This is a genomic window from Endobacterium panacihumi, assembly GCF_050847465.1.
In the GTDB taxonomy this organism is placed as follows: domain Bacteria; phylum Pseudomonadota; class Alphaproteobacteria; order Rhizobiales; family Rhizobiaceae; genus Neorhizobium; species Neorhizobium panacihumi.
Genome location: NZ_JBOZRA010000003.1, coordinates 55,466 through 283,464, shown reverse-complemented (window position 1 = coordinate 283,464; position 227,999 = coordinate 55,466). Strand labels below are relative to the sequence as shown.

General features: G+C 58.6%; 213 protein-coding genes and 5 pseudogenes (1 of these 218 cut by a window edge). 97 read left to right on the top strand and 121 right to left on the bottom strand.

The window, feature by feature from the left end:
• The 3 genes from ACRQ1B_RS16760 to ACRQ1B_RS16750 all read right to left on the bottom strand — a co-directional run.
• Window positions 1-603, bottom strand: partial view of an ABC transporter permease gene (locus ACRQ1B_RS16760; protein ID WP_432294921.1) — the 5' portion only. The gene continues 384 nt to the left of window position 1, outside the view; 603 of the gene's 987 nt are visible here — the first part of the coding sequence; its start codon is at window positions 601-603; the stop codon falls past the left edge of the window.
• 27 nt (window positions 604-630) lie between these two features.
• Window positions 631-2,745, bottom strand: a complete 2,115-nt coding sequence (locus ACRQ1B_RS16755; RefSeq protein WP_432294920.1) for a family 10 glycosylhydrolase — start codon at window positions 2,743-2,745, stop codon at window positions 631-633.
• A gap of 103 nt (window positions 2,746-2,848) precedes the next feature.
• Complete coding sequence (locus ACRQ1B_RS16750; RefSeq protein ID WP_432294919.1) at window positions 2,849-4,777, bottom strand: ABC transporter substrate-binding protein; 1,929 nt, start codon at window positions 4,775-4,777, stop codon at window positions 2,849-2,851.
• 207 nt (window positions 4,778-4,984) lie between these two features.
• On the opposite strand from ACRQ1B_RS16750, the gene ACRQ1B_RS16745 reads away from it, so the two are divergent.
• Window positions 4,985-5,998, top strand: a complete 1,014-nt coding sequence (locus ACRQ1B_RS16745; protein ID WP_432294918.1) for a LacI family DNA-binding transcriptional regulator — start codon at window positions 4,985-4,987, stop codon at window positions 5,996-5,998.
• Between the two features lie 655 nt (window positions 5,999-6,653).
• Here the strand turns inward: ACRQ1B_RS16745 and ACRQ1B_RS16740 are convergent.
• The 6 genes and pseudogenes from ACRQ1B_RS16740 to istA all read right to left on the bottom strand — a co-directional run bounded on the left by ACRQ1B_RS16740 (window position 6,654) and on the right by istA (window position 11,753).
• Window positions 6,654-7,111 (bottom strand): annotated as a pseudogene (locus ACRQ1B_RS16740) (alpha/beta hydrolase).
• 154 nt (window positions 7,112-7,265) lie between these two features.
• Window positions 7,266-7,721, bottom strand: a complete 456-nt coding sequence (locus ACRQ1B_RS16735; protein WP_432294917.1) for a DUF892 family protein — start codon at window positions 7,719-7,721, stop codon at window positions 7,266-7,268.
• Between the two features lie 269 nt (window positions 7,722-7,990).
• Window positions 7,991-8,461: a (R)-mandelonitrile lyase gene (locus tag ACRQ1B_RS16730; RefSeq protein WP_432294916.1), complete on the bottom strand. Its 471-nt coding sequence runs from the start codon at window positions 8,459-8,461 to the stop codon at window positions 7,991-7,993.
• Between the two features lie 26 nt (window positions 8,462-8,487).
• Window positions 8,488-9,282 (bottom strand): carboxymuconolactone decarboxylase family protein, encoded by a 795-nt coding sequence (locus ACRQ1B_RS16725; RefSeq protein ID WP_432294915.1) that lies wholly within the window; start codon window positions 9,280-9,282, stop codon window positions 8,488-8,490.
• 178 nt (window positions 9,283-9,460) lie between these two features.
• A pseudogene (gene istB / locus ACRQ1B_RS16720) lies at window positions 9,461-10,231 on the bottom strand (IS21-like element helper ATPase IstB); the annotation flags it as partial.
• Window positions 10,221-11,753, bottom strand: a complete 1,533-nt coding sequence (gene istA, locus ACRQ1B_RS16715) for an IS21 family transposase (protein WP_432294914.1) — start codon at window positions 11,751-11,753, stop codon at window positions 10,221-10,223. The gene istA and the pseudogene istB, both read right to left, overlap by 11 nt.
• Window positions 11,754-11,766: 13 nt before the next feature.
• Here istA and ACRQ1B_RS16710 point away from each other — a divergent pair, with 13 nt between their 5' ends.
• Window positions 11,767-12,060 (top strand): alpha/beta fold hydrolase, encoded by a 294-nt coding sequence (locus tag ACRQ1B_RS16710; RefSeq protein WP_432294913.1) that lies wholly within the window; start codon window positions 11,767-11,769, stop codon window positions 12,058-12,060.
• A 323-nt stretch (window positions 12,061-12,383) separates the two neighbouring features.
• Here ACRQ1B_RS16710 and ACRQ1B_RS16705 read toward each other — a convergent pair whose 3' ends face one another.
• Both ACRQ1B_RS16705 and ACRQ1B_RS16700 read right to left on the bottom strand, forming a co-directional pair.
• Entirely contained in the window at window positions 12,384-13,325 is a 942-nt protein-coding gene (locus ACRQ1B_RS16705; RefSeq protein ID WP_432294911.1) for an alpha/beta hydrolase family protein, read from the bottom strand.
• Window positions 13,326-13,364: 39 nt separating this feature from the next.
• Entirely contained in the window at window positions 13,365-14,123 is a 759-nt protein-coding gene (locus ACRQ1B_RS16700; protein WP_183687782.1) for an SDR family oxidoreductase, read from the bottom strand.
• Window positions 14,124-14,221: 98 nt separating this feature from the next.
• On the opposite strand from ACRQ1B_RS16700, the gene ACRQ1B_RS16695 reads away from it, so the two are divergent.
• The 3 genes from ACRQ1B_RS16695 to ACRQ1B_RS16685 all read left to right on the top strand — a co-directional run bounded on the left by ACRQ1B_RS16695 (window position 14,222) and on the right by ACRQ1B_RS16685 (window position 17,761).
• On the top strand, window positions 14,222-15,121 hold the full coding sequence (locus ACRQ1B_RS16695) for an AraC family transcriptional regulator (RefSeq protein WP_432294910.1): 900 nt from the start codon (window positions 14,222-14,224) through the stop codon (window positions 15,119-15,121).
• 324 nt (window positions 15,122-15,445) lie between these two features.
• Window positions 15,446-16,672: an alpha/beta fold hydrolase gene (locus ACRQ1B_RS16690; protein ID WP_432294909.1), complete on the top strand. Its 1,227-nt coding sequence runs from the start codon at window positions 15,446-15,448 to the stop codon at window positions 16,670-16,672.
• Window positions 16,673-16,744: 72 nt separating this feature from the next.
• Window positions 16,745-17,761: an NADP-dependent oxidoreductase gene (locus tag ACRQ1B_RS16685; protein ID WP_432294907.1), complete on the top strand. Its 1,017-nt coding sequence runs from the start codon at window positions 16,745-16,747 to the stop codon at window positions 17,759-17,761.
• A gap of 35 nt (window positions 17,762-17,796) precedes the next feature.
• On the opposite strand, the gene ACRQ1B_RS16680 is transcribed toward ACRQ1B_RS16685, so the two are convergent.
• Complete coding sequence (locus ACRQ1B_RS16680; RefSeq protein WP_432295290.1) at window positions 17,797-18,198, bottom strand: winged helix-turn-helix transcriptional regulator; 402 nt, start codon at window positions 18,196-18,198, stop codon at window positions 17,797-17,799.
• Between the two features lie 115 nt (window positions 18,199-18,313).
• On the opposite strand from ACRQ1B_RS16680, the gene ACRQ1B_RS16675 reads away from it, so the two are divergent.
• Complete coding sequence (locus ACRQ1B_RS16675) at window positions 18,314-19,042, top strand: SDR family NAD(P)-dependent oxidoreductase (RefSeq protein ID WP_432294906.1); 729 nt, start codon at window positions 18,314-18,316, stop codon at window positions 19,040-19,042.
• Window positions 19,043-19,262: 220 nt separating this feature from the next.
• Here ACRQ1B_RS16675 and ACRQ1B_RS16670 read toward each other — a convergent pair.
• A pseudogene (locus ACRQ1B_RS16670) lies at window positions 19,263-20,167 on the bottom strand (SDR family oxidoreductase).
• Between the two features lie 75 nt (window positions 20,168-20,242).
• Here ACRQ1B_RS16670 and ACRQ1B_RS16665 point away from each other — a divergent pair.
• The gene (locus ACRQ1B_RS16665; RefSeq protein ID WP_432294905.1) at window positions 20,243-20,866 is read left to right on the top strand and encodes a TetR/AcrR family transcriptional regulator; all 624 of its coding nucleotides are present in this window, start codon (window positions 20,243-20,245) and stop codon (window positions 20,864-20,866) included.
• Window positions 20,867-21,356: 490 nt separating this feature from the next.
• Here ACRQ1B_RS16665 and ACRQ1B_RS16660 read toward each other — a convergent pair whose 3' ends face one another.
• On the bottom strand, window positions 21,357-21,563 hold the full coding sequence (locus tag ACRQ1B_RS16660; protein ID WP_432294903.1) for a hypothetical protein: 207 nt from the start codon (window positions 21,561-21,563) through the stop codon (window positions 21,357-21,359).
• 272 nt (window positions 21,564-21,835) lie between these two features.
• On the opposite strand from ACRQ1B_RS16660, the gene ACRQ1B_RS16655 reads away from it, so the two are divergent.
• Window positions 21,836-23,746 (top strand): methyl-accepting chemotaxis protein, encoded by a 1,911-nt coding sequence (locus ACRQ1B_RS16655; protein WP_432294901.1) that lies wholly within the window; start codon window positions 21,836-21,838, stop codon window positions 23,744-23,746.
• Between the two features lie 345 nt (window positions 23,747-24,091).
• On the opposite strand, the gene ACRQ1B_RS16650 is transcribed toward ACRQ1B_RS16655, so the two are convergent.
• The 10 genes from ACRQ1B_RS16650 to ACRQ1B_RS16605 all read right to left on the bottom strand — a co-directional run bounded on the left by ACRQ1B_RS16650 (window position 24,092) and on the right by ACRQ1B_RS16605 (window position 35,233).
• Complete coding sequence (locus ACRQ1B_RS16650; protein ID WP_432294899.1) at window positions 24,092-25,516, bottom strand: FAD-binding oxidoreductase; 1,425 nt, start codon at window positions 25,514-25,516, stop codon at window positions 24,092-24,094.
• The gene (locus tag ACRQ1B_RS16645; RefSeq protein ID WP_432294897.1) at window positions 25,516-26,277 is read right to left on the bottom strand and encodes an SDR family NAD(P)-dependent oxidoreductase; all 762 of its coding nucleotides are present in this window, start codon (window positions 26,275-26,277) and stop codon (window positions 25,516-25,518) included. The genes ACRQ1B_RS16650 and ACRQ1B_RS16645 overlap by 1 nt, the downstream gene beginning before the upstream one ends.
• Before the next feature lie 3 nt (window positions 26,278-26,280).
• Window positions 26,281-27,963, bottom strand: a complete 1,683-nt coding sequence (locus tag ACRQ1B_RS16640) for an SMP-30/gluconolactonase/LRE family protein (protein WP_432294896.1) — start codon at window positions 27,961-27,963, stop codon at window positions 26,281-26,283.
• On the bottom strand, window positions 27,960-28,943 hold the full coding sequence (locus ACRQ1B_RS16635) for an NAD-dependent epimerase/dehydratase family protein (protein ID WP_432294895.1): 984 nt from the start codon (window positions 28,941-28,943) through the stop codon (window positions 27,960-27,962). The genes ACRQ1B_RS16640 and ACRQ1B_RS16635 overlap by 4 nt, the downstream gene beginning before the upstream one ends.
• Entirely contained in the window at window positions 28,940-30,022 is a 1,083-nt protein-coding gene (locus tag ACRQ1B_RS16630; RefSeq protein WP_432294894.1) for an ABC transporter ATP-binding protein, read from the bottom strand. The genes ACRQ1B_RS16635 and ACRQ1B_RS16630 overlap by 4 nt, the downstream gene beginning before the upstream one ends.
• Window positions 30,023-30,024: 2 nt before the next feature.
• Window positions 30,025-30,855 (bottom strand): carbohydrate ABC transporter permease, encoded by an 831-nt coding sequence (locus ACRQ1B_RS16625; protein ID WP_432294892.1) that lies wholly within the window; start codon window positions 30,853-30,855, stop codon window positions 30,025-30,027.
• 10 nt (window positions 30,856-30,865) lie between these two features.
• Window positions 30,866-31,792 carry a carbohydrate ABC transporter permease gene (locus ACRQ1B_RS16620; protein WP_432294890.1) on the bottom strand — a complete coding sequence of 309 codons (927 nt, stop codon included), beginning with the start codon at window positions 31,790-31,792 and terminating at the stop codon, window positions 30,866-30,868.
• A 73-nt stretch (window positions 31,793-31,865) separates the two neighbouring features.
• Complete coding sequence (locus ACRQ1B_RS16615) at window positions 31,866-33,137, bottom strand: ABC transporter substrate-binding protein (RefSeq protein WP_432294888.1); 1,272 nt, start codon at window positions 33,135-33,137, stop codon at window positions 31,866-31,868.
• Between the two features lie 24 nt (window positions 33,138-33,161).
• Window positions 33,162-34,328, bottom strand: a complete 1,167-nt coding sequence (locus tag ACRQ1B_RS16610) for a mandelate racemase/muconate lactonizing enzyme family protein (protein ID WP_432294886.1) — start codon at window positions 34,326-34,328, stop codon at window positions 33,162-33,164.
• On the bottom strand, window positions 34,325-35,233 hold the full coding sequence (locus ACRQ1B_RS16605; protein ID WP_432294884.1) for a dihydrodipicolinate synthase family protein: 909 nt from the start codon (window positions 35,231-35,233) through the stop codon (window positions 34,325-34,327). The genes ACRQ1B_RS16610 and ACRQ1B_RS16605 overlap by 4 nt, the downstream gene beginning before the upstream one ends.
• Before the next feature lie 117 nt (window positions 35,234-35,350).
• Between ACRQ1B_RS16605 and ACRQ1B_RS16600 the strand changes: the two genes are divergently transcribed.
• A complete protein-coding gene (locus ACRQ1B_RS16600; RefSeq protein WP_432294882.1) occupies window positions 35,351-36,259 on the top strand; it encodes a 2-dehydro-3-deoxygalactonokinase in 909 nt (302 codons plus the stop codon).
• Window positions 36,260-36,328: 69 nt separating this feature from the next.
• Window positions 36,329-36,955 carry a GDSL-type esterase/lipase family protein gene (locus ACRQ1B_RS16595; RefSeq protein ID WP_432294880.1) on the top strand — a complete coding sequence of 209 codons (627 nt, stop codon included), beginning with the start codon at window positions 36,329-36,331 and terminating at the stop codon, window positions 36,953-36,955.
• A 206-nt stretch (window positions 36,956-37,161) separates the two neighbouring features.
• Here ACRQ1B_RS16595 and ACRQ1B_RS16590 read toward each other — a convergent pair whose 3' ends face one another.
• Entirely contained in the window at window positions 37,162-38,364 is a 1,203-nt protein-coding gene (locus ACRQ1B_RS16590) for a GAF domain-containing sensor histidine kinase (protein ID WP_432295288.1), read from the bottom strand.
• An 81-nt stretch (window positions 38,365-38,445) separates the two neighbouring features.
• A complete protein-coding gene (locus ACRQ1B_RS16585; RefSeq protein WP_432294879.1) occupies window positions 38,446-38,829 on the bottom strand; it encodes a response regulator in 384 nt (127 codons plus the stop codon).
• Between the two features lie 275 nt (window positions 38,830-39,104).
• Here ACRQ1B_RS16585 and ACRQ1B_RS16580 point away from each other — a divergent pair, with 275 nt between their 5' ends.
• A complete protein-coding gene (locus ACRQ1B_RS16580; RefSeq protein WP_432294877.1) occupies window positions 39,105-39,923 on the top strand; it encodes an alpha/beta fold hydrolase in 819 nt (272 codons plus the stop codon).
• A gap of 97 nt (window positions 39,924-40,020) precedes the next feature.
• On the opposite strand, the gene ACRQ1B_RS16575 is transcribed toward ACRQ1B_RS16580, so the two are convergent.
• Window positions 40,021-40,410, bottom strand: a complete 390-nt coding sequence (locus ACRQ1B_RS16575; RefSeq protein WP_432294875.1) for a response regulator — start codon at window positions 40,408-40,410, stop codon at window positions 40,021-40,023.
• A 225-nt stretch (window positions 40,411-40,635) separates the two neighbouring features.
• Here ACRQ1B_RS16575 and ACRQ1B_RS16570 point away from each other — a divergent pair, with 225 nt between their 5' ends.
• From ACRQ1B_RS16570 to ACRQ1B_RS16545, 6 genes are all read left to right on the top strand, one after another.
• Window positions 40,636-40,953, top strand: a complete 318-nt coding sequence (locus tag ACRQ1B_RS16570; protein WP_432294873.1) for a PepSY domain-containing protein — start codon at window positions 40,636-40,638, stop codon at window positions 40,951-40,953.
• Window positions 40,954-40,982: 29 nt separating this feature from the next.
• Complete coding sequence (locus ACRQ1B_RS16565) at window positions 40,983-41,585, top strand: general stress protein (protein WP_432294871.1); 603 nt, start codon at window positions 40,983-40,985, stop codon at window positions 41,583-41,585.
• Between the two features lie 68 nt (window positions 41,586-41,653).
• Window positions 41,654-42,190, top strand: a complete 537-nt coding sequence (locus ACRQ1B_RS16560) for a YciE/YciF ferroxidase family protein (protein WP_432294869.1) — start codon at window positions 41,654-41,656, stop codon at window positions 42,188-42,190.
• 89 nt (window positions 42,191-42,279) lie between these two features.
• On the top strand, window positions 42,280-44,427 hold the full coding sequence (katE, locus tag ACRQ1B_RS16555; protein WP_432294868.1) for a catalase: 2,148 nt from the start codon (window positions 42,280-42,282) through the stop codon (window positions 44,425-44,427).
• A 345-nt stretch (window positions 44,428-44,772) separates the two neighbouring features.
• Window positions 44,773-45,147, top strand: coding sequence for an ArsR/SmtB family transcription factor (locus ACRQ1B_RS16550; protein WP_432294866.1), 375 nt, complete (start codon window positions 44,773-44,775; stop codon window positions 45,145-45,147).
• A 37-nt stretch (window positions 45,148-45,184) separates the two neighbouring features.
• Window positions 45,185-45,451 (top strand): DUF982 domain-containing protein, encoded by a 267-nt coding sequence (locus ACRQ1B_RS16545; protein WP_432294865.1) that lies wholly within the window; start codon window positions 45,185-45,187, stop codon window positions 45,449-45,451.
• 291 nt (window positions 45,452-45,742) lie between these two features.
• On the opposite strand, the gene ACRQ1B_RS16540 is transcribed toward ACRQ1B_RS16545, so the two are convergent.
• Complete coding sequence (locus ACRQ1B_RS16540; RefSeq protein ID WP_432294863.1) at window positions 45,743-46,387, bottom strand: TetR/AcrR family transcriptional regulator; 645 nt, start codon at window positions 46,385-46,387, stop codon at window positions 45,743-45,745.
• Window positions 46,388-46,498: 111 nt separating this feature from the next.
• Here ACRQ1B_RS16540 and ACRQ1B_RS16535 point away from each other — a divergent pair, with 111 nt between their 5' ends.
• The gene (locus tag ACRQ1B_RS16535; RefSeq protein WP_432294862.1) at window positions 46,499-47,425 is read left to right on the top strand and encodes an NmrA/HSCARG family protein; all 927 of its coding nucleotides are present in this window, start codon (window positions 46,499-46,501) and stop codon (window positions 47,423-47,425) included.
• 289 nt (window positions 47,426-47,714) lie between these two features.
• Here the strand turns inward: ACRQ1B_RS16535 and ACRQ1B_RS16530 are convergent, their stop codons facing one another.
• From ACRQ1B_RS16530 to corA, 4 genes and pseudogenes are all read right to left on the bottom strand, one after another.
• On the bottom strand, window positions 47,715-48,119 hold the full coding sequence (locus ACRQ1B_RS16530) for a VOC family protein (protein ID WP_432294861.1): 405 nt from the start codon (window positions 48,117-48,119) through the stop codon (window positions 47,715-47,717).
• 173 nt (window positions 48,120-48,292) lie between these two features.
• Window positions 48,293-48,508, bottom strand: a pseudogene (locus ACRQ1B_RS16525) (SDR family oxidoreductase); the annotation flags it as partial.
• Between the two features lie 8 nt (window positions 48,509-48,516).
• On the bottom strand, window positions 48,517-48,816 hold the full coding sequence (locus ACRQ1B_RS16520; RefSeq protein ID WP_432294860.1) for a hypothetical protein: 300 nt from the start codon (window positions 48,814-48,816) through the stop codon (window positions 48,517-48,519).
• Between the two features lie 238 nt (window positions 48,817-49,054).
• Window positions 49,055-50,029, bottom strand: a complete 975-nt coding sequence (corA, locus tag ACRQ1B_RS16515; protein WP_432294859.1) for a magnesium/cobalt transporter CorA — start codon at window positions 50,027-50,029, stop codon at window positions 49,055-49,057.
• 1,014 nt (window positions 50,030-51,043) lie between these two features.
• On the opposite strand from corA, the gene ACRQ1B_RS16510 reads away from it, so the two are divergent.
• From ACRQ1B_RS16510 to ACRQ1B_RS16480, 7 genes are all read left to right on the top strand, one after another.
• Window positions 51,044-51,355: a hypothetical protein gene (locus tag ACRQ1B_RS16510; protein WP_432294858.1), complete on the top strand. Its 312-nt coding sequence runs from the start codon at window positions 51,044-51,046 to the stop codon at window positions 51,353-51,355.
• Between the two features lie 265 nt (window positions 51,356-51,620).
• Window positions 51,621-51,983 (top strand): response regulator, encoded by a 363-nt coding sequence (locus ACRQ1B_RS16505; protein ID WP_432294857.1) that lies wholly within the window; start codon window positions 51,621-51,623, stop codon window positions 51,981-51,983.
• 300 nt (window positions 51,984-52,283) lie between these two features.
• Window positions 52,284-52,472, top strand: a complete 189-nt coding sequence (locus ACRQ1B_RS16500) for a CsbD family protein (protein WP_432294856.1) — start codon at window positions 52,284-52,286, stop codon at window positions 52,470-52,472.
• A 367-nt stretch (window positions 52,473-52,839) separates the two neighbouring features.
• Window positions 52,840-53,343, top strand: a complete 504-nt coding sequence (locus tag ACRQ1B_RS16495) for an SRPBCC family protein (protein WP_432294855.1) — start codon at window positions 52,840-52,842, stop codon at window positions 53,341-53,343.
• A 260-nt stretch (window positions 53,344-53,603) separates the two neighbouring features.
• Window positions 53,604-53,894, top strand: coding sequence for a hypothetical protein (locus ACRQ1B_RS16490; RefSeq protein WP_432294854.1), 291 nt, complete (start codon window positions 53,604-53,606; stop codon window positions 53,892-53,894).
• Window positions 53,894-54,160 carry a DUF1488 family protein gene (locus tag ACRQ1B_RS16485; protein WP_432294853.1) on the top strand — a complete coding sequence of 89 codons (267 nt, stop codon included), beginning with the start codon at window positions 53,894-53,896 and terminating at the stop codon, window positions 54,158-54,160. The genes ACRQ1B_RS16490 and ACRQ1B_RS16485 overlap by 1 nt, the downstream gene beginning before the upstream one ends.
• Window positions 54,161-54,504: 344 nt before the next feature.
• Complete coding sequence (locus ACRQ1B_RS16480) at window positions 54,505-54,741, top strand: hypothetical protein (RefSeq protein WP_432294852.1); 237 nt, start codon at window positions 54,505-54,507, stop codon at window positions 54,739-54,741.
• Window positions 54,742-54,865: 124 nt separating this feature from the next.
• Here the strand turns inward: ACRQ1B_RS16480 and ACRQ1B_RS16475 are convergent, their stop codons facing one another.
• The gene (locus ACRQ1B_RS16475) at window positions 54,866-55,174 is read right to left on the bottom strand and encodes a hypothetical protein (protein ID WP_432294851.1); all 309 of its coding nucleotides are present in this window, start codon (window positions 55,172-55,174) and stop codon (window positions 54,866-54,868) included.
• A gap of 136 nt (window positions 55,175-55,310) precedes the next feature.
• On the opposite strand from ACRQ1B_RS16475, the gene ACRQ1B_RS16470 reads away from it, so the two are divergent.
• From ACRQ1B_RS16470 to ACRQ1B_RS16455, 4 genes are all read left to right on the top strand, one after another.
• Window positions 55,311-55,778: a hypothetical protein gene (locus ACRQ1B_RS16470; protein ID WP_432294850.1), complete on the top strand. Its 468-nt coding sequence runs from the start codon at window positions 55,311-55,313 to the stop codon at window positions 55,776-55,778.
• Window positions 55,779-55,829: 51 nt separating this feature from the next.
• Entirely contained in the window at window positions 55,830-56,039 is a 210-nt protein-coding gene (locus tag ACRQ1B_RS16465; RefSeq protein WP_432294849.1) for a hypothetical protein, read from the top strand.
• Between the two features lie 413 nt (window positions 56,040-56,452).
• The gene (locus ACRQ1B_RS16460) at window positions 56,453-56,956 is read left to right on the top strand and encodes a YciE/YciF ferroxidase family protein (RefSeq protein WP_432295286.1); all 504 of its coding nucleotides are present in this window, start codon (window positions 56,453-56,455) and stop codon (window positions 56,954-56,956) included.
• Window positions 56,957-57,009: 53 nt separating this feature from the next.
• Window positions 57,010-57,177 (top strand): DUF2934 domain-containing protein, encoded by a 168-nt coding sequence (locus ACRQ1B_RS16455; protein ID WP_432294848.1) that lies wholly within the window; start codon window positions 57,010-57,012, stop codon window positions 57,175-57,177.
• Between the two features lie 181 nt (window positions 57,178-57,358).
• Here ACRQ1B_RS16455 and ACRQ1B_RS16450 read toward each other — a convergent pair whose 3' ends face one another.
• Entirely contained in the window at window positions 57,359-58,285 is a 927-nt protein-coding gene (locus ACRQ1B_RS16450; RefSeq protein ID WP_148148540.1) for a manganese catalase family protein, read from the bottom strand.
• Between the two features lie 508 nt (window positions 58,286-58,793).
• Between ACRQ1B_RS16450 and ACRQ1B_RS16445 the strand changes: the two genes are divergently transcribed.
• On the top strand, window positions 58,794-59,660 hold the full coding sequence (locus ACRQ1B_RS16445) for an SDR family oxidoreductase (protein WP_432294847.1): 867 nt from the start codon (window positions 58,794-58,796) through the stop codon (window positions 59,658-59,660).
• Between the two features lie 156 nt (window positions 59,661-59,816).
• Here the strand turns inward: ACRQ1B_RS16445 and ACRQ1B_RS16440 are convergent, their stop codons facing one another.
• Window positions 59,817-60,980: a zinc-dependent alcohol dehydrogenase gene (locus ACRQ1B_RS16440; protein ID WP_148148539.1), complete on the bottom strand. Its 1,164-nt coding sequence runs from the start codon at window positions 60,978-60,980 to the stop codon at window positions 59,817-59,819.
• Window positions 60,981-61,352: 372 nt separating this feature from the next.
• Here ACRQ1B_RS16440 and ACRQ1B_RS16435 point away from each other — a divergent pair, with 372 nt between their 5' ends.
• Window positions 61,353-62,270, top strand: a complete 918-nt coding sequence (locus ACRQ1B_RS16435) for a PhnA-like protein (protein ID WP_432294845.1) — start codon at window positions 61,353-61,355, stop codon at window positions 62,268-62,270.
• Window positions 62,271-62,609: 339 nt separating this feature from the next.
• A complete protein-coding gene (locus ACRQ1B_RS16430; RefSeq protein WP_432294844.1) occupies window positions 62,610-62,846 on the top strand; it encodes a hypothetical protein in 237 nt (78 codons plus the stop codon).
• Between the two features lie 300 nt (window positions 62,847-63,146).
• Here the strand turns inward: ACRQ1B_RS16430 and ACRQ1B_RS16425 are convergent, their stop codons facing one another.
• Window positions 63,147-64,430 carry a diguanylate cyclase gene (locus tag ACRQ1B_RS16425; protein WP_432294843.1) on the bottom strand — a complete coding sequence of 428 codons (1,284 nt, stop codon included), beginning with the start codon at window positions 64,428-64,430 and terminating at the stop codon, window positions 63,147-63,149.
• A 211-nt stretch (window positions 64,431-64,641) separates the two neighbouring features.
• Here ACRQ1B_RS16425 and ACRQ1B_RS16420 point away from each other — a divergent pair, with 211 nt between their 5' ends.
• Window positions 64,642-64,860, top strand: coding sequence for a hypothetical protein (locus ACRQ1B_RS16420; protein WP_432294842.1), 219 nt, complete (start codon window positions 64,642-64,644; stop codon window positions 64,858-64,860).
• Between the two features lie 29 nt (window positions 64,861-64,889).
• Here ACRQ1B_RS16420 and ACRQ1B_RS16415 read toward each other — a convergent pair whose 3' ends face one another.
• A complete protein-coding gene (locus ACRQ1B_RS16415; RefSeq protein WP_432294841.1) occupies window positions 64,890-65,186 on the bottom strand; it encodes a DUF982 domain-containing protein in 297 nt (98 codons plus the stop codon).
• Between the two features lie 98 nt (window positions 65,187-65,284).
• Window positions 65,285-65,755 (bottom strand): Hsp20 family protein, encoded by a 471-nt coding sequence (locus tag ACRQ1B_RS16410; RefSeq protein WP_432295285.1) that lies wholly within the window; start codon window positions 65,753-65,755, stop codon window positions 65,285-65,287.
• 454 nt (window positions 65,756-66,209) lie between these two features.
• Here ACRQ1B_RS16410 and ACRQ1B_RS16405 point away from each other — a divergent pair, with 454 nt between their 5' ends.
• Complete coding sequence (locus ACRQ1B_RS16405) at window positions 66,210-66,455, top strand: hypothetical protein (protein ID WP_432294840.1); 246 nt, start codon at window positions 66,210-66,212, stop codon at window positions 66,453-66,455.
• Between the two features lie 76 nt (window positions 66,456-66,531).
• On the opposite strand, the gene ACRQ1B_RS16400 is transcribed toward ACRQ1B_RS16405, so the two are convergent.
• The 11 genes from ACRQ1B_RS16400 to ACRQ1B_RS16350 form a co-directional block, all read right to left on the bottom strand.
• The gene (locus tag ACRQ1B_RS16400) at window positions 66,532-66,768 is read right to left on the bottom strand and encodes a hypothetical protein (protein ID WP_432294839.1); all 237 of its coding nucleotides are present in this window, start codon (window positions 66,766-66,768) and stop codon (window positions 66,532-66,534) included.
• 694 nt (window positions 66,769-67,462) lie between these two features.
• Window positions 67,463-68,341, bottom strand: a complete 879-nt coding sequence (locus ACRQ1B_RS16395) for a ribokinase (protein ID WP_432294838.1) — start codon at window positions 68,339-68,341, stop codon at window positions 67,463-67,465.
• Window positions 68,338-69,213, bottom strand: a complete 876-nt coding sequence (locus ACRQ1B_RS16390; protein ID WP_432294837.1) for a MurR/RpiR family transcriptional regulator — start codon at window positions 69,211-69,213, stop codon at window positions 68,338-68,340. The genes ACRQ1B_RS16395 and ACRQ1B_RS16390 overlap by 4 nt, the downstream gene beginning before the upstream one ends.
• Window positions 69,210-70,184 carry an ABC transporter permease gene (locus tag ACRQ1B_RS16385; protein ID WP_148147922.1) on the bottom strand — a complete coding sequence of 325 codons (975 nt, stop codon included), beginning with the start codon at window positions 70,182-70,184 and terminating at the stop codon, window positions 69,210-69,212. Before ACRQ1B_RS16385 ends, ACRQ1B_RS16390 begins: the two co-directional genes overlap by 4 nt.
• On the bottom strand, window positions 70,177-71,715 hold the full coding sequence (locus ACRQ1B_RS16380) for a sugar ABC transporter ATP-binding protein (RefSeq protein WP_432294836.1): 1,539 nt from the start codon (window positions 71,713-71,715) through the stop codon (window positions 70,177-70,179). Before ACRQ1B_RS16380 ends, ACRQ1B_RS16385 begins: the two co-directional genes overlap by 8 nt.
• A 58-nt stretch (window positions 71,716-71,773) precedes the next feature.
• Window positions 71,774-72,835, bottom strand: a complete 1,062-nt coding sequence (locus ACRQ1B_RS16375) for a sugar ABC transporter substrate-binding protein (RefSeq protein WP_432294835.1) — start codon at window positions 72,833-72,835, stop codon at window positions 71,774-71,776.
• Between the two features lie 52 nt (window positions 72,836-72,887).
• Window positions 72,888-73,877, bottom strand: coding sequence for a sugar phosphate isomerase/epimerase family protein (locus ACRQ1B_RS16370; RefSeq protein ID WP_432294834.1), 990 nt, complete (start codon window positions 73,875-73,877; stop codon window positions 72,888-72,890).
• Between the two features lie 250 nt (window positions 73,878-74,127).
• On the bottom strand, window positions 74,128-77,388 hold the full coding sequence (locus ACRQ1B_RS16365; RefSeq protein ID WP_432294833.1) for an error-prone DNA polymerase: 3,261 nt from the start codon (window positions 77,386-77,388) through the stop codon (window positions 74,128-74,130).
• Window positions 77,385-78,896 carry a Y-family DNA polymerase gene (locus ACRQ1B_RS16360; protein WP_432294832.1) on the bottom strand — a complete coding sequence of 504 codons (1,512 nt, stop codon included), beginning with the start codon at window positions 78,894-78,896 and terminating at the stop codon, window positions 77,385-77,387. The genes ACRQ1B_RS16365 and ACRQ1B_RS16360 overlap by 4 nt, the downstream gene beginning before the upstream one ends.
• The gene (locus tag ACRQ1B_RS16355) at window positions 78,817-79,593 is read right to left on the bottom strand and encodes an ImuA family protein (protein ID WP_432294831.1); all 777 of its coding nucleotides are present in this window, start codon (window positions 79,591-79,593) and stop codon (window positions 78,817-78,819) included. Before ACRQ1B_RS16355 ends, ACRQ1B_RS16360 begins: the two co-directional genes overlap by 80 nt.
• Before the next feature lie 277 nt (window positions 79,594-79,870).
• Window positions 79,871-80,011: a hypothetical protein gene (locus ACRQ1B_RS16350; RefSeq protein ID WP_432294830.1), complete on the bottom strand. Its 141-nt coding sequence runs from the start codon at window positions 80,009-80,011 to the stop codon at window positions 79,871-79,873.
• A 112-nt stretch (window positions 80,012-80,123) separates the two neighbouring features.
• On the opposite strand from ACRQ1B_RS16350, the gene ACRQ1B_RS16345 reads away from it, so the two are divergent.
• The 4 genes and pseudogenes from ACRQ1B_RS16345 to dinB all read left to right on the top strand — a co-directional run bounded on the left by ACRQ1B_RS16345 (window position 80,124) and on the right by dinB (window position 83,489).
• Window positions 80,124-80,534, top strand: a complete 411-nt coding sequence (locus ACRQ1B_RS16345; protein WP_432294829.1) for a hypothetical protein — start codon at window positions 80,124-80,126, stop codon at window positions 80,532-80,534.
• A 650-nt stretch (window positions 80,535-81,184) separates the two neighbouring features.
• Window positions 81,185-81,430, top strand: a pseudogene (locus tag ACRQ1B_RS16340) (ATP dependent DNA ligase); the annotation flags it as partial.
• Between the two features lie 60 nt (window positions 81,431-81,490).
• Complete coding sequence (locus tag ACRQ1B_RS16335) at window positions 81,491-82,264, top strand: SOS response-associated peptidase (RefSeq protein ID WP_432294828.1); 774 nt, start codon at window positions 81,491-81,493, stop codon at window positions 82,262-82,264.
• A gap of 121 nt (window positions 82,265-82,385) precedes the next feature.
• On the top strand, window positions 82,386-83,489 hold the full coding sequence (gene dinB / locus ACRQ1B_RS16330; protein ID WP_432294827.1) for a DNA polymerase IV: 1,104 nt from the start codon (window positions 82,386-82,388) through the stop codon (window positions 83,487-83,489).
• Window positions 83,490-83,987: 498 nt separating this feature from the next.
• Here the strand turns inward: dinB and ACRQ1B_RS16325 are convergent, their stop codons facing one another.
• From ACRQ1B_RS16325 to ACRQ1B_RS16295, 7 genes are all read right to left on the bottom strand, one after another.
• The gene (locus tag ACRQ1B_RS16325; protein WP_432294826.1) at window positions 83,988-84,392 is read right to left on the bottom strand and encodes a hypothetical protein; all 405 of its coding nucleotides are present in this window, start codon (window positions 84,390-84,392) and stop codon (window positions 83,988-83,990) included.
• Between the two features lie 189 nt (window positions 84,393-84,581).
• Window positions 84,582-84,803, bottom strand: coding sequence for a hypothetical protein (locus ACRQ1B_RS16320; protein WP_432294825.1), 222 nt, complete (start codon window positions 84,801-84,803; stop codon window positions 84,582-84,584).
• Window positions 84,804-84,962: 159 nt separating this feature from the next.
• Window positions 84,963-85,172 (bottom strand): cold-shock protein, encoded by a 210-nt coding sequence (locus ACRQ1B_RS16315; protein ID WP_432294824.1) that lies wholly within the window; start codon window positions 85,170-85,172, stop codon window positions 84,963-84,965.
• A gap of 446 nt (window positions 85,173-85,618) precedes the next feature.
• Window positions 85,619-85,822 (bottom strand): DUF982 domain-containing protein, encoded by a 204-nt coding sequence (locus ACRQ1B_RS16310; RefSeq protein WP_432295284.1) that lies wholly within the window; start codon window positions 85,820-85,822, stop codon window positions 85,619-85,621.
• 165 nt (window positions 85,823-85,987) lie between these two features.
• A complete protein-coding gene (locus tag ACRQ1B_RS16305; RefSeq protein ID WP_432294823.1) occupies window positions 85,988-87,286 on the bottom strand; it encodes a glycoside hydrolase family 130 protein in 1,299 nt (432 codons plus the stop codon).
• 34 nt (window positions 87,287-87,320) lie between these two features.
• Window positions 87,321-89,609, bottom strand: coding sequence for a glycosyltransferase family 4 protein (locus ACRQ1B_RS16300; RefSeq protein WP_432294822.1), 2,289 nt, complete (start codon window positions 89,607-89,609; stop codon window positions 87,321-87,323).
• On the bottom strand, window positions 89,606-90,559 hold the full coding sequence (locus tag ACRQ1B_RS16295; protein WP_432294821.1) for a class I mannose-6-phosphate isomerase: 954 nt from the start codon (window positions 90,557-90,559) through the stop codon (window positions 89,606-89,608). The genes ACRQ1B_RS16300 and ACRQ1B_RS16295 overlap by 4 nt, the downstream gene beginning before the upstream one ends.
• A 439-nt stretch (window positions 90,560-90,998) precedes the next feature.
• On the opposite strand from ACRQ1B_RS16295, the gene ACRQ1B_RS16290 reads away from it, so the two are divergent.
• The 13 genes from ACRQ1B_RS16290 (at window position 90,999) to ACRQ1B_RS16230 (ending at window position 105,305) form a co-directional block, all read left to right on the top strand.
• Entirely contained in the window at window positions 90,999-91,265 is a 267-nt protein-coding gene (locus ACRQ1B_RS16290) for a DUF1488 family protein (protein WP_432294820.1), read from the top strand.
• Window positions 91,266-91,322: 57 nt separating this feature from the next.
• A complete protein-coding gene (locus tag ACRQ1B_RS16285; RefSeq protein ID WP_432294819.1) occupies window positions 91,323-91,589 on the top strand; it encodes a hypothetical protein in 267 nt (88 codons plus the stop codon).
• Window positions 91,590-91,685: 96 nt separating this feature from the next.
• The gene (locus ACRQ1B_RS16280) at window positions 91,686-92,711 is read left to right on the top strand and encodes a fatty acid desaturase (RefSeq protein WP_432294818.1); all 1,026 of its coding nucleotides are present in this window, start codon (window positions 91,686-91,688) and stop codon (window positions 92,709-92,711) included.
• Between the two features lie 71 nt (window positions 92,712-92,782).
• Entirely contained in the window at window positions 92,783-93,160 is a 378-nt protein-coding gene (locus tag ACRQ1B_RS16275) for a hypothetical protein (RefSeq protein ID WP_432294817.1), read from the top strand.
• Between the two features lie 626 nt (window positions 93,161-93,786).
• Window positions 93,787-94,929 carry a Fic family protein gene (locus ACRQ1B_RS16270; protein WP_432294816.1) on the top strand — a complete coding sequence of 381 codons (1,143 nt, stop codon included), beginning with the start codon at window positions 93,787-93,789 and terminating at the stop codon, window positions 94,927-94,929.
• Window positions 94,930-95,224: 295 nt separating this feature from the next.
• On the top strand, window positions 95,225-95,737 hold the full coding sequence (locus tag ACRQ1B_RS16265) for an RNA polymerase sigma factor (protein ID WP_432294815.1): 513 nt from the start codon (window positions 95,225-95,227) through the stop codon (window positions 95,735-95,737).
• An 88-nt stretch (window positions 95,738-95,825) separates the two neighbouring features.
• A complete protein-coding gene (locus ACRQ1B_RS16260) occupies window positions 95,826-96,809 on the top strand; it encodes a FecR family protein (RefSeq protein WP_432294814.1) in 984 nt (327 codons plus the stop codon).
• A gap of 116 nt (window positions 96,810-96,925) precedes the next feature.
• The gene (locus ACRQ1B_RS16255) at window positions 96,926-99,367 is read left to right on the top strand and encodes a TonB-dependent siderophore receptor (RefSeq protein WP_432294813.1); all 2,442 of its coding nucleotides are present in this window, start codon (window positions 96,926-96,928) and stop codon (window positions 99,365-99,367) included.
• Window positions 99,368-99,372: 5 nt separating this feature from the next.
• Complete coding sequence (locus tag ACRQ1B_RS16250; RefSeq protein WP_432294812.1) at window positions 99,373-100,272, top strand: ABC transporter substrate-binding protein; 900 nt, start codon at window positions 99,373-99,375, stop codon at window positions 100,270-100,272.
• On the top strand, window positions 100,265-102,244 hold the full coding sequence (fhuB, locus tag ACRQ1B_RS16245; protein WP_432294811.1) for a Fe(3+)-hydroxamate ABC transporter permease FhuB: 1,980 nt from the start codon (window positions 100,265-100,267) through the stop codon (window positions 102,242-102,244). The genes ACRQ1B_RS16250 and fhuB overlap by 8 nt, the downstream gene beginning before the upstream one ends.
• A 164-nt stretch (window positions 102,245-102,408) precedes the next feature.
• A complete protein-coding gene (gene fhuF / locus ACRQ1B_RS16240) occupies window positions 102,409-102,969 on the top strand; it encodes a siderophore-iron reductase FhuF (protein WP_432294810.1) in 561 nt (186 codons plus the stop codon).
• Between the two features lie 433 nt (window positions 102,970-103,402).
• Entirely contained in the window at window positions 103,403-103,936 is a 534-nt protein-coding gene (locus ACRQ1B_RS16235) for a flavin reductase family protein (protein ID WP_432294809.1), read from the top strand.
• 151 nt (window positions 103,937-104,087) lie between these two features.
• Complete coding sequence (locus ACRQ1B_RS16230) at window positions 104,088-105,305, top strand: SfnB family sulfur acquisition oxidoreductase (RefSeq protein ID WP_432294808.1); 1,218 nt, start codon at window positions 104,088-104,090, stop codon at window positions 105,303-105,305.
• Window positions 105,306-105,317: 12 nt separating this feature from the next.
• Here the strand turns inward: ACRQ1B_RS16230 and ACRQ1B_RS16225 are convergent, their stop codons facing one another.
• From ACRQ1B_RS16225 to ACRQ1B_RS16215, 3 genes are all read right to left on the bottom strand, one after another.
• Window positions 105,318-105,764: an RrF2 family transcriptional regulator gene (locus ACRQ1B_RS16225; protein WP_432294807.1), complete on the bottom strand. Its 447-nt coding sequence runs from the start codon at window positions 105,762-105,764 to the stop codon at window positions 105,318-105,320.
• A gap of 172 nt (window positions 105,765-105,936) precedes the next feature.
• Window positions 105,937-107,259 (bottom strand): LLM class flavin-dependent oxidoreductase, encoded by a 1,323-nt coding sequence (locus ACRQ1B_RS16220; protein WP_432294806.1) that lies wholly within the window; start codon window positions 107,257-107,259, stop codon window positions 105,937-105,939.
• Window positions 107,260-108,945: 1,686 nt separating this feature from the next.
• On the bottom strand, window positions 108,946-109,131 hold the full coding sequence (locus ACRQ1B_RS16215; protein WP_432294804.1) for a hypothetical protein: 186 nt from the start codon (window positions 109,129-109,131) through the stop codon (window positions 108,946-108,948).
• A 475-nt stretch (window positions 109,132-109,606) separates the two neighbouring features.
• On the opposite strand from ACRQ1B_RS16215, the gene ACRQ1B_RS16210 reads away from it, so the two are divergent.
• Together ACRQ1B_RS16210 and ACRQ1B_RS16205 are read left to right on the top strand one after the other, a co-directional pair.
• Window positions 109,607-110,809, top strand: coding sequence for a M20 aminoacylase family protein (locus ACRQ1B_RS16210; protein WP_432294803.1), 1,203 nt, complete (start codon window positions 109,607-109,609; stop codon window positions 110,807-110,809).
• 40 nt (window positions 110,810-110,849) lie between these two features.
• The gene (locus ACRQ1B_RS16205; protein WP_432294802.1) at window positions 110,850-112,442 is read left to right on the top strand and encodes an ABC transporter substrate-binding protein; all 1,593 of its coding nucleotides are present in this window, start codon (window positions 110,850-110,852) and stop codon (window positions 112,440-112,442) included.
• A gap of 60 nt (window positions 112,443-112,502) precedes the next feature.
• Here ACRQ1B_RS16205 and ACRQ1B_RS16200 read toward each other — a convergent pair whose 3' ends face one another.
• The 7 genes from ACRQ1B_RS16200 to ACRQ1B_RS16170 all read right to left on the bottom strand — a co-directional run bounded on the left by ACRQ1B_RS16200 (window position 112,503) and on the right by ACRQ1B_RS16170 (window position 120,513).
• Complete coding sequence (locus ACRQ1B_RS16200; protein ID WP_432294801.1) at window positions 112,503-113,729, bottom strand: acyl-CoA dehydrogenase family protein; 1,227 nt, start codon at window positions 113,727-113,729, stop codon at window positions 112,503-112,505.
• A 47-nt stretch (window positions 113,730-113,776) separates the two neighbouring features.
• On the bottom strand, window positions 113,777-115,393 hold the full coding sequence (locus tag ACRQ1B_RS16195; protein WP_432294799.1) for an ABC transporter substrate-binding protein: 1,617 nt from the start codon (window positions 115,391-115,393) through the stop codon (window positions 113,777-113,779).
• Window positions 115,394-115,522: 129 nt separating this feature from the next.
• Window positions 115,523-116,584 (bottom strand): aldo/keto reductase, encoded by a 1,062-nt coding sequence (locus tag ACRQ1B_RS16190; RefSeq protein WP_432294798.1) that lies wholly within the window; start codon window positions 116,582-116,584, stop codon window positions 115,523-115,525.
• Between the two features lie 21 nt (window positions 116,585-116,605).
• Window positions 116,606-117,550 carry an ABC transporter ATP-binding protein gene (locus tag ACRQ1B_RS16185; protein ID WP_432294797.1) on the bottom strand — a complete coding sequence of 315 codons (945 nt, stop codon included), beginning with the start codon at window positions 117,548-117,550 and terminating at the stop codon, window positions 116,606-116,608.
• Window positions 117,528-118,526, bottom strand: a complete 999-nt coding sequence (locus ACRQ1B_RS16180) for an ABC transporter ATP-binding protein (RefSeq protein WP_432294796.1) — start codon at window positions 118,524-118,526, stop codon at window positions 117,528-117,530. Before ACRQ1B_RS16180 ends, ACRQ1B_RS16185 begins: the two co-directional genes overlap by 23 nt.
• Before the next feature lie 2 nt (window positions 118,527-118,528).
• Window positions 118,529-119,527 carry an ABC transporter permease gene (locus ACRQ1B_RS16175; protein ID WP_432294795.1) on the bottom strand — a complete coding sequence of 333 codons (999 nt, stop codon included), beginning with the start codon at window positions 119,525-119,527 and terminating at the stop codon, window positions 118,529-118,531.
• A complete protein-coding gene (locus ACRQ1B_RS16170; protein ID WP_432294794.1) occupies window positions 119,527-120,513 on the bottom strand; it encodes an ABC transporter permease in 987 nt (328 codons plus the stop codon). Before ACRQ1B_RS16170 ends, ACRQ1B_RS16175 begins: the two co-directional genes overlap by 1 nt.
• A gap of 283 nt (window positions 120,514-120,796) precedes the next feature.
• Between ACRQ1B_RS16170 and ACRQ1B_RS16165 the strand changes: the two genes are divergently transcribed.
• From ACRQ1B_RS16165 to ACRQ1B_RS16145, 5 genes are all read left to right on the top strand, one after another.
• Window positions 120,797-121,837, top strand: coding sequence for an ABC transporter substrate-binding protein (locus ACRQ1B_RS16165; protein ID WP_432294793.1), 1,041 nt, complete (start codon window positions 120,797-120,799; stop codon window positions 121,835-121,837).
• A 10-nt stretch (window positions 121,838-121,847) separates the two neighbouring features.
• The gene (locus ACRQ1B_RS16160) at window positions 121,848-123,083 is read left to right on the top strand and encodes an acyl-CoA dehydrogenase family protein (RefSeq protein ID WP_432294791.1); all 1,236 of its coding nucleotides are present in this window, start codon (window positions 121,848-121,850) and stop codon (window positions 123,081-123,083) included.
• A gap of 9 nt (window positions 123,084-123,092) precedes the next feature.
• Window positions 123,093-124,130, top strand: a complete 1,038-nt coding sequence (locus tag ACRQ1B_RS16155) for an ABC transporter substrate-binding protein (RefSeq protein WP_432294789.1) — start codon at window positions 123,093-123,095, stop codon at window positions 124,128-124,130.
• Window positions 124,127-124,990 carry an NmrA family NAD(P)-binding protein gene (locus ACRQ1B_RS16150; RefSeq protein WP_432294787.1) on the top strand — a complete coding sequence of 288 codons (864 nt, stop codon included), beginning with the start codon at window positions 124,127-124,129 and terminating at the stop codon, window positions 124,988-124,990. The genes ACRQ1B_RS16155 and ACRQ1B_RS16150 overlap by 4 nt, the downstream gene beginning before the upstream one ends.
• A 67-nt stretch (window positions 124,991-125,057) precedes the next feature.
• Window positions 125,058-126,371, top strand: a complete 1,314-nt coding sequence (locus tag ACRQ1B_RS16145; RefSeq protein WP_432294786.1) for an NtaA/DmoA family FMN-dependent monooxygenase — start codon at window positions 125,058-125,060, stop codon at window positions 126,369-126,371.
• Between the two features lie 103 nt (window positions 126,372-126,474).
• Here ACRQ1B_RS16145 and ACRQ1B_RS16140 read toward each other — a convergent pair whose 3' ends face one another.
• From ACRQ1B_RS16140 to ACRQ1B_RS16125, 4 genes are read right to left on the bottom strand one after another with little or no spacing between them, the layout of a single operon-like run.
• The gene (locus ACRQ1B_RS16140; protein WP_432294785.1) at window positions 126,475-127,728 is read right to left on the bottom strand and encodes an acyl-CoA dehydrogenase family protein; all 1,254 of its coding nucleotides are present in this window, start codon (window positions 127,726-127,728) and stop codon (window positions 126,475-126,477) included.
• A gap of 37 nt (window positions 127,729-127,765) precedes the next feature.
• Window positions 127,766-128,476 (bottom strand): ABC transporter ATP-binding protein, encoded by a 711-nt coding sequence (locus ACRQ1B_RS16135; protein WP_432294783.1) that lies wholly within the window; start codon window positions 128,474-128,476, stop codon window positions 127,766-127,768.
• 3 nt (window positions 128,477-128,479) lie between these two features.
• Complete coding sequence (locus ACRQ1B_RS16130) at window positions 128,480-129,352, bottom strand: ABC transporter permease (RefSeq protein WP_432294782.1); 873 nt, start codon at window positions 129,350-129,352, stop codon at window positions 128,480-128,482.
• Entirely contained in the window at window positions 129,352-130,386 is a 1,035-nt protein-coding gene (locus tag ACRQ1B_RS16125) for an ABC transporter substrate-binding protein (protein WP_432294781.1), read from the bottom strand. The genes ACRQ1B_RS16130 and ACRQ1B_RS16125 overlap by 1 nt, the downstream gene beginning before the upstream one ends.
• Window positions 130,387-130,614: 228 nt before the next feature.
• Here ACRQ1B_RS16125 and ACRQ1B_RS16120 point away from each other — a divergent pair, with 228 nt between their 5' ends.
• The 5 genes from ACRQ1B_RS16120 (at window position 130,615) to ACRQ1B_RS16100 (ending at window position 136,271) form a co-directional block, all read left to right on the top strand.
• On the top strand, window positions 130,615-131,709 hold the full coding sequence (locus tag ACRQ1B_RS16120; protein ID WP_432294780.1) for a rhodanese-like domain-containing protein: 1,095 nt from the start codon (window positions 130,615-130,617) through the stop codon (window positions 131,707-131,709).
• Window positions 131,710-131,907: 198 nt separating this feature from the next.
• Window positions 131,908-133,521 (top strand): ABC transporter substrate-binding protein, encoded by a 1,614-nt coding sequence (locus ACRQ1B_RS16115; protein WP_432294779.1) that lies wholly within the window; start codon window positions 131,908-131,910, stop codon window positions 133,519-133,521.
• Window positions 133,522-133,532: 11 nt separating this feature from the next.
• Window positions 133,533-134,522: an ABC transporter substrate-binding protein gene (locus ACRQ1B_RS16110; protein ID WP_432294778.1), complete on the top strand. Its 990-nt coding sequence runs from the start codon at window positions 133,533-133,535 to the stop codon at window positions 134,520-134,522.
• A complete protein-coding gene (locus ACRQ1B_RS16105; protein WP_432294777.1) occupies window positions 134,522-135,724 on the top strand; it encodes an acyl-CoA dehydrogenase family protein in 1,203 nt (400 codons plus the stop codon). Before ACRQ1B_RS16110 ends, ACRQ1B_RS16105 begins: the two co-directional genes overlap by 1 nt.
• Window positions 135,681-136,271, top strand: a complete 591-nt coding sequence (locus tag ACRQ1B_RS16100; protein WP_432294775.1) for an Lrp/AsnC family transcriptional regulator — start codon at window positions 135,681-135,683, stop codon at window positions 136,269-136,271. Before ACRQ1B_RS16105 ends, ACRQ1B_RS16100 begins: the two co-directional genes overlap by 44 nt.
• Before the next feature lie 155 nt (window positions 136,272-136,426).
• Here the strand turns inward: ACRQ1B_RS16100 and ACRQ1B_RS16095 are convergent, their stop codons facing one another.
• From ACRQ1B_RS16095 to ACRQ1B_RS16085, 3 genes are read right to left on the bottom strand one after another with little or no spacing between them, the layout of a single operon-like run.
• A complete protein-coding gene (locus tag ACRQ1B_RS16095) occupies window positions 136,427-137,413 on the bottom strand; it encodes a cytochrome-c peroxidase (protein WP_432294774.1) in 987 nt (328 codons plus the stop codon).
• A 4-nt stretch (window positions 137,414-137,417) separates the two neighbouring features.
• Complete coding sequence (locus ACRQ1B_RS16090; protein WP_432294773.1) at window positions 137,418-137,987, bottom strand: SCO family protein; 570 nt, start codon at window positions 137,985-137,987, stop codon at window positions 137,418-137,420.
• Complete coding sequence (locus ACRQ1B_RS16085) at window positions 137,975-138,823, bottom strand: type 2 periplasmic-binding domain-containing protein (RefSeq protein ID WP_432294772.1); 849 nt, start codon at window positions 138,821-138,823, stop codon at window positions 137,975-137,977. Before ACRQ1B_RS16085 ends, ACRQ1B_RS16090 begins: the two co-directional genes overlap by 13 nt.
• A gap of 291 nt (window positions 138,824-139,114) precedes the next feature.
• Between ACRQ1B_RS16085 and ACRQ1B_RS16080 the strand changes: the two genes are divergently transcribed.
• The 5 genes from ACRQ1B_RS16080 (at window position 139,115) to ACRQ1B_RS16060 (ending at window position 143,634) form a co-directional block, all read left to right on the top strand.
• Window positions 139,115-140,206 carry an ABC transporter substrate-binding protein gene (locus ACRQ1B_RS16080; protein ID WP_432294770.1) on the top strand — a complete coding sequence of 364 codons (1,092 nt, stop codon included), beginning with the start codon at window positions 139,115-139,117 and terminating at the stop codon, window positions 140,204-140,206.
• Between the two features lie 89 nt (window positions 140,207-140,295).
• Window positions 140,296-141,135, top strand: a complete 840-nt coding sequence (locus ACRQ1B_RS16075) for an ABC transporter permease (RefSeq protein WP_432294769.1) — start codon at window positions 140,296-140,298, stop codon at window positions 141,133-141,135.
• A gap of 44 nt (window positions 141,136-141,179) precedes the next feature.
• Entirely contained in the window at window positions 141,180-141,959 is a 780-nt protein-coding gene (locus tag ACRQ1B_RS16070; RefSeq protein ID WP_432294768.1) for an ABC transporter ATP-binding protein, read from the top strand.
• A complete protein-coding gene (locus tag ACRQ1B_RS16065; RefSeq protein WP_432294767.1) occupies window positions 141,956-142,417 on the top strand; it encodes a tetratricopeptide repeat protein in 462 nt (153 codons plus the stop codon). Before ACRQ1B_RS16070 ends, ACRQ1B_RS16065 begins: the two co-directional genes overlap by 4 nt.
• Window positions 142,418-142,659: 242 nt before the next feature.
• Window positions 142,660-143,634 (top strand): LysR substrate-binding domain-containing protein, encoded by a 975-nt coding sequence (locus ACRQ1B_RS16060; protein ID WP_432294766.1) that lies wholly within the window; start codon window positions 142,660-142,662, stop codon window positions 143,632-143,634.
• Between the two features lie 42 nt (window positions 143,635-143,676).
• Here ACRQ1B_RS16060 and ACRQ1B_RS16055 read toward each other — a convergent pair whose 3' ends face one another.
• From ACRQ1B_RS16055 to ACRQ1B_RS16040, 4 genes are all read right to left on the bottom strand, one after another.
• Window positions 143,677-145,029, bottom strand: a complete 1,353-nt coding sequence (locus ACRQ1B_RS16055) for an LLM class flavin-dependent oxidoreductase (RefSeq protein WP_432294765.1) — start codon at window positions 145,027-145,029, stop codon at window positions 143,677-143,679.
• Between the two features lie 77 nt (window positions 145,030-145,106).
• Window positions 145,107-146,702, bottom strand: coding sequence for an ABC transporter substrate-binding protein (locus tag ACRQ1B_RS16050; protein WP_432294764.1), 1,596 nt, complete (start codon window positions 146,700-146,702; stop codon window positions 145,107-145,109).
• 23 nt (window positions 146,703-146,725) lie between these two features.
• On the bottom strand, window positions 146,726-147,070 hold the full coding sequence (locus ACRQ1B_RS16045; RefSeq protein WP_432294763.1) for a DUF3088 domain-containing protein: 345 nt from the start codon (window positions 147,068-147,070) through the stop codon (window positions 146,726-146,728).
• 333 nt (window positions 147,071-147,403) lie between these two features.
• On the bottom strand, window positions 147,404-148,573 hold the full coding sequence (locus tag ACRQ1B_RS16040) for an LLM class flavin-dependent oxidoreductase (protein ID WP_432294762.1): 1,170 nt from the start codon (window positions 148,571-148,573) through the stop codon (window positions 147,404-147,406).
• Between the two features lie 431 nt (window positions 148,574-149,004).
• On the opposite strand from ACRQ1B_RS16040, the gene ACRQ1B_RS16035 reads away from it, so the two are divergent.
• Together ACRQ1B_RS16035 and ACRQ1B_RS16030 are read left to right on the top strand one after the other, a co-directional pair.
• Entirely contained in the window at window positions 149,005-149,961 is a 957-nt protein-coding gene (locus tag ACRQ1B_RS16035) for an amidohydrolase family protein (RefSeq protein ID WP_432294761.1), read from the top strand.
• A gap of 79 nt (window positions 149,962-150,040) precedes the next feature.
• Window positions 150,041-150,892 (top strand): NADPH-dependent oxidoreductase, encoded by an 852-nt coding sequence (locus ACRQ1B_RS16030; protein WP_432294760.1) that lies wholly within the window; start codon window positions 150,041-150,043, stop codon window positions 150,890-150,892.
• An 18-nt stretch (window positions 150,893-150,910) separates the two neighbouring features.
• Here the strand turns inward: ACRQ1B_RS16030 and ACRQ1B_RS16025 are convergent, their stop codons facing one another.
• The 9 genes from ACRQ1B_RS16025 to ACRQ1B_RS15985 all read right to left on the bottom strand — a co-directional run bounded on the left by ACRQ1B_RS16025 (window position 150,911) and on the right by ACRQ1B_RS15985 (window position 160,454).
• A complete protein-coding gene (locus ACRQ1B_RS16025; protein ID WP_432294759.1) occupies window positions 150,911-151,858 on the bottom strand; it encodes a LysR family transcriptional regulator in 948 nt (315 codons plus the stop codon).
• Window positions 151,859-151,909: 51 nt separating this feature from the next.
• A complete protein-coding gene (locus ACRQ1B_RS16020; RefSeq protein ID WP_432294758.1) occupies window positions 151,910-153,400 on the bottom strand; it encodes a carboxylesterase/lipase family protein in 1,491 nt (496 codons plus the stop codon).
• A 1-nt stretch (window position 153,401) separates the two neighbouring features.
• Entirely contained in the window at window positions 153,402-154,196 is a 795-nt protein-coding gene (locus tag ACRQ1B_RS16015; protein WP_432294757.1) for an ABC transporter permease, read from the bottom strand.
• A gap of 8 nt (window positions 154,197-154,204) precedes the next feature.
• Window positions 154,205-155,089 carry an ABC transporter permease gene (locus ACRQ1B_RS16010; protein ID WP_432294756.1) on the bottom strand — a complete coding sequence of 295 codons (885 nt, stop codon included), beginning with the start codon at window positions 155,087-155,089 and terminating at the stop codon, window positions 154,205-154,207.
• Entirely contained in the window at window positions 155,086-156,153 is a 1,068-nt protein-coding gene (locus ACRQ1B_RS16005) for an ABC transporter ATP-binding protein (RefSeq protein WP_432294755.1), read from the bottom strand. Before ACRQ1B_RS16005 ends, ACRQ1B_RS16010 begins: the two co-directional genes overlap by 4 nt.
• Window positions 156,154-156,177: 24 nt before the next feature.
• Complete coding sequence (locus ACRQ1B_RS16000; protein ID WP_432294754.1) at window positions 156,178-157,260, bottom strand: ABC transporter substrate-binding protein; 1,083 nt, start codon at window positions 157,258-157,260, stop codon at window positions 156,178-156,180.
• A gap of 89 nt (window positions 157,261-157,349) precedes the next feature.
• Window positions 157,350-158,351 carry a dipeptidase gene (locus ACRQ1B_RS15995; RefSeq protein ID WP_432294752.1) on the bottom strand — a complete coding sequence of 334 codons (1,002 nt, stop codon included), beginning with the start codon at window positions 158,349-158,351 and terminating at the stop codon, window positions 157,350-157,352.
• Window positions 158,351-158,992 (bottom strand): 2-hydroxychromene-2-carboxylate isomerase, encoded by a 642-nt coding sequence (locus ACRQ1B_RS15990; RefSeq protein WP_432294751.1) that lies wholly within the window; start codon window positions 158,990-158,992, stop codon window positions 158,351-158,353. The genes ACRQ1B_RS15995 and ACRQ1B_RS15990 overlap by 1 nt, the downstream gene beginning before the upstream one ends.
• Window positions 158,979-160,454 (bottom strand): FAD-dependent oxidoreductase, encoded by a 1,476-nt coding sequence (locus tag ACRQ1B_RS15985; protein ID WP_432295283.1) that lies wholly within the window; start codon window positions 160,452-160,454, stop codon window positions 158,979-158,981. The genes ACRQ1B_RS15990 and ACRQ1B_RS15985 overlap by 14 nt, the downstream gene beginning before the upstream one ends.
• A 172-nt stretch (window positions 160,455-160,626) precedes the next feature.
• Between ACRQ1B_RS15985 and ACRQ1B_RS15980 the strand changes: the two genes are divergently transcribed.
• From ACRQ1B_RS15980 to ACRQ1B_RS15955, 6 genes are all read left to right on the top strand, one after another.
• Window positions 160,627-160,914 (top strand): hypothetical protein, encoded by a 288-nt coding sequence (locus tag ACRQ1B_RS15980; RefSeq protein WP_432294750.1) that lies wholly within the window; start codon window positions 160,627-160,629, stop codon window positions 160,912-160,914.
• A 136-nt stretch (window positions 160,915-161,050) separates the two neighbouring features.
• A complete protein-coding gene (locus tag ACRQ1B_RS15975) occupies window positions 161,051-162,025 on the top strand; it encodes an ABC transporter substrate-binding protein (RefSeq protein WP_432294748.1) in 975 nt (324 codons plus the stop codon).
• A gap of 81 nt (window positions 162,026-162,106) precedes the next feature.
• A complete protein-coding gene (locus tag ACRQ1B_RS15970; RefSeq protein WP_432294747.1) occupies window positions 162,107-162,937 on the top strand; it encodes an ABC transporter ATP-binding protein in 831 nt (276 codons plus the stop codon).
• Window positions 162,930-163,832 (top strand): ABC transporter permease, encoded by a 903-nt coding sequence (locus ACRQ1B_RS15965; RefSeq protein WP_432294746.1) that lies wholly within the window; start codon window positions 162,930-162,932, stop codon window positions 163,830-163,832. The genes ACRQ1B_RS15970 and ACRQ1B_RS15965 overlap by 8 nt, the downstream gene beginning before the upstream one ends.
• A gap of 17 nt (window positions 163,833-163,849) precedes the next feature.
• A complete protein-coding gene (locus ACRQ1B_RS15960) occupies window positions 163,850-164,860 on the top strand; it encodes a C-terminal binding protein (protein ID WP_432294745.1) in 1,011 nt (336 codons plus the stop codon).
• Window positions 164,857-165,921 (top strand): LLM class flavin-dependent oxidoreductase, encoded by a 1,065-nt coding sequence (locus tag ACRQ1B_RS15955; protein ID WP_432294744.1) that lies wholly within the window; start codon window positions 164,857-164,859, stop codon window positions 165,919-165,921. Before ACRQ1B_RS15960 ends, ACRQ1B_RS15955 begins: the two co-directional genes overlap by 4 nt.
• 184 nt (window positions 165,922-166,105) lie before the next feature.
• Here the strand turns inward: ACRQ1B_RS15955 and ACRQ1B_RS15950 are convergent, their stop codons facing one another.
• Window positions 166,106-167,389, bottom strand: a complete 1,284-nt coding sequence (locus ACRQ1B_RS15950; RefSeq protein ID WP_432294743.1) for an MFS transporter — start codon at window positions 167,387-167,389, stop codon at window positions 166,106-166,108.
• A 106-nt stretch (window positions 167,390-167,495) separates the two neighbouring features.
• Here ACRQ1B_RS15950 and ACRQ1B_RS15945 point away from each other — a divergent pair, with 106 nt between their 5' ends.
• Together ACRQ1B_RS15945 and ACRQ1B_RS15940 are read left to right on the top strand one after the other, a co-directional pair.
• On the top strand, window positions 167,496-167,948 hold the full coding sequence (locus tag ACRQ1B_RS15945; RefSeq protein WP_432295281.1) for a winged helix-turn-helix transcriptional regulator: 453 nt from the start codon (window positions 167,496-167,498) through the stop codon (window positions 167,946-167,948).
• A 30-nt stretch (window positions 167,949-167,978) separates the two neighbouring features.
• Window positions 167,979-169,322: a pyridoxal phosphate-dependent decarboxylase family protein gene (locus tag ACRQ1B_RS15940; RefSeq protein WP_432294742.1), complete on the top strand. Its 1,344-nt coding sequence runs from the start codon at window positions 167,979-167,981 to the stop codon at window positions 169,320-169,322.
• A 759-nt stretch (window positions 169,323-170,081) separates the two neighbouring features.
• Here ACRQ1B_RS15940 and cysE read toward each other — a convergent pair.
• Window positions 170,082-170,966: a serine O-acetyltransferase gene (gene cysE, locus ACRQ1B_RS15935; RefSeq protein ID WP_432294741.1), complete on the bottom strand. Its 885-nt coding sequence runs from the start codon at window positions 170,964-170,966 to the stop codon at window positions 170,082-170,084.
• 278 nt (window positions 170,967-171,244) lie between these two features.
• On the opposite strand from cysE, the gene ACRQ1B_RS15930 reads away from it, so the two are divergent.
• Window positions 171,245-172,195 carry a sulfonate ABC transporter substrate-binding protein gene (locus ACRQ1B_RS15930; protein ID WP_432294740.1) on the top strand — a complete coding sequence of 317 codons (951 nt, stop codon included), beginning with the start codon at window positions 171,245-171,247 and terminating at the stop codon, window positions 172,193-172,195.
• A 90-nt stretch (window positions 172,196-172,285) separates the two neighbouring features.
• Here ACRQ1B_RS15930 and ssuD read toward each other — a convergent pair whose 3' ends face one another.
• The 4 genes from ssuD to ACRQ1B_RS15910 all read right to left on the bottom strand — a co-directional run bounded on the left by ssuD (window position 172,286) and on the right by ACRQ1B_RS15910 (window position 176,218).
• Window positions 172,286-173,455 (bottom strand): FMNH2-dependent alkanesulfonate monooxygenase, encoded by a 1,170-nt coding sequence (gene ssuD / locus ACRQ1B_RS15925; protein WP_432294739.1) that lies wholly within the window; start codon window positions 173,453-173,455, stop codon window positions 172,286-172,288.
• Between the two features lie 167 nt (window positions 173,456-173,622).
• Window positions 173,623-174,393 (bottom strand): ABC transporter ATP-binding protein, encoded by a 771-nt coding sequence (locus ACRQ1B_RS15920; RefSeq protein WP_432294738.1) that lies wholly within the window; start codon window positions 174,391-174,393, stop codon window positions 173,623-173,625.
• The gene (locus tag ACRQ1B_RS15915) at window positions 174,393-175,238 is read right to left on the bottom strand and encodes an ABC transporter permease (RefSeq protein ID WP_432294737.1); all 846 of its coding nucleotides are present in this window, start codon (window positions 175,236-175,238) and stop codon (window positions 174,393-174,395) included. Before ACRQ1B_RS15915 ends, ACRQ1B_RS15920 begins: the two co-directional genes overlap by 1 nt.
• 11 nt (window positions 175,239-175,249) lie before the next feature.
• Window positions 175,250-176,218 carry an aliphatic sulfonate ABC transporter substrate-binding protein gene (locus ACRQ1B_RS15910; protein WP_432294736.1) on the bottom strand — a complete coding sequence of 323 codons (969 nt, stop codon included), beginning with the start codon at window positions 176,216-176,218 and terminating at the stop codon, window positions 175,250-175,252.
• A gap of 168 nt (window positions 176,219-176,386) precedes the next feature.
• Here ACRQ1B_RS15910 and ACRQ1B_RS15905 point away from each other — a divergent pair, with 168 nt between their 5' ends.
• Window positions 176,387-177,814: an FAD/NAD(P)-binding protein gene (locus ACRQ1B_RS15905; RefSeq protein WP_432294735.1), complete on the top strand. Its 1,428-nt coding sequence runs from the start codon at window positions 176,387-176,389 to the stop codon at window positions 177,812-177,814.
• 27 nt (window positions 177,815-177,841) lie between these two features.
• Here ACRQ1B_RS15905 and ACRQ1B_RS15900 read toward each other — a convergent pair whose 3' ends face one another.
• The 10 genes from ACRQ1B_RS15900 to ACRQ1B_RS15855 all read right to left on the bottom strand — a co-directional run bounded on the left by ACRQ1B_RS15900 (window position 177,842) and on the right by ACRQ1B_RS15855 (window position 187,812).
• On the bottom strand, window positions 177,842-179,191 hold the full coding sequence (locus ACRQ1B_RS15900; protein ID WP_432294734.1) for an LLM class flavin-dependent oxidoreductase: 1,350 nt from the start codon (window positions 179,189-179,191) through the stop codon (window positions 177,842-177,844).
• A 24-nt stretch (window positions 179,192-179,215) separates the two neighbouring features.
• Window positions 179,216-180,445, bottom strand: a complete 1,230-nt coding sequence (locus tag ACRQ1B_RS15895) for an SfnB family sulfur acquisition oxidoreductase (RefSeq protein WP_432294733.1) — start codon at window positions 180,443-180,445, stop codon at window positions 179,216-179,218.
• 2 nt (window positions 180,446-180,447) lie between these two features.
• Window positions 180,448-181,695 carry an SfnB family sulfur acquisition oxidoreductase gene (locus tag ACRQ1B_RS15890; protein WP_432294732.1) on the bottom strand — a complete coding sequence of 416 codons (1,248 nt, stop codon included), beginning with the start codon at window positions 181,693-181,695 and terminating at the stop codon, window positions 180,448-180,450.
• Window positions 181,696-181,725: 30 nt separating this feature from the next.
• Window positions 181,726-182,379 carry a methionine ABC transporter permease gene (locus tag ACRQ1B_RS15885; protein WP_432294731.1) on the bottom strand — a complete coding sequence of 218 codons (654 nt, stop codon included), beginning with the start codon at window positions 182,377-182,379 and terminating at the stop codon, window positions 181,726-181,728.
• Window positions 182,360-183,529 (bottom strand): methionine ABC transporter ATP-binding protein, encoded by a 1,170-nt coding sequence (locus tag ACRQ1B_RS15880; protein ID WP_432294730.1) that lies wholly within the window; start codon window positions 183,527-183,529, stop codon window positions 182,360-182,362. The genes ACRQ1B_RS15885 and ACRQ1B_RS15880 overlap by 20 nt, the downstream gene beginning before the upstream one ends.
• Before the next feature lie 2 nt (window positions 183,530-183,531).
• Window positions 183,532-184,323, bottom strand: coding sequence for a MetQ/NlpA family ABC transporter substrate-binding protein (locus tag ACRQ1B_RS15875; RefSeq protein WP_432294729.1), 792 nt, complete (start codon window positions 184,321-184,323; stop codon window positions 183,532-183,534).
• 214 nt (window positions 184,324-184,537) lie between these two features.
• Window positions 184,538-185,131 carry an RBBP9/YdeN family alpha/beta hydrolase gene (locus ACRQ1B_RS15870; protein ID WP_432294728.1) on the bottom strand — a complete coding sequence of 198 codons (594 nt, stop codon included), beginning with the start codon at window positions 185,129-185,131 and terminating at the stop codon, window positions 184,538-184,540.
• A 63-nt stretch (window positions 185,132-185,194) separates the two neighbouring features.
• The gene (locus tag ACRQ1B_RS15865; RefSeq protein WP_432294727.1) at window positions 185,195-185,848 is read right to left on the bottom strand and encodes a methionine ABC transporter permease; all 654 of its coding nucleotides are present in this window, start codon (window positions 185,846-185,848) and stop codon (window positions 185,195-185,197) included.
• Window positions 185,841-186,914 carry a methionine ABC transporter ATP-binding protein gene (locus ACRQ1B_RS15860; protein WP_432294726.1) on the bottom strand — a complete coding sequence of 358 codons (1,074 nt, stop codon included), beginning with the start codon at window positions 186,912-186,914 and terminating at the stop codon, window positions 185,841-185,843. Before ACRQ1B_RS15860 ends, ACRQ1B_RS15865 begins: the two co-directional genes overlap by 8 nt.
• A gap of 70 nt (window positions 186,915-186,984) precedes the next feature.
• The gene (locus ACRQ1B_RS15855; protein ID WP_432294725.1) at window positions 186,985-187,812 is read right to left on the bottom strand and encodes a MetQ/NlpA family lipoprotein; all 828 of its coding nucleotides are present in this window, start codon (window positions 187,810-187,812) and stop codon (window positions 186,985-186,987) included.
• Between the two features lie 506 nt (window positions 187,813-188,318).
• On the opposite strand from ACRQ1B_RS15855, the gene ACRQ1B_RS15850 reads away from it, so the two are divergent.
• Window positions 188,319-188,489, top strand: coding sequence for an alpha/beta hydrolase family protein (locus ACRQ1B_RS15850; protein WP_432294724.1), 171 nt, complete (start codon window positions 188,319-188,321; stop codon window positions 188,487-188,489).
• A gap of 428 nt (window positions 188,490-188,917) precedes the next feature.
• Here ACRQ1B_RS15850 and ACRQ1B_RS15845 read toward each other — a convergent pair whose 3' ends face one another.
• The 4 genes from ACRQ1B_RS15845 to ACRQ1B_RS15830 form a co-directional block, all read right to left on the bottom strand.
• A complete protein-coding gene (locus tag ACRQ1B_RS15845; RefSeq protein WP_432294723.1) occupies window positions 188,918-189,646 on the bottom strand; it encodes a gamma-glutamyl-gamma-aminobutyrate hydrolase family protein in 729 nt (242 codons plus the stop codon).
• Between the two features lie 91 nt (window positions 189,647-189,737).
• Window positions 189,738-190,433, bottom strand: coding sequence for a DsbA family oxidoreductase (locus ACRQ1B_RS15840; RefSeq protein WP_432294722.1), 696 nt, complete (start codon window positions 190,431-190,433; stop codon window positions 189,738-189,740).
• Window positions 190,434-190,454: 21 nt separating this feature from the next.
• Window positions 190,455-191,102, bottom strand: a complete 648-nt coding sequence (locus tag ACRQ1B_RS15835; RefSeq protein WP_432294721.1) for a DsbA family oxidoreductase — start codon at window positions 191,100-191,102, stop codon at window positions 190,455-190,457.
• Window positions 191,103-191,244: 142 nt separating this feature from the next.
• Window positions 191,245-192,132 (bottom strand): LysR family transcriptional regulator, encoded by an 888-nt coding sequence (locus tag ACRQ1B_RS15830; RefSeq protein WP_432294720.1) that lies wholly within the window; start codon window positions 192,130-192,132, stop codon window positions 191,245-191,247.
• A 110-nt stretch (window positions 192,133-192,242) separates the two neighbouring features.
• Between ACRQ1B_RS15830 and ACRQ1B_RS15825 the strand changes: the two genes are divergently transcribed.
• Together ACRQ1B_RS15825 and ACRQ1B_RS15820 are read left to right on the top strand one after the other, a co-directional pair.
• Window positions 192,243-193,346, top strand: coding sequence for an NADH:flavin oxidoreductase (locus ACRQ1B_RS15825; protein WP_432294719.1), 1,104 nt, complete (start codon window positions 192,243-192,245; stop codon window positions 193,344-193,346).
• 110 nt (window positions 193,347-193,456) lie between these two features.
• Window positions 193,457-194,686, top strand: coding sequence for an MFS transporter (locus ACRQ1B_RS15820; protein ID WP_432294718.1), 1,230 nt, complete (start codon window positions 193,457-193,459; stop codon window positions 194,684-194,686).
• Window positions 194,687-194,885: 199 nt separating this feature from the next.
• Here the strand turns inward: ACRQ1B_RS15820 and ACRQ1B_RS15815 are convergent, their stop codons facing one another.
• The gene (locus ACRQ1B_RS15815) at window positions 194,886-195,785 is read right to left on the bottom strand and encodes a LysR family transcriptional regulator (RefSeq protein ID WP_432294717.1); all 900 of its coding nucleotides are present in this window, start codon (window positions 195,783-195,785) and stop codon (window positions 194,886-194,888) included.
• Window positions 195,786-195,873: 88 nt separating this feature from the next.
• Between ACRQ1B_RS15815 and ACRQ1B_RS15810 the strand changes: the two genes are divergently transcribed.
• Window positions 195,874-197,124, top strand: a complete 1,251-nt coding sequence (locus tag ACRQ1B_RS15810) for an MFS transporter (protein ID WP_432294716.1) — start codon at window positions 195,874-195,876, stop codon at window positions 197,122-197,124.
• Between the two features lie 311 nt (window positions 197,125-197,435).
• Here ACRQ1B_RS15810 and ACRQ1B_RS15805 read toward each other — a convergent pair whose 3' ends face one another.
• Together ACRQ1B_RS15805 and ACRQ1B_RS15800 are read right to left on the bottom strand one after the other, a co-directional pair.
• The gene (locus ACRQ1B_RS15805) at window positions 197,436-197,930 is read right to left on the bottom strand and encodes a GyrI-like domain-containing protein (protein ID WP_432294715.1); all 495 of its coding nucleotides are present in this window, start codon (window positions 197,928-197,930) and stop codon (window positions 197,436-197,438) included.
• Between the two features lie 467 nt (window positions 197,931-198,397).
• On the bottom strand, window positions 198,398-200,143 hold the full coding sequence (locus tag ACRQ1B_RS15800) for a GAF domain-containing sensor histidine kinase (protein ID WP_432294714.1): 1,746 nt from the start codon (window positions 200,141-200,143) through the stop codon (window positions 198,398-198,400).
• 269 nt (window positions 200,144-200,412) lie between these two features.
• On the opposite strand from ACRQ1B_RS15800, the gene ACRQ1B_RS15795 reads away from it, so the two are divergent.
• From ACRQ1B_RS15795 to ACRQ1B_RS15785, 3 genes are all read left to right on the top strand, one after another.
• Window positions 200,413-201,879, top strand: a complete 1,467-nt coding sequence (locus ACRQ1B_RS15795; protein ID WP_432294713.1) for a PAS domain-containing sensor histidine kinase — start codon at window positions 200,413-200,415, stop codon at window positions 201,877-201,879.
• Window position 201,880: 1 nt separating this feature from the next.
• On the top strand, window positions 201,881-202,252 hold the full coding sequence (locus ACRQ1B_RS15790; protein ID WP_432294712.1) for a response regulator: 372 nt from the start codon (window positions 201,881-201,883) through the stop codon (window positions 202,250-202,252).
• Between the two features lie 1,292 nt (window positions 202,253-203,544).
• A complete protein-coding gene (locus ACRQ1B_RS15785; protein WP_432294710.1) occupies window positions 203,545-203,886 on the top strand; it encodes a hypothetical protein in 342 nt (113 codons plus the stop codon).
• A gap of 228 nt (window positions 203,887-204,114) precedes the next feature.
• Here the strand turns inward: ACRQ1B_RS15785 and ACRQ1B_RS15780 are convergent, their stop codons facing one another.
• Window positions 204,115-204,366, bottom strand: a complete 252-nt coding sequence (locus ACRQ1B_RS15780; RefSeq protein WP_432294709.1) for a hypothetical protein — start codon at window positions 204,364-204,366, stop codon at window positions 204,115-204,117.
• 516 nt (window positions 204,367-204,882) lie between these two features.
• Window positions 204,883-206,064 carry a Fic family protein gene (locus ACRQ1B_RS15775; protein WP_432294707.1) on the bottom strand — a complete coding sequence of 394 codons (1,182 nt, stop codon included), beginning with the start codon at window positions 206,062-206,064 and terminating at the stop codon, window positions 204,883-204,885.
• Window positions 206,065-206,315: 251 nt separating this feature from the next.
• Here ACRQ1B_RS15775 and ACRQ1B_RS15770 point away from each other — a divergent pair, with 251 nt between their 5' ends.
• Together ACRQ1B_RS15770 and ACRQ1B_RS15765 are read left to right on the top strand one after the other, a co-directional pair.
• Window positions 206,316-208,673, top strand: a complete 2,358-nt coding sequence (locus ACRQ1B_RS15770) for a hypothetical protein (RefSeq protein WP_432294706.1) — start codon at window positions 206,316-206,318, stop codon at window positions 208,671-208,673.
• 370 nt (window positions 208,674-209,043) lie between these two features.
• Window positions 209,044-209,265 carry a hypothetical protein gene (locus ACRQ1B_RS15765; protein ID WP_432294704.1) on the top strand — a complete coding sequence of 74 codons (222 nt, stop codon included), beginning with the start codon at window positions 209,044-209,046 and terminating at the stop codon, window positions 209,263-209,265.
• On the opposite strand, the gene ACRQ1B_RS15760 is transcribed toward ACRQ1B_RS15765, so the two are convergent.
• The 7 genes from ACRQ1B_RS15760 to ACRQ1B_RS15735 form a co-directional block, all read right to left on the bottom strand.
• Window positions 209,266-210,585 (bottom strand): response regulator, encoded by a 1,320-nt coding sequence (locus ACRQ1B_RS15760; RefSeq protein WP_432294702.1) that lies wholly within the window; start codon window positions 210,583-210,585, stop codon window positions 209,266-209,268. It lies immediately after the preceding gene.
• A 2-nt stretch (window positions 210,586-210,587) separates the two neighbouring features.
• Entirely contained in the window at window positions 210,588-211,046 is a 459-nt protein-coding gene (locus tag ACRQ1B_RS15755) for a DNA-binding transcriptional response regulator (protein ID WP_432294701.1), read from the bottom strand.
• On the bottom strand, window positions 211,043-213,850 hold the full coding sequence (locus ACRQ1B_RS15750; RefSeq protein ID WP_432294700.1) for a histidine kinase: 2,808 nt from the start codon (window positions 213,848-213,850) through the stop codon (window positions 211,043-211,045). The genes ACRQ1B_RS15755 and ACRQ1B_RS15750 overlap by 4 nt, the downstream gene beginning before the upstream one ends.
• Window positions 213,851-214,489: 639 nt before the next feature.
• Window positions 214,490-215,515, bottom strand: coding sequence for a hypothetical protein (locus ACRQ1B_RS15745; protein ID WP_432294699.1), 1,026 nt, complete (start codon window positions 215,513-215,515; stop codon window positions 214,490-214,492).
• A 130-nt stretch (window positions 215,516-215,645) separates the two neighbouring features.
• Entirely contained in the window at window positions 215,646-216,692 is a 1,047-nt protein-coding gene (locus tag ACRQ1B_RS15740; protein ID WP_432294698.1) for a CBASS cGAMP-activated phospholipase, read from the bottom strand.
• Window positions 216,689-217,159: a type II CBASS E2 protein gene (locus ACRQ1B_RS29220; RefSeq protein WP_489753106.1), complete on the bottom strand. Its 471-nt coding sequence runs from the start codon at window positions 217,157-217,159 to the stop codon at window positions 216,689-216,691. Before ACRQ1B_RS29220 ends, ACRQ1B_RS15740 begins: the two co-directional genes overlap by 4 nt.
• The gene (locus ACRQ1B_RS15735; RefSeq protein WP_432294697.1) at window positions 217,156-218,403 is read right to left on the bottom strand and encodes a nucleotidyltransferase domain-containing protein; all 1,248 of its coding nucleotides are present in this window, start codon (window positions 218,401-218,403) and stop codon (window positions 217,156-217,158) included. Before ACRQ1B_RS15735 ends, ACRQ1B_RS29220 begins: the two co-directional genes overlap by 4 nt.
• 195 nt (window positions 218,404-218,598) lie before the next feature.
• Between ACRQ1B_RS15735 and ACRQ1B_RS15730 the strand changes: the two genes are divergently transcribed.
• Window positions 218,599-219,522, top strand: coding sequence for a BrxR family helix-turn-helix transcriptional regulator (locus ACRQ1B_RS15730; RefSeq protein ID WP_432294696.1), 924 nt, complete (start codon window positions 218,599-218,601; stop codon window positions 219,520-219,522).
• Window positions 219,523-219,552: 30 nt separating this feature from the next.
• Window positions 219,553-220,236: a nucleotidyltransferase domain-containing protein gene (locus tag ACRQ1B_RS15725; RefSeq protein ID WP_432294695.1), complete on the top strand. Its 684-nt coding sequence runs from the start codon at window positions 219,553-219,555 to the stop codon at window positions 220,234-220,236.
• A 146-nt stretch (window positions 220,237-220,382) separates the two neighbouring features.
• Here ACRQ1B_RS15725 and ACRQ1B_RS15720 read toward each other — a convergent pair whose 3' ends face one another.
• On the bottom strand, window positions 220,383-221,522 hold the full coding sequence (locus ACRQ1B_RS15720; RefSeq protein ID WP_432294694.1) for an RHE_PE00001 family protein: 1,140 nt from the start codon (window positions 221,520-221,522) through the stop codon (window positions 220,383-220,385).
• 171 nt (window positions 221,523-221,693) lie between these two features.
• Here ACRQ1B_RS15720 and ACRQ1B_RS15715 point away from each other — a divergent pair, with 171 nt between their 5' ends.
• The 4 genes from ACRQ1B_RS15715 to ACRQ1B_RS15700 all read left to right on the top strand — a co-directional run bounded on the left by ACRQ1B_RS15715 (window position 221,694) and on the right by ACRQ1B_RS15700 (window position 224,070).
• Window positions 221,694-221,981 (top strand): DUF7673 family protein, encoded by a 288-nt coding sequence (locus ACRQ1B_RS15715; protein WP_432294693.1) that lies wholly within the window; start codon window positions 221,694-221,696, stop codon window positions 221,979-221,981.
• Window positions 221,981-223,135 (top strand): site-specific integrase, encoded by a 1,155-nt coding sequence (locus ACRQ1B_RS15710; protein WP_432294691.1) that lies wholly within the window; start codon window positions 221,981-221,983, stop codon window positions 223,133-223,135. The genes ACRQ1B_RS15715 and ACRQ1B_RS15710 overlap by 1 nt, the downstream gene beginning before the upstream one ends.
• Before the next feature lie 249 nt (window positions 223,136-223,384).
• Complete coding sequence (locus ACRQ1B_RS15705) at window positions 223,385-223,651, top strand: type II toxin-antitoxin system Phd/YefM family antitoxin (RefSeq protein ID WP_432294690.1); 267 nt, start codon at window positions 223,385-223,387, stop codon at window positions 223,649-223,651.
• Window positions 223,648-224,070 carry a type II toxin-antitoxin system VapC family toxin gene (locus ACRQ1B_RS15700; RefSeq protein ID WP_432294689.1) on the top strand — a complete coding sequence of 141 codons (423 nt, stop codon included), beginning with the start codon at window positions 223,648-223,650 and terminating at the stop codon, window positions 224,068-224,070. Before ACRQ1B_RS15705 ends, ACRQ1B_RS15700 begins: the two co-directional genes overlap by 4 nt.
• A 220-nt stretch (window positions 224,071-224,290) precedes the next feature.
• On the opposite strand, the gene ACRQ1B_RS15695 is transcribed toward ACRQ1B_RS15700, so the two are convergent.
• Window positions 224,291-225,517 (bottom strand): FAD-dependent monooxygenase, encoded by a 1,227-nt coding sequence (locus ACRQ1B_RS15695; RefSeq protein WP_432294688.1) that lies wholly within the window; start codon window positions 225,515-225,517, stop codon window positions 224,291-224,293.
• 411 nt (window positions 225,518-225,928) lie between these two features.
• On the opposite strand from ACRQ1B_RS15695, the gene ACRQ1B_RS15690 reads away from it, so the two are divergent.
• A complete protein-coding gene (locus tag ACRQ1B_RS15690) occupies window positions 225,929-226,135 on the top strand; it encodes a hypothetical protein (protein ID WP_432294687.1) in 207 nt (68 codons plus the stop codon).
• A gap of 2 nt (window positions 226,136-226,137) precedes the next feature.
• On the opposite strand, the gene ACRQ1B_RS15685 is transcribed toward ACRQ1B_RS15690, so the two are convergent.
• The gene (locus tag ACRQ1B_RS15685; protein WP_432295279.1) at window positions 226,138-226,422 is read right to left on the bottom strand and encodes a hypothetical protein; all 285 of its coding nucleotides are present in this window, start codon (window positions 226,420-226,422) and stop codon (window positions 226,138-226,140) included.
• 532 nt (window positions 226,423-226,954) lie between these two features.
• Here ACRQ1B_RS15685 and ACRQ1B_RS15680 point away from each other — a divergent pair.
• Window positions 226,955-227,128 carry a hypothetical protein gene (locus tag ACRQ1B_RS15680; RefSeq protein ID WP_432294686.1) on the top strand — a complete coding sequence of 58 codons (174 nt, stop codon included), beginning with the start codon at window positions 226,955-226,957 and terminating at the stop codon, window positions 227,126-227,128.
• Window positions 227,129-227,999 lie beyond the last annotated feature (871 nt).

Sequence of the window (227,999 nt, the reverse complement as noted above, 5' to 3'; positions counted from 1 at the left end):
GACGATCACCGGGATCCACATATGGCTGAGCATATCGGTCAGTTTGGCGAGGCTCCAGGGTGCATCAACGAAGGCGGGTGAGAAGATGCCGCCTACACTTTGTCCCAGGAACCGATAGCTGGCATACATCAAGGTGAGTGCCATGATGAAGTTCGGCACGGCAAGCCCGATGAACCCCAGCAGCGTAAAAGCGTGGTCGCCGAATGAGTGCCGCTTGACCGCCGAATAGATGCCGATTGGCAGCGAGATCGCCCATACCAGCAGAAGGCTTGCCAGCGAGATCAGCAGGGTCGATCCCATCCGGTCCCAGATCAGCGTGGAAACCGGCTGGTTCCATTCGAACGAATAGCCGAAATCGCCGCGGGTTAATATTCCGCCGATCCATACGAAATACTGAACATAGACCGGCTGGTCTAGGCCGTACTGGGTGCGCAACCGCGCGATCGTGGCCTCGTCCAGGTTCTGTCCCCCATCGGCCATGGTGGACAGAAGTGACGTCAGATAGTCGCCGGGCGGCAACTGGATGATCATGAAGGCGATCAGCGACATGCCGAATAAGGTCGGTATCATGTACAGAACGCGCTTCGCCACATAAGCAAGCATGGTCTCCTCCCGCTGCTATTGCTTGGCTTACGACTGCCAGATGAGATGAACCGTCTCCAAAGCCTCAATGGAGGGCACCAGGATTTCGACACGGTGCCCCACGATACGGCTTGACACCGCTTCATTGCCGACGAGCAGCTTCATTGCCCCCGGCTTGCGCCCCTCCGGCAGTTCGATCGACAGTTTTTGCTGACCGATCGGATAGACCTCCCGCAACGGACCCTTCATCATCATCGGGTTGGTGAGGTTGACCAAGAAGATCGCCATGGCGTCCTTACTCTCGTAGACGGCGATATCGATGATCCCTTTGCCCTCGACCTGGACACGATGATCTTTGCCGATCGCCCAGTTCACCGCATTGGCGATCAATCTGCCGTGGTCGGGAGCGAGCACCTTCCAGAAGACTTCGCCGATATTCCATGGGATGTAGACGACGCGTCCTCCATACCCTGTGTCGCGTGCAATGACGGCAGCTCCGATTGGCGCCTCCCTGGGGTAGACCTCCTCCATCGGCAGGTCGGGAAAGTCAGGCACGTAGAGGAACGGGGTGTCTGCCGTCGCATCTGCATCGACCGCGATCAGACGAGTTCCGCCGATGATGCGAGAAGCACCCTCATAACCCTTGTTCAAGGGGTGCGAGCCGGACAGCGCCACATAGGTGTTTTTGACTGGACCGCGAGGAGCCGAGGTCAGAGACGCTCCGAATACTCGTGATAGACCGAAATTATCCCGTCGAGTGCCAACTTCGTCGTAGAGTGAGGTCTCGTTTGCCGCGACGACTGAACCACCGCGCTGGACATATTGTTCAATCGCCAAGCACTGCTCGTCGGACAGATAGGTAGCGTTGGCCAGTACGATCAGCTTGAAGCGGTCGAGTGCTTCCGGCGTCATCACTTGGTCGGAGAGGAACTCGAACGGAATGCGCGCTTCGACCAGGGCGTGATAGAAACCGAGATCGTTGTGTTCGGCGATGTGCCGCTCTTCCGGTGCCCAGTGCCTGAGCGTCGTCGACGGATCGATGATGGCGATTTCGGCTGTCGGCTGCATTCCCTCGATTTGCGGCTCGATGTCCGCATGCAGGTTAAATGCCTCGACGACCGGCTGCACCCAGCGATCATCGGGGACGCAGGCGTTGAATTTTGTGAACCAGGGAAACAGTCCCTGCGCCATGCCATTATGAACCCACAACTTGATCTCTTCGCCGCTCTGGACGCTGTCCTTCCAGCGATATTCTTCCTCCGGCCCGATTGAGGTGATCAGCCCGACCGGACGGTCGCGGAACGTCCCGCGGATGCGCTTGCCGTTGCGGCCGGCAGACCAGCCGACCTCGACGCCTTGGCGCGCCTGATGGTCGACGAACAGGATCGGGCAATGCTTTTGGATGAGTGACAGGTCGAACTCCATGAGCGATGAACCGCTCATGTTGGGGATGAAGCTCGCGTGGGGGCGGATGGCCTTCACCGTCTCATCCCAGTAGACCACGAGGTCCGTGAGTATCCGCCGGCGCCATGCGGCCCATGCCTGCCATGCGGGATCGCTGGCGTCCGCTTTCGCGGGAAGGTCAAAGCCGGTTTCGCTTTTGAAACGTCTTTGATTATCATCGCTGTAGGAAACGCCGTGCCCCTGCCAGCGGTTGGCGAACACCGCATCCACATCGTATTTGGTGACAATCTCCCGAATGACCTCGGTGGTGAAATCGCGGTTGTAGCTGCCCAGTGCATCGGTCACAAAGATCCCGGGGTATGCCCAATGCTCACGAGGTGTTCCATCCCGGTTGATCGCCACCCATTCCGGATGCGCCTGCGCCGCATCGGCGTGGATCGCATGGGGATCGACACGCGCCATGACATGCATGCCTAGTTTGCGGGCGCCCTCTACGATGGTTCCGAATGGATCGGTGCCGCCGATGAATTTCGACACGTAATGCAATGGGATCTCGCTGGGGTAATAGGCGATGTAGCCGCCTGCCGAGAGGCACACCGCGTTCGACTTGGTACGTCGGAATACATCGATCCAGAACTCCGGATCGTATTTGTCGGGATCGTCTTCCGCGAATGTTAGCTGTGTCCAGCGGGTGGCGGACTTGTACCATTCAGGAGAACGATCGGTGGGAACAACGGCTTCGCTTGGTCGATGCAGCATATGAGCTTTCCATGGCAATAGGGTGCCTTCGCGCCGCGGGGCACGTGCAACAGGTTTAAGTACGCGTCCCAGTCCTTTTCAGGACAGGGACGAGACGGTGTGATCAGGCCTTGAAGAAGGTCTCGGGGTTGGCAGGTCCCGGCGTCGGATATCCCCAGGAGTTCGGCATGGTCTTGGGAACGTTCTGCATGTCGTTTCTCACCACGCCATAACTGTCGCTCGGCAGGCAGACGCCGAAAACATAGAACTGGTCCGCGGCGATCTCGAGAATTTCCGCCATCAACTTGCGTTGCACCTCGGGATCCGGCGAGCCGAGTACGCGGTCATATCGTTCCAACGCGTCCTTGACCGGCTGGGGTGGTTCGACCGCTCCCTTGGATGCGGGGTCGCGGTACCATAACTGCCACCCCTTGGCGTAGAGGGCTTCTGTCGTGTTGGGGATGAAGTAGCGTGGGTCGAGGATGGCTGCGATACCGCCATTGCCACCGAAGCGATGCGCCGTGCCATCGAACTCAATGCCCTGACGAACCCGCACCTCCCAGAGCGACCGGTCCATGCTGCGCATCTGTACATCGACGCCGACCGCCTGGAACATCGGCAGTGCCAGCTGGAAGATATCGAGGAAGGTCGCGCGCGCCTGGTCGATCTCGAATATGATAGTAACCCGTTTGCCGCTCTCATCCTGTCGGAAACCCTCACCGTCCTTGTTCGGAAGGATCTTGTCCAGCAGGGCATTGGCAGCATCGGGATCGTACTGGGTGAACTGTGTAGCAAGGCGTTCGTTATAGAGCGGGTCATCCGCTCGAACGGCGGGCTGCGAGATCGTCCCCTGACCGATGAAGACAGTGTCGATTATCGCCTGACGGTCGAGCGCCATCGACAGTGCCGCCCTGAAATCCTTGTTATTGTAGAGCTTGCGCTTGGCTTCGTTAGGATGGTTGAGATTAAGCTGGAAGACCATCTCGTTGGTTTCGGTCGAGGTCAGCGTATAAAGGCCGAACCTGCCCTGTTCCTGGGAGTCGTAAAGGACGGCGCGGTTGGCTGGGGTGGCTATGTATTGGTCCATCAGGTCGATCTCACCCTGCATGGCCTTCAACAGCAGCACCTGTGCATCGGCCACCATCTGGTAAACGATGCGATCGAGGTAAGGCAGCTGATTGCCCTTGGTATCGACCTTCCAGTAAAAGGGGTTGCGTTCGGCAACCGCGCGGTCGGTGCTCTGCCCCGGCGCAATTGCCATTTTCCAGGCATGGATGACCGGGCGCTGCGAGTTCTGAAAGAACTCGTTGTCTACGACGAGACCCGCTTCTCGCTGGAACAGCTGGATCCAGCCTGACGCCCCCTTGGCCTTGGCCTGCTGCTCGGCGTCTGGATTATATTTTATGTGGAACTGCTTGAGGTAATGTTTCGGCGCACGCGTCGTCTGGTCGTCGTTTGCCCAAGCGAGCCGCAGCGGGAATAGTCCGTTGGGTGCCGCGAAGATCACCTTGAAGGTAACGTCGTCGACAGCTTCGAACCGCGCCTTTTTGCCTCCGGCTCTTAGATGGTTCTGGCCAACATCGTTCAGGCCTTGGTAGTTGAAGATATCTTCGTACCAGAACAGGATGTCGTCGGTGGTAAATGGCTTTCCATCCGACCACTTCATGCCCTTGCGAAGCCTGAATGTGAATTCTGTCGCGTCGGCATTGCTTTCGAAGTGCTCCGCGACGTTCGGCACCACACCCGACCAATCCGGCGCATAACGCACAAGAGGCTCATAGGCCTGGTAGCGGAACAGCATCGATAGCGATCCACCGCCGACAATCGCGCTGTTCCAGTCACCACCATGGGTGCCAACGCGATCTAGAGGCGTTACGACGAGTGGGTTGATCGGCAGGCGATCCGCGACTGCGGGAAGTTTCCCCGCCTTGACCAATGCATCCAGCATGGCCGGCTCCCTTGCGGGAGTTACCTGCGCAAGCGCGGGCATTGCAGGCAGAATAACAGCGGCAGCACTCGCAGCCAGAAACGCGCGGCGACTAAATCCTTGCATGACTTTCCTCCTCCATTCACGTCGCAGCAAGGATGGCCTCCCCTCCTCAGGATCGGTCCCGCCACGTTTCCTCCAAATTTACTTCACCACACAGACAGCTTCTGTCTCGTTATTTATGATAGCTTGTATTATGTAATTTGTTAGGTAAAGCGTTATGTTGAATTTTGTTTTCACGACCGGCAAGCCGGTCTGACGATGAGGATGGTCATGGGCCGGGTTACATTGCAGGACATCGCCAACCACACAGGACTGTCCAAATTCGCGGTGTCGTGTTCTCTCTCGGGGAAGCCGGGCGTTAGCGACGCTACCCGGAAACGCGTCGGAGATGCTGCTGAGAAACTGGGATATCTCCGTCCGAAACCAGCAGAAGAACAGCGCGAGATCACTCTGATTTTCCATGATCGCGTTGACAGTGTGAGTTACGAGCTGCGCACCATGCTGCAGGACGGCATGCAACGTGAAGCGCATCGTCTTGGTCAGCCTGTTCGTCTACAATGGACTCACGACGCCAATAGGGTGGAGAGCATGGTGAGGGACAGCGCGGGCATCATTCTCGTCGGTCCCCATGAGCAGAAGACTTTGGATATCCTGAAGTCATCTGGCGTTCCGGTGGTACGGCTCGGTTGGGTCTCCCCTTTGGAACAGGCCGACCATGTCGGTGGAACGGACCATGAAGCGGGGATTGCGGTCGGCGACTATCTGATCGGGCTAGGCCACCGGGACATTGCTTTCCTGCAGGGCGAGGAAGGATTTCGCGGTCGAATGGAGCGATATCACGGTCTGCGGGAAAGTATGGAGCAACATCCTGAAGCGCGGCTCCATCACGTGCGGTTTGAGGAGGATGGAGGCTTCATCCCGGCGCTGCGAAAGCTTCACAATGCCGGCATTGCTCCGACGGCCCTGTTTTGCGCCCATGACGGCCTGGCACTCACAGCCGTTTCCGAACTCCTGGCGCGGGGCTACCGCATCCCGGAGGACATGTCGGTCGTCGGCTTCGGCGACTTCTCCGCTGCTACGCAGATCTCTCCTCACCTTACTACGATCAAGGTCCAGGGCGTTGAAATGGGTGCGACAGCAATGCGGCTTCTACTGGAGCGGATCGAAACGCGGGACCAGCCGGTGCACGCGAAACGCATCCTTATCGCGTCGACCTTTGTCGAGAGGCGATCATCGGGCGCCGCGCCGAAGCAAGCGAAATTGTTAGATCACACAAGCGCGTAGAGGCTTCGCCTTGAGCGGATGTGAACCGACGACTCACTATTTCGCGTCGGTGCGATAGCAACGGAATGAGACCGCAGCTCCTCATAGGCATCGCCCAACTTCCAGCAAGATCCCTGATTGCGAGTTATGAAAGCCGCAGCGTCCCTCTCAATGAAAAAATGGAAGCGTCGCTTAGGTCGACGGGCGGTCGGCGGTCCTCTCGTCGAGTAGCCCTCTGTCCCAAGGCGGCTCGCCTCGGAATATCTCGACCAAAAAGTCAATAAATGCGCGTACACGCGCGGTTTGGTTACGCGTTGATGGATGTACTGCATACATTGCGATCGGCGGTCGCATATGTTTTGCGAGCACGATCGAAAGCGTCCGCTCCGAACAGCGTCGTGGACGATGAACGTCGGCAGCATTGCCACTCCAAGACCGGCAATGGCCGCTTCCCGGACAGCATCCCCGTTCGCGAAGTCGAGCCGCGTATTCACAGACGGCACCACATCGTTCGCGAACTTCCAATAGGAGGCTTCTTCACGGTTGGAGTAAACGATCCCAGGAAACCGCGACAGGCCTGCCCCCGCGGTCGAGATTGTATGGCCGATGCGCGGTTCGATATCGAGCTCGACCGAAAACCCGGCGCCTCGCAACTGCCCTGCCGCGATAGTTGAGGCTACGGACGGGATCGTGCGGTCCTCGGCACCATGAACAAGAAGCACAGGGGTAGATTATTCTTCTGTGACACTGGTGTCGGAGGTAGGAGGCCGGAGAAGGCGACCAGGACACCCACGCCCCAGCGACCGGAAGCGACACCATCCAGCGCGACTATGGCCCCCTGCGACACGCCGACGAACGCCACGTCTCCAAGTCGCTCCTCGAAGCCTTCATGGGCGAGCGCGTCATGGATCGTTTGGTCGAACGCCTCATGCGCCTCGCGGATCCGACCCGGATCGAGTTGCATACATCCACCTTGAACCATTGGTGGCCGCCGTATCCATTGCGGTACGGGGCATCCGGAGTTGCGAAAGCGAATGTGGGACGATGAGCCCGCCAGGATGAAGTGAGAGGCGAGAGCTGCTGGCCCGACGCGCCGATGCCGTGGAGGAAGATGATGAGGTGCGATGCTGACATTCGATCCCGGCTTTTGAAAACAAACCGAGGGCGCTCGACCCGGCATGGGGAGCGCCCTCGTCACCCGCGACGGCGAACGCGCGACCGTTATGGTCGCAGCAGGCCGTCGTCAATGTGGGTGCTGATCCTCAGATGAGGATCCACGACACCGTATTCAAGATGACAGCGTTTTCGCAGTGGATTCCATCCATGCCCGGTGACGCAGTTCGTCCTGGTGCGCCTTCATGAAGAACGCCTTCGACTGCGGGATCGCATCCTCGTGACGGGAGGCGCGCTCGTATGCGGTAACCGTGTCGTCTTCGTTCGTCTTCATCGCCTTGAGGATCGCGGAATCGCCCATCAGATCGGCGAGGGCAATCTTGCCCGTTGTCAGGATCTGCTTCATGTCGCCTTCCGTCGGCGCGTCGATGCCAAGCTCGCGTGCCATCTCGTTCAGGGCGACGACATGCTGCAGGTGGTCCTGCTTGAACTCCGCGATCTTGGCGCTGAGGGTCTTGTCGTCGAGCCGTTCGATGCAGGAATCGTATGCCGCGATGGCATCGTGCTCGACGTACAGCAGATCCTTGACGAGCTTCTCGATGTTGCCTTCGTTTCCGACCATGGTAACCATGAATTCTTCTCCGTTCGGGTTGTTGGGTACCCGCTAACGGCGCGTCGGAGAGAATGTTCCGGATCCCAGGCTTAGATGGACGAGGCGACTTCGGGCTTGCTCGATGTTCCCGTTGCGGACGTGGAGCCGCTCGGATGCTGTTGGACGACGATCACGGAACGCCCGCTGCGGGTGCCGTGCCAAACCTTTGGCAGGCATCACACGCTTCTGAGCGGTGAGAAAGCGGCACAATCCGACCGCCTTCATATCATCGCTTCGAATTCAGCCTGTTAGTCGAGATACTGCTCATCTGAAACGAGCTCCATCCACTCGGCGTTCTTGCCGTCCTGGATGTAGGTTATGGCGTAGTGGCTCATCGCGTTTTGCGCAGTCCCACCATGCCAATGTTTCACGCCGGCGGGGATCCAGATCGTCTCGCCCTGACGGATTTCCTGACGCTCCTGGCCTTCCTGCTGCACCCACCCCTTACCCGCTGTCACGATCAGCATCTGAGCGAGGGGGTGCGTATGCCATGCGGTCCGAGCTCCGGGTGCGAACGTGACAAGGCCAGATGACGCTGGTGTCGATATCGACGTCGGTAGAAGCATGTCCACGACAACGTTGCCTGAGAAATTCTTGGGGTCCGCAAGGACTGACGCCGCAGCTCCGACGGGATTGACTGTGATGCCTTCCGCTCTGGCCGCGGGTGCGTCAGCCATAGCCATGGTCGAAAGAGTAGCGGCGACGAGGGTGTTCTTCATGAGGGTCATCCTTCTTGCGTATACGGTTACTGCTGGCGCTTCTTGAGCACTTCGGCGACGACAGGCCCTGCCGAAAAGGCATTCGGCCATCCCGCGTAGAAGGCGATTTGTGTGACGACTTCGCCCGCCTGCTCCGCTGTCAGGCCGTTGTCCAAGGCCCGGTTGAGATGGCCTGCGAGCTGGGCCACCTGGACGTTGGCCATCAGCGACGTGATGGTGACGAGGCTGCGGTCACGCGGCGAGAGATCCGGTCGCAACCAGACATCCTTGAACAACGGATCAGTCGTGAACTCCGCAAGACCCGGCACGGCATCTCCGAGCAGTCCCTGGACTGCCTTCTGGCGAGCCGCCTCACCCTCCTGGTTGAGTGGCATGAGATCTGGAGAAGCTTCAGGCAACTGGTCAGCGTCTATGTTCCGCTCGCCGAAAATGGCGTGGGCGACGGCAACCGCCGACATCGCATTCGTCCAGCCCGCATAAAATGCGAGATGTGTGATGATTTCGGAAAGCTCTTTCGGCGTAACGCCACTGTCTAGTGCGAGGTTCATGTAGTGAGGAAGATCGGCGGTCTGGCTGCGGGCGATCAGGATCGCGACCGTGACGACGCTGCGGTCGCGGACTGAAAGCTGCGGGCGGGCCCACAGACCCCCGACCACGCCCTCCTTCTCGTACCTTCCGAGGGCGGGAGAGACGCTTCCGATTTCCTCGGATGTCACGCTTGTCGATCTGTTCATATTGGTACCTTGCTGGGAAAAGGCGGGTGATGCTGTGATGGTGGCAAGACTGAGGGCGGCGGCGGTCAGGAGCTTCACGGTCGTCATCCTTTCATTCAACGGCTTACCATCCTGAGATAGGGCTTAAGGATGACCGTATTAGACGCCGCGATCTGATAGGCCTTATGGTGTTGGTTTCCACGCAGAACTGAGCCGGTTTTTCCACCGAGAAGTGAGCCACCTCTAAGTATGGTTTTCTGATCAGGGTTTGGTCAAGGGATCGGCTTTTCTCCTCTTTCTTCTGAGCTGCTGCGGCCGAGCTGGCCTTGAAGCGGAAGCTGTCGTTCCCTGTTTCCAGGATGTGGCAACGGTGGGTCAGGCGGTCGAGCAAAGCCGTGGTCATCTTGGCATCACCGAAGACGGTTGCCCATTCGCTGAAGCTGAGGTTGGTCGTGATAATGACGCTGGTGCGCTCGTAGAGCTTGCTTAGCAGGTGGAAGAGCAACGCTCCCCCTGAGGCACTGAACGGAAGGTATCCCAATTCATCGAGGATCAGGAGATCGAGGCGAACCAGGGTCTCAGCGATCTGTCCTGCCTTGCCTTTGGCCTTCTCCTGTTCGAGCGCATTGACCAATTCGATGGTCGAGAAGAAGCGGACCTTCCGGCGGTGATGCTCGATCGCCTGGACGCCGAGAGCAGTCGCGACGTGTGTTTTACCTGTGCCCGGTCCGCCGACGAGAACAATGTTCTGCGCTCCGTCCATGAACTCGCATCGATGCAGTTGACGCACCGTCGCTTCGTTGATCTCGCTGGCGGTGAAGTCGTAGCCGGAGATATCCTTGTAGGCTGGGAAGCGGGCAGCCTTCATGTGATAGGCAATCGAGCGAACCTCGCGCTCGGCCATCTCGGCTTTCAGCAACTGGGACAGGATCGGCACGGCCGCATCGAAGGCTGGTGCTCCTTGCTCGATCAGGTCGGTGACCGCTTGGGCCATGCCATACATCTTCAGGCTACGCAGCATGATGACGACGGCGGCACTTGCGGGATCATGACGCATGGCGACCTCCCACGATCCGGACACGCAAGCCATCGTAGCGTTCGACGTTGGCCTTGGGTTCACGCAACAAGGTCAACGCCTGTGGCGTGTCGATGTCAGGGCCGTCAGTCGTCTTCCCATCGATCAGACGATGCAGCAGGTTCAGCACATGCGTCTTGGTCGCGACGCCTTGAGCCAGAGCCAGCTCCACAGCCCTGACGACGACCTGTTCGTCGTGATGAAGCACCAGAGCAAGGATATCGGCCATCTCACGATCGCCGCCCAGGCGACGCAGCATCTGGTCCTGCAACTGTCGAAAGGCCAGCGGCAATTCCAGGAATGGCGCACCATTGCGCAAGGCACCGGGCTTGCGCTGAATGACGGCAAGGTAATGCCGCCAGTCGTAAATCGTCCGCGGCGGTTTGTCGTGGCTGCGCTCAATCACCCTCGGATGTTCGCATAGGACATTACCCTCGGCCGCAACGACCAGTCGCTCGGGATAGATTCGCAGGCTGACGGGCCGGTTAGCAAAGGAGGCCGGCACGCTGTAGCGGTTCCGTTCGAAGGTGATCAGGCATGTCGGCGAGACCCGCTTGCTCTGCTCGACGAAGCCGTCAAACATGGCGGGCAATGCCATCAAAGCAGGCTGCTCATCAGCCCAAACATCGGCGATCGAACCGGGCAGGCTCCCGTGCGGTGTCTCCTGCCACAGGTCCTGGCAATGCTGTTCCAGCCAGGCATTCAATGCCGCCAGATCAGGAAAGTCCGGCATCTGTTGCCACAGTCGCGGCCGGGCATCCTGGACATTCTTCTCGATCTGGCCCTTCTCCCAACCCGCGGCGGGATTGCAAAACTCAGGCGCAAAGACGTAGTGGTTCGTCATCGCGAGGAAACGGATATTGACCTGTCGCTCCTTGCCACGACCGACGCGATCGACCGCGGTTTTCATGTTATCGTAAATGCCGCGACCCGGCACACCGCCAAACACGCGGAACCCGTGCCAATGAGCGTCGAAGAGCATCTCGTGCGTTTGTAGCAGGTAGGCCCTGACCAGAAACGCCCGGCTGTGTGATAGCTTGATATGGGCGACCTGCAGCTTCGTGCGCTCGCCGCCAATGACGGCATAGTCCTCACTCCAATCGAATTGGAATGCTTCGCCTGGGCGGAAAGACAGCGGAACAAATATGCCGCGGCCCGTCGTCTGCTGTTCACGTTGTCGTTCCGCTCGCCAATCACGGGCGAAGGCGGCAACCCGACCATAGGAGCCGGTAAAGCCAAGAGCCACCAGGTCGGCATGAACGTGCTTCAGTGTTCGTCGCTGTTTGCGCGACTTCCCGGCCTCTGTCTTCAGCCAGGCCGCCAGCTTGTCGGCAAAAGGATCAAGCTTGCTCGGTCGTTCCGGTACGGTGAATGTTGGTTCGATTGTACCAGCGTTCAGATACTTCGCGATCGTGTTCCGCGACAGCCCTGTTCGCCGGCTGATCTCGCGGATCGACTGCTTCTCACGCAGCGCCATCCGACGAATGATATTTAAAAGTCCCATGTGGATCACTCCGTTGCCCCCGTCGCTCTCCGCGTTGGGGGAAGGTTCACATGGCTCAATTCTCAATGGAAATTATGCGCCTAACCGGCTCAGTTCTGCGTGGAAACCAACACTTCAGGCATTCACGATCCCGACGCTTGTCATCCACGGCACGTCGGACAAGACTGTGCCGATCGATCCGGCCGGCCGCGCCGCGGCGAATGGAATTTCTGGATCCAAGCTGATCGAGTATGACGGCGAGCCGCATGGTCTGTTCGCAACGGCGCCAGAACGGCTGAACCGCGACCTGATCGAATTCCTCGGTTGAGAAGCGAGACCCAGCCATACCTGTGTGGCTTGGCTGGGTACCAATTCCAAGCGGGTCACTTACGCCGCAGCCTCAATAGTCGTCATTCGTAAAACCGTGCATTTTTCTGCAAGGCCTCTTTGATCTCTACTTAAGGTCTTGAACGGAGCCGAACCCACGACCCCGCTATTTTTGGTGAATCGGACGAGATTTGGAGAGGGTTCTGCGACTTAGAACGCTCGGTCCTCGCCTTTATTGGAATCGCGAACAAGCAAGTCTAGTGTGCGGTGCGCTCAAACTAACGAGGCATCTCGCGGCAGACTGCTCCAGAAGCCGAGCGACTGTCAAAGATGCTTCTCCGAGACAGTGGCGAGCGTTGCCGCATACTGGAAAAGCGCCGAAGTTGCGCGTTCCCAGGCCCCGTCGTCTGCGTTGAGAGCCGTCTGAAGCCACGCAAGCGTCAGGCGCCGCGTCGCTTCCAGCACGTCTGGGGATTCTGTTTCTGTTTCCTTTGCGTCTAGTGCGGCGATCCCGCCTAGGCCGTGACCAACGCCATGCATGGTCAGCATTGCTTTAGCGCCCGGCGCATCGTGAAACGCATCTGCATGCCACTCAGGGCCACGGGTGGTGAAATGCGGTTTGTCCATATCACCACAGACAACCAAGCTTGGTGTCGTCAACGTCGAGAAGTCGACGTCGAAGAACGGAAACCGTGCAGCACTCTCTGGAGTCATGTCCTCGCCGCGTCCCGGTGTTGTCAGAAGAACGCCAGCAGCAATGCGAGGATCGGAGAGGTCCTCGCCATCCAGCTGGGCCCCGAGCAGGAGCCCGACCGTGTGGCCGCCGAAGGAATGCCCGACCGCGCCGATGCGTGAATAATCCATCCGGCCGGCCACGCCACGAGCCTGTCTCTCGATCTCCGGCAGTTGGTCCAGGATAGCCTTCATCTCCTCCACCCGCTCACGCCAGAAGAACGGCGCGCCCGGTTCATCGGACGGTAGGCCGCCGACCCGCGAACTTGCATGCGTCGGCTGGATGACGACGAACCCTCTTTCCGCCCAAAACTGCACGAGGGGAGCGTAGCCATCCTTAGAGGGGATATAGTTTGAAGGGCCGTAGCCATGCGACAGCAGCACAATCGGCAGCTTGTCGCCGCTCGCGGGCGCGGTCAGCCGCAGCTCCAAGGGCTGGCGGCCGGGCATTAGAAGTCGGATCGGCGTGTAGGCGACAGTGAGAGTAGCTTCAGGCGTCGGAATATGCTTGGCGAGATTGATCAGATTGTTCATGGCTCTGGACCTTCAAAGGAGGGTTTCGGAGGGTGATATTCAGGTGAGCAAATGACCCGCTTCGTGGAAGGAGGTTTCCGCGTCGGCGCCGGCGGGGATCTTCATCGGCGCGTCGATCTCCGTCACAGACCGCCAGACGGCCTCTGCAACCGCATCCGCGGTCGTGACCTCTGTGCCCGAACGCAGCTTCGTCATGTAATCGTCGACGAAGGCGGTATATGGCTCGGGAATTTCCATGCCCATGCGCGAGACAGCATTCTTGCCGAAGCCGGTCGTCGGTGCGGAGCCAGGTAGGACGAGTTTAGCGCGGACTCCGAACAGCGCCGCCTCGAGCGCGAGGCTCTCCGTGAAGGCATTGAGTGCCGCCTTGCTGGCGCTGTAGACCGAGAGAGCGGGCAACGGCCTTATCGTGACGGCGGAGCTGACATTGACGATGACGCCTGAGCGCCGGACCCTCATCTGCGGAAAAACAGCTTTTGTCATCGCCATTGCGCCGAAGACATTCGTCTCGAACAGTTCGCGAACCTTCGACATCTCCGAGCCTTCGAGCACATTGAGCATGCCCACGCCGGCGTTGTTGACCAGAGCATCGATCGTGCCGGCAGCTTCGACCGCCTCAGCAATGCTGTCCGCGCTGGTAACATCTAGCGGCAGGACTTCGAGCCCGTCGTTCGAAGGAAGAAGGTCGTTTCGCGGTGTGCGCATGGTTGCGACGACGTCCCACCCGGCGTCCAAGAATTTCTGTGCGGTGACAAGGCCGAAACCGGACGAGCAACCGGTGATGAGGATCTTTGGCATGTTCCATCTCCTGTCATTTGATTGGGCTAAAGATGGACCAAATTGCCCGGACCTGCTATAGTCGCATGTCCGAGTATGTTTAGCGAAAGTCCGAATTCATGACCGATCCGGTTGCTGAAGTTGTTTCTTTGTTGAAGCCGAGCCCGTCGATCTCAAAGCTGGTGACGGGCGGCGGTCGGTGGCTGGTTGAGCGCACGGAGCTTGGAAGCCCCTTCTACTGCGCGGTGGTCGAGGGCCGTTGCCTGATGACGATCGCCGGTCGTGAGGCCATGGTGCTGGCTGCGGGCGATTTTGTCCTGGTTCCGAAGATCTTCTCGTTCACGATGAGCAGCATGGAGCCGCCGCCACGGGGCGCACTTGCCCAGCGCTTGGAGACCAGCCCCGGTGTCTTTCATCTGGGCGACCCGGAAGGGTCGGCGGAGATCAAGGCACTGGTTGGCCATTGTCAGTTCGGCTCGGATGACAAGGCCCTCCTCGTATCGCTGCTGCCGGAGGTCATCCATGTTCATGGTGAAGAGCGACTGATGGCTCTCGTCCGAATGATCAACGAGGAGACAAGGGCCGACCGTGCCGCGCGTGAGATGGTGCTCAATCGGTTGCTCGAAGTGTTATTCATCGATGCAATACGATCGGCCGCAAGCGCTAAGGCACCGCCGGGTCTCCTGCGTGGCATGGCCGATCCATTGCTGGCGCCTACATTACGCCGGATACACGCAGATCCAGGGCGCAGCATGACGGTGGAGACGCTTGCCCAAGAGGCTGCAATGTCTCGTTCGACCTTCTTTGATCGCTTCCGCAAGGAGGTAGGCGTCGCGCCGATGGAATACGCAACACGTTGGCGGATGGCTTTGGCGAAAGAGCTTCTTCGCGACGAGGTCGCAATGGCGGAAATCGCTGAACGCGTCGGCTATGGCTCGACGAGCGCTTTCAATGTCGCCTTTAGCCGGCATGTGGGGATGCCGCCCGGGGCTTATTCTCGCGCAATTGCTGCCACGTAAGCATGTATGACCTTTTGAAAAGCTGGCTAGCCAAGCTCCAGCAGCCGACCGCCGCGGGTCATGAACTCGCAACTGTGCCAACAGCTTACCAAGTGGTGAGGCGGCCATCGCGTCATCGATGCGATGAAGTCGATATACTTTCCGAAACCTTATTTACGTAAAGTGCGTAATTGACCGTAGATATCCTGCGTATATCTTCGGCGAGCGATTGCACTCGTTTCTGCAGACACGGCCGATCGGGTCTCTTAATCGCCCTCGCAAGCTTCGGCTGCGCATAGCACCCCTGCGCGAGGCGTATTCTGAATTGAACAATTGGAGTGTCTTATGAATGCCTCGATATTGAGACGGGCGGCCACGCACGCGCTCGTCATGACGATCCTTAGCTCCAGCGTGATGACCGCGGGTTACACCGCGCCCGCCCTGGCTGTGGAAGAAGCGGCAACGTCCGGAGCGGTGATCTCCCATAAACCGCACAACATTTCACCACAGATCAAGGGACACGCAGAGCTCATCGTCCACACCATGCAGTCAGTGTCCGGAGACCTCACAACGGCATCGACCCTTCTTTTTGTGCCGGACGGACAGTCATCACGCGGTGGATGGCCAGTAATCGCCTGGGCACATGGGACGACGACACCTGGCAATAAGCTGTGCGCACCCAGCCTGACAGAGGAGCTTGATGGTGGCCTTACAAAGGATGGCTTCAACAGCGATTACCTGTTCGAAATCTCGACGCTTGTTAACGCCGGCTATGCGGTCGTTGCTCCTGACCTGGAAGGGCTTGGTAATGTCGCAACGGTCCCCTACCCCTATTTCCATGCCGGCAGCCTGGCACGGTCGCTCATCAGCGGCGTTGTCGCTGCTCACAAAGTTAACCCCAACCTCTCGACCGAATATGTAGCGGTCGGGCATTCCGATGGTGGTCATGCGGTCCTCGGCGTCGAAGCCTATGCCGATGAAGCCCCGCAGTTGAAATATATCGGAACGGTGGCCATAGCGCCTTACACCTCGATCGATGCTTTCGTCGAAGAGCTAGGCCAGCGAGCCGTTGCGAACCCAGACAAGGCAAGCGACTATCGCCTTCTCCAGAACTTCAACGTCGCCCTCATGACGACCGGGTTGAAGGTGATCGATCCTTCGTTCAAGGCTTCATCCGTGATGGGCCCCGATCTTGAAGCGCAGTTGAAGGAATTCACGACACGTTGCTCAGTTCCTGCCATTGGCGGGCTGTCTAAAGCGATTGCCGCGAAAGGTGCGACCTTCGATGGCTTCAGACAAGATTGGGCGAGCGATCCAAAGATGGCAGCGTTTCTTACTGCGAACGACCCGGCTGCCAACCCGAACTTCCGCCTCAAAAAGCCGACCTTCATCTCGCTGGGTCCCGACGATGCTTTCGTCTTCGTGAACACGACGCGGGCGCTGGTCGCTCGGTTGAGAGCAGACGGGACACCTGTGACATACAATGAGTATCCGCACACCGACCACTTCACCGTCATCCGTGCCGCGCAGCCTGACACTATGAGCTTCCTGAAGCAACTTTTCGCAAACTGAATCGCAATCGCGACAGCCGCGCCGGAAAGAAAACGCGGCGTTCCGTCCCGACACACTTTGAGGAATCCAGCCATGCCACAGACCAACAGGCGGATCGTACTTGCATTAAGGCCGGCGGGACCGCCCAAGCCTGCCAACTTTCGTCTCGAAGAAGCGCCTATGCCCGAGGTGCCCAATGATCACGTTCTGCTCAAAGCCATCTACCTTTCGCTCGACCCTAACATGCGGGGACGCATGAGCGACGCCAAGTCCTATGCTGATCCGATCGCGATCGGCGACGTGATGGTTGGCGCCACGGTCTCCAGGATCAAACAGTCCCGCAACCGGGATTGGAAGGAAGGCGACATCGTTGTTGCCTACTCGGGCTGGCAGACCCATGCCATCTCCGACGGAAGCGATTTGCGGAGAATCGATCCGCATGCCGCTCCGATCTCAACCGGACTTGGCGTCCTGGGCATGACCGGCTTCTCAGCCTATGCAGGCCTGCGCAACATTGGGCGCCCGAAGCCCGGAGAGACTGTTGTCGTCGCCGCAGCAAGCGGAGCGGTTGGCTCAGTCGTTGGCCAGCTCGCTAGGATCGACGGCGCGCGCGCCATCGGGATAGCCGGGGGTGCTGAGAAATGTGCGTTCGTAAAAAACGAACTGGGCTTTGACGCCGCGATCGATCATCGTGATCCAAACTTCGCGAGACAGCTCGCCGAGGCCTGCCCTGACGGTATCGATGTCTATTTCGAAAACGTCGGCGGCGCTGTCTGGGATGCTGTCCTGCCACTTTTCAACAATTTCGCGCGTGTGCCACTCTGCGGGATGATCTCCCACTACAATGACGAAGCGTTGGGCCCGCAATCAGTTGACCGGCTTCCTGTTTCCATGAAGGTCATACAGCAGAAGAGTATCACGGTTCGGGGTTTCATGAACGTGGAGTTCATTGAGCAGCAACCGACATTCTTAGAGGAAGCCGCTGGTTGGATCGCTGACGGCAGGTTGAAGTATCGAGAGGACATCGTGGACGGGCTTGAACATGCCCCCGCAGCATTCATAGGTCTTCTTGAGGGCCGCAATTTCGGCAAGCTGCTCGTTAGGGTCTAGGACCGCTAGTAGAAGGCAGCGCGATCGTCAGGGAGCTAGTCTCGCTGGCGATCGTATTCTATTTGTGCGCGCTCGAGCTCCGGGCCGTAGGTCATTGACCAGGCGTACAGCGCCTCGAACGGCTGCTGAAGCGAGCGGCCGAGCGCGGTAATGGTATATTCGACGCCGACTGGCGTCGTCGTCGTCAGAACTTCACGGCGGATGAGCCCGTTTCGCTCCAGTCTTTTCAAAGCTTCGGACAGCGCTTTGTGCGTAATCCCATCAAGGCGCCGCATGATCTCGTTGAACCGTGACGGTCTGGTGCATAATACCGTCAGGATCAGCACAGACCACTTGTTGGCGATCTGCTCCAACACCGGCCGCGCCTTCTCGACGTCCAACAAAGCCTCAACCGAGACAGGCTTGGGCCGGCGAGGCATGCTGGCTTTGGGGGACATGGCTCCGTCATCCAATGACATAGGTATACTCCTCGATATCTGCTTTACTCATAGTGCGTAATTGACCGTAGGTATAGACATTATATCTAATCACATCATTATTGATGGAGTTAGCATGAACAGATTAGCAAACAAAATCGCCCTCGTTATCGGGGGCGTCGGTGGCATCGGCGGAGCCATTTCGCAGAGATTTACCAGCGAGGGCGCGCGGGTCTACGCGACCAGCCGCAAGGGTGGGGAGAACAATTCAGACTCGGAGGGCTCCGGCGGAATACGGGTCATTCAAGCGGACGCCAGCGAAAAGCCCGATCTGAAGCGCGTCATCGAGCATATCCGGTCGAAAGAAGGCCGCATCGACGTGCTTGTCGTGAACGCGGGCTTGTCCGAATACGCACCGCTCGAAGCGATTTCGGATGATCATTTTGATCGGGCATTTGGGCTAAACGTCCGATCCCTCGTCTTCGCAGCGCAGGGTGCGGTCGACCTCATGCAATCCGGCGGAACCATCGTCCTCATTGGCTCAATCGCGGGCGACATCGGCACGAAGGGCTATGGCGTGTATGGAGCGACCAAAGCAGCAGTCCGTTCGTTTACGCGTACCTGGGCCAACGAACTTGCTCCTAGAGGCGTACGCGTCAACGTCGTCAGCCCTGGACCGACTGACACCTCGATGATGGCAAGCGCCTCGCAAGAGGTGCGAGATGCACTGTCCGGCATGATCCCTCTTGGCCGCATGGGCAGGCCTGAAGAGGTGGCAGCGGCCGCCCTTTTCCTCGCGAGCGACGAGAGCAGTTTCACGACGGGTGCAGAGCTCGTTGTCGACGGAGGCATGGCACAGGTCTGACGCCAGCCTTACGACGGGCGGCGACGGAAGGACCTGAGCTACACCGGGGTCTTAGGGCCAACCAGTTCCTCCAGAGATGAAGTATGCACCGTCCCTGGAGGGAATGCCTGATTTCCGTATCAGCTGATGGCGTTAAGTCGTCAACTAGCGAGCTTCCAGAAAGCTTGCTTGCCGACATGAGGCGCCGGATGCGCTATAGGAGGTTCTCATCATAATGGGTCTATAGCCCGGTCATCCGTTGGGAGACCTCCCAAAGTTGCTTACCCGCGGCTTTATCGAGAGCCTGTGGCGGTATGCGTGCCGGTTGCGGATGTCCGCGCGTCTCACCAAGACTATCGGGACCGTAGTAGCCGCCTGGTTTGGCCTCCTCCGACGTTGCGGCGAACAGCTGCGGCAAAGCCCCTTGCGTGACGGGCTGAAACAGAAACCAGAGATAGGTTCGCGCCAAACCCTGCAAGCTATTTCGACCGGGCGCATTGTGCAGCAGATCGGTCCTAGAGACACCAGGATGTGCCGCTATGCTTGAGACACCCCACCCTGCAGCTTGACTTCGATCCTGGAGCTCGAGCGCAAACATCAGGCATGCAAGTTTCGACTGGCTGTAGGCTTCCATCGGTCGATAGTGCCTCTCGGAATTGATGTCGTCGAAATTGATCTTTCCCCCGCGAGCTGCGACGCTGGACACGGTGACCACACGAGCGTCCGTCCCCTTCGATAGCAGTGGCATCAGATGAGCGGTCAATGCGAAATGACCAAGGTAGTTCGTTCCGAACTGCAACTCGAAGCCATCACCCGTTTCCTGCCGCTTCGGTGGCACCATGATGCCGGCATTGTTCACCAGCAGATCCAGACTGTCTCTGTGGTTCTCCATCCGCCGTGCGAAGGAGACGACAGAAGAGAGGTTGCAAGATCGAGTTTCTCAAACCGCACGGTGGCATGAGGAGAAGCACGTTGAACGCGCGACACTGCGTCGGCACCTTTTTCAGTGTTGCGGCCGGCTATGGTCACGTCGCATCCTGCCCGAGCGAGCGACAGAGCCGTCTCCAATCCTAGTCCGCCCGTTCCCGTCACCACGGCGGATCGTCCGCGCTGATTGGGGATGTCGGTCTCGTGCCACTTTGCCATCTGACACCTCTTCCATCATTTTCGCACTTGGTTTAAAATAATATTGCACTGAGTGTAAATATACAAGAGGCCGTGGTGAAGAAAGCCGGACTTGACGTTGAAGCAGGCAGCGGCCTACGGGAACGAAAGAAGCGCGAGACAAAAAAGCGCATTACCGAGAAAGGCATCGCTCTTTTCGTTCAGAAAGGAATCGACCACACGACGCTTGACGAAATTGCCGCGGCCGCAGGAATTTCGCGCAGAACCTTCTTCTACTACTTCGCTTCGAAGGACGAGGTTCTGCTGTCTCTCCAAAGTGGGATCGGCGAGATGTTTGCGGATGCGGTGCGAAATGCTCCTGCGACCTCAACGCCGATCGAAGCGGTGCGGGCAGCTGCAATTGCGGTCTGTGATACTATTCCGACGAACGACATGATCGAGATGGATCGGCTGATGAGGACCAGTCCAAGCGTCCAGGCGCGCAAGCAGGTATCGTACGTGCAGCAGGAAGGTGAGATATACGAAGCGCTCAGAGAACGGTGGCCCGAGCCTGAGCGATCGACGGCGTTGCGTGTCGTCGCTATGGTTTCTGTTGGAGCGATGCGCATTGCTGGAGACATCTTCAACCAGGAGAAAGGCGCGCGGCCAATGGCCGAGCTCCTTCAGGAAGCATTCGGCAGCGTCGTTCGGGAGGTCCAGTCAGGCACCACGTATGCGTGATCTCGGCGATGTCCGAAGGCTTTATAGTACGAGAAGACAGCGGAATTTCATAAGGTCTGGATATGTCCCACCAATGCAGTTAAATGCAACTCAGACATGGAAGAGGGGTTTTTGCTTGAGAACGGAGACAGCCCTCTCTTATCATCCGAGACTTGGGTTACAGGAAAACCGGTAAAGAGTTTGCTTTCTGGTTTAAGCCTTAAAGGCAAAGAGATTTACGACGTGGTGACGTTCCGTTGCATTGCGTGTGGCTACCTCGACTCCTATGCTTTGAAGAAGCTACAAGCCTCAACAGGCGAGCGATCGGTGGAGATTGGCTGAGGAGCGGCTCTTAAAGGGAATAGAACCAGCGACGTCCATTGTGGGCGAACCGTTCGAGGCCTGAAGTTCTTTCGAACCGGGGGTCAGGCCTCGGCCGTTTCGGCGCCTCGTTTTCCAGAGCCAGCAGTTGGCAGTCAAATCGCGTTTTTGTGACTCGTGAGTTGGGTTATCAACCCAAACTCAGTCGCGCAATCGTCGTGCCGTTTGGATCGTCGAGTTCAACCGTCGCGCCAACTTCGCCGCCGTGGCCCGATATGAACAAAGCAATGGCAAATGTGACAGCTCGTCGCGCTGAGGCATGATCTCGCTCAACGATGTCATCTTCAGCAAGCACACGTTTAGTTCTGTCGCGAATACGGAAATGATATCTGGGCATGATGGGACCCAACAGTTCTTGCTTTAGAGGGTTATGCAGATAGTACTAATGCCCTCTCACGTTGCGCCAGGCCGAACTTTGTCTGTTGCCAAAAAATTTAGCTATTGGCAGAGTGCGCAACCTTCGCGCGACCGTGTCCGATGCGAGGGCCAACCCAGAATAATCTTAACCGGCCGTTAAATTGAAAGTGCAAATGTTCGGCATCTTATTCGCTTCCGCGATCGGCCGAGCGCGACGCCCGACATATCGCAGTTCCAAGGACCTGCACTTAAATGTTCAAGAACCTCCGTATCAGCACCAAAATTCTCTCCATCCTCATCCTCCTGTGTCTGATCGGAATTGGTGGCGTCTTATTCGTCTCGAACAACTACAAGGCTGCCGATAGCGACTATTCGGACTTCATCGCTAACGACGGCTCGGCTGAAATCAATATGGCCATCGCAAGCCAACGGCTGGTGGCTATTGTTCACGATGCATATCAGGTCTTCTTGTATGATGCCGGGTCCCCCCGCCTGAAGCGCGCCATGGATGATTATGGTGCGAGCAAACAGCGCCTGTTCGATCTGATATCTGACGTTCAAAAAAAAATGCCGGAACAAGCCACCACAATCGCAAAGCTTGAGGCGGAAGCGCGCGCCATTGTTGCGGTGACTGACAAGGCGGTAGAGGCCGGCAACGTCGATCGCAACGATGAGGCAAAAGCACAGCTGCAGGCCGCTGATGACATGATTGCGGTGACGCTCGCCGAAATGCGCGATTGGATCAACGGCAACAGCGATACGATTACGCAGAAGAGCGATGCCCTCACCGACAAGACGAATGCGACGATTATCCAGTCACTGGTCGCACTTCTCGCCTTGTTCACATTTGGCGTGGGATTGGCTGTCGTCCTAATCCGTCGCGAGATCACGGGCCCCATCGACAAACTCCGCCTGCGGATGTTGTCCCTGGCATCGGGCGAGGTGCAACAGGAGATTGACGGCCTCGATCGCAAGGATGAAGTCGGCAGCATGGCCAATGCCGTCTCGGTATTCCGCGACAATGCCTTGGAGCGCATTCGTCTGGAGGAGGAAGCCAACGCCAATCGTAGCCTATCGGAACGGGAGCGCCTGGAGCGCGAAGAGCAAAAAGCTCGTGATGCAGCCGAAACAAAGAGGGCCGTCGATGAATTGGCTGCGGGGTTGCGCGCACTTTCCGATGGAAACGTCAGCTATCGCATCGACACACCGTTCGTGGCTCAGCTCGATGATCTGCGATTGAACTTCAACGAATCTCTCGAAAGACTTCGCTCCACACTCCTAGCGGTCGGGGAAAACGCCAGAGGCATCGACGCGGGCGCGAAAGAGATCCGGGCTGCGGCCGACGATCTGTCGAAACGTACGGAGCAGCAGGCCGCTTCGGTCGAGGAAACAGCCGCTGCTCTCGAGCAGATCACCACGACGGTCAAGGACTCTACTCGTCGGGCCGAGGAAGCTGGTCGGCTGGTCGAGCGAACCCGTCAGGGCGCTGAGAAGTCGGGTATCGTTGTGAAGGATGCCGTCGAGGCCATGGAGGCAATCGAGAGATCGTCGGACGAGATCAGCAGCATCATCGGCGTGATTGACGATATAGCATTCCAGACGAACCTTCTGGCATTGAACGCGGGCGTCGAAGCTGCAAGGGCCGGGGAGGCTGGTAAAGGCTTTGCGGTCGTGGCGCAGGAAGTCCGCGAACTCGCTCAGCGGTCTGCCAAAGCTGCCAAGGAAATCAAAGCGCTAATCGGAACGTCTGGAGAGCATGTCCAACGCGGCGTACGGCTCGTCGGCGAGACCGGCAATTCACTGCGCCAGATCGTTGAGGAAGTGCGGGACATTGATCGGAACGTGTCCGCTATCGTCGAAGCCGCGCGCGAGCAGGCAACGGGTCTTCAGGAGATCAACACGGCTGTCAACACGATGGATCAGGGTACCCAGCAGAATGCTGCAATGGTCGAGCAGTCGACAGCGGCAAGCCACAGTCTTGCCAAAGAGGCAGCTTCGCTCAATTCGCTTTTGAAGCAGTTCACCTTGGACCAGGGCCATAGGTCGGCCAGCGCAAGGATCGCCGTGGCCTCTTTGCAATCGCCTGCCCGCGCCCTTGGAAACCGAATCTCGCGTGCCTTTGGCAACACCGCACCCAAAGCGGAGTCTTGGGAGGAATTTTGACACGTGGCTCAGCCATATGAGGCGTCTCGGATGTAGCCTCCGCCTATCAGAGGCTGCCGGCTAGGACCCGGCGGCCTTATTTTGTTTTGCTCACGTGTTGCTCAAAGCCGCAACTGAACCAGCGCGCCTTGTCTATCCGGCGACCTGACATCGGAGAGCAAAACGGGTTTGCTTAGTGGTCGATCTCTTACACCTTGATGGGATACGAACCATCGACCCGCTTTTCACGTTGAATGAATAAAAGTGAGACGTGGAAGACCTTTGCTAAAATAAGCGGAAATTCGAATTCATCTCTCGAAACTGCCTTTTGGCTGGTTCATGTGACGGCTGCGTATAAAGCGGCTATCAACTGATTTTCTCCCGCTCACCCAGAACACAGCCCGGATTCATTATGCCGTGCGGATCGAATGCGTCCTTAAGTCGCTGCATTGACTGAAAGCCGGCTTGGTCGGTTCGCGCCCTTAAGTCATCGATCAACTTGCGACCAATGCCATGTTCTGCACTGAAGCTGCCGCCCAGCGCATCCGCGCAATCATTCACGATGGTACGGATGGCGAGCGCCGTGCCGGCCGGATCATCGTAGCTACTCCAATCCCGGTGGCTGAATCTAACTCCAAAATGTATGTTGCCATCTCCCATGTGGCTGACGACGACGATTTGCGCCTCTGGATGACGTGTACGTACCGCGGCAGACGCGGCGGTCAAAAACTGCGGTACAGCCGACACGGGAACGGAAATGTCGGCGGACAGCATGTGCCCGATGTTGCGGTTCGCATCAGCCGTGCCATGCCTCAGCGCCCATAAATCGCTGCGTTGCATGTCGCTCCGAGCCAAAACGGCATCCAGAACCTCGCCTGCGTTCATGGCCTCGTCCAGTCCGGTCAAAAGCATCTCGTCGAGCAATTCCGGAGCGGACAAATCCGCGAGTTCGATCAGCAGATGCCAGGCGGCACCAATCGGCGATGTGGCAACAGCCTGATAAGTGATAACACTGGCAAGCTGTTCTGCATTCATCAATTCGAATGTCGTCAGCCGTTCGCCGCAACGAGATTGCAGCCTGTTCAGAATCCGCAGCGCCAATTCGGGATCGGCAACACCAACCCAAGCGGTTGCATGAGCCTTGGGCAGGGGATGAAGCTTCAACACCGCACCGGTGATGATGCCAAGCGTTCCTTCTGCCCCGATGAACATATGCCGCAAGGCATATCCCGCATTGTCCTTGCGAAGCGACTTCATGCCGTTCCAGATCGTACCGTCGGGCAGTACGACTTCAAGACCGAGGACGTTTTCGCGGGTCGTTCCGTAACGCAGAACATTGGTGCCGCCAGCATTGGTGCTGATGATGCCACCAATTTGGCAAGAGCCTTCTGCACCGAGGCTAACGGGAAACAAGCGATTCACACAAATAGCGGCAGACTGAACATCGGAAAGAACACAGCCGGCATCGACGTCGATGGAACCGTTGATCGCATCGATCTTGCGGATGCGCCGCATTTGCGAAAGGGACAAAATGACCGGCGGCCTGTCGCCGGCACCCGGCACACCAGCACCGGTCAGGCCGGTCCTGCCACCCTGTGGAACAATAGCATGTCCGGCGTCTGCACAGGCGCGGACGATTGCAGCCACATCTTCAGGCGTTTTGGGCAGGGTCACGCAGAGCGCCGAACCTGTCTGCCGTCCCCACCAATCTTGTAGATAGGCGGACATGTCATCGCCGGTGAGGACAGCACCGGCACGCAGAAGCGAACTCAGCTGTCCTGGCAAATCCATCAGTAACCACCGGTCAGGCATACGGTCTCGCCGGTCATGAAACTGCAGGCCTGTGACGACAGGAAGATGGCGGCACCCACCATTTCTTCCGGCTGCCCGGCCCGTCCCATCCAGTTTAATGTGCGGGCATATTCTTCCCAGCCTTCAGGATCTGCATCCCGTCGATGAGCGTTGCGGTCGGTATCGATCAGGCCGGGTGCAAGCGTATTGAGAAGAACATTGTCACGCGCGTAATCGCGCGCCTGGCTCTGGATCAGATTGTGCTGCGCCGCCTTGGTTGCGGCATAGGCAGTGACGATGCTCTTGGGGCGAAGTTGATTGACCGAACCGATCGACACCACCCGTCCCCACTTTCGGGCAGACATGAGCGGCAAGACGGCCTGCAGCATATCCACGGTGGAGCCCAGATTGACCGACAGCTGAAAGGCAAGATCGTCCGGCGTCAGATCGGCAAGTGTGGCGTTGATCTGGGCGCTGGCATTGATGACAAGAATATCGACCGGAGCGATCGCTTCGGCGCGATCGATCAGGTCGCGGCCGGCACCGTGAGCAGAGAGATCAGCAGCCAGTTCCTGTGCGGTGCCGCCTGAACTTGAAATACGCTCTTGCACGGCAGCTGCACCACCGACTTTTGTGCCGTGGAGGATTACATGTGCACCTGCACCTGCCAGACCCTCGGCAATCGCGGCACCTATGCCGCGGCTGGAGCCGGTAACGAGTGCCGTGCGGCCCTCAAGGCCAAAGACTGATTCAAGGCGCATCATCTATCCTTCAAATAAGGGAATACGCGCTCCTGCAACGCCTGGACGACAGCAGAACAGACCACCCGAAAGCGGGGCGTCGGCAAGGGCAGATGCCGGCAGACGTGTGCGTGCGCTGGTGATAAACATCGTCGACAGGTCCTCGCCACCGAAGGCGATGCTTGTCGGACGCGGCACCGGCAGTTCTATCACCTGATCGAGCTTTCCGTTCGGCAGGTAACGGCGCACGCTCCAGCCATCCCAGATCGCACACCAGACGCCGCCTTCGGCATCAACCGCAAGTCCGTCCGGCCGGCCATCGGCCACGGGGATCCGGGCAAATTCACGCCGCCCCGACAAGGCGCCGGTCAGCGGATCGCAATCATAGGAATGGATAAAACCCGGCACCGTATCGACGAAATAGAAGGTACGCCCGTCAGGGCTCCAGCCCAATCCGTTCGAAACGACGATGCCGCCTTCCTTGCGCTCGGAAGCACCGGCGGCGTTGATCCGGTAGAGCGCTCCGGTCGGCTTGGAAGCATCGATGCGCATCGAGCCCACCCAGACGGCACCATCCGGTCCGCATTTGGCATCGTTAAGGCGATTGTCGACGATGCCGGCTTCCGGGCTGACGAAGGGCGTCAGGCGACCGGAGGCAAAATCCAGCCATTCGATACCGTCCTGCGAAGCGACCAGCAGGCGTTCCTGCGTCACCGGAATGACGGCGCTGACGAGTTTGCCGGTTTCGGTGGTTTCGTTGCGGCCGGTGGCCGGATCGAAGCGATGCACCGCCGGATGCAGGATGTCCACCCAGTAAAGCGCCTTTTCGGCCTCATGCCAGACAGGGCTTTCGCCCAGTTGGGCACCCCAGGGCAGAATACAGCTGAGATCCGCCATCGGTCGGCCGACGGCGGTGCGCGGACGGGGGCGCGAACTGATGGCAACGGCGCCCGCCGCACCGGTGATCCGGCGAGCGGCCGCAATCAGCTCACGACCGGCCGGATGGATGTTGGAGGCATCGAGGCGCGAGGACGGGCCAAGCGCCACCAGCACGCCGATCGGCGTGTTGTCGCGACCCATGACGGGCGCCGCTACAGAATTCACGCTGCGAAGATGTTCTTCGTAGGAAATCGAATATCCCCGTGCCCGCGTCAGCGTCAGGTCGGCCTGCAAAGCATCGAGCGCGGTAATGGTCTGCGGCGTCTCGGCGTCCAGCGTCAGCCGGTCGATCAGGGCGCGCCCGACAGCGGGATCCTGGAAGGCGAGAAGCGCCTTGCCGGGTGCCGTGCAATGCAGCGGCACGCGACGACCGACCTCGACACGCACTGAAAGCCCGTTGGGAGAACGCTCGGCCAGATATTGCGCCATCACCCCATCGAGGCGACACAGCGCGACGGTTTCACCGAGTTCGGATGCAAGCCGCTCCAGTTCCGGCATCGCCGCCGAGACGAGATCGAAACTCTCCCATACCTTGTGGGACATTTCGAGAAAACGTTGCCCGAGTACATAGGTGCCCCGCGCCTCGTCCTGTCGCACCAGCCCGTAGGCAATCAGCGTTCGCAGGATACGGGCAAAGGTGGGCTTGGGCAGGCCCGATGCCCGCAACAATTCGGCAAAGCGCAGCGGTTCGGGCGCATCGGCCACCATGTCGAGAAGCGTCAGCCCCTTGGCGAGTGCCGCCGTGCCGCCGGGTGTTTCCGGTTTCATTGCCTCGTCCTCCCGGCGAGGCGGTGCAGCCTTGCGGCGGCCGCCTCTTCCAGCATCCGGTCCATCGTCCATTCCGCTTTAAACCCCAACGTGTTCCTGATCCGCGCGTTCGAAGTATGGTAATAGACGCCGGCGCCGGGAAAATCGACTGGCACGAGTGGAAGGCCCGTCAACTCCGCCATACGCGGCAAGAGTTCGGCAAAGTCTGCCGGTTCATCGGAGCCGAGATTGAAAACGCCGCCCGCCGCATCGGCATGATCGAGTGCCAGCAGAATGCCGGCGACCATATCGCGGGTGTCGGTGATATGCATGCGGAACGGCCGGCCGTTTTCGTTTCGTGCCAGCACATGCGCCGGCCCGCCGATATCCTTGGAGCGCAAAAGATCCGCCACGACCGTGTTGCCGAAATTGTCCTGCTGCCGGATGCGGGGCTTCAGGAAAAAGCGCGGACCGGAGAAGAAACTGTCTTCGTCCAGCAGTTCGGCCGCATCCTGCGTATGGGAAAAACGCAGGATCACCGTCTCCATCCGGCCGGTTCGCTGGTGGAAACGCACCATTTCCTCGCCCAGCAGCTTGGTCAGGCCGTAGGGAGAATTCGGTGCCAGCGGATGATCTTCGGTTACCGGCAGGAATTCCGGACGGTTTTCCGGATAAACTTCACCGGAGGACGCAAATACGAAGCGACGCACGGCTTGCGTGGACGCTGCTTCGAGCAGCCGCCGCGTGCCTTCGACATTGACGGCAAACATGCGATCTCGGTCGCCCGGTGCCCAGGACATGAAGGCACCGAGATGCAGGATGTCGGTTACACCCTCGACGGCTCGTGCCACCGCACCCGCGTCTTCCAGTGAGCCCACGATGTCTTCGCCATCGGCTGTTGAGGACTGCAGGTCAAAACCGCGGACGGTCCGACCTTGAGCCCGCAATGCAGCAACGACGGCACGACCGACCCGGCCTGCCGATCCGGTGACGAGGATCATAGGCGCTCACCCGTCTTGAAGTCGAAGAGGTAAAGCTGGGCAGGATCAAAACCGAGCCTGATCTCCTCGTTTCTCGGCAGGGTGCCGCTATGCGACACGCGGGCGATCAGGCCTTTCGACTTGCCGTCTTCGCCATCGGCGATCCGGGCGCCCTCCGCTTCGAAATAGACATATTTTTCCGAGCCGAGACTTTCGACCAGCGTCGGCCGCACGCTGAAGGTGACGGGGCCTTCGCCGAGCGCCAGATGTTCCGGCCGCAGGCCAACGACGACCGGTCCCTGGTGGGATGTGGCGCGTGGCAAAGAGATCTGCTGACCGAAGGCGGACAGCTGACCGTCACGCAGTTCCGCGTTGAGGAAATTCATGCCCGGTGAGCCGATGAAACCGGCCACGAAGAGATTGGCGGGATTGTTGAACAGCTCGTCCGGTGCTGCGATCTGCTGGATCAGGCCGCCCTGCATGATGACGACACGGTCCGCCATGGTCATCGCTTCCACCTGATCGTGGGTGACATACACGGTGGTCACACCGATCCTCTTGTGCAGGGCACCGATCTCTGCGCGCATATGGACACGCAGCTTGGCATCGAGGTTGGAGAGTGGCTCGTCCATCAGGAATGCCTGCGGCTGGCGCACGATCGCGCGGCCCAAAGCCACACGCTGGCGCTGCCCACCCGAGAGATCCTTCGGTTTACGGTCGAGATAGGGTGTGACTTCGAGGATGCGGGCCGCGTCATCGACCCGCCTGTCGATTTCCGTCTTGTCGGTGCCACGCATTTTCAGCCCGAAACCGATATTCTGGCGCACAGTCAGGTGGGGATAGAGCGCGTAATTCTGGAACACCATGGCGATATCGCGGTCGCCGGGGGCAAGGTCGGTCACCTCGCGGTCGCCGATGAAGATCTCGCCTTCGGTCGCCGGTTCGAGACCGGCAAGGATCTTCAGCATCGTCGATTTGCCGCAACCCGAGGGGCCGACCAGGACCACGAACTCGCCGTTTTCGATTTCCAGCGAAAAGGGTCTCAGAACATTGAGCGCGCCATAGGACTTGCTGACATTGCGAATGGAAATATTGGCCATGCTTATTTCTCCGCGCCAGCGGTCAGGCCGCCGACCAAATAACGTTCCAGGAAGAGGTAGATTGCAATGATCGGCAGAGCGATGAACACCGATGCGGCGGAGATGTCGCTCCAGTAGGTGACATATTCGCCCTGCATCGTGGTGATGCCGAGATTGGCCGTCCAGTTGTCGGGGGAGTTGACCAGAAAGGTGCGCGCATAGGCGTAATCGGCCCAGCTGAGCACGAAAGCATAGAGCGCCGTTGCCGCAAGGCCGGGCGTCGCGATCGGCAGGACCACACGCACCATCGCCCCGATCGGCGAGCAGCCATCGACCATGGCGGCCTGCTCAAGCTCCTTCGGGATCGTGTCGAAATAGCCTTTCAGCATCCAGGTCGCAAAAGGGATGATCATGGTCGAATGCGCAAGCACCAGTGTCCACAGGCTCCCGATCAGGCCAAAGCTCGAAAAAATCGAGAAGAGTGGGATGACCAGAAGCGTGGCCGGCAACATTTTTGCGGTCAGCACGAACAGACCCATCGTCGCCCCGCCCCGCATCGAATACCGCGACAGCGCGTAACCGGCGCTGACCGAGACCAACATGGAGAGCGCCACCGAGCCGACGGCGGCCAGCATCGAGTTCCAAAGCCACATGAGGATGGGCTTTGCCGCCCAGACGCGGGCGAAAATGTCCCATTGCGGATCGGAAGGCCAGAAGGTCGGTGGCAGGCGGTAGAGCTCGTTTGTCGTCGATAGCGCCGTGACCAGCAACCAGTAGACCGGGAACAGGATCATCAGCAGTGTGAAGATCACCGTGACGTAAAGAGCGAGGCTCTGGGCGAATGTCCGTCTCATGGAAGCCTCCTCAATAGATCGATTTCGAGCGCCGGCCGAGCATCAGCAGGCTGGCGATAATGCAGATGACCAGCGTCAGCACGCCGACGGCCGCGGCACGGCCAAAATTGTGGTACTGGAACGCCTGGTCGTAGGTCATGATCGACAGGGTCTGCGTCGAGCGCAGCGGACCGCCTCCGGTCAGCACCTTGATGATGGAAAAGTCGCGGAACACCCATAGCAGGGTCAGGACCAGCGTGACGCCCAGGACCGGCATCAAAAGCGGCATGGTGATCCAGCGGAAACGCTGAAAGACGCTGGCACCATCCACCTTGGCGGCGGCGTAGTAGTCGGATGGGATGGACTGCAGGCCGGCAAGGCACATGATCGACACGAAGGGAAAGCCCTTCCACACCATCGTGATTGCCACCGCCCAGAAAGCTGCCGTCGAACTGCTGACCCAAGGGATCATCTGGTCGGAAAAACCGAGCTGGATCGCCAGCCAGCCGAACAGGCCGAAGGACGTGTCGAACATCCAGGCGAAGATGACGACCGCGATGATCTCCGGCACAGCCCAAGGCAGCGCGATGCCAAGGCGCGCCACGGTGCGGCCCTTGAAGCGGTTGTTGGCAAGCAGTGCCGTGCTCAAGCCCACGGCAACGCTGCCGGCGGTCACGACCACGACCAGTTTGAGCGTGACCCAGCAGGCCAGCCAGAATTCCTCCGAGGAAAACAGCCAGGTATAGTTGCTCAGCGAAAACGGCCGGCTGGCACCGCCGAGCCTTGGGATCTTGACCTGCTGGAACGACAGGTCGATCGCCAAGATCAGCGGCCAGACGATGATGGCGGCAACCATCAGCACCGCCGGGGCGATCAGGATGTAGCCGAGAAGATGCTGACGGCTGGGGCGCGCAAGGTCAAAGAACTTGCGCCCCCCCGCCCGAACGGTGTCGGTCATGAATGGTACTCCTGCCGGATGCTTTCGTGATGTCCATGGCGCGCGAGACGGCGGGCCATGATCTCGAAACGGATCAGCCCTTGATGCTTTCCGCCTTGGACTGCATGGTTTTTGCCACTTCCGCCGGATCGAGATCCTGAATGATCATCCGCTGGGTTTCTTCCATGATCATCTTGCTGAACTCATTGTAATAGAGCTCCAAGCCAACCGGCACCCGATCAATGCCCTTTTCGGATGCCGCTTTCATCGTTTGCAGCAAAACGGGGAAATGCGGGATAGTCTTTTCGACGCCCGACACGTCGGCCTTCGGGCTTGGCGGCGTATTGCCACCCATCGTCGCATAGCTGCGCTGGAATTCAGGTGTCATAGTCAGCTTGATGAAATCCCAGACAAGCTGCTTCTGGTCATCGGGAATGTCGGACGGCATGGCCAGCACGTTCGACGAACCGCCGAGCGGGGGCGTCAGCGGGGGCGCGGCATAGACGATGTCGCTTTTGGCCGTTCCCTTTTCGGTGGTGCCGTAGAGCCATGGGCCATCCAGACGCATGGCCATCTTGCCGTCGGCAAACAATTTGCGAACATCGCTGGCGCTCATGTCGACCGGGCTGATGCCGCTTTTCATCACGGTTTTCCAGCGCGTCAGGCCCTCGACCATTTGCGGCGTATCGATGGTGATATTGCCGTCCTTATCGGTCCAGTAAGCGCCGGCATCGATGATGTAGTTCAGCATTTCGGTCAGATACTGGCCCGGACCGCCCTTGGTTTCATGGCCGGTTCCGAACTGGTCGACAATGCCGTCTCCATTGAGATCCTTGGTGGTGGCCTTGGCGGCGGCAAGAAACTCGTCGTAGGTTTTCGGCACAGCGATGCCGGCAGCATCTAGCATCTTCTTGTTATAGGCCATGACGAAACCGAAATAGTTGGTCATGATGCAGACGGTTTCGCCGTTCCATTCGCATGTCTTCTGGCCGGCCCAGCCGGTCATGTCGATGCCGTCCTTCTTCAGCCACGGATCGAGCGGTTCAAGCCAGCCGCTATCGGCAAACATCTGAAATTCGAAGGATGCGAGATGCACGATCTGCGGCGGCTGGTTGGCCGCAAACAGCGTCGTCATCGTGTCCGCGTAGGAACTGCGCTCCGCCTTGGTGAATTCGATTTTGACGCCGGGATGCTGTTTTTCGAATTCGGCGATTGCCGAATGCCACCATTCGCCAGTGCCGGCATCATCCGTCTGCCACGAGATGAATTTCAGCACGGTGTCGGCCATGGCGGGGCCAAGGCCGCTCATCATCATCACGGTTGCAGTCGCGGCGCCGAGCGCCAGGTTTTTCACTCTCTTGTTCATGGTTTCCTCCTCCAAAGAACCAATTCAGATACGTTCGAGTAGCGCGAGCGCCGCCTCCGACGGCTTCACCCCTATTCCCGGCCCCGATGGCAGGTAATAGCGACCTTCGCGGCAATCCATGTCGCCGGAAAGAAGGCGACGGTTCGGCTCGAAGATCGAATGCTGGAATTCGTGTCCTTTAAGCGTCGGTAGTGTCGACGACGCCTGCAGGCTGGCCGCCAGAAAGATACCGGCGCCGACGGTGGCATGCGGGATCACGTCGATGCCGTGTTCGCTTGCCAGCGCGCCGATGCGAACGAAATTGGTGATTCCCTTGTGACCCATTTCCGGCTGCACGATGGCGATGCGGCAACGCCCTATCCGGGCGCGCATGTCCCAATGGGTGCGCCATTCCTCGCCGACGGCGATCGGGATATGGGTGCCTTTGGAAACCTTTTCGAGACCTGCGATATCCTCGGTCCACACCGGCGCCTCGGCAAACCACGGAGAGAACGGCGCCATTTCGGCAATCAGCTCCAGCGCCCGCTCCGGCGTCTGGTTCCAGTGCATGTCGGCAGCGATTTTTGCGTCAACGCCTAAAACCTTGCGCAGGTTTTCCATTTCGGCCGCTGGGCCGTCGTCAGCCACCGGCGTTGCGAACTTGAAGGCGTCGAAACCGCGATCCTGCCAGTATTTCGCCATCTCGCCGCGCGCCTGCAGCGTCTTTTCCGGCAGGCCGGACACATAAGCCGGAAAACTTTCGACCCCGCCGCCCAACAGATCGCGCACGGACTTGCCCGCTTCCTGGCCGGCAATATCCCAGAGCGCGATATCAAGCGCTGCCAACGCATCGACGTAAAAGCCGCCGGTATAACCGCGCACGCGCATCATGTCGTAGAGATCGTCGTAGATCGCAGAAGGATCCGTCGCATCTCGGCCGATAACGAAACCGGCAAGAAGATCGTTTATCAACGCCGCCACCGCGCCCGGCGCGACAATGCCATAGGTTTCGCCCCAGCCAACAATGCCGGCCTCGGTCGTCATGCGGACCAGCACGCTGCGGTCGAAAGTGGGATAGACCGTGCGATTGCCCTTGCGCACGATGTAGCCGTTCGCATTGACCACTTCACCTTCCCTCAATGCGCCGAGATAGGGCACCTTGCGCGGCTGCGTGAGCGTGAAAACCTCGACCGTCGAAATGGGGCTGTTCATGCGGCCTCCGCAGAAAGCAGACCGAGCTCCACCAGATTGCCATCGATATCGGCGATTGCCGCCGCATCGAGATCAGGTGTCGGCGCGCGAACACCCACACCATCGATCACGCCACGCCGCACAAGTACATGCTTTGTAAGCCGCATGCGGTAAACCGCCTGCAACACCAGAAGCGGCAGGGTGCGCACATAGATATTGCGCGCTTCATCCCGCCTGCCGGCAACAAGCGCCCGATCGATCGCAACATGCTCTCCGGCAATCTCCAGCGCCGGCATGGCGGCAGTCGCGCCGCGGGCATATTCGTCGAGAATATAGCGCGCACCACCGCCGCCGATCACACCCTTCAGCGTCTTGGGCGCGTGCGCAATGATATGGCTGATCGCCGGGCCGGCTGGAAGCGTCTCTTCCTTCACATAGGCGACCTGCGGAAGCGCTTCGATGATCTCGACAATTGCCTGTGGCGACAGGTCGGAACCGCGCGGCGCTGGCGCGTTCTGAAGGATGATCTCCACCTCCGGCAGCGCTTCGACGATCTTGCGTAGAAATTCGACCAGCGCCGGCGCATCGGTGCCCACCGATTTCGGCGGCTGCACCATCAGGTAACGGATGCCGAGATCCGCCGCCACGCGACCATGTGCGACCACCTCGCGCCAATCGGCGGCACTTGCACCGGCCACAACCGGTACTCGCTCGGCTACTGTGGCGACCACGATCTTCAAGAGCCCGGCGCGCTCGTCGGCATCAAGGCTTTCCACCTCGCTGGCAAAGCCCGGAAACACGACGCCATCAACACCTTGCTCGAGAGCGAACTGCACCAGCCGCGACATGCCTGCCTCATCCACGGACCCATTCGCCAAAAAGGGTGTCGGCAGGACGGGCAAAATGCCCTTCAGACCAGCTACCATTTCCTCACCTCCCAATGAAGTATCATATAGTGGCACTATAAACTCACAGATTGACACTATACGCAGTGACGCCTTATGACAAGCCCCAAGATGAAACGAGCGGAGGAGGCTCATTGCATGGGAAACGCAGCATCGATTGTGGTCGACTGGGGAACAACGTCGCTGAGAGCGGTACTCGTCGGCAATGACGGCGAAGAACTCGACAGTCTGGAAACGCCACAGGGCATCTCGTCGCTCGGAAAAGGCGACCATGAGGCCGCACTCATGACAGCGCTTGACCCCTGGTTTTCCGCCCACGGCGCCTCGCCGGTCGTCGCCCTTGGCATGATCACCAGCCGCAATGGCTGGGTCGAAATTCCCTATGTGCCCTGCCCGGCCGGTCCGGCAGAGCTTGCACGCGGCACGGTTCGGATGGTTCTGCCGAACGGTTCGGAACTGGTGCTTCTGCCGGGGCTGACCGATCCCGCGCGCCGCCCCTTCCCCGACGTCATGCGCGGCGAGGAAACCCAGGTCGTGGGTCATGGGCTGGACTGCGATGCAACGGTGATCATCCCCGGAACACACAGCAAATGGGCAAAGGTCAAGGCAGGCCGGATCGACGGCTTCCAGACATTCGTGACAGGCGAAATCTTTGCACTGCTGCTGAACCATTCGTTCATCGCGCGCGGAGCGACGCAGCCTGCCGTCAACGATCCGCAAGCATACCGCTGGGGTCTTGAGGAAGCGAAGAACTCCGGCGCCATGCTGTCCCTGCTGTTTTCGTCGCGAACGGGCGGCCTTGCGGGCAAGCTCTCCGGCGATCAGCTGCGCTCCTACGTCCACGGCATGGTGATCGGACAGGAATTCCGGCAGGCGCGCGAATCCGGCTGGTATTTGCCCGGTGAGGAAGCGACGATCGTCGGTAATGACGGGTTGAACGATCTTTACATCATCGCTGCGGAAGTGTTCGGACTGGGCATCGTCATGGGCGCCGACGACGTGTTGACCCGTGGCGCCACGGATGTGCTGCGCCATACGCGTTCATGAACCCTGGCGCGCAGCGCGACGTCGCAACGGCCGGCAAGGCGCTGCCCCACCATTCGCTTGAGGACCGACATGTACGATTTCCCCGCCAGCATCGGCACGAGCCGACACGAAAACGATATCATCACCGTATTGGCACGGCTGGAGCGGCTCGGCCTTCCCGCTGATCCGATCGCCTTCTACGGGTCATCTTCCTTCCGGATCTGGAATTCCATCGCGGAGGATCTCGGGTCTCTCGACGTCGTCAATCTGGGTTTTGGCGGGGCCACGTTTCTCTCCGGCATCCATTATCTGGACCAGCTTCTGACACCGCTCAAGCCGCGCAGGATCGCGCTCTATTTCGGCGAAAACGATATCGCCAGCGACGGCCTTACGGCTCAGACGAGCTTTCGGCATCTCAAGGGATTGCGCGACCGAATTTCTGAGGTGCTGCCGCAATCCGAGGTATTCGTTTTGTCGATTAAGGACAGCCCGGCACGCTGGATCTACCGCCACGAATTCGCGGAGTTCAATCAACTGGCCCGCGACTGGTGCACGGAGCGCGAGAACACGACATGGATCGAGGCCAGCACCGGGCTGATTGGTGAGAACTGCCTGCCGATGTTCAGATATTATCTGCCCGACCTAGTCCACATGAATGCGGCGGGATACGCTGTTTGGTCATCAGCCATCAGGAGAGTTCAAGGTCTCCTTAATTAGGGCACGAGCCGGCTTCGGCACTAAGCTCTTGAATGGAATCGAACCGTCGATACCGACTTACATCCCCTAAGTGCTTAGGAAAAAATAGAAAAGTAACTAAAGTCAACATCTCACTTGGAATAAGGTGGCGCAATGCGAGTTGAAGATTCTGGTCATATTGAGGTGAAACTCAACACCTAGATCCTAAAATTCGACGGCAGATCAGCTTAGACTTGCGAAGCAGCGTCAGGCGATGCGGGTACGCGCAACGTGAATCTTGTTTCCTCCGGCGAGGACGTTACCGACAATGTCCCGCCATGCGCTTCGGCTATTTGAGACGCTATATACAGTCCGAGTCCGAGCCCCTCTTTGGACGCATGATTTACGGGCCGCGTAAAGGGCTGGAAAAGGCGCTCAAGAGAATCTTCTGGGATCGGATCGCCTGCATTCCCAATCCAGAGCTCGAAGGCCTCAGGCGTCGTTTCGGCCACGATCTTGATCGGCGAGTCGGCAGCCCCATGCGTAAGAGCATTCCCAAGCAGATTCGAGAACAATTGCGCCAGACGAGGATGATCCATGGGTACGGGATGAGAAACCCGGAACTCGGCATCTATCTCGCGATCGACCCAGATGCTTCGCATTTCATCAACAACCTGCTCCAAGGTCGGCTGAAGTGGTTGGTCCGTCAGTTTCAGCGTAATACCGCCACCTAGCCGCCCTCGGGCGAAATCCATCACGTTGTCGACCAGGTTCGACATACGATCGACGCTTTTCAACATGAGCTGGACGACCGCCTTCGCCCTGTCGTCCAAAGCGGACTTCGCGAGAACGCGGGTTCCGGCAACCATTGAGGCTAAAGGGTTGCGTAAGTCATGACCAAGCACGGCTACGAATTGTTCCCGAACCTTGGAGATCTCGACTTCCAGCCGGAGATTTTCCTCAGACTCCAGCAGCTGCATGCGAGCATCGAGGTGATTGGCGATCATCTCCGCAAACAGGCGGAACATGGTCAGAGTTCTTTTATTGTTGACCTGTGCGGGCTTTGGATCGATCGCGCAAAGCGTGCCAAACAGCGTCCCGTCCTTGCGGACAATCGGAACAGAAATGTAGCTCTGAAAGCCGTACTGAATCGGGGTGTGGTGAGCAAAGTATGGGCTATTGGCCACGTCGTCTATCGCCACCGGCTCGTGCGAGGCGCGAATCTCATGACAGATCGTGGTTTCGACGGCAAGCTCACCGCCCTCCTTCAACCCAAAGTCGATCCCATCGAGGACCTTGCAGGCGACCCACCTTCCCTCCGTAACGCGTGCAACCGCAACGAACCGCATTCCGGTCGTTTCGCTTATCACCTCCAGGATTGATGGGACGGCAGCAATTTCCGATATCCGACTGAAAGTCGTGTCGCGTGGCTTCGTCCATGACACCCTCACCGCCAAGTCGCGAGTATCCATTGTTGGTTGGGGCGACCGTTTGATATATCTAGTCAATCGCAGCCCAGATGCCAACACGTATCAGTTTATGGGCAGGATCGGATCCCGTCGCTCGAGCTCTTGGAGCGTCTCGATCACCAGCGCCTGGTTGAGGGGTTTACCAAGGAACCGTGCGCCTTCTGGTAGGTCTCCCGCCGCCGGCGTCACTGCGCCTGAGGCAACGACGACGTGAACACCCGGCCAGTGCTCCCCGACGTAGCGGGCCAATGCGAGGCCATCCATCTTGCCTGGCATCTGAACATCCGTCATCAAAAGTTTCAGGGAGCCATATTTTGTCAAAAGCTCGACGGCTTCGTCGGCGCTTCGTGCCTCAATGACATGGTAGCCGGCCGATGTGACCATATCGGCTGTATCCATGAGAATGAGTGGTTCGTCGTCAACAACCAAGGCGATGGGATCTGGCATTACATTAAGGCTCCTATGTCCAAGCCTAGTAAGCGCCCATCACACCTTCTGTTCCGAAAAGAAGTTTTATTATGTCAACTTAATGGTCTCCGGCCAATCCAGACAATCAACGACGATGAGCGACTGAGCACCATTCGAAGGCGTGATGTTTCCTGGAGGGACCGGGACGCGTCGTATCAGGTACGGACAGCAGCCCCGTCGTGCCTCGACCAGCGATTGCAAGGAACCTGTTGCGCTCCCGGCGGTTAATCCCCGTCGATTAAATGGAGATACCTATGGCTTTCGTGGAGACAAAAGACGGGGTGCAATTGCACGTCAAGGATATTGGCAAAGGTCGGCCGGTGGTTTTGATCCATGGCTGGCCCCTAACCGGCGACATGTTCGAATACCAAACGCTGGCACTGCTGGAGTCAGGACACCGGGTGATAACCTATGACCGCCGCGGATTTGGTCAGTCCGGGCACCCGGCTGAGGGATATAATTATGATACCTTTGCCGACGACCTCGCGAGCGTTATCGAAGAACTCGATCTTCGCGATGTTGCCCTCGTCGGCTTTTCGATGGGTGGTGGCGAAATCGCCCGCTATCTAAGCCGCCATGGCGCATCCCAGATTTCGAAAGCCGTGCTGGTGGCATCCGTCGCTGGCTATCTCCTGAAGGATGATACCAATCCAGACGGTGTGGACGCCAGTGTCTTCGAGGATATGAAATCGCAGATCCGCAAGGATCGCTTTGCATTCCTGCAGGATTTCGCAAAAACCTTCTATGGCGTTGGCTGGGTGACCAGCCCGGTGAGCCAGGGTGTTCTTGATTGGTCATTCACACTTGGCATAATGGCGAGCCCAAAAGCCACGATCGACTGCGTCGACGCCTTCGGCAAAACGGACTTCCGCCCTGACTTTGCGTCATTCACAATCCCAACGCTCGTTATCCATGGCACCGCCGACAAAACGGTTCCAATCGACCCATCGGGCCGGGCGGCAGCCACCGGCATCCCTGGAGCCCGTTTGATCGAATACGAGGGTGAGCCACATGGTCTGTTTGCAACGGCGCCGGATCGTCTCAACCGAGACCTGATCGAATTTCTCGGCTAGGTAAGCAGCAGACAATTCGGAAATAGAGGCGGGGCAATCCCGCCTCTATTCGTATCGGAATGGCTCTTGCGCCGTGCAAAGCAGAGATCGGTTGCGCCTAATAGTGTTTCTCTGCACGAGCCAGCGCCTCGATGGAATCGACGAGACGGCGGTGGTCATAAGGCTTGGGAAAAAACACGTCGCGCTCGGTCAAGCTGCCTGACGCAAGACGGACCATTCCGGACGTGACAATGACCCCGATATGGGGCCAACGTTGGCGTACCAGCCGCTGAAGATCAATACCGTCGATTGATCCCGGCATGTTTACATCCGTGAATACAATCTCGACATCGTCGCGAGCTTCCAGCACAGCAACAGCTAGGTCTGCGTTAGGCGCTTCGAGAACAATAAATCCGGCGTCATCAAGGACATCCAGGGCATTCATTCTGATCAACTCTTCGTCTTCAACGACGAGAACAGTGACCGGTTTATTATGTTGTGACGCCATCGCAGCCTCTTTTCAGCGCGATCAACTAGCGTTTCACAGGAATTAGGCAAGCACAGCTGTGACCTTTGGAGACCTAAAGCCCACGCATTCATGACCTTTCGTATCCGACACTGAGGATGCGTGACTGAAAGCACAATTCCCGGTTTATTTCGGAACGAATATGCTCGGCGGAGGTTAGATGCTCACGGGTCTGTGAATACTGATCCGATACGAGAGGAAACCTCAGTGAAAAACATAATCCTTGCCGCGGCGCTCATCAGCGCGTCCGCTCTGTCTGCGCATGGTCAAACGACCCCGGCGGCGAACTCGAGCGGCGACACCCCGGCAGTAGCAACGCCTGAGTCCAAAAATGCGACCGCACCCGTCGAGGGCGCCAACAGCTTCACACAGGACCAGGCGAAATCCCGGTTCGAAAAGGCAGGCTTTTCCGACGTCAAGAACCTGATGAAGGATGACAAAGGCATCTGGATGGCGGCCGGGATGAAGGACGGAAAACCCGTCAATGTCGCCCTCGACTATCAAGGCAATGTCGTCGCCAAATAATTCAACAGTTTCAACAGGAAATTTTGATCATGAAAACTGTAACAGGACTTTTCGACGACTATTCCGACGCTAGCGCCGCGGTCAGCGCGCTCGAATCCGCCGGCGTTCCGTCCAAGGATATCAGTATCGTTGCCAACAACGCCGACAACCGCCATGCGGATACGTCGAATGCGACAGAAGGTGCCGGCACGGGCGCCGGGATCGGTGCAGCCGTCGGCGGTGCAGGTGGTCTGCTGACAGGCCTTGGCCTGATGGCCATTCCTGGTGTTGGGCCGGTCGTTGCGGCCGGTTGGCTGGCGGCAACCGCAGTAGGCGCGGTCGCGGGTGCGGTTGCCGGCGGTGCGACGGGCGGTATCATCGGCGCCATGACGCGTTCTGGCGTGTCTGAAGACGATGCCCATGTCTATGCGGAAGGTGTCCGCCGTGGCGGCTCGCTTGTCACGGCCAAGGTCGACGACACGCTTGTTCCCGAGGCCGAAGCCATCCTTCAGCGTTCAAACTGGGTCGATCCGGCCGAGCGTCGTGCATCCTATAACGAACACGGCTGGACCCGCTTCGACGATACACTTGATCCCTACAAGGCCAACGAAGTTGAAGAAGAACGCAGCCGTTACCGTAGCGCTGCACGCTGATCCATATCGCGTTCGTTCCAGGCGCGACGTCTAGCATTTGCATAAATTTTCAACCTAAGGATACTCAAATGGCTACCGAAAAGACATTGAACGACCTCTTCCTTGACACTCTCAAGGATATCTACTTCGCGGAAAAACAGATCTTGAAGGCCTTGCCGAAGATGGCGCGTGCCGCTCAGTCTGAAGAAGGCAAGGCCGGCTTCCTGCAGCATCGTGACGAGACCCAGGGACAGATCGAACGTCTCGAACAGATATTCGAGCTACTCGGCAAGCCGGCCCGTGGCAAGACCTGCGAAGCCATCCAGGGCATCCTCGCCGAGGGCGAGGAGATCATGGAAGAATACAAGGGCACCGCAGCGCTCGATGCCGGCCTCATCTCGTCGGCTCAAGCCGTCGAGCATTATGAGATGGCCCGTTACGGGACCTTGAAATCCTGGGCCAAGCAGCTCGGCGTGAAGGAAGCCGTTACCCTGCTTGATGCCACCCTGCAGGAAGAAATCGCCACCGACCAGAAGCTAACGGCTCTCGGCGAAGGGACAGCCAATGCCAAGGGCACGGGCAACGCCTCGGCCACCGCCAAACCTGCGCTGAAGAAGGCCAGCTAAACTCCTCCGCGAATAATCAGGCCGCCTTTCGAGGCGGCCTTTTTGTTTCAGGTCACCCATTTCCAGATCCCTATCCAGGAGCTTGATCCATGGCCAAAAAACCAGCGACCGCGTCGGCAGAGCCTAAACTTGTCACCGCGACTATTCACGATCAGAAACTGACGCGTGGTGCCGGTGGGGAACTTCACCAGATCGCTGGGGGCGACACGCCGGTAATGACGACGGCCCAGGGCGGGCCGGTCTCCGACGACCAGAACTCTCTTCGCGTCGGCGCGCGCGGCCCGCTGGTCGTCGATGATTTTCATTTCCGCGAGAAAATGTTCCACTTCGACCACGAACGAATTCCCGAACGCGTTGTACATGCCCGCGGCTATGGAGCTCACGGTTATTTCGAGACATACGAGTCCTTCGCCAAATACACCCGCGCCGACTTTCTCCAGCGCGCCGGCGAGAAGACACCAGCGTTCGTGCGATTTTCGACGGTCGCCGGCAACAAGGGTTCTGCCGATCTGGCGCGCGACGTGCGCGGTTTCGCGGTGAAGATCTACACGAAAGAGGGCAACTGGGATCTCGTCGGCAACAACATTCCTGTCTTCTTCATTCAAGATGCCATCAAATTTCCCGACCTGATCCATGCCGCCAATCAGGAGCCTGATCGGGCTTTCCCGCAGGCGCAAACGGCGCATGACAACTTCTGGGATTTCATCAGCCTGACACCGGAAAGCATGAACATGGTCATGTGGATCATGTCGGACCGAACTATCCCACGCTCGTTGCGGTTCATGGAAGGGTTCGGCGTCCACACCTTCCGCCTGGTCAACGCCAAGGATGAATCCACCTTCGTCAAGTTTCATTGGAAACCGAAGCTCGGCCTGCAGTCGGTCGCCTGGAACGAGGCGGTCAAGATCAACGGTGCCGATCCGGATTTCCATCGCCGCGATCTCTGGAATGCGATCCAGTCCGGCAACTTTCCGGAATGGGAGCTGCAGGTCCAGCTCTTCGACCAGGCGTTCGCCGACAGCTTCGACTTTGACGTGCTTGATCCGACCAAGATCATCCCGGAAGAAATCCTTAAACCCCAGCCGATCGGCCGGCTTGTGCTCGGTCGTATGCCGGACAACTTCTTTGCCGAAACCGAGCAGGTCGCCTTCATGACTCAGAACGTGCCGCCGGGCATCGACTTTTCCAACGATCCGCTGCTGCAAGGCCGCAACTTCTCCTATCTCGACACGCAGCTAAAACGGCTGGGCGGACCGAATTTCACCCATCTGCCGATCAACGCGCCGAAGTGTCCCATGCACAATTTCCAGCAGGATGGCCATATGGCGATGCGCAATCCGGTTGGACGCACCAACTACCAGCCGAACTCGCATGGCGAAGGCCCAAGGGAATCGCCAACACGTGGCTACCGTCATTTTCCAGCCGAGGAACAGGGCACCAAGGCGCGGCTGCGGCCGGAGAGCTTTGCCGATCACTACAGCCAGGCTCGCCAATTCTACATCAGCCAGACTGGTGCCGAGCAGCGCCACATTGCCTCTGCTCTGACCTTTGAGCTGAGCAAGGTCGAGGCATTGGTGATCCGGGAGCGGATGGTGTCGCATCTGCTCAACATTGATGAGACGCTGGCAACGACCGTCGCCCAGAAGCTCGGGTTCAAGGCGATGCCGAAGCCGGCGGACGCCGCCATGCCCACCCGTCAGGATCTGGAGCCTTCGCCGGCGCTCAGTATCGTCGAACGTGGCCCCAAGCGTTTCGAAGGCCGCAAGCTCGGCATCCTTGTGACCGATGGCGTCGATGTAAAGCTGCTGAAGGGCCTGAGCGACGCTATTGTCAAGGAGAAGGGTGTCGTCGAGCTGATCGCGCCAAAGGTCGGTGGTGTGACAGCGGCCGACGGTACGCTGATCGACGCTCAACATATGATCGATGGCGGCCCATCGGTGCTGTTCGATGCGGTTGCTTTGTTAACATCCGCAGCCGCAATCGAAGATATCGTCAACGAGGCTGCAGCCCGCGACTTCGTCGCCGACGCTTTCCAGCATTGTAAGTTCATCGGCTACGCCCCGTCGGCTCTGCCCCTCTTGGCCAAAGCCGGAATTGCGGACGCACTGGACGAAGGTGTTGTTACGCTGCCCGGTGGAGAAGGACCATCAGCGTTCGTGGCAGAACTCGGCAAGCTGCGTGTCTGGAGCCGCGAGCCGTCTGTGAAGCTCGGAAAAGCGTCGCCTCCAGCAACGTGAGACAAAACAGCTGCGGCATCCACCGCCACTGTCACTTTGAATCGCTGAGCGGTCGACGAGAGTCGGCCACTCAGCCCACCACCGAACTTCTCAAAGATACGAGCCTTTGCTTCGCAAGCTGGTCCAAAAACTGAGGCGTTCATCGACACTGCGAAGTGGAACGTCCAAGCCCGACGAGAAGCCTAAAACACTTATGTTGCATATGCTCACGATAGGTGAGACTGTGCATACCTTGCCGCCCCGCTGCGGCATTCTCGGGAACAGCGGTTCCCGATCGCGCTTTCGTATATCCCGCAGACGTACCTGTCCCATGATGGGGAGGATGTTGTGCGCCCGGAGCTACTAATGCCGACAACTATATACTCGGAGACCTTCCTGGCGAAGGCGGCCGAACTGCTGTCCGCCATGGCCAACCACAAGCGAATGCTGATACTCAATATCCTGAGCAAGCAGGAGGTTTCAGTCGGCTCGCTTGCCGTCATGACGGAGCTCAGCCAATCGGCCCTTTCGCAACACCTCGGGAAGCTCAGGGGCGCGAAACTCGTAAAAACCAGGCGGGATGCACAAACAATCTTCTACAGATGCGATTCGGACGCGGTCAAACAGGTGCTAGGGACTCTTTCGAGCCTCTTCGGGAAAACTCAAAAAACAGCAGAAATTGTAGACATTCCGGGCCAGAAGCTTTCGGCGGTCAGCACTTCAGTGTTTCTCCCCGCATGACCTCGCTTCAGTCAGTCTACAACCTCATGAGGACGCGATGGGATTAGTCGCAGTCGACTTCACAGTGCGTTGGAAGTCCCCCGTCTATGTCGGCGATGGCCCGCTTTTGACCAAGACAATCTCGGGTCCCGCGGACGCCCTGCGGCATATGAAAAACCTGACCCATAGGTCCGGTCCGATATACTGGCGCGCTTTCGATCTCTGTCAGCACGCCCTCACCAACGGTGTTCATCCCGAAATCTCCCGGTCCCATTTCATAGCCGCTTGCGCGGATGCAGATGCGAGACGGCTAGAGGAAGACTGACCCACGTCGTTGAGAAGGATGTCGGATCACCCCGAAGAGCACACGGTTTGTAACGCGAAATTGCGACCTCGTATGTTTGCAGCTTCCTGGATTGGTCAGCTCTTGAAGGCATACGAACCGCCAACCCCTCAGTTTCAAAATTGTCCGAAACAATTCTCAAATATGCGCAACTGCTTCCTCTTGAGAATGGGCGGGATTAGGCCGGCGATCTCGGCAGCTCTGCACAGAAGCGGTCGTAATCGGACGGTCACCCATAACGGAAGCAGGGAAAGTTGCTGCAAACGTGATCGATTATTCCGCAGCACGTCTCCCCATTATCAGGACCATTAGCACTTCATCGACTAACGTTATCAGACGTTCGCGAGGAACGGATCTTCCATCCGGTCCACCATTATGGGCAAGAAGCGCTATCACCGTATCACTCAAAACGTCGAGCGCGACCTCCGACAGATGCCGATTCCCCTCATCGGCTGCTCGTTTGGCCAGAAACTCTAGTTCCGCTCTGACAAACTTGCTGAAACGATTGGACAATGTTCGATAAAGATCAGGGTGCGACCGTGCCATCTCGAACGTCGCAGTTGCGATCTCAGGACGATCATCGCAGTTGCCGGCCTGCTCCATCAAAGCGACCAGATCGTCTCGCAGCGAAGTACCGGTGTAGCTGGGTGGCTTCATTGGACTGAGGGTAGCGACGGCGTCGGCAACAACATCCGCTTTTGCGGTCCAACGTCTGTAAAGCGTAGCTTTCGATACGCCTGCCCGCGCCGCAACGTCGGTCATTGTCAGACCGTGGTAGCCCTTCTCTGCGAGGAGTTCGAGCGCCGCCTCGATGATGGCGTCGTCCCGGCTTTTGTCCTGAGAGCGCCCTCGGTCTGCTGGGGGCAGGCGGCGCTGATGTTCGTTCGACTGTGTGCTCATGGCCAACATATAGATCATAAAAAACGAAACACAATCTTTCCGAAACTATTGCGTTTCGTATTGTGGCTCCTATCTTGGGTCGGAACCTCTACGGCGAACGACGCCCTAAAACTCCAAGAAAGGATTTTTATGCCCGCTTCATCTAACCCTCCAATCCTCGTCACAGGTGCCACGGGTAAACAAGGCGGCGCTGTTGCCGCCGCCCTTTTGCGAGCTGGCCGTCCCGTTCGCGCTATGACACGCGATCCTCAGTCCTCTGCGGCACAAGCGCTAGCGGCACAGGGCGTCGAGGTCGTGAAGGGTGACTTCAACGACATCGCCAGCCTCGATGCCGCGTTGGCCGGCGTGGATGGCGTCTTCTCGATGCAAATGGGTTCGCATCCTGGCGACCCGGAAACCGAGGTCGTGACGGGCAGGACGTTGATCGAGGCTGCAAGCCGCGCTGGCGTGCGAGTGGTTGTTCACACATCGGTGGCGCGTGCGGGCGATCAAAAGAACTTCGTCGGGTGGGATGAGGGACGCTGGGAACCACTATATTGGAACAACAAGTCCGCTGTGAACGAGATAGTCAAGGCGGCAGGCTTCGCCTATTGGGTGATCCTCAAACCGTCTTTGATCATGGAAAATCTCGTTCCTCCTATGGTGAAGACAATGTATCCCACACTGGCCGAACGTGGCCAGTTCGATACTGCGATTGCGCCTGATACCCCTCTCGACTGGATTGCAGCGCACGACATCGGTGCGTTTGCCGCCGCAGCCTTTGCCGATCCGGAGCGTTTCCACGGACATGAGATCGACCTCGCAGGCGACACAATCACATTGCCTGAACTCGCGAACAAGTTGGCCAAGGCTACTGGGAAACCGGTCTCTTCCGTCTGCTCTTCCGAGGACGAACTGCTAGCAAGAGGCGTCAATCCGTTGGTTGCGAGGAGCGAAACATGGAACAACGTCGAGGGCTATCAGGTCGATCTTGATGCCGTTCGTGGCTGGGGTTTGCCGCTGACAAATCTCGATCAGTTCATTGAGCAGAACCGCGGCAAGTTCGTCATCGGATAATCATCCTCCAGTCTTAGGTCCCAGGGAGCATGGATGATCTCCATCGCGACCAAGATTTTGAAGCTGGCAAGATTGAATGCTGGTCGGTGTTGATATTCTACATCGATCAGCCCGTCTTATCGGCGTCCGCGCTTAAGAGCCATCGCGCGGGCCGGCTATTTCTGGATCAGTCGCGCAGCGGCGGTGGTGTTTACACAAGACGTGTGGCTCGGTTGCCCGGGTGAGGAAATTCCGGGCAGAGCGTGTCGACTAACCGAGCCACGCCAATTAGCTGTTGGTCGTTTACCGATTAGGTTCGTTCGACCACGACGGAATCTGCACTGCGGAAACTTGGGGCATCACAGACGGCTTCAATATTGTTCCCATCTGGATCGAGCACAAAGGCTGCATAGTATCTGTCGTGGTATGGCCTCAGGCCGGGCGCTCCATTGGGACGGCCTCCGGCTTCGAGCGCCAGCCGGTAAAACGCGTCCACGTACTCTCGTGAGCGAGCCTGAAAAGCCAAGTGGATTCGCGACACGTAATCATCGGCAGCATCCACATAGATTTCATCGATCACAAAGTGATCTGCCCCATCTTCGAAAACGCCTTCAAGATGAAGCGAATCACAGATCGCGCGATAGAACCTACGGCTGGCCTCGAGATCGGAGACCCGAAGATGAATATGATCGATGACGCGACCCAAATGATACATGCCAATTCTCCAAGCGCGCGACCGCACATCAAAACACCAGCTAGAAAGCCTTAAACCCTGTGACGGTTCCCCAGAGCTGGCAGATGCCTCGGCAGCCTGAGAGGCTCTGGCAAGCATGGCGATGCGGCCGATACGGATATGGCTGCATCGCCTTCATCATCGCGCGTCGCACACTAGAGCACCCAGCCGCCATTTATCGTCAAGCTGGAACCGGTCATGTAGGAGGAGCCAGGGCCAGCAACGCGCTTTATGGGGCTACGCTCGGACATGTACTCCAAAGCGCCTGCATTCATTTCAGTATCGGTCGGGCCGGGCTGCACGTTGTTCACTGTAATGCGTCGGGGTGCCAGATCAAGCGTCAAGCCTTTGACCATCGCCGCGACAGCAGCCGAAATATTCAGAAAAGGTTGTTTTGGTATACTAGAAAGAGAATGGCGAATGTAATGGCGCCAATTGCCGGCAGGCCAAAGTTCGTCAGCTGTGAGGTCCGGCTCCGGCGAACGATCGCAACCCCCAGAACGCAGAGAGACCAGATGAATGTGATGATAATAAGCAACCAGGAATAAATGAACGGTCCCAGGTCATAGCCCCCACCGCCGATTGATGGGCCATTGTTTATATCCCACTGCGCTGCGACCAAGGAAAATACGGGTATCGCGAGGATCGCAAGCCATATCCAGAACGACAATTTGATCACCAGCACGTCCTCATGCCCACACTGAGCTGGCCATCATAGATGGAAGGCATGGGGTTAAAACTTACACCGGTCGGTCTGTCCCGGTTTGATGCCTCTTATGCCGCCAATCGAGCAAAGTGCTGCAAATGTTCTCAAACCCGCCAACATCCTGATCCTATTGCTGGTCACGATCCTTGTGACCGTTATCCTCGCCTACGCTTTTTCGAAGCTCAACCTTTGAGGCGATACGCTTACCGGCTTAAAACCAGCCTTTGCGCCAAAACCATAGCAGAGGCACGATCGCACTGAGAATGATGATCGCCCATGCGAACGGATAACCCCACGTCCAGCCAAGTTCGGGCATGAATTTGAAATTCATCCCCCAGATGCCCGCCATGAGAGTGGGTGGAACGCCGACAACAGAGGCAATCGTCAGCACTTTGAAGATATCGTTCTGCTCGATGGTGATAAATCCGAGAACGGCATCAAGGAGAAACTGTGTCTTATCGGAGAGATGGGTCTCGTAGTCGCTGAGAGACGTGACATCCTTGGTGACCGCATGCAGCTGATCGCGAGCTTCGTCCGTCAGCATCTCGTGACAGATATCGACGGTGAACGCCGCAATCCTGCCAACCCCCAGCAGGACGTCTCTGGCCTTCGATGAACGATCGCCCAGAGCACCGACCTTTGCCAAGGCATTCCTGAGAGTGAGATTTGTGCTCCTCGGCGAAATCGAGCCCCTCAGGTTTCCCTTGAAGACAGACCGCGAAACCTCGTCAACCGCCGTCGCGATATGCTCTAGAACATCGGCGCCTCGATCGACAATCGCTTCCAGAAGCGCGATGAAGACGCCAAATCCGCTCGTAAGCATTTTGTCGTGTCGCAGTCGCTCCACTACCGCATCGAATGTGGGCAAGTTTTCGAACCGAATGGTGATAAGCAGATCTTTGCCGACGATGAATCCGGCGGGAGATAATTCAGCGTGCTCGAGCGTGGCATGGCCGATCACAGGCGCGCTCAAATAGAGATGGTCACCCTCCTTTGCCAATCTGCTTGAGACCTCGATCTCACTGAGGTCTTCGCGCGAGGGGACGTGCACTTTCGCTTTCTGCTCAACAAACGCGATTTCCTGTGCAGATGGATTTAGCAGATCAATCCAAATGACGCCTTCTGGAAGAGCACCCTCACCGTCTAGTGAACCAGCGTCGGGGCCATCCGGGTATATTTTGAGCACAACTATCTTCCTAGCGGCATTCGATATCGTCCCAAGATCGTAGTCCGAATTCCGTTATTTAAACAAGGATATCGACGTGGTCGCAATACTGTGGAAGCATTGCCGCCCCTGAGTGTCGATTATCGCGAGGCTTTGCCCCCCTTTTCTATTTTACTGCGATCCACACGAACTCAAAAACGTTGTTTTTGGTCAACGACATATACCGGATTAGGTAGGACGATGCGAAATGGAGAAGTGGAGGAAATGCTGAAACTCAACAAAAACACTCAGCCACAAGTCGGGCCCGACGTATTGGCGCGCCATCGACCTGTGCCAGCACGCCCTCACCGACGGAGTTCACCCTGAAGCGTCACGCCCGCACTTAATCGCAGCATGTGCCGGCGCCGATGCAAGACGAAAGCATGATGACTAGATGGTAACTCAGACGGCGAGACGGTTTCCATCAATGGTCAGCGTCACGTGAGCTCCGCTCGGTGTCCAGTTATATGCTATCGTCCCACCCAGATGAGCGGAAATCGTTCGCTTGAGCAGTCGGCTGCCATAACCGCCTTCCCCCTCAAAGAATTTTCCGTAAGCGCCAACGGCGATCGTTGGTCTTTGGACATGAGCGGCGGCGAGACAGTTGTCCTCCATATGGGGAACGAACCATCCGGAGGACATGAGACCAGGACGCCGCTCGGCGAGTTCCTGAAGGATCGAGCAGGGAAACCAGAACACGCGGCCCTTCTACAGGTCCTTGGCCAATCTCGTGATGAGGTCGAGCATCAGCTCGGCGAAGTGGGGACGGAAACAACCTCGCACAAATTGGCGATGGAGTATTTGCGCCTGGCCGGCACCGTCTTGCGAAAGTGGACGACAATATCGTCAGCACACGGGAATGGGAGGACGAGCCTACGGAGGCAGCGGAGTTCTGGGAGGCGCAGGTTAAGCCACTGGATGAAAAAGCCCAGCGCGAGATCATCCTCCATCTTCCTTCCATCAGCGACCGCTAAATCCGAAAAGAGGAGACCGAATATGACTGACGAACAAAAAGATCTTGGAAGCGATGCGTCGCGGACAGATCCCGAGACGGCCGATAGCGCGCGCGAACAACTAAAGAGGCAAGCCGAACGAGGTATCGAAAAAGCGATGGGCGGCGACGCCTCAACCGGCTCCGACGATCATCCTGAGCAAGACCCAGCAGAAGGGTCTCGTGAAACCGTGGAACGTGACCTCGCCCGAATAGACAAGGCTGGACAGTCGCACGCCGAAACCGTCACGGCCGAGCCGACCACCAAAGGATCTTCACCAGGGGCCGAAGCCGCCGAGCCCTCGCCTGAGCGGTGATTGTTTGTGGAAAGCAAACTCCGGAGCGATATGAGTTCGAAACGCGAAGCGGCCGATTATCACTGATCGACCGCTTCGCTTTGAATGCCACCCTCATCTAGACACCGACCTGGTCCGTGGAGTTGGCTCCGGTCGGTGCCTCTTCATCCACGATTTATTCTGACGAGTACGTTACAACTCTGTGGACCACCTAGGGAACCGATATCGCCGCGACCAGTTCTGAGCATATGATACCCTACGAAGTAACCGATGGGCATGACCACTTATGCCGAGTGCTGAGACCATTCTTGTCGTTGAGGACGACGCTGTCTTACGGTTCTTGCTGGTCGAGGAACTTGAAGAGGCGGGATATGACGTATTTGACGCCGAAAGTGCTGCAGTAGCGATCGACGTTCTGGAAACAGAGCCCGATATTCGTCGCATTCTCACCGACATTGATCTGTTTTCCGAGGCCGAAGGTGTTGAACTTGCCAAATTGGTTCGAGACCGTTGGCCGCCCATAAGGATCATCCTCACCTCGGGTAACTGGTCGTTTGAGCAGCAAGAGCTGACATTCGCTGAGCGTTTCATCCCAAAGCCTCATGCGCCGGGAGCACTGCTGGACAGCATCAAATCATGCCTCGTCTGACGGACGGATATACATGGGCATCCCCAAAAGCTAAGATGATTGAGCTTAGGCGCGACCTTGGCCGCGAATCGCGCGCCGTCTCATAGGAGGTCGTGAAAAAAGCAGCTAGAGTTCAGCATTAGCCGCGTTTCCTTTTGAGATTGATGCCCTGTTCCGGCTCGCCATCTGGAACGAAGAGCGGGCTAAAGTGTTCTCTACTCAAGCGGATCGTGAAGCGGTCAACTGATGGATTTTCCCGGCGTTCTGACCGGATAGCGACTCGGTAGTCTGTGCGTTTCCGTCCTAAGAGGAGGTCGAAAAATGGGTTCTACCGCTGATAAAGTTTCTGGGAAAGCCAACGAGCTCACCGGCAAGGCGAAGCAGGCGGTTGGTGATGCAACCGGCAGCCATAAGCTTCAGGCTAAAGGCGCTGCTCAGGAAGCCAAGGGCGACACGCAGCAGGCCAAAGGGAATGCCAAAGACGTGGTCAAGAAAGCCGTAGGCAAGTAATATACTGCTGAGACAATAAAACGGCCCGCCTTTGGCGGGCTTTTTCGTGCAGTTGCGACATGACGTAAAGCTGGAAGTATCCAGCAGAGGGCTCAAGCGTGATGGTCCAAAGGGCGGTGTTCCGCGCGAAAACGGTGTTCCGTGAGGCGGCATATGATGCGTGCGAATAGGAAAGCTCTTGAACAGATTCGGGCCACTGTTTTCCTTTAGAAAAGTCTAAGCGTCTGAGTTTGCAGGAATATATACCGCGTCAATGGACTCGACGGTTGAAAGCTCCCGAGCACCTAAGGCTACTGTACGGTTTTAAAGGCTCGCGAGGCCTGAATTGCACCTGCAAAAATTATCCGGGAAATAAAAAAAGGGAGACATGAACGGACAAGCGGAACTTGCGGGTAGTAATCAGAACCGCGTCTATGTTAGCCGCATAGGAGATTGCGAACTTGTCGTAACCTGGATTTTCAACGCGCCGCCGAGCTTGGTTTACAGGGCTTGGAGTCAGCCTGATCTTTTCCAGCTCTGGTGGGTACCGAAATCCGCTTACGGCGTTTCGCTTGTATCGTGCGCTATGGACGTCCGCACCGGGGGAAAGTACCGGCTGGAATTCGGCGCCGGTGGTTCGGACACCATGGCTTTCTACGGCAAGTATCTCGACGTGACGCCGAATGAGCGCATCGTCTGGACTAACGACGAAGGCGAAGAAGGTGCGGTCACCACCGTGTCCTTCTCGGACCAGGGCGACAAGACGCTACTGAGCTTCCACGAAGTCTACCCATCCAAAGAGACGCTTGAGAAAGCCATGCTCGGTTCTGCTTCAGCACTACCGGAACAGCTCGAACAACTCGCAGCATTGCTTTCCATCAATGCCGGGTAGCTGGTGACAGACAGACCCGCGAATTCCATGTTGTTGAAAGCCCAGCCCCACCTGCTCTCCGGCAGGTCAGATGCGTGAGGCTGCAATTCGAATGCGACCAACGACCCAGCCTCCTTCTTATCGCGGTTTCGCTGGCGATCAATAACCACGACCCAGCCTTGTAAACTAATATAAATACACTACTTACAGTGTAGTGACGGCATGTCTTCAGGGCGCTGTCGCCAAGGGTGCAGAACCTTGCCCCAACAAAGGAGGACAGCATGTCTTCCAATCCAGCAGCAATCACGCAGATCGAAAAAGCCGGCTTCAAGCTGATCCGGGACGTCTTGAGGACCGCCGGTCTTCGGGGTGTGGAAGCCGAGGCGAGTTCCGACATGAAGCGCGACGCATTGATTTTTCTCACCTCCGAATTTCGCGATGGGATCAGGACCAAAGCCAGCCTTTTGGAAGCGCTCACGCGGCGGAGCCGACCTTCAACGGTCGGCGCTCGGTTCGGACGCTCGTCGAAGGAAGACGCCATCGACCGGTGGCGGGATGAAGGTGGCCGTTGATGGGCATCAGGTTTCCAAATGAAGCTCGGAGTTTTGATAACAAGAACCGATGCGTCCGATTCAGTGGCTATGACGGAATGTTCGAGGTAAAGTTCTATCTGGCGACCGAGGTACTCGCCTGTGAGAAATCGCACCGGAATGCCAGCGAGAGCGACTATCTGACCTCCTTCGACGCATTGCGGCCCAGAATTCTGAAAGTGGCCGCGAGTGCTTACTCGAAAGCGCAAACAAGTGCCATCTCCCTGAGCTTACAGGATTTCCGTTGAGCAGACCGTCTTCTTAAAGGATATGATCATGCGTCAGCCAAGCATTCCCGGAACCAGGGTACCGAGCACAGGAAAAATGGTTCTCGTCAGCGACTTCGCCATACGGTTTCGGCTCGATCGGGTCGAGGAGAATAGATTGCGGAAGCTCCTCGGTCCGATCGCCAAGGAAATTGACCTCCTCAGAAACGCAGGCCGATAGGCGAGGAGCGGTGCTTTCGCCCTTTCGGGATCAGTCGCATGTCCACTCTGGTAGCCGTGGGCTTTGATGACCCTACAGTGCCTCGTTACTGTTATCGCCCCTCCGACCCGATGGGTTGTCCGTGTTGTCGAAAAGGATCACGGTCATGAAAACCACCACGAAAAGCATCACCATCCTTCAACCTTTCCAGCTTGCAGGCATGCGTGAACCGAATGCGCCTGGTACGTTCGAGCTGCAGATCGATGAATATCCGATCGATGTCGTGTGGGAGGCCTACCATCGGACGATGACGCTAGTCTTGAGCTCGAATGGCCTGACCGAAATGTGGCCGATATCTGACGAGGAACTTCAAAGAATTTCAGGTGTCATTTCGCCGCCTTGAGCGGATTCGAACCGACGACCCATAGTTGGATCGCAATAAACTACCGAGGTTTCTGGTTTTTCATCTTCAACGCATTGATGTGCAAACGAGTGGGGCCGGCACTATGGCGGCCCCACAAAACTTTTCAGCGTCCAGACACGCGGATCGCGCCCGCGTCACCGAGGCTGCGTTGAACAGCCGCAATCTGGTCGGAAGCGATATCAGCCGAGACCTCGATTTCCCCTTCGAGCGCGGCGTCATTGCGTGATCCGCAATCGTGCGACGCGTCGCCACCGGAAGGCCTGGAGCCCGTTGTGCTTCGATCGGTCGCAGACTGGATTAAGATGTCCGGGCGCGAAATCCCGTGTTGCTGAACCAGGTGCTCCACGGCAAGGTCTGCTGCTTCGCGCGTATCAAACGTAGCGCGGATGGTGGTGGTGGTGTCGTCGGCCATGAGGCTCTCTCCTGTTTCCAACGTCACAGCTACAAACGCGGGGTAGAGCGGCTGGTTTCGTTGGCCGACGATGATTGAACCTAAGGGAACCTTCCACCTCAGAGAGTGTTCGTGGATGGAACCCAGGAGGAGATCAATGATCCCGTCAAAATCCCCAGCAGTTGAGGCTCTTGAACAAGAACAAGCCCGGCAGTCCCGCGAAGTTGGATCTGAACTCGAAGATGGTCTCAAGGCCACATTCCCGGCTTCCGACCCGGTCACGGCGACAACAACCTCCATTCCAACCGGGATCGCGCCGTCCCCTTCGCAGGAGGTTGGCTTTGGCTCGGACGCGCCGCTCGTCGATAAGGCGCTGAAAGCGACTAGGGAGCTTGGGCATACTGACGCGCCATTCGCATCTTCCCAGGAAGAGCTGGAAGCTCTGAAGGCGGAAGTGGGACGCTTGCGGGAGAGCGCCAGCGAGATTGGGTCGGCAACCGTGCGTGTCGCGAAGGCGCAAGCCTCTGATCTCCTCGTGGACCTGAAGGAGCGCATACGTCGCAGGCCATTGCCTGCGGTTGGTATCGCCGCTGTCATCGGCTTCGTCTGGGGCACGATGCGTTGATGTGACCTCAAGTAGCGCAGACCGTTCAAAGTGACTTAAATGGAGGAAAAAATGGCCAACCCGGAAGACGATGCAAAAGGTCAATACGCGCCATCTCAGGCAGATCCACACGCATCTGGCGTCCATAGCGCCAAGCCAACTGTAATCACCGGATCCGAGGACGCGACGGAGCATAAGGTCCCGCCGGGTCATAAAGGCCCCAAAAAGGATTGGGACATCAATTTCGATCCATCGGAGAGCAGCAAGGATACAAAGCGCTAGGTTACGAACGGGGTCCAAAACGATCTGACCGAGAGGACGAGCCCACTATGACCGAAGACAAGACCGATCCGACCAGCGACGCCGCCCGCAGCGGTCCCGCAGTCGCGGAGAAAGATCGCGAAAAGCTTGAGAAAGCGGCTTAGCATGGGTTGCGTGACGCCAAACGCAAGCTACCAAAGAATGAGGTCTAGGCCTCACCCGAACGGAAAGCGTCCGCTTTTTGACAGGCCGAGCTCAGCGTGTCGGCCCTTCGCCATCCGACTAAGCGACGACCAGAGACAATGGGTTTTGTACGACAGCGTACCGTCGGCACAGCGTCCATATTACGACGGAACAACGCTTGCGAGGTCACGTTATCGGCCCGCAAACGGCCGGGTATCGACATGCCGGGCTTTCCGTTACTCAGGAGAACTATCATGGCAGAGAAGACACTGGACGACCTGTTCCTCGATACGCTCAAGGATATCTACTACGCCGAGAAGCAGATCCTGAAGGCATTGCCGAAAATGGCGCGCGCCTCACAGTCCGAGGAAGGCAAGGCAGCTTTTCTAAAGCATAAGGAACAGACTGAAGGCCAGATCGAACGGCTCCAGCAGGTGTTCGAACTGATCGGCAAGCCGGCACGCGGCAAGACTTGTGAAGCCATCCAAGGGATTATCTCGGAGGCCGAGGAGATCATGGACGAGTTCAAGGGGTCGGTTGCCCTGGACGCTGGCCTGATCTCGTCCGCGCAGGCCGTCGAACACTACGAGATCGCCCGGTACGGTACGCTGAAAAGCTGGGCGAAACAGCTTGGCCTGACCGAAGCCGTCGAATTGCTCGATGCCACCTTGCAGGAAGAGCTCGAGACCGATCAGATTCTGACCCAGCTCGGCGAAGCATCCGCGAACCCCAAGGGCTCGAAGAAGGCCGCGTAATGTAAACGGACCGCGCAGGAAAGCGCGGTCCCGTTGCAACTAAGGGAGGAAGCATGGAAACCGAACGCGACGAATGGGTTGCCCGAAGGGCATACGAACTTTGGGAACAGGCCGGAAAACCAGATGGGCAGGAGCACGAGCACTGGGCGCAGGCAAGCGTTGAATGGGACGAGAAACGTGCCACCTCGCCGAGCGGCTCCTGGGACGACGAAGCCGAATAAGCCGTGAACGTCCCGAATGACCATACCTGACATAAAAATCGGCCCTCTGAGTTTTATTCGGAGGGCCGATTTTGTTGGGTGTACCAAATGCTTCCTGGTCGCACCAACAGGGGCTCCCGCAGCCTGAATAACAAAAAGTCCGCCGAGGCGGGCTTTCTTAGTTTTTGAAAATTTAGAATGCTCAGCGAGACTTCTTGTAAAGTTTTTCCGCGATTTCGAACATTTCCTCGGGAGCATAGTCCGGAGTGAAAGCGGATGGCACGCCAACAAGCTGCTGAATTTTACCGCCATCTGGCATCCCATCGACGACCTCGAGTTCGCCTGGAGGATCACCCGGCAGCGCGACTTCGTCATTGCTCCAGATGCCCGCAATCTCCTTGTAGTCGTTCGGGCTCCAGGTATAGAGGCGCCGATGCGATCCTTCGTCGAGATACTTTTGGCATTCGGGAATGTTGGCAAGCGGGATATTCGGGGTGGGCAGGAATTTCTTCACGTCCACTCCGGTGATTTTCTCCAGCGCCAGCGCGTAGGCATGCGCGTGAACCGACCCGCGAACAAGAAGATAGCCGCAGACCTCGCGACCCGTCGGGTCGGTCACTGTCTCATAGACCCGCAGCTTATGAAGGCGGGCGCCGCATTCCAGGTGGAAGTTGTGCAGCAGATCGAGAACGACATTGCCAGTCGTGGTGATGAAATCGTTGTTCCAGGATTGGCCGTTGCTGTTGATCGGCATCGCGCCGCCGCCGCCCGACAGAAAACTCGCGGCCAAACGGATATCTGCCATATCCTTGAACGGAGCACCGGATATGTCTCCACCGTCGCCCTCGTCACCGTCGGGGATGTCAGGCCCATTATTCAGCATCGCGACGCCGTTACTCACGAGCTCGACATGCCCGAGCTCTTCTGCCGTGATGCTGGCAACCAAGCTGTAGAAAGGCCTGAGCTTCGACTTCGAGCGGAAGTTAAACGACTGGAACATGTAGTTCCCCAGCGTCGACATTTCCCCGTATTTTCCGCCAAGCAACTCCTGAAGGGCGGCTGCAGCATTCGGATCCGCGGCTTTCGGCGCGGGCAGCTCCGCCTGGAGCTGGTCTACTCTCATAAACATGAGAATTCCTTTCGGTTGGAGACAAGCGCCCAACCTACGGCGATCGCGATAGTTCCTCAGATTATGTTAGTGTCCGATATCGTACTGGATTTAATTCGCATCACTCCGAACGCATGACGTCCTTGAACCGAGCTATGTCAGCAATATCGCCATCTTCCGTCGTCAGCTCGAATGCCTGCCCGTCGATGACATCACCCTTGTTCGAGCTGACAACATTGGAAATAGCCTAAGGTTTCGACAATCGCGGAAATATCGGCAACCTTGCCGTGACCCGGCTAAGCAAGTCCGAGATATTCGGCGCCTCTGCGACCATCGACGATCGAGGCGGCCCGCTGATATCCTCCCCAGAGCATTCTGAATCCGACACAATTGGCTAAAGCTTCGCCCTGACGTAGACGAGAGATCCAGGGGGATTGAAATCACGCAGTTTGCGGCATTGGCGGCGGCACATCGCGGAACGCTTACCCTTCCAGCCGGTTAAGCCTCCGTCATTCAACGGAGGAAGATCATGACCGAAGAACAGCGCCGCCCGACGCCGCCGTATCCAGAACAGCAGCAACAACCGCCTGGCAAAACCGCGTCGATGCAACCGGCCCCAGATCATGGCGAGAAATCCTATCGCGGTAATGGAAGACTCGAAGGCAAGGTCGCACTGATTACCGGCGCGGATTCGGGAATTGGCAAGGCCGTGGCCATTGCTTTCGCGCGTGAAGGCGCCGATGTTCTGATCTCCTATCTCAACGAAGACGATGATGCGGCCGACACCGCCAAATGGGTCGAGGACGCCGGCCGTAAGGCGCTTGTCATTGCCGGAGACATCACATCGGAAGACCGTTGCCAGGAGCTGGTCGCGCGCGCGGTCGATGAGCTCGGCGGTATCGACATTCTGGTCAACAATGCTGCTTTTCAGCGCACCTACGGAGATATCGCCGATATATCTGCTGATGAGTGGGACACGACGTTCCGAACGAATATCTATGCGCCGTTCTTTCTGTCAAAGGCCGCCGCCCCGCATATGAAACCTGGAAGTGCAATCATCAACACGACCTCCATTCAGTCGCGGCAGCCATCGCCGCAGCTTCTGGCCTATGCATCCACCAAGGGTGCCGTTTCCAATTTCACGGCCGGCCTCGCCGAAATGCTCGCTGAAAAGGGCATTCGCGTGAATGCGGTCGCCCCCGGCCCGATCTGGACGCCCCTTATCCCGTCTACCATGCCGGCAGAAAAAGCCGCCAAGTTTGGGCAACAGACCCTGATCGGCCGCGCTGGCCAGCCTGCCGAACTCGCAGGGGCCTATGTCCTTTTGGCTTCTGAACTTGGAAGCTACATGACAGGCGCTGTCATTCCGGTCACCGGCGGCGAGATCATGATTTGATACTTCTGACTCCGAGGCCGGACGGAAACATGTTTCCTCCAGCCTCGGTGGTTCTTTGCATCAGAGGCAGCATCTCGTCGATGCTACAAGATCCTCACCTCTCGAAATGGGGTTTGATGCGTAAGCCAAGTGAAAGGCCCTGAGCCAAGCCGCGACTTATCCATTCGGCCGGATGACAACTTTGACGCAGCCGTCTGCTTTGTCGCGGAAAGTCTTGTATGCCTCCGGTCCCTCTTCGAGGCCTATGCGGTGGGTGATCAGGAAAGACGGATCGATCTTGCCCTCGACGATCAGGTTCAACAGCGGCTCGAGATACCGTTGAACATGGGTCTGGCCTGTCTTCAGCGTGAGACCTTTGCCCACGACGGCTCCGAGAGGTGCTGGAACTGCTGGACCCACGAAGACACCGGGCAGCGAAACGGTCCCGCCAGGCCGGCAGGCGAGGATCGCTTGGCTGAGGGCGTAAGGCCGTTCGGTTGACGTCAGCTTTGTCTGGAGGGTCTCCAACACACCGCCCGCGCCGTGGCTTTCCATCCCGACTGCCTCGATGACGGCGTCCGGTCCAAGCCCATTGGTGATGGCGAGAATACGCTCCTGCAGATCGTCATCCGCATAATCGAGCGTTTCTGCACCGGATGCTCGGGCAAGGGCTAGTCGCTCCGGTACGGTGTCGATGGCAATAACTCGCTCCGCGCCTAACAGGAACGCCGATTTGATGGCAAACAGGCCAACCGGCCCGCAGCCGAACACAGCGACTGTCTGCCCTTGCTTGATGTCGCAGTTTTCGGCGGCCATGTAGCCGGTTGGAAAGATATCGGAGAGGAACAGGACCTGTTCGTCGCTCAGGCCGTCAGGCACAACGATTGGGCCAACATCGGCATAAGGAACGCGAAGATACTGCGCCTGACCGCCTGGGAAGCGGCCATACATTTCGGAATAACCGAACAGGCCGGCGGTCGGATAGCCGATCTGCTTTGCCTGCTCCGCGCCCGCGGGGTTCGATCGTTCGCACAGAGAGAACTGCCCCCATTTGCACTGCCGGCACTCACCGCAGGAAATTGTGAAGGGCACTACGACGCGATCGCCGATCTTGAGTTTGGAATTGCCGCGGCCGACTTCAACGACCTCACCCATCGTCTCATGGCCCATGACGTCCCCCGCATGCATGCCGGGAACGAAGCCGCCGTAGAGATGCAGATCGGAGCCGCAAATCGCGCAGCTGGTCACCTTGATGATCGCGTCGCGATCGTCTTGGATTACCGGGTCGTCTACCGTTTCGCAGCGTATGTCGCCGCTACCATGCCACGTAAGAGCTTTCATCTGCGGTCTCTCCCAATTTACGGTCGGTCGTTGCCTCAATCTCATCAGGGCAATCAGCCGCCGTCAGCCCGTCAGGAACTCGCGGCGTGATCAACTGTTCCAGCTCCGTTCGGGCAGAGGATTCCGCATTCGGCCTGCGCGGAAAATAATGGCAAGCGTTAGCGCGGGTCTTCAAGGATGCGGGTCCCCTAAGGATATGGAGTTCTACGGTCCGGGGAGCCTCCGCCTTATGCGCCCCCCCGCGTCACCAAGCGCGGAGAGATCGTAACAAGTCACCCGAAACATTCCGATTTCCCCGCATCCGGAACATGTGGTCCACCGGCGAGTTGTGGCCACACTCACGAACCCGTGATGAATTAGCCGGAGGCTACCATGACAACCCCAGTATCAACCAATCTTCCCCACTATACCCTCCACGACACGTTAAGGGGCGACGCACCCGCGACGGCGGCATATAACAAGGTGAGCTGGGGCGCGATCTTGGCAGGTGTGGCAATCGCGCTTGCGGCGCAGTTCCTCCTCAATCTTCTCGGCGTCGGCATCGGCGCGGCTGTCCTCGACCCAGCGACGTCCGACAACCCGACAGCAAGTTCATTTTCCATCGGCGGCGGGATCTGGTTCGTGCTCGCGGGCATCATTGCAGCGTTCCTCGGCGGCTACGTTTCGAGCCGACTATCAGGCCGACCAAGCAACTCGACGGGGGGCTATCATGGATTGACCACCTGGGCGGTCACGACCCTTGTCGTGCTCTATCTGCTCACGACCTCTGTCGGAGCGCTGGTGGGCGGTGCATTCAGCGGTCTTGCAAGTGTCGTCGGGGGCGTTGGTCAGACCGCCGCCACCGCCGCCACGACAGCGGCGCCTGCACTTGCCAACTCGACAAATCCGATGGCTGGGATCGAACAGCAAATCAGGTCTTCAACTGGTAATGACCCCCAGGCATTACAGACTGCGGCTGTGTCCTCCGTGCAGGCTCTGGTGACTGGAGATCAGGCGAAGGCCGAGGAGGCCCGCGCTCGCGCAGCCGACGCCGTCGCAAAAGCCCAGGGCATTCCGGTCGATCAGGCCCGGACCCAGGTCGAGCAGTATGAAAAGTCCTATCGGGATAACGTGCAGGCCGCCAAGCAGCAGGCGATCGAGGCTGCCCAGACCGCAACTGCTGCCATATCTGCGGGTGCGATCCTCGGCTTTCTTGCGCTCGCACTCGGTGCGGTTGCGGGATGGTTCGGGGGTTCGTATGGCACGAAGCGCAACGTCATCGTTTCAGAAACCATTACGCATCGCGTCTGATGCAGCCGTCTACGACATCGCCGGGAGCGAAACGCTCCCCGCGAACCTTGTTTGAAACCAAGCAGCTTGAATCATTGGCATCAATGAGGCAGCTTCCTCTCCTGCGCTCTGGATAGTGGTTGAGGCAAGCGCGACGCTCAGGCAGCTTGAGCGATGTGTTCATCCATTCGACCGCCAACGTCTCTGCGGCGGCCACCATTGAGCTCACTGTACGGGCACGAACCCGAGACATGTGGCTCTTCCAGTATATCGATAGATTGAGATTGAGCTGGGCATTCGTCTTGCGGCCGCGACGCGCAGACGTAATATTGGATAAGCGCCAACATTTTCCGTGACCCAATGAACCAACATCAGCCGCTGTCCGAACGCTCAGAATTCTCCGGCCGGTATACAGAGAACGGAATCACCGTCGTTGTGGAAATCTTCCGCCCTTCAGGCAGTGATGATTGGCGGATGGAGGTAACCAGCCTAGAAGACCAGCTCACGGAATGGATTGAATCTTTCGCTTCTGCCCATGAGGCATGGGAGGAGTTCATCTATGTCGTCAATACGGAAGGTCTCTCGGTCTTCCTCTAGACGCTTTCAACACCACCGGAGATGTAGGTTGTCGATCGACAGCGACAGACGGCGAACGATTTTTGATCGGGTGCGCACCAAGGCACTGTTGCGGGGAATGCCTATCGACAGTGACCCCGAATTTCTTGCCTTGGTCGATCTCTGGATCAGCGGCGAGTACGAAATGTCAGAGCTCAGGTCTCGATACAACGATCTTACAGCCCGCCGGGCACAGCGATCTAGGTCTGTCCCTCACGCACTGGAACCGACTCCCAATCAAGCGGAGACGTTTGGCGGCCAAGGGGAAGATACTGATCCACGTCAACGCATCGCGCCGGAAGCCGACTGAAATCTGACGGCATCCTTGCCGGCGGCTTTCGCATCGTAAAGAAGCGCGTCTGCCTCCTTGAGAAGCTCGGACATATCACGCTTTTCGCCCGCCCAAATTTCCCCAATGCTCGCGCGGACATCAGCGATTTCATCGGCGATCGCAATGGGCTCCCTCATCCGCATGAGTATCCGTTTCGCGGCAGCCTCCCCCGCGGAACGATCGCCCGCGACGACCACGACGAATTCATCGCCACCTGTCCGTGCAACGAGATCATGGTCCCTGACGGCTGAGGTCAAGCGCGCAGCTGCAGTCTGCAGGACGAGATCTCCCATCGCATGGCCGTGAGCATCGTTCACCTCCTTGAACCCGTCGAGGTCGAGCGCAAGGACAGAAAAGCCATCGGCAGACTGCAAAGCCGCGAATTCAATCGACAGCCCACGCCGGTTCAGCAGCCCAGTCAACGCGTCTGTGCGCGCCGTCTCTTCCAGCATCTCGATCCGGCGTCGGTCTTCGGTGAAGTCGATTGCCATCCCGACAATCTTGATCGGATGGCCGTCGCTGTCACGCAAAAGCCGCCGATCACAACGCATCCAGCGTTCGCCCTGAACGGTGTCGAGACGATACTCGGCAACATTCTGATCGAGCTTTCCGGCAATTAGCGGCGTCAGATCGGCCTGGGCGCCATCGTTCACGTTGACCCTGTTGACATAGCGCTCGAGATCGAGCCGTGCTGCTGTCGGCCCTCCAATAAACTGAGCCAGTCGATCGGACGTCTCGAATTTGCCTGTGAGGATATCCATTTGCCAGAAGCCACCACGGACGGCTTCCAGCGCCAACTCGAGCTGCGCTGCTCGCTCGGCGAGCTGACGCTCATGCTCCTTGTGGCGGGTGATATCCTCGATCTGCGATATGAAGCGCACGACCTTGCCCGCAGCATCGCGCATCGCGGCAACATGGATCAGGACGTGAACGATCTCGCCGAATGGGCGGAGATAACGCTTCTCGATCGTGTAGCCGTCCCGCCTTCCCTGCAAGACCTGCCGAAACAGGATGAGGTCCGCTTCGATATCCTCTGGATGGGTGAAGTCCCTGAAATGCGTTCCGAGCACCTTTTCGAGCGGAAGCGACAGAAGCTTGGCAAACGCCGCGTTACCGCGAATGATGTGTCCCTCAAGATCGACCAGAGCGATCCCGATCGGAGCATTCTCGAAGGCAAAGTCAAACAACGCTAGGCGGGTTTCGGGGTCGTCGGCCGTATACGGTTCCGCTACCATCTTTCCTCCAAAGACAAGAGCTTCACGGCGATAGGTGTGTTTTAGGGGATGATAATCAAGGTGACGGTCAGCTTTGTCGCCCAACGGCAGCCTACATCTGCGCCGGCTCCTTGATGTCAGACACCTCTGAAATTATCTCGGGCCTTATCGGAATAATCGAAGGCGCTGGCATCGGCCGACCTTCGAGACCGGTGAAATCAGGGAGGAAGACATGGATAGCAGAAGCCGGGGTCTTTCCACGAGCGACATGCGCATACTGAGGACGCTGCTGGGCCGCTATGCGGCACGCTATCATCTCGCTGGCCCCGAGAAAGATGACTTGATCGAGCGAACGTTTCAGGCGTTGGCGAGCAACCCGGAGATTTTCTTCGAAATTCCAGTTGAACAGGCCGCTGCAGAGACAATGCACCGGATCTACGCCGGCCGCTAGCTTTGAAACTGTCGCAGCTTTTCTGGCTGTTACGCCCCGCCGAACTTCGCGCTCGTATCACGCCGTAGATGAGGCGGGACGTCTTCCAGCTCGGCAAGCTTGCCGTTCTGCTTCAGAAAAATTCGAAAGTTCTCTCGGACCGCGCCGATCGGCCAATGACCGTTCGCCGCCTCACGACAGTATCGAACAAGGGTCTCGTAAGCGAGATTGCGCTTCTCCTTGGGCCACTCATCAAGAAAATCGAATACGTCATCCAGTCCGGTGATCTCCTGCACGAAATACCGGCGCTGTGCGTAGACGGGCTTGTCGAATTGAGCGAGCAACATGGCAACCTCCTTCGTTTGCTCGATATCGACTGATAACTGAAGCCGGCCCTGGATCGGGCCGGCTGATAGCAATCGCTAATTCTTCCTGGGTGTTCGGGTCAGGCGACCTTGCGGTCAGCTTCAAGCCGGAGCGGCTCTCCGGCGGCTGAAGCGACGCCGATTTCGATCTTGCGCGGCTTCATGGCTTCGGGCACCTCGCGCTTCAAGGCAATCGTCAGCAGGCCATTCTTTAGATCGGCCCCTTCCACCCTCACATGATCCGCAAGCTCAAACTTGCGCTCGAAGGAACGACCGGCGATGCCGCGGTGGAGATATTCGCCCTGCAGTTCTTCAGCCTTCCCGCCTTTGACCACCAGGACATTGCGCTCCTGAGTGATATCGAGATCGCCTTCGCCAAAGCCTGCCACCGCCATCGTGATGCGGTAATCGTCTTCACCAGTCTTGACGATGTCATAGGCCGGCCAGGTCTCGATTGCGTTAAGACGCTGCGTATTGCAGAGCAGATTCAACACGCGGTCGAAGCCGATGCTCGAACGATAGAGCGGGGCAAAATCAAGTTCAGTTCTCATAACCATATCCTCCGTAAAGCAACATGGAAGAAAGCGGGGAAATCCGCCTCCTCGGTAAGCCGACCCCCTCATTGGGCCGTCGGCGTCGACCGATTTGGTTTTTGAGATTTTGTCGTTCAAGACCCCGCTCGAAAATTTTTCCAGCTCCCTGAAATCATCTTGTTCGCTGAAAATCCGGTCCTATTTCGAGTCGCGATCTTCGCTTTGGGAGCATCGGAATGGATGATGGAATGACCGAGATGTTTTCGGACGCCGATATTGAGATTTTGCCTCCGGCACACACCACTCAACACGAGATGGGTATTTGCCTTTGCTGCTGTCGCCAACGTCCCAACTCCGCCATGGATGAAGACGGCTGCGGCATTTGTGACGAATGCTTGGCACCTTAACCCCTCGAGAGGAAAACAAACGCAGCACGTCTGGCGGCAAACTGAAGCTGAAAGGGAAATGAAAAATGGTTGGTATCACGGATTGGCTGGACGATCGCGTGCAGGAAATCATTCGCGACCCGGGCCAGCATGAGAACAAGGCAGACTTTCGCGATCAGGCGAAAATCTTGGTGGAGTCTGCAGAAGCAGAAGGGTTCACGGTGGCCGAGATCAAGGAGGCTTGTGGTGGAGACGTGGAGCGATACCTCCTCGATCAGCAGAACGCGATGACCGATGTCAACCGACAGCAGCGATTGGCGGATAACACGTAGCTTAGCGGGCGAGTGGGAATGTCGCAGGACGTTCCTCCCCTATCAAGGAGCACACTGAATGCCCGGAACCTTTATATCAATCTATGTCCTTGCATTCGATCTCGACGACCGCGGCCAACCAGTGCCAGCATTCGATCCTCGCCCTGCCGCGACCGAGGATGCCGCCATTGAGGAAGCTAAGGATCTTGCTACCCGGCACGCGGGCGTCGCTGTATGGAAACGCCAAGGCGATCCAGTTGTGGGCGAAGAGGGAGAACCCGAGATCGTCTTCCGAGCAGGCCGAATCGGGGACTTTGCTTAGGACAATGCGCACGACCGAACGGTTCGTTCGTTCAGTCTGATGTCGGTCATTGCGTTTAATGACAGAGTCCTTGTCAGCGGACGGCAGGCTAGGAAACCGAGAGACAAGCGGCTTGTTGTCGCCTGCCTTGCTTCTTCAAAGCCGCTTGCTGGGGAGAACGGATCAGTTAGGGTCTTGAAGGGATACGCACCGGCGACTCGTCATTTCTCATCTGCGGATTAATTTGGGTTCCACTGAACAGGACTTCCAAGGACACAACCCCGCGAATTAGAGCAAATGCGATCCGAGAGACTACCCAATCGTTCATTGCAGTATGCAGATCATCAAGATCTGCGGCCTTGGGTATTGAAACTCCGGTCGGCAAAATCCTGCGGTGACGAGATAGGCGTAGGCGAGGGTTGGGGGAGGAGGCCTAAATGTCATCCCAATGGGCCACAACCATAGCCGCATTTCGCTGAGCCGCTCTGATGGTTTCGCTCATGTCGTTTAGCAGCTGTGTAAGGCGGTCCCGCCCGACGCATATTTAGCTGACTTTCAAACATGCGCGATAACATTGCGTCCGCAGACCCGATATGACGTCCAATCGCATGCCGGCTCAATCTCCACCGGCAACGCCAACATCAACGGCAAACCGCCTGGTCCGCAGGTGAATGATGCCCCACGATGTTGACAGTCGCTCTCTATCTGTCTGTTGACCAGAGAAGTTTCAACGCAGAGAGCTCACAAGGATCGCAGCGGCTTGGTTGGCCGCAGAAAGCGCTGCCTTCATACCCTCACCCTGCAGCAATTGCGCCGCCAATACGCCGATAAACTCATCACCTGCGCCATGCGTGCTGACGAGTTTGATCTTGATCGCCGGGATCGTCGCCTCTTCGCCGTCGCGCGTTGCATAGGCAACGCCTGCACCGCCGGCTGTGACGACCGCCACCGGGAAGGACTTTGCAAGAACGCGTGCTGCCGCGATCGCATCGTCGAGCGTATCGACCTCGGCACCACCGGCCAGCGCTTCCGCCTCGACCGCATTGACGACCAGAATGTCGATCAACCCTGCCAGTTCAGGCGACAGATCCCTCACCGGCGCGGCATTCAGAACAACCTTGCCGCCTGCTTTTTTCATCGCTGAGGCAGCAAGCACATTTGCCGGATCCGGCACTTCGTTCTGCAGGACGAGGATATTGCCCGCCTGAAAAAGCGATGCCGCCTGCTGCACATCGGTTTGCCCGAGCTGGAGATTGCTGCCCGAGACGATGACGGCGCCATAATCGCCTTCGGAATCGAAAATTGCCACGCTCATGCCGGAAGCGGCGCCTTCGATCACCCTGACATGATCCAGTTCGACCGCGTTTGCGGCAAGATTGGCGGTCAGTGTACCGCCAAAATCATCGTCACCCACGGCACCGATCATCGCAGAACGCACGCCGGCCTTCGCGGCAGACACAGCCTGGTTTCCGCCCTTGCCGCCGCAGGCCGGGTTCCAGGCGGAACCGGTCACCGTCTCGCCCTTGCGCGGGCGCGCCGGACCTTTGACGATGATGTCGTAATGCAGGCTGCCGAAGACGACGACGGCGGGGGTGGATGCAGTCATAGGAATTTGTCTTTCCGTTTGGAGGCTACGGCCGCCATGGTCTTTTCAAGATGGTTTTCGGCGGCGGTGTAATCGCGCTGCGCAACAGCCACGAATACCGCGTCGAGAATATTGAGCTGGGCGATGCGGGCGGCCGCATTCTCGCCCATCAGCGGCGAACCCTGCGCTGTCGAACAGAGAACGACGTCGGCATGCTGCGCCAGCGGCGATTCATTGTAATTGGTGATCGCGATCGTGCGGGCGCCATTGCGTCTGGCGATCTGCATCGCCTCGATAACCGCCATCGTATTGCCGGAATGCGAAAACCCAACGGCAATATCGTCATTGCCGAGCAGCGACGCGGACATCAGCATCATGTGGGAATCGTCATAGACGCTGGCGCGCACGCCGATCCTCAGAAACTTGTGGGCCGCATCGCGGGCGATCTGCGCCGAACCGCCGACACCATAGAAATCACGCTGTCGGGCACCATGGATCAGGTCGGCAGCACGATCGAACGCTTTGACATCCATGATCGACAGTGTTTCTTCCAGCGCCTGGATCGAAGTCCGGAACACTTTCTGGATGATTTCCTGGGACGTGTCCTCGATGGACAGTTCCTGGTGCATTTCGGCCGTCGGCAAACGGTTATACTGGGAAACCGCATTGCGGAATTCGCGATAGCCCGCGAATCCCAGTTTCTTGGTGATCTTCACGACCATGGCTTCCGAGACGCCGGCATCGGTTGCGATTTCCTTCAGCGACGTGTCGTCGTTGAAGCTGCGCAGTGCAAAGACGGTCTCGACCACCCTTGCTTCCAGCGGCGTCAGCAGTGGCAAGCGCATGCGAATGCGCGGGCCGACTGCCTTCGGATCCATGTTGTCGGAATTCATCCCCGTCCCCTTGTCGCGCGATCAATCATCATTGCGACAAGAATTATAAGGCCGGTTGCGAGAAGTTGATAGAAAGCCTGAACGTTCATCAACGTCAAACCGTTGCGCATGGCACCCAGAATGATGGCGCCGAGGATGGTGCCGACGATCGATCCCTTGCCGCCCATCAGCGACGCACCACCGATGGCGGCAGCTGCAATCGCATCGAGTTCCCACAGATTGCCGAGGATAGGCTCTGCCGCACCGAGGCGACCGATCAGGATGAAGGATGCAAGCGCCGCCAGAACACCGGAGATCACATAGGCAGTGATCTTGGTGAGCGCGATCGGCACACCGGCCACATAGGAGGCTTCTTCATTGCCGCCGACGGCGAGCAGATATTCACCAATCGGCGTCTTCTTGAGCAGGACCCAGGCTCCGAAGGCTACAACCGCAACGATGATGACCGAGTTCGGAATGCCGGCAACATTGCCATTGAACAATGACCGGAAGCTCTGCGGCACACCGAGAACCGGATTGCCACCCGTATAGATCAACGCGATGGCGCGGTAAGTGCTGAGCGTTCCGAGCGTGACGATAAACGGCTGAAGGCCGACATAGGCGACCAGCACGCCGTTGACGAGACCGCAGAAGGCACCAATGCCGAGACCGGCAAGAAGCGCCACCGGCACGGGCACGCCCGTCACCAGAAGAGCAGCCGTCAGCACGGCGGAAATCGCAGCCGTCGGGCCGACCGAGAGGTCGATACCACCGGAAATGATGACCAGCGTCATGCCGAGCGCGATGCAGGCATTGATGCTCGACTGCTGCAGGATGTTGATGAGGTTGCGCTCGGACAGGAAGCCCGGCACCAGCGCCGCAAACACGGCCATGATGATGATCAGGCCGATGAGCGTACCGGCATCACGCAGCGAGAACGAGCTGAAAAGTTTCGAGGAACGCTTGGGCGTTTCGGCGGCGATATCAGACATGGGTGTGCTCCTGCGTCGAGGAATGGGTATTTGGCTCGGCATCGCCGACGGCGTGCGAGACGATGGCCTGTTCCGTCAGCTCGTGTCGTTCCAGCTGGGCGGCGATGCGGCCGTTGCGCATGACGATGACCCGGTCCGACAGCCGGATAACCTCGGGAAGTTCCGAGGAGACGACGATGACGGACTTGCCTTCGGCGGCGAGGTTTTCGATCAGATGGTAGATTTCGGACTTGGCACCGACATCGATGCCGCGTGTCGGTTCGTCGAACAGCAGGATTTCAGATCCGGCGGCCAGCCAGCGGGCGATGATCGCCTTCTGCTGGTTGCCACCGCTGAACAGCTTGATCGGACGATCGATCTGGAACGGCCGCAGGTTGACCCGCTTCAGCAATGTTTCGGCAGTATTGTTAACCGTCGAATGGCGAACGACGCCGACCTTTGCGAATTTCCGCAAGGACGGCAGCGCCATGTTCAGCGACACCGGGCGCATGGGAATGATGCCCTCGCGCTTGCGCTCTTCCGGCAACAGACCGATCCCGGCAGAGATGGCGGAGCGCGGGTTTGTCAGCTTCAGCGCACGGCCGTCGATGCTGATCTCGCCGGATCCGATCTTGTCGACGCCGGCCAGAAGACGCAGAAGCTCGGTACGGCCGGAGCCTACCAGACCGGCAATGCCGACGACTTCGCCGCGTCTTACTGTGAAGGAGACGTCGCGGACATGCGTGACCGCGGAGGAAAGGCCCCGCACTTCAACGCGAACGTCCTCCTTCACAAAGGAATTGTGCTCTTCCTGCATCAGCTCGCGGCCGACCATCATCGCGATCACGTCCGACTGGGCGGCGGTGCGCAGGTCGACCGTGCCGACCACATTGCCGTCACGCATGACGGTGCCCTGGTGGCAGATGCGGAAAACCTCATCCATCTTGTGCGAGACATAGATGATCGCCACGCCGGAGGCCGCCATCTTCTCGATGATGGCCGCGAGGCTCTCGAACTCGGCCGGCGTCAGGCTGGACGTCGGTTCGTCCATTGCGACGATCCTGGCATTTTCGAGCAGGGCGCGGGCGATCTCGACGATCTGCCGCTGCGCCACCTTCAGGTTCTTGATCGGCGTCGAGGGATCGATCGACGGATCGATCATGGCAAGTGCTGCGGCCGCGCGCTTTTCCTGCTCGCGACGATTGACCAGCAAGCCGCCGGCAGTCTTCAGCGGATGGCCGAGAAACATGTTCTGCGCGACAGTCAGATTGGGGATCTGCTGCAGTTCCTGATGGATCATGGCGATGCCGGCGCGGCGGGCATCCTCGGGGCTCTTGAAGGTGGCAAGCTTGCCATCGACGTAAAACTCGCCACTGGTCTGGCGCGACACACCGGACAGAATGCGCAGCAGCGTCGATTTGCCGGCGCCGTTTTCGCCGAGAAGAGCGTGAACTTCACCGGGCTTTATGGAAAAGGTCGCGTCCGAAAGCGCCTTGACGCTTGGAAAGGTCTTGGTGATGCCCTCGAACTTGAGGCGAGCCGTTGTCGTCATCTCGGTGCTTTCATCAAAGGAGGGGAGCCGGTCTCGGGAGGACCGGCTCCTGTTGCGATTACTGCGCGGACGCAGCATCCTTCATCAGCACGGCGCGGACATCGACGCCGTCGCCCTTGTACTTGGCAAGGTTGTCCTTGGTGATCAGCGCCTGCGGCGTGGCGACGACACGCGCCACCTTCTGGCCTGCGACGAGACGAAGTGCCGTTTCCATCGCCACTTCACCGGTCAGGATCGGGAAGCTGTCGACCGTACCGGTCAGCTCGCCGGCCTCGATCGACTTGTAGGCGTCGGAAATTCCATCCGTGCCGAACACGGCGACCTTGCCGAGCAGGCCGGCAGCCTTGACCGCCTCGATGACGCCGAGTGCCATGCCGTCATTGTTGCAATAGAAGCCGACGAGATCGGGGTTCTGCTGCAGAATGTTGGTGGCGGCATCGTAGGACTGCTGGCGATCCCAGTTACACGGAACGCTGGCAACGACCTGGAACTTGGCGTCCTCACCGATCGTGGACTTGAAGCCCGCCGTGCGCTGGACAGCGGCAAACACGCCGGCCTGGCCTTCGATGATGGCGACCTTGCCGCCTTCCGGACGGTTGTCGATGAACCACTTGGCAACACGCACACCATTGTCGCGCTGGACGTTGCCGACATAGTGCTCGGCCTGCGGCACGACGGCATCGTTGACGTTGACGACGGGGATGTTGGCTTCCTTGGCCTGTTCCATGACCGGCTGCAGGTTGGCGTCTGTCTGCGGCGACACGAGAATGACGTTGAAGCCGGTGGTGACCATGCCTTCGGCAATCGTCAACTGACCCAGCTGATCGCCTTCGCTCTGTGCAGCCTGATAGGCGACGGTCGCGCCGGCCTTCTCACCGAACTTCTCGTAACCTTCGCCGAGCGAACGCCAGTATTCGTTGGTGAGCGTCTTGGAAACGCCACCGGCGCGCGTGCCCTCCGGAATTTTCGGAAACACGCCGTACTTCGCTTCAAGCTGCGACCAGTCAACCCGGTCCTTTTCGGTATCCGAGTTGAGCGGTGCAAGCTCCTGCGCGAAGGCCGCGCTTGCCATCAGCGCCAGCGCCATGCCGGCAAACGCGGATTTCAGGTGTCTGTTCATGGTATCCTCCCAGGTGTGGTTGTTGGAATAGAAGATGTCTCTTGGAGCTTCTTCAAGCGACGTCGCCGAGCATTGCCTCCTGAATGATCGACTGCGCGGTGACGGCATCCTGACGGTCGATCGCGCTGCCGAGGCGGTTGTCGCCTTCGAGACGATCGACGACCTTCAGCATGCGCTTGACGGTCTGAATGTTGACTTCGCATTCATGAACCGGATCGAGGCCGGTCATGTCCGGGAAGGTGTCGAAATAGATCGCGCCATCGTAACCGTCACGACGGATCTGGCGCAGCAGCTCGATGGTCTGAATCGAGTGCACCGCACCGACCATCAGACCGTCATCGCGCTTGGCATAACCGTCATTGAGGTGAACGCCGAGCAGACGGCTGTGGCGGGCGATCATGGCAGCGGCGAAAGCCGGCTGTTCGTCGGCATAAAGCACATGCGCGAAATCGAGCGTGACGCCGAGGTTGGCACAGCCCGCTTCCTTGATGGCCAGAAGCGTAGTGGCGCAGTCCGGCATCAAGCTGTAGGAGCGCGGCTCGTTGGGCTTGTATTCGATTGAGATCATGCAGTCGGCGTCATGCTCGCAAACTTCACGAATTCCGTCGATTTCGTGTTGCCACATGCGATCATAGTCCGCCTGGAAGGCATAATCGAAACCGTCCTGGCCGAGCCAGATGGTCATCAGGTTGGAACCTGCTTCGCGGGCGGCATCGATGCCGGCCTTGGTCAGGTCGATCGCTTCACGGCGAACAGATTCGTCGGGATGCGTGAAGGCGCCGAGCTTGAAAGCCGGATTGGTGTAATAGCGCATGGCAAAACCGTTGATTGCCAGGCCCATATCTTCCAGCTTACGCTTCAGTTCTGCAGGCTTTTCACCGACGTGATCGGGATAATTGAGGTCCAGATCCGTCAAGCCATCGACCTTGGCGGCACGCGCCGCCATCTGCAGGACCGTCGGCTTGCCCTTCAGGTCCGGCCATTCTCCGGCAGGATTGGAAGCGAAGGAGTTGAGGCGGGTGGCAAAACGGAGGTTCGACAATGTCTTCGGCCCTATCGAAAATGATCAGATGCCTTAACTTCACAAAATCATTCTCAATTGTAAAGTAAAATAGTTACTGCAATGCACCATGGGCGAACAGGCTGCATCGCCCGGATGCACCACTTGCCTTAAAATCGAGCAGTCTCCTGCGGCGTGGCGTGGCCACTCTCGGCTTTTTGCGGGTCATAGCTTGCCAATGTCTGTCTAAGTGACGAGAGCTATGCGTTGAGCTCATATCCCCGCGATATTGTCACTGAAAATTCCGTGCCTTCACCTTCAACGTATCAATATGAAGATCGCGCACGAACATGTCGCGCGGGGTCACAACGGGCTTGGGCTTGTCGCGTGGATCCGGCCCACCACCATGAGCAAACTCGTCTCCCCTGCCGGCCGGCATCTTGAACTCGGCATCCCGGTCGGCCAGGCCTGACAGATCAGCGGTCAAATCGAACAGTTGCTGGGCGACCAGATGGACGACCTCACCTTCGCGTTGGATGCGTCCATTGATCGCCATCATGCTGGAGCCGAGCACGATACGACGGCGTTTTTCGAACAGCGAGGGCCAGACGACGATGTTGGCGGGCCCGGTCTCGTCCTCGATTGTGATGAACATCACGCCTTTGGCAGATCCCGGCTTTTGCCGCACCAGGACGAGGCCGGCGGTGTAGACCGAGCGGCCGTCGCGAGCGTTCATTGCTTGGGCACAGGTGATGATGTTGCGGGCCGCAAGATCCTTGCGGAGAAACGCGATCGGATGCTGTCGCAATGTCAGACCTGTATGGCCATAGTCCTCGATAACATTGTGACCCTCGGTCATCTGTCGAAGGGCGACCTCGGGCTCATTCTGCTCGGCGATCGTCGCCATCTCGCGCTCGGCCGCTGCGGTAAACAGCGGTAGCGGCTCATCCCGCAGTGCCTTGATGGCCCAGAGCGCATCACGGCGCTCAAGCTTCAGGGACGGCCGGAATGCGTCCGCTTTTGCGAGTTGGACGAGCGCTTCCGTCGGCACGCCGGAGCGCCGCCACATGTCATCGACGGAAACAAAGTCGCTGTTCATGCGCGCCGCAACGATGCGGGCCGCGTCAGTGACCGCCAGTCCCTTCACCCGGCGAAAACCCAGCCTTACCGCGTGACGCTCGGTGTTGCCGATGCGCTCAAGCGTGCAGTCCCAGCGGGATCGATTGATGCAGACGGGTCGGACCTCGACGCCATGGGCGCGGGCATCGCCAACGATTTGGGCCGGCGCATAAAAGCCCATGGGCTGGGAGTTGATCAGGGCCGCACAGAACGCTTCAGGATAGTGGCATTTGATGAAGTTCGACGCATAGGCGATCAGTGCGAAGGATGCCGCATGGCTTTCCGGGAAACCATAGCTGCCAAAGCCCTCAAGCTGCGAAAACGTCTTTTCGGCAAATTCCGGCGTATAGCCGTTCTTCACCATACCGGAGACCAGCTTGTCCTTGAACTTGCTGACGCCACCGGTAAATTTGAATGTGGCCATGGACTTGCGCAGCTGATCGGCCTCGCCACCGGTAAAGCCAGCGCAGACCATCGCTACCCGCATGGCAGACTCTTGGAACAGCGGCACGCCGAGCGTCTTGCCGAGAACGGCCTCCAGTTCCGGCGTCGGATAAACGACATCCTCCTTGCCCTCGCGCCGACGCAGATAAGGATGGACCATGTCCCCCTGAATAGGGCCCGGTCGGACGATCGCCACCTGGACAACGAGATCGTAAAACGTCCGTGGTTTCAAGCGCGGCAACATGGCCATCTGGGCGCGGCTTTCGATCTGGAAGGTGCCGAGCGTGTCGGCCCTGCGGATCATCGCATATGTCGCCTGATCCTCCTGCTCGATACTGGAGAGGTCGAGATCGCGGTGCTTATGCTCACGGATAAGTTCGAAAGCCTTTGCCATGCACGTCAACATGCCGAGCGCCAGAATATCGACCTTCATAAACTTCAGTGCTTCGACATCATCCTTGTCCCACTCAATGATCTGCCGGTCTTTCATCTTTGCCGGCTCGATCGGCACCAGGTCGTCGAGCCGGTCATGGGTCAGCACAAAGCCGCCCGGATGCTGGCCGAGATGGCGGGGCGCGCCCATCAGCTGCTGTGCGAGCTTCAGCGTCAGGACAAGCCGACGATCGTCAGGATTGAGGTTGAGCTCGCGGATGTTGCGGTCGGGCACTTCTTCCGACCAGGACCACATGCCCGACGACAGCGCCTTGATGACATCCTCCGGCAGGCCGAGCGCCTTGCCGACGTCACGGATGGCGCCCTTGGCGCGGTACCGGGTGACGGTGGCGCAAAGCGCTGCCTTTTCCCGGCCGTATGTCCGGTAGATCCACTGGATGACCTCTTCGCGTCGCTCATGCTCGAAGTCGACGTCGATGTCGGGCGGCTCATCGCGCTCCTGGCTGACGAAGCGCTCGAACAGAAGATCGTTGGTGAGAGGGTCGATCGATGTAACGCCAAGGATATAGCAAACAGCACTGTTGGCCGCCGAACCGCGGCCCTGGCACAGGATCCCTTGGCTGCGAGCGTAGCGCACGATCGAAAACACCGTCAAAAAATAGGGGGCGTATTTCATGGTGCGGATCAGATCGAGCTCGTGGCGCACGGTCTTGAGAACGCCGGGCGGCAGGCCTTCAGGATAACGGGACGGCACGCATTCCCAGACATAGTGTTCCAGTGATGCCTGGGCATCCATGCCCGGCACGATCGCTTCCTCCGGGTACTGATAGGTCAGTTCCTCGAGAGAGAACTTGCACCGATGGACGATCTCCATGGTTCGCGCCAAGGCTTCCGGATAACGCGGGAAAAGCCGTTCCATCTCCTCCGGCGGTTTCAGATAGCGGTCGGCATGGCGCTCACGCTCGAAACCGACATCGTCAATGGTTTTGCCGGTGCGGATACAGGTGACAATGTCCTGCAACTGACGCCTGCCCGCTTCATGAAACAGCACATCATTGGTAACGACCGTCTTCACCTTGAACCGCGTCGCTAGATTGGAAATCTCATAGAGCCGCATCTGGTCGTTTGGCCGCCGACGCAGGCACAAAGACACATATGCGCGTTCGGCAAAGACTTCGGCCATCTTCCTCAAGCGCACGGCACAGACATCGTCGCCAAGGTCGGAGACGAGGATACCTATCATCCCTTCGGAATAGGTGATGACGTCATCCCAGTGCAGGATGCAGTTGTTCTTGCCACCGCGCGATTTGCCGAGCGTGATCAGCCGGGTCAGCCGGGAATAGGCGGCCCGGTCGATCGGATAGACCAGTATGGACATGCCGTCGGCAAGGTCGAGACGACAGCCGACGACCAGACGCAGTCCCGTGCCACGCGAGGCCTCAAGCGCACGGATGATACCGGCCAGCGAGTTACGATCGACGACGCCGACGGCATCGATGCCAAGCGCCGCAGCGGTTTCGAACAGTTCCTGCGCCGAGCTCGCCCCGCGCAGGAAGGAAAAATGCGTCGTCACCTGCAGCTCGGCATATCTCCTCATGCGAAAATCCCGTGGCAGAACCACCGGTGGCTGCCGGTTTCGGGATCGACGCCATCGCCGGAGCGAAACACCCACAGCCGTTCGCCGCTCTCGTCCTCGATAACAAAATAATCGCGCACCGCCTCCATTTCGCTGTCGCGTTGCCACCACTCTCCAAAGATCCGCTCGGGGCCATCGGCGCGCTTGACCTTGCGGCGTTTGCCGCGCCAGGTGATCGAGGCAGGCGGATAGTCGGGCATCAGTGCGATGGCAGTGATCAGTTCCGGCCGCGGCAGTAACCGCACAGGCCTGCGCCAGTGTCCGACCCATGCGATTGCGATCGGATCGGCAACAGCGCTGATGCGCTGGACGGAACGCTCGGGAACGTCGGACGCCATTGGCGCAAGACGATAGACCTTGTGGCCGCGGTTCCCATAGATGTCGATCAGCGGCGAAACATCGGTGACCTCCTCCTCCACCAGCGAGGACGATTTCTGCGTCTCTTCAAGCGGCTCGGCGATCACAGCAACCAGGGTCAGTTTCTCGATGCCAAAGCCCGGCTCGATCTTTTCGGTCCGATCACGAAACAGCTTGGTCAACCAGGCGACGTCCCGGGCCGGCTTGACCGTGCCGGCACGGATCGCCTGCCGTGTGCCATCGACCTTGTCGACGATCAGATCGGCACGGCGCACGCCCAGGCCTTGTCTCTGAAGCTCCTGGATCAGTTGGACGATCAGCCGGCCGACATATTTGTTGATGGTCTCGGCAGCACCGATCGGCTCGGCGAACGAGCGGGCAACCTCGATCAGTTCGGCTGTGCGGATCGGCTCGATCGGCTCAGCCGCCCGCCCAAACATCTGATCGAGACGGCGGCCGATTTCCGGACCGAACCGCAGATTCAAGGGCGCGCGTGCCGTGTTGGCAAGCTCGCCGATGGTTTGAAAACCGAGGGTCCGCAAATCACCAATGATCTTGGGTGGGAGACGCAGTAGCGAAATCGGCAGTTTCTCGACAGCGCGGACGGTCTGACCGATCGGTACGATGACAGTTTCACGGCTGATGGCGCGGGCGCAGGCATGTGCCGCACCCCAGGTATCGGCGACGGCGACCCGGGCCGTCAGCTTTCTTGCCAGGAACTGATTAGCGATCTTGCTCACCATCGGTAGTTCGCCACCCTGCAGATGGTCGGCGCCTTCGGTATCCATGACAATCCCATCAACACCATCGACGGCAACGATCGGGGAATAGAGCGTCAGTGCCCAAAGCGTGATCCGCTCCAGCGCCGCGGCGTCCGTCTTGAGGTCTGCGTCCACCAGCATCAGCCCGCGAAACAGCGCCTGTGCTTTCGCAGCCGGCATGCCGACGCGCACGCCTGCTTTCCTTGCAGCCGCATCGGCGGCCGACACCCAGCGTTTCGAGCCGCTTTTGGCGATCACGGCGATGGCCTGTTCAGGCGGAATGGACGGATCGTCCCGGCGAATGCGATCGGTCGGCAGATCCGGTAGATAAATCGAGACGACCCTTGTCATCACACGCCCTCACGAGAAACTCAGCACACTCACCCGCTTTCACGCGCATCAACTCCACAAACCATCTTGGTCGCCCCACCCCCGGAACCGGCAAATCCTCCGATGGCATGACGCTCACCCGCCACCGTGTAGTCGAGGCCGTCGGTTGCCCAAAGTCATTGGCTTCCGTCTGCCGCCGCCAACGGCGAACGGCGAGCGCCATCGTCCCAGTGCGCTCGGCGGCCAGCTGAAGCCGGCGCGAACCGACCATTGGCAGGCGGACAAGTTCGCCGACGACCGCACCAAGACCGCCGAAGGAGAGCCCCTCCTCCATGTTGGCCAGCACATCGTCGTCCTTGTCGGACTCGACAAAAATCACCCGATCGGAATGCAGACCAACCTGTGCCAATGCCGGGAAAAACAGATCCGGTCGCGTCAGACACCAGACGATCGGTCCTTTCGTTCTGGCTGCGATGCCCGCTGCAAAGAGCGCGGCGGCCGCACCATCGACCGTACCCGATCCGCCTCCGGCAAACTCATGCAGGGCGCCATGGGCAAGACCACCGCCGGGTAGAGCCGCATCCATCTCAGGCACGCCGAATGCCAGACAGCCGGCTTTCTTCACCGTGCTGGTTTCGAGTGAGGCAATCCGCTCGCGCAGATCGGAGATCAAATCTGAAACACCCTCTGACGTCCTTGGGGCGCGCGCAGCAGTCATCGTTCACGGCTCCCCTCAGGAACGTGTTGGCAGAGCTTCGGGCCAGCATCATGCTGGACAAAATGCGGATGTTCTGTTTCTGTTCCGATGCCTGCGAAGAGTCAAGCAACCAGAAGGTTGGGAATATTATCCTGAACCTATGCTAAGCCAGGAAGATCAATGAGATTCAGCCACATAGGCTGTGAGGAATTATTTTAGCGATTAATTATCGAATTTCTTGGAGTGAGGAAGGCAACGAATGAGCACATGGCTTCAGCTAACAGTGAGCCCGACGTCCTCAGTTTTTGAAGAACTCACTGTTCGCTTCTAACTGAGCAGAGAAAGCATCCTTCTCTTCGTCTCCGGTGCCATCAACAAAACCAACTGCTTTTCTTGGCGTGACTGTCCAATGCCATTTTGCCGCTGTGTTACCTTTCAATCCCTCCGGCCAGACTTTAGCGACCTCGTTTCCTTCGTGGAACCCGAGCCGCTCATTTGTATCTGGGGGCTGAAGCCAACGGAGCGATTTATCTGGCAAATACTGAGCCTTAATGCTTTTTCCAGTCACGGTAGACAGCAGTAATGCAGAGAAGATTGATGTCGCGCAACTTGATTATAGCCTAATCACGACATTGCGCTCTGAAACCACGCCGAGCCGCGTGGTCACCCCAACTTCATTGGACAAGTCGGGAATACAGCTTACGATCCATCGCTGGAGGAACCGTGTCATGATTATTCCGCGAAAACTTGTTGTGCCAGATGCAGAGATGGACGCACTTCGGCATAAACTCGGTACTTATGCTATTCGCTATCATCTCTCAGGCCCTATGAAGGAACGGCTCGTCGACCAAACATTCATGGAACTCGCCAACGAACCTGACATTCTGCTCGACAAGCCGATCGAGCAGGCGATCGCAGAAACGATGCACCGGGTATTTATGGGCGGTAAAGCTGCGCAATAATCACCTATTCACCACAACCTTCTGCATGCCTTGAAAACCTTCAGCACCCTCATAGTTTTCACGCCAGGATGGGGGAATGAAGAGTGACGATAACCGCACGAAACGAAGCGTCGCCTTGTTTGCCTCATGCAGGTGAGGCTATGACTTTCCCTGCTGCGCAGTTATTGCACGTTGGACAGCTGAAGGCCTTTCCGCTGCGATGCGTGGCCATTCCCGTTTCGAAAACCCCTATCGCTTCCACAGTCAAGCCACCCAACACGACGCGTGGATCGACGGCTTCCAGAGCTTCCAGCTATAGTCTCATGGTCAAATTGACACCCATAACCTGATCCAGATTACTGCTGCCGCCACTGCGTTTAGCGGCATGGTTGCCGCGTCGGACTTGAACTCGAAGCCTCTTGGGACCGTCACTCCCATTGCCGGGCCCACGTTCTCAGCTCGCCTTTCGCCTTCTCCGGCCAGGCCTTCACATTCGGATGGACGATAATTCTCTTGCCCTCGGGTTTCCATGCAGCGAACACCTCCACGATCCTGCCTGGACAGGAAGAGAAGTCCTGCTTCTTCATCGCAATTATGTGGTCTGCAAGCCGATCAAACGAAATCATCACCTTTGAACTCGCCGCTACCCACACCGGTCATGAGTTCCTGGAATCGGCAGAGTTGGGACCGGGTTCAAGGAGGCCGAGGCCACCAAGCTGCGCAAGATGCTCGAAAAGCTACGGTAGAAGCGACCGCCGGTGCCCTATGCTGGAGAAGCCGATATCGTCTGGGTCCATCCGACGCTGATTGCCGAGATCGAGTTCCGTGGCTGGACGGCAGATCGCAAACTCCGCCATGCGGTCTACAAAGGTTTGCGCGAGCGGCAGGACAATGCCGATGTTTTCCAGCTCGACTAGCGGATCACCATCGATGCGCTAGACTGCCCCCCATTGGTCTGAGCGGGAGGACAGCCTGGAATGTGCAACCTTTATCGGATGGAGGACAAGGACTGGGTCTCGCAATGGGCCAAGGACGTAGAGAGCCTGATCAACCTTATGCCCACCTATCAGATGAACCCGGACCAGTCGGGACCGATCGTCCGCAATACCGCTGACGGCAAAACGCAACTGGTGCATGCGCGCTGGGGCCTCCCCTCCCCGATCTTCGTTCAGAAGAAAGCAGCCGAGGCACGCGCCGACAAGATGAGGGTAAAGGGCCAGGTTGTCGATATGGACACACTCATACGTATGGAGCCGGACCGCGGCGTCACCAATGTCCGCAAGCTCACTTTACCCCATTGGAAACGCTGGTTCGGTGTGGAGCATCGTTGTATTGTTCCTGTCACAAGCTTTGCCGAGCCGGATCCCGCAAGTCAGGCACCCGGCGGCAAAGTCCCAAACGCCTGGTTCGCCCGCGACGAACAAAAATCGCTGATGTTCTTTGCCGGCATCCACGTGCCGCAATGGCAAAGCGTCCGGAAGGTAAAGGACGGGCTGACCACAGATGACCTCTATGGCTTCCTCACGACCGATCCGAATGGGCTGGTGAGTCCGATCCATGAGAAGGCGATGCCGGTCCTGCTGCTGACGAAGGAAGAAACGGAGGTCTGGATGCGGGCGCCGTGGGAGGAAGCTCAGCATCTCGCCCGCCCTCTGCCGGACGATACGCTGATCATTTCCTCGCGCGAACCCTACGGCTCCTCGATCGTCTCGAAATCAGGTGAACCCGTCGAGCAGGGTAGCCTGTTGTAGGAAGGTAAGGGCACCCGACAGTTCGGTCCCATGAAGCAGTTGTTTGCGATCGGCGGGAACGATGATACGTTCACTATCCGTTCCAACTATCAAGCCTCAACCCGGACCTTCCGGCAGCACCATGACAGACACGATCCCGGCAGAGACCTTGCGCAAAATCATCCATGTAGACATGGACGCGTTCTATGCGTCGGTCGAGCAGCGTGACAATCCGGAGCTGCGCGGCAGGCCGTTGGCCGTCGGGGGAGCTGCCGCCCGCGGTGTCGTGGCGGCTGCCAGCTATGAAGCCCGCAAGTTCGGGGTCCATTCGGCTATGCCGTCGGTCACGGCGGCGCGCAAATGCCCCGATCTGATTTTCGTGAAGCCGAGGTTCGAAGTGTATCGAGCCGTGTCGCAGCAGATCCGCGAGATTTTTGCCGAATACACGCCTCTGATCGAGCCTTTGTCACTGGACGAGGCTTATCTCGACGTGACGGAAAACCTGAAGGGCATGCCGATCGCCACAGAGATCGCGCTGGAAATCCGGGCGAAGATCAAGGCCGTGACCGGCCTCAACGCATCAGCCGGGATTTCCTACAACAAATTTCTGGCCAAGACGGCGTCCGACCTCAACAAGCCGAATGGGCAGGCGGTCATCACGCCGAAGAACGGCCCGGCGTTTGTCGAGCAGCTTGCCGTCAAGAAATTCCATGGAGTCGGGCCGGCCACCGCCGAGAAAATGCATCGGCTCGGTATCGAGACCGGCGCGGATCTCAAGGCGCAGTCTCTGCCGTTCCTGTCGCAGCATTTCGGAAAGTCCGGTCCCTATTTCTACGGCATCGCCCGCGGTATCGACAATCGCCAGGTCCGGCCCGACCGCGTGAGAAAATCCGTTGGCGCCGAAGATACGTTCAGCCAAGATATCGACGACCTTGATCTGGCGACGAGCGAATTGAAGCCGTTGGCGGAGAAGGTCTGGGGCTATTGCGAGGGAAAAGGTTTCAGCGGCAAGACCGTCACCGTGAAGATCAAATATTCCGACTTCAGCCAGGCGACGCGCAGCAAGACCACGGCCCTTCCGTTTGCCAACGGCAACGAGATTCTTGAAGCAGCAACTGGGCTTCTTGCGACCGTCTATCCGTTCAAGCTGTCGGTGCGGCTGCTTGGCGTCACCCTATCGTCGCTGACGAACGATCGGGGCGAAGATGGCGATGAGGATCAGTCGCAATTGGATTTCGGGATGTAGGCAAAAACGAAAAAGCCTGCGCGGGAGGAGTGCGCAGGCTTTTCGAAATCATTGGACACCGGCTGGAGGAGGAGTGCCGTTGTCCGTTCAGGCTACCCTTGGGAGGAGGAGTGGGCCACCTGAGACACGAAGCTTTGTGGGAGGAGGTACATCGCTTCGTTGGGTTTCTATACACGACCCTTCGGGTACCGTTAGGTCTTGCTCTGCGGTCCAGCGATGCACTTGGCGCAACGCATTATTTCTAGGTGCCCAAATACCAGCCGCGAGTAATGCAGGGGTATTTGCAGCCGGTGCAGGCAGGGTAAGGCTCTTGAACGGATACGAACCTTCGCCCCCTCAAATCAATGCTGAACGATTCCAGATATTTGCGTTCCTCGCCCAATAAGTGCTGATTTGTCTATTTGTCGTTCGAAAGCTTGAGGTGGAGGCTTATTTCTCTTGATTTGCTGCCAAGTGGTAGCAGACATTTCCACACTCATAGGCGCAAACTTGACGCATTCAGCTGCCCTTAAAAAGGGCTACGAGGGCTTCATGTTCAGGCCCTTTCGGTGCCATGGCAAGGAAGGAGCCAATGGACGTCCGCATTTCATGTCCACCTGAGGCAGGATTGCTACGGTGCAAGACGAAACCCTGATCTGTCCTTTCATGCCCGCAAAGGAACCAACGATCCCCGTTTGAACTCGCGTAGAATTCGACGTTGTCATTCTGGTTGAGCGCCGTCTGCGTCGCTGTGGGCTGGGGATAGTCATCCGGTGCAATCATACCGGACCGGATTTGCTCGATAAGAGCAACCTCCGCCAAGTGATTTAAACCTGGTTCGGGCTTAAGGTCGAGCGTGGCATAGCCCGCGCGCTTTAATAGCCTGCTGAGAAGAGACTGCTTAAGGTCGGTTATGTTCACCATAGCCAACCCTTCGTGAGCATGAACATTATGAAGATAAAGCTGATCACGGAGACGACTGCGGGAGCAGCACTGGAGGAGTTTCGTGAAATCTTTTGGTGGACAGTAAACATGCCCCCTCCTCTTGTTTTAACACGTGCCGACGGCCCGAGGACCGAGCAGAGCGGCGTAACGGCCTTAGATCAGCGGCGCTCACGAACAAGCCGCTAATTCAGTCTTTTGGCGTCGAGCCGGGCGGACCGCTTTCAGCGCGACCGGCTGCGCCTCGCGTAGCTGACGCAGACGCACAGTTTTGCTGATCCGATTAGCTGTCTCCATTTCCGTGATTTGCCGCGCGATTTCTGTCGTGGTTTTGGCTTTGTCCCGTACGGAGATCTTTTCGGGTTTGAAAAACGCATCTTTTGTGGCTGTCATGACGATCTTCCTTTGATTGGCTAGTCGACCATTTTCGGGCCTCTATCGAAAACAACTAAGAGACGCGTGAGGTCAAAAATAAAAAGACCGGGAAGCCCGGCCTCTCACAGTCTCTGCCCGGCTGCCAGTACATCCGTGGTCAGCGGAGCGGATAAAAAATCAAGCGGTCTGAAGGTTCTCGGCCGAGCTTTTTCCGGACTTTCGGTCCTCAACAACCTCGTACGAGATTTTCTGGCCGTCCGAGAGCGAACGCATTCCGGAGCGCTCGACGGCAGACACATGGACGAAGATGTCCGCGCTACCCTTGTCAGGTTGAATGAAACCGAAGCCTTTGGTGGAGTTGAACCATTTAACGGTACCAGTATTCATGACGATTTCCTTTCAAAGTAATCGTTCGGGTTCCCACGACACCTTGTGGGTTAAGGTCGATTATTTCAGAGGAAATACGGCGGGACCGATGCCCGGACCAGCATCACAATCAATGGTCGTTATTAACAATATGGGTGCAATTTCTGATTTTACAAGTCCATGTGGAATTTAAACATTTCAGTTCTGATCTGATACTGCCAGGTTGAACGTGTAGGCAGTTGATCACCGACCTGAGGTTAATCGTCATCGCCACATACGGTCAGTCCCGAGTTTGCAGATTTCCCGGATGCGGTACGAAGATTTGTCTGTCGTGCCTTCCATTGCCGCCGAAAGATTTTCGCCGAGCGCTTCGATGATCGCGAGATCTGTCCGATGGCTTGCCGGACAGCCTGGTTTGGCATCTCGCTACTGCATCAAGTCGTGGCCCGGCAGCGCGAGTTTCGCGTTCACCGTTTTGCTCTCATTTCCATGTATTCGACATAGGCATCCACGAAGCACAATCGAGCATGGGCGGGTGCCGTCTTGCAGCGGACAGCAAGGCGACATGCTGTGAGAGCGGGGAAATACTTTTTCCCGTGACGGAAAAGGAAATCGGAAAGCAAGAACCGTAGCGCTGCGGAGGGTCCGATTACGGGCACTAAAACTTCCATCCGGTCACGAACATAGACCGGCACAGTCCACCGTAATGCAAAATCAATCCGGATCAGCGACGTCATGCCGCCGCCTCGCCAAATATCCCTGGCGCACGCGGGCATCCGCCAACATTGCTGTCTACCATGTCGGTAAGGCGACGATACTCCGATCCACCTCGCGAATTACCCATCAAGCGTCAGCAGAAGCTCGGCGATAGGGATAGTCGAGAAACTGGAAAACGTGTCACAGACGGCATAGGGCAGAACGATCAGATTGCCGTGCCGCATACCGCCGCATGTATAGACCACATTGGGGACATATCCTTCGCGTTCTGATGGGTCAGGCCGCACCAGCGGCTCGCGCGAGCGAGCGATCACTCTGGAAGGGTCCTTTTTGTCGAGCAGCGCCGCTCCGATGGCGTATCGACGCACTGGTCCCACGCCATGTGTGAGCAGCAGCCATCCGTCATCCAGCTCGATGGGCGCGCCGCAATTTCCCATCTGCACGAATTCCCAAGGGTATCTCGGCCGCAGGATAGGCTCGCCCCCATTCCACACATGAAGATCGTCAGAATAGAGAAGATAGAGGTTTTCGTTATCCTGCCTTCCGATCATCGCGTATCGCCCGTCAAATTTGCGCGGGAACAGCGCCATGCCCTTGTTATGGGAGGCCGTACCAGTCAACGGCGTCATCGTGAACGACAGGAAGTCGCCGGTTTGCAAAAGCTCGGAGCGGATCGCCTTGCCGTTATAGGCCGTGTAAGTCGCATAAAACGTCGTCTCCCCCTCGTCTTCGAAGGCAACGAACCGGGCATCCTCGATGCCGTTCGACTGCGCAAACGTGACGGGAAAGATGACACGTTCGCTGATATGCTGACCCGAACCGAAGCTCAGCCGCACCGGCTCGTCGCCTAAGAGAGGTAACGGCGTGTGAATTTTCGGTGTCGCCGCAAGCCTTGCTGTCGGCTCGATCTCGACACTGCCACCCGCGTCGATCACACCGGTTCGGAATGTCAGTGAAGAGACATGACCCTCCCCCACCGCACGCAGGCTCAACACAAAACGCCGGCTGCCTGGTGCCAAACCGGACTGATCCGGATGTGCAACGATGCTCGGATTGAAAAGAGCTGACGCCTCAAACGAATATTCATTGAGGAAATACGCGCCGACCAGTTGCCGCTGCGTTTTGCTGAATTCTGCATGCGTCGAAAACGCATCTTCCATCTCGTCTGCTCGTGCTTCGAAGGTCGCCAGCAGGTTGCGGTGACGCCCCTCGAAATGTTCCAGCACATCTGCCAGCAGCGCTTCGGCTCCTTGCAGATCAAGCGCCAGAACCCGGTCGACGATATGATTGGCCCGTGTCTTGTCGGTCGGATTTAGATCGCGTGGCTCGGTCGCGGGTTTGAATGGTCTGACGACCACGCGTGAGGGGTCGGGACGCAGCAAGAGCGATTGACGGTTGACGATTGTGCCCTTTGACAAAGCGATCTCATTTCAATTTGATTGGAGACGAATTTCAGGCGCTCAACGCGCGCGATGGCGACGCTGTCGTCGCCTGACTGCTTGCCCGCGTCAGCTCGCGAAACTCAACAAGTCCGAGAAGGTAGGAAAGCAGGGATTCCGCCCCTCTGTTTTCGTTGGCTCGCGCCCGGTGCAACCCGTCACGACAGCTTCCGGTCTCAGTATCCACGAGTGGCAGAGACAGATCGTTTTTTCCGAGGAACCAGGCCATAGCGAGTTCTGCATGATCTTTCCATTCGGGGTGACGATCGGCTCGCGAAGCGACAAGGCACGCCGAGATCGTTGCCGCCGCTTCCAGCGGCTGCTGGTCGAACCGTTGTGGCGGCATGCCAATATCGCTGAACCCGTCACTTCCGATGGGGCGGAAATGACCTTCCCTCGCCGTCTGGATGCTGGTCAGCCATCGCAGCGTCCGCAATCCCGCTGACACGTAGTCCGCCCTTCCAGCCGCGAGGCCAGCCAGCAGTAGCGCCTGAGGCAGACGCGCATTGTCGTAGGATAACCCGTCCTCGAACCACGGTCGACCCGGTTTCTCCACTTTGGCGAGAAGCGCCATCAGCTTTCCGGCAAGGCGCAATCGGACCCGCCTTGCATTGATGTCGTCAACGCGATGGGCACAGTAGCCGTCCAGCCCGAGCAGCGTAAATGCCCAGGCCCGCGGCGATGAAAAGGTCTCGACCGTCGGCAAGGCTTCGGCAAACAGCGCACCAGCCCAGTTGCTCACAGAGGCTTCAGGAGCGCTCCGTGCACATTCCCCCAGCGCCCACAAGGTTCTTCCATGACTGTCCTCGGAGCCCATTTCTTCAAGCCAGCGCCGGTCGAAACTCATGAAGTTTCGAAACCGCCTGACGTCAGGATTCCAGGCATGCTGCACAAAGGCGGCAAAACGCATCGTCAAGATGCCCGGCAGCGGCATCTCCCTGCAGGCATCGAGTGTGACCGCCAGCAGCAATCCCCGGGCATTGTCATCGACACAATAGCCATGTGAACGATCTGGTATTGAATGCACCGCATGTTGAAACAATCCGGTATCGTCACACATCGCAATAAAAGAGTCGAACTTTGGCTCCGGGTATGTGTGTGCCGCAAGGGCAGATGGCTTGCGTCCAACGGGAGCCATTTCGCCTGGGCCGGTTCGTGGGTGGACGGCCTGCTCGAAAAGTTCCAGATAATGCTCGGCTGTACGCTCCCAAATCATCGAGCGACTGACCTTGTAAGCCCGAGCGCGGATAGCGTCCCGCCGAACATCGTCGGTCAGAAGTGCCGCGATCTCCGAGCCGATCGCCTTCGCATCGTTGAACGGCACCAGTACCCCAAAACCATCCGCCAGAAGCTCGCGCGCATGCCAATAGGGCGTGGAAACCACTGCCTTTCCCGACCCGAAACTGTAGGCAAGCGTACCGGACGTCATTTGCGCCTCATTCAGATACGGCGTCGCATAGACGTCGCACATCGAAATGAAGTCCAGGAGGGTTGGCAGATCGACGAACTGGTCGAGAAAAACGACGTGGTTCTCAACACCGAGGTCTCTGGCGCGTGTCGCAAGACGGTGCCGATAGGCTTCACCTTCGTTGCGAACGAGATTGGGGTGCGTTGCGCCGAGCACCACATACACCGCATCCTGCCGGCTTTGCAAAACAAGTGGCATGGCATCGATCATCACCTCGATGCCCTTGTTTGGCGACAACAGGCCGAATGTCAAAATGACCGATTTCCCCTGAAAACCAAGTTTGGCCTTTGACGGTTCAGGTTCGCAGAAGGCGATATCGGGAATGCCATGGGCAATGACTTCGATTTTCGAGGCCGGGACTTCATAGACGTGGCGCAGGAGTTTTTGCCCATGTTCGGCCATCACCACGACTTTCGAGGAGATGTCGATAATGGTGTTGAGCACGCGGCGCTGCGAAGCGGTTGGTTCAGCTAGAACCGTGTGAAGAGTGGTGACGACCGGCATTTCCAGCCGTGACAGCAATGCAAGGATATGACTGCCATCGACGCCGCCGAAGATACCGAACTCATGCTGAAGGCACACAACGTCGAATTCCCCGGCATTCAGAGTGTTGGCCGCCGCGACATAGTCATCGATATCCTGATCGGCGATCTCGACATGCACGATCTTGGGATATTGATAAGCATGTCCGTGATCGGTCATGGCAACGATGGCGGTTTCGATGGATGGAGCGCAGGCCGAGACCGCCTGCTGCAGATCGGTCGTAAAGGTTGCGATACCACAACGGCGCGGCAGCGAGTTTCCGATAAAAGCAATTTTCCTGATGCGGGTCATGACATCTCCTGCGTTGAGCGGGACGTCGAGGCGACCGGCTTTGATTGAGTTACATCTGTCTGCTGACGGTCCCCTGCATTGCAGCGGGACAGTTGCGAGCCTAGATCGCGCATCATTCCAACGTCGCCCGTGTCGCCCGTGTAAGCCAACAGAACGACCAGCTCATTATCTCCCACGGAGAAAGAAGTTCGTCCTTCATCGGAAAAGAATGCATCGCCGCGTTTGGCCGTCATCGACCCGACGGTGGCGTCACCTGCAATGACCAGAACCCAGCATTCCTTGTCCGTGCGCATCTCCCATATGGCACCGGGCGCCAGTCGCATCCGTTCGAGAACGAAAAAATCACAGGATGTTAGAAGCGTTCTTTCAGGCGTGATCGCACGGGATTTGCCTTGGGGTCGCGCCGTTTGGAGATCGGCCACAACCATCGCCTCTTCTATGTGAAGTTTCCGGTCGCTGCCGCGATCGAACAGACGGAATGTGGTGTCGCTTCTTTGCTGGATCTCGGCGATGACCAGACCGGCGCCAATTGTGTGGATGGTGCCGGCCGGAATGAAGAAAACATCACCAGCACAAGCGCTCTGCCAGTCCAGCAGCTCCTGGATCGAACCGTCCTCGATCGCCGCGCGTAGCTCGTGCGGCGCCACGCTGCGATTGAGACCGATGGCAACCTGTGCTCCTTCATCTGCCGAAAGGACGTACCATGCTTCTGTCTTGCCATTCTTCATGCCGGCAGCCTTTGCAAAGGCATCATCGGGATGCACCTGGATCGACAGGATTTGTTTCGTGAACAGCAATTTCAGAAGCAGTGCCGGAGGCTGCGAAATGGGTCCGCTTCTTTCATACAAAAGCTCGCCGATAACAGCACCGACACCTGCCTCGCTCCATGGCATGAGATCGCGGCTGCCCCATGGTTTCGATGCTGTGCGCACGCTGGCATATTCGAACATACGATATCTCCCGGATCTGCCGCTAAGACCGGAGCGATCTGAGATCGGAACAGCACGTACCTTGAGGATCGAGTTGGCCAGACCGAGGCTACAAGGCGCAGAACTTCGAGCGCTCGCGAATAAAAAAGCGTCGATCAATTTTTTCGGTAAAATTTTTCAGTGAAAACAGGATTTACAAGATTAAATATGGCTCACCCTTAATTAATTTCAACATGTCATGAATTTTAATTTTAAATAATCTGACGCGTAAATTAGGAAAACTCTGTATTTTCCATGAAATCAACATCATAAGAAAATATATTTTCTTAAAAATATTATTGCCGTTGAAATTTATTAGATCGTCACGACATAAAGTCGAAGCGATGGACTTTTGAAGGCTGCTGCTTGGCGATTCCGCGACATGCCGCGCTCCCCCCCCCACAAGCAAGAGAGTATGTCCATGACACTGGCCTTCCCCAACAATGCGCGAAGCTATGACGTAGCTCGAGAGCGCGTACGTTTTTCCGGCCACGACGGAATGTTTGAGGTGTGTTTTATCGTGGCGGGAGAAGTGCTTGCGGGCAACGCCACCAGCCGCAGGGCCAGTGAGGCGGAATATCTTGCGTCATTTGATGCCCTCAAGCCGAGGATCTTGAAGGCTGCTCAGGTGGCCTACGAGGCAAACCGTAGCCACACCATCCATCTGAATCTCCAAAACTTCCGCTGAATTGGTGGCAGCTTTTTTCGGCGAGGCCAAAAGGTCACAGCTTAACGGAGCAATCAGATGCACATTATCCAGCAAAAAGTCTCACCCGGTGACGCCGGCGAACCGGTGGTGGTTGAGTTTATTGGCGAAGACGGCAATGCCATCTCCGTCAGCATGAACAACTATGGCAAGGCGCGACCATCAGATGATGAAGCCGTTAGTGATGCGAAGACTATGATGGCCGACGTCGCGTCATGCAGTAGGGAAAATATGGCGGGAGAAATCCCCACCGCCTCGCCTGCCCGTCAGGCACCAACCAGCCGGGGCAACAGTCCCATAGACTGACCTTGATCATAACCGACGAAGGCGTAATCGCGGTTTGCCTGCCTGTCGCACGGCGCGATGTCTCGCCCACAACCTGCAGCAGGCAAAAGGACATAGATGAGCAATGTAATGAATCATTATAAAGCACCTGATACGGCGTGGCTCAAGATATTGGCCGCCTACCGGAAACCTGATGTCGCGCGCAGTATTGTCGAGCTGGCTTTGACACTGATCCCTCTGATCGCGCTCTGGTTTTTAACGTGGGCCGCGATCGATCACGGCCATTGGTATGGCATCATCCTGGTCATTCCCGCAGCCGGTTTCTTGCTGAGACTATTTATGCTTCAGCATGACTGCGGCCATGGTTCGCTGTTCGGTGTACGACGTGCGGACGATTGGACGGGGCGTGCGATCGGTGTCCTCACTCTAACCCCATATGACTATTGGAGACGTGCGCATGCCATGCATCACGCGTCAGCCGGCAATCTTGATGAACGCGGCATCGGTGACATCACGACCCTGACAGTCGCAGAATACGAGAGAATGGATTGGAAAGGCAGGCTGGGCTATCGCTTGTATCGACACCCCCTGGTGATGTTCGGCATAGGGCCTGCCTGGCTTTTTCTTTTCAAGCAGCGGCTTCCCTTGGGACTGATGCGATCAGGCGCCCTACCCTGGATTTCCACCATGGCAACCAACGCTGCGATTACTGCTTTCGTGGCCTTGTTGATATGGGCGATCGGGCTTGGAGCGTTTCTGATCGTGCATTTGCCGATCGTGCTCCTCGCCGCCTCGGCCGGCGTGTGGCTATTCTATGTGCAGCACCAGTTCGAAGAAACCCATTGGTCAAGGCCCCCACAATGGACCTTTGCGCACGCAGCTTTGCATGGCGCCTCCCACTACGACCTGCCGCAACCACTACGCTGGATATCCGGCAATATCGGCATGCACCACGTGCATCACCTGTCCAGCCGTGTGCCGTTCTATCGATTGCCTGACATATTGCAGGATCACCCCGAACTGGCCAGCCTCGGGCGCATGACGCTGATGGACAGCCTGAAATCCGTAAAGCTGATACTCTGGGACGAGCACTCCCAGAGACTTGTATCCCTTCGCGAGGCGCGAGGTTTGTCTGCTCCGTAAAACCCCGCCTTCGGTTTCACGGCAGGTCTTCATCTGCCATGTCACGGCCCCTGTCCAAAGGAAATTCAGCTATGCAAGCGGCTGTTCTGGTATCCACATTCTTCTCGATTTTCGCAACAGCATCCGCCATTGCGGCGGAACCGGTGATACAGGTATTGTCTGGACCAGCCCCCTTCATCGGCTCAACAGATAACGGGGTCACCCGCTCTTACTCATTCAAGGTCATCGCAACCGGCAGCACAACATTCCGTCTGGATGCAGACAACCTGGCATGTGGTTACGATCTGCAAAAATCGTCGAAGCTTGGATTTCTGCCATCTGCCGGGCGCTTCCCGCTCCGACATATCGACAAGGCGGCCGCCGGAGACGTGTACACCCTGTCGTTTTTCCAAAACCGATCTGCGCGGATAGCGAAAGACGTTTGCAACTTCTCTTTCACCGTAGAATGATCGAGCAGGCTCCTTGCCATTGGCAGCGAAACGCCTCAGTCGGCAATCGACATGATTGGGCCGCCGGAGAAATCAGGCACCGTGAAGTGACAAAATTCTCGCACCGTCCCGAATAGGGACTCCAGCGCGAGCACGGACGGCTTACGTTTGTGAGGCTATATAGGCAAACAATACTATCCGCACCATACTATTAAGAAATATCAGAGCTCTCGTATATCGATGGGATCTCTTCCTGCAACATGCAGGCCGCGGCTCTTGGCTCGGTATGTTTGATGATTCGAATTTGCGGCAGATGTGGGTGGGTTAAGGTCTTGAAGAGATTCGAACTCGCCACAAACGAATAGAAAATTGAATGTTTTCAGCAGCATAGCCCACATTAAGCTACCTATGTTACTGATCAGCCTGCATCTCAGCATCCCAGACAGCTATGGATTGGACTCTCCGCACGTGCGGATTTGATCAGCGAGCATCAGTTCTCTTAGCCAGAGCCATTACACGGGCGAGATATAAACGACGCTGACTGGCGCGCCCGGTTTCTGGTGAGTGCGGAGATTAGAGGCAACAATCTCCGCAAATTTGCGGACATAATTCTTGCTATTCTCCGCAGATGAGCTCTATCCTGTGATATGACCTACATCTGGCAATCCACCCAATGGCCGAAATTCGAGTGGCACATTGACCGCCTTACATCAAGGATTGCTGCTGTACGCCTTGATCAAGGACGTCTTGTTGGCCGCGTCGAGAGCCTGGGCTTTCGTACGCGCGAGGCGACATTTCTCCGAGCGTTGACCGATGACGTCGTGAAATCGTCAGCGATCGAGGGAGAACAACTGGACGAGCAACAGGTTCGATCCTCGCTCGCCAGGCGACTCGGCATCGATATCGATGGTTTTGTTACTCCAAATCGTTCAATCGAGGGCATCGTCCATATCACCCTCGATGCTACGATCAATTGCGCGGAACCACTGACGGCAGAGCGACTGTTCCAATGGCATGCGGCCCTTTTTCCGACTGGCCGCAACGAATGGGGACATAAGCTTCGTGTCGGCGATTGGCGTGACGACGCTGGCGGTCGTATGGAAATCGTTTCTGGTGCATTCGGGCATGAGAAAGTCCACTATGTTGCTCCGCCGGCAGATAGCGTAGAGGCAGAGATGTCGGCCTTTCTTGAATGGGTCAACGGTTCGCACGAACTGGATCCCCTCATCAAAGCAGCAATTGCCCATCTCTGGTTTGTTGCGATCCACCCTTTCGGCGATGGAAACGGCCGCATAACTCGCGCAATCGCCGACATGACGCTTGCACGCAGTGGTGGTGGAGCCCAGCGGCTCTATTCCATGTCCGCAGCAATCGAGCGATCCCGCGTCGGCTATTACGAAGCCCTGCAATCTATTACCAGCAACGATAGCCTCGAGATCACGAGCTGGATTGAATGGTTCCTCGATCGTCTGAACAACGCTGTCGGCGAGGCGCTGCTGACCCTCGACAATGTGATGCTGAAAAATGATTTCTGGCAGGCGCACACCGCCAGCGATCTCAATGCGCGACAAGCCAAGGTCCTCAACCGACTGCTAGAGGGAAATTTCCAAGGCAAGCTCACATCGACAAAGTGGGCGAAACTGACGAACGCATCCCAGGACACAGCATCTCGCGACATTGCAGACCTGATAGCGAAAGGCATCCTGCAAAAAGGAGAGGCCGGGGGGCGAAGCACGGCCTACGAGCTTGTTTTAAATTTCCCTAAGGACCACGTTCCCCCATCTGGATGAAATCCAGTCGCCAATGATCACGCTGAGGTGACTTTATGGCCGCGGTTAAACTCTTGCGAGGTTGTGAACCAATGCTACTGTGGATCAATTCGTCGGCCGTTCCATCAACGCATTTATGACGCCGGGAACAGCGCAGTGATCTGCTGATGCAGGTTTGCAACGGCCTTAAAAGAAGACAAACGCACTCAAATTAAATTCCAGCACCGGACTAGCAAGGCGCTGGGGCGTGCTTTAGCGCTCTCATACGCACACGTTGGCGACTTTCGCGAACGACGGAATGACCGGCTAAATCCCTATGACGACCAAAATCGCCCGACTGCTGAACTCTTTCGTTCTTCTGAAGCCCCAACTGCTCGCAACCGCGCGTCAGCGACGGATCGATCAGGCGCTGGCCGAAGATCTTATCCAGGATGCCTGGATCAAGGTTCAGACCGCGATGCCGGAACATCGCATTGAAAATCTTGCGGGATACATTCACCGGACCGTTTCCAACACCGCGATCGATCATTTGCGCCGCGAAAAACGCCGTCGCGAAATCGATGCCGAGGTTCAGAATATTCTTAAAGACGACATCGAAGACCGCTCCCCGGAACGCGCCATCATGGCCCGGCAGACACTCGACGCGGTGACCGAGACTCTTGAGGCGATGCCGGAGCGCTCGCGCCGGATATTTTTGATGAACCGGATGGATGGTCTCAGCCATAAGCGGATAGCCGAGCTTGAGGACATTACCGAGGAAGCCGTCTATTATCATATCCGGCGGGTTCTCGAACGTCTGGCCGTTTTGCGCCGCGAGATCGATGCGTGAAACCGTTTCGGCGGATCGACCTTTGCCACCTGTGTGATAAGACCGTCGATATTCAGTCCCTTTCACAAAAACGCTTCGATATATGACCATGAGCGACACCGACCAGGATCGACCGGAGAACCATCGCGTCGCACTTGATGCGCGTGACTGGCTCGTGCGTTTGACATCCGGGTCGCTCAGCGCTGCCGAACTCGAGCAGTTCAAGCTCTGGCGGGACTGTCGCCCCGAACATCGTGCCGCGTTCGACCACGAGAGGCGGTTCTGGAACCAGCTCGACCGCCTGGCGCCACCAGCCGGCACTATCGCGCAGGTGCAGACTTCCGGCATGACCCGCCGCTCCCTGATTGGCGGCGGCGCAGCCCTTGCCGCTGCGTCGGCAGGCTTTGTCGCCGCGCCGCGCGTTTCGCTGTGGTGGAAGGCCGATTTTATTGTACCTGCCGGAAGCCAGCGCGAAGTGCCACTGCCGGACGGCACGGTTGCAGCGGTAAACACCGGCGGAGCCCTCAAGGTCGACTTCCGGACAGGTTTGCGTCTTGTCCATCTCCTGCGCGGCGATGCAGAGTTCCGTATTCCGCCCGCGGCGGACGGCAGCCCGTTTCGCATCGCCGCCGGTGGCGGCAACACGGACATGCCGGATGGGCACATGACGATCGGTTATGCCGACGATTTGACAACGGTTGCCGTCGTTGCCGGACATGCGGCCGTCTATAGCCCGCTTGCGCCGGACGAAACCGACTTGTCACAGAGGCCCCGCGTCGATCTCGCGCCGTCGCAGCAGACCACCTATCTGTCCGGAGCCAATCCCGGCCAGCCCGGTGCTGCCGATCTCGAAATGCTGCTCGCCTGGCGGCGGGGAAAGATCATCTTCGAAGGAAAACCTTTTGCCGCCGCTATTTCCGACATTGGTCGTTATGTTGCCGAGCCGGTCATCCTGCGGCCTGGTATCGATCGCGAGCTTGCCGTCAGCGGCATATTTTCCACTACGCAACCCCTTGCCGCGTTGCAGTCGCTGGCCAAGACGCAAGCATTGTCGGTCCGCCGCATTCCGGGTGTCGCGATCATTCTTGCCTGAAATCGCAAATAATTCCGCAAACGCGTTTAGGTGAATCCTTCTGCCAATCGTCAACAATTCATACACGGCCGAAAAGGCCGGTGTCGGAACGATGATCTGTGCGTAGGGGCGACGGAATGAGGGACTATCAAAACGGCAAGCGGCAGCAGGCCTCGGGCGCAACGGTGCTGCAATCGCTGATGGCGGGTGTGGCGATATGCGTCGCAGGCATGACCACGGCCGGCATCAGCACACCTGCGATGGCGCAGACGAGCCAGACGGTCAGTTTCGACATCCAGCCGACTTCGCTATCGCGGGCGCTGCGACAGTTTTCGCAGCAATCCGGCATTCAGGTCGCCTACCGGACGGTCATTGCCGCCAACGCCACTGCACCGTCCGTGAAAGGTCAGTTGACGCCACAGCAAGCGCTTTCGACGCTGCTCGCGAGTTCCGGATTGAGATACAGCTTTACCGGCAGTGCCGCCGTTACTATTCTTGCCGCGGATGCTGCCACCGGCTCTGTCGACAGTTCGGGAGCGACCGTTCTCAACACCATCGTCGTCGCTGGCGCCGGCGGCGCATTCGAACATGTTGACGGATACCGCGCCGACAGTTCGTCTTCCGGAGCAAAGACCGACACGCCCATCATCGAAACGCCGCAGTCGATCAGCGTCGTGACGGCAGACCAGATTGCCAACCAGCGGGCAACCTCGCTGTCCGAGACGCTGGCCTATACGCCGGGCATCGCCACCCAGTCCGGCGGCTTCAGCCGTATGGTCGACGATTTCATGATCCGCGGGTTCAACACCGCCAGCGGCAATACCGGCACGCTGCGCGACGGCATGAAATTCCAGTCCAGCGTCTATGACGGCGGCCAGGAGCCGTACGGGCTGGAGCGTGTCGAGGTTCTGCGTGGCGCCTCTTCCGTTCTTTACGGCCAGGTCGCACCGGGCGGCATCGTCAACGCCATTTCCAAGCGCCCGACGGCAACGCCGCTGCGCGAGGTCAATGTCGAATATGGCAGCTATGACCGAAAGCAGATTTCAGCCGATTTCGGCGGCCCGATCGATGCCGAAGGGGTCCTGTCCTATCGCCTCACCGGCCTTTACCGCGATGCCGACAACTGGGTCGACAACACGCCGGACAACAAGGCCTATATCGCACCTGCCCTGACATGGAAGCCGGAGGAAACGACGTCTCTGACGCTGCTCGGCAGCTACCAAAAGGTCGATACCGGTTTTGCGCCGCCCTATTTCTTGTCGGACATCACATCCGGCAAGCTGTCGCGCGACACATTCACGGGCATCGACGGCTTCGACACGTACCAGTCCGACATCTATACGATCGGCGGCATATTCGATCATGAGTTCGATAACGGCCTGAAGCTGCACAATTCTGCCCGCTATTTCCATGCCGATATCCAGTGGAACTACATGATGCCGAACGTGGTGCCGGTCAGCGCCGGCGGCGTGATGACTCGCCTGGCGTCGGAGCGCGCAGAAACCTCCTATGGCATCACCTCCGACCATTCGCTCGAATACACGTTCGATGCCTTCGGAGCAGAACATACCTTGCTGGGCGGCTTCGATTTCTACCGACGCTCCTACGACAGCCATCGTTATCGCGGCACCGCGAGCCAGTTGAACCTCGACACAGGCGTCAATTCCGGCGGCCCGAATGTCAGCTATGCCGTCGATCGCGGTTCCGACAGCATCGGCGACCAGTATGGCATATATCTGCAGGACCAGATCAAGTTCGACGATCACTGGATCCTTTTGCTTGGCGGCCGCCACGACTGGGCGGACAGCAGCACCAGGAGCTACCAGACTGGCGCCGTAACCAACCAGCGCGACAATGCTTTCACCGGGCGCGCCGGCCTTGTTTATCTCTTCGACAACGGCGTTGCACCCTATGTCAGCGTCAGCCAGTCCTCCCTGCCGCAAGTGGGATCCGATTATCTGACCGGCAATGCCCTCAAGCCCAACGAAGGCCTGCAATACGAGACCGGCATCCGCTACCAGCCGCTGGGCACGAATCTCCAGTTCAGCGCCGCGGTTTACGATCTCAACCAGAAGAACGTCGTATCCTACAGCTCGACGGGCAACGCCTACCAGCTAGGAGAAGTGCATTCGCGCGGGCTCGAACTGGAAGCGCGCGGCGACATCGGCAACTGGGGCCTGGTTGCAGCCTACACGTTTACAAATGCCGAAATCACCCGCAGCGCCAAGATCGCGGAAATCGGTCAGCAGGTGGCACTGGTGCCGCGCCACAGCTTTTCGCTCTGGGCCGATTATGGCCTCGACGACCTCGGGCTGGAAGGCGTGCGCCTCGGCGGCGGCATGCGTTATGTCGGAAAGACCAACCTAACCGACAGCACGATCGACGGCCCGAGCTATGTGCTGTTCGATGCAATGGCGAGCCTCGATCTCGGCAAGCTCAATACCGATCTCGAAGGACTGGATTTCAAGGTCAACGCCCGCAATGTGTTCGACCGCAAGTATCACACCTGCGTTTCGCTCGATGGCTGCCGCTTCGGCGAGCCCATGACGGTGTCGGCGACCTTGTCCTACAAGTGGTAAAGCGCATGCCGATCAGCAGGCGTGACGTGATGGAAGCGGCGCTTGCCGCTCCCATTGTCCTGTTTTTCGCACGGCGGTTGCGAGCACAAACCGTGCCGCAGACACAGCGTCTTGTCAGCCTCGACCTGTTGATCACCGAGCTATTGCTGACATTAGGAGAAGTGCCGATTGCCATCGCCAATATCCCACTTTACCGCCGGCTGGTGGCAAGCCCTGACCTGCCGGACAGCGTCGAGGATCTCGGCCCTCTCAACGAACCCAATCTGGAATTCCTGCAACGGCTTGTGCCGACGCGCATTCTGGTGGCCGACTGGCAGGCGTCCGGCCTGACACCGCTGGCGCGTATCGCACCGGTGTCGCCGATCCGCGTGTTTCCCGGAAAGACGCGGGCGCTTGAGCATTGTGAAAGCCTGCTTTCAGACATGGCTGCACTGACAGGCCGCCAGGCAGAGGCAAAAACAGCCATTGCCGCAACGGCGACCGCGATAGACACGGCTCGGAGCCTGCTGAGCGGCTTTTCCCGACCGGTCTATATCTGCCGTTTCAACCGCGACGGTCGCAATATCGCGCTGTTCGGCGGCAATGGCATGCTGGGCGATGTCGCCGGCCGGCTGAACCTTCGCAACGCTTATCCGGGCCGGGTGAACGGCGCCGGCGTGACCAACGCGCCTCTGTCGCGGCTGGCAGAGGAACCCGATGCCGTCATCGTGCATTTCGATCGTGGTGCGGAGACGGACGTTGCACTGGCGCGGCTAGAGGAAAGCGCGCTTTGGCATGCGCTGCCCGCCGTGCGCAAAGGTCGCGTCGTGCGTATGCCGGTGATCTATCCGAGCGGCGGCCTGCGCTCGGCTGAGCGCTTTGCCACCCAGATCGGCACCCAACTGGCGGCGCTTGCCGATGGCTGATACCACGCGATCCAACCGGCCTCGGCTGCTCCTGCCCGTCATTCTGACGATCCTGGCGGTGCTGCTGTTTGCCGCTTACCTGCAGATCACCGGGCTAGCCGCCGCATGGCCGCTTTTCGGCACGCCGGACGCCTCTCTCACATCGGTGCAGCTTTTTTATGGGATCCTGCCTCGCTTCATCGTCGCATTGGCGGCCGGCGGGCTGCTGGGTCTCGCCACCGCACTGATGCAGCAGGGGCTTGGCAATCCGCTTGCCGAACCCGGAACGATCGGGCTTTTGTCGACAAGCCGGCTGACCGTGGCTGCCGCACTCATCTGGCTTCCCGCCTTTGCCGGTGGCTTTGTCCTGCCGGTCCTGGCTGGCTCGCTCATCGGGCTGGTCGCCCTGCTCGGTCTGTCCTTGCGGCGACAGCTATCACCGCTTTTTCTCATCCTAAACGGACTGGTGCTCGGCCTTGTCTGCGATGCCGTCACCTCGATGCTCATCCTTACCCGTTACGAAGAGATTGCCGATCTGCTTCTGTGGCAGTCGGGATCGCTGGTGCAGGACAACTGGCAGGTCGCTCGCCTGTTGACCGCATGCCTTGCAGCCGTGACGGCCACCGTCTTCCTGTTGCGCAGGCCACTGTCCCTGCTCGATCTCGATGACGCGGCGGCCAAAAGCCTCGGCCTGTCGCCGATGATGGCAAGGATGGCGGCAATCGGACTCGCCGCCATCGCCGCGGCAGCGGTCACCGCCCATGTCGGGCTGCTGGCCTTTGTCGGACTGGCCGGTGCGGCCCTCGCCCGCCTATGCGGCGCACGCGGCTTTGCCGGTCGCGCGGTTTTTTCGGCACTCCTGTCCGCCGCTCTGTTGTTGCTGACCGACCAGACGATGCAGATGGCCGAAATGGTCATGGCAATCCCGGCGGGCACGGTGACGGCCCTGTTTGCCGCGCCGCTGCTTTTGTACCTGTTGCATTCCGCGCGGACACAGCCGCGAACCGGGCGCGCATTCGATCTTCACGTTCCGCATCGCCTTGTTTCCACGCGCCGCGTGCTGCTTGGTCTGGCGGTTCTCGCCATCATCACCATCGTGATCGCCCTGATGGTCGGCCGGACACCCGACGGTTTTACATGGGCGACGGCGAACGAGGCTGCGCAACTGCTGCCATGGCGCTGGCCGCGTGTCGCCGGAGCGCTTGCAGCAGGCGGCATGATCGCGCTTTCCGGCTGCCTGATGCAGCGCATGACCGGCAATCATCTCGCAAGCCCCGAACTGATCGGCGTCTCGTCCGGCGCAACGCTGGTCATGCTGCCGGTGATCTTTTTCCTGCCGCCACTCAGCCGCAGCCAGACCATGCTGGTGGCCGGCATCGGTGCTCTGCTGTTTCTCCTCATAGCACTGCGTCTTGCGCGCCGGTCCCAATACGCGCCCGAAAAACTGCTGCTCACCGGGCTGGCGATCACCGCGCTCAGCGGCTCGCTTCTCTCGTCTGCCATCTATTTCGGCGATATTCGGCTGACACGCCTGATTGGCTGGTTGTCCGGTTCGACCTATGCGGTGACCGGGGCCGATGCCGTGATCGCGCTTGCCCTGCTCGCCGTCGCGGCTGCCATCCTGCCGCTGATGCAGCGCTGGCTGGGCATGCTGCCGCTCGGAGAGCCGGTCGCCGCCTCTCTTGGCGTCGAGATCAGGCTCGCGCGCCTTTGCGTCATCATTCTCGTTGCACTTCTCACCGGCATTGCCACCGTCATGATCGGGCCGGTGACCTTTGTCGGGCTGGTCATTCCGCATCTCGTCAGGCTGATTGGCCTGCGCAAGCCTCTGGCACAAACCGTCGGCTGCGTCCTTGCGGGCGCAACGCTGATGATCGTATCCGACTGGATCGGAAGAACCATCGCCTTTCCATGGGACATCCCGGCGGGACTGGTGGCAAGTGTCATCGGTGCCGTGGGCTACGGCATTACCACAGGCCGAAACAGCAGATGATCCCAGAACTTTCCCACATGTTCCAGGGTCCGTTTGCGGCGCTCGGTGAAACGCTGAGCGTCAACACCACCCCGACCATGCCTCTCGGCGACTTTTGCTCCTCAATGCAGTTGAACGAGACCCTTGACATATTTGCGCGGCGTTGGCCCGACCCGGACCCGAGAGTGGTGGCGACGCAGTGGTCGAAAACCTATTTTTCAAGCCTCCTGCCTGCGGTCCTTCTGCCTTGCCTGCTGCATAACTGGCATCTGCCGCTCTCGCCGCAGAAAATGGGCATTCGAATATCGACGGCGGGCGCGGTGTCGGGTTTCGAATTGCCATCGCCCGGTGGACGTCGCAACTTGCCGGAAGGCGAGCTTGGGCGCTTTGATTTCCTGGTGATCCACCACTTACGACCAGTGATAGAGATGCTGGCCGCGGCCACCTCGCTGCCCGCCAAAGTGCTCTGGAGCAATGCCGGAAACGTCTTCGAGAATGTTGTCGGCCGCGCATCGCTCTTGGTCGGCACTGACCATCCGACGATACGGGAGGCCATGGCTATCATGGCAGAAAGGCGCGACGCCTCCGGTCGCGTCAATCCGTTGTTCGAGCCGATCCGCTACATCCACAAGGCCGAGGAAAGCAGTCGGCAAAGACGAATCTGTTGCCTGCGATATTTCACGCCGGAGCTCGGATACTGCAAATCCTGCCCGAAGCCGGCCACTGTAGTCGCTTGCGGCACTTAAATGGTTTTAAGCTCTTGAACGGGTTTGAACCGTTGACCCTTGCATTGAATACAGATCATCCGGTTTTTATCAATCTATACACCCGAAACGTCAGCTAGATCCCTAACGGCGACTGTTGAATTCTGGATTGCCGCCGGAATCAGAGAAAGTCCTTTTCGGGCTTCCGTATGCAGCGAACATTTCCCGGTCGAAGGAATTCCCACGGCAAGGTCAGAGCCGTTGAAGATGGCTCTTGCCGTGCACTCAGGGTATAGAGGTATGCAAAATGGTCGCATCGTTAGCTTCACAAAAAACGGAATTCAGCGAAAAACCATTCTATTTTCGAAACCATTTTTGCGATGCACTTCTTTGTCTACTAATCAAATAGCTTTTACCGTCAAGGCCGAAACAAGCAACCGCAGGCACCAAGACGCTGAAAGCGGATGGAGATTTGATGAGTACATTAGCGCCGTCGTTGACAATCGAACCAATATTTCACCGCCCGACACCATCGTCTGAAGACCTGAAGGCCGTGATGCGCCATGTCGCGGGCACGGTATCGGTCGTGACTGCTGGGAACGCGGAAGACAGAACCGGCGCCACCGTCACCTCGGCAACCGCGTTGTCTGTCGATCCACCGACGATGATCGTCAATATCAACCGATCGTCATCCACCTGGCCGATTATTGCCAAACACGGCCATTTCTGTGTCAACATTCTCGATATCGAGGATCAGGTCGTCGCCGAGCGTTTTTCCGGTAAGGACGGGCTGAAGGGCCGCCAGCGTTATGGCGGCGCCGAATGGACCACGCTGGTGACCGGTGCCGCAGCGCTGCTTGGTTCACTCGCATCCATCGATTGCGAAGTGGAAGAAATCATCGAGCGGCACAGCCATGCCATCATCATCGGTCGCGTGGTCGCCGTGGCATCGCAGGGCGGTTCACCATTGATCTACAGCCATGGCCGATACGGATCGGTTTCATCCTGACAACGGCGCCTTGATGGATCGGGGGTAGAATACGCCAAGGCCGGCACGGATATTGAAGCTTTATTCTCCTTATACCCCCAGTGGAGCGGCTTGATGTCACGCCGCGGAGGGGCAATCCGTTTACGCTGAAATGCTTTTTCAGGAGGCTCCGATGGGCAATGTCGTTGGCTTGGCAGCAAAGCTCAGGGCGGTTGCGCCCTATATCGCTCACGAAGACCAGACGATCGAGATTGCCAAGTCTCTGGCCGTTCTGCTGCGGGATGGATCGAGCATGCGCGATCGGCAGCGCATTCTGCCATATCAGGAGATGCAGCTTGTCGCGCAATCGGGTCTTCTGGGCGTAACGGTTCCGGCCGAATATGGTGGAGCGGATATCTCCAATCCCTATCTGGCGGAGATGCTCGCGATCCTGTCGGAAGCGGACAGTTCCATTGGCCAGATTCCGCAAAATCATTATTATATTCTCGATGTCCTGCGTCTTGCCGGTAGCGAAGAACAGAAACGCTATTTCTTCACCCGGGCGCTCGCCGGCGACCATTTTGCCAATGCGCTGGCGGAACGGGATGTGAAGGCATCGGGCGATATGGAAACACGCCTTGCGCCTGACGGCCCCGGTTACCGCATCTCCGGCCGCAAATATTATTCGACCGGCGCCCTGTTTGCCGACTGGATCGCCGTCTTCGCGCTGGATATCCACGACAAGCTGGTCATGGCCATCGTCCCGCGCGAAAGCGAGGGCCTGTCCGTCATCGATGACTGGTCGGGCTTCGGCCAGCGCACGACCGCAAGCGGAACGGTCGTCATCGACAATCTTTATGTGTCCGCCGATGCCGTGATCGACAATCACAAGGCGTTTGCGCAGCCGGCTCCACTCGGCGCTCTGGCCCAACTGCTTCACGCCTCGGTCGATCTCGGCATAGCGCGTGCCGCCTTTGCAGACATGATCGATTTCGTACGTACCAAGGCACGCGGCAACAGCAATCTGGGCATCGATGTCGCAAGTGACGATCCCCTGACTGTCGCGCGCACGGGATCGATTGCCGTCAAGATCGAGGCTGCCGCGGCTGTCCTCGAACGCGCCGGGCGCAAGATCGATATCGCCCAGGTCAGCCCGTCCGCGGATGTGGCTGCAGAGGCTTCCATTGCCGTCGCTTCCGCAAAAGTATTGACGACGGAAGCGGCCCTGGAGGCGACGAATGCCCTGTTCGAGCTGGCGGGAACGTCATCGACAGACGAGAGCTTCAATTTCGACCGCCACTGGCGCAATGCCCGCACCCACACGGTGCACGATCCGGTGCGCTGGAAACATCACGCCATCGGCAATTTTCATCTCAACGGCAAACTGCCGGAGCCCAACGGCCAGTTCTGACTCCTGCCCTAACTACCGGATGATCTTGTCGGCGAGATCGGACGACCGTTTGGCGACCATCTGCTCCAGTGTCATCGTATCGAGAACCGCGGAAATGGCATCCCTGACTTCCGTCATCGAATGCCTGACCTGACAGTCCTCCGGATGATCGCAGTCATCGCAGGGTTCGAACGCCGTCTTGCTGGCACAGCGGATCGGCGCCAACGGCCCGTCGAGAATGCGCACGGCCTGCCCGATCGAAATCTCGCAGGCCGGTTTGGAAAGGGCATAACCGCCGCCCGGCCCTTTTTTGGAGCGCAGGATGCCGCCCTTGCGTAATTCGAGAAGGATGGCGTCCAAAAACTTCTTGGAAATATTGTTCTTTTCGGCGATCTCGCTCACGAAGGCTGTCTTGCCGGGCTCAAGCTGCGCGAGATGAACCAGCGCCTTGAGGCCATATTTTCCTTTTTTTGTGAGCATCGACTGGGCTATGTCCGTTCTTCAAGGCTGGCACGATGTTGACCTTCGATACACGATGGAATGTCGTGGTTCAACAATGACTCCGCCCGGCATGCGGACCTGTCATATCGTCAGCACCATCCGTGGTCGAACGCAGACAGCTTTGACGAGGAAGGTACACGGCGCTTGCACCCTATCGAACGAAAAAGCGGTTCTCCGGCCGCGGTAACTCCAAGTGGTCACGCAGGGTCGTTCCTCGGTACTCTCTCCGAAACAGACCTCGGCGCTGAAGTTCAGGCACAAGCTTTTGGGTTACGTCCTCAAGGCCCTCAGGGAGAAACGGGAAGACGACAGTAAAGCCATCCGCCGCCGATTGTTCCAGCCACGCCTGCATGTCGTCGGCAATCGTTGCTGGCGTTCCGACAAAGGCCAGTCCTGCATATCCGCCATACCGCTGCGCCAACTGTCGCACGGTCAACTTTTCCTCCTCAGCCAGACGCAGCACGGTTTCACGTCCTGATTTGCTGGCATTGCTCTCCGGAATTGGCGGCAGCGGCCTGTCAGGGTCGAAACCGGAGGCGTCGTGCCCAAGCGCAATGGAAAGAGAGGCGATGGCGCTGTCGTAATGAACGAAACTATCGAGCTTGGCACGCTTTGCAGATGCCTCTTCCACGCTATCGCCAATCACAATGAACGCGGCAGGCAGTATCTTCAGATGCTCGGGCGCGCGGCCGACGACGGTCATGCGACCCTTGATATCAGCATAAAGCGCCTTGGCGGCCTCGATATCCCGCGGTGAGCAAAACACCGCTTCGGCAGTTTCGGCGGCAAGCTGGCGGCCAGGCTCGGATTGGCCGGCCTGAACGACCACTGGCCATCCTTGAACCGGGCGGGCGATGTTAAGAGGACCGCGCACCTGCAGCTCAGCGCCCCTGTGATCAAGGACGTGCATTTTTTCTGGATCGACGAAAATCCCGCTTTCCTGGTCACGGACAAAAGCATCATCGGCAAAACTGTCCCACAGCCCGGTCACCACGTCATAGAATTCCCGTGCACGACGATATCGATCGGCGTGATCGACATGCTCATCCCGGCCAAAATTGCGGGCTGCATCCGGATTGGATGTCGTGACGATATTCCACGCGGCGCGTCCGTTGCTGATATGGTCGAGAGAAGCGAAGCGACGGGCCACATGATAGGGCTCGTCGAACGTCGTTGAGGCCGTCGCCGCCAGCCCGATGCGTTCCGTGACGGCGGCGAGCGCCGAAAGCAGCGTGAAAGGTTCAAAGGACGTCACCGTCTGGCTACGCTTCAGCGCTTCTATCGGCATGTTCAGGACAGCCAGATGGTCTGCCATGAAAAATGCGTCGAACTTGGCCTCTTCGAGCTTTTTCGCAAAGAATTTGAGATGGCTGAAGTTGAAATTGGCGTCGGCATAGGACCCGGGATAACGCCATGCTCCGGTGTGAAGGCTGACCGGGCGCATGAAGGCGGTGAGATGCAGTTTCCTGGACATGGCGGCTCGATATCTACGAAAAGCAGGGACAACTATGGCCGGTCGCAGAAGGAACGAAACGCACCTGGTCAGCACCGGTCTCACCGCAATGTCGGCATGCGCTTGTGTGAGAACAAGACCACGGCGCCGCCCCTTCCTCACAAAGCAAATATCTTTTACCGCAGGCCGATTTCGTGGAAATTATCGCATGACCTCCAATACCGTGCTGCCGATCAGCCCCCAAAGTGAAACAGCGCTGATCCCTCACGAAAAGAGATACAAGGGTCTTACGTTGCGGAATGCCTTTGCTTCAGACAGTGACTCCAGAAAAAGGCACATCCCGACTCGCTGGCAAAATAGAGTAGCAAAGCCATGGACAATCATGCTTCGCTCTTTGTGGCATTATCGGACTGAGCGAGACGCCGCAGGCTACAGCCAAAATCTATGCCAGCTTTTAGACTGAGGGACAGGCCGGTCCGGGAGATGGTGGGTTTTGCCTCACCACAGGCCCAGCCTCGGCCCCTAAACCGGCATGCCGGCACTGATCGATCTGCGGGACAGCGGTCATGTGCGAATGATCGGCGTTGGCGCCAGTACGCTGGCGATCGCAATGGCACTCCTCGAACGTTACGATATCGATCTTCTGCTTCTTGCCGGTGGTTTTTCGCTGATGGATCACGCCCAGGCCAAGGACGTGTCACCCTTTGCGCCAAACGCAGCACTGGCATCATTACGGCTTCGCCGTTTGTCAGTGGACGCCATTTCGCGCCGGAAAACGAAGCCTTCCCGCAGAGACTTTAAGTCCGCTGTGCAGAGTTCGGCATATCGGAAAATGCGGCAGTCCTGCAATTTGGACGGTTACAACCCTCGGCTCTTTCCGTGCTTTGGTCGACAAAGACACCGAGCGATGTGGAGGCAACTCTCAAGGCGTTTCAAGAGGTGATTCCGGCCGAGTTCTGGAACAGGCTTGTCGGGGATGGCCTCCTGAAACTCTCATTCCGGAAGCGATCGTCACAGACTGGAATACCGGTCTCCGGCCCGGGAGCAATACAGAAAGACGATCTTCAGGGCGGACGAAAATAACAAGACCATTCCTCCAACAAGGCATGGACAAAAGCTAAAACATATCCAGCTGATGTCGTTGGTCGCTTCTCCTCCCCGACACGACAGAGGCTGTTCCCTCTGAAGGTTTGCGACCTTCACACTTTTAAGGGCGCCGTCCGCGGCAGCCCTTATTTTTTTTACTGAAGCCACGCCAGTGGCTGCCGTTCAGAAACAGGGAGGATATAATAATAACAATGGACGCACGGGCAGCAACAACCGCTAGAATTCAAGCGCAACTCATTGTCAAAAGGCTCATGTGATCAAAGAGAAGGGGACATCGGCAACCTGCCGGCGACCGCAACGGCCCGGACAGGGCATTCGCCGCCGACAGCCCGTCGGGCAGCCACTACGGCGACTGCCTTTGCATGAACCGCCTGAAATTGTGGGACGACAGAGATGGTCGAAACACCAGAAAAGCTCTGCGATCGCGCTTTCTTTGGCGGCCGCCTAGAGGAGAAAAGTTAGCCCTGCAACGAACGAAAATGCTGCAGTAAGCGCGCATCTCCCGGCCCATAAAGCAATAATATCGAATTTTCCGCCTGCTCGAGGCAAGTTTGCGAGCCGGCAGGGTCTCACAATCGTTTCCCTGCTCATGACGGATCCTTAATATACGGGATACATGCCCCAAAGAAAGATTTCCGGCTCGATATCGTCGTCCTCGCGACGCGCCTCATCGGCGCGGGACTGTGGCGGTTCAACCACCTTCGAGCTTTCTTGCTGTCGATTGGACGTCGGCCGCGACAAGCCGAAAAGGTCAAACCCAAAAATGGAAAGGCCGTTATTGGTCATGGTTCGCACTCCGGTTGAACACGTTGACAATGTGATATCCAGAACGCTCGCCGTCAATTTAGTATATAAATTCCATATTCTAACTTTAAGCTCCACCGTATAAAAATACTACCTTCTTTTGCCAATTCACAAAAAATCATTTCTTTGAAGATCATTCCACTTCAAATCAGCGCAAAAATCTTCTGGTGGCAGCCCGGCATGTGCGGCTTCCTGCTGCCGCCAGGCGGACCGGCAACCGTTTTCCGTTCAGCCCGTTCGCCGCAATAAGTTTTCGCTTCAGAAGAAAAATAGTACATAATATTTGTAGATTATTATCTGGGCCGCTGACTATGATGGGTCACTGCGGGTGACCTGACCAGATCTGTTCCGTGATCCCGCAACACCCCTCCTCAACCGAGCGATGGCTTTTGCCGGTTTCACTTCGTAACGGCGTGAACCGGCTTCCGCACTCGCTCCTGCCCCGCGAGCCTGATGCATGACGACGAAAACGACTATCGAGCAGACCGTAAACGGTCCGGCCATTCCCGATCTCATCCGCACTTACCATTCGGATCTCGTCGCCATCCGCCACGACCTGCACGCCCATCCCGAAATCGGCTTCGAGGAGGTGAGGACCTCCGGAATCGTGGCGGAAAAACTTGAATCCTGGGGCATCGAAGTTCATCGCAACATCGGCAAGACCGGTGTTGTCGGTCGCTTGCAGGGACGCCATCCCGGCAACCGCTCGATCGGATTGCGCGCAGATATGGACGCCCTGCCCATGCCGGAGGAGACCGGCCTTGCCTATGCCTCTATCTATCCCGACCGATTTCATGGCTGTGGCCACGACGTGCACACCACGATTCTTCTCGGCACTGCCCGTTATCTAGCCGAAACCCGCGATTTCGCAGGCAGTGTCATCTTCATCTTCCAGCCGGCGGAAGAGGGTTTGGGCGGCGCGCGCGCCATGATCGCCGACGGATTGTTCGACCGTTTTCCGGTGGACGAAATTTACGGGCTTCACAATTCCACCCACTCGCCGCCGAACCATCTGCACGTCACGGCAGGCTCGGTTCTCGCGGGCGCGGATTTCTTCGACGTGACGTTTCGTGGCAAGGGCGCGCATGGCGCCCATCCCGATGTCGCGCATGATCCGATTCCCGCGATCACGGAACTCGTCCAGGCGGCCCAGACCATCGTCAGCCGCAATGTGCCTCCGACGGAGCCGGCCGTGCTGTCTGTCACCAAGATCGGCGGCGGCTCGGCCTACAATGTCATTCCGGAGACGGCGAGCGTGGGCGGTACGATCCGCGCCTTCTCCGACGATGTCCGCAGGCTCATCCGCAAACGCCTGACGACGATCGCGCAGAACATTGCGGCCGCCCACAACCTGACTGCTGAAATCGATATACGCGACATCTTTTCGGTGCTGACCAACCATGCGGATCACGTCGAGATCGTTGCCGACATCGGCCGCGAAGTTCTTGGACACGATCAGGTTTCGACAGCGCCCAGACGCGCGATGGGCAGCGAGGATTTTGCCGACTTCCTGCAACACGCCCCCGGCGCCTTCTTCACGCTTGGCCACTCCGGCACGGTCCCCGCCCATAATCCCGGCTTCATCGTCGACGACGACATCCTGCCGGTGGGCGCGACCTTATTCGCCCGCCTCGTGGAGAGCCGCCTGAAGGCGGCGTGACGACGCATATTTTCCATCAACTTACGCAAAAGGTGACGACATGAACATCTCACGACGGCAGGCCTTACGACTTTCGGCCGCCTTTGGTGCCAGCTTTCTTCCTCTCGGACAAGCATTTGCACAATCGGCGGCCACGCCAAAAGCCGGAGGCGTGCTGACCACGATCGCTGTCGGCGAGCCGACAACCCTGGTGCCATTGCTGGATTCCAACACACGAACACGCGCTATTTCCACAAAAATCCTCGAGGGTCTCGTCAGCTTTGACGACACGTTCAAGCCGCGTCCGGTACTGGCGGAATCCTGGCAGATTTCCGAGGACGGACTGCGTTATACGTTCAACCTGCGCCGCGACGTAAAATGGCATGACGGCAGAGATTTCACCTCCGCCGATGTCCGTTTTTCACTGCTCGCGTTCAAAAAGGCAGGTCCACGCGGGCGCATCACCTTCCAGAACGTTACCGAAATCGAAACGCCGGATCCGCTGACAGCGATCGTGGTCCTGTCGAAACCGACGCCATTCCTGCTGCGGGCTCTGACGGGTGGAGAAACGCCGATCCTTGCCGCCCACACCTATCCGACCGAGGATTTTGCAGCGAGCCGCAACGGCAACAATCCGATCGGTACCGGACCGTTCAAGTTCGAAGAATGGGCACGTGGCAGCCATGTGTCGCTCTCCCGTAATCCGGATTACTGGCAAAAAGGCCTGCCGCATCTCGATAGCGTCGTCGCGCGTTTCGTCGGCGATGCAGCGGCCGCCACGATCGCGATTGAAACCGGCGAGGCGCAACTCTCGACCGATGTTTCGCTGGTCGATCTGGAACGGCTGAAGCAGAACCCACAGATCGCGGTCGATACCTATACCGACGCCTATCTCAACAACGCGCAGGTGTTCGAATTCAATCTGGAAAACCCCATTCTCGCTAAGGCCGAGGTACGCCATGCCCTGGCACATGCCATCGACCGGCAATTCATCATCGATGCCATCTATTTCGGCACCGCCAAGGCGGCGGGCTCTACCATTCCGGCGGTGTTTACAATTTACAACGATGAAGCGCCATTCCAATACCCGTTCGACCAGAACAAGGCGGCCGAACTGCTGGACAAGTCGGGATATGAAAAGAAGGGCGACGGGTTCCGTTTCAGCCTAAAGCTTGCGTTCATGCCCGGAGACGCTTTCCGGAAAACGGCGGAATATTTCCGCTCTGCCTTCGCCAAGGTCGGCGTGAAGGTTGAGGTTCTGGATGGCGATCTCGCCACCTATATCAAACGCGTCTACACCGAGCGCGGCTTCGACCTGAACCTCAACGGCATCAGCCGGCTATTCGATCCGACGACTGGCGTGCAGCGTTTGTACTGGTCGGACGGCATCAAGAATATTGCGCCCTACGTTAACGCTGCGCATTACAACAACCCACAGGTGGATGATCTTTTCCGGGCCGCCGCGGTCGAGCAGGATGACGAAAAACGTGGTGAACTGTTCAAGAAAATCCAGGTGATCGTCGGCGCCGACCTGCCGAATTTTGCCGTGATCGCACTACCCACCGTCATAACCCGGTCGGCAGTCGCCAAAAATGTTGTGACCACCATCGACGTCGGATCCAGCGACTTTGCACAGGCGTGGCTCGATCAGTGACATCATGCAAAAAGGGCCGGAGAAAACCGGCCCTCCTCAAACGGTTACGGCGACAGCCGGTTAGAAAACCCGGCCTTCGAGCAGGTGGGTCGTCGTGCCGTTCAAGAGATAATCGCCAACGACGCGGGCCTTGTGGTTCAGCGGATTATGGCTGAGCACGGTGCGGATATTGCGCCAGTGACGATCGAGGTTTTTGGCGCGCGCTGTCGCCGAGCCGCCGCCGAGCTCGAAAAGCCGTTCCGCCGTCCGCGGGCCAAGCTGGCCGAGCAGAAGCTGGGTCCGGGCCGTTGCCATCGAACTTTCCAGCAACGCCTCTTCGATTGCGGAGGAATTGCCGGCACCGAATGCCGCAACGGTGCGATCCAATGCTGCTGCTGCGGCCGCGACGACGGCATCGATGGCAAAGGAATTCGCCGCGATCTCTCCGACGACCTGCTGCACGAAAGGATCCTGACTGGCGGTTTCCGCCGCACTATGTGCAGCAGAGCGCGCCTGATTGCGTACATAATCGAGACCATCGGCAAGCACGTTTCGCACGGCTCCGGCGGCACTCGCTGCCAGATGCAACTGCCGCAAGGTGGAACAATGCCGCCCGACCTGGCCATCCAGCCCACGGCGGGCAAATTCGTGCGAAAACACCTCGACATTTTCCAGAAGCACGCCGCCGCTTGCCGTCAGCCGCTGCCCCATCCCGTCCCAGTCATCGAGAATGCGGATGCCGGCCCTATCCAAAGGCAGCAGCGCCCTGACGATCTGCCCTTCCTCATCCAAAGCGCTGAAAGAGGCGAAGTCGGAAAAGGCGGTGCCTGTCGCATACCATTTGCGTCCATTGAGACGGTAACTTTCACCATCACGAACAATCGTCGTGGTCACCTCGCCCGGCCGAGCGGTATTCTGTTCCGTATGGGCGCCGCCAAACAGCCTGCCCGCCAGAATATGGTCGATTGCGCCGGAATCCCGCGCGTCTGGACCACTGAGGATGGTGTTTTCCACATAGTTGAAATGCGATCGCAGAGCATGAGCGACATTGGAATCTGCCGATCCGATCGCTGCGATCAGTTCGATATAGTCGGAAACCGTCCCGCCGGGCCCGCCGAGTGAGACCGGCACGCGCAACGCACCAAGCCCGAGATCACGAAACAACCGAAAGGCTTCGAAGGGCAGTTCGCGATTAAGCTCGCGCTCCACCGCGCCTTTTTTTACCTCCGCCACAAAAGCGGGAATAAGGGCGATCAGTTCGGCGCGATCCGGCCGCTCTGCTTCAGTTTTTAATCTTATCAGGCTCAAATCTCTGCCCTCCCCGCAATATCAGTTGGTTTTTCATCATGCTGATCCTACGGTTCGAGATAGATGTCGGCGCCGTTGGACCACAGGTGCTCGACCCCGACCTTCAGGTTTTTCACCCGCTTGTCATAGACGGTCACCGATGCGGGCGTGACGATGTCGAGCGTCGGCAGATCCTTCACCACCAGTGTCTGGAATTCGTTGAACAGTTCGAGACGCTTTTTCGGATCGATCTCGACGGCCGCCGTCTCCAGCAGGCGGTCGACGTCCGGGTTTGAGTATTTCGAGCCGTTTGTGAAAGGCACGCCCGGCTTGAAGTTCTTCGACCAGTAAAGCCGTTGGATGCCGACAGTCGGATCGTAGAGATTGCTCATGCCTTCGATGGCGATATCGAAATCGCGGTCGGTAAAGATGCGTTTGACGAAGGTGGCGAAATCCTGCGTGCGCAATTCCACCTTGATGCCGACCTTGGAGAGCGCCTGCGCAAAATATTCTGCGGTCTGCTTGGGCGGGCCGGACGGCTGGGTTGGATCGATGAACAGCTTGAAACGAAAGCCGTCGGCACCGCGGGCATAACCGGCCTCATCCAGAAGCGCGTTCGCCTTGGCCGGATCGAAAGCATATTTTGGTACGTCGGGATAATAGAATTTTGCCAGATCCGGGCTGACCGGACCATCCAGCCGTGTCGCATATCCGAGATAGATCGTATCGACGATGAAATCCTTGTCGATGGCATGCGCGATCGCATGGCGGACGCGGATGTCGGCGAGATACTTGTTTTCGAGATTGAACTCGGCGCGGGCAATGCTCGGCGAATAGGGCGCCGGTGCCGTATCGACGACGAGATTGGGGTTTGCCTTCAACCGTTCCAGATCGGTGAGTGGCAGGTTGGCGGTCGAGACCTGAACCTCGCCCGCCTCAATGGCGGCAACGGCGGCCGCAGGATCGATGATGAAGCGGAAGATGATCTGGTCGAGATGCGGTTTTGGTGCGCCCCAATAGTCTTCATTGCGCTCGAACAGCGCATGGCTGCCGCGCACCCATTCGACGAATTTGTAGGGGCCGGTACCGACCGGCGCGACATTGTGCGGGTTTTCGGCGATTTTGGTGCCTTCATACAGATGTTTTGGCACGATCGGGGATTCGAAGCTCGCGAAGGCTGAAAGCAGATAGGGGGCCGGCTTCGACAGGATCAGTTCGAGCTCGTGCGGTCCCAGAACATTGGCCTGCTGCACCGATGCGAAGGTGGCGCGGCCGCGTGGATGGTTTTCCTTCAGCGCGATGATCGAGAAAGCGACATCTTCGGCGGTGAAATCCTTGCCGTCATGCCAGCGCACGCCCTGGCGCAGCTTGAACCAGTAACGCAACCCGTCTTCGCTGACCTTCCATTCCGTGGCGAGCAGCGGTTTCGGATTAAAATCAGCGTCATAGGTGAGAAGGCTCTCGGTCGATTTGCTGCTGATGTAATAAGCAGCTCCCGCGCTATGCGCGATGAGCACCAGAACCGGTGGCTCCGTGCCGATATTGATGGCGACGCTACCGCCGCGCGGGGTTTCCTCCGCGGCAAACGGCGTGGACGGCAGCGATGTGGCCGCCACCAGTGCGGCAGAAGACAGAAGGAACGCGCGTCGTGTGGGCGAAAGCGCCCGGGTGGCATAAGTGGTCATCGATATCCCCCTGCAGGCCCGTCAGCGAGCCGCGTGTTTGATCTGCCGCTTTCCCAAAGCCGGCTTGCCTCCAAGATGCCGGCCCGGCACGTGGCCGGACCAACACAGTCTGTTCAATGAAGCCGTGGCTCAGGCGACGCGCTGCGTGCGGGAAAGCGGAATGATTTCCGCCGACGCCGCCACTGAACGTGGCGCCCTGCCTTCGACCGGATGACCCGGATCGGTAAAGCCCGGCGTTGAAGGATGGCCGGTCGCCACCAGCCGGTCGACAAGCGCCTCGTCTTCCGCATCGATTTTCACGTTGAGCGCACGCAGATAACCGTCCCACTGTTCTTCCGTGCGTGGGCCGCCGATGGCGGAGGTGATCAGGCGGTTGTTCAGCACCCAGGCGAGCGCGAAATCAGCAGGCGCAATGCCCTTGGCCTCCGCATGGGCGGCAATCTGCTTGGCGATCGCAATCGACTCCTCGCGGAATTCGACGTCGTGCATGCGCTTGTCACCACGGCCGGCGCGGGTGTCGGCAGACGGAGCTTCGCCGACATTGTACTTGCCGGTCAGCACGCCGCGTGCCAGCGGGCTGTAGGAAACAACACCCAGACCGTAGGCTGCCGCTGCCGGCAGCTGTTCGGCTTCTGCCGTGCGGTTGACGATATTGTAGAGCGGCTGGCTGGCAACCGGCCGATCGATGCCGAACTGGTCGGCCAGATGGGCGACCTCGGCAATGCGCCATCCGCGGAAGTTCGAGACGCCAAAGTAGCGCAGCTTGCCTTCCTTAATGAGGTCGGCAATAGCCCGCACCGCCTCATCGAGCGGCGCATCGAACACGGCGCGATGGAAATACAGGATATCGATATAATCCGTATCGAGATTGCGCAGCGAGTTTTCGACGGTCTGGTAGATCCACTTGCGCGAATAGCCGCCGTTGTTCGGCCGCTGGGCGCGGGAATTGACGAATTTCGTCGCCACCACCCAGTCGTCACGGTTCTTCTTGATGCCGCGACCGACCACCTGTTCGGATTTTCCGTCGTGATAGACGTCGGCGGTATCGATGAAATTGATGCCCTGTTCGTGTGCCTTGTCGATGATGCGGAAGGCGACATCGTCGGGCGTCTGGTTTCCGAACATCATCGCGCCCAGTGTCAGCGGTGACACCTTGAGGGCGCTGCGGCCCAGATAACGGTATTCGACCATGGTCTTTCTCTCCTTGGACTTTCAGTTGATGCGGTCGGCAAAATGGCAGGCCACGTCATGGCCCTGCGCGATCCTGCGAAATTCGGGTGCTTCGGCGCGACAGAGATCCGTCGCGATCGGACAGCGGGTATGAAAACGGCAACCGGATGGGATGTCGCTGGGGCTCGGCAGATCGCCGCCGAGCGGTGCGGCCTGACGCGGACGCGATGGATCGGGCACGGCATCCATCAGCGCACGCGTATAGGGGTGGCGGGCGTCGGACCACAGCGTCGCATTGTCAGCGCTTTCGACGATCCGGCCCAGATACATGACCATGACCCGGTCGGCAAAATACCGGACGACGGACAAGTCGTGGCTGATGAACAGGTAGGAAAGGCCGAACTCCTTCTTCATCGCCACCAGAAGATTGAGGATCTGCGCCTGGATGGAGAGGTCGAGCGCAGACACTGGTTCGTCGCAGACGATCAGTTCGGGATTGAGCAGCAGCGCGCGGGCAATGCCGATGCGCTGGCGCTGGCCGCCGGAAAACTCATGCGGATACCGATTGACGGCATCCGCCGGCAGACCGACCTTGGCGACAATCTCGGCAATGGTCTCTCGGCGTTTCTCGCGGTCGCCGACCTTGTGGACGACAAGCGGCGCCTCAAGAATTTCGCCGATCGTCTGGCGCGGATTGAGGGATGCGAACGGATCCTGAAAGATCATCTGCACCGAACGGCGCACGCGCTGCATCTGGCGGGGGCCAAGGGTGGTGATATCCTCGGCGCCGAATTCGATGCGGCCGGACGTCGGATCGACCAGCCGCAGCAGCGTCTTGCCGAGGGTGGATTTTCCGCATCCGCTTTCACCGACCAGTCCGACCGTTTCGCCGCGTTCCACGACAAGATCGACGCCATCGACGGCGCGCAGCAGGCCATCCGCAGTCTTGTAGTGGGTTTTGAGGTCAGTGACTGACAAGAGCGGCATGGGATACGGCCTTTACGGGCAAGGTGAAGGGGCAGGCAACGAGGCGATCGGGAGCGGGAACAGTCAGCGGCGGAACCTGATAACCACAGGCAGCCCGCGCCTGCGGACATCGCGGACGGAAGGGACAGCCCTTCTCCCCGGTCGCCGAAACGATCGACCCCGGAATTTCGGTGAGCGCGCCATCGCGATAATGGAAATCGCTTTTCAGCCGCGGCGATGCGGCCAGAAGGCCTTGCGTATAGGGGTGCAGAGGCGCGTGGAATAGATCATCCGGCAGCGCCTGCTCGACCTTGCGGCCGGCATACATGACGACGACCTTGTCGGCCCATTGCGACACCACGCCGAGATCATGGGTGATCAGCACCACGGCCATCTGCAATTCTCGCCGCAGCGTGTCGAGCAGATCGAGAACCTGCGCCTGAATGGTGACATCGAGCGCGGTGGTCGGCTCGTCGGCGATCAGCAGCTTTGGCTTGCAAGCGACCGCGATGGCGATCATCACGCGTTGGCGCATGCCGCCCGACAATTGATGCGGATATTCATCGACACGTTTTTCCGCCGCCGGAATACGCACGAGTTTCAACAGATCGATGGCCCGCTGACGCGCCTGCCGGCTGGAAATCTTCTCGTGAACCTTCAGCACTTCGGCAATCTGCTTGCCGATGGTCATGACCGGGTTGAGGCTGGTCATCGGCTCCTGAAAGATCATCGCGATATCGCGGCCACGGCGATGGCGCATTTCCCGGCGATCGAGATGCACAAGATCGGTCCCGTTGAACAATATCTGACCAGTCGGCGTGGTCGCCGAGCGCGGCAAAAGCTGCATCAGGGCAAGCGCGGTCAGCGATTTTCCCGACCCGGATTCGCCGACGATCGCCAGCGTCTGCCCCTGCTCAACCTCGAAGGAGAGGTTATGCACAGGCGTTGCGCGCGGAAAGGCGATGGTGAGGTTTTCGACCGTGAGAAGCGGCGCCATGGCTATCGATCCTGAGAAAAGCGGGGATTGAGAGCGTCGTTGAGGCCATCACCGATAAGGTTGAGGGCAAGAACGGTAAAGACGATGGCAAGGCCCGGCAGCGCTGTCAGATACCAGGCGGTGCGCACCAGTTCACGGCCGGTGCCGATCATCGAACCCCAGCTGACGACATTGGGATCGCCAAGCCCCATGAAGGACAGCGCCGATTCCATCAGGATCGCGCCCGCCACCATGACCGAAGAGGTGACGATGATCGGTGGAAGCGCGTTGGGCAGGATCTCGCGACAGATGATGCGGGCATGACCGAAACCGAGGCTGCGGGCGGCAACCACAAAATCCTTTTCGCGAATGGCCCGGAACTCGGCACGCGTCAGACGCGCCACCGTGGGCCACGAGATGATGGCGATGGCGAGCGTGACGGTGGTGGCCGACGGCTGGGCGATGGCTACCAGCACAACCAGAAGCACGAAATTCGGCAGGGTCTGAAAGATCTCGATGATGCGCACCAGAACGTCATCGACCCAGCCGCCGAAATAGCCTGCAAGTGCGCCGATCAGCACGCCGAATGTCAGCCCCAGCGCGGTCGCCGCAAGACCCACAAACAGTGAAATGCGCGATCCGTGCAGAATGCCTGCCATGACATCACGACCGAGGGAATCGGTTCCGAGCGGATAGTCCGGGTTCTGACCCGGCCAGAGAAACGGTCTGGCGACCATGGAGAGCGGATCGTCCGGGTAGATGAATGGCGCCAGGAACGCGATTGCGACGACCAAGGCCAGAAAGGCGCTGCCGACCAGAGCATTCGGGTTGGACAGAAACACTTTCAGCGCACGCCGGCCGTTGGTGACGGAAACCGTGGCATTGGCCTGGGCGCGTGCATCCGGCGCCTTCATGTTGGACCAGGCATCCTTTTCCGCTGGCGGCGGCCCCGCCTTGCTGTCGGTTGCCGCCGCCTTTTGCGCGGCGACGCCGCCAAAAACCTCGATATCGGTGGTGGACATCAATGCGCTCCAATCCGGGGGTCGAGCCAGGCGTGCAGAAGGTCCACGACGGCATTTGCGAGAATGACGAGAAGGGAGGAGAGAAGCAGGATGCCGAGCAGGACGGTAAAATCGCGCCCCATCACCGCTTCGAAGGCAAGCCGGCCAAGCCCCGGCCAGCTATAAACCGTCTCGACGACGACAGCCCCGCCGAGAATGCCGCCGATATGCATGCCGGCCATGGTGGTGATCGGGATCAGCGCATTGCGCAGGATGTGTCGCGCCGTCACGCCGAACGTGGTCAGACCCTTGGCATAGGCGGTGCGCACGAAATCCTGGTTCTTCACTTCCAGCATGGCGGCACGCGTCAGCCGCGCATAGATCGCCACATAGAACAGCGCCAGCGAGGTTGCCGGCAGCACCATATAGCGTGCCTTGTCGAGCAAGGCGGGAAAACCAGTCAGACGCGAGCCGATCGTGCCGGACCCGCCGCTTGGCAGCCAGCCAAGCTTGACCGAAAACAGCACGATCAGCATCAGGCCGATCCAGAAGCTCGGGATCGAATAGAACAGCAGCGAAGACACCGACAGAAGACGATCGGGGATACGGCCGGCAAAGGCTGCCATGACCGAACCGAGTGTGACGCCAAGGATGATGGCGATGCCGAGCGCCACGACCATCAGGGTCAAGGTGCCAGGCAGGCGCTGGCCGATCAGTTCGGCGACCGGCATGCCGTAACGCGGCGAAAAGCCGAGGCTGAAATGGGCGAGATTGTTGAGGTAGTCGCCCAGTTGCACGAGAACCGGATTATCCAGCCCGAAGCGCGAGCGAATGGCCGCCATGCTTTCTTCGGTTGCCGATCCCGCCTCCCCGGCCAGCACGTCGGCGGCATCGCCGGGCGCAAGCTGGAGGAGAAAGAAGTTCAGGATAACGATTCCGAGAATGGTCGGGATGGCCTGCAGCAAGGTCCGTCGCAGGGTGCGCCCTATTCGCAAGAGTGCCGGCATGAACTCCGCCTGTCTGATTGGAACGTTCGGGGCGAATGGTGTCGATCAATCGCTCCGTGATATTGATAGTTGACTAAATCTATAGGCTTTGTCAAACATCAATTAGCAAATGAAACTCATGAACGAACGTTTTTAGAAATTAACGTTCATATTTTTCTTCTTTTCTGCCGTGAATGAGCACTGAATGCTCAAAATGCCGGACACTACGGCATGTTTCATTGCGCAGGACAGGCCCGCCGCGAAATGCAATTCCGCCATATCCATTCCCGGGAGAATTCAATCGATGCCTGAGAGAAACGCCATTTCCGAGATCTGGTACACGCGCTGTCCGGTGCCGACGCCAGTGGGTCTGGCGACCCAGCTGGGCCTGCTGCAGAGTGCTTTCGCCAGGCAAGGCGTCACGCTGAATTCCATTATCGACAGCAAGGACCGCGCCGTCCGATCAAGCCATTTCGACCACCATCTGGCCTATTCCTTCCGCCATGGCGGCAATGTGCCGCCAATTCGCGCCCGCTCCGAAGGCAACCCCACACGGCTGGTCGGCATCACCTGGACGGACGAGTTTCAGGCGATCATCACCCTGCCGGAAACCGGCATACGCACCACGCGCGATCTCGTCGGCCGCCGTTTCGGCATTGCCAGACGACCGCCCGGCATTGTCGATTTCATGGCGGCCACCGCCCTCAAGGGACTGGTTTCGGCGCTCTCGCTCGAGGGACTGTCGCACAAGGATGTCGAGATCGTCGATATCCCGCTTGCCGATTCCGTTCTCGATGGCCGCGAAGGGCCGCAGCTTTACGGACTGCGCAACCGGCAGGCATACGGCCCGGAGATCGCTGCCCTTCTCAAGGGCGAGGTCGATGCGATCTATGTGAAGGGCACGCCCGGCATCAACGTCGCCAACCTTTTCGCCACCCACACGGTCAGCGAATTCGGCTTTCATCCCGATCCGAAAATCAGGATCAATTCCGGCTCCCCACGCATCCTGACGGTGGACGAGCGGCTGGCGGAAGACCGGCCGGATCTGGTCGCGACGCTGATTGAGACGTTGCACGAGGCGGGACGCTGGGCGGAAGAACACGCTGACGAGGTGCGCCGTTTCGTGGCCCGCGAAGTCGGCGCCTCCGAAGAGGTTGTCGCGGCGGCGAATGGGCCGGACCTGCACCGCCATCTCGGCATCGGACTGGAACCTGAATTGATCGAGGCTATCGGTCACTACAAGGATTTTCTGTTCGAATGGGGCTTTCTCGCCAGTGATTTCGATGTGGGCGAATGGGTCGATCGCCGCGCCTGGGCGCTCATCGACACCGCCGCCGTCGCGTGAGGATCGGGCCATGACATCTTCCTTGCATCATTTCGAGGAACGGGCCTCCGCGGTGGCACAAGCCGCCGCGCTCGGTCGAACGTTTGCCGAAACGGCCGGCACTCATGATCGCTCGGGCGACTTTCCCTTCGCCAATTTCGACGCGCTGCATGCGGCAGGCCTTCTCGGCCTGGTTACGGCGACGGAGCATGGTGGACTTGGGGGCGGGTTGACGGACGCACTCAGCGTCATCTCGGCGATCGCTCGTGGCGATCCGTCAACCGCGCTGGTTCTTTCCATGCACTACAATCAGCATTACGCCATTCGCGCATCCCGCAGCTGGCCGGAGCATCTCGTCAAGCGCGTCACGCAGGCCAACCTTGAGGGTGTCGCGCTTCTGAATGCCGCGCAGGTCGAGCCTCGCGTCGGTTCGCCTTCACATGGTGCACCGCCCGAAACGGTGGCCTGCAACGTTGGCAATGAATGGCGGCTCAGCGGGCACAAGAATTATGCAACCGGCATACCCTTGCTGCGCTGGGTGTCGGTTCTTGCGGTCACTGATGAAGCCGAACCGCGGCTCGGCTCGTTTCTCGTGCCAACCGATGCCGCCGGCATCACCGTCGAAAAGACCTGGAACGCCACCGGCATGCGCGCCACCGGCAGCGATGACATCATCCTGAAGGACGTTGCCGTGCCGCTGGAAGACGTCATCGATCTTGCCCCGGCGAGCGAAGGCCTGAAGCGGGATCCAAAGCTTGGCGCCTGGTATTTCACGCTGGTTTCGGCCGTCTACGACGGTGCGGCAAGGGCTGCGCGCGATTGGCTGCTGGATTTCGTCACCAGTCGCGTGCCGGCAAGCCTCGGGGCACCGCTTGCCACCGTGCCGCGCATTCTCGATGGTCTTGGCCAGATTGAGGTGCTGCTCGCCACCAACCAGCGGCTGCTGCGCTCGATTGCCGAGGATTTCGATGCCGACCGGCCGTTCGGACCCGATGCGGCAGTCGTCAAACATATCGTCATCGAAAACGCCGTGACGGTAACGATGCTCGCGCTCGATCTCGGCGGCAATCCCGGCATCAGCCGCGACAACCCGCTCGAGCGCCACCATCGCGACGCGCTGGCCGGGCGCGTGCATGCGCCGCAGAACAACCTGTTGCGCACCATGCTAGCCCGCCAGGCGGTGGCGCAGCTTGGTGCTGCTGCAAGTGTGCCGCACCCTCGCAAGAATGAGGAAGCCCCTCGCCTTACCGTCGTCAAAGCCAGCTAGGAGGCCAGTATGCTCACCGCGCCAAAATCCATCTGGTATACGCGCTGCCCTGCCCCGACACCCTTGTCGATTGCCTATCAGCTCGGCTGGATCGACCAACGGTTGGCCGCCTCTGGCATCGAGGTGGCATCGATCCGAGACAATCCTGACCCTGCCGTGCGCCAAAGCCATTTCACCCACGCGCTTGATTTCTCGTTTCGTCAGGGCGGCAATATTCCGCCCATCTGGGCGCGCGCCGGAGGCCGCGAGACACGGGTTGTCGGCATTACGACGACCGATGAATTCCAGGCCGTCATCACCTTGCCGGGCACCGGCATCAAAACCGCAAGCGATCTCAAGGGAAGCCGCATCGGGGTGCCTCGCGATCCCGAGGCTGTGATCGACTTTCAGCGCGCGACAGCATTAAAGGGTATCGTTTCCGCTCTGTCTCTGGCTGATCTTTCCGCCAGCGATGTGGAATTGCAATATCTCGATACGACGCAAACCAGCCTGCTTGGAGAACGCGGTCAATCATCCCTGCACGGACTGAAACGGCGTTATCCTTACGGACGGGAACTGCTGGCGCTGGCAGCCGGCGAGATAGACGCGTTTTTCGTGAAGGGTGCGGAAGGCCTCGTGCTGGCCAACCAGATCGGTGCCCTGATCGTTTCCGAATTCGGTTTTCACCCCGATGCCAACATCCGCATCAACAATGGAACACCAAGACCACTGACGGTAGATGACCGTTTCCTCGACGAACATTTCGATCTTGTCGTCGAACTGGTGGCGACGGTCGGCCGGGTTGCGCATTGGGCAGAAACCCATGCCGCCGATGCGGTTCGCTTCATCGCCAATGAGATCGGCGTCGGTGAGGATGCGGTCCGGGCCGCCAACGGGCCGGAGGTGCATCATCATCTCGGTCTTGCGCTGGAGGACGAGCAGGTCGCCGCCTTTGCGCATTTCCAGGATTTTTTGCATGAATGGGGCTTCATTGCCGATAAATTCGATGTGTCGGGCTGGATCGATATCCGCCCCCTTGAGGCGGTGGCCGGCAGGTCGGCGGCATGACGGCGGCGCCCATTCTGGTGACCGGCGCCACCGGCAGGCTGGGCCGGCTGATCGTCGAACGGTTATTGGCTCTCGGCCAGCCGGTACGGATTTACGCGCGGCGACCTGAAGCGGCGCAAGCGCTCTTCGGTCAGCGGGTGCAGGTGGCGTCCGGCACGTTCGAAGACGCGAACGCGCTCGACAAGGCGCTGTCGGGCGTCGAACGGCTGTTGCTGCTGGCACCGATCAGCGCCGACCTGACCAGCCAGCAGATTGCCGTGGCAGACCGCGCCGTCGCCGCCGGTGTCGAACGGATCATGAAAATTTCGGGATCGAACTGGACGATCGGCACGGATGGACGCTCGATCTCGGGCGACGCCCACTCGGCCGTTGAGGCGCATCTGCAAAGCCTTGCCGTCCAGTCGGTATCGCTTCGTCCGAATGCCTGGATGCAGGTGTCGCTCGCCAACACGATCCGGCGTGTTCTGGCGCATCAGCCGATCCTTGCCGCCAATGCCGATGCCGGCATCGGCTACATCGATGCGCGCGACATCGCCGATCTTGCTGCGCATCAACTACTGGCCGAAACCGTGGCAGGGCCGGTTCTCGATCTCAGCGGTCCAGCCAGCGTGACACCACGCCGGATCGCCAACCTGCTGTCTGAAAGGCTCGGCCGGCCCGTGCCGATCACGCCGCCTCCGTCAGCGTCGCCCGTGACCGATTTCGAACATCGCGCCGTCGGCGAATTCGCGGCACTGATCGCCGAAGGGCGGGCCGCATATACCACCTCGACCATAGCCGATCTTCTCGGCCGTTCCCCGCGTAGCGTCGAAAACTTCATCTCGGAGACCGTTGCCGACACCGTCCTCGCGGAAGGATAGGCCGCTCATCCCCGTTTTCGCTGGACACCAATCCCGGCAATCGATCTTCAACAAGGAAAGTCCTGCAATGACAGCCGCCGCACGCACGCTCAATCTCAATGTCGGGATCAACACCACCGGCTATCTGGCGAATGCCTGGAAATACCGCCGGGGCGATCGCCACGACATCAACGATCCGAACTATTACCTGCGGTTGACCGAGCTTGCCCATCGCGGCCTGTTCGACGCGGTGTTCTTCTCCGACCATCCGGCGCTGATGACAGACCCGAACAGCCGGCCCTTCCACACGATCGATCCGCTCATCCTTTGTACCGCACTGGCGGCGCAGGTGCCCGATATCGGTTTTGTCGCCACCATGTCCTCGACCTATAATTCGCCGTTCAATCTGGCGCGCCGCACCCAGTCGACCGACATCATTTCCGGCGGCCGACTGATCGTGAACATCGTCTCGTCGTTCAACCCGAATGTGGCGGCCAATTTCGGCTCCGACCCGCTGCCGCCGCGCAGCGAGCGGTATGCAAAGGCCTCCGAATTCCTCGACGTCGCCAAGAAACTGTGGGCAAGCTGGGACCCGGCCCGCGAAGGCGAGGTGCCGGACGACCGTTTCTGGGATGCGACGGCCGCCCACACGATCGACCATGTCGGCGACTTCTTCACCGTCAAGGGCCCACTCAACACGCCGCGAGGTCCGCAAGGGCATCCGGTGATCGCGCAGGCCGGCGCATCGGAAGGCGGCATCAACCTCGCCGCCCGGCATGGCGAAATCATCTATTGCAACATTCTTTCGCGCGCCGCCGGTCAGGCGTTTGGCAAAAAGGTCAAGGATCGGGCCATCGCGCTCGGCCGCGATCCGGCCGGCATCCGCATCGTGCCCGGTCTCGTCACCATTCTCGGTGAAACCCGCGAGGAGGCCTTGCGCAAACACGAACTGTTCAGCGGCGCGGGATCAGAAGACGGCCTTATCGCCCGTTTCATCAAAGAGCATGGGATCAACCCGGACGGTTTTGACCCGGATGCGGTGCTGGACGCCGAACGGTTTATCCCTGATCCGAACCGCTTGCAGGCTGTCGGCATGGGGCTTGGCCTGTCCGACCTTCTGTCGCACGAAAAACTGACCACGCGGCAGGCGGTGCGGCGGGCAGAAGGCAATCACCGCCTTCTTCTCGGCACACCGGAAGAGGTGGCCGACGGCATCATCGACCTGTGGGCGGATGGCACGGTGGACGGCTACACGCTGCAGCCGCCGCGCGCGCCGGATGACATTGAGGAATTTGTCGAAAAGGTCGTGCCGATCCTGCAGGATCGCGGTGTCTACCGCACGCATTACGAAGCCGGGACGGTACGCGAGCGCTACGGCCTGCCCTTTCCCGCCGCCGCTTGAGACAGGGTGAAAACGAAAGGCCCCGGAATGGTTTCCCATCCGGGACCTTTTTCAACTGTGCGGTCCGCCCCGCAACAGCTGTGGTTTGAAATCAGGCGGCGGGTCAGGCCACTTCGCTGCTTGGCCCATGCGGGCTGATGATTTTCCGATAACCGACCGCAACGGGCCTTTTGCCCGACACCGCAAATTCACCGACCACCCGGTCATGATAGATGCGGGGATTGTGCGAGCTTATGGTGCGGGCATTGCGCCAGTGCCGGTCCAGTGCCTGCGCACGTTTTGCAGCCGAGGCGCCCAGCGCATCGAACAGCACGGTCGTTGCCTCCAGGATCAGTTTCGACACGACCGTCACCGACTGGCTGGTTTCGATCTCGACCACAAGATGCACATTGTTTTCAAGCGGATCGACACCCTTGAGATTGGCCTCATAGGAACGTTGCAGCGCTTCGGCGACATTGATGACGATGGCGCCGGCTGCATAGGCCGGACCACGCACCCGGCCGACCACTTCCAGCACCTGCGGATCTTCGGCGCTGGTCTTGCCGTTTCCGCGCGGATAACTGCGCGAACGAGATGCCACATGGCGGGCAAGCTCGTCTGCCGCCGCCCGGCCGATGCCGGCTAGGCTTGCCAGATGCACGAGCTGGAAAAACGACGGCGTATAGGGAAAACGCCCGTAATCCGGCTTGACGTGAAACTCTTCCAGCCGCACCGCCTTGAAACGCGCCGTGCCGCTGCCGCTCAGCGCCTGCCCAAAGCCGTCCCAGTCATCGAGGATCTCGACACCTTCCGCCTTGGTCGGCACAAGAGCGGCAATCGGGCCGCCCGTCACGTCGACGGCGGCGAGATTGATCCAGTCGGCATAGATCGAGCCGGTCGTATAGAATTTTTCCCCGTCCAGCCGGTAACCCTTGCCGTCGCGCACGATGCGCGTCGCATAATCGCCCGGACCCGAACCACCAAGTTCGGAAAAACCACTGCCGATCATCTCGCCACGCCCGACACGCCCCAGCCATTCGCGGCGCCAGTCGTTGTCGGGTGCGTTGAGCAGATCCTCGGTAAAGCCCTGATGGCTGCGGAAGATGTTGGTAATGTTGGGGTCGGCAGCCGAGAGTTCGATCAAGAGCCCGAACAGTTCTGGCAGCGTCACACCGCTGCCGCCGTACTCTTGCGGCACGCGCAAAGCGCCAAAACCGGCATCCCGCAGCAGGCGCACCTCTTCATAAGGCAGACGCCGCTGTTGATCGCGGTCGATGGCGCTTGCGGCGATCTGGTCGAAGATGGGGCGAAACCGCGCCGCGATCTCCTCATAGCGGGCCGTAGGCGCCCTGCCCCATGCCTGATCGGTTCTTGTCATGGAAGATCCTCCAATGGTGTTGTTGAAAGCAGGCGGCTCAGGAAACTCCGAGCCACCCGAGCAATTGGGTGCGCAGGGCATCGAAATCCGCGCCACCGGCAGTGCGGGGCCGTGGCAGATCGATGACCGCCTCATGGGCGATCGTGCCATCGCGCATCACCAGAATGCGATCGGCAAGCAACAGCGCTTCCTCGACATCGTGGGTAACGAGCAGCACGGCCTGACGATGTTTCTGCCAGAGGGCAGCCACCAGCGCCTGCGCCTTGAGACGCGTCAGCGCGTCGAGCGCGCCAAAGGGTTCATCGAGCAGAAGAAGGTCGGGATTGCGCACCAGCGCACGCGCCAGCGAGGCCCGTTGCGCCTCACCGCCGGACAGATCTTTTGGCCAGGCATCGCCACGATGGGAAAGCCCCACTTCGGCAAGCGCCGCCTCGGCGCCCTGACGCCCGGTTTTCAGCCCGGCGACGACATTGCTCCAGACGCGTTTCCACGGAAACAGGCGCGGCGACTGGAAGGCGACACCGCGCTGCGGCGAAACGAAGACGTCGCCTTCGATCTCCTCATCGAGGCTGGCGAGAATGCGCAAAAGCGTGCTCTTGCCGCAACCGCTGGCACCGAGAAGGACGACGAACTCGCCGCGCCGGATGTCCAGATCGAGTTTTTCGATGACCGTGCGTCCGGCAAAGCTGCGTTTCAGGCCGCGCACGCGCACCGCCGGTGCGGCAAGATCGGTGGGATGGATCGTCATGGCTCACACTCCATCGAAATTCTGCCGCCAACGCAGCAGGACGCGCTCCAGCAGGCGCACGACGAGATCGGCGCTCAGGCCCAGGAAAGCGTAGATGATCAGACACAGGATGATGATATCGACCCGGTAGACCTCGCGGGCATGGGTGATCAGATACCCAAGACCGCCCTGCGCATTGACCGTTTCGGCAAAGACCAGTGCCAGCCAGGCAGACCCCAGCGAATAGCGCAGGCCAACCAGCAGGTTCGGCAGCGCCCCCGGCAGGATAACCTGAAAGATCAGCGCCGCCCGAGAGAAGGACAGCGTCTTTGCCACCTCGACCAGCGTGCGGTCGACATTGCGAATGCCCGCAAACGTGTTGATGTAGAGCGGAAAGGTGACGGCGAAGGCGACAAGCGTGATCTTTGGCGTTTCGTCGATACCGAGCCAGATGATCAGAAGCGGCACGAGACCGGCCCATGGCAGGGTGCGGGCCATCTGCATCGGCGCATCGATCAGATCCTCGCCGATCCGCAGCAGGCCGGCCACCAGCGCAAGGCCGATACCGATCACGAAGCCGAAGCCGAAACCCGTCGCTACGCGGTACAGCGACAGCGACACGGCCTCGGCAAACTCGCCACTGGCGATCAGTTCACCAAAGGTGACCCAGAGAGCCTGCGGTCCCGGCAGCAGATCTTCGGAAATCCATCCGAAATGGGTCGAACTCCACCAGAGGAAGGCCAGGGCTACAGGCCCGAGCGCCTTTCCGACGCCCGGCGGCAGGCGCGATTGACGCCGACCGCCGGAGGGCACCAGCCTGACGAGGTCCGGATGGGCCCGTTCGTGACTGACCGGCTCCGCGCGGTCGATCTCCGAAAAGCTTGAAACCGAGGCCATCAGTTGGTCTTCGCCAGTTTCTTGTTTTCCGCCTCGATGACATCGCCAAAGTCCTTAGCGACATAATCCTCGACCTTGAAGTCCTTGCGGAACTGGCCGCCCTCATGGAAATAGGTCACCTGCTTCTGCCAGCCGGCAAGCGCCTGCGGATCGGTGGCCGGTGCATGTTCGACGCGCGAACGGCTGGCCTGCAGATTGGCCGCCTCGAGCGAGATTTTCGACAGTTTCGACACCTGCTCTGCCCACTCGACCGGATGCGCGTTCACCCAGGCCTGCGCACGCACGATCCGGGCGGTGATATCCTTGAGGGCCGCCTTGCGGGCCGGGTCCTCCAGCGAGGAGGTCGGCACATAAACGACACCGGCGGTATCGATCACTCTGCCGAGCGGCTCCAGGATACGCGCGCCATGCTGCTGCTGTGCGATGGCGGTGTTAGGATCCCAAACGACAAAAGCATCAACCTGACTGTTGACCAGTGCCGAAAGCCCGTCAGTGGTATTGAGGTTGAGGATCAGCTTGGGATCGAACGGCAGGCCCGCCTGCTGCAGGGACGTCGCAAACTGATAATGCTGCTTGGTAAAATAGGGAAGCGCCACCTTGCGCCCCTTCAGGTCGGCAACAGTCTTGATGTCGGAATCGCCGCGCACCAGAATGGCGCTGCCGCTTTCCTTGCGCTCCCAGGTGGCGGCGACGATCGTTACCTTGACGCCATTGGCGATTGCCGCCAGCACACCGGTATCGCCGCCGGCGGCGATGTCGACATGGCCGGCCCGCAACGCTTCGACCAGCGGCGGCGTGGAATCGAAATCCGCCCATTTGATCTTGTAGGGAAGATTATCGACTTCTCCGGCGGCAATCAGCTGGCGGTGAAGGCCGGTCTTGTTGGGGGTGCCGACGGTCAGTGTCACGCCACTGAGATCCGGTGTATCCTGTGCCTTCGCGCCGGATGTGGCGGCAATGGCAAAGCTGGAGGCCAGCGTCAGTGCCAGGCCAATTCTTTTCGCCGCCTGGCTGAAATCGCGCAATATCGTCATGCTAAGCTCCAGTGCTTGAAGGGGGCAAGACCGTGGCTCACCCGCGCATCTCGCTGACAGGCAGCCTAGGAAAACGCTTGAACGCGGTTAAGCAAGAATAGTCTATTATTTTTATGGAATTTAAAAACGCCTTCCCCTCGCGTGGCGCATGGTGAGCCACCTGCACCTTCGATGAGCACCCCGCCTGCCCTAGGCTCAGGTAGTCAACTCACGAAGAGGAACCTCACCATGAGCACGAAGACCATTTCGATCGAGACTTTCCGCACCTGGCTGGCCGATGGACAGGAACTGGCCGTTCTCGATATCCGGCAGCCCGAAGAGGTCGGTTACGCCTCCCCGCTGTTCGCCACCAACCTGCCGGCGGCGAAGGTCAAGGGCCACATCGGGCGCTTTGTGCCGCGGCCGGTCACCCGCACCGTTCTTCTGGATGGCGGTGACGGACAGGCGCAACGACTGGCGAGCGAACTGGCGGCGCAGGGACGCGGAGAGGTGTTTGCGGTGGAAGGCGGCATCCCGGCATGGACGGCGCAAGGCGAACCCGAAAGCCTGCCGACCTTCGACATACCCGGTCGCGATTTCACGCTCGCCGTCAGGGACGAGCGCAACACGCCCGTCATTTCCGCCGAGGAATTGAAGGCACTGAAAGACAAGGGCGAGGACGTCATCGTTATTGACACGCGCACGGTGGAAGAGTTTGCCCGCGATCATGTGCCGGATGCGATCGGCATTCCGGGCGCCGAACTGCTCTTGCGCTTCAAGGATGCCGTTCCGTCCGAAAAGACGAAGGTCGTGGTCTCCTGCGCCGGGCTTCCGCGCGCCATTCTCGGCGCCCAAACGCTGATCGATGCGGGCATTGCCAATGACGTTTCCTATCTCGACGACGGCACCAAGGGCTGGACCCGCGCCGGACTTGAACTCGAAACCGGCGAGACCCGCACCTATGGCGAACCAAGCGATGCCGCCCGCAATTTTGCCCGCGAGCATCTTTCACGGCTGAGCCGCAACGACAGTTTTCCGGAAATCGACCTTTCCACCGCCCGATCCTGGGCGGCTGATGCAGATCGCACGACTTACCTTCTCGATGTGCGGACGCCTGAGGAGTTTGCTGCAGGGCACCTCCCCGATACCTTGTCGTCCGAGGGTGGCCAGCTTCTCGGTGTTGCCTATCGCACCATCGCCGTGCGGGGTGCGCGGGTCGTTCTGATTGATGACCGGCTGGGCGTGAGGGCACGCACTGTCGCGCACTGGCTACAGCGCCGCGGTTTCGAGATCGCCATCCTGCTTGCTGATTTCGATCGGGAAGAACTGAGCCGCGTCGCCTGACAGGCGTCTGACCCGGCCCGCCGCGGTTATGGCCGTGGCGGGCCGGACACCCTCTGCGGCGAGATGGATAATTCCTGACAAAGCGCAAATTCGAAACGGCGTTTCCTTGTCCGATGCGCCACCATCAATCTACTGTTTTCGTATATTTTTAGAGCGCCCGTAAATCACGGGGGCGGCTCGCACCTCATGGGGGCTCATATGCCGATCCTTTCCCGCCGCCACCTGCTTGCGCGCTCCGCGCTTCTGCTGGCGGCAACGTCCTTGTCCGGTCTCGCCGTTGCCGGCCCGCCCGCCGCTGCCGACAGTGCCGAGCCGCAACGGGGTGGCACTCTGGTGGTCATGACGGCCGTGCAGCCGCCGCAACTCGTTCCCTTTTCTCCGGACGGCTCGCGCAGCATCGGCCCCAAAATCATCGAAGGCTTGCTGCGTTACGATTTCGACCTGACTCCGAAACCGGCACTCGCAACCGAATGGAGCATTGCGCCGGACGGATTGACCTACACATTCAAACTGCGCGAAGGCGTGAAATGGCATGACGGCCAACCGTTCACCGCCGCCGACGCGGCATTTTCGATCGGACTGTTGAAGCAGATCCATACGCGCGGCCGCGCAACATTCGCCAATGTCGAAAAGCTGGAAACTCCGGACGAGCATACTCTGGTGCTGCGTCTGTCAAAGCCAGCTCCGTATCTGCTGAACGCCTTGGTCGCGAGCGAGTCACCGATCGTTGCCAAGCACATTTATGAGGGCAAGGATGCGGCGGCCAACCCGGCCAACAACCGACCGGTTGGAACCGGACCGTTCCGCTTCGTCGAACTGGTCCATGGCAGCCACCTCGTGCTCGAGCGAAACCCAGATTACTGGGATGCCGGCAAGCCTTACCTCGACAGCCTGATCATCCGCTTCATTAGCGACCCCGGCGCCCGCGCCGTCGCGATCGAAACGAAAGAGGTCGACATTGCCGGTGGGACACTCATCCCATTGAGCGAAGTCGAACGCATCAAGGCACTGGACCACATCGTGATCGACAATCGAGGCTCAGTGTTCGATTCCGGTGTGAAGCGGATCGAGTTCAACCTCGACAATCCCTACTTCAAGGACCTGCGGGTTCGCCGCGCCATTGCCCATGCGCTGGACAAGACGGTGATCCAGAACGTCATCTGGTACGGGTTCGGCCAGATCGTCGATGGCCCGATCAGTCCCGATCTTGCTCCCTTCCGCATGGAAGGTCTGCCGACCTACCCGTTTGACCTGAAAGCCGCCGAGGCGCTGCTCGACGAGGCCGGTTTTCCGCGCAAGACCGGCGGCATCCGTTTCTCGGTCATTCACGATTACCGGCCATCGACCGAGGGCGACAAGCGCACGGCGGAATACGTGAAGCAGGCGCTGGCCAAGATCGGCATCGACGTCACCGTGCGCACGCAGGATTTCGCAAGTTACGTCAAGCGCGTCTACACAGACCGCGACTTTGCATTCACCACCAATTCGATGACCAACACGTTTGATCCAACCGTCGGCGTCCAGCGTCTCTACTGGTCCAAGAACTTCAAGCCCGGCGTGCCATTCTCGAACGGCGCCCATTACGCTGATCCTGAAGTCGATGCGTTGCTGGAAAGTGCGGCCATCGAAATTGACGCAGTGCGCCGCAATACCCTGTGGGACGAGATCCAGGCAAAGGTCGTCACGGATCTGCCGGACATCAACCTGCTGTCGGATTTCGACTTCACCTACCTCAATCGCCGTGTCGTCAACGCGATCACGGATGCATCCGGCATTGCCGGTGATTTCGCAACGACCTGGGTCAAACAGTGAAAGGCGCTGCCATGACAACAGCAACCCTGACCAGACAGATGTATTACACACGTTGTCCTGCCCCGACAGCAACGGGTGTCGGCGCCGGGCTTGGTGTATTGCAGAAAGCGCTTGAGAGCAGCGGTTTTGCGCCGAGTGCCCTTCAGGATGTGACCGACCCGGAAATCCGACGCCACCATTTCGAACACGGCATTTCCAACCTCATCCGCGAGGGCGGCAATATCCCGGCCATCTGGGCGAAAAGCCGCGGCGCGCGCACCCGGCTTCTCGGCATCACCTGGCTGGACGAAATCCAGGCAATCGTCGTGCGGCCCAATTCCGGCTTCCAGAGCATCAGGGATCTGGCAAGTGCCCGGTTTGCGTTACCGGTCTCAGCTGGGGACCGGCCCGACGTTGCCGGAATTTCGACATTGCGCGGCATTGACCAGGCGCTCGGAACCATCGGCCGGAAATTGTCCGATGTCAGCCTTATCGAGGTTGCACACCGCCCGACGCCGCCGGGAGAACGCGGCGGCGAACATTTCGACGACGAACTCGACGCACTCGAGGACGGCCGGGTCGATGCCGTCTGGCTGAAAAGCGCGGTCGGTGCGGCGGCGATCATTTCCGGCCGCGCCCGGCCGGTTTTGCGGCTCGACCATCTGGTCAATCCGCTGGCGAGGGTCAACAACGGCACGCCGCGCACCCTGACCTTCCACGAGGATTTTATTTCGGAACATCCAGAGACCGTGCGGGCCGTACTTTCGGCGGTCACAAAGGCGGTGCACGCCATCGGTGACGATCGTCAGAAACTCTGGGCAATTCTTGCCGGCGAAACAAAACAGTCAGCGGCCGACGCGGAGATAGCGTTTGGCAGCTTTTCGACAGAAAATCTTCTTCCGACGCTCGACGAAAACAGGCTCGTGGCCCTGCAGCATCAGGCAGATTTTCTTTTGCGCCAGGGGTTTATCCCGAACGGCGTTGATGTTCGCCGGTGGGCACTGCACCAGGACGACATCTGATGAATGTTCACGTGACAAAAAACGCGGTCATATCGTCACGAAACTGGCGCCAGGTCGCACGCGATTTTGCTGAGAGCCTGCAGGTGGATGCCGTTGCGCGCGAGGCTTGCGGCCGCCCATTGCGGGAGGAATTCAAGGCCTGGGCAAAAACGGGGCTGCTGACCCTGACCGTTCCCGCCCATCATGGCGGACCGGGCCTGTCCTTCCCGGAATTGTCGGAGATGGTGCAGATTGTCTCGGCGGCAGATGGCGCCCTTGCCCAGACGGCACAAAGCCATTTCGGTACGATTGAAACAATGCGCAGCTTCGGCAACGCCAATCAGAAGACGGTGGTGTTCAAGCGCATTCTCGCCTTTGAAGCCTTCGGCAATGCCCAGGCGGAGGCCGGGCAGAAGGATCGGGGACTGCCGAATACGCGCGTTCGCCGCGATGGTCAGCACTTCCGGCTCGATGGCAAGAAACTATACACGACCGGCGCCTTCAATGGCGACTGGATCCGGATCTCGGCACAGGATGATGATGGCGAATTTGTTTTTGTCATCCTCGCCCGCGACACGCCCGGCATTATGTTTGCCGACGATTGGAGCCAGTTCGGCCAGCGTGGTACGGCGAGCCAGACGATCCACTTCGACAGTGTCGTGGTCAAACCGGAAGACATCTTGCGCAAGCCCGTTGGCCAGCAACCTTTCACACCATTGCTGGCAACCTTCCAGCTGACCCATTCGGCCATCGATATCGGCATTGGGCGCGGTTCGCTGGAGGCTGCAAAAACACTCATCCGCGGCAGGAGCCGCGTTCCGCCCGAGGCGCTGGCGCAGGGCTGGACTAGCCCCGCGGATGATAACCACCTGCTCGTTTCGCTTGGGCAATGGGAGGCACGCCAGCACGCCGCGGAATTGCTTCAGGCTCATGCGGCACAGGTTCTGCATGATGCCGTGGCAAGTCTTGATCCTTCGGCGGTGAACGAAGCGGCAATCACCATCTCGAAGGCCAAGGCATTCGGCGCGGAGGTTGCACTCCAGATCGCCAGCGACCTTTTCACATTCGTTGGCGCGAGCTCGACCAAGGCGGAACTCGGGCTGGATCGATACTGGCGCAACCTGCGGGTCCATACCCTGCATGACGCCAACTGGTGGAAATATTCGCAGGTCGGGGCTTATGCGCTGGATGGCACTCCGCCGCCTGTCATTCCATTGCAGTGAAGAGGAAAGCCTAGCGATGACCAGAGGGCGCAGTCTCGGCTCCGGGCAGACGAGTGTCGATAAGATCGACCGAGACATACTGGATATTCTGCAAAAGGACTCAACGGTGACGGTTGCCGACATCGGCGAGATTGTCGGTGTCTCGGCGACACCGTCCTGGCGCAGAATACAGAGGATGGAAGATCTCGGGATCATTCAAAAAAGGGTTGCCATTCTGGATCCCGACAAGGTCGGCGCCGGTACCACCGTTTTTGTCTCGATTTGTGCAGAGATGCATTCCGATAAATGGCGGCAACGTTTTGTGGAAACGGTCGAACGCCTTCCCGAGGTTGTCGAAGTCTATAGAACGAGCGGCAAGATCGACTATGTCCTCAAACTGGCTGTCCCAGACCTTTCGGCATATGATCATTTCTGCCGTAAGATCTCATCCCAAGTTGAAGTGCGGTCGGTCTCCTCCATGTTTGCGATGGATCGTATCAAGGAAACGACCGAACTGCCGCTCGGATATGTTTCGTCGAAAACACGCAGAACCGACAAATCCGGATAGGGTGACGTCACGTCTCGGAAAACTGAGATCGTCTCCTTCAAAATCCTCAAAAGGCGCCTGAACGCAATGACGTAGGCCTGCAGCATCTAAGGCTGACGTCGTGACGGACTGTCGATCCAGACTTGGTCGGCATTTTCGACGGCGAGGTGCCTTCATCATAGTGTTTTCAGGAATGCAAGAAGCGCTTCACGCTCTTGCGCGGTCAGCTCAAAAGCCCGCAACTTCGATGAAACTGTCGCCATGCTGCGCGCCACCGGGTCAGCTTCCTCCCACTGGTTGCGCAGCCAGGGTGAACCGCCGCCACGTTCGTAAAAACGGATAACCATGTCGAGATCGGTAAAGGCGCCGTTATGCATGTAGGGTGCCGTATTTGCCACGGCGATCAGGCTCGGCGTGCGAAAACGGCCGGCATCCGAAACGGTTCCCGTCACTGAGAATCGGCCAGGGTCGACGCCGGCTTCACCTGGCATGGCCAGACCTGTGTTGTGGAAACTGTCGTCGGTCAGACTGGCGCCCGTGTGACATGTGCCGCAGCCCGCCTTGCCGCGGAATATCCGCAAGCCCGCGCGCTGCTGCCACGCAAGAGCGAGCTGGCTCACCTTCGCGTCATGGCGAAAGGATGCGTCTATGTCTCGAAGATAAGCGACGAGCGCGTCGGCAACCCGCGACAGGCTTATATCCGTCGAGCCGAAAACGCCGGCAAAATCCGCCTCGTATCCACGCCGCGATTTTATGGTCTCGAGCAGCGTCTCCGATGAGAGATTGCCCATTTCGTCCGGGTCGAACAGTGGTCTTTGTACCGCGCTGCGCAAGTCGGTCTCCACTCCGTCCCAGAAATAGGTCGTGCGACCTGCCGCCGATAACAATGTCGGCGTGTTTCGCCGTGCCGGATGACCACTGTCACCCACTGATCTTGCGAGACCATCGGCAAAATAGCGCGATGGCATGTGACAGGTCGAACAGGCCGTCCTGCCGCCCCCGGAGAGAGCGGGATCGTCGAACAGGCGTGCGCCCAACGCGACAATCGACGTGTCTGCCTGCCCGACTGCGGTCGTTCCAATATCCTGCGCGAAGATTGCGCAACTGCCGCTCAGCAGAACCGCAATGGCAAACCATGAGCCGCGCAGCCGCCTGTTCGGCATTATGTCAGCGAACGGCGATCAGATCGCGCAGCTTGTGGAACTGGGATTCCTGATCCTCGCCATAAGCAACCTTGTCGAAAAACCGACCATGACGGTCCATCAGGAAGATCAGCGCGGTGTGATCCATCGTGTAGTTCTCGCCGCTGGTCGGCACCTTTCTGTAGGTGGCCTTGAAGGCGCGAGCGATGACGGCCACCTCTTCCGGCGTGCCGGACAGTCCGACGATGCGTTCATCGAACCAGCCCAGATATTCCTTGAGACGTCCCGGCGTATCGCGCTCGGGATCGACGGTGACAAAGACGACCCGGAAATCGTCGGCCCGCGTGCCCAGCTCGGACAAACTCACCGAGATCTCGCCAAGTGTGGTCGGGCAGACTTCCGGGCAATGCGTGAAACCGAAAAACAGCGCGTATGGACGGCCGGCCAGATCCTTTTCCGTAAAGGTTCGACCATCCTGCGCCTTCAGGGTAAACGGCCCGCCGAGGTCCACACCTTGCGCCTGCGCGCCTCCGGCAAGTGATGCCAGAACCAAAACGCACCAGATGACAACTCTTGAAATGGTCAGCCGTGACAATCCGGAGCCTCCTGATCGAGATAGACTTCAAAGGCGACATTGGCGGCCCAGCGGCCGATGCGGGTGTGCCAACCTTCCTTCGTATTGAAGCCCGACACGGCCTGACCAACGGCGCCTGCAAGCGCTTCCGGCACCTGCGGCGCCACGTTTACCGTCAGGCTGGCGGGTGCTTCGGGCGGCAAGGTTGCCGAAAACTTCTGCCAGTTCTTTTCCGAAAACAGCCGGTCCAGCACCGGCTTTTCATGAATGGCTGCATCGCAGTCGCCAGTGCGCACCCACATCAGCGAACGCGCCGGCGCCCGCTCTTCCCGCACCTTGGCACCGAGGTCGCGCGCGAGTTTTCGCGATCGCTCGTTTGCCTGTGCGATGCATACGGTTTTGCCGCGCAGGTCGCTCCACTGACGGATGGCCGTATCGCTGCGCATGGCAACACTCAGTCCGGCCGATGCGCCTGCGAGAAATGTTCTGCCGTCCTGCGCCCGCGACCCGACTTCGCTGCCGATCGTCAGATCGACCACACCTTCCACCAGAGCCTTTTGGCGATCTCCATCGGCAACCTGGATGAACACGACCTCGCGCTGCAGGCTTTTGCCGATGTCGCGGCCAAGGTCGAGTTCGAAACCCTCCTCGGTATAAAGCCGCGTGTCGGTGATACGGGGTTCTGGAGGGACATAGGAAACGCCGATTTTCAGGATCTCGCGCGCACTGGCATGCGGACCTGCTAACAGCGAAGCAGCGGCCACAAACACGGCAAGGACAACGCCTGCCCGGCGACCCGAGCCGTTGCAAAAATGCAGCCTTCGCACTGCCTGCGGAATGGGAATTCTGTCTGTCATGCCCCAATCCTAATGCCGGTCGAAAGACATCTAAGGAAATTATACTTGCTGCATGACAAAGAATAAATTCGTTCAGTGACCGGCATTCGAACAGATCAGCGTCTTGATGATGCGCATTCCAAAATATCGATCGCATCCGGAATGATCCGCCTCATGCAACGTGACGAATAGCAAAATCATCCATCCGTTTTTTTTCGCGTGATCATGGCGCTCACAACCGAACATTGACCATCCACAATCGAGCCAACACTCTCCGCGCCATTGAATAGCCAATGGATCAGGAGAGCCCGCATGTCTCGCAGCAAATTGTCCTTAAGCCTTCGTGCCGCCGCACTGGGCGCCGCCAGCCTCGTCGCAATCGCCTTTGTCCTGCCTTCCGAAAAGGCGAGCGCGGAAACGGAAAAGCTGACCCAGATCAATCTGCAACTGCGCCCCTGGACGGTCGTTGCCGAGAAGAAGGGTTTTCTGAAGCAGGAGTTCGATAAGGTCGGCGTGCCCACAGTCAACCTGATCGCCTCCGGCACCGCTGAACTGCTCGGCGCGGAAGCCGCCGCCGTCAACAATGGCGGCATCGCGATCGCGCAGCGCATGATCTATCCGGCGACCGTGCACCGGGCCAACGGCCTCGACGCGGTCATCATCTGGGAATCCGAACCCTCCGACCAGTTCCGCACCCCTATCCTGGTTCGCGCCAAGGATGACAGCATCAACGAGGTGAAGGACCTCGAAGGCAAGAATTTCGCCTCCAGCCGGGTCAGCTGCTATTTCACCTCGCCTTTCGAGATTTTGAACAAGGCCGGCATTCCGCTCGATAGCCGCCTGAAGCAAGGCAAGGTGCGCTATCAGTCGATCGACAATTCCGCAGCGACCAACGCCGCGCTTCTGAGCGGCGCGATTGACGGCACGGCGGCCCATCTTGCCGTCAACAATGCTGCCGCGCTCTACCTTTCCGGCGAGGTCAAGATCGTCGGGCGCTCACCGGATGACGGTGTCTACGTGAATGGCGCCGGCCGCGTTTCCTATTTCGCCAAGCGTGATTTCGTCAACAAATATCCCGATGCGGTGAAGGCGTTCCTGATTGCCCATGAACGCACCAAGGAATGGATCGCCGCCAATATCGACGAGTCGGCGGAAATCATCGCGGAAGGTACACGTGTGCCGGTGCACATCGCCAAGTTCCAGATCACCGACCCTTCGACCTACGAATTCATGAAGGGCGAACAGAGCGCCGACAACGCCCGCAAGAGCATACGCGATTTCCAGGCATGGTATGTGGCGAACGGCGACGACATCCTGACCGAGCGCGGGCTCAGCGATGAACAGATCCACGCCTTTGTCGACGAGCGTTTCTTCGCAGGCGGCTCGCATTCCATCTACGAGTGACAGGGCAGCGCGGCGCCACTCAGCGCCACGCATTCCTTCCAGGGATGAGGCGAATATGCGCCAACGGATCAAAATCGATCGAGGATAAAATGACGAACTTCAATATTGCAACGGATGCAACGGCCGACCTCGTCACGCCGGAGCGGCGGCGTCCGAATTACTTTGGCTTTCTGTCCCATATCAATACTATCGGCCTGGTCTTGCCGGCCGTCATCCTGGGCTTATGGCAATTATCCGCCAGCCTGAGCTGGATACCGCCCGTCTTCCTGCCGGCACCGCTTACCGTCGTCAACGCATTCTGGACCATGCTGTCGCGCCAGAATCTGCATGTCGATTTCATCGAATCCATCTCGATCGTTTCGCAATCCTTCATCTATGGATCATTGGTCGCGGTTGCGCTCGGCATTGCCGCCGGCCTTTCCAGCAAGGTGGAAAGATTTTTCGGACCGACCTTCGACACCATCCGCCACATCCCCGGCATTGCCTGGCTGCCGCTGATCGTGCTGTGGCTCGGCATCGGCGCGCCGGCAAAAATCCTCGTCATCGCCAAGTCGGTGTTCTTTCCCGTGTTCCTCAACACGCTGCAGGGTATCCGCAACGTCGACAAGAACCATATCGAACTGGCGCGCGTGCTGACGCTGACCCGCTGGCAGTTGATCCGCAAGGTCGTGCTGCCGGCTGCCGTTCCCAGCATCATGGTCTCGTTGCGTTACTCTGCAGGTCTTGCCTGGGCGCTGGTCGTCGTTGCCGAAGGTCTCAGCGGTTTGCACGGCATCGGCTTCCTGATCTTCCGGGCGCAAGGTCTGCTTCTGACCGACCAGCTGGTCGTCTGCATGGTCATCATAGGTCTTGTCGGCTTCGCGATCGACCGGGGCATGTACGCCCTGCAGAAACGCGTGCTGCGCTGGAAACAGGGTTTTGACGGCTGAGCCGCCAGGACCGCCCCTCTTTTAGAACGCGCCAGGAGATGACAATGGCCGATCACGGCAATCTCGAAATTCGCAATATCGACAAAACCTATCTTGTTGACCAGAAACCCTTCCGGGTCCTCTCGAATGTAAGTCTCGACGCCCCGGCCGGCAGCTTCGTTACCATTGTCGGGCCATCCGGTTGCGGCAAGTCGACATTGCTGAGGCTGATCATCGGGCTGGATGACGGGTATGACGGCGAAATCCTGCTCGACGGCAAAAAAGTGTCTGGCACCAGCCTGTCGAGAGGCATCGTCTTTCAGGACCACCGTCTCCTGCCATGGCTGACGCTGGAACAGAATATCGCGCTCAGCCTGGAAAACTCCACATGGAGCACGGAGGACAAAAGGAAGGCAATCAACGACCATATCGCTCTTGTCGGCCTGCAGGGCTTTGAAAACAGCTATCCGCACCAGCTGTCAGGCGGCATGGCGCAACGCGCCGCGATTGCCCGCGGGCTGGTCAACCATCCGCAAGTGCTGCTCTTGGACGAACCGCTCGGCGCGCTCGACGCATTGACGCGGCAGCGGCTGCAGGGCGAACTGGAACGAATCTGGAAGGCCGAGGGCGTCACCATGATCCTCGTCACCCACGATGTCGACGAGGCCATTTACCTGAGCGACCGGGTGGTGGTCATGGCCGCCAATCCGGGCCGGGTGGTCAGGGACTTTGTCGTGGATATTCCAAAACCGCGTGACCGTGCAGGCCATGAGTTCGCCGATCTCAAGCGGCAGATCCTGGCGGCAATGGGCGAAACGGCACATTATGCCGAGGCGGCGGAATGATGGCTGGTCATCGCCGCCTTCTGCTGGTTCTTGGCCTGATCGGCACCATGATGATCGCGCCTTCTGCAAGCGCGGTCGATACGCCGCCGAGCACGGACCTTCCTGATCTTTCGGGTATCCGCGCCAAGATCTATGCCGACCGTTATCAGGACGCGATCGTCGATCTCGAAGCGCTGACCGCCAGCGTCAAGCATGCCGATCTCTATAACCTGCTCGGCTTTGCCAACCGCAAGCTCAAGCGCTACGATGCCGCCGCCAAATGGTACAAGGAGGCCCTCTATTACGCCCCCGATCATCGGCCGGCGCTGGAATATCAGGGCGAACTGTTCATCGCTCTCGGGGATCTTGATGCCGCCCAAGCCAATCTCGATCTGCTGACATTGTTCTGCCCGAACGGCTGTGCCGAGAAAGACACCCTCGCCAAGGCCATCGCTTCGGCCGGCGAACACCAGCACTGATTTGGCGACAGCATCGCCTCTTGCCGGTTGCTGCGCGCCTTTCGACGTGGGAGGATTTTCCGGCGGCTGCGCGTCCGGCAATATCAACCCTCTGTTGAAGCCTCACCCAATGGAATGTCAATCTAAATAACTGGCAGGATGCCGGCGCCATTTGGAAAAATATTGCCATTACGCGGATTAATATACAAAATAACTAGATTAATGATCGGCGCGGGATGCTGCTGGGCAAGGGAGGTTAGGCCATGACGACGACCGATCTGCTGACTGTTGCACGCGGGCGGCAACAGCCTCGATTGCCGACCCTGTCTCGCCTTCCCCCTCTCACGGCACTGCGCGCCTTCGTTGCAGCCGCCCGCCACGAAAGTTTTTCCCGCGCCGCCGAAGAGCTGCATGTTTCCACTGCCGCGATCGGCCAGCAGGTGCGCATCCTCGAAACCCATGTCGGCCAGACCCTGTTCAGCCGCCAGCGTGGCGAACTGGCGCTGACCGATGCCGGTGCGGCGCTCTATCCCGGCCTTGCCGACGCATTCGAATCCATGATCGACAGCCTGTCCGGCCTCATTCTCGGCAGCGCGCGGCCGTCTCTCGATCTGCTTGTCGATTCCGCTTTCCTCGCCCGTGTTCTGGCGCCGCGCCTGGGGCATCTGCGCGGCGGGCTGGCGGATGTCGAAATGAGCATCTCGGCGCGAGATTGCGGAAAATTCGATCCCAGCCGTTTTGATGCCGATGTCGCCATCCTGCCGCTATCGGAACCTATGCCCGGCTTCATCTGCGAGCCGCTTTTCAGCGATGCCGTCATCGCCGTCTGCACGCCGCAATTTGCCGACCGGCATGGTCTGGACAATGCCCCGGAACGCCTGCGCGATGGCTCCATCGAGATCCTCGCCGACGGTGGCAACGATGCGGCCTTCGACTGGAACACCTGGCTGCGCACTTGCGGTTTTTCCATCCGCCCCTCACGAGCGGCTTTCCGGCTTTCGCAGCAGACGGCCCTTATCGAGACCACTCTTGCCGGGCATGGCATCGCACTGGTGCGACAGTCGCTGGTGATCGAAGAACTGGCGGGTGGGCGGCTGGTCTGTCCCTTTGGCTCGCCACAACCAATTCGCAGCCGTTACCATCTCATCGTCAGTCCCGAGCGCCGTCGCCAGCCGGAAGTTACCTTCCTTCTGGCATTCCTGCGCGATGGCGATACGCCAGACATCGCGGTTGCCTAAGCAGACAAGGCCGGCGTCGATAACGCCGGCCGGGCATGCTTCTCAAGCGATGTTTTTCAGCGCCTCCTCGCCGGCATAAAGGCTCGGCGGTCGCGGCAGCCCGTAGTGATCCCGCAGCGTGCTGCCCTTGTAATCCTCCCGAAACAGGCCGCGCTTGCGTAGGATCGGCACGACCTCGTCGATAAAGGCATCGAAACCACCGGTCAGCCATGGCGGCATGACGTTGAAACCATCTGCCGCGTGCCCGTTGAACCAGGTGGAGAGCCAGTCGGCTACCTGCTCCGGCGTTCCGGCAATCACCTTGTGGCCGCGCGCGCCGGCCAGACGGTGCAGAAGCTGGCGGATCGTCGGGTTTTCGCGATCGATGACATCGAGAACCAGCTGGGAACGGCTGCTTGCGGCCCCCGCTCTCGTCTGTTCCACGAGATGGGGCGGGATCGGCTGGTCGATATCCGCGTCATCGAGATCCAAGCCGGTCATGCGGCGCAACTGGTTGAGGGAGAACGACGTCTGGGTGAGATCGTTGAATTCCGCCTCCAACCGTTTTGCCTCTTCTTCCGTGCCGCCGATGAACGGGCTGATGCCCGGCAAAACCTTGATATGCTGCGGATCGCGGCCCAGCGCTGCCGCGCGTGTCTTGATGTCGCGATAGAAGGACTGCGCGCTTTCCAGCGTCTGATGGGCGGTAAAGATCGCCTCCGCATAACGGGCGGCGAAATCGCGTCCATCTTCGGAGGATCCGGCCTGCACATAGACCGGCCGGCCCTGCGGCGAACGGGAAACGTTCAACGGCCCCTGGACGGAAAAGAACTCGCCCTTGTGCGCGATCGCATGGATGCGATCCGTCTCCGCAAACAGACCGCTCTCCTTGTCGGCGACGATGGCGTCGTCTTCCCAGCTGTCCCAGAGTTTCGTGACGACATCGACGAATTCGGCGCCGCGCCGATACCGCTCTGCATGCGCCGGGTGGTGGTCGAGACCGAAATTCGGGGCAGCATTGGCCGCCGACGTGGTGACGATGTTCCAGCCGACGCGCCCACCGGAAATATGATCGACGGAGGCAAACAGGCGGGCGAGGTTGTAAGGTTCGTAATAGGTGGTCGAGGCCGTTGCGATGAAACCGATCTTTTCGGTCACCGCCGCAAGCGCCGCAAATGTGGTAATCGGCTCCAGCCGGTGCCGCGCCGAATACCGGATATTGCCATCGAGAGCCGGCGCATCGGCGAAAAACAGGGCATCGAGCTTGGCCGCCTCGGCACGCTGGGCGATCTCTTGGTAGAGGCGCAGATCGGTTACGCGCTCAGGCTCCGAATCCTTGTAGCGCCACGCGGCTTCATGATGGCCGCCGGGATAGATGAAGGCGTTGAGGACAAGTTTTTCCGAGTTTCTGCTCATGTCGTTTCCTTTCATATCGTGTTGGCGCAATGGGTGCGCGCCGTCACGGCCCCACCGACCGTGGCGGTGCAGCCTGTTCAGCTGGTTTCCGCCAACCATGCCCGCGCGAGATTGCTGCTGAGCCCCTCCGCCCCAAGCGCGTAATCCTTCACGCGGGTGCTGCCAACGACCGGCTGGATAGGAGATGCGAGATTGATGACGGGCAGGTCCTTCGCAACGATGACCTGGAAATCCTTGAACAGCTGCGCCCGCTTTTCGATATCCGGCTCCACCGAGGCCGCTTCGAGCAGGCGATCGACCTCAGCGCTCTCGTAATGGCTGGCATTGGAGAAGGGCAGGCCGATCTTGAAGTTCTTGCTCCAGTAGACACGCTGCACACCGGCCGTTGGATCGAACGTGTTGGAGAGGGATTCCACGGAAAGGTCCCAGGCGCGGTCGGTATAAACGACCTTCACATAGGTGCCGAAATCGAACTTTTCGATTTCCGCATCGATGCCGACCTTGATCAGCGCGCGGGCGATGAAATCCGAATAGGTCTGCGGATTGAACGGGTTGGTGGTGACGCGCAGCTTGAAGCGCTTGCCGCCTTCCTTGCGCGGAAAACCAGCCTCGTCGAGCAGCTTTTCGGATAGCGCGGTGTCGAACTTGGCAAAACCGATATCGGGATTGTGGAATTTTCCAAGGCCGGGGCTGATCGCTGTCGGCGACGGGATCGCGTAACCGAACAACACGACATTGATCAGCGCCGGAACATCGATGGCATGCGCGATGGCCTGTCGAACCTTAAGCTCCTTGAGGTAACTGTTCTCGAGGTTGATCACCAACTGGTTCTGCTGGCCGGCATAGGCATAGATACGATCGTCGACACGCAGCGTCTCGGATGCCTTGAAACGTTCGAGATCGGCGAGCGGCACCGGATTGGGACCAATATCGCCCTCACCCGTTTCCAGCGCCGCCGCACGCGCACCGGCATCGTTGATGAGCCGGACGATGACCCGCTCCAGATAGGGGCGCGGCGCATCCCAGTAATCCGGGTTGCGTTCCAGCAGGATATGGCTGCCCGGCACCCATTCCTTCAGCACGAAAGGACCGCTGCCGATGATCTGTTCGGTTTTCGGATTGTCGACGGGCTTGAAGGTCTCGAACACATGTTTGGGCACGATCGGCGATTCCGAGCCGGCAAGTGCGGTGATCAGAGCCGGCGATGGCTTGGCCAGCTTCAGCTTCGCCACCAGCGGGTTAGACGTATCGATCGTTTCCACCTGCGAGAAGATGGCCCGGCCGCGCGGATGCGCTTCCTTCAGGCGCAGGATCGAAAAGGCGACGTCAGCCGAAGTGACCGGCTTCCCGTCATGGAATTTCGCCTTGGGCTGAAGATGAAAGACATAGTCCAGCCCATCGGCGGAAATGCTCCATTCGCGCGCCAGATTGGGTTTGGGGTTGAGATCGTAATCGTAGCTCAGCAAACCGTCGAAGATTTTCGAGCCTATGAACTGCGGACCACCGGCACTGGTATTGATCGCCACGAGCTGGGTCGGCTCCGGAAAATAGACGATTTTCAGCGTACCGCCGGACACCGGCTCCTCGGCTGCGGCAAAACCGCCATCGGGCAGCGAAACGAATGCGCCGGCAGCAAGCGCTATCTTATGAAACTGACGTCGGGAAAGAGACATAGTAGGCTCCGGTTTTTGGCGGTTCAATGCAGTTGAGGAAAACCATGACGCTCGGCGAGCAGTGTCAGGATGCGTCTGGTATCGGAGACGAAGCGCAGGCCATCGTGCTCACCGGCATCGTCCGGCACAGGGCCCTCGCCCGTCAGCACCAGCAGCGGCAGGCCCTGATTTTCCTCGCCGACGGCGGCGATCACGGCTTCACGGGGCCGCGCAAACGGCACGCGCCGGACATCGAGCCGGCTGGCGAGATCAGGAACGCTTGCGAGCAACCCCTCCACCTGATTGCAAGAGGGGCAGACAAACCGGGTTCCGGGATGTTTCGGGTCCTCGAAACCCGGAGCGATCAGAAAAAGCGTATCCTTGGCCATGGTCTCCATCATGCTTGGAAGAAGCGATTTCTCGCTCCGGGAGACCGACCTTGCCGAGCGCCGCGGCGCTTCGCCAGAAAGCTATTCTTGCGTATGCGGCAAGAAAATATTCTCGCCGAAAGTGCTGTGAAACCACATTTTTCATAAGGTTTGCAGATAGAACGAGGTTTTCAACCCACGCCGATCAGGCGCAATGACGTTCCACTTTATCCAGATCGCGCGACATGCCGCTAAGCCGGCAAATCGCGCGCGCTGATACGAAAAATCCCGGTTGCGAGGCCGGGATGATTTCTCAGGGACATCAAGACCGCGACGTCGCCTGCCGATTTTCGCCTACAGTCGCAACCCGGCCTGCTTCATCAACGGCAGGATGCGTTCTGCGAAATATTCGAGATCCTCCCGGAAATCGTAGAAATTCAGTTGCACACCGTCGATACCGGCCTTCTTCAATGCCGCGAACTGTTCCACGACCTGTTCGGGCGTGCCGATGATTTCAATATTTCCGCCGAGATTACGGCCCTGTTTGTGACGCGCATCGCCGCGCCCGCGCCAGGCATGTGCATCGCTGTCGTATTTGTTGGTGGCGAAGGAGCGTGTCGTCGGATCGGGCTTGCCCGCCTCGATCGCATCGGCAAAGGCAAGCGCCTCCTTCTCCGTATCGCGCGCCACGACGATCGGATTGATGATCGTCTTGATCTCCCGCCCATGGAATGCCGCCCTCGCCTTCAACGTGGCGACATGGTCCGGCAGCGTCTTCAGCGCGCTGTCGATATGGGCACCACCGGGTGATGTGACGAAGACCAGATCGGAATGGCGGGCGGCAAAATCGAAACCGGCGGGAGAACCCGTCGCCGTAACCAGGTTGGGACGACCGAAATGCGGTTTCGGGGTGATCCAGCCATTGCTGATGGCCCAGGGATTGAGCTTGCCCTCGTAGGAAAAATTCTCGTCCACCGTCCATAACGTATGCAGCACCTCGAACAGTTCCGACGCCATCTCGTAGCGTTTGTCGTGGTCGATGCGTTGCCAGCCGAACATTTCATGTTCGACGGCGCGGTGCCCGGTGACGATGTTGATGCCCCAGCGTCCCTTAGCGATGTGGTCCAGCGTTGCGCCATATTTGGCGAGATGAAGCGGGTGCAGCGGGCCGTAAAGGACGTGGATTGTGGAGATCAGCAGGATGTTTTTTGTAATCGCCGCCATCGCCCCAAGTGCGATGAAACTGTCGAGCGATGCCGCGCCGTCGTAACCGCCTTTCGGCAGCCACTGGGTGCGGCTGAATGCGATCTCGAAGCCGAGTTCGTCCGCCCTTTTCACCAGTTCGGCATTATAATCGAAGGTCCAGCTGTTGCTGGTCGGCACGCTGGAAAAATTGATATCCTGCAAATTGAGAAACAACCCGAGCATGAGCGGCTGCCTGGCGGCGCGACTGAGTGGGCTGTCGGGAAAATCGAATGGCCCGTTGCGGGGCTGAAGACCTTCGTTCTGCGCGGCCAACGCCATGTTGCTATCTCCTCATTCGGGGCTGATGCCGATCATGACAGGACATGGGCTCGATGCGCCCAAGCCGACCGCCACCGGGCAAGACTAGGGCAACAGGAGATTAATCTACAGTTATTATATACTATTATCGATTGGACATGGCGCTGAATATTGCCGAACAGCGACGGCATCCGGAATGATGCTGCCGCCCAAGGTTCGTTTCGGCCATGGCATTCTGCGAAAGCGCGGTCATCGGGCGATGACGAAAAATCCGACCGGCAATTATTTTCTACTGTTTCGATAGACAATTGAAACACCGTTTTCCCACCACTGCCTCAGATGAACATGCGGCCTTTGAACCGCCTCACCATCTCACCGACAATGGCGCCAGAGCCGCATGCCCGCACCGGGATGCGGCAAACGACCAGTCATCTGAAGGGGAGTAACGCAGCATGTCCGAACGTCTGGAAGTGATCGATATTCACACGCATCTCTGGCCGCCGGCATGGGCGCCGGGAGGACCACGCGCCAAGTCACATTTCAACTTTCGGAAGGAAACCCTCGAGCGCATCACCAACCCGCAGATCCTGATCGACGAATTCAGGCAGGCGGGCATCGAGCTTGGCGTCGTGACAGCCACGATCGAAAGCCTTTACGGCCATGAAGGTCCTGTCGATTTTGCAGGCGTGCGTGAAGCCAATGACTGGCTGGCAAAGCTGCAGCAGGACCATGAGGGCATCGTCGCTTTCGCGGTCACGGATGCCTTTGCCGGCGATGCAGGCGCCCGCGAGGCGGAGCGCGCCATCACCGAACTTGGCCTTGCCGGCCTTGTGCTGGATTCCGCGCGGGATGGCCACTTTATCGGCGACAGTGCCGTACGGCCGATACTGGAGGTTGCCGCCCGTCATCGTGTGCCGGTATTCGTCCATCCGGTCTCGCATCCGCAGGCGGACGTTCTGATCAGGGGTGCGGGCACGCTCGGCAATTCGGCCGGTCGCGGGCTGATCAACAGCGTTGCCTTCCTGTCGGTCATCCAGTCTTCGCTGCTCGACGAACTGCCCGATCTGCACCTGATTTTCGCGACACTTGGCCTCGGCGGCATCGTGCAGGCATCCCGCGGCGGCCGCTACAGCCGTGCGCAAAGGCAAGCCAAGGTCCGTCCGAACATCTATTTCGATACGATGGGCGATGACCCGGCGATCATTCGCACGCTTGTCGACTTCTTCGGGGCCGAGCGCGTGCTTGCCGGCACCGACTGGCCGATCCTGCCGGCCCTGCGGCACGACAGCCTGCAGGCCAGCCTGACGGAAGCCGGATTGAACGGCGCGGAACAGCGGCTTATTGCCGGTGGCAATGCCCGACGGCTGCTTGGCCTGCGTTTACAAGATGCAGTGGCCGCAGCAGAATAACGGCCGGACGTTCTCGTTCCGGCGGCCGCATGCCAGCATTATACGAGCGTTTTGATCACCCTTAAATTTGGCAGGAAACATGTCCCTCAATCCAACCCCGACAACCGAACAGACAGCCCCCGCACGAGACCTCCTCCACAGCCGCTACGGAACCGAGCAGCGCTTCGAACCGGGCAAATGGACCGATAGTCTGGACGCGATCCTCTCGCACCGGACGGTCAGGACCTACCTGCCGAAACCCGTGCCGGATGACATCCTGCACATCGCCGTGGCGGCGGCGCAGTCGGCGCCCAGTTCATCAAACCTGCAGGCGTGGAGCGTGGTCGCGGTCACGGACCTTCAGCGCCGCGCGGCCCTTGCCGATCTTGCCACGCCGAACCCACAGATTTTGTCGGCGCCACTGTTTCTGCTCTGGATCGCCGACCTGTCGCGCCTGCGGCATATCACGGTGAACCACGGCAATTCCGGCGAGGGGCTGGATTATCTCGAAAGCTTCCTGCTGGCATCGGTCGATGCGGCGCTGGCGGCCCAGAATGCGCTGGTTGCGCTGGAATCGCTGGGCCTTGGCACCTGCTATATCGGCGGCATGCGCAACCATCCCGCCGAAGTGGCGGCTTTGCTGAACCTGCCAGCTGAAGCATTCGCCGTATTCGGCATGACCGTCGGTTATCCCGACCCGAGCATCAAGACCGATATCAAGCCGAGACTGCCGCAATCCGCCGTCCTGCATCGCGAGCAGTATGGTGAGACAACACGCGACGCGGCGCTTGCAGATTATGATGATACCCTGCGCATTTTCCAGAAAGGCCAGGGGATGGCCGTACGCGGCTGGAGCGAGGTCGTCGCGGCCCGCGTCGCCGACAGGGCGGCGCTGAAAGGGCGCGATCTGTTGACCGACATTGCCCGTCGGTTGGGTTTCAAGCTCCGTTAGAGGCTTTCATTCGGCCAATCACCTGGCGCCATCCGCCACCTCGCCACCCGTACTGCGCACGAAGCCGGGGATGCTCCGTGCGCACTCCTCGATAACGTCGATGAGGCGGGCGATGGCTGGTGCCATGGGACGACCTGTCGCCGTGACGACACCAAAATAAAACGGCACATGGAAGCCGAGCGGCACAAGTTTCACCCCGGCGACAGGCAGGCCGGCCAGCGTGGCGGATTCCACCAGGGCAACGCCGACGCCCGTCCTGGCGAGTGCAAGCGACACATAGGTCGCATTGCTGTCGATGATCGACTTGGGCGTGATGGCATGACGCTCCAGCGCCTGATCGATCCGCATACGCAACCGATAGGGATTGGCGGACATGATCAGGCGGCGATCGCGGAGGTCTTCTGCTGTAACCACGCCTGCCGTTGCAAGCGGATCGCCATCGGCGACCACCGCGACACAGGGCACCTCACCCACCCAATGAACCTCGATACCCGGATTATCGAGCGGCAGACTGGCGATGCCGATATCGGCCGAGCGCGCCACGACCGCCTGCACGACATTTTCCGCCGACGTACTCTGCAAATGAATATGCCCGGGCAGCATGTCGGGTGGGAGACTGCTCAGCGCCAAGGGCAGAACACTTGCCGCCAAGGACGGAATAGACGCGATTTCGATGGGCCTTGGTACCGCGGCCCCAATCGTGCGTGCCCGCTCGCTGATGGTTCTCAAACCGCTGAGAAACAATTCCGCCTGCGAGAAGAGGGCAATCCCCTGTTCGGTCGGTGCGATACGCGGGCCGTTTCGGTGAAGGACGACAAAGCCGACCTCCTTTTCCAGATCCTGTATCAGACGCGTGACCACGGGCTGGGATTTGCCCAGCGCCTTGGCTGCCCCCGTCATGCTGCCGATCGAGACGACCGCAACGAAGGCTTCCAGTTGCCGGGTATCAAGATAATCGGGGATCATTCAAATACCCTTGCGGTTAAATGTCGACGGCCATGGCCGACAGATGCCGATCTATGCCTGTTGCGTCTGCCAGAGACTGGTACGATTATCAAACGGATCGGCCACAATCCGAAACATGCCATCCGCCATATGAAGCACCTGTGGCTCGGATGCGGTGTAAGCCGGCCAATCTTCCGCTTTTGTCTCAGGGGAAGCGTCGTGAATGAACGACGCCCACACGTCATGCAGCCTCCGTGCGAACACAGGTTCGGTTACGGCCTGCCGCGCCGGCAGATGGCTTGTGTCCATGCCATCGCGGTACCAAACCTCGCCGACTTCAGCGCCGTGTGGCGCACCGAGTTCGTCGGCTTCGATGGCACCATAGAGATATTTGTAGACGCAGTTGTAGGTGCCATGCAGTCGCGCGAACCGCGTGGTCGGATTCTGGAAAACCAGATCGCCACCGACTGCACGCCAGATGCCAAGCGGTGAATGGTCCGGCAGAGCCCTGCGGTAACGTGAAACAATCTCTGCGCCCGATAGTCCCATTGGCAGGACGCGCTCGTGCAGAAGACATGCGGCGATCTCGAAATCCATCTCCGGCTGGGCCGTTGCATGGGTTACATACTCGCCGGTGGTGCAGCCGATCATCATCGGCACAGGCGCCGTTTCTCCATGCAATGCCGCCTCTTCCGGGTGGCGTGGCAAAGAGATGCCATCGATCACAGGCACGAAAGGCACACCCAGCATGGCGGCGGAACCGTCGCGCTCGAAATCGTGGCGTTCGTAGGATTCGTTGCAAAGATCACGCTGGGCGATGAGCAGCCGTTCGAGATCGAGTGTCTTGAGTTCCTCTTCGCCCACCTGCAGATAGTCGAGCATGCGCCGATTGAGTTTTTGCGCATCATCCATCGTGGCAATGCCGGTGCTGGCGCCGCTTTGCGGCATTGCCCGAGAGAACAACCCGCGGGCAGCCGGCATGGCCATCACGGCGGCAATCGAGAACCCGCCGGCCGAGCGGCCGGCAAAGGTCACGCGGGCAGCATCGCCACCAAAGGCGGCAATGTTGTCGCGCACCCATTCGAGGGCTGCGATCTGGTCGAGCAGGCCGCGATTGTCCGGTGAGCCATCATTGAGATGCAGGAAACCGAGCGCGCCGAGCCGGTAATTGACGGTGACTTCGACAATGCCGCTCGCCGCGAAGGCCCCGCTCTGCAGCACGGCTTCGTTGGCGGAGCCAACCGCATAACCGCCGCCATGGATCCACACCAGAACCGGGGCGGAACCGGAAAGCGATGGCGTGCGAATGTTGACGGTGAGGAAATCCGTGCCGAATTCGAGCGTGGAGGCCGCCGCCTTTCCGACCGGACCATAGGTCGGGATCTGCGGGCAGACGGGGCTCAATGTTCTGGCGGAGCGCACACCGGTCCATGGCTCGACCGGTTGCGGCGCCGCAAAGCGTCGCTCCGGCGTGATCGGCGCGGCATAAGGCACACCGAGAAACACGCCATAACCGTTTCCTTCGAACCCTTCGACGACGCCTGCCCCAGTTGCGACCTGCATGTCACAAGGCCTTGCGCAGGCCGATCAGGCGCTCGACCAGCACGACGACGCCGACCGAGATCAGGATCAGGATGACAGACAGCGCGGCGATCTGCGGATCGGTGGAATATTCGAGATAGTGATAGATCTCGGTCGGCAGGGTCGAGGCCTTGACCGAGACGATGAACAGCGAGATCGTCGCCTCGTCGAAGGAAATCAGGAAGGCGATGACACCACCGGCGATCAGGCCGGGCCGCACCAGCGGCAGCGTGATGCGCCAGAACACCATCCACGGCGAGGCGCCGTGCACGAGGGCCGCCTCCTCCACTCGCGTATCCACGGCCATCAGGCTCATGGTGATCGTGCGCACCGTGTAGGGAATGGTGATGCCGAGATGGGCAAGCACGATGCCGGGATAGCTGTCGAGCAGACCGAGCGGCGAAATGACCAGCATGATGCCGACCGCGAGCACAATATGCGGCACCAGAAACGGTGCCAGAATGAGAAAATTGACCGCGCCCTTGCCGCGAAAGCGGTAGCGCACGAGCGACAGAGACAGCAGCATGCCTGCGAAAACGGCTGTCACGCCGACAACGGTGCCGATGATCAGGCTGCGCCAGAAAGCCGAGATAAACTTGGCGTTTTCGAACACTTTTACATAGGAGCCGAAGGACCAGCTTTCCGGCGGGAAGGCAAGATACTGGCGGGTATCGAACGAGATGATGAACACGACGATGATCGGCGCCAGCAGAAAGACGTAAAGCAGCGTGATCAGCGTGGTCCAGGCGATGCTGGCCAGACGGTTGTTGTTCTGCATGGCCAACCTCACGGTTCGAGCGCGCGCAGGGCGCGCTGGTAAATGAGAATGATGCTGGAAAACAGCACCAGCAACATCACCGAAAGTGCGGCCGCCAGCGGCCAGTTGAGCGTCACCGTCGCCTCGTTGAAGACTTCCGTGCCGAGCACGAAAACGCGGCCTCCGCCCATCAGCCGTGGCGTTACGAAGGACGAGATTGCCAGCACAAAGACGAGCAGCGCAGCCGTCAGCACGCCGGGCAGGCTGAGCGGGAGGATGATGCGCAGGAAGACCTTGATACGATTTGCGCCGAGCATGGCGGCGGCTTCTTCCAACTGCGCGTTGAGCCTGCCGAAACCGCTCAACATCGCAAGAATGGCGTAAGGCATCAGGATTTCCACCAGCGCCACGGTGGCGCCGAAACTGTTATTGGTCAGACGAATGACGCCATCCGTCAGCGACAGCGATTGCAGCGTGCTGTTGATGACGCCGCGATCGCCGAGAATGACCATCCAGCCATAGGTGCGCACCACCGACGAAGTGAGAAGCGGCGCGACGGCTAGCGCCGTCAGCACACCGCGAAACCGGCTTTCGGTACGGGCCAGAAACAGCGCGATCGGAAAGGAGAGGATGACGGCAAACAGCGCGACATTGAAGCCGAGAACGAGCGTGTTCCACGCCACCCGCCAGTAGAACGGATCAAACAACACGGCGGTGTATGACTGCACTGTCCAGTCGCCGCCACTGAACGCGCCGATCGTCGATGACGCAAAGGAGGCGCGCAACAGCCAGATCAACGGCAGGAGAAAGGTGATGACCAGCGCCACCAGACCCGGCAGGAGCAGCATCAGAAGGATGCCGCGCGGTGCCCGGGACGATGCCAGGCCAGATGATGGAGCGGTGGCAACGCTCATGTGGTCACCTGCCCGATCAGCGTCACGTCCTGCGGGGCAACCGTCAGGATCACGGTGTCGCCCTTGTCGGGCAGAGCACCGGCATGCGTCGGCAGGTCCGCCTGCAAGAGGGCGTCGCCACAGCGAACGTTGAGCGTCAGCATCTGGCCGCGATAGACGATGTGTTCGACCGTGCCGGAAAAGCGGTTCGGCTGGTTTGCATCGCCAGCGACGACGAGGCGGTGCGGCCTGATCATCAGCTTGACGGTCGAGCCGGCCGCAGCGTCTCCTTCGAAATGCAGCGCTGACAGGCCATCGACATCAGCCACGCCCGGCGCCGTCACCTTGCCCTGAAACACCGTGCCGGCACCAATGAACGAGGCGACGAAATCCGTCTGTGGTCGATCAAAAATTTCGCGCGGCGTGCCGATCTGTTCGAGCTTGCCGTTCGACATCACCGCCAGACGATCGGCCATCGACAGGGCCTCATCCTGATCGTGCGTGACGAAAATGGCGGTAACGCCGGTGCGGGTCTGGATCTCGCGGATTTCGTCGCGCATCTCGTCGCGCAGCTTGGCGTCAAGATTGGACAGCGGTTCGTCAAACAGCAGCAGTTCCGGCTCGATCACCAGCGAGCGGGCAATGGCGGCGCGCTGCTGCTGGCCGCCGGACAGCTGGGTGATCTTGCGGTCGCCAAAACCGGTGAGCTTGACGAGATCGAGCGCCTTTTTGACACGTTCGTCGCGTTCGGCCCGCCCGACCTTGCGCATTTCGAGGCCGAACGAGACGTTCTGCGCCACCGTCATGTGCGGGAACAGCGCATAGGCCTGGAACACCATGCCCATGTTGCGTTTGTAGACGGGGATGGATGAGACATCCCTGTCGCCCAGCCGGATCGCACCCGACGAGGGTGCGACCAGACCGGCGATCATGCGCAGGATGGTGGTCTTGCCGCAGCCGGAAGGGCCGAGCAAGGCCAGCATCTCGCCGCGCGGCAGCGAGAAACTGACGTTGTCCACCGAGGGCTTCTGGGCGCCGGGATAGGTCTTCACGAGATTTTCGATCGTGACGTGATGATCAGCCATTGGCGTCCGTTTCCTTCAAGGCAGTCAGTTGAGCGCGATGACTTCGCGGTTGATGCGCTGGATCCAGGCCGAATATTTTTCGGCAACAAAGTTCCAGTCGAGCGACATCTGCGCAGCCTGCGCCTCCTTGGAGCCGTAGATGCGGGCAGCAACGGCATCCGACAGCGTCACCTTGCTGTTGACCGGGCCGTAGAAGCTCTTTTCGGCAAAGGTCGCCTGTGCTTCGGTACCCAGCGCGTAGTTGATGAACAGCTGCGCGGCTTCCGCATTCTTCGACTTTTCGACGAGACCGATCGTGTTGGTCTGACCGATCGAGCCTTCCTTGGGCGCCGCAACGCCGATCTTGCCGCCCTGCGTGTCGTGCAGGTACTGCGAACGGCCGTTCCAGCAGATCGACAGATCGACTTCGCCGCTCTGGATCACCGCATAGCAATCCGGCGCCGGCTCCCAGGTCGAAACGTTCGGTGCGATCTCCTTGAGCATGTCGAGGCCAGGATCAATGCTGTCCTTGTAATCCGAACCCTTCAGCTTGCTGAGGATCGGCAGCAGGATAACGCCACGGGTATCACCGAGCTTGGCGGCGATCTTGCCCTTGTATTTCGGGTCGGTCAGGTCGTTCCAGCTGGTCGGCGGCTCTTTTACCGTGTCGGTATTGTAGAGGATCGCCAGATTGTCCTGCGAAAAGGCAACGGCCTTGTCGCCGTCGAGGCGCGCCCATTCCGGCTGTTCCGCAAGTGCGGGCACCTTGGCCGGATCGAGCGTGGCAAACAGGCCTTCCTTGTTGGCCTTGATGGCGACCGAGACGTCAATCAGCGACACGTCGATCTTCGGATCGTCGCGCTGCAGGGTCAGAAGCGCCAGCGTTTCGGCCGAATTCTTGCTCTGCTGGTAGGTGACATCGATGCCCGGATATTTCGCCTTAAAGGGCTCGATCACGAACTTCTGGTAATTGTCGGCAAACACGCCGGAAAAACCGACGATGTTGACCGTGCCCTTGACCGCGGCATCCTGCGCCTGCGCGCCGCCCACGACAGCGGCCAGACCGGCAGCAAGCGCGCCCGCACCGATCAACAGCTGCGACATCCTGTTCTGCATGCGTATCGTCATGTCAGTCTCTCCGATTGATGGGCAGCTCCGCTGCCCGAATGTTCCCCGACCCGCCATACGAGCCTTGATTTTCATGCCTGCCGGTCGTTTCAGACCGTAGGCGTCCAGGCCTTGTCCAGCGCCCGCAGCCAGTTGCCGCCGAGCAGTTTCAGAACCAGTTCCTCGCTCCAGCCGCGCGCCAGCATGCGCGCCGTCAGATTGGGCATGTCGGTGATGCGCTCGATGCCCTTCGGCTTGTTGATTTTCACATTGCCGAACTCGGTCAGCTTGCGGGCCGTTCCCTTGTCCTTGTTGGCCCAGAGCAGCCACGGGCCGGGACGCGGGCGATCCAGCGAGAAATCCGTGCCGACGCCGACATAATCCTCGCCGACTAGGTCGATGATATAGGCCATGGCATCGAGGTAATCGTCGACCGTCGCATCATTGCCGGCAGCAAGACCCGGAGCGAACAGGCTGATGCCGATCAGGCCGCCTTTTTCAGCGCAGGCGACAAACAGTTCGTCCGGCTTGTTGCGCTTCACGTCACGCAGGGCGCGCGGCAGGATATGCGAGATGCAGACCGGGCTTTTCGACTGGGCAATGACATCGGCGCTGGTCTTGTCGCCGACATGGCTGAGATCGCACAACACGCCGACACGGTTCATCTCCGACAGCACTTCCTTGCCGAAGCCGGTCAGGCCGCTGTCGTTTTCCTCCAGATAACCGGCACCCGAATAGTTCTGGGTATTGTAGGTCAGCTGCATGATGCCGACGCCGAGATCCTTGAAGATCTCGACATAATCGAGCTGGTCTTCCAGCGGCGAGGTGTTCTGCCAGCCGATGATGATGCCGGTCTTGTTTTCGGCCTTGGCGGCGTGGATGTCGGCCACACTGCGAACGGGGCGCAGGATGTCGTCATTCTCGCGCAGAAAGCGCTTCCATTCCGAAACGTAGCCGATGCCCTCGCGGAAATTTTCCCACAGCAGCGACGAGACGTTGACGGCGGTCAGGCCACCGGTGCGCATTTCCTCGAATATCGAGCGGCTCCACTGGCAGGTCTGGAGGCCATCGACGATGATGGCGCTTTCGTGCAGCTTCTTGGCGTCGGTCATCACGCGCTCTCCTTCAGTACATTGATGTCGCGACCGGCCTTCAGCGCGCGGTCCACAAAATCGAGGCGATCCTGGCCCCAGAACAGTTCATTGCCGAGCACATAGGTCGGTGTGCCGAAAATGCCCAGACGCTCGGCCTCGGCGAGATTGCCGTTCCATTCGGCAACGATGTCCTCGGGTTGGGGATCGGTGATCAGCGCGACGGCGTCCTCACCCACTGTTTCGCGGGCAATCGCATGCAGCGTGGCCAGATCGGCGATATCGCGATCTTCCGCCCACAGCGCGCGCTGCACGCCAAACGAAAACGAAATCGCGTCGAGCCCTGCCTTCTGCAAGGCGATCACCGCCTGCGCCGCCGTTTCGATCGTCCGGCAGGGATAAAATTTCGGCTTGAGGTTCAGCGGCATGCCGAGATATGCGCGCCAGCGCGTCAGTTCGACCTCGTGATAGAGCTGGCGGGCATCGGGCCGCTTGCGCAGCGGAATGCCGCCATTCGCCTCGATGATGCGGATCGGCCGCAAATGCACACGGGCGCCGTTATCGCGCGCAATCGCGACAGCCTTTTGTGCTCCAAAATAGGCCCATGGCGAGGAAATGCCGTAAAAGATCTGCAGCACGGCCGCGTCGTCATGCTTGGGCATGGGTGAACTCCTCATGAATGTCGGCATCGCTCCATTCGTCACCCAGAAGCTCGGGCGTCGAAAAATTCAGGAAACGATCGCGGTGATAGGCCCTGTCCTCGACGAACAGGGAACGGGCAAGACCGGTCGCAAGCCGTGTCGCACCCTCGCTGATGGAGGGAATGCCGCTGGTAATCTTGCCATGCGTGGGCACGGCCGGATAGGCGAAACAGGCCACGCGCGAGACGGCCGTCGCCACCTCCTGATCGAGACCCGTTTTCGGACGAAACTCGAAGGCATCGCCCAGATAGGGCATGGCCGCGATGCTGTCATGCTCCGAGCCCTGCGGCGGGATATAGGCATCACGCCACGTCTGGAAATTGCCGGCGAGTGCGGCAAATTCAGGCCGCTTGTCGAGATCGACGGAAAAGCCCGTTGCAAAAATGACGAGGTCGGCCGCGTAACGACCTTTTGGCGTGACGATTTCCACACCATCGCCGTTCTCCACCAGATCGTCGATCGGGCTGGCGAGATGGAAAAAGGCATTGGCATGGCGCGACACACGCAACACGCTGTGGCGCGGCGGCGGGATCTGGGCACGCTCGCCGGCGACCATATAGATCCACTTGTCGTCGTCGGGCAGACCAAGATAGCCCTGCGTCATGCCCTGGCTGCCGATGCCGGTGAACTTGTCGATGCGGGGTATATCTGCGCGACGCACGAAAATATCGACACGGGCCGCACCGGCTTCGAGCGCGGCGGCGGCATTGTCCATGGCCGATGCACCGGCGCCGACCACGGCGACCCGCCTGCCCTTGAGAGCCGCCATGTCGATCAGATCGGCCCCATGACGCACGAAACGCGGTGAAACGCGCGCGGCAACCGGCGGCATGACAGGAGCCCCCAGACCATCCAGCCCCGTCGCGAGAACAACGCGCCTTGCCAGCACAGTTTCTTCGGCATCGTCACGCGCGAACGTCAGCGCGATCAGGCCGTCCGGCCGGAAGGCGAGCCCGGTCAATGCGGAATCGTTGACGACATCGAGCTCGAGAACGCGGCGATACCAGACGAGATAGTCCATCCACATCGCACGGGGAATGAGATCCATGTCGAGGAATGCCTGCGCGCCAAACTGGGCTTCGAACCAGGCTCGGAAGGTGAGCGAGGGAATGCCCAGCGCCGGGCCTGCAGCATCCTTGCGGGTGCGAAGCGTTTCCATACGGGCATAGGTGATCCAGGGCCCTTCTAGGCCCTGCGGCGCACGATCATAGGCCCGGACGTTGGCGATACCTATCCTCTGGAGCGCGGCGAGCGTCACCAGCCCACACAGACCACCACCTATGACGGCGACATCGAGAACGTCGCGATCATCCACCCGTAGCGGCGGCATCCACGGCTTTGCCGGCTGGTTCAGCCACACAAGATCCTGTTGAAGGCGCGCCTCCAAGACGGCAAGCGAGAGATTGGACGACGACAAGTGCAGAAACCTATATTCGATATTCACATAAAGATGGATCCAATATTCAAAATTGGAAAGATAGATTTTTGCGCGTTCCACCGCGCGAGGGAAAAATGAATCCCGCCGCCGTGCAAATCCTTCGAACGTGAGGATGATGCTTAAGCCGGTTGATCACTTGGTGGGAAAACCACTTTAGGTGGGCGACCATATCGAATTTGAGATCATCGTAAAGCGATCCCTGTCACCGGTGCGCGCGGCTTATCTGTCGTTGCCACTGACAGTAACGACAAGGCACCAAATCACTGACTATCGTTATTTTAGCAATAAATCTTTCAAGGGGGCCGGCGCCGGCGCGAGGTGGTTTTTTCGATTTTCCGCGCAATGGAGCGATTTCGCTCTCATATCCGCATCCACAATAGAACATGTCACGTTGCTCGACATGGTGGAAATTCCTAGCCTCTCTGGAGAGCTGGGACATGGTTGAACGATCCAGGTCCTCATCCCTTGTCTGCGGCACGCCAAGCCGCAGATCAGCACCATTATTTCAGGAGAGTGCGTTCATGAAGGCAGCTGGCCTCACAACCCTAGGCGTCAGATTAAGTCGCGGGAGGTTTTTGGCGGTGCTAGCCGCTCTCGCCGTCGCTTTGGGAGCAGGGCCTGCATCTGCCGAGGGAAAAATTCGGATCGCGCAACAGTTCGGAATCGCATACCTGATCCTTGATGTCGTCCGCGACCAGAAGCTCATCGAAAAGCACGGCAAGGAAGCCGGTCTCGACATTGAGGTGGACTGGGCGAGCATCTCCGGCGCCACCGCCATGAACGAGGCACTCCTTGCCAACAATCTCGATATCGTGTCCGCCGGCGTGCCCCCGGCATTGACGATGTGGGATCGCACCAAGGGCGACGTCAAGCTGGTCGCAGCGCTCGGCTCGCTGCCGAACTATCTCATCACCACCAATCCCGACATCAAGACGCTGAAGGATTTCAGCGAGAAGGATCGCATCGCCGTGCCTGCCGCAGGCGTCGGCTTCCAGTCGAGAACGCTGCAGATCGAGGCGGCAAAGCTGTTCGGCCAGGACAATTTCCAGAAGCTGGACCAAATATCCATCAGCCTGCCGCATCCGGACGCGACCGCCGCACTCATCTCCGGTGCCACCGAGGTCAATTCGCACTTCTCCTCGGCGCCGTTCTATTATCAGGCCCTGCAGGGCAACAAGGCGGTGCACAAGGTCATCAGCTCCTACGACATTCTCGGCGGACCGGCGACATTCAACGTCCTTTACACCAGCACGGCGTTCCATGACGACAACCCGAAGACCTACGCCGCCTTCTACGCCGCGCTGGGCGAGGCTGCGACATGGATCAACGCCAACAAACAGAAGGCCGCCGAAACCTTCATCCGTCAGCAGAATTCCAAGCTGTCGCCGGAACTCGTTTTGGAGATCATCAACGATCCCGAAAACGACTTCACCATAGTCCCGCAGAACACCTTCGTTTACGCCAGGGAACTGCACAAGCTCGGCGTTCTGAAGAACGAGGCCGGTTCTTGGAAGGACTATTTTTTCGAAGAAGCCCATGGCGGGAACGGCGGCTGACAGCCGTTCCTCAAAACCTTTTCAACCCGCAACCGGCCTGATGCGTCCGGTTGCGGGTTTGCAATTTGAATGGAAACGAGAATGGATGCCATGACATCGCCTTCGCGGGAAACGGCTGCCGTCCCGTCCCCACCGCTTCTCAAGGTCGAAGGCGTGACCCTGGAGTACCACGCCCCCGACCGGGTGGTACGTGCCACGCAGAATGTCAGCTTCGATGTCTGGGAAGCCGATCGTTTCATCCTGCTGGGCGCTTCCGGTTGCGGCAAGTCCACTCTTTTGAAGGCCGTGGGCGGTTTTATTCCGCCGCGGGAGGGCCAGATCCTGCTTGATGGGCAACCGGTACATGGGCCGGGCCCCGACCGCGTTGTCGTTTTCCAGGAATTCGACCAGCTGCCGCCATGGAAGACCGTGCGCGAGAACGTCGCCTTTCCGCTACGCGCATCCGGCAGATTGAGCCGCAAGGAGGCAATCGGGCGCGCCGACTACTATATCGAAAAAGTGGGCCTGACCCGTTTCGCCGATGCCTATCCGAATACGCTTTCCGGTGGCATGAAGCAGCGCGTCGCCATCGCCCGTGCGCTTGCCATGGAGCCGCGCGTGCTTTTGATGGACGAACCTTTCGCCGCATTGGACGCCCTGACCCGCCGCAAGATGCAGGAAGAGCTTCTTGCACTGTGGGAAGAAGTCCGCTTCACGCTGCTGTTCGTCACGCATTCCATTGAAGAAGCGCTCGTGGTCGGCAACCGCATCGCGCTTCTGTCGCCCCATCCGGGCCGCATGCGCGCTGAAATCAACAGTCACGAATGGGACCTGACGAGCGGCGGAAGCCCGCAATTCCAGGCCGCAGCAAACCGTATTCATCGGCTGCTGTTTGAAAACACCGACGCAACGGACGGAGCCGGCGATGAGTGATGTTTTCCGCCCCGGTTCGCAGACAGGGACTCGAACGGCACCGCCGATCCGGCCGGAATATGAGCGATCGCTCGAGCCGATCGCAGACACGACACGCGAGCAAGCCCTGCCGCTGCACGAGCGGCTTTGGCAGCGCGCTTGGCTGCGCAAAACCCTGATCTTGATCTGTCTTGCCTTGCTATGGGAGATCGCCGCTAGGTTCCAGGCAAACCCGTTGCTTCTGCCGCCTTTTTCTGCGGCGATCCAGGCACTGTGGGAGGACACGACGAGTGGCGTCATTCCGGCGCGCGCATTGAATTCGCTCGATGTGCTGCTGAAGGGTTATGCCGCAGGCGTCGTTCTTGCCTTCGTGCTGACATCCGTCGCGGTTTCCACCCAGATCGGGCGCGACCTGTTGTCGACACTGACATCCATGCTCAATCCGCTGCCGCCGATCGCGCTTCTGCCGCTGGCATTGCTGTGGTTCGGTCTTGGACAGGCAAGCCTTGTCTTCGTGCTGATCCACTCGGTTCTGTGGCCGCTGGCGCTCAACATGTATACCGGCTTTACCGGTGTGCCGGAGACCCTGCGCATGGCAGGGCGAAATTACGGCCTGCGAGGCTTGCGTTATGTTCTGCTGATCCTTGTTCCGGCGGCGCTGCCTTCCATCATCGCGGGCCTGAAGATCGGCTGGGCCTTTGCCTGGCGCACCCTGATCGCGGCCGAACTCGTTTTCGGCGCCTCCTCCGGTCGGGGCGGGCTTGGCTGGTACATTTTCCAGAACCGCAACGAACTTTACACCGACCGGGTTTTTGCCGGTCTGATCATGGTCATCCTGTTCGGCCTTCTGGTCGAAAACATGCTGTTTCGCGAACTCGAAAAGCGGACGGTAGCGAAATGGGGAATGACGCGCTAGCGCCGGGATCATCCAACATGACAGCAGAACGGAAATATGTGGTCGGCATTACCGACCACATGATCGGCGAACCCGATCTGGAAGCAGAGGTGCTCGGCAGCGATGTCGAGATCGATTTTTTTGCCAGCACGGATGAAACATCCTTCGCGGCTGATCGTCTGGCGAGACTCGATGCACTGATGGTCTGGGGCGCCCGGCTCGGGCCGCAGAGCATTAAGCACCTTACCCGTTGCAGAGGTGTGGTACGTTACGGCGTCGGTTACGAGAAGATCGACCTGCCCGCACTTGCCGCCGCCGGCATCCCCTTCGCAAACAACCCGGATTACGGCACCGAGGAGGTGGCCGATCACGCGATGGCGATGATCCTTTCCCTGCATCGTCGGCTCTGGGAACATGACGCCCGCGCCCGTGGATACGTCTCCGCGTGGCAGGTCCATAGTTTGAAGCCGCTTTCCCGCTCCAACAAGACGACGGTCGGGGTCGTTGGTGTCGGCCGGATCGGCACTGCCGTGGTCAACCGTCTGAAACCCTTTGGTTTCCGCATTCTCGGTTATGATCCGGGGCAACCGCCGGGCCACGAAAAGGCGATCGGCTATGAGCGGGCGGAACGGCTCGAAGACCTTCTTGCCCAGTCGGATATCGTCACGCTCCATTGTCCGGCAACGGATGAGACGCGCGGGCTTCTCGATGCATCCGGTCTTTCACGGCTGAAACCCGGAGCAATCATCGTCAACACAGCGCGAGGGGAATTGATCGACGATCTCGATGCGCTGGAAGCTGCATTGCGCAGCAACCATCTGGCCGCAGCGGCAATTGACACGCTGGTTAAGGAACCGCCCGGCGATCATCCCCTGCTGACGGCATGGCGTCATCGCGAAGACTGTCTTGCCGGGCGTCTGGTCATCACCCCGCACAATGCCTTCTACTCGGATCACGCGGCAATCGAGATGCGCCGCAACGCGGCGAAAACCGTCAGATTGCTGCTCGACGAGGGAAAACTCCGAAATCAGGTTACGGATCGATCATGACCAGCCAAGCCGAATTTCTCTGGTACATTCCCAATGATGTCAAATCCGGCCATCGTGGCGACGTGGCCGATCCGAACCACAACAGTCTGGAGACCCTGACAGGCCAGGCAAAAGCCATGGAAGACCATGGCTGGAAAGGTGCGCTGATCGGCACCGGGTGGGGGCGGCCGGACACATTCACCGTCGCGACTGCACTGGTTGCGCGCACCACGACTTTCGAGCCGCTGATCGCCGTCAGGCCCGGTTATTGGAAGCCGGCGAACTTCGCCTCCGCTGCCGCAACGCTCGACCATCTGAGTGGTGGACGTGTGCGCGTCAACGTCGTGTCCGGGCCGGATGCGCTCGCGGCCTACGGCGACGAGGAAGGTGATCAGGCGCAGCGTTATGCTCGCACCAAGGAATTCATGCGTCTGACCCGCCGGCTGTGGACGGAAGAAGATGTCACCTTCCGCGGTGCGCATTTCGAAGTCACCGGCTCCACCGTTATGCCGAGGCTGGAGCAGGTTGGCGATCGTCGCCATCCCAAGCTCTATTTCGGTGGCGCCTCACCAGCGGCCGAGCAGGTTGCTGCCACCGAAGCCGACGTCCAGCTCTTCTGGGGTGAGCCGCTCGAGGGCGTGCACGAACGTATCGACCGGCTGAAACAACTGAGCAGGACACTCGATCGAGACCTGCAGCCGCTGCAATTCGGGCTGAGGATCACGACGCTCGTGCGTGATACGACGGAACAGGCATGGGCGGATGCGCAGGCGAAAGTCGCGAAGATGGCCGAGGGTTCGGCCGGCAGCTGGCAGGATCACCGTCACGGCGTGGCCGTCGGCCAGCAGCGGCTTCTGGATCTCGCTGCCCGTGGAGATGTTCTTGATGAAAACCTCTACACCGCGCCGGGCAGGTACGGCGGCGGCGGTGCCGGCACGACCTGGCTGGTGGGTTCGGCGGAGGATGTCGCGAGGTCTCTACGTAAATATCGGGACCTCGGCATTACCCATTTCGTGCTCTCGGACACACCCTATCTGCAAGAGATAAAGCGGCAGGGAAGCCAACTCCTGCCGCTTGTATGAATTGAATGCACCAGGATGTGAGAACGTGGCTCCGCAGCGTGCTCTCGATCGGTGTTGAACCAGCGCTCACTTGAAGCCGCAGACCGGGAAAACGGTAGGTTGCCGACAGGATTGCTGGGCACCTCCGTCGCCGGCACGGTGTCCTATTGGAAAGTCCAAAATTCGGTTGCCAGTGCGATGGCCTTCAATCCGCACAGGGGTCTCTTGAGCTTTCCCATGATCCCTTCGTTCCCAGGATGCTTCTTTCATAGGAGGCTTGCGACGCGCTCGTCCGCGGACGAAGCGTAACCTTCCAAAAAATCAAGGCAATGGCGCTATAACCCGCCCCTATCACCGACACGCCAGACCATCCTGCGTGAGCATATACCGTCGTCGAGGAAATTGCGCCAATGGCACTGCCGATCGAATAGAACACCATATAGCCGCCGACGAGGCGGCTGCTCGCTTCGGGAGGATAGCGGTTGAGGATCATGCTTTGATTGGTAACATGGGCTGCCTGCACCGCCAGATCCAGTAGAACAATGCCGACAAGCAGAGGCGTCACCGATGTCGGCAGCATGGCGATCAGCGCCCATGACGCGAGCAACAGCGAAAGCGACACGCCTGTCGTCCGCTGCCCCAGCCCGCGATCAGCGAGCCGGCCTGCGCCGGTTGCCGCAACGGCGCCTGCCACCCCCAAAAGACCCAGCAAGCCGACCTGTGTATGGGAATAGGAGAATGGCGGCGCGATGAGCGGCATGGTCAGTGTCGTCCATAACGTGCTGAACGCCGCGAAGATCATCAGAGCCAGCAACCCGCGAACCAACAATATGCGATCACGCAAAAACAGGATCGGGATCGATCGCAGCGTGGCGACATAGCTATCTGTGCTTCTTCGCAACGTCTGCCGTGGCATGGCACATATCAGCACGATGACCATGGCACCCGTCAAAACGGCAGAGGTCAGGTAAACAGCACGCCATCCACCAAGATCAGCCAGCACGCCGGCAACGACACGGGCGACCAAAATACCGATCACCACCCCACCGGTCACCATTCCGACTGCCCATCCCCGCTCGCCGGGAGCCGACAGGGTTGCGGCGAAGGCAACAAGGATTTGCACCATGACCGAAAGCACACCCATCAAGGCAAGACTGACGAAAAGAACCACTTCGGTTCTTGCCGTTGCGACCGCGACCAACATGACCACTGACAAGCTTCCCTGACCGATGATCAGTCGGCGGCGTGGGATCAAGTTGCCAAGCGGAACAATAAAGATCAGTCCCAGCGCGTAACCTATCTGCGCCATCGTCACGACGAGACCGATCGCAGATTGGGAAATGTCGAAATCCCCTGCTATCGAACCAAGCAAAGGCTGCGCGTAATAGATATTCGCGACACTGAGGCCTGCAGCCACCGCGAAGATGAGGGCGGTTCCTCTCGACAATGCCGTACCAGCGCTGTGTCCGTCTTCATCCGATTGCTGCATGGGGATCCCGATCGCGAAATTAATCTAGTTCCATATTAAGACCACTTGCAAATCTGCGAATCCAGTTCTATTTTAAGACCAGATTGCACATGGGGGTCGGATGGTCATGGTCAAGCGTGTCAGCCAATGGAATACGGGGTGTCCGGTCGCGCGCGCGCTCGACGTTATCGGCGACTGGTGGTCACTATTGATCATCCGTGACGCCTTCGATGGCGTGCGCCGGTTTACCGAGTTTCAGACGAGCCTCGGCATTGCCAAGGGGATGCTGGCGACAAGGCTGCGTGATCTGACTGATCGCGGCATTCTGGAATTCGCACCAGCCTCCGATGGGAGCGCCTATCGGGAATATGTCTTGACGGACAAAGGACGCGGTCTTTTCCTCGTCATTATCGCGCTGCGTCAGTGGAGCGAAGACCATCTCTATCGCCCGGATGAACCGAGGTCGTCGCTCGTCGTCGCGGAAACAGGCGTTCCGGTCGCGCGTCTTGAGCTGCACGCGCAGGACGGACAGTCGTTGGGTTGGGACGATACTCGGGTCCAGAAAATCAAGGATCGCTGATCGAAATTCAGTACAGGAAAGATAAGAAGCATGCAGGAACTGGAACTCGTCGCCGAAGCGGATGAGCGTGCAAGGAACTACCTGGCGGGAATCGGAGACCGTCCACCATTCCCCGGCCAAGCCGCACGCGACGGCCTTGCGGTATTTTCTGAAAAACTCCCCGAGGAGGGATCTGAGGCCGCCGAGACACTGCGGATGCTCGATGTTCACGGTTCCCCCGCGACCACAGCTTCAAATGGCCCCCGCTACTTCGGGTTCGTGATCGGCGCGGCCTTGCCTGCCGCCGCTGCAGCCGAGCGGCTGATGCTTGCCTGGGATCAGTGCGCCTCGTCCTACGAAAACTCCCCGGTGGCTGCCACAATCGAGAGAGTTGCCGCGCACTGGCTGCTCGACATTCTCGACCTGCCGCGTGAAAGCGCGGTCGGCTTCGGCACAAGTGCGACCGCATGCACGCTCTCCTGCCTTTCGGCTGCACGACGCTCGCTGCTTGCGCGTCATGGCTGGGATTTTGACCGGGACGGATTGATCGGCGCGCCCGAAATCAAGGTCGTTGTCTCGAAGACTGTCCATGTCACGGTGCTCAAGGCACTCCGACTGCTGGGTTTCGGTATCTCTCGACTGACCACGGCGCCAACCGATGCATATGGCAGGATTGATCCTGCCCAGTTACCTGCTCTCGATGACAGAACCATTCTTTGCCTTCAGGCTGGCGAGGTCAACACGGGTGAGTTCGACTCATTCGTGCCGCTGATCGCAGCGGCACGCTCAGCCAATGCCTGGGTCCATGTCGATGGCGCATTCGGCCTGTGGGCGCGAGCATCGTCGAGGAGAGCATTGACGGATGGCATCGACACAGCGGACAGCTGGACCACGGACGGCCATAAATGGCTGAACACGCCCTATGACGGCGCAGTGGCTATTTGCCGGCATGCTGAAGCCCTCGCTCAAGCCATGAATGGTGACGCGGTTTACGCAACCGCTTCCGCCGATGCACAGAAAAACCTCACGCTGGAATTTTCACGGCGGGCGCGCGGCATTCCGATTTGGGCGGCTCTTCGGACGCTTGGGCGTTTCGGTGTTGCCGAGTTGGTTGACCGTCATTGCGATGAGGCCACCTGGCTGGCAGATCGTCTTCGCACAGGCGGCCTCGACGTTCTCAATCGCGTCGTCCTCAACCAGGTGCTGGTCCGTTGCGATGACGATGAGCGCACTGCGCAAGTCCGCCAGGCTGTACTGGAGACCGGTGCAGGCTGGTTCGGCAACACGGTCTGGCAAGGCCGTCCTGCATTTCGCATCAGCCTCTCATCTTGGCGCACTCGACATCAAGATGTCGTTCGCCTCGCTGATGCGCTGGTGGCCGCGGCTCAGAGTTAAGCAAAATGTACGGACGACTGTACTGCGGCGCGCCATCATCGTTCATTGCAGCTGGGCACCTTCACAGTGCCTTCCAACCTGTATGACCAGATGTACTGAATGACGCTGGACAGTCACGCGTCAATTTGCAGCAACGGTTAGGCACGAGGTTCACTCAGTCGATCTTGAACGAGCCCAAACCAGTGACCCGCTGCTTCGAACACCGGCCAATATCGCAACAACAAAAAAGGCCGGGGCAAAATCGCACCGACCTTCCTTACCGGTACCTCTTTAACAGTGCCAGTACATCCGTGGTCAAAGCCAGATGGCGACGAAACATTGCGAGCGGCGAATTCATTCATCGGGTGAGCGCTTCCGAATTGCCCGGGGCGCGAAAGATCGTTTCGTTCAGCCAGAACGACAGGAAAAAGGCACCCGCAATCTCGGTGAATGCGGAGGTGGCGGACGATCCCTGTCCAACTCAACAGGTTCGGCTCTCACAAATGTGCGGGCGCCGTCCAGCAGACGAAACCGCGCTCGGCTTTTGCCAAGACGGCGAATCTGACCGCCACAACCGCCTCGATCCTGCGCGCCAAAGACAAAGATGTCTTCTGACCTGCGGTTCTTGAACTTCAGCTCCAGAAGATCGCTGGGTGTATGTGCCCAAGCCCCTCTGGAGCCTGCCGCGCCTTCCTGGAGAGGCAGGATATTTCCCATTTATCGCAACTCGCGATAACAACCCAATACCAATCTGTTAAACCGTATTTTTCAGAATTTGTACTAAATCACATAATCACTGTCAGCATCGGGAATTTCCATCGAAATTCCCGGAAGGTCGGACTTCGGTTTTCCGACGATGCGCGCCGGAACACCGGCCACCGAGCTATGAGCCGCGACAGCCGATACGACGACGCTTCCCGCCCCGACCTTCGCCCCGACCCCGATTTCAATATTGCCGAGTATTTTCGCACCCGCGCCAATCAATGCACCACGGCGGATCTTAGGATGCCGATCGCCGGTGTCCTTGCCTGTCCCGCCCAAAGTGACGTCCTGCAGAATGGAGACGTCATCTTCCACCACGGCTGTTTCACCAATCACAAGTCCGTTTCCATGATCGAGCATAATCCCGCTTCCCATGCGAGCGGCCGGATGAATGTCTATCGAAAGAAAATCGCAGCTGCGGCTCTGTATGTGACGCGCCATGTGTCGTTTATCGTTATGCCAAAGCCAATGCGCTATTCTGTGCCCCTGCAGCGCCAGAAAGCCCTTGAAGTAGAGAAAAGGCACGAGCAGCTCGGAAGTGCTCGGATCGCGGTCATACACAGCCTGAAGATCCAGGATAGCATGCCTTAGAATTTCGGGAGATGCATCGAAAACATCAAGAGATAACGACGTCAGGAGATCGCCATCGACGGCGTTGTTCGCAAAGGTTTCCGAAAGGCGATGCGCCAGGCCGTGAGCAAATGTTTCGTGATCCAGAACGTTCAGTTTCATTGCGCGGGCAAGCCGCGGGTCATTCTCCAGCACTGCCTGTGCCTCGCGACGAAGCGTAGCCCACACGCTTGATGAACGATCGGCAGCTTCATCCTTTTCGCGAACCGGAGATTTGACTTTCGTCGGTTCGATTTCGAATGCGCCTGAAGATGCCCGGTTGATCGTCATCATTTTTCTCTGTTTGCCATGGGAGCCCGCACTATAGGTTGCATGGGACATGTGATCAATTATCCCCAGCCGACCAGATGTTCGATCAAGCCTTCGATCCTGGCGCTGGATGCCGACGGCGCTTTGCTCGATGGAAGTGCGTCGTGGTGTAAGGCTGATCGGCTACTCAATCTCACCCGAAAGCTGGAAAGCAAATCCTTGCCTGAGGCGGCAATTAGCAAACTAAGTCTCGCGAACGGATCAATGGCCGCTAACCTGAGAAGCGACATTGGAGGGTAGAAATGAACATCACTCGCAGACATTTTACAGCGGGTCTGGCGGGCGTGCTCGCAATGCCGATGGCTGCGCGACAGGCGAGCGCTGCCGGCAAGACCATCCGCGTCGGTTACCAGAAATACGGAACCCTCGTGCTTCTCAAGGGAAAAGGTCTGCTCGAAAAGATGCTTGAGCCGATCGGTTACGAAGTGGCGTGGTCCGAGTTTCCGGGCGGTCCGCAATTGCTGGAGGCGCTCAATGCGGGCGCCGTCGATTTCGGTTCCACCGGAGAAACGCCGCCGATCTTCGCCCAGGCCGCCAACGCACCGCTGGTTTATATCGCACACGAGCCTCCGGCACCGAAAGGCGAAGCGATACTCGTGCCCAAGAATAGTCCGATCCGTTCTGTCGCTGATCTCAAGGGCAAAAAGATCGCGTTCAACAAGGGTTCGAACGTCCATTATCTGCTGGTAAAGGCGCTTGAGGAAGCAGGCCTCGGCTACGAGGATATCGAGCCGGTTTTCCTCGCGCCATCCGACGGACGCGCGGCTTTCGAAAAAGGTGCTGTGGATGCCTGGGTGATATGGGATCCGTTTCAGGCCGCCGCGGAAGTCGCAATCGAGGCGCGTGAACTGAGAAACGGTGAAGGGCTGGTGCCCAATCATCAGTTCTATCTCGGGTCCCGATCGTTCATCGACAACCACGGCCAGACGATCAAGGTGCTGATCGACGCCATTTCGGAAATCGACAATTGGGCCAAGGCGGACACCGCCGCTGCGGCCGCAGAACTCGCTCCGCTTGTCGGCATTCCGCGTCCGGTGCTGATCAGGGCACTGGAACGCCAGTCATACGGGATCAAGCAACTCGACGAGAAGGTCGTGCAGCAGCAACAGGCCATCGCCGACACCTTTTTCGCCCTGAAGCTGGTGCCGAAAAAACTGAATGTGGCCGACGCCGTCTGGAACGGAAAGGCCTGAGCACGAAAGCCGGCAAGTTTTCACGAGCCGGCTTTCCTTGAACCTTGGCATTCATTTGCCGAAAACGTCAGAAACGCGATCGGAAGCGTCTCACGAGCCGGATGCCAGTTTGACATTACCCGCGTGTCCGCCGCCGCCGAAGACCTGACGTTTGCCGAAGGATGAGCGGATCTGGTTGCGCGGGCCTTCCAGCCCAAGTTCCGGAAAGAGCAGTTCGGAGACCCTATAGGCTTCCTCGAGATGCGGATAACCCGAGGCGATGACGGTATCGATCCCCAGGTCCTGATATTCGCGGAGCCTTGCAGCAACGGTTTTGGCCGAACCGACGAGTGCCGTGCCGGCCCCGGAACGCACCAGCCCGACACCGGCCCAAAGATTGGGAGACACTTCGAGCCGGTCACGCCGACCGTTGTGAAGCGCCACCATCCGCGCCTGCCCGACAGAATCCGAATTTTTGGCGAACACTTCCTGCGCCGCCGCGATCGTCTCGTCCGACAGTTTGGAGATCAGCCGGTCGGCCGCTTCCCAGGCTTCCTCATCCGTTTCGCGCACGATGAAATGCAGCCGGATGCCGAACGTCACCTCGCGGCCGAGTGCTGCCGCCGCCTTGCGTACCTTGGCGATCTTTTCCTCCACCTGCGCCGGCGGTTCGCCCCAGGTCAGATATTTGTCGATGATACCGGCCGAAAAATCGATGGCGGAATCGGAGGAGCCGCCGAAATAGATGGGCGGGCGCGGCTGCTGCACCGGCGGAAGCCCGAGATCGGCGTGATGCGCCTTGATATACTTGCCATCCAGATGCGCGGACCCGGTCTCGATCAGCGGATTGAACACCTGGAAGAACTCGTCGGCATGCAGGTAGCGCTCGTCATGCGGAAGGAAGATGCCGTCGCCGGCCAGTTCCTGCGCGCTGCCGCCCACCACGATGTTCAGCAGCAGGCGCCCACCCGAGACGCGATCAAGTGTCGATGCCATGCGCGCGTAATAGGCCGGCGACGCGACACCCGGCCGAATTGCCACGAGAAACTTCAGCTTTTCCGTATGGGCGGCAAGATCGGCTGCAAGGATGAAGGATTCCTCGCAGGCAGCGCCTGTCGGGATCAGCACACCGGAATAACCGAGTCGATCCGCCGCCTTGGCGATTTCGCGGAAATAACCGGGATCAGCCGGGCGGTTGAGGTCATCCGAGCCGAGATAGGCTCCATCTCCGGACGATGGGATGAACCATAGAAAATCGATAGGCTGCCCCGTGGTGGCCATGATTGATATCCTTGTTTTGAGCCGCGACATGCCGGCGCCGGCACGTGCCAAGCTAAGGCCATGCGAATGGGTTCGACAGAACCGCCACTCTAATCATCGGTGCATCCGGGAAATTCTGTTCCAATAATGCAGGCCATGGAGTTGTCGAACAACCGGGGAGACCGGCATCAGGCAGGAACGGGCGCAGCATGCTCCCTATTGCCTGTCCCGGCCAGCGAACGATCGAGCAGGCCTCTCACCTGCCGGCGATAACGATCAATGCCCTCGTCGTGACGGTCACGCCGAAGGGGAAGGTCGATGACGACTTCGCCAAGAATGCGACCCGGCCACGGCTGCATCACGATCACCCTGTGCGCCAGAAGAACGGCTTCATCGATATCATGCGTGACGAGCACGATGGTTGGCCGCATCTCCTGCCAGATATCCAGGAGGTATTTCTGCAGGGCGGCCCTTGTCAGCGCGTCGAGAGCGGAAAACGGCTCGTCGAGCAGAAGCACTTCCGGTCTGGTGACCAGAGCGCGCGCTATCGCCACGCGTTGTGCCTGTCCGCCGGAAAGTTCCTTGGGAAGACGGTCCTCATATCCTTCCAGATGCACCTGCGTCAGGGCGGCCTGCACCCTGCGGTTCCGCTCGACGGCGGGCAGGTCAGCCAGTCCGAAACGGATATTGTCCCGGACCGTCAGCCACGGCAGCAGACGCGGCTCTTGAAAGATCAGGTTGATGAGCGGATGTGGTTTTTCGACGGCTTCGCAATTGATCGAAACCGCGCCGGAACTCGGTCGATCGAGCCCGCTGACCAGACGCAACAACGTGCTTTTGCCGCAACCGGAGCCGCCGATCACCGCAACGATTTCTCCCGGCGGCACATCGAGCGTGAAACTGCCAAGCGCCTGCACACCTTTTCCATAGGTCTTGGAAAGCCCTTTAAGCGACAACATCAGGCATTCCCCCGCGCATATCTGTCCTGCCAGGCCACGAGCGGCGACGTCAGGAGAACCAGCAATCCATCGGAGAGCTTGCCGATGACCGCAAAGATGATGATCGCCGCCACGATCTGGTCGGGTTTTCCAAGCTGCTGGCCATCCACCAGAAGATAACCGAGGCCTTCCGAGGCGCCCATGAATTCGGCCGCAACCACGAACATCCAGCCGAGCCCGAGGCCGGACCGCAGCGACACGATGAAGGACGGCAGAACCGCGGGAAACAGCACGCGCCGGACGAGATCGAAACCGGAAAGCCGAAAAATCCGCCCGACCTCGACGATCTTGCGATCGACGGACAGGATTGCGGTCGACACCCCGAGATAAACCGGGAAAAACACGCCGGTGGCGATCAGCACCACCTTGGACGTTTCGAATATGCCGAACCATAGGATGAACAGCGGCACCCAGGCAATCGACGGGATGGCGCGCAGCGCCTGCAGGCTAGGATCGATCAGACCTCGGGCAATGCCGAAAAAGCCGGTGACACAGCCGAGAACCGCACCGGCAAGCGCGCCCGTCAGGAAACCGAACAGCACACGCAGACAGGTTGCCCCAATGTGCTCATAGAGCGCGCCCCCTTGTGCGAGTTGGGCAAGCGTGGCGATGATCCGTGAGGGCGGCGGCACCAGCCGTCCTGTTGCGATGCCTGCCGAAACTGCGGCTTCCCAGATCAGGAAGCCGCCGACCGGCAGGACGATTGCAAGAAGGAAGCGCTTGAGGAAAGGCGACCATGACGGCGCTGCAGCGCGCTCTTGGCCTTTCCCTTCGCCCTCCTCCAGCAGGAGATCGGTCGTCGTCACGTTTTGCACCGTCACTGAAAGAAAGCTTCGCTGAAACTCGGATCGACAAGCTTGTCCGTTTCTGCCGCGATATCGGCCTCCGCCGGCAACACGCCCGCCTGCTGCAGGGCAAGACCGGCCTTGAGGATCGTGTCACGCTGCTCGGTTCCGATGCGAGATGCCGTCAGGTCCGTCCGCTCGAGCTGCCTTGCAATCACCGCGTCGGGCAGCTTGGCCGCCTCGATCAGTGCAACCTTGAGTACTGCCGGATCCGCCAGTGCGCGCTTGCGCGCCACTTCATAGACGCCCAGCACGCGTTTCACGACGTCCGGATGCTCGCTGGCAAAGGTTTCCGTGGTGTTCAGCACCCCCCAGGTGTTGTTCTCCGGCTTGCGATAAAACAGTTTTGCACCGTCTTCCACTTCCGCGGCGGCCATCAGCGGATCAAGGCCGGCCCAGGCATCGACATCCCCACGGGTCAGCGCCAGCCGCCCATCGGCATGCTGCAGGAGCACGAATTTCACGTCACCGTCTTTCAGTCCGGCGTCGCTCAGCGCACGCACGAGAAAGATATGCGGATCGGTGCCGCGCGTGACAGCGACGGATTTGCCCTTGAGGTCTGCGATGCTGGCAATCTGCGAATCCTTGCCGGTCACTAGCGCCGTCCATTCCGGGCGGGAGTAGACATAGACAGATTTGATCGGGTTGCCGTTGACGCGAGCGATCAGTGCAGCCGCTCCGGCCGTCGATCCGAAATCGATCGAGCCGGCATTGAGAAATTCGAGCGCCTTGTTCGACCCCGCCGACTGGACCCAGCGGATGGAAATACCATCCTTCTCGAATTCCTTCTCCAGCAAGCCTTCCTTCTTCATAAGCAGCCCGACCGGATTATAAGTTGCCCAATCGATGCGGATTTCGGACAGATCCGCAGACGAAGCCTGCCCCACTCCCAGCCCCATGAAAGCGGCAACCGCCACAAGCTTTGCAATAAACGATCGCATGCCTTACCCCTTTTGATGCGTCATTTGACAAGCGTCAAAAAGTAGCCATCCGCGACGCTGGGGATAAGAAAATATGTTCCGTTGTCTTGTTTATCGATGGAATTTATCGGTTTTTGATGCAGTGCAATTTGATTCAGGTTTCCACAAAGCCAGCCGAAGTGAATTTCCGTGACCGCAGAAACTGACCGCGAACACATACCAGACCGACCGACTGTCGCCATTATCGGCGGTGGTGCGACGGGCGCCGCTGTTGCCTATCATCTGGCAAAACATGGGGCAGAGGCCGATATTGTCGTGGTCGAGCCCCGGGAAGAGCTCGGCAGGGGCCTCGCCTATAGCTCACTCGACCGGGTGCACCGGATCAACGTGCCGGCCGCACGCATGAGCCTTTTGCCCGACCATCCCGAACATTTCATCGACTGGATTGCCGCAACGGCCGCGCTGGAAGGCGACGACGGGGCGATTGCAGCAGACGGAAACGCCTTTCCGCAACGCCGTGTGTTCGGCGCTTATCTTCATGCCAGCGTCAAACCGCTGATGGACAAGGGGCTCGTGCGCCATGTGCGCTCCGCGGTAACCGGGGTCACGAAGGACAACACCCGCTGGCACGTCACGGACAGCGCCGGTCACACGCTTGCGGCCGATATAGTGGTGATCGCCACCACACATCCCGCCCCATCCGCTCCGGCCCGCCTTGCGCAGGCCCTTGCCGGTCATCCGCGCTTCATCGCGGATCCGACCCCGGCAGATGCATTGGGGCCTGTGCGCAAGGACGACCGCGTTCTTGTCGTCGGCAACGGACTGACCTCGGCCGACGTCATCGTGTCGCTGAAGGAGCGCGGCCATTACGCGCATATTACCGCTCTGTCCAGACGCGGCTTGCGCTCGAGAGGCCATGCCCCTTGCGTTCAGGAGCCGTTTGGCGACTTCCTGTCGCCACCACCGAGCAGCGCCCGTGATCTCCTTTCCCGTATCCGAGCCGCTATCCGCGGGGCAGCACGGCAGGGCATGACATGGCATGCGGTTCTCGATCAGGTCCGCGCGCAGGGCAGCGCCGTCTGGGCGCAGCTTGACGAAAAGGAACGTCGCCGGATCGTGCGCCATCTGCGCGTCTACTGGGATGTTCACCGGTTCCGCATCGCCCCGCAGGTCGAAGCCGTGCTCGATCGCGAAACCGCCGAGGGGCGACTTGAAGTTCTCGCGGCGCATTTGCTGGACGTGACGGTGATCGGCGAGACGATCCACGTTTCCGTTCGACCACGCGGCGCACGGCATATATCGGAGCGCGTGTTCGATGCCGTCGTCGTCACTACCGGACCCGCGCATGGCAGAATCCTTCAAAGCCAGCAATGGCTGAGGGAGCTTGGCCAGCGCGGTCACTTGCAGAACGACCGGATCGGCTTGGGACTGGCATGCAATGGTGAAGCCAGGGCGATTTCTGCGGATGGCACGGCGGATTCAAGCCTGTTCATAGCCGGGCCGCTGGGTCGCGGACATTTCGGCGAGCTGATGGGCTTTCCGCAGGTGGCCGAAAGCGCGGTTCTGGTGGCGAACTCGGTCGCTGCCGTCTTGCAGAAGCACTATCCGCAGCGATAAGCACCTCGCAAAGAGCGACCGTTATTCTCAGAGCGTCCGGGCATAATGTGCGCCCCCAAGGCGATCACCCTGACCGAAAAGCCTGTTGCGATAACTGCCTTGCGCGTAGGATGTCTTGTAGGCATTGCGCGCCTGCAGTTGCGGGATGACGAGGTCGATGAAGGTTTCATAACTTTCCGGCACCACTGTCCGGGTCAGGTTGAACCCGTCAATGCCGCTTTCCTCGGTCCAGCGGATCAGCTCCTCGGCGACCTTTGCGCCATCTCCGACGATCAACGGATATCGCCCGCCAATCGCGAGTTCCTTCAGCAATTGCCGCTTGGTCCAGCCTTTTTCGCGCGCCATCTGGCTGACGGACTGGATTGCATTGCCCTTGCCATAAGCGATTGCCTCATCGAGATCGTAGCGGGACAGATCGATGCCGCTGCCGGCCGAAAAATGCGCCAGCCCAGCCTCAGGACTTGCGTGATCCAGATAGTCCGCAAGCCGCTCTTGCGCATCTCCGGTCGTTTCCCCCGCGACAACGGTAATGCCGAGAAAAATCTTCACGTCGTCCGACCGTCTGCCGGCCGCAACGACCTCCGCACGCAAGGCATCGACCGTGCGGCGTGCAGCAGCGGGATCGGTCGCACTGATGAAGATGCATTCCGCGTGGCGCGCCGCAAAACGCTTGCCCCGTCCGGATGTGCCGGCCTGAAAGAGCACGGGCGTCCGCTGCGGTGACGGCTCGGCCAGATGATAGCCATGTGAACTGTAATAGGGTCCTTCATGGTTTATCTTGCGGACACGATCCGGCCGGGCATAAATGCGACCGGCCTTGTCGCGCACCACGGCATCGTCGTCCCAGCTCTTTTCCCAGAGCTTGTAAAGCACATCGAGATAATCGTCGGCACGGTCGTAGCGGTCGTCATGCTCGCGCATGCCATCCTGCCCCAGCGCGCGGGCGGCACTGTCGAGATAACCGGTCACGATGTTCCAGCCGATCCGCCCGTCGGTGAGGTGGTCCAGTGTCGATATGCGCCGGGCGAATGTATAGGGATGCTCGATGCTGGTATTGACGGTGATGCCGAAACCGAGATTGCCAGTCACGGCGGCCATTGCCGAAACGAGTATGGTCGGATCGTTGACCGGAAGCTGGATGGATTCCCGAAGCGTCAGATCGACGGACTGCTGATAGATGTCGTAGACCCCGACGATATCGGCCAGAAAGATGCCGTCGAACAGCCCGCGTTCCAGCGTTCGGGCGAGATCGGTCCAATAACTGAGCTTCCGATAATCCTGAGACCTGTCGCGCGGATGCGTCCACAGGCCATGATTGATGTGCCCGACGCAGTTCATGCTGAAGGCGTTGAGGAGGATCTTCTTCGTATCTGCCATGAAAATTTCCCGGTTTCGGCGCGGTCAGAGGGCGCCGTGGCGGGGTGGCCGCCGGCCGTTCAGATAATATTGCCCGATTGCCTGAAATTTCCAGCGCACCGGATCGTGAAGCGTGTGAGTGCGAACATTGCGCCAGTGACGGTCATAATTGTCCGTCGACATCGTCGATGAAGTGCCCGACAGTTCGAACAGCTTGTTGGAGGCAAGCAGCCCCGCACGCGTCGCCAATATTTTCGCCTCCGCGACCGCGATGGAGGCTGCCGCCACCGTGTCTTCATCCGGTGCGACCATCGCCACATCCACCAGGCGGGCGGCGCGGTCCAGAAGTGCCTGCGACGCCCGCAGCCGGATGTGCACCTGTCCGACCTCGCTCAGCGTCAGCGGATCATCCGTGGCCTTCTCCACCTTGGCATCGATCCAGGCACGCGACCGTTCCCGCACGAAATCCAAAGTGTCGCCGTAAGCCCCCTGCCCGATACCGAGATCGATCGCGGCATGTATCAGCTGGGCAAATGGCCCGATCGTCGTCGGCCGCTCGAACGATGCCTGGAACGGCAGGACATGATCCGGATTCACCGCGACGCGGTCGAAATTCACAGTGCCGCTTCCCGTCACCCGCTGACCAAAACCGTCCCAGTCGTCATGGATGGTGACACCGAGCGCCGTGCGCGGCACGAACACCAGATAGGTCCTTGCGGTCCCGTCTTCGGTCCTTGATACCAGCGTCGGTATCCAGTGAGCGTAGATGGCGCCGGTGCAATAATATTTGGTGCCCTGCACGAAAAGACGGCCGCTATCCTCCAGCAACTGCGTGCGGCGCTTGAAATCCCGCAAGCCGATTTCGGCAAGGGCATTACCAAAGCGCTCTCCGGCAAGGACCCGATCGTAAAAAAAGCGCTTCTGCTCTTCGCGGCCGCCGACCCGCAGCACTTCGAGTGCATAATAATGGTTCTGAGGGATCTGCGCGAGCGACCCGTCGGCGGCCGCGATGATCGCCGTCACCTGCGCCAGCGTGCCCGCCGATACGCCGGCACCGCCATATTCCTTCGGAACGGTGATGGCCCAAAGGCCTGTTGCGACAAAATCGTCGAGTTCCAGCCAGGGCAGAAGCCGTTCCGCATCCCGCCGGGATGCGCTCGCCTTCACCGTGTCGGCAAAGCTGCGCGCGGCGGACAGCGCTTCCGCATCGCTGGTAATCAGGTGCGGGCGGCGGCTCACCGGAGGAGCCGGGCTTACGATTGCAGCTCTCGTCATAATCAATTCCACTGGTGGCGAGCGGGCGCCACGTCATTCAATACGTAGTTCCCGATCAGATGATATTTCCATCTGACGGGATCGTGCAGCGTATGGACACGCGCATTGCGCCAGTGGCGATCCAGATTGTGCCTTTCGCGGGTCGCGGCGGAGCCCGCTAGATCGAAAAGCCTTTCGCTGGCGGATAGCGCGATCTCGGTCGTCAGGATCTTGGCTTCGGCCACCGCGATGGATGCGGCGGCGCTGCTTTCTGCCGTCACAGGGTCGGAGGCAAGCGCGTCCAGCGTCCGCCCGGCCGCATAAAGCACTTCCTGCGCGGCATGCAGATCGGTTGCAAGACTTCCCACCTCATGGAGGATGGTCGGATCGTCGGTTGCCCGCTCCAGACCGGAATCCACCCACGGTCGGGCATGGTCGCGAACGAAGGCCAGCGCGTCGTCGAATGCCGCACGGGCAATGCCGGCATCGATGGCGGCCTGGATCAGCTGCGAGATCGGGCCGGCGAGGCCAGGCCTGTCGGCAAAGGCATGTACGGGCAGAACAAGTTCGGGATCGATCGGCACATCTGCGAAATCCACCGTGCCGCTGGCCGTGGTGCGCTGACCGAATGAGTTCCAGTCATCAACGACCGTGACGCCGGGACTGTCGTGGCGCGCCCATGCCTGGACTGCCCTGCCCTCATCGTCCATGGCGCGGGTGGGGATGTAATGCGCAAAGATCGCGCCGGTCGAATAAAACCGGCTGCCGCTGAGGCGCAGCCCTGTCGATGTGCTTTCCAGACGGGTGGTGGCGATGTTGACCGCCTTGGTCTTGCGCTCCGGCCCGGCATTGCCGATCCGGTAACCGGCCAGGATGTTGCGGTAGATACGCGCCTTCTGGGCCTCCGTTCCGATATCGGCAACCAGCGCCAGAACGCCGAACTGGTTCTGCGGTATCTGGCCCAGCGCCGGATCGGCGGCACAGAGAATTTCGAACACGCGCGCAACCGTTTCGAACGAGGCTCCGGCGCCGCCATGACTGCGCGGCACAGTGATCGCCCCCAGCCCGCTTGCCGTATAGGCTTCGATTTCCTCCCACGGCAGAACCCTGTTGCGATCCCGCTCGGCCGCGCCCTTGCCGAATTCCCCGGCCAGCCGCAGGGCGATCTCGATCGCTTCGTCATCGCTTGCAATGCGATGAACGGGCGAAGGCGGCTTTGGGCCGACGACATGCTGCTTGCTCAAAAATGTCTGGCTCTGCAATGATGGCATGGGAGGATCCGGAGGCATGAGAAATGATGATTATCGTGACCGCAGCCGCCGCACGGCGAAATCGCCGACAAACTGAACACCGCTGACGATGACGATGAGAACGGCGATCACCACCAGCATGACCGTGGTATCGAACCGCTGGTAACCGTAGCGGATCGCCACGTCACCGAGGCCACCGGCACCGACCGCGCCGGCCATTGCCGATGCACCGATCATCGACACGATGGTAATCGTGAACCCGCCGACCAGACCCGGCAGGGCCTCCGGCAACAGCACATGGCGGATGATATGCCAGCGGCGACAGCCGATAGCCTGTGCCGCCTCGATCAGGCCATGGTCCACCTCGCGCAGGCTGACCTCGGCAATCCGCGCAAAGAACGGCGTGGCGCTGATCGAAAGAGGCACGATCGCGGCCCAGACACCGATCGTGGTGCCTGTTACCAGCCGCGTGAAGGGCAGAAGTGCTACCAGCAGCACGATGAAAGGCGTTGCCCTGAAACCGTTGATGACCGCGCCCAGCACGCGATTGGCACGCGGCGCCTCGATCAGTCCACCGGGACTTGAGAGCACCAGAAAGACCGCCAGCGGAATGCCGGCGAGCAAGGCAATGAGCGCCGACGCGCCGACCATCGTCAACGTGTCGACAAACGCATTCCAGAGGCGCTCAATCATCAGAGGCGACATAACCGACGATCCTTGTCTGACTGGCCGGAGAAGCGGAAAGGCTGGCCGCCAGCCCCTGCTCCGAATAAGTGTAGGGCGTGCTGAGGATCAGCCGGCCGGCGACATGTCCCTGAATACAATCGAGATCGCTCTGGATCACGTGCGACGCCGGCCCGAAAACGGCGGCGATCCGGGCCAGATCGGGTGCGACAGCATCGCCGCCCTTGAACACCAGTTCCACGATGGCGCGGCTTTTTCCGCCCGCCACCGGTTCCTGCTGGATCGCTGCCGCCAAATCGTCCGGCAGTTTGCGGCTGAGCGGTGCCAGAAGAGCGCGCGTGGCGTCATGCTGCGGATCGCCGAACACCTGCCAGACTGCGCCACTTTCGGCGATTTCGCCGCGCTCCAGCACCAGTACACGGTCGCAGACCTCGCGGATGACGCTCATTTCGTGCGTGATCAGCACGATCGTCAATCCAAGCCGGCGATTGATGTCCTTCAGCAATTGCAGGATCGAGACCGTCGTTTCCGGATCGAGTGCCGATGTCGCCTCGTCGCAGAGAAGGATATCCGGTTGGCTGACCAGCGCGCGGGCAATGCCGACGCGTTGTTTCTGTCCGCCGGACAGGCGTGAGGGATAGGTGTTTTCCTTGCCCTCAAGTCCGACGAGACCCAGCACTTCCGTAACGCGTTTGCGCCGCTCTTGCGCCGGCACGCCCGCGACGAGAAGCGGCAGGGCAACGTTTGCAAATACCGTCTTGGTCGAAAGAAGATTGAAATGCTGAAAAATCATGCCGACCCTGCGGCGGAATTTCACCAGATCATCCTCACCGAGCGTGGCGATATCCTGCCCGCTGACGATCACGCGGCCGGAGGTCGGTCGCTCAAGACGGTTGATCGTGCGGATGAGGCTAGACTTTCCGGCGCCCGATCGCCCGATAATGCCGAAGATCGAGCCCGCCTCGATATCGATGGTGATATCCTTGAGCGCATCGACGGTGCCGGCGGATGAATGGTAGGTCTTTCCGAGCGTCTCGAAGCGAATGACGGTTTTGGCATCGCCGCCCCCCTGTTTTGCCGAGGGGACGGCCGTGATGCCGGCGCTCACTTGCGCAGCGGCCGAGCCCTTGAGGCCGGACCGTGTCTGCGCTTCGAAAAATGCCACGGTCATGCTTACCACGCGATCGTGTAAAGCTTCGGATTGCTTGCAAAGCCCTTGTCGATGGCCTCGCGAACGACTTTCGAATTCTGGTAGAGTTCGACGACTTTCTTCAGCGCCGGGTTATCGGCCTTCGCCTTATTGGCAGCAAAAACGATGGCAAACTGCTTGTCATCGATGCCGGAGAAGATCAGCGCCGAACCCGGATCGAAGGTTTTGGCGGCAATGATGAAATGGGGGTAGCCGAGAGCGACGTCGACATCGCCGGTAATGCGCGCCAGCTGCGGCCCTTCCACTTCGGTGAAAGTCACTTTTTTCGGATTGTCGACGATATCGTCGAGCGTTCCCTGGAAGCCTACGCCTTCCTTGAGCTTGATCAGGCCGCCCTTTTCAAGAAGCAGCAGGCCACGGCCCTGATTGACCGGATCATTGGCGATCGCAACGGTGCCGCCTTCCGGCACGCTTGCGAAATCCTTGTGCTTCAGGGAATAGATGCCGATATTGGCAAGCGTGCCGGTGCCGATCGGTTCGATATCGTAGCTCTTCTGCTTGACGGCATTGGCCAGGAACGGCTTGTGCTGAAAGTAGTTGAGATCGAGATCACCGGCCTGAAGCGCTTCGTTCGGTGTCGTCCAGTCGCTGAACTCGATCACCTGAAGGTCGATACCCGCTGCTTTCGCTTCGGGCACCAGCGCCTCGACGGAATCGCCGTAAACACCCGGCACCACGCCGATCTTGACCGTTTCGGCCAGAGCCGGTGCGGCCATCGAAATGAGCGCTGCGGAAAGAATTGTCAGAAGCTTCATGTGTCCCTCTCCAAAAATCCAATTTCCACAAAATTAGTGGATTGCGGGATGTTTGAGAGAGACCAATTTTCGCGGCGCGAAGTATGCGAGAAATAAAATGCCTCTCGACCTAATGTTGCAGGAAGACTGGACCTGTGGCCGGAAGATCCTGCGGAATACGCCAGCGCCTGTTCCGTCGGAGACGATGGAGCAGGCGTTGTAGCGTTGCGCTGCCTCAGCACGGTCGCAGGTCGCTTACCGACAGGAACCGATCCTTTGAGCTGACCGGCTGCGCCTTGGCGACGCTCGCCAGCTGATCCATCAGCTGATAACCGCCTGCCCACCGGCCATAACCGCTGGCAATATTGATATGCCCTGCAAGACCGAGATTGTGTACGGGCAAGCTCCAGGACTGCCCCAGCAATGTGAGCTTGTCGAGCGGCATATAAAGGTCGTTGAGGCTACCGACGATCAGGCTTGGAAATCGCGGCGTACCAACTGGCGCATGACCGAAATCGATCATTCCGGGATGAAGCGCCCCGGTGAGCTGCGGATCGCAGGGCGCAACCAGCAACGCCGCCTTTATGCGTTTGGCGGCGGGGCGGGCCGCAAGCTTGGCAACGACAAGGCAGGCGAGACTGTGGGCGACAACATATGCCTCGTTTGCCGCCTCCAGTTCCGTCTCCACCTTGGCAACCCAGCAATCGACCGCAGGTTTTGTCCAGTCGGCCTGCTGCACCGTCAGGCAATCCGGTCGTTCGTTTTGCCAGTGCCATTGCCAATGCCCCTCATCAGAGCCGTTCAGTCCGGGCAAAATAAGAGTTTGCATGAACGTCCTTTCTCCGAAAACTCCGGTCCGCCTTTTCGCGACCGGATGCGATGGCGATCGAAATCACCTTCGATCAAGAGCGGCAACCACGCGGTCGCCGATCCACTGAATGCCGCATACGAGGATGATTAGAACGATGACGACCCAGACCATGATCATGGTTTCGAAGCGCTGATATCCATAACGGATGGCTAGATCGCCAAGCCCACCCGCTCCGATGGCGCCCGCCATCGCGGATGCGCCGATCAGGGTCACGAGCGTCACCGTGAAGCCGGCGACAATGCCGGGCAGCGCCTCGGGGATCAGAACGTCCCGGATGATCGCCCAGCGATTGCCGCCCATGGCACGAACGGCCTCTATCAGCCCCTTGTCGACCTCGCGCAGGGAGACTTCGGCAATGCGCGCATAATAGGGTATCGCTGCGATGGAGAGTGGCACGATCGCTGCCGTCGTTCCGAGCGACGTTCCCACGATCAGGCGCGTCAGAGGGATCAGCGCGACCAGAAGAATGATGAACGGGATCGAACGCAATGCGTTGATCACCGAACCCAGAACGCCATTGAGCCAAAGGTTCTCGGCAATGCCGCCGCGCGCGGTCGCGACCAGCGCGAGACCGAGCGGCAACCCGACCACGAGAGAAATCAGGCCAGATGCGAAGGTCATGATCAGCGTTTCCACGATGGCGCTGATGAAAAGGTCGATCAGAACATCAGACATAACCAAGCATCTCCACGCGTGCGCCGGCAGCAATGAGCGTTCGTTTCAGGTCGGCAACCAGTTCCGTTTCAGCCCTCGGAACAGCGAGGAAAAAACGCGCCACGGGCGTCGTCTGTATGTGCTCGATCCCGCCCTCGATGAGCCGGGCGCCGCGCGAAAAAGCGACCGCCAGATCGGCGAAAAACCGGTGCTGTGCATAGTCACCGGCAAGATCGATCGCCAGAACGGCTTCTGCGCCCGATTGCGCATCGAGCTTGCCTGCGATGTAATCCGGCAGCTGCGGCCGGTTGCCGGCCAGCAGGCTTTTGGTCATGGCCTGTTGCGGATCGGCGAATACCGCGGCAACCGATCCTTCCTCGACGATGCGGCCTGCGTCAATGACAGCGACACGATCGGCGATCGATCGCACCACATCCATCTCATGGGTGATCAGTACGATGGTCAAACCGAGTTTGCGATTGATGTCCTTGAGCAGCGCAAGGATGGACCGGGTGGTTTCCGGATCGAGCGCCGAGGTCGCCTCGTCCGAAAGCAGAAGTGCCGGCCTTGCGGCCAGTGCCCGTGCGATGCCGACGCGTTGCTTCTGCCCGCCCGACAGCTGGTTTGGATAGGCCCTGGCCTTGTCGCTCAGCCCGACCAGTTCCAGCATTTCGTGTGCTCTGGCGATCCGCTCGCGGCGATCCAGTCCCTCGATCTTAAGCGGGAGCGCGACATTCGCCTCCACCGTTTTTGCCGAGAGGAGATTGAAGTGCTGGAAAACCATTCCGATCCGGCGTCGAAGCGGCTGAAGCTCGCCTTCGCTCAGGCCATCGATGCGACTGCCCTCGATCATAACCGCGCCGCTGTCGACACGCTCGAGGCCATTCAGGCATCGTATCAGCGTCGACTTCCCGGCACCGCTACGCCCGATGATGCCAAGGATCTCGCCCTCGCGCACGGACAGCGAAACACCGTCAAGCGCAGGCGTTTCGGAAAACCGCCGATGAATATCGTCAAGCCTGACGATCTCCCGGCTTTCTGTCGCGGCGTCGTGTTGACGACCACGCGAAACAGCTTCATTCTGCATGCATTGCTCCAAACGCCAGGCGGGACAAGTCGAACTCATCCCGCCCGCATTTTCAGGGTTTCGATCCGGCTTAGTAGGCGCTCAGTCCGGTGCCTTTGTAGACCTTGTCGAACACGGCCTTGACCGTGTCGTTCTGATAGGATGCGACCAGCGTCTTTACCCAGTCCTCGTTTTCCTGGCCCTGCTTCACGGCAATGAAGTTACGGTACGGATTGTCGTTGATCGGTTCCTGCGCAATGCGGTTTTCCGGCCCAAGGCCTGCCTTCAGCGCCCAGTCGGTGTTTACCACGGCAGCGTCGAGATCGTCGATCGAACGCCCCACGATACCGGCATCGAGTTCCTTGATTTTCAGGCCGCGGCTGTTTTCCGAAATATCGGCAATGGTTGCCAGAATGCCCGTACCATCCTTCAGCTTGAGAAGGCCCTCGTTCTGCAGCACGCGCAGTGCGCGACCTTCGTTCGAAGGATCGTTGGGAACGCCGACCTGTGCGCCCTTCGGCAGGTCAGCCAGGCTCTTGTATTTCTTGGAATAGAGGCCGATCGGCCAGACGCCTGTATAACCGACCGCGACGATCTTGTAACCGTGCTGCTTGATCTGGTTATCGAGATAGGGCTTGTGCTGGAAAGCATTGGCGTCCACTTCGCCGCGCTCCAGCGCCTCGTTCGGCTGGTTATAATCGTTGAAGATCACGGTCTGGATCTTCAGCCCCTTTTTGGCGGCTTCCGGGATGACGGCACGCCAGACGTCTTCGTCCTCTCCGCTCATGATGCCGACCTTGATCGACTTTTCCTGTGCCTGGAGAGGTGTGACGCCGGTGAGGCTGACGACGGTCAATGCCAGGGCGGCGGCGAGTGCCGTGCGACGGCGAAGCGAAAGAGTGTTTCCTGTGATGGCCATTTTCTTTTTTCCTGAACGGGAATGACGTTCAAAAGATTGCAGATGGCTTGGAAATATTCGAAGCAGATCCAACTCATTTTTCGCTTATAAAACGAAAAACCAGACGCCGCCCTGCTCGTGGCGAGCATATAAATCTACTCAATCTATAGGTATTATGCACACGAAAGCAGAGCCCGTGGATCGCAGCCGGAAAATCCACCGATTCTTGAGTGAATCGCTGGAGATTTGGCTGGTGGCGTAATGGTGATTGCAATCGTGTGGTGACGCGTGCAGCCAGTGTCGCCCTCCCCGTGACGGCGTCGCAACTTCATCATGGGCCGATCTTGCGCATAGAGGCGCGTCGGAAAAACCCGCGACGCTATCGACCCAATTTTCACGACGCAGTTCCTCGACCAGCTGGCGCGCACCTTCCTTGGAGATACGCTGGCAACCGATCCTGATGCTTCGCCCGCCTATGCCGACATTGCGGCCTCGCGCAACGCTGATCCAGATGGGAGAACGAGGTCATGCTCAGCGGCGCGATGAAATTCGCAGAGCGATTGGCAAGGCAGCGGGTCCGGACCACTTTGGATTTTTGGCGGGGCAAGTTTCATATCTGGCATGTCTTTGCCAACTTCATGCCAGGAGCAGATGAGGCTCTCGATAACGAGGATACATTTATCGCCAAAGAGTTCTAGCGCATGAAGAAGCGCCGGTTCTAACGTGCATGCCGACACTTTCATACAAGCGGCGGCTATCTTCAGTGTTCGATGGCTCCAGTGCCGCAGATGAATCACATTGGTCTTGATGAAATTCGAACCCACGACCCGCAGATCCGAACCGCTTATCGGGCTGAATATCAAAGATAATGTCCTTTATCATGGATGGGACACCATTATTTCATTTCAGCGACCATGCTCCAGTCCTCCTCATACAGAGACCATTACGCAGCCAGCTACGCTCATGGTAACCATTGTCTGGAAAACGATCGGAACACCAAGATCTGTAAGGAAACTATATCCGAAATCTACGGCGAAGAACGCAGCTTTCCGGCGATAAAGGCAGAACCCTGCTTGCGGCCCCGAAGCGAAGCGGTCTTGAGCAACAAACTAGCTGTACAAATGCATTAGGCTAATCGTTTTCTTGCAGCTTCAACAAGTGCATCGAATAGACTTTGTTGATCGTAATCCGTCTCGGCGCTGTATTCGGGATGCCACTGAACTCCCAGCGCGAATGGGTGTGCAGTAAATTCAATCGCCTCGACAATGCCGTCGTCAGCGATGGCGTTGACCTTGAGGTCCCTGCCGAGTTCGTTGATGCCTTGATGATGGCCTGACATCGTGGTCACGGACGATTTTTGGACAATCGAGTGCAAAAGAGTATTTTGAAACACCGTCACTGGCTGTGCAATCCAGAATGCGTTTTCGTCCTGATGGATGTTGCCTTTGCCGAGATCGTGGATATGGGGATGCAAGGTTCCTCCCTGCACGACGTTAAGGAGTTGCATCCCTCGACATACGAATAGGATCGGCAGCTCGGGCATTTGAAGAGCGGCTTTTGCCAGCGCCATATCCGCCTTGTCGCGGCGAGGATAGCACGGGCCAACTCGCGGGTGGTCTTGAGCGCCGCCATATGTCGAAGGATCGATGTCTGCCCCACCGGTGACGATCAACCCGTCGAGGCGAAGCAGCAGATCATCGACCTTCTCTTCACAGACTGGTAGCAATACGGGAATGCCGCCAGCTCGTCTCACAGCGTCGACGTAGAATGCGGGCGAGCAAAAGTGCTCCCTGTACCAGGTTGTATCCACAATCTTTTCGTCGCGGTCGTAGGTCGTAATGCCGATGATGGGCATGATTTCTCCAAAATCTCCTTGAAATCTCTTCGTAATTGTAGAGTGAGACCCGCGCAACGATTTCATGTGTGCTACCGTCCCAAAGCCGCCATCAGGTATCCGGTATTCTGCAGCCGTCAACATCGCAAATGAGCGCCTGATCGTCTTCCACGCGCTCGATCTTGCTCAGTAGAATACGGTCGAGAGCTTGGTCGAACACCTGTCGCGGCTGAGCGCCGGAAAGCGCGACTTTGCCGTCGATCACGAAGAACGGCACACCGGTAACGCCGATTTCCATGGCGGTCTGCTGATCCGCTGCGATCTGGTCGTCGATGACGTTGGATGACAATGCGGCATTGATCTCCTCATGACTGAGCCCGATCCTTGCAGCGATCCTCTCAATAACTGATCGCTCGCCGATAGCTTCCCCCTCGTTCATGTAGGCCTCGAACAGGACTTCGGCCGCCTTGATGCCCAGGCCCTTGGCCTGCGCAACCTGGATGATCCGGTGTGCAAGACGGGTATTGCCGGGCTTGACTTTCTGCCATTGGAAATCGATCCCCTCGGATGCGCAGAGTTCCGCGACATTGCGCTGGTGCTGGATCGCACCAGCTTCATTGGTGCGATACTTCCCGGCAATCATTTCCAGGTTCGGAGTGGAGTGGGTCGACGGTGCATCAGGCTCCAGTTCGAAGCTGTGCCAGACCCATTCGATTTCGACGCCGCGTTCGCGGGCCACGTTTTCGAGACGCTTTTCACCCACATAGCAAAACGGGCAGATAACATCGGACCATACATCAACACGCATGGGTATTCCTTTCGTTGGATATCAGACCGCAGACGATGGGTAGTTGAGGAGATTGTCCGTCGTGTCGCGGATTGCTTCACGCATTTTCGGCCCATCACGAAGTCCTGAGAACAGTCGGTTGCCGATGAGCACTGTTGGTACTGCCCGCACTCCCACATCTTCACTCAGCTTCAAAGCTTCATCATGCCTACGCGCCAGTTCGGGATCGGACAGCGCGGTTTCAAATGCGTCGGCATCCAGAGCGAGATTGCGAACAATATCCTTGAGAACCTCGACATCACCGATATCGCGGTCCTGTTGGAAAAAGGCACGCAGCACGGCCTCCACATAGTCGTTGCGCTTGCCCTGATCGGCCGCCCACTGCATGCCGATGAACGCGGTGCGGGAATAGGGCTGGGGCGATACGGTCGGCAGCTTGATATCGACACCCATCCGGCGGGCGGTCGGATAAACGCCATCGCGCCAGCTTGTCTGCAGGTAGTGGTCTTCCGGGCGCAGTGTCGGCGTCGGCGATGGCCGCAGCTCGAACGGCATCCACACCAGTTCGGCGTTTTCCGCTTCCACCGCCTCCTTGATCGGACCTTCGGCGATCAGGCAGTATGGGCATACAAAGTCTGTCCAGACATAAACCCGGACCTTGTCGTGATTTTTCGAGATATCGGCTGTCATGGAAATCTTCCGTGCGTTCTTTTCGTTGCCCAGAAGTTACGATGGACGCATGCGGAAACAAGCTCGGCAGGCGATAGGCTGCTTATCAGATTTTGCACTAATCGTCGCTGGCGCAGTTGTAACCCGTAGCTCCAGCCTCAGTTCAACTGCTTTTCGGGTCAGCCAGATAGTCCTTCAGAGCATCGATGAGCGTGCGAATACGACGAGGCAGGTGCTGTCGTGACGGATAGACCGCCCAGATGCCGAGGTCGCCGAGCTTCGCATCGGTCAGCTCGATGCGTTCGAGATTGCCGCGCTCGATGCATTCCCAGACATCCCAATAGGTCATCATGGCAATCCCCGCGCCGTCCAGGCATGCGCCGCGCACGCCTTCAACGCTGTTGGAGGTGAATGGGCCGGATACCCGAACCCACACCGTCTCGTCTCCCACAACGAGCGGCCATGTGGGCATGCCATGCAGTGTCAGGCATGGATGGCTGACAAGGTCCTCAATTGTCTCCGGCTTCCCGAACCGTTCGATATAGCCGGGCGATGCACAGAGGATGCGCGGATTGGACGCGAGTTGCGTCGCGATCAGCTCGGATGATTCCAACGGCGAAACCCGGATCGCCAGGTCCAGTCCCGCTCCGGCGATATCGACAATGCCGTCGGTCAGCGTCAGGTCGACCTTGAGCGATGGATTGTCGGCCATAATGCGTGTCATCGCAGGCAGGATGATCGAGCGACCGATGACGTTCGGAGCCGTAACCTTGAGCACCCCGCGAAGACCACTTTCTCCGGAAACGATTGCTGCAAGTGCTGCATCCTTCGTTTCCAGCAGCATCGTGGCGAATGGCAGAAACGCCTCGCCCTCGGGGGTGAGAGCTATGGATCGCGTGGTTCGGTGGAACAGGCGCACACCGATTTCGTCTTCCAGGCTGGAAAGCTTACGGCTCACCGCCATGGGGGGCACGCCGATCTGTCGGGCGGCGGCAGACAACGAGCCGAGCGTGGCGATGGCTTTGAAGAGGGCAACGTTCTCAAGGTTCATATTATATCGATATTCGATATTCTGCTTACCGTCCACTCACACTACTGGTCATGCCGTCCAATGGGTAAATCCGGGTCAGCCAACGACTTAACCACATGAGGACGACAGACATGACCACCGCCCAACACAAGCTCCTGACAGCCTTCGGGATGAACGGCAAGACAGTGAAGAACCGCTTCGGTGTCGCGCCGATGACCCGCGTGACTGCGGCCGAAGACGGTCGGGTCACCGAGATCATGACCCGCTACTACGAGCGTTTCGCGCGGGGCGGGTTTGGTCTCGTCGTCACCGAAGGCATCTACACCGACCAGGCTCATTCCCAGGGGTACCCAAATCAGCCGGGCATCACCGACGATGCTCAGGCGCGTTCGTGGAAACCACTGGTCAGCGGCATCAAGTGCCATGGTTCGCTCGCCATTGCGCAGATCATGCACGCTGGGGCCATCTCACAGGGCAACCGTTTCCGTGATACCACGGTCGGACCATCGGCCATTCAGCCGAAGGGTAAGCAGATGACGTTCTACTACGGCAAGGATGCCTACGCGGTTCCGGCAGAGATCACGGAAGACCAGATCGCCGAGGTCGTCAACGGGTTCGGCGATGCTGCAGCACGTGCAGTCGAGATCGCGGGCTTTGACGGCATCGAAATCCATGGTGCCAACGGCTACCTGCTCGATCAGTTTCTGACCGACTACACCAATGAGCGCACCGACGAATACGGTGGCAGCACGGCCAATCGCATCCTTTTGCTGGTTGAGGTCATCAACGAAGTCCGTGCGAGGGTTGGTGCTGAAGTGCCCGTCGGCATCCGTATTTCGCAGGGCAAGGTCAACGACTTCACCCACAAGTGGGCAGGCGGCGAGAAGGATGCCGAGATCATCTTCGGCGCGCTGGCACGCGCGGGTGTCGACTTCATTCACGTCACCGAGTTCGAAGCCTGGAAGCCCGCGTTTGGCGACACCGGCCCGACGCTTGCCGGATTTGCGAAGAAGTATGCCCCTTCCGCAGTCATTATTGCCAACGGCAGCCTGCACGATCTCGACATGGCGGAATCGGTCATCCGCGAAGACGCCGATATCGTGACACTTGGCAGGGGAGCGCTTGCCAACCCCGACCTTCCCATCCGGCTTGCGGAAGCCCAGTCGCTCCGCGAGTTTGATCCTTCGATCCTCGGCCCCATTGCCGACATCAAGGACACTGAACTGGCCCTCTAAGGACCAATCCGAACAAATGAAACCAACCAACCCTGCGTGCATAGCCTGCAGGGTATCAACTCCTTGTGCCCAAGCCATGGACGCAGGTGAGACTTCTCCCGAGGAAAATCATGCCTACAGTTACAGACACAGGAATGACCGCAGGTCGTGTCTACACGGACCGCCTGCCTGTATTCGCCCTTCTGGCTCTTGCCACGACGGGCTTCATCTGCATTGCCACCGAGACGCTGCCTGCTGGCCTGCTGCCGCAGATCGCAGGGGAACTCGGCATCTCGCACGGTCTGGCTGGTCAGATGGTCGCGATCTACGCGCTCGGCTCCCTGCTTGCCGCCATCCCGCTGACGATCCTGACCAATAGCTGGCCACGCCGCCGCGTTCTGCTGCTGACCGTTTTTGCCTTCCTGGTATTCAATCTGATCACCGCCTTCTCGTCCAATCTCTACCTGATCTTTGCAGCACGTTTCCTTGCCGGAACCGCAGCCGGGTTGGGCTGGAGCATCATTGGTGGATACGCTCGTCGCATGGTCGCTCCGCATCTGCAGGGCAAGGCACTTGCCATGGCGATGATCGGGACGCCTATCGCACTCTCCATCGGTGTGCCACTCGGCACATGGCTCGGTTCGGCCGTCGGCTGGCGTATGGCATTCGTCATCATGTCGATCCTTGCCGTCGTGCTGATCGGTTGGATCATCGCCAAGGTTCCGGACTATCCGGGCGTATCCTCAAAGTCGAAGGTCTCCTTCGGCAGCGTGTTGACCACGCCGGGCGTTCGCCCCGTCTTATTCACGGCACTGGCATGGATGCTCGCACACAATGTCCTCTACACCTTCATCGCTCCATACCTTGCACCCTCGGGGCTTGAAGACCGCACGGACCTGATGCTCCTCGTGTTCGGCGTGGCCTCTCTGGTCGGCATCTTCGGTATCGGTCGCCTGGTGGACCGTCACCTGCGCACCACAGTTCTTATCAGCCTTGTGGCATTCCTAGTCGCGGCACTGATCCTCGGCATTGCCATGACCTCTCCAATTGCAGTCTTCTTCGGCGTGGCAATTTGGGGCATTACCTTCGGCGGTGCGGCAACGCTTCTCCAGACGGCGCTCGCGGATTCTGCGGGTGAAGGGGCGGACGTGGCGCTTTCGATGAGCACGGTCGCCTGGAATGCCGCGATTGCTGGCGGTGGCGTAATCGGCGGTATTCTCGTCGACGGCTACAGCGCGGTCTATCTGCCTTGGGTCATGGCGATCATCGTCGCAATCGCATTGATCACCGCATGGTCGGCCAAGGGACACGGCTTCCAGCCCGGTGAGCGCGAGCACTCTGGGGCCGTCGCGGGACACTAAATCAAAAATGGAAAGGCCGTCACGTGTTTGACGGCCTTTTCGGTGTTAGTGACGGTCAAAGGCATAAGGAAGTGCGCCAGAAGCGGCCCTTCCGTTGAGGTTCCGGTGCAACCGCGATGTCTCTTTGCCGTATTTCTGCCAACCAAGATTCACATTTCTCCAAACTCCAAATTCAACGCGAACCGGCGACAGACCTGAATCAGGGATCAGAACGCGGCATGGAAAAGTTTCGTGTGACCGACAGGAAATTTCTTACGGTCGGGGATGTCGATCCCTTCCGATAAGCTACTGCGATCCTAACCGGGGTCACTGTGGTCAAGGGGCGTAGTAAAGTCCCTTGCATTTGTACCTGCGAAATCGAGCGTGGAACGAGGGAGACGCCGAGATCAGCTGACACCAGAGACAGGATCGAGGCAATATGCGGAGCGGCCGGTCCGAGGAGCGGAGTAAATCCAGCGCCTTGGCAGGCCTCTACCACCGCATCGTGAAGGCTTGTCCCTACTTCGCGTGGCGTGAGAATGAACGGATCGGTCGCCAGTTCAAGAAGATCTATGCTCGCAGCGTCTGCAAGCCGGTGTGATGTCGCTAGTGCGACCATGAGAGGTTCCTCACTCAGCACTTCTTTGCGCAGTGTATCTGGATCCGGTCCCGAAGGGCGCAGTATCGCCACGTCCAACCTGTCCTCAAGCACAGCCTCTGATAGCGCTACCGAATTGGCCTCCGTCACCATCAAGTCAACACTGGGAAACTTGCTCTTGTATGCGCGAATGCATGCTGGGACGACCGGGTTCAATGCCGTCGTGCCGGTCACCCCGATCCGTAGAACGCCGGATTCGCCGGCAGCCGCCCGACGTGCAAGCCGAATACCTTCGTTGAGGCGTGTCGGAATGTCGGAAACCGCTTGCCGAAATGCGTATCCGGCTGGCGTTAGCTCGACCCCATGCGAAAGGCGGCGGAACAGGCTTGTCCCAATCTCCCTTTCCATGACCTTCATCTGCTGGCTCAAAGGTGGCTGGGCGATACCAAGGTACTCCGCTGCACGGGTAAAGCTTCTCTCTTGGGCGATCGCCAAAAAATACCGCACATGACGAAGTTCCATGATATTAGTTCCAGATATGGAGGGAGTGCCTGTCATATATTAGATTTAATGTTACGGCGGCGCTATAGCGCTCTTGGAAGGAATTCTGATGAGCGCAGTTGAAAATATCAAACCCGAAATCTCGAAGACCGAAGCTGTCTCACCGGATCATCCCTCATGGATCATCGACGGTAGTCCTGAGTTTCGACGGGCGACTTTCGCTCTCTTTTTGGCAGGATTTGCGAGCTTTTCGCTCATCTATTGTGTCCAGCCGCTACTGCCGGAGTTTCCGACTGAATTCGGCGTTAATCCGGCGACGGCCTCTCTCGCCCTCTCCCTAACAACAGGCTCGCTAGCCATTTCTATTCTGCTTAGCGGTATGTTTGCACAGCGGACGACGCGCCGAGACCTGATGTTCGTTTCGATGCTGATGGCGGCGCTCTGCAACATTCTTGCGGCCAGCACGGAAAATTGGGAGTGGCTCTTGGCTGCCAGGGCGCTGGAAGGCTTCGTACTCGGCGGGGTACCCGCCGTTGCGATGGCCTATCTGGCTGAGGAAGTGGGGCCGGCAAGTCTTGGCAAGGCTATGGGTCTTTACGTCGGCGGCACGGCATTTGGTGCCATGATCGGCCGTGTCGGCATGGGGTTAGTGTCCGCCTACACATCGTGGCAGGTGGCAATGTACATCCTCGGCACGGCCTGCATTCTAGCCGCGATCGGGTTTCGGATGCTTTTGCCGCCTTCACGAAATTTCAAACCACAATCCATGCCGTTTTCCAAACATCAGGCATTGTGGATGCTGCATCTAAAGAACCCCGAGCTGTTGCGCCTCTTCTTCATCGGCGCGATGCTGACGAGCGTGTTTACGACGGTATTCAATTACTGCGCTTTCAGACTTGCCGCGCCGCCCTACGGTCTGGGCCGCACAGCGATCAGTATGATTTTTCTGACCTTTGCTTTCGGCATCATCGCTTCCTCTTATGGAGGCATGCTGGTGGATCGGTTCGGTCGCCGCAGAATGCTGTTGATCGCATTCCCAGCAATTCTTGCTGGCGTATTGCTGACGTTGGCTTCGAGTGTGATAGCAATCGTGCTCGGCATATCGATCATCACCATCGGGTTCTTTATCGGACACTCGGCTGCAAGCAGTGGCGTCGGCGCCAACGCCGGACTGGCAAAGGGACATGCTTCTGCTCTCTATTTGCTAGCCTACTATGGCGGCGCAAGCATTGCCGGCTGGGCGGGCGGTTGGTTTTGGATTCATGCTGGCTGGACCGGCGTTGTGATGCTGACGGCCGGATGTGCAATCGCTGGTACGCTCGCGTCCACCCCAATGGCCGCGCCAAACAAGCCGCGATGATCCAATTTGTTTGCCTTTACGCCCCGACAGCGCTTTGACCGCGCTTCGCGGATTTTAGGAATGGCGTTTCGCCCGGGAGCGCCGCCTGCCGATTACGAAACTGATCGCATCGGAGAGGAACGCGGCTGCAATGAAGAATATAGCCATCATGTCGCAGGGAGAGTTCCTCGATCCCGACGTTCAGCTCGTTCACGTACGCGCAACCTAAGCCACCCGAGAGGATTTCATGATGATCCGCGAAGCGCGGATCGCCCGTCTCCATCAGCCCGTGGACAGAACTTCAGGTGGGATACGGTGTGCCGCCGATCGCGTTATACTTCCGCCAGCTTGAACAGCAGTGTTGTTACCAGCTTGCTTGGATCAGGTTCAATGGAAGGATTGTTGTCGTGTACCTCGAGCCGGCAAGCAAACATCTCGCCTGCCTCCGTGCTTGATGAGTCCCATTTCAGTCCCTTCTCCTTTGCCCATCCGACAAGCATGGCAGTGGCATCGTAAAGCCCGTCGTATGGACCAGTGTATGTCATGCGGACATATCGTCCTCCGGGTAGTACGCCTTCCACCAGACGGCCCGACAAGGAAACGAACGCATCTGTGGTCATACCCGTTTCAATCTCGAGACGCGGCATATCGATCAGGTTGAACTTGATGAACTCGACACCGTCTGGCCTAACATCAGCTCGAGCAAATGCAGCAAACAGCTCATCGAAAGCTGGGTCGACCTTTTTGGAGAATGGGATCACAACTGGCAGACGGACAGCGACATATCGCTGCGGTTCGCGTTCGACGATTTCCGGGATCGTGAGCATATGTCTCTCCTGTTCTTCCTCTCCAAGACGGATGAACCATGAGCACTCCGACACGCCGGTTGTGGAATTTTTGTCAGACCACGATCGGCAGCGTCTAAAGTCTGCTTCGGGCCGGAGGCAAACGTGGTGTGTTAAGCTCTTGAACCGATACGAACCAGTGACCCTTGTTTTCGAACTACCGCGAAATCATACAATTACCGACGCACCATCTAAATGACTGGACGTGGCGACAACAAAAAAGGCCGGGGCGAAATCGCACCGACCTTCCTCACCGTCGCCTCTTTATCAGTGCCAGCACATCCGTGGTCAAAGCCAGATGGCGACGAAGCATTGCGAGCGGCGAATTCATTCAGCGCTCATCAGCAATGCCGATGGGATCTTCTACGCCACCAATGTGCTCACAAGAAGTCAGCCATCAAGGCTACTGAATTCACCTGACGCGAACCGCACCGCGGTCATCTACAGCCTCAACCGACCAGAGGCATGCGGAAGGTGAAGCGGGTTTCGATCTCATCCGACTTCACGACGATCGTTCCTCCATGAGCTGCGGCGATCTCCGAGGCGATAAACAGGCCAAGACCCAGCCCCTGCATGCTCGGCCGCAGATCGCCGCGCCGGAACGGCTGGAATAGTCTCGCAATCGTTTCTTCCGAAATCGGTTGACCGCCATTAGCGACAGACACTTCCAGTACCCGGCCAGTCACGCCGCCGACAATCCTGACTGGCTCGGTCTCAACGCCGTGGGTGATCGCATTCGACACCAAATTGGAAAACAGCTGGGCAAGCCGCAGCCTGTCGATGGCAAGTGCTCCCGGGAGATCGAGGGAAACAGCAATCTCTCGATCCGGATGGGACATTTGCAGCTCTTCGACAACATGGCGAAGTGTGAGACCAAGATCGTCCTCCGCCAGATCGAGGGTGATGCCTCCGCCCATCCGCGCCCGAGCCAGATCCATGACGTTGTCGACAAGCCCGATCATCCGAGAGATGCTGGCCTTCATCAGTTTCAGGACGAGAGGGCTGCGGGCCGTCCAGCCTTCCTTCAAGAGGCGCGAGGTGCCGGCGTCGATCGCTGCAATCGGATTGCGCAGGTCATGGCCAAGAACCGCAATAAACTGCTCGCGTAACTCGGACAAACCCTTCTCGCGTTCAAGCAATTCTTCCGTCGCCTTCAGGCGCTCGTCTGAATAAAGGTGGTGGCCAATCAGTTCAGCAAACAGTTTGAAAGTGCCGATGACCTGCGGTTTGTTGACCTTCGCCGGATTGGGGTCGATGGCGCAGAGCGTCCCGAAAAATTGGCCATTGGCCAGGATGATCGGCACGGAGATATAGCTGCGCAACCCGTAGATCCGCGGCGTATGGTGGTCGCGGTAGAGCGGCTCTTCGGCGGCATCATCGAAGACAATCGGCTGGCGATGTCCGCGGATTTCGTCGCAGAGCGTGCTTGCGACCGGTAGCTCGTCGCCGGGCTTGAGGCCAAAACCGACATGGTCGAGCGACTGACAGGTGATCCACCGATCGTCGGTGACCTTGGCAACGGCAGCAAAGCCCATTCCCGTCATGCGAAGAACAACATCGAGGATCGTCGGGACCGCGGCGATACCGGCGACGCGCGCGATATCCCTAGAAAAGTCTTCCGCGCTTGCGGCATCGTCCACGACAGACGGCTTCTCGGCGTTGACAACGATTTGGACTGCCTGGGTCTTCTCGATCGCAATGGCAGCCGCGCCCGCGAGCGTTTCCAGCACATCGACTTCCCACTCGGCTGGTGAATACGGCCTTGACCAATAAGCCCCAATGGCGCCAATCGGATTTTCGACACGCACTGGGGCCATCGCAACTGACTTTACGAATGTGCCGGCATAGAGCTCGTGGGGGATCCGGTCGTCTTTGGCGACATCCGGCAACAGCACGGTCTGCCGATGGATCATCGCCCAGCCGCTGATACAGGCAGAAGCAGGAAACTTATTGCCCTTCCACAGCGGCCCAATCGCATCTTCCTCGATGTAGTGGCAGAAATCGCCGTCACGACGGATGATGGCGATGCCGTCGCATCCGATCAGCGACCGCGCGGTCGCGCGCAGCGTTTCCACGACATCTTCGAAACTCTCCGCGCGTCCCATCGCTGCAATCGCCTTGTTCAGGGTCGACAGGGGTGTCGCGACTTTCGAAGTTTCAATTTCGATGGGAGTGATTTCAATGGAAATAGACACGGATTCACTCCTGCTCGGGGCAAGAGCGGATCATCTCCCAGCCGTCCGCGCCCTATCAGTCTGCAAACGATCAAATGATATTAGGGCCATAAGGCTTTAATGTCCATCTTCGCATATTCCCATGCTCAACGGCGTGATCGACGTGAGCCGATCCAAGCCACACGGCTGCTGATTCTCCCGAATTAACTGTCTCCAGTGATCAAGCCTTTCCAAATACCCAGCGCTCCCCATATATCAGCCACCGCTCAACATCAGGATCACAGCCGGCTTTGAACATTCAGTTTCCACCCAGCGGCTGCGCGACGATCTTTGAGGGCTTCGATTGGGCGACGTCTCCGCTGGGATCGCTGTCAGCGTGGCCGCCTGAGCTCAAAACACTGACGAGCGTCATGCTTGGCTCGTTGCAGCCGATGCTGATCGTCTGGGGACCTGAGCAGACCACGCTCTACAATGATGGCTATGCCGCGATGTGCGGCAATCGCCATCCGGCCGCTTTCGGTAAAAGCTTCCAATCCCTCTGGCATGACATTTGGGACCAGGTCGAGCCGATCATCTCGGCGGCCTATGCTGGTCAGGGCACGTCGATGGACGACATCGAGTTCACAATGCACCGCAACGGTTATCCCGAAGAAACCCATTTCGCGTTCTCCTACACGCCGGTACGGGATCCATGGGGATCTGTGCTCGGCATGTTCTGCGCCTGCACTGAAACGACGTCAGAGGTGCGCGCCCGTCGTGTTCAGGATGACCTCAAGGAACGCTTCATGCAGGTCTTCGAACTCAGCCAGGGCGGCATCGCCATGCTGACCGGCAAGGATCACGTGTTCGAATATGCCAATGAAGAATATTACGCGATGATTGGCGTCGGGCGCGAGATCATTGGCAAAACGGTCGCCAACGCCGTGCCCGAAGTGATCCGTCAGGGATTCATCGGGATCCTGGACGGTGTGTTTGCGACTGGTGACCCGTTTGTCGCAAAGAACCTGCCGGTCAAGCTCAACCGAGGACCGGAAGGCGAAGAGCAGAACCGTCTGATCGATCTTGTCTACCAGCCGACGCGCAGCCCCGAAGGCTGCATCACAGGCATTCTCGTCCAGGCCCGCGATGTCACGGCACTGAGGGCGGAAGAAAAGCATCGCGAACTACTCGCCTACGAGCTCGGCCACCGACTGAAAAACCAGCTCGCCATGGTCCAGGCAATCGCCTCGCAGACATTACGATATGCACCCGACATGCAGACCGCGCGCAAGAACCTCAGCGATCGGGTCGCGGTTCTCAGCCGATCGCATGATGCAATCATTGTGGGGGGAACCGGCCATTCGCGGGTTGGCGATTTGGTGAGCCAGATGACCGCCATCCACGACAGCCCCGATTATCCGCGCATCCTCGTGGTCGGCCCGAACATGACCGTGGGGTCTCGACCCGCCCTTTCCCTATCCCTGATCCTGCATGAATTGGCCACCAACGCCGTAAAATACGGTGCGCTTTCCAGTCCGGACGGCCGCGTCACGTTGACCTGGCGCGTTGGCGGCCCCTACCGCGATCGTTTCAAGCTCGAGTGGAAAGAAACTGGAGGCCCACCTGTGTCCAAACCCGAAATGGAAGGCACAGGCACTCGCCTGATCAAGGCCGGCCTCAACGGCACGGCGGACTGTCAGTTGTCGATCGACTACGAAGCCGACGGCCTGAGATTTTCGATTTCGGCCGATCTTGCCGGTTTCCAGAAGGAGCACTGATATGGCCTTGTCGACAAAGGGACCGCTTCTGGTCGTCGAAGATGATGGCCTGATCCGGATGGATCTGGTCGATACTCTGCAGGACGTCGGCTACGCGGTGCTTGAAGCGGCCAATGCCGACGAGGCTTGGGCGATCCTGCTGAAGACGGATGTCTCAGCGCTGATCACCGATATCGATATGCCCGGCTCGATGGATGGGCTGGAACTGGCGCGCCGAGTTTGCGATCGCTGGCCAGATTGCCGGATCATCGTTATTTCCGGGCGATACAATCCAGATCCCGCAAAACTCCCTGCGGATGCCACCTTTCTGACCAAACCGGTGGGTGAAACCGAGTTGTTCAAAGCCTTGGAAGCTCACGGTCTCGCTGCTTGATCAAATATCGGCGCGGGAACCGCCGACGCTTGGGCGAAGACGAGCGCGCCTACGGCACATGTTTTTAAGGTCTTGAGAGGAATCGAACCCTTGTTCCAATCGGGAATGTCCTGTCGAATCTGTCGCTTAGGCATTCCCCAATCTGTCAAATGCCTCGGAATGTTGACATTTTCGGTGTTCAATATTTGACGCCGAAACACAAACGGACAATGCGCCGGTCTAAAGGGTCCCACAATGCCGTCGGCAACCCTTGTCGCAAAGCAAAGGCAAAGAGGTCCATGAAGCCCGAATATCGGAAGCGTCTATCGCGCCAACTATAAGGGCCTTCACGGATCTCGTCGAACATTTGTCTAAGGCCGGATCGGAGAAATACAACGCCAACCAGTTGCACACGGACCTTGGTGTCAAACGGCAAGGTATCGCCGCCTCAACACGAACAAAGATACCAAAGATGAACGAAGACAACTTTTCTTGCGGCACGAAATCGACTCGACTCTCTGATTAGTTGTGCCACCTTTCGCCTTGGGCATTAGGGGGCATACCGTTGAAATCCGTTTGTATTACGCGGCTAAGCGTCGCCGTATCTCTATCGTTCGCACTCATGAGCTGCACAACGACGCCGGCACAGCTGGCGGCAAATCCAAAGCAAGTACCAAAGGTCAATTTATGCAGAACCTATCTGCAAACGCCTGACCCGATGTTCCAGCAGCACTTGGCGGCGGAATTGGCCCAGAGGGGAGTTGCTCCTTTCGAATGCCATGAGATGGTGCAGAAGCAGGACCAAGCGGCGGCCGCCCTTGTGGCGGTGGCGCTGGTTGGTACGGCTGTTGCCGTCTGCGCCAATGGCTGCGCATCCAGCAATACGTATTATCGACCACCACCGACCTATGCCGGAAACTGCTTAAATCCTTGGGACCTAGATGCCCAGGGACACCGCTGTGGCAATCGCGCTGCATCGGTTCGGCCGGGCGGATATGGTGGAGGATATTTTCCGGCTACGCCCGCTGCGTTTCCGGCAACTCCAGCTATTAGCCGACCAGCTCCCTCAATCTCGACCTACCGGACCTACATCAGAGGTCCGCGAGGTGGCTGCTATTACATTAATGGCAATGGCAATAAGACATATGTTGACAGAAGCATGTGCTAACCAATCCCACGATTACACCTAAAAGGAATGGGGATCCGCGCTCTGCGAAATTGACAGGATCGGGCGAAATACGCTCATTACACCTATGGACGCGGGGGCGTCTAATTTAGACAGGGGCAAAACATCTATGCAGAACAAATTCGTCATGCTGGCGCTGGCGCTGGCCGTTAGCGGCTGCGCCAAGAGGCCAGATGCCATCGTACCTGTAGATATCCCAATGCAGGCCTATACCAATGGTTCGTGCGAGACATTGGCTCAGGAAATGATCAAGGAGCGTGAGGCGCTTGCGGCCGTTTCAAAACAGCAAAACGATGCCGCGACCGGTGATGCCTTTGGCGTTTTCCTGATCGGCGTCCCCATGTCCAGCACCTTCGGTGGCGACAAAGAGGGCCAGGTTGCTGTGTCGAAGGGTAAGATCAACGCGATCGAGGCCGCAATGCGAAGCAAGGGTTGCCACGTGCCGCCTCCGCCGACGAAGAAAAAGTAAAAGCGCCAAAAAGCCCCTGGACCTACACTGTTCATTGGCCGGTGGATTATAGGGGGATGCAAGCTGCTTGGGTCACGTTAATGAAAGAATACACAACTTGGGCGGTGTTGCTGGTATGTGTCGCGCTGACAATTGCCAGCATTGCACTCCACGTGATGGACTTTCTAAAATAAAACGCGAAAGCCCCTCGTCCTATGAGGCGCGAGGGGCAATGCATCATCCCATCCATCAATTGTCATTGAGCCACATATAAATTTCTAAAAACGCATTCTCTCTGTCGTTTGGATGCTTCAATTCGCAAGCACGCCTCCATGCAACGGCGATGGCCTCTTTCCTCGTGAGTTCTAGATGCTCAGTCAGAAGAGTAGGTTCTTCGATCCACTCACGGCAGTGCTTGAGTGCTTTTGTGATGTTCACCACGATTGCCTCAAGTTCGCGTGGATCGCGGGGAAAAGAATTTGGTTCGGTGACATTGAGCATTGATAAGGCACCCTCAGTTGTTCAGATCAGCCTTAACGGTACACCTCAATGCAACTTAAGCGATAATTACTCTTGATTAACTTGAATGGTTAAGGTGACTCCGTGATACGTCACCGTGTCCCTGAAATTGTAGGATAGACAATTTGAATAAAATCATATCGGTTTTGTGTTGATGGTCGGTCCCATAATTGTAGCGGAGCCAGCCTTGGCCATTGAGGATGTGTTCAGTTGATAATCGGGCGGCCCGCAAGCTCACATGCATTGCAGACGGCGACACCGGATGGCATCGCGGCGCGAAAAGGCGGATGTTGGACATCGATGCGCCGGAAATATTCTGCGCCTTTAGCGCTTTCGCTCCCAGCGGGGAATCTAGCGCGAAAAACTAATCACGAACGATCCCGTTTTTGGCGATCGTTGCACCCACCGTGCAATCGGCGTGCTTTACTCAGCGCTACACCCAAACTCGCGTTTTCAGCAGGTCACGAAAGAATCAGAACGCTCTGCGCACCTTACTCGTCATAGACTGAGAGGCAGGGGATCAGTGCCTTCGCTTAGAATTGCAAGGTATCGTCGATAGCTGAACACGCGGCCACGCTTGCGGCCGGTTACTTCATCAACGATGCCCAATCGCTCCAGATCTGCGAGTGCAGCGTTAACCGTTGGTGCGGACAGACCTGTGATCTGAACGATCTGGTTCGCCGTGTGAAAAGGGTTCTGCTGGAAAAGCTCGTGAATGCGTAGGGCAGACCCTGCTCTATCGCTCTCAATCGTGATCCGCTCCCGATCTTCCTTGAAAAGATCGACAATCTGAGTGGCAGCCTCAAATGCCTGATTGGCAGTGTCGGCGACGCCGGCTAGGAAAAAGTCCAACCAGGCTTCCCAGTTTCCGTTTTCGCGAACCTCCTGCAGCAACCGATAATATTCTCTCCGATGGGACTTCAGATAGAGGCTGAGGTAGAGTAGCGGCTTTCGCAAAACGCCGTTCATGCACAGATACAGCGTTACGAGCAGCCGGCCGATACGGCCATTGCCGTCAAGAAACGGATGGATCGTTTCGAACTGCACATGCAGCAGGCCGGCTTTGATCAGTGCCGGCAACCGAGATTGCTCATCATGCATGAAGCGTTCGAATGCATCGAGGCAATCGGCCATTTCCGTGACGGGCGGCGGCACGAAGAGTGCGTTACCGGGCCGCGTGCCACCAATCCAGTTTTGCGAGCGGCGGAACTCTCCTGGATCTTTGGTGCCTCCTCGGCCACTGTGCAGGAGCCTGGCGTGCATCTCTCGGATCAGACGCAACGACATGGGCAACGTTTCCAAGCGTTCCAAACCATACATCATCGCGTCAACATAGTTGGAGACTTCACGAATATCGTCAACCGGCTGTCCAGCCTGAGCTTCTGTCTCGAACCGCAAGAGATCGGAAAGCGTCGACTGCGTGCCTTCAATCTGCGAGGAAAGAACAGCCTCCTTTCTCACATACATGTAGAGAAACAGCTCCTGTCGCGGCAGCAGCATTGTGATACCATCCAAGCGTCCCAGAGCGCGCTCTGCCAGGCTGAGACGCTCCAGCAATGAAAGCACATCAATCGCCGGCTCGGGCGGCAATGACGGGGGCACGAATGCCCGCACTGTTTCACTGGCGGCGATCGTCTCGACGAAACGACCCATGCGATGTTTGGATTGGGAATCAGACATGTCCCAGTATCAACGTTGCGCCTTATTTAAACAAGGCGCACTTCATTTAATTAAGCGCCAAGCTTAGATAAGCGCGTTTAATTAACGCCCTGACATTGAGGTTTCTGGCGCAGATCCAGGGTGACTTGCGTAGGGCAGAAATACGATGATCAGGCAGCCTATAAAGTGCCTCGTCCGATAAATCCTTTCTTAAAGCTCGCCTCCTATTCCCGCTCGCCCTCGGCATTAGCGCCGAAAGAAACGGAATAAGCATGACCAAAAAAGACCTTTCATCACGGCATTTTCAGCGAAAGATATCCGAATTCTGCGAACTGCGTATCGCACCGATCACATCCAAACGAGTGCTGGAGAACGTCCGCCCTTATCTCCTAAGCTTGATTATCTACCGGAAATCGCCACCCCTCCTGAATAGCCACATCGACTGGACGACGATTGGTCAGTCCTGTGGGATCGAAACGGAGTTGACGGCGGAACTGAAGAAGCAGCTCCGGCCAGGCCTGGATGCAATTATCCAATGGCTCGGCGCAGCGCCAGCGTCCGAAGAACAGCGGCCGCCAAAGCCGATGGCCCATCAGGTCAAAAAGGCGGCCGCCGGGAAGGCCGCTTGCCCACCTTCCACCAGAAAACCGCAACGCGCGTCAACCGATAGTGCATTTGCGCGGTCTGGGTCCGCACCACGAGGTCCTGCACCGAAGCCGATCAGTCCCTTCCCGGAACCGCTATTCGACGCCACAGAGGATCCGGCAAGCTTTCAGGACGCGCTGGCCTATCATATGCGCCGGTTCGGCGACACCTATTGGCAGCTCTACCGCGCAGTGATTCATCTGAATGAGACCTTCGACAACAAGACGCTTCTGTCCTGGATACAGGGCGAGCGAGTGCCCCGATCTGTTGCCAGCTTCGACATCCTCCGCAGGATTGAGCGGCGCTACCGACTTCCGGAGGGATATTTCAAAGAGAAGCTGCCGCATCAGGCGCGCTCCCTTTACGGTCACGAACTCGGTGATATCACCCCGGCAGAACGGCGCAGGATCTCACTGCATCTTCCGGATGATTTCAGCAGTCTGCCCTTCACCAAGCGCGAAGAGATCCTCGATTGGGTGCGCCGGGTGATCATCTCCGGATCGACAGAATATCGTCGATACCAAGCGGCGGCCAGCAAGCAACGTTATGCCATCCGCTTTCCCGGTGTCACTTATGGCGGAAGCGCACTATCGGCCAGATCCTTGGTATCAGCGGTCAGCGCCAATCAGAATGTCGTGGCCGAGTTTGATGATCCTGATCTGCTCTCCGGCGTCGTCGACGCGCCGCCGCGGCTTGCCATGGAGATGGCAGATCTCATTCGTTTCAAAACCTCGACACTGACCGCGATTGGATTTCAGCGAAATGGCGTTTGGGGAGAAGAAACGGCTTCTCAAAAAATTGAGCACCTTGGTCTGATGTTCGGCGCACTGGCCGCGTCACCGAATAGCGCCGTGAAAGGCTACGGCGTTCCACTTAGCCGCTTGAGCTTTGGCCTTCTCATCTTCCCCGGTGTTTGGGACTGGTATCTGCAGTGGCGGGAACAACGCCGTGGCTTCTATACAAAATGGGAAGAAGACATGCTGATGGTTGCTCAGGCCCTTTCGCGTGCTGATGTCGGCTGGATTCGACAGCACCCGGAGTTGCTCCATAATGTCAGGCCTATTGCAGGCTTGATTGAGCAGGAAGAAATCGACTTCGCAGCTCGCGACTGGCATGGCGCTTGTGACGCATTTCATCGGCACGCAGCCAACCGATCGAAGGAAATCCAGCGCGTCATGCGCGTCCATCGTGACCCGTTCGAGCCAATCATGTGCGTTCTTGAGGCAGAAAGCCCATTGGCGGAATATCGTAAGATCACGGACGAGATTCTTGCACGCATGCCGGATGAGCACAGATATCCGCGGCCGGCGGCAGAGGCCGTCAGGTCATTTTTGTTACTCAGGATTGGCCTGCACCTCGGGCTACGGCAGAAGAACCTTCGCCAACTGCGTGTCTGCCCGCGCGGACATTATCCAACGTCGGAACGCCGGCTTGCTGATATGAAATGCGGCGAGCTGCGCTGGAGTGATCGCGATCATGGTTGGGAGGTCCTAATCCCTTCGGTCGCGTTCAAAAACTCCGGCTCCTCGTTCTTCGGCCAAAAGCCGTTTCGGCTGATCCTGCCGGACCTGCTCGATCTCTATAAATATCTGGATGCTTACATAGATAGGCACCGCGGTGCTCTGCTTGGTGGCGCCAAAGACCCTGGAACACTCTTCGTGAAAACTGTGAAGACGACCAGCATCGATGCGGCCTACAACTCCACCACATTCTACGAGGCTTGGCGGACTGTGATCCAGCGTTACGGCATCTACAATCCCTACACGGGGCGAGGTGCAATCAAGGGCTTACTGCCGCATGGACCGCATAACCTGCGGGACATTCTCGCGACGCATATTCTGAAACAGACCGGATCCTACGAACAGGCAAGCTACGCCATTCAGGATACACCTGATGTCGTGCAGCAGCACTACGGTCGCTTCCTACCACAAGACAAGGCGGCTCTCGCTGCCAAAATCCTCAATCAGGTCTGGGAAGCTGCGTAACATCGAATGAGGTGCCGGCTCGGACACGCAAACTATGTTGCGACTGAGCCGAGCGTCCTCGTTTCGCTCTTGAAGGGAGTCGAACCGATGACTCACAGTCTGAAACACAACTCATTGAAAAATCTGAGAATTTGTCACAAATCCTACAAGGAGGTTCGGCGACATGGTGCTATCGACTATAAAGCGCCATCGTGGAGCGTAACGAGTCCACCTCCAGCCTGCTTCATTACCCAGTTAGGGCGAGCTAAAGCGTCCGAAACGGCTTTCGGGTAGTTGGCGACATGCTCTACTCCATAAGCTCGAACTTTAAGCCGGGTAATTCGTTGTTTGTTTTGAGCACAGTTATTTGATTGGTGGCAAGGAGCTAAAAATGAGGAAGATCGATCTAAGAGACCCGAATTCCAGCACTCTTGCGAACGACTTGTTTTTCCTCTCGATGGAACTCGACAACCTTCCTGAGGACGGTCAAAAGCACCGTCTCCAGATGCGGCTGGAAAAGCTCACACGTTCTATAGACCGCACGGTACGGCGGCTGGAGAGCACTTCCGTCAAAGTTGACCTTGCCAAATCACCGCCTGGAGTTGCTCTGTAATCAAGAGGCTGCGGCATTTTTGAAAATCTCGAGGTTTTCGACGATACATTTGAATACCTCCGTCGCAACAGTGGACGCGGCCTCCTGGGCTTTGTCGTCCTTCGAAGCTTTTCCGAAGTCGGCGACACCCTTGACACCCACTACCGAAGGTCGCTTGCCTGAGACCTTATCCACCGCAGTATAGAGCCCAAACAACTCCATATCCAAACCAATGGCGTTCGTATGCCGAGCGAGGATCTGCTGGACCGTACTCTCGTCCGCTATAACGCTTGAGCCGGATACGATCGCCGCGTACTTGACGTCAGGAATGTCGCGAACCAGAGCCTCTTCAGCATCCGCGTTAAAGTGATCGCGCACCTTCTTATAAAAGGTCTGCTTCGACATGCGCATGAGGGCCGGCGTAATGGTGCGTTCCGACTGTTCGATAATCTTCTCGACGTCGTCTCTGATCAGTTCGTTGACCACCCTGGTCTTCGCCCGGTTCTGAAAGTCAATATGTTCCTTTGCCCGGTCAACGTACTTGCCTTCTTCCCAACATGTCACCTCGCGAGCGACAATAACGTCCATGATTTTGCGCTCGCTTACGCATGGCTTGGTGTTAAAGCCGCAGCACATACCAATCATCGCAAGTAGCTTAGGGCGGAAAACATTGATGGCTTGGCTGGCGACTGCCGCTGTGGGAGCCATTCCCATCTCGTTGACACAGCAAAGGATGGCGGTCAGCACACGACCGTCGCGCATCTCGATTTCGCCCGTTGTTATCTGGCCCTTCCAGAGTGGATGGACCTCGTCCTTCCAGTTCTTGAAGAGCTTCTTGCGTATTGGCAAAAATTCGTTCTCGTGTCGCGCAGCTATCACAAAGACGTCCACGCCGAAGTTCTCGGCTTGGAAACGCATGCTCGCGTTCTGCGACTGCATCAAATAGATTATCTTCGAGACAATTTTATCTGCCCACTGATTATGTTGGGCGGAGTAGAATTCCAGCGACAATAGATGCTGGTCGAAATAGGCGCGCTCCTGATCTGCGACCGTTTCATAAGCGGTGAGGCCGATGATGTGCATCGGCGGAATCAGCCCTGTGCCATTGGTCACCTGCCTTATTATCGACCGGGATGAATCTTGGCTCGGCGTTCCGTCTGCCGCGGGTAGCAAAAGGTCGAGAATAACGACATCGTAGTACGACTCCTGGAGAGTCAGTAGCGCCTGCTCATAAGTTGCCGCCTCCTTAATCTGAACACTATAGTCTTTAAGGCCTTCACCCACCAGCTCGGCAACTCGGGAACGCTTTGATTTTTCATCATCAATGATAAGAATTCGCATATTCATCTCTTTAGAGCGGCAGTGATTTGTTTTTGAAGCTCTGTTTTCCAACTTTCTTCAGACAGGTCGACTTCAACTGTCGTTCGATAGTTTTCGGGGAAAAGATCGCGGAGGAGCTGATCTAGTTCAGCTATTGAGTTTATGTCCGGGACCTCGATGTTCGAGAACGACGTGTGCTGCGTTGCCACAATAACCGGCGTGTCGATCCGTCGACGTGCCATAAACTGCAATATCTCGATGCCCGCTAGCGCTTCCTTCGCGCTGTCGTTCCCGGCCTCCGGCGTGACCTGGAAGGTCATATCCAGGATGATCAAATCCCAAGGCTTCAACTCGATTGATTTGTAGGCTTGGCGGACGGTGGAGACGCCGAGAACTTCAGCGTTCAGAAGGGTGACGACGGTTTTCTCGATTTCCGTCCTCTTGGTTTGGTTGTCTTCTACGATGAGAACATTGCACTTCATTTCAGGATACTCGTGGTCGTTGGCATGGTCAGCTCAACGACAAACAGCTTGTTTTTCTCGGACGGGGGCGGAATATTAATCTTCAACTCGGACTTGAATGCTTTTGAAAAGGCGGACCTGATCTTCTGGAAACCCGACTGTTTATCCTGCCGGACCTCTGCACCCACTCGCTTATGCGCGAGCGTCACGGTGCTCCGGTAATTGGTGACGACCTCATCGATTTTCTTGGGTGATACGCCGTTCTCAACACGTACAAAAATATGGTCCGGCTCGATGCGGAATCGAATATCGATCGCCGTGCGAAGCTCGTCCCCGCTGTGACTGAACGCGTTGGACAGCAAGTTGTGGACTATACTCTCAAACAGCTCCAGATATCTGCCGTCAATCGTGAACCTCTCTGAAACGGTTCCGTCAGGCAAGACTGCAGTTGCTTCCAATTTCACTTTAAGTTTGCCGAACGCGCTGAGGTGTGTCGACAAGAGCTCGAGATTGACAACTTCACGTATAAGAAACGCCGGATTTTCCTGCGAGTGATCGACCATCCCAATCCACTGTCGGACCTCATCGAATGCCTCGTGAAGGTTGGAATCGAGGCTATCTAGGAAACTGCTTGTCGACGCCGTGCTAGTTTTCTTGCAGCTTCTGCGAAGAAGCTTCATTTCCGCGAAGATGTTCCTTCTTATATCTTCTGAAAGCCTTTTACTGGCATCTTTCAGCGCCGACCGGGTTCGCCTCTGAGCCGAGCTAGAGATAAGGGTTTCAGGCCGCCTTCCGCCCTTGCGCGGCGGCGATTGCAAGTATGTGGTCAAGGCGTTGGAAATTTCCTCAAACAGCGCACGATCGAGCTCCCCGCCGTGCTTTACCGTAAGATCCCCGTCGACAAATGTCTTGATGATGTCAGCAACTACCTCGCGGTATTTGAGGATGCGGTCTGCATCCTTTCCCAAAACTTGGGTAAGCTGCTGCTCTTCCCAAACCGACAGACCGCGGCGTCGTGTGATCGTTTGAAGGGCGTCGTCGAACGCGCGGAGAAACCTCGGGACTACAATTCCGTGACGTAGATTATCGCTGAGCGCATGATCGACGCTCGAAGGGCCGTCATAAAGAACGTAATCTGTGATCTTCCGGGCTAAGAATTGCGCGAGACGAGGCACCGCTTCCTGCTGGGCTATCTGGTCGGAAATAGTAGCGTCGACAAGACCGTGAGCTGCTGTCTGTTCCAATAGCTGCCCAGTCGCCTTTTTGACCGCGGGCCACGGGATGCGCACGCGCCCTCCCCGCATTCGGTTCTGGAAATAGTCAAATCGCAATTGGCCGACTTCAGCATCGATCTCCTTGTTCACATGTTCGGGCGAAAGAAGCCGGCGTGACTCCGCGGCCTTCAACGCCGTCATCCGGAGCATACTCGTGTATGCATTGTCGTTGATACCGGTGAACCAGTTTCCCTTGGTAGTAAGCGCCGCGGCCAGCCTCTCCACAATCGGCCGTGCCAGCACAGCTGCGGCCATCGGCTTGGCAGCTAATGGAGGCAGAGATTTTATGCTATTCAACAAGCGACTCAAGTCATGTCGCTGAGCCGGCACCGTGCCGAGCAAGATCGTCAGGTCACCGATCAAAGCACCTCTGCCCATCCCCAGTGATGCTCGTGGATGGAGCGATTTTACGTCCGGGTCGTTTAAAAGCATTGTTACGAAGGCAGATTGCGCGGTGACGTCGCGATGGCGGCGGATAGCAACCACGATCCGCGACCAATCTAGGAACTTGATCAGGCCGCGATCAAAGCAATAGATTTCGACGATCGTGTCGAGCAGTTCATTGACGCGGCTGTTGTCCAGAGCGAAGCGAAGGCGAGCGAAAAGCCGAGCTTGTCTATGTAACCTCGGTAGAGGTCGTCTAGGACGCAGGCGCGGCGCACTTGCTCTCCCTCGCATTACCGCGATGCTATTTGCCAGCTCTTCGCGTCTTGGTCGATCAAGTATGCGTGCAAGATTGGCGTCAAAAAACTCTTCCTCGTCTGGTCGCGGTCGCGCCATCCGCGCAAGAACGATGGCGTCGAAGGCGTCCTGCAGATGCCAGTCGAATGCCAGCTCGCGCATCGAGGACAATTGGCTTTTCGTCGGCGCCAAGCACGGATCAAGCATGAAGAGGAATGCAGAGGCCAAATCCGGGCCAAGCACTTCGAGAGTCTGTCGCTTGAACCGAACGAATAGGCTGCTGCCACGTTCCGCAAAGCCGCGAATCAGAGGTTCGTTTGAAGTCAGTCCCTGACCGAAACCGATAGACGCAAGGAAGGTCGAGATGAATTCCTTAGAGCACGCCATCGCCATTTGCTGAACATCTGCCGGTAGCCGATCATCCAAAAATCGGGCTAGCGTTTCGACGACGATGGAAAACTCATCGTCCGGCAAGCCTTCCAACTGGCTAACCGGAATTGATTTATCTGCAGTCGACCAGAGACCCATGGCGAGCGCCGAGACCAATCCGATATCATCCGGGTCAGCCACACTCTTCAGGATAATCTCTTGAAGACGGAAACTATGGGCGTTGATGGCAGCGGAAACCGGGATGTAGCGGCGATCGCGGCGGTATAAGAACGCACGAAGATCTGTCGACGAATTGGCAATCAACTCGACAGGATGTTCGACATTGACAACAGGCCTCAACTTTCGAAACAATGACTCTGCTGTCTCTAATCGAGCTTTGAAACCAGCTTCTAAACGGGTCTTATAATCTCGCAGCCAAGTCGGAGTTTCTATAGGACTCATCGCAGCCGAAGCTAAATTTCCCACCATATTGTCCAGCACTCCCCCAGCCCCGAGAAGCCAAATTGTCTCAGCTGGAATGCAAGATTCGTCAAGTTGAATCTTCGCATGCAATACCACTAGTAATCTTGCAATTGAAATGGGGGGACCAGGATTGGCCGTCCGTGGACGGCCTCGTCAATGTTCTGGGCATGCGAGAACATCAAGAGGCGCGCTTAAGAATCTCCGCGTAGGACGCGTCTAGTTCGACCTCGAGGCTACCGCCAAATTGACGGTAGTCTGCCGGCCCGCCATCGACGCCGGAAAATGATGCGAACCAACCGCATTCCTCTCCGACATAAACCAGACCGTGCGGCCAGTCGCAGAATTGGTTTCCCGTCAGATCTATCACAAGCTTGCCCTGCTTCAGCCATACGTGGGTCTCGTGCCCTCGCCTGCCTGATATCGAGCGGAAATCTCCGTAGCCCCGTCCCCGAAGATACCGAGCAAGCAGGAGAGATGTGTCGTCGCATGAGCCTCGAGGGAAGTCGCGCAAACTAACGATAAGCCTGGATCGGTCCATAGCCTGGATAGCTTCGCGGAACCGAGTGCAATCAGTGACCAGATCATCCATTGATATTGACCTTGATGCCTCCGGGGCCCAAAAGAGCAGCCGCCGCCGCATGAAATCTCCGGCCAATGCTACTCATACGGCAGTTCTCCGAACAGTCCGATCATGAGATCACTGTTCAATACCTTGAACGGTATTTCGACGTACTGGCTCGGATGTCTGGGCTTTGAAGGACCGTCTCCGGGCGCGTTGCGCGTGTGTCCTTTTACGCGCTCGCCATTGTCCTTAATAAAGGGAAGGATGACCAACCGCCCGTGATTGGCGGAAACGATCGTACCTTGTGTCCAGAGTGTCGTACACTCTTCTGATTTCCCGCTGTCTGTCGACTTGACCTGCCACCCTAGATGTCCGTCGGTCTCGTACCAGAACACGACCCCATTGCAGACCAGGGCGCGTTCACCACGTGCCAATGCCTCATCTAGCAACCTTTGAACACTCGCCAGCTGCAACAACTGGTTCGCGCGCGGAAGCAATACCTGTCGGATCCTGGCTTTCACCTCTCCCCAGTGTTCAGTCGGGTTGAGATCAAACCCGGATGCGATCTTCGAGCGCTCGATTAGCTTAGCACCTCGCTTGTTCAGATTGCCTTTAGCCACCAAATCCCAAACTTCAACGTACGATTTGGCCATAGCCGTGCGCTCGTGAAGGTCTCCGACGCGTACGCCGGTGACGTAAGGAAACTCGGCCAATGCATGCGCGAGGGCCTCCCTAAATGGCTCTGCCTTTGCTGTTAACTTCAGCTCCGACGCGTGCGGGACCGGCACTGATGCCTTACGACGTCGGGCTTCCGCGAGCATCAGCGCCTCCTCGGACTGCAGTCTTTCCTTCGCTTGAAGAGATTTTGAAGCCTTGAGCTGAAACGAGCGCCGGGTTTCCTCGTCGATGGGGCTCATCTCCAGTTCGGCCGCATAACGAGCATTCAACTCGAGTCGGGCAGCGAGGGCTGCATCGGCCTCTTTGTACCAGTCCATCTTGATGCCACCCCCCGGACCGGGTATCTGACGATCACGCCAGTTCGGATTGCCAGTCTTGTCAACCGCAAGCTCTTGCATTTGCCATATACCAGTCAGTGGCTCGTAGCTGGGCCAGATGGCCAAGATGGTATCGAAATCCCTCTGCCTATCACCCCAACCCATGTCCCACCTGCCCTTTCGCGGCCATAACTAATACCAGCCCGCTTTCGAATCACACTAGAAACGGCGCCAAAATGAAAATGCCTCGCCCCTGTCACCCGTGCGCGCACCTGACGAACTCATCGACCTCGTCAGCTAAGAAAATATGCTTGATAAGCTGGCCATTGGACTCGGCATGCGCTCGAGCGAAGTTCGGTAGCTCCGCCTTAGCCCGGACGACGTTGTCGAGGTCCATGTGTCGCTCGCGCTCGTCCATATCCACCCTGATGACGTTTGGCTTGCCGACCAGGAGAAATGCCTGACCTAAGGCGTTCTTGGATTGTGCGCGCGCCGCAAGCCGGAAAAGCAAAGGGACCTGCATCGAAACACCCCAATCGATCTTGCCTCCTGTTAGATGGCGCTTGGCGAGGTCGACCGTTTCGTCTCCGGTGCCGATGGAAAGGATGCGGATATTTTCTCTCGGCACGTCATAGCAAGCGAGGACATCTACTAGCGCCTGCATAATCGGGTTGTTTGCCCAGATGCCCCCATCCAGCATTTGGTAGCCATGGTTCTCGACCGCCGCAAAGTACGAAGGGGCTGCGGCCGTATGCTGCGCGATATCGACGAGCGTCTTGTGGCGATCCTTCTGATAGTCGGGATGATGAGGCGTTTTGTACAGAAAAGGTTCGCCGTACTCGCCCTCGAATGATGGGACGACGACTCGTGTCTTTGCATTGTCTAGTACTTCATGGCCGAAAACCCTTAGTAGCTCGCGCTGCAATAACGAACGGTCATACTTCGATGCCCGCAGTGAGCGGAGCCACTTCCACAGACCCGTAAGTGTTTTTGGCCCCGGAAATATGAACTCGCCGCGGTCCGTGTAAATCTCCGAGATTTCGCTGGCGGTCTTCCCGGTTGCCAAGCCAAGGGCGATGATGCCGCCGGTCGAGGTGCCGGCGACCATGTCGAAATACTTGGCGATCGAAGTACCGCCCAGAAATCTGCGCTCGATCTCCGCTAAATAGGCCGCCGGAAACAGGCCGCGGATCCCGCCGCCATCGATTGTCAGGATGCGAAACAACCGGTCCCTCGGCCAAGGGAGCTTTACGCGGGTGTGCTCGATCGTGCCATCAGAGCGCCGAGGAGGAACATAGCTCATCGCGAATCCTCAAGATCAAACCTCATCCCGATTTCGCCGGTGACGTGGCGGCCACCGCCGTGCCAGACTCCGGTTAGGAGCCAACCCTCGTAGCAGACCAACCAATCCAGCGTCCAAGGAACAATCTTTTTTGAGATTGACATCCAGCCACTCCACTCACGTCCACGCGGATCGAAAAGGCATAGATACGGATCATTCTCGCGATCGTAGACATGTGGAAGACTGCCTTCTGGATTACCAGGCAACCTTGTCAACGACGGAGATACCACCCGAACCTTTGGCCCCATTATTACCCGTTCCATCGAATACTCGATTTCGATCGTGTAGCGATTTATCCCGGGCCGTACCTCCCCACGCCAAATCACACGCTGGCGCCCTGGTTCGAACAAGACAGTACGGAACTTCGCCCAATCTCGCCGAAGTTCCGCGTCCTGTTCGCGGATAGACAAAGGAAGCAGGACGCTCATGGAGCGTCTCCGAAAAACGTGTGTGACGATGATCTAATGATGGGTGACGTCTTTGCAACCGCAGGAGCGGCGAGCGCGGCAACGCCGGCAAAAACCCCACCAGCTGGGGTGTAAAGCTGCGTTGCGGACCGGATTGCCGAACCGTTGCTGGCAGCCATGCGATCGATGACGGATGTCACCACACGCCCGCCGAACATTTCCCGAAGCCAATCAGGTATTTTGGTCAGATCCGCCTTGCCGGCGCGCAAGACCTCAAGCCCCTGAACCAGTTCACGAAGGTCGTTTGCAAAAAGGTTCTGCTGTTGAACGTTTTCGGGCCAACGGTCAGTAAAGACGTCCTTATCATACTCTGGATTCGCTACGTGCAGCTTCCGACCTCGCGCGCTGGCGTACGCGGTATCAGCGATTATCGCGTTGCAAACGCCGACCAGTGCCTCTGTGAGAGTTTTACCAGGACGCGACGTTTTGGCCGCATAGTATGCAAGCATCACCGACGGCGGCATTCGGCCGGCGCGACGCGGATCGTCATAGCGAATGTTACGGTAGCGCTTGACGAGCTGCAGAGCGAGTGTTGCCATGCTCTTGACGCCGAAATGCGTCTGGTCCGGAACGTCATCGACCTCGGCATCCGCGGCGAACCCTTTGGCATCCAGCCAGCGCTGCCGGAAGGCATCCCGCACAACCGTCTCGTTGGGAGTGTTGCGCTTGTACCATTCGACAAACGCGTAAGCGTTGGTCGGAACGCGACAGTCGTCGGCACCATGTTGCGGACCCTTCGCATGCATGATGTGGCTTTGTCGATCGGGGAAACCGTAATCGCGGACAACGGGGCTAATGTCGAGATGCATGTTGTCCGCATAGTGCAGTGTGACGCAGCGAGTCTGGCGCGTCACCTTAAGGCCGCGGTATCCCGTCAGCCCACGTTCCAGAGTGAGCAGAACGTCAAGCGGGGACATGGTCCGAAACCTGCCACCAACCTGCACGATGATATCAATGTCGTATTCATTGTCAGTGCCGCGGGTCGAAATAGTGGCATCGATCGCCATGGAGCCCTGCGGGTAAAAATGCTCGATGTCGCCAAAAAACGAAGCGGTGGCTTCGAGGTGCTTTCTGACCGCTTCGTAGCGGCCGACCGCGGTTGCATGAAGCGACGGCGGAAGCTGAATAGAAAACGCGATCTCCGCAAGAATGCGGTCGACCGGATCAAGGAACGGGTTGATACCAGCGGGAATACTCATGTTCATCGAAACACTCCATGCGTACAAGGCTCGCAGCCTCCCAGTTTCTAATCATTGACGTCCTCCCCGTCGGTTGCGTGTGCTGCGGGATAAGGTCGGTTGGTTGACCTCAGTCCATCACACGCATTAAGATGCGTATCGCGCGCCCATTCGTCAAGAAATACGACGGATAAAATGACAATAAGACCATAAAATGTGAGAATGCCTGTGGAAAATCCGGATGACGCACCCCAAAGGTGGCCTCTTCGCAAGCGTCTGGAGTTCATCGACTTCCGACTTTTCTGGAACCGGCGCGTGAATCGGGGTGATATTCGCGACACCTTTGACATTTCTGTACAGCAAGCATCGTCAGATCTGGCTCAGTACGAACGGCTCGCACCGCAGAACATGGAATATGATCGCGGGCTCAAAACCTATGTCAGAACCTCGTCGTACAAACCGGCTTTGATCGAGCAAAGCTCCGAAAGGTTCCTGCTCCAGCTCGTGGCGATCGACAACGGTTGGATGCAGCGTGATGAAACTTGGTTCGATTTCGACGAAGTTCCTCCGCTTGACGTCACGACGATCAAGAGAACGCCGACGAGTTCACGGGTGCTTCTCGGCGTTTTGGACGCAATCCGTGATAAAACCCTGATCACGATAGATTATCGGTCACTTACCGAAAGTGCCGATGCTCCACGAACGATCGCGCCGCATGCAATCTTCTACAACTCAAGCCGTTGGTATGCTCGCGCCTACTCCGTAGAGCACGAAGAGTTCAGGGACTACAACCTGAACCGCATTGCCGACTTCCGCAGGGCTGGGCTAACTCCGGTAGACGTGGACTTGGATTACGGCTGGTCACATACACTGGACCTCGAAATCGGCCCTAACCCGGAGCTTCCCCCGATTCAGCAGGACGGCGTAGCTGTCGAATATGGTATGGCAGATAACAAGCTAGTTTGCCCAGTTCGGCTAAGCATGGCTTTCTATCTTATGTCCGAGCACAATCTGGACGTTGAACCAGGGAAACTCCATCCTTCCAAGCAGCAGCTAGTGCTCTTGAATCGCGAGATCGTGGACCAGACAATGAAGGCGACGCGTCTTCTCTCAAAGCAGGCAATCAAACGGGCACTCGGCAAATGAGCCAATTCTTAGCATGATTGGGCGCTCGAGATGACTATTGAGGCCATATTTCTATATGGAAGCTGGGCACGAGGCGATCAGCAAGAGAACTCAGATCACGATCTGTTAATGGTCACTGACGAGAAACGCACCTATCATGTCACCGATGGTCATCATTCAATGAGCTATTATCCGCTCTCGTTGTTGAAAGACAAAGCGGTTCACGGCGACCTTTTCGCGTACCATATTGTTTTGGAGGCAAAGAGCGTCCTCGATCCAAATGGCGTGCTCGGAGTTCTTCGTGGCCTTTTCACGCCCAAGCTATCCTATCAGGCCGAAGTTCGCCATGGAGGCGATTTAGGCTGGTATCTTGTGCATCATCACCGATCGATTCCACCGGTTCTCGTGGCCAAACGCATCGCCTGGTCAGTGAGAACGGTGCTGATAGCCCAGTCGGCGATGAAAGGACGGCCGATCTTTGCCGCGGATAAGCTTATCTCCGAGTCCTCTTTCGGGGGCACGAGTGAGTTGGTCGCCACAAGACACGGCAGTGCTTCTCCCAAGACAGTCGCGATCCTACGATCTTTCCTCGAGTTCGAGCAGCTACCGGATCCACTGGGCGCAGAAGCGCCTGAGACCGCGTGGAGAAACCACTTCGTTTTAACTTCCAATCAAGTTGGGACCCATCTTCTGAAGCAACTTAACGAACAAAGCCTGGCGACACCTTATGGTTAGGTGCTGATAGCCTTTCGCTTGTGTCTCATACTACCGTCGACGCTTCTTTGCCCTGGAGGGGCTTACAAAGATCCCCTCCCCTTCCGTCGAGGGCGAAGCGCCCTTAAGTCTGTGTAAAACCTTGGTTGTCGAACCGAGTGATCTGCTCACAGATTCCCCCACGCCCGAAACCTCACCCTCCCCGTCATCTCGCGCAAACCGAGTTCCAAAACGATCCGCCGCGCCGCCTGCGGCGTCACCTCAAGCGTCTTCGCCACCATTTTTGCCGACACCAATGGCTTTGCCATCACCAGTTCGACGAGCTCTGGCAGTTTTGAAGACGTTCGGCGCCCCTCTAGTTTCCGCTCCATCAGTGTGCGCGCCAACACAAGCCGGTCATGTTCTTTCATGCCGATCTCGGCGGCCGTAAGAAATCCGTGGGCGATGGCAAGCAACCGCGTCTCGCGATCGCGACTGCGGCGCCGATCGACGGGAATGGTTTTGAGGCCTAGATTAATGGCGGCCAGATGGTTTTGCGTGGTGATGCCTGCCTGACGCAGGATCGAGGCGGCAAACAGACGGCCGAGCCAGGGCGCATGCTGCAGCACGGACAGTTCGTTCCAGGCATCGAGGGCGATGATCGCCTGCAGCACTGCCGGCAGGTCTTCGGCCTGCCGCAGCACGCCGCGCCATTCGTCGAGCCGGGCATCCTCGTCCCAGTCGAGATCATAGACCAGAGGATCTCGTTCTCGGGTATCAGCACGCCCGGGACGCTTTGCCTGCTCGATCGCCGCCTCCGATCGGGCGAGCACAGCATCGATGGCCGCAAAGTCGACGCCGTGGAGATCTTTGGCGTCATCATAATCATCCCCCTCCCCTTCCGCCACGATCGGGGTCGCGGCCCGGTTGACGTCGGCCGAGTATGCGCCGTCAGGGCCGGCCGACGTGATGTCCGATGTCTGTCGCAATGTCCGGATACCGTCTGCGGAAAAAGCCCAGTCGGCTGACTGGCCAGAAATCCGTCTGCGGTTTTTTAGAACGTCACGGGCGATAGTGAGTTCGTGGGTGGGTGTGCGGGTATCGCGAAACGCGTCGTGGAGCACGAGGTCTTCGAGGTGGACCAGTTCGCCGTCGATCCACATCGAGGCACAGGCGTCGGCGAATTGGGTGCGCTCGAGGAAGCCGGTTCCGACCGGCGAACGGGCAACACGCTCGTCGAGGCGCGTCAGAGCGATACCAGCATCAAAAGCGGGACCAACCAAGTTTGAAATGGGCAATTTCGCGAGATCGTAAGCCATTGAAATCATAGTAAACGATATTTTAAAGGAACTCTATCTGAATATTTAGGTTCCTCACTTGGTATGATTGCCAGATGGTGCCATAACCATCGATAACTACCTCTTATCGATGGTAGATCGACACGAGTCGCAAAATCACATAATGTGGGGCCAAATCACGCTCACCAAAGGCTCCCGGACATGGAAGATCGCGTTCGTTTCGCCCTCGAAAAGCTGCTCAACATTGCCCATCAGGATACCGGCCAGGGCCGGCGTGTCGCCAATTTCCTGCTCGCTTGGTGGAATGCCGAGACCAATGGCGGATTCGATCTCGCCGATCTTGCCAATGTCGATCCCGACGTGGGGGAGGACATGGTGACAATCTTCGCTTACATCGCCCGCGAGGAGGATATGGTCTACCCCTACGAATATCGCAGCGAGATCGAACAGATTATCGCGCGCTGGCGGCCGACGGCCGAAACGGCCTGATGGCTGCATTGAAAAAGGCAGCAAGCCTGACCGGCGTCGAGCGCCGTGCCGTCGAGCTCGACACGATTGCATCGGTGCTGCCGATCGACCGGCGCGATGAGCTGGCCGAGCTGCTGACCGACGCGGACATCGAAACGTTGCGTCATCTCGTCAACGAGGGCATGGGCGCCAACACGCTGCGGGCCATCACCTCGGATCTCGCCTATCTCGAAGCCTGGGCGCTGGCGGCAACAAAACGATCGCTGCCCTGGCCGGCGCCCGAAGCGCTGCTCTTAAAATTCGTCGCGCAGCATCTGTGGGATCCGCAAAAGCGGGCCACCGATCCCGATCACGGCATGCCGGCCGAGGTCGCTGAAAATCTGCGCGCCCAAAACTTTCTGAAATCGACCGGACCGCATGCGCCGGCGACCGTCCGTCGTCGCTTGGCCAACTGGTCGACGTTGACCAAATGGCGCGGCCTCGACGGCAGCTTCGCCTCCCCTCCCCTCAAATCCGCTATTCGACTCGCCGTGCGTGCCGTCCCGCGGAAGCGATCGCGCAAGAGCGCCAAAGCGGTCACCGGCGATGTGCTGGCAAAACTGCTGGCGACGTGCTCGACAGACAGCCTGCGCGATGTGCGCGACCGGGCGATCCTCATGGTCGCCTTCGCGTCCGGCGGTCGCCGGCGCAGCGAGATCGCTGGATTGCGGCTTGAGCAGCTGAGCGTCGAGGCGCCGATCGAGGTATCGGACGGCGCTCCCCTCCCCTCTCTTGCTATCCATCTCGGCCGCACCAAGACGACCAATGGCGAACAGGATGATGTGGTCTATCTGACTGGCCGGCCGGTGGACGCGCTGAATGCCTGGATCGCGGCGGCCAAGATCGAGAGCGGCAGTGTGTTTCGGGGGATCGGGCGCTGGGGCACCGTGTCCAAGCGTCCGCTCGATCCGCAGTCGATCAATGCCATCGTCAAACAGCGCGTCGAGATGGCGGGGTTGGAGCCTGGGGAGTTCTCGGCGCACGGGTTGCGGTCGGGATATCTTACAGAAGCTGCCAATCGCGGCATTCCTCTGCCCGAAGCAATGGAGCAGTCCCGACATCGTTCCCTCCAGCAGGCTTCCAGTTACTATAACAGCGCCACCCGGCGCAGTGGGCGAGCGGCGCGGCTTCTGTGACGTGATCACATGCCAGAACCTGGCAGTATCGGGCATATGGTCACGCGAAAGCGGGCTTATGGCCCTCCTACACCGGGTCATGCTTCGGCGGTGATGACCCGCGGACATTTGCAGCGGCGCGATCGCGTCCGGGTGAACCTGACCAAGTATCGAAGCATTAGCTGTACCCTCCCCTTCCCTGCCAAGCGCTTGCAGCAGCATCGCATGCGTACTATAGTCACGATAGTCATTTAGGTTATAGGTTAGACGATGCAGGTATCGACGCACGATGAAATGAATTGGACGGTCGCAGGCGCGAAAGCAAAACTTTCGGAAGTCATGGAGCGCGCACAATCGGCACCACAAACGATTACCCGCAACGGGAAACCAGCCGTAGTGGTTGTTTCTGCGGAAGAATGGCAGAAGAAGACCGCACGCAGGGGATCGCTGGCCGAGTTTCTGTTAGCCTCGCCTCTGCGTGGTGCAGATCTCGATATTGAGCGACAACATGACGAGCCGCGCGACTTGCCACTATGAGACTGCTCCTCGACACGAACGTTCTGTCGGAAGTTACGAAACCTCGCCCGGATGAAACTGTCCTGCAATGGCTTCACGGGCTCGACGAAGACCGTACGTTCATCAGCATTGTATCGATCGCCGAGATTCGCCGCGGCGTGGCATTGATGGACGGCGGGAGAAAGCGGGACGCGCTGGACGAATGGCTAAGGTATGATCTGCCTCAACGCTTCGAAAGCAGAATTATTCCGGTGGAAGAGCCCGTCGCATTAGCTTGGGGTGATCTTATGGCACTCGCCAAGCGCAGCGGTCGCGGTCTCGCCTCAATGGACGGCCTGATTGCCGCGACCGCTATCGCTCACCGATTGACCCTCGCGACGCGAAACGTTAAGGATTTCGAAGGCTTCGGAATAGACATCATTGACCCATGGGTCGCCTGATCTGGTTCTCGTTGCGACCAGACTGTTCGAGGGCGTTTTCGATCTGGCCGTGCGAATTGGTGATCTCTTTGAACTCGCGCCTTTTCTTCCGCAGTTAAGCGGGGCAGTTGTCCTTGCTCTCGCGGAAATCGCCGTCGAGCGCCACACGGCTTGGTGGCCCGGATGCCGGAATAGCAATCCGAGCGCCCGCGCGGTCTCACCATGTTGACCACGATCGGCGTCACCGAGATCCCTCCCCGACCTGTCCGGTATAGTCAGGCAACGCGATTTCATCAGCACTCGGCATGAACAACTTGGCGGCCACCTGCTTTACGCCTGGTGCAGAAGCAACGCGAAGAACAGCGTGCTGAAGGGCAACGCCAAACCGTGTTTGCGGCTGCAGCATTTTTGGAGCAATTTTCGGAACACCCTGGCCCTTCTCGACATAGGGTCGCATGATCGCCTCGTATTGCGACATCGCATCAGCCAGCTCGCTAGATTTGGACAATTCACCGGCAAGCACGTAAGCGCCGACAATCGCCAGCGTGGTGCCGATCCCGGAGATCGGCGTTGCGCACCATGCCGCATCGCCGGTCAGGATAACTCGTCCATCGGACCAGCGATCCATCTTCACCTGTCGCAGGACGTCGAAGTAAAGGTCGTCCGTCGTTTTGAGACCTTTCAGGACCCGTGGCGCCTCCCACCCAGCGTTTGCAAATTGCTCGTTCAGAAATGCTTTTTGGGCGGCCGGTGCGAGATCACCCTCCCCGTCAGCAATCTTTTGAACCACCAGGATCGCTCGCGTGGTGCCCTTGTTATCCGGGCGCAGCCAGATGCTGCGGCCCTCTCCTGCGGTAAAGATCCTGCAGTGGTCTCGATCGCCGTCGCCTTTCGGGATAGTAAAATATCCCATCGTCACATCGAGCCATCTTGGCGTGTTCTCGCCAGGGAAGACGAGCTCACGCGTCGATGAGCCTACGCCCTCGGCGATCACCACCAGATCATATGTTTGACGAGCGCCACTTTCGAAGGTGACGGAGACAGAAGACTCCAAATCTTCGATCTTGCTGACGGTATCGCCAAACCGGAATGCGACGCGGTTCCGGCAAGCATCGAACAGGATGCGAGCCAGGTCTCCTCGGAGAATTTCCAGCTCCGCCGTCGGCCCATTGGCGCCGACCTCGTCGACATCGAATTCGGCTATCGTTTGGTTATCATCATCGACGAACTGGATGCCCGTCTCACCTGTGCCGCTCTGCTTCACGATCTCCTCCAGGCCCATCTTCGACAGAACTTTGCGACCCGCGCCGCGCACGTCGATATTCTGGCCACCGTCGCGAAACTCGGGATGGCGCTCGAGGACGGTGACGTCAAAGCCATAGCGAGACATCCACCAGGCCAGTGTGTTGCCCGCAACGCTTGCACCGGTGATGAGAACGCGCCGCCCTTTTGCCTGTCCTTCAGTCATGAGAAGCTCCAAGCGACACGCGCGAGAGCCGCACTGACCCCGCGCCGGCTTCGATGAGATGAGACTTCAATGCAATGAACTCCTGTGTTTCTCCAGCACCCAGCCAAACTATCTGTCGCACAGCAAACACCGACGCAGAAACGTGGTTCCATCGCCCGAAGCAGCGCGGCAGTATTTGTTTAAAGTCCTCGCCAATTACCAGTCGTCCCGTCTCCCACGGTTTGCTTCCGCTTCAAGGACTCTCTCAAACGCCACGGAGGTGCGCTGCGACGAGCAGCGCTGGGGTGCTAAGAGACAATCCGCTGATCTCCTGCGGCCTGTGATCGAGGATCGTGATGACCTCGGTTCCGGCTTCTGCCGGAACAATTCCGGCCTGGCTGACGTCGGAGGTTAGCAACGGAGGAGATGATCATGCAGGTATTCAATCGGACGTCAGAAGCACCGAGTGTCCAGCCTAATGTCGAAGACGGGACTGCCAGCTACGTGTTTCGCGAGCAGTTGTACATGCTCCCGGGCACTTACGATGATATCGACGAAGCACGCGCGGATGCCGAGGAACAATGCCGTGGATTGGGCTGGTCCGGCCGCCACGACGAAGCTCCCACTAACTTAAGCTGACATCACAGTGCACGGACGCCGGGCGGCAGCAGAAAACCATCAGGAATTTTTCCAACGATGAACTTTGCTGCCTGCGCGTTCACCATCCCTTTGAAGTTTTCGACGACCGCATTACCTTGCGAACGTGGATGCAACAGAGCAAGTCGGACGCATGCGTCGGCCATATTCGACAAGAGAAAAGGTGTTCGCTTGTATTTGTCATGGCGATGGCGTTCGACATACGATGCGGTAGCATCATAGAATTCCTGAACCTGCGCCCGCGTCACCTCGACGTCCTGTAGATTCAGCAGCTGCTGGCTTTGATAGCATTGAGGATATCCATCGCAGATGGGTCTTGCTGCATCACCATTAAATACGCATCGAGCAGTTGTCCGGGCGCGGCCATGGCCTCCTGCGTGTTACCGATGTCGGCGATTGCGTGCCTCAGAATGGCACGGGTCCACCGCCACGTAAGCCTCGTACAGCGTCGCAAGGATCGCCGCTTTATCCGGAAAATATTGGTCGACCGAGGCTATCGGTCCACCGGACTTCAACCCGATTTTTTTCATCGTGCGGCCATCGATACCTTTCTCGCCAGTGAGATCTGCCGAAATTTTTAGGATTTACGTCACGCGATCGCGGCTTCGAGCCTGCTTCGGCAATCGTCGCAGGACCGGGCGACCCAGCTAGGATGGAAGACGGAAAGAGTTTTATCTCGGAAACCGATATCAGACTTTCAATCGAGACCTAAAACCGGTCATCAGGGCAGGGGAGAATTGCGAGCGGGAACTACGGCTGCGCAAGTTCAAAACCGGAGACCTTTTCCCAGCACTCTATTGCATGTTCCCCCTGAAGGCGAACGACGACATCATTGTCGCGTTCGGTGTCGTGACGAACGACCTCACGAACCAAAAGGCTGAAGAGGCCCGCCCTCAGAGTATCATCTTCGAAGCGGCTCACCGCATGAAGAATACTCTGGCGATCGTGGAGGCGGCTGCTTCCCAGACACTTTGAAACGCAACAAGCGTGGAGGAGGGGCGTGCTTCGATCTCGAACTGGGTCCAGGCGCTCGCACCAGCCCAGGACATTTCAACCTCAGTTGAGGCTGCCGCAGCGGATATTCTGGACGTCGTCGGAGATGTGCTCTTGCATCACGACCCGGCAGTGCCCGCGTGCTGTTCGATTGCCCCTCGAGACCTCTCACCCAAGCTTTGGGACGATCTCTCGCCCTCCACGAGCTTGCGACCAATGCAGCGAAATATGGCGCTCTCCCCACGTCGAGGGGGATGTTCAGATTGCATGGACCGTCGGCGAAGACCGAGCATTTGCACTCGAGTGGGTCGAGGAGGGCGCCCCGCAGGTGTCACCTCCGATCAGGCAGGGTTTTGGCTCCCTACTGATCGGTAAAATGGTCGAGCTGTATTTCAACGGTCATGTCGAGCACGAGTTCGCGGCCGTTAGTGTCCGCTTCAGGCTAACAGGTCGGCAATTCCAAAGATTGCTCAGGTCAATTAACGGGACATGACGGGTCCGCCAATGGCTCCTTTAAATAAAAGTCGGCCCTGCTGTGATGGTTCAAGGCCACTTTTTCCGTGCCACAGTACCGGCATATCTCTTCTCAGTAAGCGTACCATCGGCATTGCAATTGATTGACAGCTACGGCGCGATTGTAGTCAGCTGACAACATATTCCTTAGGGCACGACTCACTCAATTGTCCTCACACCCCATTAGTGTCACGTTAAGCGGCCGTGCTCTATTCGATGGCGCGGGTCTGCCGCGTTGCCCGTCTGGCAACATCGCGTAGCACTCGCATTAGGTCGACAAGACGTGTAGTCAGCTGACAACAAAGTCCCTCCATTGCTCGGCTTTATAAACTTGTCGAAA

Bases quoted from the DNA above. Each gene is read 5' to 3' on its own strand.
- ACRQ1B_RS16475 (WP_432294851.1), bottom strand. From the start codon at position 55,174: ATGGCCGACGACACCACCACCACCATCCGCGCTACGTTTGATACGCGC.
- ACRQ1B_RS15880 (WP_432294730.1), bottom strand. From the start codon at position 183,529: ATGACCGTGGCATTTTTCGAAGCGCAGACACGGTCCGGCCTCAAGGGC.
- ACRQ1B_RS15820 (WP_432294718.1), top strand. From the start codon at position 193,457: ATGCCTACAGTTACAGACACAGGAATGACCGCAGGTCGTGTCTACACG.
- ACRQ1B_RS16620 (WP_432294890.1), bottom strand. From the start codon at position 31,792: ATGACCGACACCGTTCGGGCGGGGGGGCGCAAGTTCTTTGACCTTGCG.
- ACRQ1B_RS16040 (WP_432294762.1), bottom strand. From the start codon at position 148,573: ATGGCGTTGGCCGCGCAGAACGAAGGTCTTCAGCCCCGCAACGGGCCA.
- ACRQ1B_RS15740 (WP_432294698.1), bottom strand. From the start codon at position 216,692: ATGAGCTATGTTCCTCCTCGGCGCTCTGATGGCACGATCGAGCACACC.
- ACRQ1B_RS15845 (WP_432294723.1), bottom strand. From the start codon at position 189,646: ATGCCCATCATCGGCATTACGACCTACGACCGCGACGAAAAGATTGTG.
- ACRQ1B_RS16325 (WP_432294826.1), bottom strand. From the start codon at position 84,392: ATGGTGAACATAACCGACCTTAAGCAGTCTCTTCTCAGCAGGCTATTA.
- ACRQ1B_RS16725 (WP_432294915.1), bottom strand. From the start codon at position 9,282: ATGACGACCGTGAAGCTCCTGACCGCCGCCGCCCTCAGTCTTGCCACC.
- ACRQ1B_RS16295 (WP_432294821.1), bottom strand. From the start codon at position 90,559: ATGTTCGAATATGCCAGCGTGCGCACAGCATCGAAACCATGGGGCAGC.
- ACRQ1B_RS16645 (WP_432294897.1), bottom strand. From the start codon at position 26,277: ATGCGCCTTGAATCAGTCTTTGGCCTTGAGGGCCGCACGGCACTCGTT.
- ACRQ1B_RS16220 (WP_432294806.1), bottom strand. From the start codon at position 107,259: ATGTCCAGGAAACTGCATCTCACCGCCTTCATGCGCCCGGTCAGCCTT.
- katE (WP_432294868.1), top strand. From the start codon at position 42,280: ATGGCCAAAAAACCAGCGACCGCGTCGGCAGAGCCTAAACTTGTCACC.
- ACRQ1B_RS16265 (WP_432294815.1), top strand. From the start codon at position 95,225: ATGACGACCAAAATCGCCCGACTGCTGAACTCTTTCGTTCTTCTGAAG.
- ACRQ1B_RS16635 (WP_432294895.1), bottom strand. From the start codon at position 28,943: ATGATCCTCGTCACCGGATCGGCAGGCCGGGTCGGTCGTGCCGTCGTT.
- ACRQ1B_RS16690 (WP_432294909.1), top strand. From the start codon at position 15,446: ATGAATGCCTCGATATTGAGACGGGCGGCCACGCACGCGCTCGTCATG.
- ACRQ1B_RS16585 (WP_432294879.1), bottom strand. From the start codon at position 38,829: ATGCCAGATCCCATCGCCTTGGTTGTTGACGACGAACCACTCATTCTC.
- ACRQ1B_RS15835 (WP_432294721.1), bottom strand. From the start codon at position 191,102: ATGACAGCCGATATCTCGAAAAATCACGACAAGGTCCGGGTTTATGTC.
- ACRQ1B_RS15700 (WP_432294689.1), top strand. From the start codon at position 223,648: ATGAGACTGCTCCTCGACACGAACGTTCTGTCGGAAGTTACGAAACCT.
- ACRQ1B_RS16600 (WP_432294882.1), top strand. From the start codon at position 35,351: ATGGGAAACGCAGCATCGATTGTGGTCGACTGGGGAACAACGTCGCTG.
- ACRQ1B_RS16425 (WP_432294843.1), bottom strand. From the start codon at position 64,430: ATGGTAGCGGAACCGTATACGGCCGACGACCCCGAAACCCGCCTAGCG.
- ACRQ1B_RS15865 (WP_432294727.1), bottom strand. From the start codon at position 185,848: ATGTCTGATGTTCTGATCGACCTTTTCATCAGCGCCATCGTGGAAACG.
- ACRQ1B_RS16170 (WP_432294794.1), bottom strand. From the start codon at position 120,513: ATGCCGGCACTCTTGCGAATAGGGCGCACCCTGCGACGGACCTTGCTG.
- ACRQ1B_RS16300 (WP_432294822.1), bottom strand. From the start codon at position 89,609: ATGACCCGCATCAGGAAAATTGCTTTTATCGGAAACTCGCTGCCGCGC.
- ACRQ1B_RS16360 (WP_432294832.1), bottom strand. From the start codon at position 78,896: ATGACAAGGGTCGTCTCGATTTATCTACCGGATCTGCCGACCGATCGC.
- ACRQ1B_RS16025 (WP_432294759.1), bottom strand. From the start codon at position 151,858: ATGATCCCCGATTATCTTGATACCCGGCAACTGGAAGCCTTCGTTGCG.
- ACRQ1B_RS16095 (WP_432294774.1), bottom strand. From the start codon at position 137,413: ATGCCGAACAGGCGGCTGCGCGGCTCATGGTTTGCCATTGCGGTTCTG.
- ACRQ1B_RS16195 (WP_432294799.1), bottom strand. From the start codon at position 115,393: ATGACCACTTATGCCACCCGGGCGCTTTCGCCCACACGACGCGCGTTC.
- ACRQ1B_RS16420 (WP_432294842.1), top strand. From the start codon at position 64,642: ATGGATAGCAGAAGCCGGGGTCTTTCCACGAGCGACATGCGCATACTG.
- ACRQ1B_RS16120 (WP_432294780.1), top strand. From the start codon at position 130,615: ATGAGCACGAAGACCATTTCGATCGAGACTTTCCGCACCTGGCTGGCC.
- ACRQ1B_RS16335 (WP_432294828.1), top strand. From the start codon at position 81,491: ATGTGCAACCTTTATCGGATGGAGGACAAGGACTGGGTCTCGCAATGG.
- ACRQ1B_RS15730 (WP_432294696.1), top strand. From the start codon at position 218,599: ATGCCTGTGGAAAATCCGGATGACGCACCCCAAAGGTGGCCTCTTCGC.
- ACRQ1B_RS15840 (WP_432294722.1), bottom strand. From the start codon at position 190,433: ATGCGTGTTGATGTATGGTCCGATGTTATCTGCCCGTTTTGCTATGTG.
- ACRQ1B_RS16380 (WP_432294836.1), bottom strand. From the start codon at position 71,715: ATGACGACAACGGCTCGCCTCAAGTTCGAGGGCATCACCAAGACCTTT.
- ACRQ1B_RS16630 (WP_432294894.1), bottom strand. From the start codon at position 30,022: ATGGCCAATATTTCCATTCGCAATGTCAGCAAGTCCTATGGCGCGCTC.
- ACRQ1B_RS16395 (WP_432294838.1), bottom strand. From the start codon at position 68,341: ATGACTGCATCCACCCCCGCCGTCGTCGTCTTCGGCAGCCTGCATTAC.
- ACRQ1B_RS29220 (WP_489753106.1), bottom strand. From the start codon at position 217,159: ATGAGCGTCCTGCTTCCTTTGTCTATCCGCGAACAGGACGCGGAACTT.
- ACRQ1B_RS16100 (WP_432294775.1), top strand. From the start codon at position 135,681: ATGCGCTGGATGGCACTCCGCCGCCTGTCATTCCATTGCAGTGAAGAG.
- ACRQ1B_RS16250 (WP_432294812.1), top strand. From the start codon at position 99,373: ATGCCGATCAGCAGGCGTGACGTGATGGAAGCGGCGCTTGCCGCTCCC.
- ACRQ1B_RS16415 (WP_432294841.1), bottom strand. From the start codon at position 65,186: ATGTTGCTCGCTCAATTCGACAAGCCCGTCTACGCACAGCGCCGGTAT.
- ACRQ1B_RS16455 (WP_432294848.1), top strand. From the start codon at position 57,010: ATGGAAACCGAACGCGACGAATGGGTTGCCCGAAGGGCATACGAACTT.
- ACRQ1B_RS16625 (WP_432294892.1), bottom strand. From the start codon at position 30,855: ATGAGACGGACATTCGCCCAGAGCCTCGCTCTTTACGTCACGGTGATC.
- ACRQ1B_RS16075 (WP_432294769.1), top strand. From the start codon at position 140,296: ATGACGAACTTCAATATTGCAACGGATGCAACGGCCGACCTCGTCACG.
- ACRQ1B_RS15855 (WP_432294725.1), bottom strand. From the start codon at position 187,812: ATGGCCATCACAGGAAACACTCTTTCGCTTCGCCGTCGCACGGCACTC.
- ACRQ1B_RS15765 (WP_432294704.1), top strand. From the start codon at position 209,044: ATGAGGAAGATCGATCTAAGAGACCCGAATTCCAGCACTCTTGCGAAC.
- ACRQ1B_RS16445 (WP_432294847.1), top strand. From the start codon at position 58,794: ATGACCGAAGAACAGCGCCGCCCGACGCCGCCGTATCCAGAACAGCAG.
- ACRQ1B_RS16085 (WP_432294772.1), bottom strand. From the start codon at position 138,823: ATGACAGACAGAATTCCCATTCCGCAGGCAGTGCGAAGGCTGCATTTT.
- ACRQ1B_RS15680 (WP_432294686.1), top strand. From the start codon at position 226,955: ATGTTCCCCCTGAAGGCGAACGACGACATCATTGTCGCGTTCGGTGTC.
- ACRQ1B_RS16480 (WP_432294852.1), top strand. From the start codon at position 54,505: ATGAAAACCACCACGAAAAGCATCACCATCCTTCAACCTTTCCAGCTT.
- ACRQ1B_RS16615 (WP_432294888.1), bottom strand. From the start codon at position 33,137: ATGAACAAGAGAGTGAAAAACCTGGCGCTCGGCGCCGCGACTGCAACC.
- ACRQ1B_RS16135 (WP_432294783.1), bottom strand. From the start codon at position 128,476: ATGACGATCCATCCCACCGATCTTGCCGCACCGGCGGTGCGCGTGCGC.
- ACRQ1B_RS15875 (WP_432294729.1), bottom strand. From the start codon at position 184,323: ATGAAGCTTCTGACAATTCTTTCCGCAGCGCTCATTTCGATGGCCGCA.
- ACRQ1B_RS15725 (WP_432294695.1), top strand. From the start codon at position 219,553: ATGACTATTGAGGCCATATTTCTATATGGAAGCTGGGCACGAGGCGAT.
- ACRQ1B_RS15705 (WP_432294690.1), top strand. From the start codon at position 223,385: ATGCAGGTATCGACGCACGATGAAATGAATTGGACGGTCGCAGGCGCG.
- ACRQ1B_RS16595 (WP_432294880.1), top strand. From the start codon at position 36,329: ATGTACGATTTCCCCGCCAGCATCGGCACGAGCCGACACGAAAACGAT.
- ACRQ1B_RS16125 (WP_432294781.1), bottom strand. From the start codon at position 130,386: ATGACGATATTGCGCGATTTCAGCCAGGCGGCGAAAAGAATTGGCCTG.
- ACRQ1B_RS15815 (WP_432294717.1), bottom strand. From the start codon at position 195,785: ATGGAACTTCGTCATGTGCGGTATTTTTTGGCGATCGCCCAAGAGAGA.
- ACRQ1B_RS16015 (WP_432294757.1), bottom strand. From the start codon at position 154,196: ATGCAGAACAACAACCGTCTGGCCAGCATCGCCTGGACCACGCTGATC.
- ACRQ1B_RS16610 (WP_432294886.1), bottom strand. From the start codon at position 34,328: ATGAACAGCCCCATTTCGACGGTCGAGGTTTTCACGCTCACGCAGCCG.
- ACRQ1B_RS16030 (WP_432294760.1), top strand. From the start codon at position 150,041: ATGTCCCTCAATCCAACCCCGACAACCGAACAGACAGCCCCCGCACGA.
- ACRQ1B_RS16165 (WP_432294793.1), top strand. From the start codon at position 120,797: ATGCCTGAGAGAAACGCCATTTCCGAGATCTGGTACACGCGCTGTCCG.
- ACRQ1B_RS15910 (WP_432294736.1), bottom strand. From the start codon at position 176,218: ATGCGATCGTTTATTGCAAAGCTTGTGGCGGTTGCCGCTTTCATGGGG.
- ACRQ1B_RS16080 (WP_432294770.1), top strand. From the start codon at position 139,115: ATGTCTCGCAGCAAATTGTCCTTAAGCCTTCGTGCCGCCGCACTGGGC.
- ACRQ1B_RS16215 (WP_432294804.1), bottom strand. From the start codon at position 109,131: ATGACCAATAACGGCCTTTCCATTTTTGGGTTTGACCTTTTCGGCTTG.
- ACRQ1B_RS16140 (WP_432294785.1), bottom strand. From the start codon at position 127,728: ATGACAAGAACCGATCAGGCATGGGGCAGGGCGCCTACGGCCCGCTAT.
- ACRQ1B_RS16315 (WP_432294824.1), bottom strand. From the start codon at position 85,172: ATGAATACTGGTACCGTTAAATGGTTCAACTCCACCAAAGGCTTCGGT.
- ACRQ1B_RS16500 (WP_432294856.1), top strand. From the start codon at position 52,284: ATGGGTTCTACCGCTGATAAAGTTTCTGGGAAAGCCAACGAGCTCACC.
- ACRQ1B_RS16495 (WP_432294855.1), top strand. From the start codon at position 52,840: ATGAACGGACAAGCGGAACTTGCGGGTAGTAATCAGAACCGCGTCTAT.
- ACRQ1B_RS16435 (WP_432294845.1), top strand. From the start codon at position 61,353: ATGACAACCCCAGTATCAACCAATCTTCCCCACTATACCCTCCACGAC.
- ACRQ1B_RS16155 (WP_432294789.1), top strand. From the start codon at position 123,093: ATGCTCACCGCGCCAAAATCCATCTGGTATACGCGCTGCCCTGCCCCG.
- ACRQ1B_RS16020 (WP_432294758.1), bottom strand. From the start codon at position 153,400: ATGCAGGTCGCAACTGGGGCAGGCGTCGTCGAAGGGTTCGAAGGAAAC.
- ACRQ1B_RS15995 (WP_432294752.1), bottom strand. From the start codon at position 158,351: ATGACCGACGCCAAGAAGCTGCACGAAAGCGCCATCATCGTCGATGGC.
- ACRQ1B_RS15860 (WP_432294726.1), bottom strand. From the start codon at position 186,914: ATGCAGAATGAAGCTGTTTCGCGTGGTCGTCAACACGACGCCGCGACA.
- ACRQ1B_RS15710 (WP_432294691.1), top strand. From the start codon at position 221,981: ATGGCTGCATTGAAAAAGGCAGCAAGCCTGACCGGCGTCGAGCGCCGT.
- ACRQ1B_RS15960 (WP_432294745.1), top strand. From the start codon at position 163,850: ATGACAGCAGAACGGAAATATGTGGTCGGCATTACCGACCACATGATC.
- ACRQ1B_RS15850 (WP_432294724.1), top strand. From the start codon at position 188,319: ATGCTCAGCGGCGCGATGAAATTCGCAGAGCGATTGGCAAGGCAGCGG.
- ACRQ1B_RS15885 (WP_432294731.1), bottom strand. From the start codon at position 182,379: ATGTCGCCTCTGATGATTGAGCGCCTCTGGAATGCGTTTGTCGACACG.
- ACRQ1B_RS15720 (WP_432294694.1), bottom strand. From the start codon at position 221,522: ATGATTTCAATGGCTTACGATCTCGCGAAATTGCCCATTTCAAACTTG.
- ACRQ1B_RS16545 (WP_432294865.1), top strand. From the start codon at position 45,185: ATGGGATTAGTCGCAGTCGACTTCACAGTGCGTTGGAAGTCCCCCGTC.
- ACRQ1B_RS16275 (WP_432294817.1), top strand. From the start codon at position 92,783: ATGCAAGCGGCTGTTCTGGTATCCACATTCTTCTCGATTTTCGCAACA.
- istA (WP_432294914.1), bottom strand. From the start codon at position 11,753: ATGGGACTTTTAAATATCATTCGTCGGATGGCGCTGCGTGAGAAGCAG.
- ACRQ1B_RS16605 (WP_432294884.1), bottom strand. From the start codon at position 35,233: ATGGTAGCTGGTCTGAAGGGCATTTTGCCCGTCCTGCCGACACCCTTT.
- ACRQ1B_RS15830 (WP_432294720.1), bottom strand. From the start codon at position 192,132: ATGAACCTTGAGAACGTTGCCCTCTTCAAAGCCATCGCCACGCTCGGC.
- ACRQ1B_RS15955 (WP_432294744.1), top strand. From the start codon at position 164,857: ATGACCAGCCAAGCCGAATTTCTCTGGTACATTCCCAATGATGTCAAA.
- ACRQ1B_RS16755 (WP_432294920.1), bottom strand. From the start codon at position 2,745: ATGCTGCATCGACCAAGCGAAGCCGTTGTTCCCACCGATCGTTCTCCT.
- ACRQ1B_RS16285 (WP_432294819.1), top strand. From the start codon at position 91,323: ATGCACATTATCCAGCAAAAAGTCTCACCCGGTGACGCCGGCGAACCG.
- ACRQ1B_RS16745 (WP_432294918.1), top strand. From the start codon at position 4,985: ATGGGCCGGGTTACATTGCAGGACATCGCCAACCACACAGGACTGTCC.
- ACRQ1B_RS16060 (WP_432294766.1), top strand. From the start codon at position 142,660: ATGACGACGACCGATCTGCTGACTGTTGCACGCGGGCGGCAACAGCCT.
- ACRQ1B_RS16290 (WP_432294820.1), top strand. From the start codon at position 90,999: ATGACACTGGCCTTCCCCAACAATGCGCGAAGCTATGACGTAGCTCGA.
- ACRQ1B_RS16640 (WP_432294896.1), bottom strand. From the start codon at position 27,963: ATGAAACCGGAAACACCCGGCGGCACGGCGGCACTCGCCAAGGGGCTG.
- ACRQ1B_RS15770 (WP_432294706.1), top strand. From the start codon at position 206,316: ATGACCAAAAAAGACCTTTCATCACGGCATTTTCAGCGAAAGATATCC.
- dinB (WP_432294827.1), top strand. From the start codon at position 82,386: ATGACAGACACGATCCCGGCAGAGACCTTGCGCAAAATCATCCATGTA.
- cysE (WP_432294741.1), bottom strand. From the start codon at position 170,966: ATGATGACGATCAACCGGGCATCTTCAGGCGCATTCGAAATCGAACCG.
- ACRQ1B_RS16175 (WP_432294795.1), bottom strand. From the start codon at position 119,527: ATGTCCACCACCGATATCGAGGTTTTTGGCGGCGTCGCCGCGCAAAAG.
- ACRQ1B_RS16530 (WP_432294861.1), bottom strand. From the start codon at position 48,119: ATGTATCATTTGGGTCGCGTCATCGATCATATTCATCTTCGGGTCTCC.
- ACRQ1B_RS16145 (WP_432294786.1), top strand. From the start codon at position 125,058: ATGACAGCCGCCGCACGCACGCTCAATCTCAATGTCGGGATCAACACC.
- ACRQ1B_RS16695 (WP_432294910.1), top strand. From the start codon at position 14,222: ATGACCGATCCGGTTGCTGAAGTTGTTTCTTTGTTGAAGCCGAGCCCG.
- ACRQ1B_RS16110 (WP_432294778.1), top strand. From the start codon at position 133,533: ATGACAACAGCAACCCTGACCAGACAGATGTATTACACACGTTGTCCT.
- ACRQ1B_RS16210 (WP_432294803.1), top strand. From the start codon at position 109,607: ATGACGACGAAAACGACTATCGAGCAGACCGTAAACGGTCCGGCCATT.
- ACRQ1B_RS15940 (WP_432294742.1), top strand. From the start codon at position 167,979: ATGCAGGAACTGGAACTCGTCGCCGAAGCGGATGAGCGTGCAAGGAAC.
- ACRQ1B_RS16310 (WP_432295284.1), bottom strand. From the start codon at position 85,822: ATGGAAGTTTTAGTGCCCGTAATCGGACCCTCCGCAGCGCTACGGTTC.
- ACRQ1B_RS15780 (WP_432294709.1), bottom strand. From the start codon at position 204,366: ATGCTCAATGTCACCGAACCAAATTCTTTTCCCCGCGATCCACGCGAA.
- ACRQ1B_RS15870 (WP_432294728.1), bottom strand. From the start codon at position 185,131: ATGCAAACTCTTATTTTGCCCGGACTGAACGGCTCTGATGAGGGGCAT.
- ACRQ1B_RS16190 (WP_432294798.1), bottom strand. From the start codon at position 116,584: ATGGTCGAATACCGTTATCTGGGCCGCAGCGCCCTCAAGGTGTCACCG.
- ACRQ1B_RS15900 (WP_432294734.1), bottom strand. From the start codon at position 179,191: ATGGCAGATACGAAGAAGATCCTCCTCAACGCCTTCAGCATGAACTGC.
- ACRQ1B_RS15735 (WP_432294697.1), bottom strand. From the start codon at position 218,403: ATGAACATGAGTATTCCCGCTGGTATCAACCCGTTCCTTGATCCGGTC.
- ACRQ1B_RS16685 (WP_432294907.1), top strand. From the start codon at position 16,745: ATGCCACAGACCAACAGGCGGATCGTACTTGCATTAAGGCCGGCGGGA.
- ACRQ1B_RS16105 (WP_432294777.1), top strand. From the start codon at position 134,522: ATGAATGTTCACGTGACAAAAAACGCGGTCATATCGTCACGAAACTGG.
- ACRQ1B_RS16000 (WP_432294754.1), bottom strand. From the start codon at position 157,260: ATGACGATACGCATGCAGAACAGGATGTCGCAGCTGTTGATCGGTGCG.
- ACRQ1B_RS16675 (WP_432294906.1), top strand. From the start codon at position 18,314: ATGAACAGATTAGCAAACAAAATCGCCCTCGTTATCGGGGGCGTCGGT.
- ACRQ1B_RS16070 (WP_432294768.1), top strand. From the start codon at position 141,180: ATGGCCGATCACGGCAATCTCGAAATTCGCAATATCGACAAAACCTAT.
- ACRQ1B_RS16035 (WP_432294761.1), top strand. From the start codon at position 149,005: ATGTCCGAACGTCTGGAAGTGATCGATATTCACACGCATCTCTGGCCG.
- ACRQ1B_RS15895 (WP_432294733.1), bottom strand. From the start codon at position 180,445: ATGACGAGAGCTGCAATCGTAAGCCCGGCTCCTCCGGTGAGCCGCCGC.
- fhuB (WP_432294811.1), top strand. From the start codon at position 100,265: ATGGCTGATACCACGCGATCCAACCGGCCTCGGCTGCTCCTGCCCGTC.
- ACRQ1B_RS16430 (WP_432294844.1), top strand. From the start codon at position 62,610: ATGAACCAACATCAGCCGCTGTCCGAACGCTCAGAATTCTCCGGCCGG.
- ACRQ1B_RS16260 (WP_432294814.1), top strand. From the start codon at position 95,826: ATGAGCGACACCGACCAGGATCGACCGGAGAACCATCGCGTCGCACTT.
- ACRQ1B_RS15760 (WP_432294702.1), bottom strand. From the start codon at position 210,585: ATGCGAATTCTTATCATTGATGATGAAAAATCAAAGCGTTCCCGAGTT.
- ACRQ1B_RS16205 (WP_432294802.1), top strand. From the start codon at position 110,850: ATGAACATCTCACGACGGCAGGCCTTACGACTTTCGGCCGCCTTTGGT.
- ACRQ1B_RS16575 (WP_432294875.1), bottom strand. From the start codon at position 40,410: ATGGCGTCACAACATAATAAACCGGTCACTGTTCTCGTCGTTGAAGAC.
- ACRQ1B_RS15805 (WP_432294715.1), bottom strand. From the start codon at position 197,930: ATGCTCACGATCCCGGAAATCGTCGAACGCGAACCGCAGCGATATGTC.
- ACRQ1B_RS16230 (WP_432294808.1), top strand. From the start codon at position 104,088: ATGGGCAATGTCGTTGGCTTGGCAGCAAAGCTCAGGGCGGTTGCGCCC.
- ACRQ1B_RS16470 (WP_432294850.1), top strand. From the start codon at position 55,311: ATGATCCCGTCAAAATCCCCAGCAGTTGAGGCTCTTGAACAAGAACAA.
- ACRQ1B_RS16540 (WP_432294863.1), bottom strand. From the start codon at position 46,387: ATGATCTATATGTTGGCCATGAGCACACAGTCGAACGAACATCAGCGC.
- ACRQ1B_RS16010 (WP_432294756.1), bottom strand. From the start codon at position 155,089: ATGAGCGTTGCCACCGCTCCATCATCTGGCCTGGCATCGTCCCGGGCA.
- ACRQ1B_RS16410 (WP_432295285.1), bottom strand. From the start codon at position 65,755: ATGAGAACTGAACTTGATTTTGCCCCGCTCTATCGTTCGAGCATCGGC.
- ACRQ1B_RS16390 (WP_432294837.1), bottom strand. From the start codon at position 69,213: ATGAATTCCGACAACATGGATCCGAAGGCAGTCGGCCCGCGCATTCGC.
- ACRQ1B_RS16365 (WP_432294833.1), bottom strand. From the start codon at position 77,388: ATGAGGAGATATGCCGAGCTGCAGGTGACGACGCATTTTTCCTTCCTG.
- ACRQ1B_RS16150 (WP_432294787.1), top strand. From the start codon at position 124,127: ATGACGGCGGCGCCCATTCTGGTGACCGGCGCCACCGGCAGGCTGGGC.
- ACRQ1B_RS16050 (WP_432294764.1), bottom strand. From the start codon at position 146,702: ATGTCTCTTTCCCGACGTCAGTTTCATAAGATAGCGCTTGCTGCCGGC.
- ACRQ1B_RS16130 (WP_432294782.1), bottom strand. From the start codon at position 129,352: ATGGCCTCGGTTTCAAGCTTTTCGGAGATCGACCGCGCGGAGCCGGTC.
- ACRQ1B_RS16065 (WP_432294767.1), top strand. From the start codon at position 141,956: ATGATGGCTGGTCATCGCCGCCTTCTGCTGGTTCTTGGCCTGATCGGC.
- ACRQ1B_RS16505 (WP_432294857.1), top strand. From the start codon at position 51,621: ATGCCGAGTGCTGAGACCATTCTTGTCGTTGAGGACGACGCTGTCTTA.
- ACRQ1B_RS16280 (WP_432294818.1), top strand. From the start codon at position 91,686: ATGAGCAATGTAATGAATCATTATAAAGCACCTGATACGGCGTGGCTC.
- ACRQ1B_RS16490 (WP_432294854.1), top strand. From the start codon at position 53,604: ATGTCTTCCAATCCAGCAGCAATCACGCAGATCGAAAAAGCCGGCTTC.
- ACRQ1B_RS16320 (WP_432294825.1), bottom strand. From the start codon at position 84,803: ATGACAGCCACAAAAGATGCGTTTTTCAAACCCGAAAAGATCTCCGTA.
- ACRQ1B_RS16580 (WP_432294877.1), top strand. From the start codon at position 39,105: ATGGCTTTCGTGGAGACAAAAGACGGGGTGCAATTGCACGTCAAGGAT.
- ACRQ1B_RS16235 (WP_432294809.1), top strand. From the start codon at position 103,403: ATGAGTACATTAGCGCCGTCGTTGACAATCGAACCAATATTTCACCGC.
- ACRQ1B_RS16735 (WP_432294917.1), bottom strand. From the start codon at position 7,721: ATGGTTACCATGGTCGGAAACGAAGGCAACATCGAGAAGCTCGTCAAG.
- ACRQ1B_RS15775 (WP_432294707.1), bottom strand. From the start codon at position 206,064: ATGTCTGATTCCCAATCCAAACATCGCATGGGTCGTTTCGTCGAGACG.
- ACRQ1B_RS16185 (WP_432294797.1), bottom strand. From the start codon at position 117,550: ATGCCGCTCTTGTCAGTCACTGACCTCAAAACCCACTACAAGACTGCG.
- ACRQ1B_RS16405 (WP_432294840.1), top strand. From the start codon at position 66,210: ATGGTTGGTATCACGGATTGGCTGGACGATCGCGTGCAGGAAATCATT.
- ACRQ1B_RS16355 (WP_432294831.1), bottom strand. From the start codon at position 79,593: ATGACTGCTGCGCGCGCCCCAAGGACGTCAGAGGGTGTTTCAGATTTG.
- ACRQ1B_RS16045 (WP_432294763.1), bottom strand. From the start codon at position 147,070: ATGGCCAAGGATACGCTTTTTCTGATCGCTCCGGGTTTCGAGGACCCG.
- ACRQ1B_RS16385 (WP_148147922.1), bottom strand. From the start codon at position 70,184: ATGTCTGATATCGCCGCCGAAACGCCCAAGCGTTCCTCGAAACTTTTC.
- ACRQ1B_RS16115 (WP_432294779.1), top strand. From the start codon at position 131,908: ATGCCGATCCTTTCCCGCCGCCACCTGCTTGCGCGCTCCGCGCTTCTG.
- ACRQ1B_RS16535 (WP_432294862.1), top strand. From the start codon at position 46,499: ATGCCCGCTTCATCTAACCCTCCAATCCTCGTCACAGGTGCCACGGGT.
- ACRQ1B_RS16705 (WP_432294911.1), bottom strand. From the start codon at position 13,325: ATGAACAATCTGATCAATCTCGCCAAGCATATTCCGACGCCTGAAGCT.
- ssuD (WP_432294739.1), bottom strand. From the start codon at position 173,455: ATGGCCACCACGGGGCAGCCTATCGATTTTCTATGGTTCATCCCATCG.
- ACRQ1B_RS16650 (WP_432294899.1), bottom strand. From the start codon at position 25,516: ATGGATTTGCCAGGACAGCTGAGTTCGCTTCTGCGTGCCGGTGCTGTC.
- ACRQ1B_RS16660 (WP_432294903.1), bottom strand. From the start codon at position 21,563: ATGCCCAGATATCATTTCCGTATTCGCGACAGAACTAAACGTGTGCTT.
- ACRQ1B_RS16345 (WP_432294829.1), top strand. From the start codon at position 80,124: ATGCTTTTTCCAGTCACGGTAGACAGCAGTAATGCAGAGAAGATTGAT.
- ACRQ1B_RS16485 (WP_432294853.1), top strand. From the start codon at position 53,894: ATGGGCATCAGGTTTCCAAATGAAGCTCGGAGTTTTGATAACAAGAAC.
- ACRQ1B_RS16730 (WP_432294916.1), bottom strand. From the start codon at position 8,461: ATGAAGAACACCCTCGTCGCCGCTACTCTTTCGACCATGGCTATGGCT.
- ACRQ1B_RS16055 (WP_432294765.1), bottom strand. From the start codon at position 145,029: ATGAGCAGAAACTCGGAAAAACTTGTCCTCAACGCCTTCATCTATCCC.
- ACRQ1B_RS15950 (WP_432294743.1), bottom strand. From the start codon at position 167,389: ATGCAGCAATCGGATGAAGACGGACACAGCGCTGGTACGGCATTGTCG.
- ACRQ1B_RS16160 (WP_432294791.1), top strand. From the start codon at position 121,848: ATGACATCTTCCTTGCATCATTTCGAGGAACGGGCCTCCGCGGTGGCA.
- ACRQ1B_RS15825 (WP_432294719.1), top strand. From the start codon at position 192,243: ATGACCACCGCCCAACACAAGCTCCTGACAGCCTTCGGGATGAACGGC.
- ACRQ1B_RS16440 (WP_148148539.1), bottom strand. From the start codon at position 60,980: ATGAAAGCTCTTACGTGGCATGGTAGCGGCGACATACGCTGCGAAACG.
- ACRQ1B_RS15970 (WP_432294747.1), top strand. From the start codon at position 162,107: ATGGATGCCATGACATCGCCTTCGCGGGAAACGGCTGCCGTCCCGTCC.
- ACRQ1B_RS16550 (WP_432294866.1), top strand. From the start codon at position 44,773: ATGCCGACAACTATATACTCGGAGACCTTCCTGGCGAAGGCGGCCGAA.
- ACRQ1B_RS16180 (WP_432294796.1), bottom strand. From the start codon at position 118,526: ATGGCGCCGCTTCTCACGGTCGAAAACCTCACCATCGCCTTTCCGCGC.
- ACRQ1B_RS16270 (WP_432294816.1), top strand. From the start codon at position 93,787: ATGACCTACATCTGGCAATCCACCCAATGGCCGAAATTCGAGTGGCAC.
- ACRQ1B_RS15920 (WP_432294738.1), bottom strand. From the start codon at position 174,393: ATGTTGTCGCTTAAAGGGCTTTCCAAGACCTATGGAAAAGGTGTGCAG.
- ACRQ1B_RS16255 (WP_432294813.1), top strand. From the start codon at position 96,926: ATGAGGGACTATCAAAACGGCAAGCGGCAGCAGGCCTCGGGCGCAACG.
- ACRQ1B_RS15715 (WP_432294693.1), top strand. From the start codon at position 221,694: ATGGAAGATCGCGTTCGTTTCGCCCTCGAAAAGCTGCTCAACATTGCC.
- ACRQ1B_RS15690 (WP_432294687.1), top strand. From the start codon at position 225,929: ATGCAGGTATTCAATCGGACGTCAGAAGCACCGAGTGTCCAGCCTAAT.
- ACRQ1B_RS16750 (WP_432294919.1), bottom strand. From the start codon at position 4,777: ATGCAAGGATTTAGTCGCCGCGCGTTTCTGGCTGCGAGTGCTGCCGCT.
- ACRQ1B_RS15990 (WP_432294751.1), bottom strand. From the start codon at position 158,992: ATGCCCAAGCATGACGACGCGGCCGTGCTGCAGATCTTTTACGGCATT.
- ACRQ1B_RS16700 (WP_183687782.1), bottom strand. From the start codon at position 14,123: ATGCCAAAGATCCTCATCACCGGTTGCTCGTCCGGTTTCGGCCTTGTC.
- ACRQ1B_RS15695 (WP_432294688.1), bottom strand. From the start codon at position 225,517: ATGACTGAAGGACAGGCAAAAGGGCGGCGCGTTCTCATCACCGGTGCA.
- ACRQ1B_RS15785 (WP_432294710.1), top strand. From the start codon at position 203,545: ATGCTGGCGCTGGCGCTGGCCGTTAGCGGCTGCGCCAAGAGGCCAGAT.
- ACRQ1B_RS15755 (WP_432294701.1), bottom strand. From the start codon at position 211,046: ATGAAGTGCAATGTTCTCATCGTAGAAGACAACCAAACCAAGAGGACG.
- ACRQ1B_RS16005 (WP_432294755.1), bottom strand. From the start codon at position 156,153: ATGGCTGATCATCACGTCACGATCGAAAATCTCGTGAAGACCTATCCC.
- ACRQ1B_RS16565 (WP_432294871.1), top strand. From the start codon at position 40,983: ATGAAAACTGTAACAGGACTTTTCGACGACTATTCCGACGCTAGCGCC.
- ACRQ1B_RS15930 (WP_432294740.1), top strand. From the start codon at position 171,245: ATGAACATCACTCGCAGACATTTTACAGCGGGTCTGGCGGGCGTGCTC.
- ACRQ1B_RS16510 (WP_432294858.1), top strand. From the start codon at position 51,044: ATGACTGACGAACAAAAAGATCTTGGAAGCGATGCGTCGCGGACAGAT.
- ACRQ1B_RS16680 (WP_432295290.1), bottom strand. From the start codon at position 18,198: ATGTCCCCCAAAGCCAGCATGCCTCGCCGGCCCAAGCCTGTCTCGGTT.
- ACRQ1B_RS16450 (WP_148148540.1), bottom strand. From the start codon at position 58,285: ATGTTTATGAGAGTAGACCAGCTCCAGGCGGAGCTGCCCGCGCCGAAA.
- ACRQ1B_RS16225 (WP_432294807.1), bottom strand. From the start codon at position 105,764: ATGCTCACAAAAAAAGGAAAATATGGCCTCAAGGCGCTGGTTCATCTC.
- ACRQ1B_RS16655 (WP_432294901.1), top strand. From the start codon at position 21,836: ATGTTCAAGAACCTCCGTATCAGCACCAAAATTCTCTCCATCCTCATC.
- ACRQ1B_RS16375 (WP_432294835.1), bottom strand. From the start codon at position 72,835: ATGAACAGACACCTGAAATCCGCGTTTGCCGGCATGGCGCTGGCGCTG.
- ACRQ1B_RS15810 (WP_432294716.1), top strand. From the start codon at position 195,874: ATGAGCGCAGTTGAAAATATCAAACCCGAAATCTCGAAGACCGAAGCT.
- ACRQ1B_RS16560 (WP_432294869.1), top strand. From the start codon at position 41,654: ATGGCTACCGAAAAGACATTGAACGACCTCTTCCTTGACACTCTCAAG.
- ACRQ1B_RS15945 (WP_432295281.1), top strand. From the start codon at position 167,496: ATGGTCAAGCGTGTCAGCCAATGGAATACGGGGTGTCCGGTCGCGCGC.
- ACRQ1B_RS16465 (WP_432294849.1), top strand. From the start codon at position 55,830: ATGGCCAACCCGGAAGACGATGCAAAAGGTCAATACGCGCCATCTCAG.
- ACRQ1B_RS15965 (WP_432294746.1), top strand. From the start codon at position 162,930: ATGAGTGATGTTTTCCGCCCCGGTTCGCAGACAGGGACTCGAACGGCA.
- ACRQ1B_RS15890 (WP_432294732.1), bottom strand. From the start codon at position 181,695: ATGCCATCATTGCAGAGCCAGACATTTTTGAGCAAGCAGCATGTCGTC.
- ACRQ1B_RS15790 (WP_432294712.1), top strand. From the start codon at position 201,881: ATGGCCTTGTCGACAAAGGGACCGCTTCTGGTCGTCGAAGATGATGGC.